Source organism: Enterobacter sp. 50588862, assembly GCF_001462935.1.
GTDB lineage: Bacteria > Pseudomonadota > Gammaproteobacteria > Enterobacterales > Enterobacteriaceae > Enterobacter > Enterobacter bugandensis.
This window is the reverse complement of sequence record NZ_LNHM01000021.1, coordinates 456,421-687,106: the sequence shown is the minus strand read 5'-3', so window position 1 is coordinate 687,106 and position 230,686 is coordinate 456,421. Positions and strand designations below refer to the sequence as shown.

Annotated in this window: 208 protein-coding genes, 8 tRNA genes, 1 other RNA gene, 2 pseudogenes and 1 other annotated feature (2 of these 220 running past the window's edge); of the genes and pseudogenes, 92 read left to right on the top strand and 127 right to left on the bottom strand. The window is 56.7% G+C overall.

Annotated features, from left to right (window positions below):
- From bamD to pheA, 4 genes are all read left to right on the top strand, one after another.
- Positions 1-691 carry the 3' portion of an outer membrane protein assembly factor BamD gene (gene bamD / locus APT89_RS11155; protein ID WP_023308867.1) on the top strand. The gene continues 47 nt to the left of window position 1, outside the view, so the window shows 691 of its 738 coding nt (coding positions 48-738); its start codon lies beyond the left edge, outside the window; it ends in the stop codon at positions 689-691.
- 268 nt (positions 692-959) lie between these two features.
- Entirely contained in the window at positions 960-1,301 is a 342-nt protein-coding gene (raiA, locus tag APT89_RS11150) for a ribosome-associated translation inhibitor RaiA (RefSeq protein WP_003863162.1), read from the top strand.
- A 103-nt stretch (positions 1,302-1,404) separates the two neighbouring features.
- Positions 1,405-1,530: a sequence feature (Phe leader region), on the top strand.
- Positions 1,406-1,453 (top strand): pheA operon leader peptide PheL, encoded by a 48-nt coding sequence (gene pheL / locus APT89_RS24075; RefSeq protein ID WP_100249759.1) that lies wholly within the window; start codon positions 1,406-1,408, stop codon positions 1,451-1,453. Its footprint overlaps the feature before it by 48 nt.
- A gap of 30 nt (positions 1,531-1,560) precedes the next feature.
- Complete coding sequence (pheA, locus tag APT89_RS11145) at positions 1,561-2,721, top strand: bifunctional chorismate mutase/prephenate dehydratase (RefSeq protein ID WP_028014117.1); 1,161 nt, start codon at positions 1,561-1,563, stop codon at positions 2,719-2,721.
- Here pheA and APT89_RS11140 read toward each other — a convergent pair.
- From APT89_RS11140 to aroF, 3 genes are read right to left on the bottom strand one after another with little or no spacing between them, the layout of a single operon-like run.
- A complete protein-coding gene (locus tag APT89_RS11140) occupies positions 2,718-3,590 on the bottom strand; it encodes an SMP-30/gluconolactonase/LRE family protein (RefSeq protein WP_060572352.1) in 873 nt (290 codons plus the stop codon). The two genes, pheA and APT89_RS11140, sit on opposite strands and share 4 nt — an antisense overlap.
- Positions 3,591-3,650: 60 nt before the next feature.
- Positions 3,651-4,772: a bifunctional chorismate mutase/prephenate dehydrogenase gene (tyrA, locus tag APT89_RS11135; RefSeq protein ID WP_028014119.1), complete on the bottom strand. Its 1,122-nt coding sequence runs from the start codon at positions 4,770-4,772 to the stop codon at positions 3,651-3,653.
- Positions 4,773-4,782: 10 nt separating this feature from the next.
- Positions 4,783-5,853, bottom strand: coding sequence for a 3-deoxy-7-phosphoheptulonate synthase AroF (gene aroF, locus APT89_RS11130; RefSeq protein ID WP_060572350.1), 1,071 nt, complete (start codon positions 5,851-5,853; stop codon positions 4,783-4,785).
- Positions 5,854-6,066: 213 nt separating this feature from the next.
- On the opposite strand from aroF, the gene APT89_RS11125 reads away from it, so the two are divergent.
- The 4 genes from APT89_RS11125 to APT89_RS11110 all read left to right on the top strand — a co-directional run bounded on the left by APT89_RS11125 (position 6,067) and on the right by APT89_RS11110 (position 8,842).
- Complete coding sequence (locus APT89_RS11125; protein WP_060572349.1) at positions 6,067-6,441, top strand: DUF2799 domain-containing protein; 375 nt, start codon at positions 6,067-6,069, stop codon at positions 6,439-6,441.
- 228 nt (positions 6,442-6,669) lie between these two features.
- Positions 6,670-7,131, top strand: a complete 462-nt coding sequence (locus APT89_RS11120) for a YfiR family protein (RefSeq protein WP_370529584.1) — start codon at positions 6,670-6,672, stop codon at positions 7,129-7,131.
- Complete coding sequence (gene dgcN / locus APT89_RS11115) at positions 7,124-8,344, top strand: diguanylate cyclase DgcN (RefSeq protein WP_060572347.1); 1,221 nt, start codon at positions 7,124-7,126, stop codon at positions 8,342-8,344. The genes APT89_RS11120 and dgcN overlap by 8 nt, the downstream gene beginning before the upstream one ends.
- Before the next feature lie 12 nt (positions 8,345-8,356).
- Entirely contained in the window at positions 8,357-8,842 is a 486-nt protein-coding gene (locus tag APT89_RS11110; RefSeq protein ID WP_028014123.1) for an OmpA family protein, read from the top strand.
- A gap of 2 nt (positions 8,843-8,844) precedes the next feature.
- Here the strand turns inward: APT89_RS11110 and APT89_RS11105 are convergent, their stop codons facing one another.
- The 7 genes from APT89_RS11105 to ffh form a co-directional block, all read right to left on the bottom strand.
- Positions 8,845-10,215 carry a PepSY-associated TM helix domain-containing protein gene (locus APT89_RS11105; RefSeq protein ID WP_060572345.1) on the bottom strand — a complete coding sequence of 457 codons (1,371 nt, stop codon included), beginning with the start codon at positions 10,213-10,215 and terminating at the stop codon, positions 8,845-8,847.
- Between the two features lie 39 nt (positions 10,216-10,254).
- The gene (locus APT89_RS11100; RefSeq protein ID WP_048957936.1) at positions 10,255-10,659 is read right to left on the bottom strand and encodes a DUF2946 domain-containing protein; all 405 of its coding nucleotides are present in this window, start codon (positions 10,657-10,659) and stop codon (positions 10,255-10,257) included.
- A gap of 132 nt (positions 10,660-10,791) precedes the next feature.
- Positions 10,792-11,139, bottom strand: coding sequence for a 50S ribosomal protein L19 (rplS, locus tag APT89_RS11095; protein ID WP_002914145.1), 348 nt, complete (start codon positions 11,137-11,139; stop codon positions 10,792-10,794).
- Between the two features lie 43 nt (positions 11,140-11,182).
- Positions 11,183-11,950 carry a tRNA (guanosine(37)-N1)-methyltransferase TrmD gene (gene trmD, locus APT89_RS11090; RefSeq protein WP_014832949.1) on the bottom strand — a complete coding sequence of 256 codons (768 nt, stop codon included), beginning with the start codon at positions 11,948-11,950 and terminating at the stop codon, positions 11,183-11,185.
- A 31-nt stretch (positions 11,951-11,981) separates the two neighbouring features.
- On the bottom strand, positions 11,982-12,521 hold the full coding sequence (gene rimM, locus APT89_RS11085; RefSeq protein ID WP_028014127.1) for a ribosome maturation factor RimM: 540 nt from the start codon (positions 12,519-12,521) through the stop codon (positions 11,982-11,984).
- Positions 12,522-12,536: 15 nt separating this feature from the next.
- Positions 12,537-12,785, bottom strand: coding sequence for a 30S ribosomal protein S16 (gene rpsP, locus APT89_RS11080; protein ID WP_022649067.1), 249 nt, complete (start codon positions 12,783-12,785; stop codon positions 12,537-12,539).
- A 116-nt stretch (positions 12,786-12,901) separates the two neighbouring features.
- Positions 12,902-14,263, bottom strand: coding sequence for a signal recognition particle protein (ffh, locus tag APT89_RS11075; protein ID WP_003863132.1), 1,362 nt, complete (start codon positions 14,261-14,263; stop codon positions 12,902-12,904).
- 166 nt (positions 14,264-14,429) lie between these two features.
- On the opposite strand from ffh, the gene APT89_RS11070 reads away from it, so the two are divergent.
- Positions 14,430-15,221, top strand: coding sequence for a cytochrome C assembly family protein (locus APT89_RS11070; protein WP_032645009.1), 792 nt, complete (start codon positions 14,430-14,432; stop codon positions 15,219-15,221).
- A gap of 19 nt (positions 15,222-15,240) precedes the next feature.
- Positions 15,241-16,527 carry an HlyC/CorC family transporter gene (locus APT89_RS11065; protein WP_032644905.1) on the top strand — a complete coding sequence of 429 codons (1,287 nt, stop codon included), beginning with the start codon at positions 15,241-15,243 and terminating at the stop codon, positions 16,525-16,527.
- Positions 16,528-16,578: 51 nt separating this feature from the next.
- On the opposite strand, the gene grpE is transcribed toward APT89_RS11065, so the two are convergent.
- Positions 16,579-17,172 carry a nucleotide exchange factor GrpE gene (gene grpE, locus APT89_RS11060; protein ID WP_032644906.1) on the bottom strand — a complete coding sequence of 198 codons (594 nt, stop codon included), beginning with the start codon at positions 17,170-17,172 and terminating at the stop codon, positions 16,579-16,581.
- A gap of 122 nt (positions 17,173-17,294) precedes the next feature.
- Between grpE and nadK the strand changes: the two genes are divergently transcribed.
- From nadK to bamE, 3 genes are all read left to right on the top strand, one after another.
- Entirely contained in the window at positions 17,295-18,173 is an 879-nt protein-coding gene (gene nadK, locus APT89_RS11050) for an NAD(+) kinase (protein WP_008502500.1), read from the top strand.
- 85 nt (positions 18,174-18,258) lie between these two features.
- Complete coding sequence (gene recN, locus APT89_RS11045) at positions 18,259-19,920, top strand: DNA repair protein RecN (protein WP_060572343.1); 1,662 nt, start codon at positions 18,259-18,261, stop codon at positions 19,918-19,920.
- Between the two features lie 138 nt (positions 19,921-20,058).
- Positions 20,059-20,397, top strand: a complete 339-nt coding sequence (bamE, locus tag APT89_RS11040; protein ID WP_028014132.1) for an outer membrane protein assembly factor BamE — start codon at positions 20,059-20,061, stop codon at positions 20,395-20,397.
- Between the two features lie 102 nt (positions 20,398-20,499).
- Here bamE and APT89_RS11035 read toward each other — a convergent pair whose 3' ends face one another.
- Both APT89_RS11035 and APT89_RS11030 read right to left on the bottom strand, forming a co-directional pair.
- Positions 20,500-20,787: an RnfH family protein gene (locus APT89_RS11035; RefSeq protein ID WP_060572341.1), complete on the bottom strand. Its 288-nt coding sequence runs from the start codon at positions 20,785-20,787 to the stop codon at positions 20,500-20,502.
- A complete protein-coding gene (locus APT89_RS11030) occupies positions 20,777-21,214 on the bottom strand; it encodes a type II toxin-antitoxin system RatA family toxin (protein WP_008502504.1) in 438 nt (145 codons plus the stop codon). Before APT89_RS11030 ends, APT89_RS11035 begins: the two co-directional genes overlap by 11 nt.
- A 156-nt stretch (positions 21,215-21,370) precedes the next feature.
- Between APT89_RS11030 and smpB the strand changes: the two genes are divergently transcribed.
- The 3 genes and pseudogenes from smpB to APT89_RS11015 all read left to right on the top strand — a co-directional run bounded on the left by smpB (position 21,371) and on the right by APT89_RS11015 (position 23,682).
- Positions 21,371-21,853 carry an SsrA-binding protein SmpB gene (gene smpB / locus APT89_RS11025; protein ID WP_008502505.1) on the top strand — a complete coding sequence of 161 codons (483 nt, stop codon included), beginning with the start codon at positions 21,371-21,373 and terminating at the stop codon, positions 21,851-21,853.
- A gap of 89 nt (positions 21,854-21,942) precedes the next feature.
- Positions 21,943-22,306, top strand: a transfer-messenger RNA (tmRNA) gene (gene ssrA / locus APT89_RS11020).
- A 183-nt stretch (positions 22,307-22,489) separates the two neighbouring features.
- Positions 22,490-23,682, top strand: a pseudogene (locus APT89_RS11015) (integrase domain-containing protein).
- Between the two features lie 12 nt (positions 23,683-23,694).
- Here APT89_RS11015 and APT89_RS11010 read toward each other — a convergent pair.
- The 3 genes and pseudogenes from APT89_RS11010 to APT89_RS11000 all read right to left on the bottom strand — a co-directional run bounded on the left by APT89_RS11010 (position 23,695) and on the right by APT89_RS11000 (position 28,196).
- Positions 23,695-26,352: a DEAD/DEAH box helicase gene (locus tag APT89_RS11010; protein ID WP_072201722.1), complete on the bottom strand. Its 2,658-nt coding sequence runs from the start codon at positions 26,350-26,352 to the stop codon at positions 23,695-23,697.
- 22 nt (positions 26,353-26,374) lie between these two features.
- Positions 26,375-27,322, bottom strand: a complete 948-nt coding sequence (locus tag APT89_RS11005; protein ID WP_060572337.1) for a HamA C-terminal domain-containing protein — start codon at positions 27,320-27,322, stop codon at positions 26,375-26,377.
- 312 nt (positions 27,323-27,634) lie between these two features.
- A pseudogene (locus APT89_RS11000) lies at positions 27,635-28,196 on the bottom strand (phage polarity suppression protein).
- Between the two features lie 518 nt (positions 28,197-28,714).
- On the opposite strand from APT89_RS11000, the gene APT89_RS10995 reads away from it, so the two are divergent.
- Entirely contained in the window at positions 28,715-29,437 is a 723-nt protein-coding gene (locus APT89_RS10995; RefSeq protein WP_060572335.1) for a hypothetical protein, read from the top strand.
- Positions 29,438-29,439: 2 nt separating this feature from the next.
- Complete coding sequence (locus APT89_RS10990) at positions 29,440-29,907, top strand: hypothetical protein (RefSeq protein WP_041908572.1); 468 nt, start codon at positions 29,440-29,442, stop codon at positions 29,905-29,907.
- 272 nt (positions 29,908-30,179) lie between these two features.
- Here APT89_RS10990 and APT89_RS10985 read toward each other — a convergent pair whose 3' ends face one another.
- The gene (locus APT89_RS10985; RefSeq protein WP_082632949.1) at positions 30,180-30,596 is read right to left on the bottom strand and encodes a LysR substrate-binding domain-containing protein; all 417 of its coding nucleotides are present in this window, start codon (positions 30,594-30,596) and stop codon (positions 30,180-30,182) included.
- A 125-nt stretch (positions 30,597-30,721) separates the two neighbouring features.
- On the opposite strand from APT89_RS10985, the gene APT89_RS10980 reads away from it, so the two are divergent.
- Together APT89_RS10980 and APT89_RS10975 are read left to right on the top strand one after the other, a co-directional pair.
- Positions 30,722-31,030, top strand: a complete 309-nt coding sequence (locus APT89_RS10980; protein WP_239689085.1) for a helix-turn-helix domain-containing protein — start codon at positions 30,722-30,724, stop codon at positions 31,028-31,030.
- 101 nt (positions 31,031-31,131) lie between these two features.
- Complete coding sequence (locus tag APT89_RS10975; RefSeq protein ID WP_023616219.1) at positions 31,132-31,878, top strand: SDR family oxidoreductase; 747 nt, start codon at positions 31,132-31,134, stop codon at positions 31,876-31,878.
- Positions 31,879-31,930: 52 nt separating this feature from the next.
- Here the strand turns inward: APT89_RS10975 and APT89_RS10970 are convergent, their stop codons facing one another.
- Positions 31,931-32,653 (bottom strand): SDR family oxidoreductase, encoded by a 723-nt coding sequence (locus tag APT89_RS10970; RefSeq protein ID WP_028014143.1) that lies wholly within the window; start codon positions 32,651-32,653, stop codon positions 31,931-31,933.
- 98 nt (positions 32,654-32,751) lie between these two features.
- Here APT89_RS10970 and APT89_RS10965 point away from each other — a divergent pair, with 98 nt between their 5' ends.
- From APT89_RS10965 to APT89_RS10940, 6 genes are all read left to right on the top strand, one after another.
- Positions 32,752-33,669 carry a LysR family transcriptional regulator gene (locus APT89_RS10965; protein WP_060572333.1) on the top strand — a complete coding sequence of 306 codons (918 nt, stop codon included), beginning with the start codon at positions 32,752-32,754 and terminating at the stop codon, positions 33,667-33,669.
- A gap of 401 nt (positions 33,670-34,070) precedes the next feature.
- Positions 34,071-34,427 carry a hypothetical protein gene (locus tag APT89_RS10960; protein WP_014884928.1) on the top strand — a complete coding sequence of 119 codons (357 nt, stop codon included), beginning with the start codon at positions 34,071-34,073 and terminating at the stop codon, positions 34,425-34,427.
- Between the two features lie 766 nt (positions 34,428-35,193).
- Complete coding sequence (locus APT89_RS10955) at positions 35,194-45,306, top strand: BapA/Bap/LapF family large adhesin (RefSeq protein ID WP_060572331.1); 10,113 nt, start codon at positions 35,194-35,196, stop codon at positions 45,304-45,306.
- Positions 45,307-45,386: 80 nt separating this feature from the next.
- Positions 45,387-46,790 (top strand): TolC family outer membrane protein, encoded by a 1,404-nt coding sequence (locus APT89_RS10950; RefSeq protein WP_060572329.1) that lies wholly within the window; start codon positions 45,387-45,389, stop codon positions 46,788-46,790.
- Positions 46,787-48,982 carry a type I secretion system permease/ATPase gene (locus APT89_RS10945; RefSeq protein ID WP_028014148.1) on the top strand — a complete coding sequence of 732 codons (2,196 nt, stop codon included), beginning with the start codon at positions 46,787-46,789 and terminating at the stop codon, positions 48,980-48,982. The genes APT89_RS10950 and APT89_RS10945 overlap by 4 nt, the downstream gene beginning before the upstream one ends.
- 10 nt (positions 48,983-48,992) lie before the next feature.
- Positions 48,993-50,162, top strand: a complete 1,170-nt coding sequence (locus APT89_RS10940) for an HlyD family efflux transporter periplasmic adaptor subunit (protein ID WP_088204896.1) — start codon at positions 48,993-48,995, stop codon at positions 50,160-50,162.
- Between the two features lie 152 nt (positions 50,163-50,314).
- Here the strand turns inward: APT89_RS10940 and APT89_RS10935 are convergent, their stop codons facing one another.
- Positions 50,315-51,034, bottom strand: a complete 720-nt coding sequence (locus APT89_RS10935; RefSeq protein ID WP_239689084.1) for an AraC family transcriptional regulator — start codon at positions 51,032-51,034, stop codon at positions 50,315-50,317.
- Positions 51,035-51,128: 94 nt separating this feature from the next.
- On the opposite strand from APT89_RS10935, the gene APT89_RS10930 reads away from it, so the two are divergent.
- Complete coding sequence (locus APT89_RS10930) at positions 51,129-51,548, top strand: nuclear transport factor 2 family protein (protein ID WP_060572327.1); 420 nt, start codon at positions 51,129-51,131, stop codon at positions 51,546-51,548.
- A gap of 7 nt (positions 51,549-51,555) precedes the next feature.
- On the opposite strand, the gene APT89_RS10925 is transcribed toward APT89_RS10930, so the two are convergent.
- Both APT89_RS10925 and APT89_RS10920 read right to left on the bottom strand, forming a co-directional pair.
- Positions 51,556-52,737 carry an aminotransferase-like domain-containing protein gene (locus tag APT89_RS10925; RefSeq protein ID WP_028014153.1) on the bottom strand — a complete coding sequence of 394 codons (1,182 nt, stop codon included), beginning with the start codon at positions 52,735-52,737 and terminating at the stop codon, positions 51,556-51,558.
- 20 nt (positions 52,738-52,757) lie between these two features.
- The gene (locus APT89_RS10920; RefSeq protein WP_045260881.1) at positions 52,758-53,645 is read right to left on the bottom strand and encodes a LysR family transcriptional regulator; all 888 of its coding nucleotides are present in this window, start codon (positions 53,643-53,645) and stop codon (positions 52,758-52,760) included.
- Between the two features lie 97 nt (positions 53,646-53,742).
- Between APT89_RS10920 and APT89_RS10915 the strand changes: the two genes are divergently transcribed.
- Positions 53,743-54,345 (top strand): short chain dehydrogenase, encoded by a 603-nt coding sequence (locus APT89_RS10915; RefSeq protein ID WP_060572325.1) that lies wholly within the window; start codon positions 53,743-53,745, stop codon positions 54,343-54,345.
- On the opposite strand, the gene APT89_RS10910 is transcribed toward APT89_RS10915, so the two are convergent.
- From APT89_RS10910 to APT89_RS10890, 5 genes are all read right to left on the bottom strand, one after another.
- Entirely contained in the window at positions 54,339-55,073 is a 735-nt protein-coding gene (locus tag APT89_RS10910; protein ID WP_041908558.1) for a class I SAM-dependent methyltransferase, read from the bottom strand. The genes APT89_RS10915 and APT89_RS10910 overlap by 7 nt on opposite strands.
- Before the next feature lie 74 nt (positions 55,074-55,147).
- Positions 55,148-56,146 carry a transketolase family protein gene (locus APT89_RS10905; RefSeq protein WP_060572323.1) on the bottom strand — a complete coding sequence of 333 codons (999 nt, stop codon included), beginning with the start codon at positions 56,144-56,146 and terminating at the stop codon, positions 55,148-55,150.
- On the bottom strand, positions 56,146-56,991 hold the full coding sequence (locus APT89_RS10900; protein ID WP_048957980.1) for a transketolase: 846 nt from the start codon (positions 56,989-56,991) through the stop codon (positions 56,146-56,148). Before APT89_RS10900 ends, APT89_RS10905 begins: the two co-directional genes overlap by 1 nt.
- A 12-nt stretch (positions 56,992-57,003) precedes the next feature.
- Positions 57,004-57,753, bottom strand: coding sequence for an SDR family NAD(P)-dependent oxidoreductase (locus APT89_RS10895; protein WP_003862216.1), 750 nt, complete (start codon positions 57,751-57,753; stop codon positions 57,004-57,006).
- 36 nt (positions 57,754-57,789) lie between these two features.
- A complete protein-coding gene (locus tag APT89_RS10890) occupies positions 57,790-59,121 on the bottom strand; it encodes an MFS transporter (protein WP_060572321.1) in 1,332 nt (443 codons plus the stop codon).
- Between the two features lie 215 nt (positions 59,122-59,336).
- Between APT89_RS10890 and APT89_RS10885 the strand changes: the two genes are divergently transcribed.
- The gene (locus APT89_RS10885; protein WP_028014161.1) at positions 59,337-60,257 is read left to right on the top strand and encodes a LysR substrate-binding domain-containing protein; all 921 of its coding nucleotides are present in this window, start codon (positions 59,337-59,339) and stop codon (positions 60,255-60,257) included.
- An 18-nt stretch (positions 60,258-60,275) separates the two neighbouring features.
- Here APT89_RS10885 and APT89_RS10880 read toward each other — a convergent pair whose 3' ends face one another.
- From APT89_RS10880 to APT89_RS10855, 6 genes are all read right to left on the bottom strand, one after another.
- Positions 60,276-61,655 (bottom strand): amidohydrolase family protein, encoded by a 1,380-nt coding sequence (locus tag APT89_RS10880; protein WP_060572318.1) that lies wholly within the window; start codon positions 61,653-61,655, stop codon positions 60,276-60,278.
- A gap of 1 nt (position 61,656) precedes the next feature.
- Positions 61,657-62,613 carry a carbamate kinase family protein gene (locus APT89_RS10875; RefSeq protein WP_060572316.1) on the bottom strand — a complete coding sequence of 319 codons (957 nt, stop codon included), beginning with the start codon at positions 62,611-62,613 and terminating at the stop codon, positions 61,657-61,659.
- A complete protein-coding gene (locus tag APT89_RS10870) occupies positions 62,610-64,160 on the bottom strand; it encodes a hypothetical protein (RefSeq protein ID WP_060572314.1) in 1,551 nt (516 codons plus the stop codon). Before APT89_RS10870 ends, APT89_RS10875 begins: the two co-directional genes overlap by 4 nt.
- Positions 64,161-64,171: 11 nt before the next feature.
- Positions 64,172-65,587: a DUF1116 domain-containing protein gene (locus tag APT89_RS10865; RefSeq protein WP_060572311.1), complete on the bottom strand. Its 1,416-nt coding sequence runs from the start codon at positions 65,585-65,587 to the stop codon at positions 64,172-64,174.
- A complete protein-coding gene (fdrA, locus tag APT89_RS10860) occupies positions 65,587-67,128 on the bottom strand; it encodes an acyl-CoA synthetase FdrA (protein WP_060572309.1) in 1,542 nt (513 codons plus the stop codon). Before fdrA ends, APT89_RS10865 begins: the two co-directional genes overlap by 1 nt.
- A gap of 107 nt (positions 67,129-67,235) precedes the next feature.
- On the bottom strand, positions 67,236-67,841 hold the full coding sequence (locus APT89_RS10855; protein WP_041908539.1) for an ankyrin repeat domain-containing protein: 606 nt from the start codon (positions 67,839-67,841) through the stop codon (positions 67,236-67,238).
- 319 nt (positions 67,842-68,160) lie between these two features.
- Here APT89_RS10855 and APT89_RS10850 point away from each other — a divergent pair, with 319 nt between their 5' ends.
- Positions 68,161-69,090 (top strand): LysR substrate-binding domain-containing protein, encoded by a 930-nt coding sequence (locus APT89_RS10850; protein ID WP_028014168.1) that lies wholly within the window; start codon positions 68,161-68,163, stop codon positions 69,088-69,090.
- On the opposite strand, the gene APT89_RS10845 is transcribed toward APT89_RS10850, so the two are convergent.
- On the bottom strand, positions 69,087-69,245 hold the full coding sequence (locus APT89_RS10845) for a YqaE/Pmp3 family membrane protein (RefSeq protein ID WP_032644909.1): 159 nt from the start codon (positions 69,243-69,245) through the stop codon (positions 69,087-69,089). The two genes, APT89_RS10850 and APT89_RS10845, sit on opposite strands and share 4 nt — an antisense overlap.
- A gap of 179 nt (positions 69,246-69,424) precedes the next feature.
- Between APT89_RS10845 and APT89_RS10840 the strand changes: the two genes are divergently transcribed.
- Both APT89_RS10840 and APT89_RS10835 read left to right on the top strand, forming a co-directional pair.
- A complete protein-coding gene (locus APT89_RS10840; protein WP_028014169.1) occupies positions 69,425-69,946 on the top strand; it encodes a rhodanese family protein in 522 nt (173 codons plus the stop codon).
- A gap of 79 nt (positions 69,947-70,025) precedes the next feature.
- A complete protein-coding gene (locus tag APT89_RS10835) occupies positions 70,026-70,205 on the top strand; it encodes a hypothetical protein (RefSeq protein ID WP_028014170.1) in 180 nt (59 codons plus the stop codon).
- Between the two features lie 38 nt (positions 70,206-70,243).
- Here the strand turns inward: APT89_RS10835 and stpA are convergent, their stop codons facing one another.
- On the bottom strand, positions 70,244-70,648 hold the full coding sequence (gene stpA / locus APT89_RS10830) for a DNA-binding protein StpA (protein WP_048959573.1): 405 nt from the start codon (positions 70,646-70,648) through the stop codon (positions 70,244-70,246).
- Positions 70,649-71,141: 493 nt separating this feature from the next.
- Here stpA and alaE point away from each other — a divergent pair, with 493 nt between their 5' ends.
- On the top strand, positions 71,142-71,591 hold the full coding sequence (gene alaE / locus APT89_RS10825; RefSeq protein WP_028014172.1) for an L-alanine exporter AlaE: 450 nt from the start codon (positions 71,142-71,144) through the stop codon (positions 71,589-71,591).
- A gap of 32 nt (positions 71,592-71,623) precedes the next feature.
- On the opposite strand, the gene APT89_RS10820 is transcribed toward alaE, so the two are convergent.
- Positions 71,624-71,968, bottom strand: a complete 345-nt coding sequence (locus tag APT89_RS10820) for a DUF2002 family protein (protein WP_023308923.1) — start codon at positions 71,966-71,968, stop codon at positions 71,624-71,626.
- A 160-nt stretch (positions 71,969-72,128) separates the two neighbouring features.
- On the opposite strand from APT89_RS10820, the gene APT89_RS10815 reads away from it, so the two are divergent.
- The 13 genes from APT89_RS10815 to leuA all read left to right on the top strand — a co-directional run bounded on the left by APT89_RS10815 (position 72,129) and on the right by leuA (position 86,848).
- A complete protein-coding gene (locus APT89_RS10815) occupies positions 72,129-72,455 on the top strand; it encodes a DUF883 domain-containing protein (protein ID WP_023308924.1) in 327 nt (108 codons plus the stop codon).
- Between the two features lie 243 nt (positions 72,456-72,698).
- Positions 72,699-72,938 carry a glutaredoxin-like protein NrdH gene (gene nrdH / locus APT89_RS10810; RefSeq protein ID WP_041908533.1) on the top strand — a complete coding sequence of 80 codons (240 nt, stop codon included), beginning with the start codon at positions 72,699-72,701 and terminating at the stop codon, positions 72,936-72,938.
- Positions 72,935-73,345 carry a class Ib ribonucleoside-diphosphate reductase assembly flavoprotein NrdI gene (gene nrdI / locus APT89_RS10805; RefSeq protein ID WP_041908531.1) on the top strand — a complete coding sequence of 137 codons (411 nt, stop codon included), beginning with the start codon at positions 72,935-72,937 and terminating at the stop codon, positions 73,343-73,345. Before nrdH ends, nrdI begins: the two co-directional genes overlap by 4 nt.
- Positions 73,318-75,462, top strand: a complete 2,145-nt coding sequence (gene nrdE / locus APT89_RS10800; RefSeq protein WP_060572308.1) for a class 1b ribonucleoside-diphosphate reductase subunit alpha — start codon at positions 73,318-73,320, stop codon at positions 75,460-75,462. The genes nrdI and nrdE overlap by 28 nt, the downstream gene beginning before the upstream one ends.
- A gap of 9 nt (positions 75,463-75,471) precedes the next feature.
- Positions 75,472-76,431 (top strand): class 1b ribonucleoside-diphosphate reductase subunit beta, encoded by a 960-nt coding sequence (nrdF, locus tag APT89_RS10795; protein ID WP_045260892.1) that lies wholly within the window; start codon positions 75,472-75,474, stop codon positions 76,429-76,431.
- A 332-nt stretch (positions 76,432-76,763) separates the two neighbouring features.
- Positions 76,764-77,966, top strand: coding sequence for a glycine betaine/L-proline ABC transporter ATP-binding protein ProV (proV, locus tag APT89_RS10790; RefSeq protein WP_045260893.1), 1,203 nt, complete (start codon positions 76,764-76,766; stop codon positions 77,964-77,966).
- A complete protein-coding gene (gene proW / locus APT89_RS24070; RefSeq protein ID WP_060572306.1) occupies positions 77,959-79,023 on the top strand; it encodes a glycine betaine/L-proline ABC transporter permease ProW in 1,065 nt (354 codons plus the stop codon). Before proV ends, proW begins: the two co-directional genes overlap by 8 nt.
- A gap of 9 nt (positions 79,024-79,032) precedes the next feature.
- Entirely contained in the window at positions 79,033-80,028 is a 996-nt protein-coding gene (proX, locus tag APT89_RS24065; protein WP_060572304.1) for a glycine betaine/L-proline ABC transporter substrate-binding protein ProX, read from the top strand.
- 172 nt (positions 80,029-80,200) lie between these two features.
- A complete protein-coding gene (locus APT89_RS10775) occupies positions 80,201-81,385 on the top strand; it encodes an MFS transporter (protein ID WP_028014180.1) in 1,185 nt (394 codons plus the stop codon).
- 315 nt (positions 81,386-81,700) lie between these two features.
- Positions 81,701-82,231, top strand: a complete 531-nt coding sequence (mprA, locus tag APT89_RS10770) for a transcriptional repressor MprA (protein ID WP_041911975.1) — start codon at positions 81,701-81,703, stop codon at positions 82,229-82,231.
- Between the two features lie 128 nt (positions 82,232-82,359).
- Positions 82,360-83,532: a multidrug efflux MFS transporter periplasmic adaptor subunit EmrA gene (gene emrA, locus APT89_RS10765; RefSeq protein ID WP_021241959.1), complete on the top strand. Its 1,173-nt coding sequence runs from the start codon at positions 82,360-82,362 to the stop codon at positions 83,530-83,532.
- Positions 83,533-83,548: 16 nt separating this feature from the next.
- Positions 83,549-85,096, top strand: coding sequence for a multidrug efflux MFS transporter permease subunit EmrB (emrB, locus tag APT89_RS10760; protein ID WP_028014182.1), 1,548 nt, complete (start codon positions 83,549-83,551; stop codon positions 85,094-85,096).
- 96 nt (positions 85,097-85,192) lie between these two features.
- Positions 85,193-86,848 carry a 2-isopropylmalate synthase gene (leuA, locus tag APT89_RS10755; RefSeq protein WP_060572303.1) on the top strand — a complete coding sequence of 552 codons (1,656 nt, stop codon included), beginning with the start codon at positions 85,193-85,195 and terminating at the stop codon, positions 86,846-86,848.
- Here leuA and APT89_RS10750 read toward each other — a convergent pair.
- The 19 genes from APT89_RS10750 to mltB form a co-directional block, all read right to left on the bottom strand.
- On the bottom strand, positions 86,835-87,599 hold the full coding sequence (locus tag APT89_RS10750; protein ID WP_060572370.1) for an AraC family transcriptional regulator: 765 nt from the start codon (positions 87,597-87,599) through the stop codon (positions 86,835-86,837). The genes leuA and APT89_RS10750 overlap by 14 nt on opposite strands.
- A 53-nt stretch (positions 87,600-87,652) precedes the next feature.
- Positions 87,653-88,168, bottom strand: a complete 516-nt coding sequence (gene luxS, locus APT89_RS10745; protein ID WP_008499539.1) for an S-ribosylhomocysteine lyase — start codon at positions 88,166-88,168, stop codon at positions 87,653-87,655.
- Positions 88,169-88,321: 153 nt separating this feature from the next.
- Positions 88,322-89,866: a glutamate--cysteine ligase gene (gshA, locus tag APT89_RS10740; RefSeq protein WP_060572301.1), complete on the bottom strand. Its 1,545-nt coding sequence runs from the start codon at positions 89,864-89,866 to the stop codon at positions 88,322-88,324.
- Between the two features lie 83 nt (positions 89,867-89,949).
- Complete coding sequence (locus APT89_RS10735) at positions 89,950-90,378, bottom strand: YqaA family protein (protein WP_047364384.1); 429 nt, start codon at positions 90,376-90,378, stop codon at positions 89,950-89,952.
- The gene (gene yqaB / locus APT89_RS10730) at positions 90,375-90,941 is read right to left on the bottom strand and encodes a fructose-1-phosphate/6-phosphogluconate phosphatase (protein ID WP_047364386.1); all 567 of its coding nucleotides are present in this window, start codon (positions 90,939-90,941) and stop codon (positions 90,375-90,377) included. Before yqaB ends, APT89_RS10735 begins: the two co-directional genes overlap by 4 nt.
- A 126-nt stretch (positions 90,942-91,067) precedes the next feature.
- Positions 91,068-91,144, bottom strand: a tRNA-Arg gene (locus APT89_RS10725).
- A gap of 64 nt (positions 91,145-91,208) precedes the next feature.
- Positions 91,209-91,285 (bottom strand) — tRNA-Arg (locus tag APT89_RS10720).
- A gap of 64 nt (positions 91,286-91,349) precedes the next feature.
- Positions 91,350-91,426: transfer RNA gene (locus APT89_RS10715), tRNA-Arg, on the bottom strand.
- 64 nt (positions 91,427-91,490) lie between these two features.
- Positions 91,491-91,567 (bottom strand) — tRNA-Arg (locus APT89_RS10710).
- A 4-nt stretch (positions 91,568-91,571) separates the two neighbouring features.
- Positions 91,572-91,664 (bottom strand) — tRNA-Ser (locus APT89_RS10705).
- A gap of 342 nt (positions 91,665-92,006) precedes the next feature.
- Entirely contained in the window at positions 92,007-92,192 is a 186-nt protein-coding gene (gene csrA, locus APT89_RS10700; RefSeq protein WP_000906486.1) for a carbon storage regulator CsrA, read from the bottom strand.
- Positions 92,193-92,433: 241 nt separating this feature from the next.
- Complete coding sequence (alaS, locus tag APT89_RS10695; RefSeq protein WP_047364388.1) at positions 92,434-95,061, bottom strand: alanine--tRNA ligase; 2,628 nt, start codon at positions 95,059-95,061, stop codon at positions 92,434-92,436.
- Positions 95,062-95,192: 131 nt separating this feature from the next.
- Positions 95,193-95,693, bottom strand: a complete 501-nt coding sequence (gene recX, locus APT89_RS10690) for a recombination regulator RecX (RefSeq protein ID WP_045629917.1) — start codon at positions 95,691-95,693, stop codon at positions 95,193-95,195.
- Positions 95,694-95,761: 68 nt separating this feature from the next.
- Positions 95,762-96,820 carry a recombinase RecA gene (recA, locus tag APT89_RS10685; RefSeq protein ID WP_028014189.1) on the bottom strand — a complete coding sequence of 353 codons (1,059 nt, stop codon included), beginning with the start codon at positions 96,818-96,820 and terminating at the stop codon, positions 95,762-95,764.
- Between the two features lie 89 nt (positions 96,821-96,909).
- Positions 96,910-97,407: a nicotinamide-nucleotide amidase gene (gene pncC, locus APT89_RS10680; RefSeq protein WP_028014190.1), complete on the bottom strand. Its 498-nt coding sequence runs from the start codon at positions 97,405-97,407 to the stop codon at positions 96,910-96,912.
- A gap of 129 nt (positions 97,408-97,536) precedes the next feature.
- Positions 97,537-98,415, bottom strand: a complete 879-nt coding sequence (locus APT89_RS10675; RefSeq protein ID WP_048960112.1) for a metal ABC transporter substrate-binding protein — start codon at positions 98,413-98,415, stop codon at positions 97,537-97,539.
- Between the two features lie 14 nt (positions 98,416-98,429).
- Positions 98,430-99,290: a metal ABC transporter permease gene (locus APT89_RS10670; RefSeq protein ID WP_041908508.1), complete on the bottom strand. Its 861-nt coding sequence runs from the start codon at positions 99,288-99,290 to the stop codon at positions 98,430-98,432.
- Positions 99,287-99,940: a metal ABC transporter ATP-binding protein gene (locus APT89_RS10665; RefSeq protein WP_041908506.1), complete on the bottom strand. Its 654-nt coding sequence runs from the start codon at positions 99,938-99,940 to the stop codon at positions 99,287-99,289. The genes APT89_RS10670 and APT89_RS10665 overlap by 4 nt, the downstream gene beginning before the upstream one ends.
- A 257-nt stretch (positions 99,941-100,197) precedes the next feature.
- Positions 100,198-101,298, bottom strand: coding sequence for a lytic murein transglycosylase B (gene mltB / locus APT89_RS10660; RefSeq protein WP_192841523.1), 1,101 nt, complete (start codon positions 101,296-101,298; stop codon positions 100,198-100,200).
- A 253-nt stretch (positions 101,299-101,551) separates the two neighbouring features.
- Between mltB and srlA the strand changes: the two genes are divergently transcribed.
- From srlA to gutQ, 7 genes are all read left to right on the top strand, one after another.
- On the top strand, positions 101,552-102,115 hold the full coding sequence (gene srlA / locus APT89_RS10655) for a PTS glucitol/sorbitol transporter subunit IIC (RefSeq protein ID WP_003862164.1): 564 nt from the start codon (positions 101,552-101,554) through the stop codon (positions 102,113-102,115).
- Positions 102,112-103,071, top strand: a complete 960-nt coding sequence (gene srlE / locus APT89_RS10650; RefSeq protein WP_041908504.1) for a PTS glucitol/sorbitol transporter subunit IIB — start codon at positions 102,112-102,114, stop codon at positions 103,069-103,071. The genes srlA and srlE overlap by 4 nt, the downstream gene beginning before the upstream one ends.
- Before the next feature lie 12 nt (positions 103,072-103,083).
- The gene (gene srlB / locus APT89_RS10645; protein WP_041908503.1) at positions 103,084-103,446 is read left to right on the top strand and encodes a PTS glucitol/sorbitol transporter subunit IIA; all 363 of its coding nucleotides are present in this window, start codon (positions 103,084-103,086) and stop codon (positions 103,444-103,446) included.
- Between the two features lie 14 nt (positions 103,447-103,460).
- Positions 103,461-104,240 (top strand): sorbitol-6-phosphate dehydrogenase, encoded by a 780-nt coding sequence (srlD, locus tag APT89_RS10640; RefSeq protein ID WP_023294411.1) that lies wholly within the window; start codon positions 103,461-103,463, stop codon positions 104,238-104,240.
- Positions 104,241-104,307: 67 nt separating this feature from the next.
- Positions 104,308-104,667, top strand: a complete 360-nt coding sequence (gutM, locus tag APT89_RS10635; RefSeq protein WP_041908501.1) for a transcriptional regulator GutM — start codon at positions 104,308-104,310, stop codon at positions 104,665-104,667.
- Between the two features lie 63 nt (positions 104,668-104,730).
- A complete protein-coding gene (gene srlR, locus APT89_RS10630; protein ID WP_010434430.1) occupies positions 104,731-105,504 on the top strand; it encodes a glucitol operon DNA-binding transcriptional repressor SrlR in 774 nt (257 codons plus the stop codon).
- Positions 105,497-106,462 carry an arabinose-5-phosphate isomerase GutQ gene (gene gutQ, locus APT89_RS10625; RefSeq protein WP_041908497.1) on the top strand — a complete coding sequence of 322 codons (966 nt, stop codon included), beginning with the start codon at positions 105,497-105,499 and terminating at the stop codon, positions 106,460-106,462. The genes srlR and gutQ overlap by 8 nt, the downstream gene beginning before the upstream one ends.
- On the opposite strand, the gene norR is transcribed toward gutQ, so the two are convergent.
- Positions 106,459-107,973 carry a nitric oxide reductase transcriptional regulator NorR gene (norR, locus tag APT89_RS10620; RefSeq protein WP_041908496.1) on the bottom strand — a complete coding sequence of 505 codons (1,515 nt, stop codon included), beginning with the start codon at positions 107,971-107,973 and terminating at the stop codon, positions 106,459-106,461. The two genes, gutQ and norR, sit on opposite strands and share 4 nt — an antisense overlap.
- Positions 107,974-108,160: 187 nt before the next feature.
- Between norR and norV the strand changes: the two genes are divergently transcribed.
- Both norV and norW read left to right on the top strand, forming a co-directional pair.
- Entirely contained in the window at positions 108,161-109,603 is a 1,443-nt protein-coding gene (norV, locus tag APT89_RS10615) for an anaerobic nitric oxide reductase flavorubredoxin (protein WP_060572298.1), read from the top strand.
- Positions 109,600-110,733: an NADH:flavorubredoxin reductase NorW gene (gene norW / locus APT89_RS10610; protein ID WP_060572296.1), complete on the top strand. Its 1,134-nt coding sequence runs from the start codon at positions 109,600-109,602 to the stop codon at positions 110,731-110,733. Before norV ends, norW begins: the two co-directional genes overlap by 4 nt.
- 90 nt (positions 110,734-110,823) lie before the next feature.
- On the opposite strand, the gene APT89_RS10605 is transcribed toward norW, so the two are convergent.
- The 4 genes from APT89_RS10605 to APT89_RS10590 form a co-directional block, all read right to left on the bottom strand.
- On the bottom strand, positions 110,824-111,846 hold the full coding sequence (locus APT89_RS10605; RefSeq protein ID WP_047364401.1) for a HoxN/HupN/NixA family nickel/cobalt transporter: 1,023 nt from the start codon (positions 111,844-111,846) through the stop codon (positions 110,824-110,826).
- 1 nt (position 111,847) lies between these two features.
- Positions 111,848-114,064, bottom strand: a complete 2,217-nt coding sequence (gene hypF / locus APT89_RS10600) for a carbamoyltransferase HypF (protein WP_060572294.1) — start codon at positions 114,062-114,064, stop codon at positions 111,848-111,850.
- A gap of 6 nt (positions 114,065-114,070) precedes the next feature.
- Positions 114,071-114,616, bottom strand: a complete 546-nt coding sequence (gene hydN / locus APT89_RS10595; protein ID WP_045261257.1) for an electron transport protein HydN — start codon at positions 114,614-114,616, stop codon at positions 114,071-114,073.
- 133 nt (positions 114,617-114,749) lie between these two features.
- The gene (locus APT89_RS10590; protein ID WP_032644912.1) at positions 114,750-115,763 is read right to left on the bottom strand and encodes a LacI family DNA-binding transcriptional regulator; all 1,014 of its coding nucleotides are present in this window, start codon (positions 115,761-115,763) and stop codon (positions 114,750-114,752) included.
- A 213-nt stretch (positions 115,764-115,976) separates the two neighbouring features.
- Here APT89_RS10590 and ascF point away from each other — a divergent pair, with 213 nt between their 5' ends.
- Positions 115,977-117,428 carry a PTS cellobiose/arbutin/salicin transporter subunit IIBC gene (gene ascF, locus APT89_RS10585; RefSeq protein WP_045261256.1) on the top strand — a complete coding sequence of 484 codons (1,452 nt, stop codon included), beginning with the start codon at positions 115,977-115,979 and terminating at the stop codon, positions 117,426-117,428.
- An 18-nt stretch (positions 117,429-117,446) separates the two neighbouring features.
- Complete coding sequence (locus APT89_RS10580) at positions 117,447-118,871, top strand: 6-phospho-beta-glucosidase (protein WP_060572292.1); 1,425 nt, start codon at positions 117,447-117,449, stop codon at positions 118,869-118,871.
- Between the two features lie 79 nt (positions 118,872-118,950).
- Here the strand turns inward: APT89_RS10580 and hycI are convergent, their stop codons facing one another.
- The 9 genes from hycI to hycA all read right to left on the bottom strand — a co-directional run bounded on the left by hycI (position 118,951) and on the right by hycA (position 126,732).
- Entirely contained in the window at positions 118,951-119,406 is a 456-nt protein-coding gene (gene hycI / locus APT89_RS10575) for a hydrogenase maturation peptidase HycI (protein ID WP_060572290.1), read from the bottom strand.
- Entirely contained in the window at positions 119,399-119,809 is a 411-nt protein-coding gene (locus APT89_RS10570; RefSeq protein WP_028014209.1) for a formate hydrogenlyase maturation HycH family protein, read from the bottom strand. Before APT89_RS10570 ends, hycI begins: the two co-directional genes overlap by 8 nt.
- Positions 119,806-120,573: an NADH-quinone oxidoreductase subunit B family protein gene (locus APT89_RS10565; protein ID WP_028014210.1), complete on the bottom strand. Its 768-nt coding sequence runs from the start codon at positions 120,571-120,573 to the stop codon at positions 119,806-119,808. Before APT89_RS10565 ends, APT89_RS10570 begins: the two co-directional genes overlap by 4 nt.
- Positions 120,573-121,115: a formate hydrogenlyase complex iron-sulfur subunit gene (locus APT89_RS10560; protein ID WP_041908477.1), complete on the bottom strand. Its 543-nt coding sequence runs from the start codon at positions 121,113-121,115 to the stop codon at positions 120,573-120,575. Before APT89_RS10560 ends, APT89_RS10565 begins: the two co-directional genes overlap by 1 nt.
- Before the next feature lie 9 nt (positions 121,116-121,124).
- A complete protein-coding gene (hycE, locus tag APT89_RS10555) occupies positions 121,125-122,834 on the bottom strand; it encodes a formate hydrogenlyase subunit HycE (protein WP_041908476.1) in 1,710 nt (569 codons plus the stop codon).
- Between the two features lie 15 nt (positions 122,835-122,849).
- Entirely contained in the window at positions 122,850-123,773 is a 924-nt protein-coding gene (locus tag APT89_RS10550; RefSeq protein WP_060572288.1) for a respiratory chain complex I subunit 1 family protein, read from the bottom strand.
- A 1-nt stretch (position 123,774) separates the two neighbouring features.
- Entirely contained in the window at positions 123,775-125,589 is a 1,815-nt protein-coding gene (gene hycC, locus APT89_RS10545) for a formate hydrogenlyase subunit 3 (protein ID WP_060572286.1), read from the bottom strand.
- Positions 125,586-126,194: a 4Fe-4S dicluster domain-containing protein gene (locus APT89_RS10540; RefSeq protein ID WP_060572283.1), complete on the bottom strand. Its 609-nt coding sequence runs from the start codon at positions 126,192-126,194 to the stop codon at positions 125,586-125,588. Before APT89_RS10540 ends, hycC begins: the two co-directional genes overlap by 4 nt.
- 70 nt (positions 126,195-126,264) lie before the next feature.
- Positions 126,265-126,732 (bottom strand): formate hydrogenlyase regulator HycA, encoded by a 468-nt coding sequence (gene hycA, locus APT89_RS10535; protein ID WP_048956606.1) that lies wholly within the window; start codon positions 126,730-126,732, stop codon positions 126,265-126,267.
- A 211-nt stretch (positions 126,733-126,943) separates the two neighbouring features.
- On the opposite strand from hycA, the gene hypA reads away from it, so the two are divergent.
- From hypA to APT89_RS10485, 10 genes are all read left to right on the top strand, one after another.
- Complete coding sequence (gene hypA / locus APT89_RS10530) at positions 126,944-127,294, top strand: hydrogenase maturation nickel metallochaperone HypA (RefSeq protein ID WP_060572281.1); 351 nt, start codon at positions 126,944-126,946, stop codon at positions 127,292-127,294.
- Positions 127,295-127,297: 3 nt separating this feature from the next.
- Positions 127,298-128,161: a hydrogenase nickel incorporation protein HypB gene (gene hypB / locus APT89_RS10525; RefSeq protein ID WP_060572279.1), complete on the top strand. Its 864-nt coding sequence runs from the start codon at positions 127,298-127,300 to the stop codon at positions 128,159-128,161.
- Entirely contained in the window at positions 128,152-128,424 is a 273-nt protein-coding gene (locus tag APT89_RS10520) for a HypC/HybG/HupF family hydrogenase formation chaperone (RefSeq protein WP_028014219.1), read from the top strand. Before hypB ends, APT89_RS10520 begins: the two co-directional genes overlap by 10 nt.
- Positions 128,425-128,427: 3 nt before the next feature.
- Entirely contained in the window at positions 128,428-129,549 is a 1,122-nt protein-coding gene (gene hypD, locus APT89_RS10515) for a hydrogenase formation protein HypD (RefSeq protein WP_060572277.1), read from the top strand.
- A complete protein-coding gene (gene hypE, locus APT89_RS10510) occupies positions 129,546-130,556 on the top strand; it encodes a hydrogenase expression/formation protein HypE (protein WP_060572275.1) in 1,011 nt (336 codons plus the stop codon). The genes hypD and hypE overlap by 4 nt, the downstream gene beginning before the upstream one ends.
- Before the next feature lie 63 nt (positions 130,557-130,619).
- Complete coding sequence (flhA, locus tag APT89_RS10505) at positions 130,620-132,692, top strand: formate hydrogenlyase transcriptional activator FlhA (RefSeq protein WP_060572273.1); 2,073 nt, start codon at positions 130,620-130,622, stop codon at positions 132,690-132,692.
- Between the two features lie 151 nt (positions 132,693-132,843).
- Positions 132,844-133,842 carry an ABC transporter substrate-binding protein gene (locus tag APT89_RS10500; RefSeq protein ID WP_028014223.1) on the top strand — a complete coding sequence of 333 codons (999 nt, stop codon included), beginning with the start codon at positions 132,844-132,846 and terminating at the stop codon, positions 133,840-133,842.
- Entirely contained in the window at positions 133,842-134,879 is a 1,038-nt protein-coding gene (locus tag APT89_RS10495) for a FecCD family ABC transporter permease (protein WP_028014224.1), read from the top strand. The genes APT89_RS10500 and APT89_RS10495 overlap by 1 nt, the downstream gene beginning before the upstream one ends.
- Complete coding sequence (locus tag APT89_RS10490) at positions 134,879-135,640, top strand: ABC transporter ATP-binding protein (protein ID WP_060572271.1); 762 nt, start codon at positions 134,879-134,881, stop codon at positions 135,638-135,640. Before APT89_RS10495 ends, APT89_RS10490 begins: the two co-directional genes overlap by 1 nt.
- Positions 135,641-135,656: 16 nt before the next feature.
- Positions 135,657-136,877, top strand: coding sequence for an MDR family MFS transporter (locus APT89_RS10485; protein WP_060572269.1), 1,221 nt, complete (start codon positions 135,657-135,659; stop codon positions 136,875-136,877).
- A 5-nt stretch (positions 136,878-136,882) separates the two neighbouring features.
- On the opposite strand, the gene APT89_RS10480 is transcribed toward APT89_RS10485, so the two are convergent.
- Positions 136,883-137,227, bottom strand: coding sequence for a nitrous oxide-stimulated promoter family protein (locus tag APT89_RS10480; RefSeq protein ID WP_028014227.1), 345 nt, complete (start codon positions 137,225-137,227; stop codon positions 136,883-136,885).
- A 175-nt stretch (positions 137,228-137,402) separates the two neighbouring features.
- Between APT89_RS10480 and APT89_RS10475 the strand changes: the two genes are divergently transcribed.
- Together APT89_RS10475 and mutS are read left to right on the top strand one after the other, a co-directional pair.
- Complete coding sequence (locus APT89_RS10475) at positions 137,403-137,633, top strand: SymE family type I addiction module toxin (RefSeq protein ID WP_041908449.1); 231 nt, start codon at positions 137,403-137,405, stop codon at positions 137,631-137,633.
- A 112-nt stretch (positions 137,634-137,745) separates the two neighbouring features.
- Positions 137,746-140,307, top strand: a complete 2,562-nt coding sequence (gene mutS / locus APT89_RS10470; RefSeq protein WP_060572268.1) for a DNA mismatch repair protein MutS — start codon at positions 137,746-137,748, stop codon at positions 140,305-140,307.
- 93 nt (positions 140,308-140,400) lie between these two features.
- Here mutS and APT89_RS10465 read toward each other — a convergent pair whose 3' ends face one another.
- The 3 genes from APT89_RS10465 to APT89_RS10455 are packed head-to-tail and all read right to left on the bottom strand — an operon-like array spanning position 140,401 to position 142,652.
- Positions 140,401-140,622: a non-oxidative hydroxyarylic acid decarboxylases subunit D gene (locus APT89_RS10465; protein ID WP_003862116.1), complete on the bottom strand. Its 222-nt coding sequence runs from the start codon at positions 140,620-140,622 to the stop codon at positions 140,401-140,403.
- Between the two features lie 10 nt (positions 140,623-140,632).
- Positions 140,633-142,060 carry a non-oxidative hydroxyarylic acid decarboxylases subunit C gene (locus APT89_RS10460; RefSeq protein WP_041908445.1) on the bottom strand — a complete coding sequence of 476 codons (1,428 nt, stop codon included), beginning with the start codon at positions 142,058-142,060 and terminating at the stop codon, positions 140,633-140,635.
- Positions 142,050-142,652, bottom strand: a complete 603-nt coding sequence (locus tag APT89_RS10455; RefSeq protein ID WP_060572266.1) for a non-oxidative hydroxyarylic acid decarboxylases subunit B — start codon at positions 142,650-142,652, stop codon at positions 142,050-142,052. Before APT89_RS10455 ends, APT89_RS10460 begins: the two co-directional genes overlap by 11 nt.
- Positions 142,653-142,825: 173 nt before the next feature.
- Here APT89_RS10455 and APT89_RS10450 point away from each other — a divergent pair, with 173 nt between their 5' ends.
- Complete coding sequence (locus APT89_RS10450; RefSeq protein ID WP_047364431.1) at positions 142,826-143,233, top strand: MarR family winged helix-turn-helix transcriptional regulator; 408 nt, start codon at positions 142,826-142,828, stop codon at positions 143,231-143,233.
- Here the strand turns inward: APT89_RS10450 and APT89_RS10445 are convergent.
- The gene (locus APT89_RS10445) at positions 143,230-144,117 is read right to left on the bottom strand and encodes a LysR family transcriptional regulator (protein WP_060572265.1); all 888 of its coding nucleotides are present in this window, start codon (positions 144,115-144,117) and stop codon (positions 143,230-143,232) included. The genes APT89_RS10450 and APT89_RS10445 overlap by 4 nt on opposite strands.
- 108 nt (positions 144,118-144,225) lie before the next feature.
- On the opposite strand from APT89_RS10445, the gene APT89_RS10440 reads away from it, so the two are divergent.
- Both APT89_RS10440 and APT89_RS10435 read left to right on the top strand, forming a co-directional pair.
- Complete coding sequence (locus APT89_RS10440) at positions 144,226-145,428, top strand: MFS transporter (protein ID WP_047364433.1); 1,203 nt, start codon at positions 144,226-144,228, stop codon at positions 145,426-145,428.
- The gene (locus APT89_RS10435; RefSeq protein ID WP_060572264.1) at positions 145,425-145,802 is read left to right on the top strand and encodes a DUF4440 domain-containing protein; all 378 of its coding nucleotides are present in this window, start codon (positions 145,425-145,427) and stop codon (positions 145,800-145,802) included. The genes APT89_RS10440 and APT89_RS10435 overlap by 4 nt, the downstream gene beginning before the upstream one ends.
- 52 nt (positions 145,803-145,854) lie before the next feature.
- On the opposite strand, the gene rpoS is transcribed toward APT89_RS10435, so the two are convergent.
- From rpoS to cysG, 13 genes are all read right to left on the bottom strand, one after another.
- Positions 145,855-146,847, bottom strand: coding sequence for an RNA polymerase sigma factor RpoS (gene rpoS, locus APT89_RS10430; protein ID WP_013098493.1), 993 nt, complete (start codon positions 146,845-146,847; stop codon positions 145,855-145,857).
- A gap of 59 nt (positions 146,848-146,906) precedes the next feature.
- Entirely contained in the window at positions 146,907-148,031 is a 1,125-nt protein-coding gene (gene nlpD, locus APT89_RS10425) for a murein hydrolase activator NlpD (protein WP_041908436.1), read from the bottom strand.
- A gap of 116 nt (positions 148,032-148,147) precedes the next feature.
- Entirely contained in the window at positions 148,148-148,774 is a 627-nt protein-coding gene (locus tag APT89_RS10420; protein WP_028014237.1) for a protein-L-isoaspartate(D-aspartate) O-methyltransferase, read from the bottom strand.
- Entirely contained in the window at positions 148,768-149,529 is a 762-nt protein-coding gene (surE, locus tag APT89_RS10415; RefSeq protein ID WP_041908434.1) for a 5'/3'-nucleotidase SurE, read from the bottom strand. The genes APT89_RS10420 and surE overlap by 7 nt, the downstream gene beginning before the upstream one ends.
- Positions 149,510-150,559: a tRNA pseudouridine(13) synthase TruD gene (truD, locus tag APT89_RS10410; RefSeq protein WP_047364436.1), complete on the bottom strand. Its 1,050-nt coding sequence runs from the start codon at positions 150,557-150,559 to the stop codon at positions 149,510-149,512. The genes surE and truD overlap by 20 nt, the downstream gene beginning before the upstream one ends.
- A complete protein-coding gene (ispF, locus tag APT89_RS10405) occupies positions 150,556-151,035 on the bottom strand; it encodes a 2-C-methyl-D-erythritol 2,4-cyclodiphosphate synthase (protein ID WP_006811766.1) in 480 nt (159 codons plus the stop codon). Before ispF ends, truD begins: the two co-directional genes overlap by 4 nt.
- Positions 151,035-151,745, bottom strand: a complete 711-nt coding sequence (ispD, locus tag APT89_RS10400) for a 2-C-methyl-D-erythritol 4-phosphate cytidylyltransferase (RefSeq protein ID WP_060572263.1) — start codon at positions 151,743-151,745, stop codon at positions 151,035-151,037. Before ispD ends, ispF begins: the two co-directional genes overlap by 1 nt.
- 19 nt (positions 151,746-151,764) lie before the next feature.
- Complete coding sequence (gene ftsB, locus APT89_RS10395; protein ID WP_003862095.1) at positions 151,765-152,076, bottom strand: cell division protein FtsB; 312 nt, start codon at positions 152,074-152,076, stop codon at positions 151,765-151,767.
- Between the two features lie 79 nt (positions 152,077-152,155).
- Positions 152,156-152,482 (bottom strand): DUF3561 family protein, encoded by a 327-nt coding sequence (locus APT89_RS10390; protein WP_060572262.1) that lies wholly within the window; start codon positions 152,480-152,482, stop codon positions 152,156-152,158.
- Positions 152,483-152,540: 58 nt separating this feature from the next.
- Entirely contained in the window at positions 152,541-153,146 is a 606-nt protein-coding gene (gene cysC, locus APT89_RS10385; RefSeq protein WP_028014242.1) for an adenylyl-sulfate kinase, read from the bottom strand.
- Positions 153,146-154,570: a sulfate adenylyltransferase subunit CysN gene (gene cysN, locus APT89_RS10380; RefSeq protein WP_060572261.1), complete on the bottom strand. Its 1,425-nt coding sequence runs from the start codon at positions 154,568-154,570 to the stop codon at positions 153,146-153,148. The genes cysC and cysN overlap by 1 nt, the downstream gene beginning before the upstream one ends.
- 9 nt (positions 154,571-154,579) lie before the next feature.
- Entirely contained in the window at positions 154,580-155,488 is a 909-nt protein-coding gene (gene cysD, locus APT89_RS10375) for a sulfate adenylyltransferase subunit CysD (RefSeq protein ID WP_008499613.1), read from the bottom strand.
- Positions 155,489-155,497: 9 nt separating this feature from the next.
- A complete protein-coding gene (cysG, locus tag APT89_RS10370; protein ID WP_192841524.1) occupies positions 155,498-156,847 on the bottom strand; it encodes a siroheme synthase CysG in 1,350 nt (449 codons plus the stop codon).
- Between the two features lie 246 nt (positions 156,848-157,093).
- On the opposite strand from cysG, the gene APT89_RS10365 reads away from it, so the two are divergent.
- Positions 157,094-158,137, top strand: coding sequence for an aminopeptidase (locus tag APT89_RS10365; protein ID WP_060572258.1), 1,044 nt, complete (start codon positions 157,094-157,096; stop codon positions 158,135-158,137).
- 71 nt (positions 158,138-158,208) lie between these two features.
- Here the strand turns inward: APT89_RS10365 and cysH are convergent, their stop codons facing one another.
- From cysH to cysJ, 3 genes are read right to left on the bottom strand one after another with little or no spacing between them, the layout of a single operon-like run.
- Positions 158,209-158,943: a phosphoadenosine phosphosulfate reductase gene (gene cysH / locus APT89_RS10360; protein WP_060572256.1), complete on the bottom strand. Its 735-nt coding sequence runs from the start codon at positions 158,941-158,943 to the stop codon at positions 158,209-158,211.
- A gap of 15 nt (positions 158,944-158,958) precedes the next feature.
- A complete protein-coding gene (cysI, locus tag APT89_RS10355) occupies positions 158,959-160,671 on the bottom strand; it encodes an assimilatory sulfite reductase (NADPH) hemoprotein subunit (protein WP_041908423.1) in 1,713 nt (570 codons plus the stop codon).
- Positions 160,671-162,476 (bottom strand): NADPH-dependent assimilatory sulfite reductase flavoprotein subunit, encoded by a 1,806-nt coding sequence (cysJ, locus tag APT89_RS10350; protein ID WP_041908421.1) that lies wholly within the window; start codon positions 162,474-162,476, stop codon positions 160,671-160,673. The genes cysI and cysJ overlap by 1 nt, the downstream gene beginning before the upstream one ends.
- 306 nt (positions 162,477-162,782) lie before the next feature.
- Between cysJ and queD the strand changes: the two genes are divergently transcribed.
- The gene (queD, locus tag APT89_RS10345; RefSeq protein ID WP_003862700.1) at positions 162,783-163,145 is read left to right on the top strand and encodes a 6-carboxytetrahydropterin synthase QueD; all 363 of its coding nucleotides are present in this window, start codon (positions 162,783-162,785) and stop codon (positions 163,143-163,145) included.
- A gap of 28 nt (positions 163,146-163,173) precedes the next feature.
- On the opposite strand, the gene queE is transcribed toward queD, so the two are convergent.
- Genes queE through APT89_RS10330 form a run of 3 tightly spaced genes read right to left on the bottom strand, consistent with a single transcriptional unit; the run spans position 163,174 to position 166,166 of the window.
- Positions 163,174-163,845 carry a 7-carboxy-7-deazaguanine synthase QueE gene (gene queE / locus APT89_RS10340; RefSeq protein WP_028014249.1) on the bottom strand — a complete coding sequence of 224 codons (672 nt, stop codon included), beginning with the start codon at positions 163,843-163,845 and terminating at the stop codon, positions 163,174-163,176.
- A gap of 54 nt (positions 163,846-163,899) precedes the next feature.
- Positions 163,900-164,607, bottom strand: coding sequence for an N-acetylmannosamine-6-phosphate 2-epimerase (locus APT89_RS10335; protein WP_041908420.1), 708 nt, complete (start codon positions 164,605-164,607; stop codon positions 163,900-163,902).
- Positions 164,607-166,166, bottom strand: a complete 1,560-nt coding sequence (locus APT89_RS10330; protein ID WP_041908418.1) for a maltose/glucose-specific PTS transporter subunit IIC — start codon at positions 166,164-166,166, stop codon at positions 164,607-164,609. The genes APT89_RS10335 and APT89_RS10330 overlap by 1 nt, the downstream gene beginning before the upstream one ends.
- 165 nt (positions 166,167-166,331) lie before the next feature.
- On the opposite strand from APT89_RS10330, the gene APT89_RS10325 reads away from it, so the two are divergent.
- Both APT89_RS10325 and APT89_RS10320 read left to right on the top strand, forming a co-directional pair.
- On the top strand, positions 166,332-167,156 hold the full coding sequence (locus tag APT89_RS10325; RefSeq protein ID WP_028014252.1) for a MurR/RpiR family transcriptional regulator: 825 nt from the start codon (positions 166,332-166,334) through the stop codon (positions 167,154-167,156).
- Between the two features lie 357 nt (positions 167,157-167,513).
- Positions 167,514-168,623, top strand: coding sequence for an SDR family oxidoreductase (locus APT89_RS10320; RefSeq protein WP_041908416.1), 1,110 nt, complete (start codon positions 167,514-167,516; stop codon positions 168,621-168,623).
- Positions 168,624-168,676: 53 nt separating this feature from the next.
- Here the strand turns inward: APT89_RS10320 and eno are convergent, their stop codons facing one another.
- The 5 genes from eno to rlmD all read right to left on the bottom strand — a co-directional run bounded on the left by eno (position 168,677) and on the right by rlmD (position 176,357).
- Positions 168,677-169,975 (bottom strand): phosphopyruvate hydratase, encoded by a 1,299-nt coding sequence (gene eno, locus APT89_RS10315; RefSeq protein WP_006811784.1) that lies wholly within the window; start codon positions 169,973-169,975, stop codon positions 168,677-168,679.
- 81 nt (positions 169,976-170,056) lie between these two features.
- The gene (pyrG, locus tag APT89_RS10310; protein ID WP_028014254.1) at positions 170,057-171,694 is read right to left on the bottom strand and encodes a glutamine hydrolyzing CTP synthase; all 1,638 of its coding nucleotides are present in this window, start codon (positions 171,692-171,694) and stop codon (positions 170,057-170,059) included.
- 223 nt (positions 171,695-171,917) lie between these two features.
- Positions 171,918-172,709 carry a nucleoside triphosphate pyrophosphohydrolase gene (mazG, locus tag APT89_RS10305; RefSeq protein WP_045261274.1) on the bottom strand — a complete coding sequence of 264 codons (792 nt, stop codon included), beginning with the start codon at positions 172,707-172,709 and terminating at the stop codon, positions 171,918-171,920.
- Positions 172,710-172,775: 66 nt separating this feature from the next.
- Entirely contained in the window at positions 172,776-175,007 is a 2,232-nt protein-coding gene (gene relA, locus APT89_RS10300) for a GTP diphosphokinase (RefSeq protein WP_028014256.1), read from the bottom strand.
- Between the two features lie 51 nt (positions 175,008-175,058).
- Positions 175,059-176,357, bottom strand: coding sequence for a 23S rRNA (uracil(1939)-C(5))-methyltransferase RlmD (gene rlmD, locus APT89_RS10295; RefSeq protein ID WP_047364448.1), 1,299 nt, complete (start codon positions 176,355-176,357; stop codon positions 175,059-175,061).
- A 57-nt stretch (positions 176,358-176,414) separates the two neighbouring features.
- Between rlmD and barA the strand changes: the two genes are divergently transcribed.
- Positions 176,415-179,174, top strand: coding sequence for a two-component sensor histidine kinase BarA (gene barA / locus APT89_RS10290; protein ID WP_041908411.1), 2,760 nt, complete (start codon positions 176,415-176,417; stop codon positions 179,172-179,174).
- A gap of 97 nt (positions 179,175-179,271) precedes the next feature.
- Here barA and APT89_RS10285 read toward each other — a convergent pair whose 3' ends face one another.
- The 8 genes from APT89_RS10285 to syd form a co-directional block, all read right to left on the bottom strand.
- On the bottom strand, positions 179,272-180,411 hold the full coding sequence (locus tag APT89_RS10285; protein ID WP_045629951.1) for a glycerate kinase: 1,140 nt from the start codon (positions 180,409-180,411) through the stop codon (positions 179,272-179,274).
- Positions 180,412-180,488: 77 nt separating this feature from the next.
- Complete coding sequence (gene gudD / locus APT89_RS10280) at positions 180,489-181,826, bottom strand: glucarate dehydratase (RefSeq protein ID WP_060572254.1); 1,338 nt, start codon at positions 181,824-181,826, stop codon at positions 180,489-180,491.
- A gap of 15 nt (positions 181,827-181,841) precedes the next feature.
- Complete coding sequence (locus APT89_RS10275; protein ID WP_060572368.1) at positions 181,842-183,182, bottom strand: enolase C-terminal domain-like protein; 1,341 nt, start codon at positions 183,180-183,182, stop codon at positions 181,842-181,844.
- Complete coding sequence (gene gudP / locus APT89_RS10270) at positions 183,182-184,537, bottom strand: galactarate/glucarate/glycerate transporter GudP (protein WP_041908405.1); 1,356 nt, start codon at positions 184,535-184,537, stop codon at positions 183,182-183,184. Before gudP ends, APT89_RS10275 begins: the two co-directional genes overlap by 1 nt.
- 292 nt (positions 184,538-184,829) lie before the next feature.
- Positions 184,830-185,279 carry a flavodoxin gene (locus APT89_RS10265; protein WP_028014263.1) on the bottom strand — a complete coding sequence of 150 codons (450 nt, stop codon included), beginning with the start codon at positions 185,277-185,279 and terminating at the stop codon, positions 184,830-184,832.
- Positions 185,280-185,303: 24 nt separating this feature from the next.
- Complete coding sequence (truC, locus tag APT89_RS10260; RefSeq protein ID WP_060572251.1) at positions 185,304-186,080, bottom strand: tRNA pseudouridine(65) synthase TruC; 777 nt, start codon at positions 186,078-186,080, stop codon at positions 185,304-185,306.
- Positions 186,077-186,406: a YqcC family protein gene (locus tag APT89_RS10255; RefSeq protein WP_028014265.1), complete on the bottom strand. Its 330-nt coding sequence runs from the start codon at positions 186,404-186,406 to the stop codon at positions 186,077-186,079. Before APT89_RS10255 ends, truC begins: the two co-directional genes overlap by 4 nt.
- 630 nt (positions 186,407-187,036) lie before the next feature.
- Positions 187,037-187,582, bottom strand: coding sequence for a SecY-interacting protein (syd, locus tag APT89_RS10250; RefSeq protein ID WP_028014266.1), 546 nt, complete (start codon positions 187,580-187,582; stop codon positions 187,037-187,039).
- Positions 187,583-187,651: 69 nt separating this feature from the next.
- Between syd and queF the strand changes: the two genes are divergently transcribed.
- From queF to xni, 5 genes are all read left to right on the top strand, one after another.
- Entirely contained in the window at positions 187,652-188,494 is an 843-nt protein-coding gene (gene queF, locus APT89_RS10245) for an NADPH-dependent 7-cyano-7-deazaguanine reductase QueF (RefSeq protein ID WP_041908401.1), read from the top strand.
- Between the two features lie 114 nt (positions 188,495-188,608).
- Complete coding sequence (gene ppnN / locus APT89_RS10240) at positions 188,609-189,973, top strand: nucleotide 5'-monophosphate nucleosidase PpnN (protein ID WP_060572248.1); 1,365 nt, start codon at positions 188,609-188,611, stop codon at positions 189,971-189,973.
- A gap of 515 nt (positions 189,974-190,488) precedes the next feature.
- On the top strand, positions 190,489-191,784 hold the full coding sequence (locus APT89_RS10235; protein ID WP_028014268.1) for an HAAAP family serine/threonine permease: 1,296 nt from the start codon (positions 190,489-190,491) through the stop codon (positions 191,782-191,784).
- A 65-nt stretch (positions 191,785-191,849) separates the two neighbouring features.
- Positions 191,850-193,217, top strand: a complete 1,368-nt coding sequence (sdaB, locus tag APT89_RS10230; RefSeq protein ID WP_045629955.1) for an L-serine ammonia-lyase II — start codon at positions 191,850-191,852, stop codon at positions 193,215-193,217.
- Between the two features lie 112 nt (positions 193,218-193,329).
- Complete coding sequence (gene xni / locus APT89_RS10225) at positions 193,330-194,085, top strand: flap endonuclease Xni (RefSeq protein ID WP_060572245.1); 756 nt, start codon at positions 193,330-193,332, stop codon at positions 194,083-194,085.
- Between the two features lie 62 nt (positions 194,086-194,147).
- Here xni and rlmM read toward each other — a convergent pair whose 3' ends face one another.
- The 4 genes from rlmM to APT89_RS10205 form a co-directional block, all read right to left on the bottom strand.
- A complete protein-coding gene (rlmM, locus tag APT89_RS10220; RefSeq protein ID WP_028014271.1) occupies positions 194,148-195,248 on the bottom strand; it encodes a 23S rRNA (cytidine(2498)-2'-O)-methyltransferase RlmM in 1,101 nt (366 codons plus the stop codon).
- Entirely contained in the window at positions 195,241-195,636 is a 396-nt protein-coding gene (locus APT89_RS10215; RefSeq protein ID WP_028014272.1) for a DUF423 domain-containing protein, read from the bottom strand. The genes rlmM and APT89_RS10215 overlap by 8 nt, the downstream gene beginning before the upstream one ends.
- A 39-nt stretch (positions 195,637-195,675) precedes the next feature.
- Positions 195,676-196,593, bottom strand: coding sequence for a glycine cleavage system transcriptional regulator GcvA (gene gcvA / locus APT89_RS10210; RefSeq protein ID WP_014885066.1), 918 nt, complete (start codon positions 196,591-196,593; stop codon positions 195,676-195,678).
- 349 nt (positions 196,594-196,942) lie between these two features.
- The gene (locus APT89_RS10205; RefSeq protein WP_008499648.1) at positions 196,943-197,170 is read right to left on the bottom strand and encodes a YgdI/YgdR family lipoprotein; all 228 of its coding nucleotides are present in this window, start codon (positions 197,168-197,170) and stop codon (positions 196,943-196,945) included.
- Between the two features lie 192 nt (positions 197,171-197,362).
- Between APT89_RS10205 and csdA the strand changes: the two genes are divergently transcribed.
- Positions 197,363-198,568, top strand: a complete 1,206-nt coding sequence (gene csdA, locus APT89_RS10200) for a cysteine desulfurase CsdA (RefSeq protein WP_045629957.1) — start codon at positions 197,363-197,365, stop codon at positions 198,566-198,568.
- On the top strand, positions 198,568-199,014 hold the full coding sequence (gene csdE, locus APT89_RS10195; RefSeq protein WP_047364461.1) for a cysteine desulfurase sulfur acceptor subunit CsdE: 447 nt from the start codon (positions 198,568-198,570) through the stop codon (positions 199,012-199,014). Before csdA ends, csdE begins: the two co-directional genes overlap by 1 nt.
- Here the strand turns inward: csdE and tcdA are convergent.
- Both tcdA and mltA read right to left on the bottom strand, forming a co-directional pair.
- Positions 199,005-199,811 (bottom strand): tRNA cyclic N6-threonylcarbamoyladenosine(37) synthase TcdA, encoded by an 807-nt coding sequence (tcdA, locus tag APT89_RS10190; RefSeq protein ID WP_006811804.1) that lies wholly within the window; start codon positions 199,809-199,811, stop codon positions 199,005-199,007. The genes csdE and tcdA overlap by 10 nt on opposite strands.
- 75 nt (positions 199,812-199,886) lie before the next feature.
- The gene (gene mltA, locus APT89_RS10185; protein WP_028014275.1) at positions 199,887-200,984 is read right to left on the bottom strand and encodes a murein transglycosylase A; all 1,098 of its coding nucleotides are present in this window, start codon (positions 200,982-200,984) and stop codon (positions 199,887-199,889) included.
- A gap of 209 nt (positions 200,985-201,193) precedes the next feature.
- Here mltA and APT89_RS10180 point away from each other — a divergent pair.
- The 3 genes from APT89_RS10180 to APT89_RS10170 all read left to right on the top strand — a co-directional run bounded on the left by APT89_RS10180 (position 201,194) and on the right by APT89_RS10170 (position 201,491).
- Positions 201,194-201,270: transfer RNA gene (locus APT89_RS10180), tRNA-Met, on the top strand.
- A 34-nt stretch (positions 201,271-201,304) separates the two neighbouring features.
- Positions 201,305-201,381 (top strand) — tRNA-Met (locus APT89_RS10175).
- Positions 201,382-201,414: 33 nt separating this feature from the next.
- A tRNA-Met gene (locus tag APT89_RS10170) sits at positions 201,415-201,491 on the top strand.
- 88 nt (positions 201,492-201,579) lie between these two features.
- Here APT89_RS10170 and amiC read toward each other — a convergent pair.
- Entirely contained in the window at positions 201,580-202,833 is a 1,254-nt protein-coding gene (amiC, locus tag APT89_RS10165) for an N-acetylmuramoyl-L-alanine amidase AmiC (protein WP_014885071.1), read from the bottom strand.
- Between the two features lie 226 nt (positions 202,834-203,059).
- Here amiC and argA point away from each other — a divergent pair, with 226 nt between their 5' ends.
- Entirely contained in the window at positions 203,060-204,391 is a 1,332-nt protein-coding gene (argA, locus tag APT89_RS10160; RefSeq protein WP_014885072.1) for an amino-acid N-acetyltransferase, read from the top strand.
- A 21-nt stretch (positions 204,392-204,412) separates the two neighbouring features.
- On the opposite strand, the gene recD is transcribed toward argA, so the two are convergent.
- The 12 genes from recD to rppH all read right to left on the bottom strand — a co-directional run bounded on the left by recD (position 204,413) and on the right by rppH (position 222,742).
- Positions 204,413-206,233, bottom strand: coding sequence for an exodeoxyribonuclease V subunit alpha (gene recD / locus APT89_RS10155; protein ID WP_045629959.1), 1,821 nt, complete (start codon positions 206,231-206,233; stop codon positions 204,413-204,415).
- Complete coding sequence (recB, locus tag APT89_RS10150; protein ID WP_060572243.1) at positions 206,230-209,772, bottom strand: exodeoxyribonuclease V subunit beta; 3,543 nt, start codon at positions 209,770-209,772, stop codon at positions 206,230-206,232. Before recB ends, recD begins: the two co-directional genes overlap by 4 nt.
- On the bottom strand, positions 209,769-212,651 hold the full coding sequence (ptrA, locus tag APT89_RS10145; protein ID WP_047364464.1) for a pitrilysin: 2,883 nt from the start codon (positions 212,649-212,651) through the stop codon (positions 209,769-209,771). Before ptrA ends, recB begins: the two co-directional genes overlap by 4 nt.
- Positions 212,652-212,790: 139 nt before the next feature.
- A complete protein-coding gene (gene recC, locus APT89_RS10140) occupies positions 212,791-216,165 on the bottom strand; it encodes an exodeoxyribonuclease V subunit gamma (protein ID WP_047364466.1) in 3,375 nt (1,124 codons plus the stop codon).
- A 12-nt stretch (positions 216,166-216,177) separates the two neighbouring features.
- On the bottom strand, positions 216,178-216,501 hold the full coding sequence (locus APT89_RS10135; RefSeq protein WP_041908385.1) for a prepilin-type N-terminal cleavage/methylation domain-containing protein: 324 nt from the start codon (positions 216,499-216,501) through the stop codon (positions 216,178-216,180).
- Positions 216,486-216,887 carry a DUF2509 family protein gene (locus tag APT89_RS10130; protein ID WP_045629963.1) on the bottom strand — a complete coding sequence of 134 codons (402 nt, stop codon included), beginning with the start codon at positions 216,885-216,887 and terminating at the stop codon, positions 216,486-216,488. The genes APT89_RS10135 and APT89_RS10130 overlap by 16 nt, the downstream gene beginning before the upstream one ends.
- A complete protein-coding gene (locus tag APT89_RS10125; protein WP_047364467.1) occupies positions 216,884-217,444 on the bottom strand; it encodes a prepilin peptidase-dependent protein in 561 nt (186 codons plus the stop codon). Before APT89_RS10125 ends, APT89_RS10130 begins: the two co-directional genes overlap by 4 nt.
- Positions 217,435-217,899, bottom strand: a complete 465-nt coding sequence (locus APT89_RS10120) for a prepilin peptidase-dependent protein (RefSeq protein WP_047364468.1) — start codon at positions 217,897-217,899, stop codon at positions 217,435-217,437. Before APT89_RS10120 ends, APT89_RS10125 begins: the two co-directional genes overlap by 10 nt.
- 184 nt (positions 217,900-218,083) lie before the next feature.
- On the bottom strand, positions 218,084-218,878 hold the full coding sequence (gene thyA / locus APT89_RS10115; RefSeq protein ID WP_013098550.1) for a thymidylate synthase: 795 nt from the start codon (positions 218,876-218,878) through the stop codon (positions 218,084-218,086).
- A 6-nt stretch (positions 218,879-218,884) separates the two neighbouring features.
- On the bottom strand, positions 218,885-219,760 hold the full coding sequence (gene lgt / locus APT89_RS10110) for a prolipoprotein diacylglyceryl transferase (RefSeq protein ID WP_028014284.1): 876 nt from the start codon (positions 219,758-219,760) through the stop codon (positions 218,885-218,887).
- A gap of 192 nt (positions 219,761-219,952) precedes the next feature.
- The gene (gene ptsP, locus APT89_RS10105) at positions 219,953-222,199 is read right to left on the bottom strand and encodes a phosphoenolpyruvate--protein phosphotransferase (protein WP_028014285.1); all 2,247 of its coding nucleotides are present in this window, start codon (positions 222,197-222,199) and stop codon (positions 219,953-219,955) included.
- 12 nt (positions 222,200-222,211) lie between these two features.
- On the bottom strand, positions 222,212-222,742 hold the full coding sequence (rppH, locus tag APT89_RS10100) for an RNA pyrophosphohydrolase (RefSeq protein ID WP_013098553.1): 531 nt from the start codon (positions 222,740-222,742) through the stop codon (positions 222,212-222,214).
- A gap of 683 nt (positions 222,743-223,425) precedes the next feature.
- Between rppH and mutH the strand changes: the two genes are divergently transcribed.
- The 3 genes from mutH to APT89_RS10085 all read left to right on the top strand — a co-directional run bounded on the left by mutH (position 223,426) and on the right by APT89_RS10085 (position 225,637).
- Complete coding sequence (gene mutH / locus APT89_RS10095; RefSeq protein ID WP_028014286.1) at positions 223,426-224,118, top strand: DNA mismatch repair endonuclease MutH; 693 nt, start codon at positions 223,426-223,428, stop codon at positions 224,116-224,118.
- Positions 224,119-224,246: 128 nt separating this feature from the next.
- Entirely contained in the window at positions 224,247-224,465 is a 219-nt protein-coding gene (locus tag APT89_RS10090) for a YgdI/YgdR family lipoprotein (RefSeq protein ID WP_014885085.1), read from the top strand.
- A 131-nt stretch (positions 224,466-224,596) separates the two neighbouring features.
- A complete protein-coding gene (locus tag APT89_RS10085) occupies positions 224,597-225,637 on the top strand; it encodes an NADP(H)-dependent aldo-keto reductase (RefSeq protein ID WP_028014287.1) in 1,041 nt (346 codons plus the stop codon).
- 46 nt (positions 225,638-225,683) lie between these two features.
- On the opposite strand, the gene lplT is transcribed toward APT89_RS10085, so the two are convergent.
- On the bottom strand, positions 225,684-226,877 hold the full coding sequence (lplT, locus tag APT89_RS10080) for a lysophospholipid transporter LplT (protein WP_060572241.1): 1,194 nt from the start codon (positions 226,875-226,877) through the stop codon (positions 225,684-225,686).
- On the bottom strand, positions 226,870-229,029 hold the full coding sequence (gene aas, locus APT89_RS10075) for a bifunctional acyl-ACP--phospholipid O-acyltransferase/long-chain-fatty-acid--ACP ligase (protein WP_060572238.1): 2,160 nt from the start codon (positions 229,027-229,029) through the stop codon (positions 226,870-226,872). The genes lplT and aas overlap by 8 nt, the downstream gene beginning before the upstream one ends.
- A 623-nt stretch (positions 229,030-229,652) precedes the next feature.
- On the opposite strand from aas, the gene galR reads away from it, so the two are divergent.
- On the top strand, positions 229,653-230,669 hold the full coding sequence (gene galR / locus APT89_RS10070) for an HTH-type transcriptional regulator GalR (protein WP_028014290.1): 1,017 nt from the start codon (positions 229,653-229,655) through the stop codon (positions 230,667-230,669).
- Here the strand turns inward: galR and APT89_RS10065 are convergent.
- Positions 230,630-230,686: the end of a GNAT family N-acetyltransferase gene (locus APT89_RS10065; protein WP_041908378.1), read on the bottom strand. 429 nt of this gene lie beyond the right edge of the window; the window shows 57 of its 486 coding nt (coding positions 430-486); the start codon falls outside the window, past its right edge; it ends in the stop codon at positions 230,630-230,632. The two genes, galR and APT89_RS10065, sit on opposite strands and share 40 nt — an antisense overlap.

The following is a 230,686-nucleotide window of genomic DNA, read 5'->3' as shown; positions in this document are numbered from 1 at the left end:
TTTGGTGGGCTGCTCCGGTTCGAATGAACAGGTCCCTGACAATCCGCCGAATGAAATCTATGCGACTGCACAACAAAAGTTGCAGGACGGTAACTGGAAACAGGCGATAACGCAACTGGAAGCGTTGGATAATCGCTATCCATTTGGTCCGTATTCGCAGCAGGTACAGTTAGATCTTATCTACGCCTACTACAAAAATGCCGATCTGCCGCTGGCTCAGGCAACTATCGATCGTTTCATGCGTCTGAACCCGACTCATCCTAACATCGACTACGTCATGTACATGCGCGGCCTGACCAACATGGCGCTGGACGACAGCGCCCTGCAGGGCTTCTTCGGCGTAGATCGCTCCGACCGTGACCCGCAGCATGCGCGCGACGCCTTCAATGACTTCTCTAAACTGGTGCGCGGCTATCCAAACAGTCAGTACGTGACCGACGCGACCAAACGTCTGGTGTTCCTGAAAGATCGTTTGGCGAAATATGAATACTCCGTTGCGGAATACTATACCCGCCGTGGCGCATGGGTTGCTGTGGTTAACCGCGTAGAAGGTATGCTGCGTGATTACCCGGATACTCAGGCAACGCGCGACGGCCTGAAGCTGATGGAAAATGCTTACCGTCAGATGCAGATGACTGCTCAGGCTGAAAAAGTGGCGAAAATCATCGCCGCGAACAGCAGCAACACCTGATATCGCTTCAATGCAAAACGGCAGCCCGAAGGCTGCCGTTTCTTTATTCAATTCAGACATCCGCTGAAGCGCTTTAGCCTCAACACATCCCGTCAACTATGACCGCAATTCGTACCTTCCACAAGGTAAATCTCAACTCTTCCTGCCCTGCCTCACAAAAAAGATTCCCTGACAAAAACCGACAAAATAACGTGATCTAAATCACACATTTTGACATTAGGTCGGGTATGCTGGAATCACCAAGACGGAAAGACAAGAGGTAAAATTTATGACAATGAACATTACCAGTAAACAAATGGAAATTACTCCGGCAATTCGCCAGCACGTCGCAGACCGTCTCGCCAAACTGGATAAATGGCAAACACATTTGATTAATCCACATATCATCCTGTCCAAGGAGCCTCAGGGTTTCATCGCTGACGCAACTATCAATACTCCAAACGGCCATCTGGTCGCCAGCGCAAAACATGAGGATATGTACACCGCAATCAACGATTTGATCAACAAGCTGGAACGGCAGCTCAATAAAGTGCAACACAAAGGTGAAGCCCGTCGCGCCGCAACGTCGGTGAAAGACGCCAGCTTCGCGGAAGAAGTTGAAGAAGAGTAATCCTTTAAATTGAGTGTACCGCCAACGCGCCTTCGGGCGCGTTTTTTATTGACAGGGTGAAAACAGTACGGGTACTTTAACGGTATCAATCACAGGATGACTTTATGAAACTTACGCCGTTCTTCTTCGCATTCTTTTTTACCTTCCCCTGAACGGGAGGCGTTTCGTCGTGTGATAAAGAATGCGAAGACGAACAACAAGGCCTCCCACACCGGGGGGCCTTTTTTATTGATAACGATAAAATGAGACAGGCAACACTATGACACCGGAAAACCCGTTACTGGATCTGCGAGTAAAAATCAGCGCGCTGGATGAAAAATTACTGGCGCTGCTGGCCGAACGTCGCGCCCTCGCCGTTGAAGTGGGCAAAGCCAAGCTGGACTCCCATCGTCCGGTCCGTGACATCGACCGCGAGCGGGATCTGCTGGAACGTCTGATCCAGCTCGGCAAAGCGCATCACCTTGATGCCCACTACATCACCCGGCTGTTCCAGCTCATCATCGAAGATTCCGTTCTGACCCAGCAAGCGCTACTCCAGCAGCATCTCAATAAAACCAACCCGCACTCGGCGCGCATCGCCTTCCTCGGGCCTAAAGGCTCCTACTCTCATCTGGCCGCACGCCAGTATGCCGCACGTCATTTTGAAGAGTTTATTGAGAGCGGCTGCGCAAAATTCGCCGATATTTTTAACCAGGTTGAGACCGGCCAGGCGGATTACGCCGTGGTGCCGATTGAAAACACCAGTTCCGGCGCCATTAACGACGTCTACGATTTACTGCAGCACACCAGCCTGTCGCTGGTCGGCGAGCTGACGATCCCTATCGATCACTGCGTGCTGGTCTCCGGTTCAACGGACCTGAACACGATCGAAACGGTCTACAGCCATCCGCAGCCTTTCCAGCAGTGTAGCCAGTTCCTGAACCGCTATCCGAACTGGAAAATTGAGTACACCGAAAGCACCTCGGCGGCAATGGAAAAAGTAGCGCAAGCCAACTCCCCAACCGTTGCTGCGCTCGGCAGCGAAGCGGGCGGCGCGCTGTATGGCTTACAGGTTCTTGAACGCAATCTTGCTAACCAGACGCAAAACATCACCCGCTTCGTGGTGCTGGCCCGCAAGGCAATCAACGTGTCAGACCAGGTGCCGGCGAAAACCACGCTGCTGATGGCGACCGGCCAGCAGGCGGGCGCGCTGGTAGAAGCCCTGTTGGTGCTGCGCAACCACAATTTGATCATGACCAGGCTGGAATCACGCCCAATCCACGGTAATCCATGGGAAGAGATGTTTTACCTCGATATTCAGGCCAACCTGGAATCTGCATCCATGCAGAAAGCCCTGCGCGAACTGGGTGAAATTACCCGTTCAATGAAAGTGCTGGGCTGCTATCCGAGCGAAAACGTCGTCCCGGTCGATCCAAGCTAACATTCGATAAAACGGCTTTTCTTCATCCCTGCCACATTAACCGGCAGGGTGAAGACGGCTCCGGAAAGCGGATACTTCGCCACCTCCTCCGCATCCATATTTTCCCGCGTGGTGGTAATGAACAGCGTTTTCATATCATCGCCGCCAAAGCAGACCATCGTAGGGCAACGCACCGGCATGCGGTATTCTTCCAGTTGCTCCCCTTGTGGAGAAAAACGCGCGATACGCCAGCCGTCAAACAGCGCGCTCCAGTAGCAGCCTTCCACATCCATCGCCGCACCGTCCGGTATCCCTTCTCCCGCGTTAAACTGACGAAATACCTCACGCCTGCCGGGTTCGCCCTGCTCGTTAAGCGGCGTGCGGTAAATTACGCCGTTTGGCGTGTCTGAGGTAAACATCCACTGCTTATCCGGGGTAAACGCTAAGCCGTTGTGCCCGTGAATATCGCACTGGATCACTTTCGGCGTCAGGTCATTGTCGATGCGCATCAGCAGGGCACCGTTGTAATCTCCCGGCCCCCAGAACGTGCCCGCATAGAACCGGCCCTGATGGTCGGTGCCCCCATCGTTAAAACGTGCGAGCTGCGGGTTAGAGGGGTTATCACACACCTTGCGCTGCAGGAGCCCATGCTTATCGGCAAGCCAGATGCCGTTGCGCATAGCGACGATAAAACCGCCTCGCTCACGCAGGGCAAAGCAGCCCACCTCTTCATGGAAGGAAAGCACGGTATGTTCCGCCGTCGGCAGGTGGTAGCGGTGGATCTCCCCTTCCAGAATATCCGCCCAGTAAAGCGCATTTTCTTCTGCGCTCCACGTCGGGCATTCGGGCAGATGCCCGGTGTAGTTCAACAGCAGCTGCGGTTCAGCCATGACAGTTCCCCAAAATGAAAAAAGCCAGCATTGCTGGCTTTCAGTATATACATCATTGGATTACTGGCGACTGTCATTTGCCTGACGCAACAGCGTGCGGCTTTCGCTCTGGAAACGCGTGGCGTAATCGCCGAACCAGTGCTCCACTTTGCGGAAGCTGTCGATAAACGCCTGCTTGTCTCCGTGCTCCAGCAGCGTAATGGCTTCGCCAAAGCGTTGATAGTAGCGCTTGATCAGCGCCAGGTTATTTTCAGACGACATGATGATGTCGGCGTAAAGCTGGGGATCCTGCGCAAACAGACGCCCGACCATCGCCAGCTCAAGACGATAGATGGGTGAAGAGAGCGCCAGCAACTGTTCAAGCTGCACGTTCTCTTCCGCCAGATGCAGACCGTAGGCAAAGGTCGCAAAGTGGCGCAGCGCCTGAATGAACGCCATGTTCTGATCGTGCTCGACCGCGCTGATGCGGTGCAGCCTCGCGCCCCAGACCTGAATCTGTTCCAGGAACCATTGATAGGCTTCAGGCTGACGGCCGTCGCAGTAAACCACCACCTGCTTTGCCAGGCTGCCGCTGTCCGGGCCAAACATCGGGTGCAGCCCGAGCACCGGGCCCGTATGCGCAGCCAGCATCGCCTGCAGAGGACCGTTTTTAACGGAAGCCAGATCCACCAGAATGCAGTCTTTTGGTAAAGGAGGAAGCTTCCCGATGATCTGCTCCGTCACGTGGATCGGCACGCTGACGATAACCATTCCGGCATCTTTCATCAGTTCTGGTGCTTGTGCCCAGTCCTCTTTTTCCAGAATGCGCACCTGATAGCCAGAAAGCGTCAGCATTTTCTCGAACAGACGCCCCATCTGCCCTGCTCCGCCAACAATCACCACCGGACGCAGGGACGGACAGAGGGTTTTAAAGCCCTTGTCGTTTTCGCTGGAATAGGATTCCCGCATCACGCGACGCAGAACATCTTCAATCAAATCCGGCGAAACGCCCAGCGCCTGCGCCTCTTTACGACGGGAGGCCAGCATTGAGGCTTCGCGCTCCGGGACGTAAATCGGCAGGCCGTATTTGCTTTTCACCTCACCGACTTCGGCAACAAGCGCCATGCGGCGCGCCAGCAGGTCCAGCAGCGCCTTATCCACTTCATCAATTTGATCGCGCAGTGCGGTCAATTCAGCAACCATAACTACCCTCTTAAACCAGACGCGTCGCCAACTGGCCGCTTAAATCTTTATGGATCTCACGCAGCAGCGCATCGGTGGTTTCCCAGCTGATGCAGGCATCCGTCACGGAGACGCCGTGCTTCATCGCGCTGCGCGGCTGTTCTGATGACTGATTACCTTCATGAATGTTGCTCTCAATCATCAGGCCGATAATCGAACGGTTTCCGTCTTTGATCTGTGCGACCACGGATTCCGCAACCGCTGGCTGGCGACGGTAATCTTTATTCGAATTACCATGACTGCAATCTACCATCAGTGCCGGACGCAGTCCCGCCTGTTCCATCTCTTTTTCACACTGTGCCACGTCCGCCGGGCTGTAGTTTGGCGCTTTACCGCCGCGCAGGATCACATGACCATCCGGGTTGCCCTGCGTTTGCAGCAGGCACACCTGGCCCGCCTGGTTGATCCCAACAAAGCGGTGCGGCATGGCGGCGGCGCGCATGGCGTTGATCGCCGTCGCCAGACTGCCATCGGTACCGTTTTTAAAGCCAACCGGCATCGACAGCCCAGACGCCATCTCACGGTGGGTTTGCGATTCAGTCGTACGCGCACCAATTGCAGACCAGCTAAACAGATCGCCCAGGTATTGCGGGCTGTTTGGATCCAGCGCTTCAGTTGCCAGCGGCAACCCCATGCTGACCAGCTCCACCAGCAGGCGACGCGCAATCTTCAGGCCTGCTTCCACATCAAACGAGCCATCCATGTGCGGATCGTTGATCAATCCTTTCCAGCCGACGGTGGTACGTGGCTTCTCAAAATAGACGCGCATCACCAGATAGAGGCTATCGCTGACCTCCTCCGCTAATGCTTTAAATCGACGCGCATACTCAATGGCGGTTTCAGGATCGTGAATAGAGCAAGGACCACACACCACCAGCAGGCGCGGATCGCGGCCGGCGATAATGTCAGAAATGGTCTGGCGAGAGTGCTCGATCTGAGCCACCTGCGCGGCGCTCAGCGGAAACTCCGCTTTCAGTTGATCCGGGGTAATCAAAACCTGTTCGTCAGTGATATGTACGTTGTTCAGCGCGTCTTTTTGCATGATAGCGATCCTGTAAAGCTCGTTTGCGATAGTTGTTTTCCTCAGTGAGGTGAAACCACGATATCATAAAAAGTAAACATTTCAATCCAAAATACGTACACATTAGTTTACATAGACACAATAAAGGCAAAAATCAGCCGCTAAAATCGTAAAGTTTAAATTACACCCTAAATTTCTCCCGCCAGGCTATGCTGAAGAAAAAGGAGAAGGGTTATGCGATCGATTGCTTTCGTCCTGCTGTCGCTGTTTTTATCGGGCTGTCAGATTAATCCTTACACTTTCCAGCCCAACTGGACGAGCCCGGACTGGTTCAGCGCGGGTAAAGAAGACGCCATAAATGGCCTGCCGGTTAAAGATAACCAGACCCTGGCCGATAGTTTTAACGCCCCCCACGTCGATCGTAATGAATATCTTCGCGGCTATGCTGATGGTCAGAAGAAAGTGTGTGAAGAAGGCTTTATTCATGCATGGGGATTAGCGGGCAAATCTTATCCAGCCAGTTGTGATACTGTTGAAAATGCAGCGAAACTGCATGCGTCATGGCAAAAAGGAATGGATGAAAGTATGTGTTCCAGCAGGCTTAATTAAGTCTGCTTTTATTCTTTGGAAAATAAACAACTGTAGGATTTAGCTTAGGTCAGCCATGGGCTATTTCTGACATAATGACGGTTCTGATAAACAATGGTATTCTGCCCGCAACTCTTAAGGACATCTATTTCCGGAGCGGTACGGCGGATTCTGGTGAGAAATTTATACTTGAACTCTTTGTTCCGACTCACTCTGGTGCTAATGCTGTTCCTTATGGTGGGCCCGGCGATGGCAGGCGCGCTCTCGGAGACAGATAAATCGGTACGTTCTATTGTCTCAGGCATAGTGAGCTATACGCGATGGCCGTCGCTTTCCGGTCAGCCTAAACTCTGCATCTATGCCACTTCTCACTATACGCACGCGCTCAGCGAAGACCAGGGGCATAACGAGTTACCTTATACCCCCGTTATTGTACGTAACGATCGGGAAGCCCTGGCCGCGACATGCGATGCTGTTTATTTCGGGACTGAACCACCTGCGAAACAACTTGAATTAATAAGTCAATATCAGGGCAGAGCATTGCTATTAATCTCAGAGCAAAATCCGGAATGTGTTATTGGCAGCGCCTTTTGCCTGATAATCGATCGTGGCCAGGTGCGATTTTCCGTCAATCTGGATGCGTTGACACGCAGTGGCGTCAGGGTTAACCCGGATGTATTGATGCTTGCACGGAATAAGCAGCATGGATAAAGATTTCATCTCGACGCAGCGTCCGACGTTTAAAAGAACGCTGAGGCGAAACAGCATGATAAGCGTCATCATCACCATGACGTTAATATGGCTGTTGCTCTGTTTTGCCTCGGTCGTAACATTAAAACAATACGCGCAAAAAAATCTCGAATTAACCGGCGCCACAATGAGCCACAGCCTTGAAGCCTCTCTGGTTTTCAACGATTCACTGGCGGCCAACGAAACGCTCGCTGCGCTGGGTAAGCAGGGTCAGTTTGCCGTAGCAGAAGTCATAAACGGGCATAAAAAGCGCTTTGCCTACTGGTCCTGGAACCCGAACGATAATAATGACACGCTGGGGGCGCTGGTCAGCCGCTGGCTTTTCCCCGACCCTGTTTCGCAGCCCATCCTGCACAACGGCGCGAAGATAGGTGAAATACGTCTTACCGCGCGCGACAGCCTTATCAGCCATTTCATCTGGATGTCGTTTGCCGTCCTCACCGGCTGTATTCTTTTTGCAACCGTCGTCGCGCTCACCATTACCCAGTCTCTGCACCGCGGCATGGTCACGGCGCTGCAAAATATCACCGACGTTGTGCATGACGTCCGCACCAATCGCAACTTTTCCCGTCGGGTGAAAGATGGGCGCATTGAAGAATTCCATCAGTTTGGAGAAGACTTCAACAGCCTGCTGGACGAGATGGAGGAGTGGCAGCTTAAGCTCCAGGCGAAAAACGCTCAGCTGCTTCGTACCGCCATGCACGACCCGCTCACCGGTCTTGCTAACCGCGCTGCGTTTCGTAACAGTATTGCGGCATTAATGAATGACCCCTCGGCAAAAACAAACTCGGCCCTGCTCTTCCTCGACGGTGATAATTTTAAGTTTATTAACGACACCTGGGGACACGCGGCAGGAGACTGCGTGCTGATTGAAGTCGCCAGCAGGATGGTGGAATTTGGCGATAAACGCCATCAGTCCTACCGCCTTGGCGGTGACGAATTTGCCATGGTGCTGTACGGGGTGCATTCTGAACCAGAGGTTCAACACATTTGTGCTGCGCTAGCGCAGCAGTTTATCCGTCCGTTTGATCTGCATAACGGACAAAAAGCATCGATGTCACTCAGCATTGGCTTTGCTCTGGCGTGGGAAAATGCTTCCGTGGAAGCATTACTGGAGAGGGCTGACCGCAACATGTACCAGGTTAAAAACCAGCGTACGAAAACAATAAGTTAGAAAGGATACACTATGTTAAAACGTTACTTCGCGCCGTTAGTTATGGCCTCACTGGTTCTGGCAGGCTGTCAGTCGCCGCCCCAGGGCAAATTTACTCCTGAGCAAATCGCGGCGATGAAGTCATACGGTTTTAACGAACTGAACGGCGACTGGTCGCTTGGTATGTCGGACACCATCCTCTTTGATAAGAATGACGCCAGACTGCGCCCGGAAAGTGAAACACAGATCCAGTCTATGGCCTCTCGTCTGGCGAAAACTGGCCTGAATCACGCGCGAATGGACGGTCATACGGATAATTACGGTGAAGCAAGCTACAACGAAGCCCTGTCGTTAAAACGCGCCAATGCCGTGGCCGACGCGTGGGCGAAGGGCGCGAATATCCCGCGCAGCAATCTCACCACCCGGGGATTAGGCCAAAAATATCCGATTGCGAGCAACAGCACTGCACAAGGGCGCGCTGAAAACCGCCGGGTGTCAGTGGTTATCAGCGCGCCATAGGATTATTTAGCGGATGATTCGGTGAGCGACACGCCTGTTGCCGCTCGCCAGCGCAGCCAGTCAATCAGAACAAACAGCGCCAGACTCACGCCCATCACCGGCAAAGCCAGCCCCAGCAGTGCGCTGATGACCACGGTAACACCTCTTCCCCACCCTGACAGCGCCAGCCAGCTCTGAGAAAGCGTCTGCACCGGACTCATAGCCGACTGTGCCGGACGACGCATCCACCACATCCGGTATCCCCAGATGATAAGCACACACAGGGCAAGGCCGAAAGCAACGAGCAGCAGCTGATTCACCAGCCCGAATAAGATCCCCATATGGAAATCCACGCCCCAGCGGGTCAGTTTTGCCATGAGCGGGAAGTCCTCGAATCGGGTTCTGTCGAGGATCTGCATCGTACCGGGATCAACCGCAACGGCGTCCACCTGAGTCGGCCAGCTGCGGTCGATTTCCGTCACTGTCCATGCGCGATCCATTGTTTTCGCCGGGCGGATCTCCAGCCTGTTGGCATCAATACCCGCGTTACGCGCCGCGCTTAACACACCGTCAAACCGCGTCAGATCCATCGCCATTTCCGGCATCACCATTCCGCCGTGATGGCCACGGTGTTCGGCGTGCTCATCCACGCTCTCCGGCACGCCGGATAGCGTCGTATTCACCTGCGGGGTTAGCCAGTTCAACTCAGCGCGCAGCTTATCAACATTCCCCCCCGCCCACTGGGACCAGGTCAGGCCGGTTGCAGAGAAGAGCAGCATGCCCCCCAGTAATATCCAGCCGAGCGTCACATGCACCCGACGGCGGTTCTGGAAGCGATTGTTAATCCGGCGTTTTGGTCGGGTATAAAACCACAGGGCAATCCCTCCCAGTGCGGCCACCCACATCCAGGAAGCGGCCAGTTCGCTATAGAGCCGCCCGATATCGCCCAGCATCAAAGAGGTATGCAGATAATCAATGGTCTGACGCAGCGGTAAAATCCCGCTGGTGCCGTACACCGTCATATCCCCCAGCACCGCCAGGCTTACCGGATCGATAAAGATCGCCCGGTTTTCCGAGGGCCCCAGCGTCGGGTCAGCAAACATCACGCGGGTGGTTTCACCTTCAGCCAGCCCCGGGCGAACGGCGTGCAAACGCAAATCTGAGCCAACGGCCTTTTCCGCCGTGGCGATTTGTTCCGCCAGCGGCTTCGGTTCGCCCACGGAATTCGTGTGGAGCGCGTCCCGGTAGAGCGCATTCTCGAGCTGCGGGGTCGCCACGTACAGCGTACCGGTCAGCGCGGCGAAGAAGATAAACGGGCCGACAAATAGCCCGACGTAGAAATGGAGGCGACGCAGCAGGTTTCCCCATGCCGCGCGCGGTGTGCAGGTAGTCATACTTTTCCTTTTTAAGGCAAAAAGTTATCGATTGAGTTTTTAAAGGGAAAAAGCAGACTTCCGCGGCGGCGCGCGGGTATCAGGGTAAAGCCAGGGGAAAAAGTGCCAGTGGCTGACCGCCTGACGTGGCGGCTTAACGCGAAGCCTCTGCAGCACGATACTGAGCAGCACAATCAGCGCGAGCATCACGCCCGGCACGTGGGCTAACAGCACGCAGTAGCCGCACGCTTCCGCATGGTCGACCGGCATCGTGTGCGGCATATCGCCGTGATGCTCGTCCATCGACATCATGCTCATGTCATGATGCATGCCCGGCATGGCGCTCATGGGGTCTTTCTGCAACGAGACGGAGATAAGGGGTGCCACCACGATCAGCAGGATCGCAAACAGCGCGGTCAATGCCGCTGCGCGTTTCCGGTTTTGCTGATGCAGTACGTTATCCACTTCCCCTCCATTCAAGAGGCAAGCATTGTAAATGATTTATGACGAAAGGGTTAATGCGAGAGGTGCGATGGGATAAAAAAAGGGCCAGCCTTTCGGCTAGCCCTTTCTAACAGGATGTCGCTTAAGCGAATCTTAGTTCAGACGCTCTTTAATACGAGCAGACTTACCAGTACGCTCACGCAGGTAGTACAGTTTAGCTTTACGTACAGCACCACGACGTTTAACAGCAATGCTGTCAACTACCGGAGAGTGAGTCTGGAAGACACGCTCAACGCCTTCGCCGTTGGAAATTTTACGAACAGTGAATGCAGAGTGCAGACCGCGGTTACGAATAGCGATAACCACGCCCTCGAATGCCTGCAGACGTTTTTTGGAACCTTCAACAACCCATACTTTCACTTCCACGGTGTCACCTGGACGGAAGGAAGGTACGTCCTGCTTCATCTGCTCTTGTTCAAGTTGCTTAATAATGTTGCTCATAATTTAATCTCTTATCCTGGGTAAACTGATATTCGGGAGCGTATTACGCATTCCCATCATGTTCATGCTGCTGGTGCGCGTGTTCGGTTTTGAACTCGGCCAGCAACTTTGCTTGCTCTTCAGTCAGAGCCAGGTTTTCCAGAAGTTCAGGTCTTCTAAGCCAGGTTCGGCCCAGCGACTGCTTCAAACGCCAGCGACGTATCTCGGCATGGTTTCCAGACAGTAACACTGCCGGTACTTCCATCCCTTCTAACACTTCAGGACGAGTATAGTGTGGACAGTCCAGCAATCCATCGGCAAAGGAATCTTCCGTTGCCGAAGCTTCATGGCCCAGTACCCCCGGAATAAACCGGGCGACGGAGTCAATCAGCGTCATTGCCGGTAACTCACCACCGCTGAGAACGTAATCGCCGATAGACCATTCTTCGTCAATCTCGGTTTGAATTACGCGCTCATCTATCCCTTCGTAGCGCCCACAGACCAGAATCAGCTTTTGATTCGTCGCCAGTTCGCTCACGCCCGCTTGATCAAGCTTGCGTCCCTGAGGTGACAGATAAATCACCTTTGCGCCTTCACCTGCCGCGGCTTTTGCTGTGTGAATGGCGTCCCGTAAGGGTTGCACCATCATTAACATCCCCGGTCCGCCGCCGTAAGGACGATCGTCCACGGTACGGTGCCGGTCATGAGTAAAGTCACGAGGACTCCAGCTCTGGATGCTCAGCAGGCCATTCTTTACTGCCCGGCCAGTTACCCCGTAATCGGTAATCGCGCGGAACATTTCAGGAAACAGGCTAATTATGCCAATCCACATAGCGCCGTCTTTTACCGTTTATCCGGAGAATTTAAAAACCAGGATCCCAATCTACTTCAATGGTTTGAGTAGCGAGATCGACTTTCTTGATAACCTGTCCATCGAGGAACGGGACCAGCCGCTCCTTGATGCCAAATGCATCTTTCAGGTTTGCCTTAATGACGAGAACGTCATTTGACCCGGTTTCCATCATATCGATGACTTTCCCCAGGCTGTAACCTTCAGTGGTGACTACCTGGCAGCCCATAAGGTCTTTCCAGTAGTAGTCGCCCTCTTCCAGCTGTGGCAACTGCGACGAATCCACGACAATTTCACAATTAGTCAGCGCATTCGCGGCATCACGATCGTCAATGCCTTTCAGCTTGATGATGATGTCCTGATTGTGGTGACGCCAGCTTTCCAGCTCGACCTCTTCCCACTTACCGGCTTTCTGGATGAACCAGGGCTGGTAATCAAAAATGCTATCAGCGTCTTCAGTGGAGGAAAACACTCTGAGCCAACCACGGATACCGTAGCAAGAACCCATTTTTCCCAATACGATCGGTTCAACAGGTGCTTTATTGCTCATCATGACCACCGTGACAGATTAAGCTGCTTTGTTTGCTGCTTTGATCAGCGTAGCAACGCGATCGGAAACAGTAGCGCCCTGGCCAACCCAGTGAGCGATACGATCCAGATCCAGACGGGTTTCTTCTTCTGCGCCAGAGGCCAGTGGGTTGAAGAAACCAACGCGCTCGATGAAGCGACCGTTGCGTGCATTACGGCTGTCAGTCACAACAACCTGGTAGAACGGACGCTTTTTAGCGCCGTGACGTGCTAAACGAATAGTTACCATAACATCCTCTTGTGTGAATAAAACAACCGGGCCCCATCGAGGAACGGAGCCCGGGTGTCATATTAAAAGCCCGAAAATTTTACTCATTTTCGGGCAAAAAGCAATCTCAAAAGCGATTAACGCCCTGGAAAACCGGGAGGCATCATGCCTTTCATGCCGCGCATCATCTTCGCCATGCCGCCTTTCTTCATTTTCTTCATCATGCGCTGCATGTCGTCGAACTGTTTCAGAAGGCGGTTAACGTCCTGCACCTGCATGCCGCAACCGGCAGCGATACGGCGCTTACGGGAACCTTTGATGATTTCTGGCTTGGCTCGTTCTTTCAGCGTCATGGAGTTAATGATCGCCTCCATACGCACCAGCACTTTGTCATCCATCTGGGATTTAACGTTGTCAGGGATCTGGCCCATGCCCGGCAGTTTGCCCATCAGGCTTGCCATGCCGCCCATGTTTTTCATCTGACGCAGCTGCTCAAGGAAGTCGGTCAGATCGAAACCGTCACCTTTTTTCAGCTTGCTGGCGAGCTTTTCAGCCTGCGCGCGGTCGACCTTGCTCTCGATATCTTCGATCAGCGACAGCACGTCGCCCATGCCAAGGATACGGGAGGCGATACGGTCCGGGTGGAACGGCTCCAGCGCTTCGGTTTTCTCGCCCACGCCGAGGAACTTGATCGGCTTACCGGTGATATGACGAATAGAAAGCGCCGCACCGCCGCGGGCGTCGCCGTCGACTTTGGTCAGCACCACGCCGGTTAACGGCAGCGCTTCGTTAAACGCTTTCGCGGTATTCGCCGCATCCTGACCGGTCATGGCGTCAACGACAAACAGGGTCTCTACCGGGTTGATAGAAGCGTGCACCTGCTTGATTTCGTCCATCATCGCTTCGTCAACGTGCAGACGACCGGCGGTATCCACCAGCAGCACGTCGTAGAATTTCAACTTCGCTTCTTTCAGCGCGGCGTTAACGATGTCGACAGGCTTCTGGGCAACGTCGGACGGGAAGAAGTCCACGCCGACCTGCTCGGCCAGCGTTTCCAGCTGCTTGATCGCCGCCGGGCGATAGACGTCCGCAGAGACCACCAGCACTTTCTTCTTGTGCTTTTCGCGCAGGAATTTACCCAGCTTACCGACGCTGGTGGTTTTACCCGCACCCTGCAGGCCCGCCATCAGCACCACGGCCGGCGGCTGAGCCGCCAGGTTAAGCACCTGGTTCTCTTCGCCCATCGCCGAAACCAGTTCGTTACGAACGATTTTGACGAACTCCTGACCCGGGGTCAGGCTCTTGTTAACTTCATGACCAACCGCCTTCTCTTTTACGCGGTTGATAAAATCACGAACAACCGGCAACGCCACGTCTGCTTCCAGCAGCGCCATGCGCACTTCGCGCAGCGTTTCCTTGATGTTCTCTTCAGTAAGGCGTCCGCGGCCGCTGATGTTGCGCAGCGTGCGCGACAAACGATCGGTTAAATTATCAAACATTGTCTCTCGCCTGAGTAGAAACGTTGGGCCGCATTGAGCGACACATACACAGAATTTTGCCGGAGTATAACATGAAGGCGCCTTTGTTGTTATGCAACGGTTGGAGCAGGCGTCACGTAACGTTATACTGCTTCTCTTTCTTATTAAGACAACTGTCGATGCCTATATGCCTGTTTTCGCACTGATCGCCCTTGTTGCCTACTCTGTCAGCCTCGCGCTGATTATTCCCGGACTGCTGCAAAAAAACAGCGGCTGGCGGCGCATGGCTATTCTTTCGGCGGTCATCGCACTGATAAGCCACGCGTTTGCGCTGGAATCACGCATCATTCCCGGCGACGGCAGCGTGCAAAACCTGAGCGTCCTCAACGTCGGCTCGCTGGTCAGCCTGATGATCTGTACGGTAATGACCATCGTCGCGTCTAAAAATCGCGGCTGGCTGCTGCTGCCGATTGTCTATACCTTCGCGCTGATCAATCTGGCTTTAGCCACTTTTATGCCTAATGAATTCATTACGCATCTGGAGGCGACGCCGGGGATGCTGGTGCACATCGGCCTGTCACTGTTCGCCTATGCGACGCTGATCATCGCCGCGCTTTACGCCATGCAGCTCGCCTGGATTGATTACCAGTTGAAAAACAAAAAGCTGGCGTTCAACCATGAAATGCCGCCGCTGATGGTCATTGAGCGTAAGATGTTCCACATCACCCAGATAGGCGTGGTGCTGCTGACCCTCACGCTTTGCACCGGCCTGTTTTACATGAAGAACCTGTTCAGCGTGGAGAATATCGATAAAGCAGTGCTCTCCATCATCGCGTGGTTTGTCTATATTGTCCTGTTGTGGGGCCATTATCATGAAGGCTGGCGCGGTCGTCGCGTCGTCTGGTTCAACGTCGCGGGTGCGGGCATTCTCACCCTTGCCTATTTTGGCAGCCGCTTCATACAGCAATTTGCTGGCTAAGTTATAAAAGGAGTTCCCCCTGGAACACATCTCTACCACCACGCTGATCGTTATCCTGATCGTCATGGTGGTCATCTCCGCCTATTTCTCCGGCTCGGAAACCGGCATGATGACCTTAAACCGTTACCGGTTGCGTCATCGTGCTAAACAGGGTAACCGTGCCGCCCGCCGCGTTGAAAAACTGCTCCGCAAGCCGGATCGGCTGATAAGCCTGGTACTTATCGGCAACAACCTTGTCAATATTCTGGCCTCAGCCCTCGGCACCATCGTTGGGATGCGCCTGTACGGCAATGCCGGGGTCGCGATTGCCACCGGCGTGCTGACGTTTGTGGTGCTTGTGTTTGCCGAAGTACTGCCAAAAACCATCGCCGCGCTTTACCCGGAAAAGGTGGCCTACCCGAGCAGCTTCCTGTTGGCGCCGCTGCAGATCCTGATGATGCCGCTGGTCTGGCTGCTGAACATGGTCACGCGCGTTTTAATGCGGATGGTGGGGATCAAAGCCGACGTCACTATCAGCAGCGCGCTCAGCAAAGAAGAGCTGCGCACCATCGTGAACGAATCCCGCTCGCAGATCTCCCGGCGCAATCAGGATATGCTCCTGTCGGTGCTGGATTTGGAAAAAGTGAGTGTGAATGACATCATGGTGCCGCGCAACGAGATCGTCGGTATCGACATCAACGACGACTGGAAAGCCATTGTCCGCCAGCTGACGCACTCTCCGCATGGGCGCATCGTGCTCTATCGCGACTCGCTGGATGACGCCATCAGCATGCTGCGCGTGCGCGAAGCCTACCGTCTGATGACCGAGAAAAAAGAGTTCACCAAAGAGGTGATGCTGCGCGCCGCCGACGAGATTTACTACGTGCCGGAAGGTACGCCGCTCAGCACGCAGCTGGTTAAATTCCAGCGCAACAAGAAAAAAGTCGGCCTGGTGGTCAACGAGTACGGCGATATTCAGGGCCTGGTGACGGTCGAAGATATTCTGGAAGAGATTGTGGGAGACTTTACCACGTCGATGTCCCCTTCCCTCGCGGAGGAAGTGACTCCGCAGAACGACGGTTCGGTGCTGATTGACGGTAGCGCGAACATCCGTGAACTCAACAAAGCCTTTAACTGGCATTTGCCGGAAGATGAAGCTCGTACCATGAACGGGATGATTCTGGAAGCGCTGGAAGAGATCCCAGCGGCGGGCACGCGGGTGCGCATTGAGCAGTACGATATTGATATCCTGGACGTGCAGGACAATATGATTAAGCAGGTGAAGGTGCTGCCCGTCACGCCACTTCGGGAAAGTATTGCCGAATAAAGCGTAGGCCGGGTAAGGCGAATGCCGCCACCCGGCACTACAGGTAGCAAATTAGGCTTTCGCTTTCGCCACGGTCACCATCGCAGCGCGAATGGTACGGCCGTTCAGGGTGTAACCTTTCTGCATCACGCCCAGCACTTTACCGGCTTCAATCTCTTCAGATTCCACCATCGCAATGGCCTGGTGAACGTTTGGATCCAGCGGCACATCGGTATCCGCAATCACTTCCACGCCAAACTTACGCACGACGTCAAGCATGGATTTCAGCGTCAGTTCGATACCTTCGATCATCGCCGCGTTATCCGGATTCGCTTTGTCAGCCACTTCCAGCGCGCGGTCGAGGCTATCGATCACCGGCAGCAGTTCGTTGACGAATTTCTCCAGCGCAAATTTATGCGCCTTCTCAACGTCCTGCTCGGTGCGACGACGCAGGTTTTCCATTTCCGCCTTGATGCGCAGAACGGTGTCGCGTTCGCGATTCTGTGCTTCTACCAGTTGGGCTTCCAGATTCGCAATTTTTTCATCGCGCGGGTCCACCTGCTCAGCAGATGCGTCTGGCTCTACAGCCTCAACTTCATCATGCTGTTCCGTGATAATTTCTTCAGGGGCTTGCCCCTCAGGCGTTTTCTGTTCTTTACTACTCATGAATTTCTCCGCGTTTTTCTGCATTCATCTCGCTAACTTCGCTTATTATGGGGATCAGTTTCCTGGATTCAAGGGAACAAGAGAGATTGTCATCATTCATCAGGCACAAGGACCTCCAGAAAATGAATAATCATTTCAGGTGTATTGGGATCGTCGGGCATCCGCGTCACCCTACCGCATTGACGACACATGAAATGTTGTATCGCTGGTTGTGTAGCAAAGGCTATGAAGTGATGGTCGAGCAGCAAATTGCGCAGGAACTGCAGCTGAAGAGCGTCAAAACCGGCACGCTGGCGGAAATTGGCCAACAGGCCGATCTCGCCGTGGTGGTGGGCGGCGATGGCAACATGCTCGGTGCGGCACGCACGCTGGCGCGTTATGACATCAAGGTCATCGGTATCAACCGCGGCAATCTCGGCTTTTTAACCGACCTCGACCCGGACAACGCGCAGCAACAGCTGGCCGACGTGCTGGAAGGTCATTATATCAGCGAAAAACGCTTTTTACTGGAAGCGCAGGTGTGCCAGCAGGACTGCCAGAAGCGCATCAGCACCGCGATTAACGAGGTGGTGCTTCATCCCGGTAAAGTGGCACACATGATTGAGTTCGAAGTTTATATCGACGAAATCTTTGCCTTCTCCCAGCGTTCTGACGGTTTGATTATCTCCACCCCGACCGGCTCAACCGCCTACTCGCTTTCTGCGGGCGGCCCGATCCTGACGCCCTCTCTGGATGCTATTACGCTAGTGCCGATGTTCCCGCACACGCTCTCCGCGCGCCCGCTGGTGATTAACGGCGACAGTACGATACGTCTGCGCTTCTCGCACCGCCGTAACGACCTGGAGATCAGCTGCGACAGCCAGATCGCGCTGCCAATCCAGGAAGGTGAAGATGTTCTTATTCGCCGGTGTGATTACCACCTGAACTTGATTCACCCGAAAGATTACAGCTATTTCAACACATTAAGCTCGAAGCTTGGCTGGTCAAAAAAATTGTTCTGATTTTGCATCCAGTACTTTACTGTATAAAAAACCAGTTTATACTGTATGAAAACACAGTTATGGTTTTTCATACAGGAAAACAATTATGCTGGCACAACTGACCATCAGCAACTTTGCCATTGTTCGTGAGCTTGAGATCGATTTCCACAGCGGCATGACGGCGATCACCGGCGAAACCGGTGCGGGTAAATCCATTGCCATTGATGCCCTCGGCTTGTGCCTTGGCGGCCGTGCAGAGGGCGACATGGTGCGCATGGGCGCAAACCGTGCCGATCTTTGCGCACGTTTCTCCCTGAAAGATACCCCTGCAGCCCTGCGCTGGCTGGAACAAAATCAGCTCGAAGATGGACGTGAGTGTTTACTTCGCCGCGTGATCAGCAGCGACGGGCGCTCCCGTGGCTTTATCAACGGCACGGCAGTCCCCCTCTCCCAACTCCGCGAACTCGGCCAGCTGCTTATCCAGATCCACGGTCAGCACGCGCATCAGCAACTCGTCAAACCAGAACAGCAGAAAGCCCTGCTTGATGGCTATGCGGGTGAGTACGCGCTTACTCAGCTTATGGCGGAGCACTACCGCCAGTGGCATCAGAGCTGCCGCGAGCTTGCCCAGCACCAGCAGCAAAGCCAGGAGCGCGCCGCGCGTGCGGAGCTGCTGGCGTACCAGCTTAAAGAGCTGAACGAATTCAACCCGCAGGCGGGTGAGTTTGAACAAATTGACGAAGAGTACAAGCGCCTCGCCAACAGCGGCCACCTGCTCTCAACCAGCCAGAATGCCCTCAACATGCTGGCAGATGGCGAAGACGTTAACCTGCAGAGCCAGCTGTACAATGTCCGTCAACTGGTCACCGAACTGGCCGGCATGGACAGTAAACTTTCTGGCGTACTGGATATGCTGGAAGAGGCCGCGATTCAAATCTCAGAAGCCAGTGACGAACTGCGTCATTATTGTGAACGGCTGGACCTCGACCCGAACCGCCTGTTTGAGCTGGAGCAGCGCCTTTCTCGTCAGATTTCACTGGCGCGCAAGCACCATGTTACGCCGGAAGAACTACCAGGCTATTATCAGTCTCTGCTCGAAGAACAGCAGCAGCTTGACGATCAGGTGGATTCGCAGGAAACCCTCTCTCTGGCAGTGAACCTGCATCATCAGCAGGCGCTGACCACGGCGAAAAAACTGCATGAGATCCGTCAACATTACGCTCAGGAGCTAAGCCAGCACATCACCGACAGCATGCACACGCTGGCGATGCCGCACGGTGTATTCACCATTGATGTCCGTTTTGAAGAGAACCACCTGACGGCAGAAGGGGCGGATCGCATCGAGTTCCGCGTCACCACCAACCCGGGGCAGCCGCTGCAGGCAATCTCCAAAGTGGCATCCGGCGGCGAACTGTCGCGTATTGCGCTGGCGATTCAGGTGATTACCGCACGTAAAATGGAAACCCCGGCGCTGATTTTCGATGAAGTGGATGTCGGCATCAGCGGCCCAACGGCGGCAGTGGTGGGTAAACTGCTGCGCCAGCTAGGTGAGTCAACGCAGGTGATGTGTGTCACCCACCTGCCGCAGGTCGCGGGATGTGGTCATCATCACTTTATTGTCAGTAAAGAAACCGACGGCGAAATGACCGAAACGCACATGAAGCCGCTGGATAAACGCGCGCGTCTGCAGGAGCTGGCACGACTGCTCGGAGGCAGTGAAGTCACGCGTAATACGCTCGCGAACGCGAAAGAACTGCTGGCGGCATAAACTTTTTCGGGATCTCAGGGTCATACAGAACAACAAAAACGCCGCCAGACCGGTTTCAAAGTGGGGCAAGGTCTATTATCATCGGCATATTACATATGAGCCGCGTTCTGCTCGGGCCCGAAAAGGAATCAAATCACTATGCGTTGTAAAATGCTGACCGCTGCCGCAGCGGTTCTTCTGATGTTGACCGCAGGCTGTTCCACTCTGGAGAAAGTGGTTTACCGTCCTGACATCAACCAGGGGAACTACCTTACCCCTAACGATGTGTCCAAAATCCGCGTGGGGATGACACAACAGCAGGTCGCTTATGCACTGGGAACCCCGATGATGACCGATCCGTTCGGCACTAACACCTGGTTCTATGTATTCCGTCAGCAGCCTGGCCACGAAAGCGTGACCCAGCAGACCCTGACGCTGACCTTCAGCAGCGCCGGTGTGTTGACCAACATCGACAACAAACCTGCCCTGACAAAATAATCAGAAGCCAGAAATGCAAAAAGGTGCTCAACGAGCACCTTTTTTGTTTTTCTTTATCCCTTCCCCCCTTTGGGAAGAGGGACAGGGTGAGGGGGAAACACGCTACTTAGCCGACTTCTCCGCACGCTGACGACGCAGCTCTTTCGGGTCGGCAATCAGTGGACGATAAATCTCCACCCGATCGCCCTCTTTCAACACGTCGCCCAGCTTCACCGGACGGCTGTAAATCCCGACCTTGTTCTTCTCCAGGTCGATATCTCTGCGAAGCTCAAGGATGCCGGACGCGCGGATAGCCGCCTCAACGGTTGCCCCCTCTTCCAGCATTACACGCTGTAGGTACTGCTTCTCCGGCAGCGCGTAGACCACCTCTACAGCAATCTTATGCGACACTGTAAACCTCTTTGGCGCGGGTGGTAAACGCCTGAACCATATTTGACGCCAGCTCTTTAAAGATGCGGCCAAACGCCAGCTCAATTAGCTTATTGGTGAACTCAAAGTCCAGATGGAACTCAATGCGGCAGGCGTCAGCGCTCAGTGGCGTAAACTTCCAGCCACCCATCAGGGTTTTAAATGGACCATCCACCAGATGCATCAAAATACTCTGATTGTTAGTCAGCGTATTGCGGGTGGTGAACGTCTTGCTGATCCCCGCTTTGGAGACATCCACCGCCGCAGTCATCTGCGTCGGGCCAGACTCCAGAACGCGGCTCCCGGTACATCCCGGGATAAACTCTGGATAAGACTGAACATCGTTCACTAACTGATACATTTGTTCCGCGCTGTAAGGAACGAGCGCAGTACGGCTAATCTGAGGCATAGCATTTTCCATGGTCACACAACGGACAAATAATAACATTTATCACCTGTTAAAAAAACGCTAAGCCTCATCTCGTGCTAAGATAGCGCGTTAGACCTCACAGGACGCAATGAGGTGACTTTTTGAAATCAGATTACCGACGGCTTTACGACACTTATGACGAAGAAAAAAGCACATAAACCAGGCTCGGCGACCATTGCGCTCAACAAGCGTGCTCGCCACGAGTATTTCATTGAAGAAGAATTCGAAGCTGGCCTTGCGTTGCAGGGCTGGGAAGTAAAATCGCTGCGCGCCGGGAAAGCCAACATCGGCGACAGCTACGTGATCCTCAAAGATGGCGAAGCCTTCCTGTTCGGCGCGAACTTTACGCCGCTGACCGTCGCCTCGTCGCACTACGTATGTGACCCAACGCGCACCCGCAAGCTGCTGCTGAACAAGCGTGAGCTGGAATCCCTCTACGGACGCATCAACCGTGAAGGTTTCACTGTGGTCGCCCTGTCACTGTACTGGAAAAATGCCTGGTGCAAAGTGAAAGTTGGTGTCGCGAAAGGTAAAAAACAGCACGACAAACGTACTGACCTGAAAGAACGTGAGTGGCAGTTGGATAAAGCGCGCATTATGAAAAACGCAGGACGTTGATTCTGCACACTTATTGTACTATTCAATAAGTTAGCGTTCCGGGCTGGTATCCAGCAAGTGAAATCTGGTATACTTAGTTCAACACTATTGGGGCTGATTCTGGATTCGACGGGATTTGCGAAACCCAAGGTGCATGCCGAGGGGCGGTTTGCCTCGTTAAAAGCCGCAAAAAAATAGTCGCAAACGACGAAAACTACGCTTTAGCAGCTTAATAACCTGCTCTGAGCCCTCTCTCCCTAGCTTCCGCTCTTAAGACGGGGATCAAAGAGAGGTCAAACCCAAAAGAGATCGCGTGGAAGCCCTGCCTGGGGTTGAAGCGTTAAAACTAATCAGGCTAGTTCGTTAGTGGCGTGTCTGTCCGCAGCTGGCGTGCGAATGTAAAGACAAACTAAGCATGTAGTACCGAGGATGTAGAAATTTCGGACGCGGGTTCAACTCCCGCCAGCTCCACCAAATAATGATCCGGATACGTCCGGTGAAGTACAGAAAGCCCGCATGGTACAAGCCCTGCGGGCTTTTTTGTGTCTGTTGTTGTCCGAGAACATCCGGCTAAATCCCGATAAAATTGGTACACGTTTAGGTACACGCTATACTGTGGTCCATTAAACGTGTACCAATTATGGAAGGGATCCAGGCATGGCGCGCATCACACGCCCTTTCACTAACAACGAAATCCTCAAAGCTAAACCATGAGAAAAAAACTTCACTCTGCATGATGGGGACGGTCTGTTCTTACTCGTCAAAACATCTGGAAAAAAGCTATGGCGCTTCCGATACCAACGTCCGGTAAGTAATAGCCTAACGAATCTGAGTCTCGGCCCATACCCTGCTCTTACTCTCGCTGCTGCTCGCCAGATACGCGACCAACATTTAGCTGTGCTCGCACAAGGGATAGATCCGCAACAGCAACAAGAACAAGCTTCAGAGCAACGTCAGATTGAGCTAGATAGTATTTTCTCTACTGTGGCTGCCAACTGGTTCAAAATGAAAAGCAAAAGCGTCACAGAGGACTACGCGAAAGATATTTGGCGCTCTTTAGATAAGGACGTGTTCCCCGCAATAGGCGCAATACCTGTTCAGGAGATTAAGGCCAGAACAATTGTTTAAGCATTGGAGCCAATCAAAGCGCGTGGTGCATTAGAGACGGTTCGCCGCCTTGTGCAACGTATTAACGAAATCATGATCTACGCAGTTAACACTGGTCTTATCGATGCAAATCCAGCATCGGGTGTTGGGATGGCATGCGAGAAACCGAAAAAGCAGAACATGCCGACGCTTCGACCAGAAGAATTGCCAAAACTCATGCGCTTTTTGGTAATGTGAATCTCTCAGTTTCTACCCGCTGTCTAATTGAATGGCAACTCCTGACGCTGGTGCGCCCATCTGAGGCTTCTGGCGCTCGTTGGGAAGAGATCGACCTCAATGCCAAACTCTGGACGATCCCAGCAGAACGGATGAAGGCGAAACGTGAACACATTGTACCTCTATCTCCTCAGGCATTAGAGATTCTGGAAGTGATGAAGCCAATCAGTGCTCACCGAGAATATGTTTTCCCGAGCAGGAATGATTCAAAGCAAGCTATGAATAGCCAAACAGCCAATGCCGCATTGAAACGTATAGGTTATGGTGGAAAACTTGTTGCTCATGGTCTGCGCTCTATCGCAAGTACGGCTATGAATGAAGCCGGTTTCAATGCGGATGTTATCGAAGCGGCTTTAGCTCATAGCGATAAAGATGAAGTTCGAAGAGCTTATAATCGCTCTATTTATCTCCCACAAAGGCAAGATTTACTTGCCTGGTGGGGAGACCTCATCGATAAAGCAAAGTAAATTACAATATCATTATGCAGGCTTTGAAGACCCAAAGCCCGCTCTTTGCAAATATTTCCTATGCAATGGTGAAAGCTTATCCAAATTATATTGCACTAAATATTGCCAAGTGGTTTGCTCATTGTTTATTTTTTGTTTTTTCAATAATTCAATTGCAGTACTTCTATTTATTCCATAAGCCATCACCTCTAAAACCTGAGGATCATAATTACCCATTTCTAACATAGATGAGAGATTGAGGAAAAATGCATTCAACGTACGTTCTTCCTCAGACATAAATGAGCTTACTACGTCAGCCCAAAGCGAGAGATATTTAACCAAAATGAATGTCAAATTAGTATTGATGTGTGTAGTTACAAAATTGGTAATCCCGTCAACCTTCTTATAATCAACTGGAATGCCTTTATTTATTAATTTCTTAGTAACCATGTCATCTATAAAAAACCTATAATTTCTACCTTGCATCCACTTATGTGAGTCGTTTACTAATTTAAAGATAGAAACGAAATGACTTGATTTTCTTGATACACCATCTTCTTTATAATTAATCTCTTTCTCTATCTCAAAAATATCATTCAGCCGTAAAATTATGCTTTTATATTGGTTATAATAATTCATATGCTGAAATTCAGCATTGGGATCTGCCACTCCAGATTTGACTCTAGGATATTTATCAATCATCCATTTATTGACACCTTCGCTTTCAACCAAAAAATAAAGCTGATCAATCAAGAGGGGATCGATGAAAGGATTTTTATATATTATATCCTTCGGTACATTTAAAATATCTTCCAACGCCTCCAATCTATTCGTCATCACTCTAATTTGATTAAGAGTAAGATTGGAGTTGCTTATTATTTTCTCATAATGCTCTCTATCTACTAAAAACTGGCCTCGCAGATATGAGGCAAGATTGACAGCATGAAGCTCTCCTTGAGTATCAACAATATCTTTAGTGTAGACATCAATGTAACTTACAACTGACTCACCATATTCATTGAGCTTTCTTAAAACTGAAGATTGTATCTCCTTTGTTTCATTCGACTCAATCTTATCTTCAGCCCACTCTTCATCAACAAGCTGAATGCAAAAAATCTCACCATATAAAGAAGTACTAATCCTACCTGCACGGCCAATAAGATTTAAAAAATCAAAATGGGATAACTCATAGTCACCAATCTTTGGGGATATTACAATCATTCTATCAGCAGGAAGATTTACGCCCTGTAGTAAAGTTGAGGTGCACACCAAATTCCTAATCGCACCATCAGCGAAAAGATCCTCTACCTCGAGCCTTGCCACATCCAATAAGCCACCATGATGAAATGCAACCCCTTTCTTAAGGCATCTAACAAGAGAATACAGAGGATGTATCTCATTTTCTAAAAATGAACACAAACTATCTATTCTTGAATCATACACTAAATCAGTATTATCTTCATCTAGCTCCGAATCTTCATTGTTAGTTTGAGCAATTGCCAGCGCCCATCCCTCAGCCAAATTCTTCTTAGGTGCGTATATTATATTTTGTTCATCAGCATCCAGAATAGAAGTGATATGCTTTAATGCTGCCCCCTTTGATGAAGATAATTTACTATATAATGCCTTACCTATATCGTACTCACCTAACACCGCATCCCCAACTGGGCTTATTAATTTATAATTAACGGTTTTCTTATTTTTATGTACTGTAAGTACAACTTTTAACTGCAAAACCGGGGTTGTAGAAGTTGTTTGCTCAACTAGATTAAGGTCAATAATTTTATTGAGTGAATGATGTAAATTGATTATGTATGGGCCAGCCATAATAAATTGAGTTGACTGCCATAAGCTTGTCATTCTATAGATAACATTCTCAAAAACATTACCCCTACTTTTATCCTCTAAATTTTGTATTTCATCAAAAAAAACTATTTTAGGTGCTTTGTTACCATTCTCATTTAACAATCGCATACATCTTTCAGGCGTGAGAACATATACTATTTTTAAATCATCATTTTCTGAATCCTTATAGGTTGTCATCACTGTAGCTATGTCTTTTAACTCTCTAGACATTTCATTGCCGACTTGGTTTATCAGCGCCTTTGAGGGTACAACGTAAACGAAGTAACCATCATTTGCAGATATAACACTATCGTAAATATACCTTTTAATTACAAATGATTTACCGGCCGATGTTGGTGCAGATACTGCAACGTTTTCACCGCGTTCTAGTTTGTCCCACAGACTTCTTTGAAAATGAGTAAAATAAATATAATTATTGTTAGAAACTCTTTTTTCAAGAAGAAACTTTTGACTTGTGAGTTCAAAATCCAATGATGAACTAAAGTGTTTAATAATATTCCCTTGACTAAAAAGACCTTCTAAATGCTTAGCAGAGACTATGTTACCAGCCCTAGATTGCAGAATATAACAAACTTTGAGATACAGATCATTACTTGTGTCGTATAAATAGAGCAATGTACCGAATGCACTTGCAATATTTTTATCGGTTTCATTGCCTGATGATCCAAGTGATGCAAGCCAAGTTGCTCTCCTAATCATTTCATCAGATATTTTATATTTTTCTTCCTTACCTCTATTTTTCAAAAACAAATGCTCAATCAATAAATTAAAAACGCTTGTAAAGTCTTGATGATTTAATGCTGTTGTAGCAGTACTTTTAGCCATAGCAACTCCAAAAGATATTTTATTAATTTTCTTTGTAATCTATTCCGTGGATAGCTCTATACAACGACTTTTTGAACTCACCAACATCTGTCATAGGTATTAGGAAAAAGTCTAAGAAGCAAGGTTTAACGTTAGGGTATTTGATTAACTTTGCATCGATGTCTGACTTTATCGCTTCCTTCTTTTTAGTAAGCCATGCATCAAACAGTCTTTCGGCCTCCGCCTTGTTTATTGCTTTTTCCTCTATGCTCTTAATTTCTGCATCTTCAAATATAAGCAGAACGGGGTGTGTTTTAACACACTCAGAGTAAATATCATCACCAGGAGTAAATGCTTTATAAATTAACTCCATTGTTTCAAAATCAAAATTACTTGATATATTAGTTCTAGCCATGAAAAGTTCATGACCAAGTGCACCACTAGTATAACTTTTTGTAAATCTGTCAAGAGAGTCAAATGCGCTTTCCAGCGCGCCACTAAAACTCTTATATATTTTCGACTCACCAATTAAAATTGAAAGATTTTCTCTATACACACCGAAGAAAACACCGTCACCTCCCTTAACCTGATCGTTTAAGTTAGTTAAATTAGTGATTTTATGTGAGACCATCGGTGTATTAAGTATAGCCTCAGATAGGATATAAAGGAGCAACTCCCCGTACTTACCATCCTTGACTGGATTAGTATCCCCAAAAAACTGTGCAGCTTTTCTAAAAGGGGTAACGCCATCCGCTTTCATTTTAGCAAGAGCTTCTTTATCAAAAACGTAGTGTTCAATAGCATCAGCCATAGACTCAACTAAGTGATGATGCTCTTGTATAACTCCGCTGAATGGGATGGTAAAAATCCTTGAAACTATCTTAGCTTGACTATCACAAGGGTGATTAACCAACCTTGATTCAATCCATTTGTGATTGTTCGTAATCAACTCTTTCCAGTTTATCGATTTGAGCTTTTCTACACTGTCCATGATAAGTCAGTCAATTTTATTCAGAGTAGTCTCATTCTCTATCAAAACACGCTAAGCCCATAGCTGATCATTTAACCAGCTTTGATTAATATTTAATTCAGTATCATTACTTCGCGCGCAATGCTCTCCCCGCCCCGCCTGCCCGCTTAAGGGGTCGCTTTTAGTGCAGGTGCATGACCGACCTCAGGGCGCGCCAGTGCTGGCGCTGGCGGGGAATTCAGTGTCGGTAAAACGCATGCAAAACCATGCACCTTATGAATGCATGGCTTTTATACGTAAAAATGGAGGTATTTTCGTGGATTTTTAAGCGGACTACTGCACGGCCAGTTCTGCACGGCGGCGGGTGTAATTCAGGCTCTGTGCTGACGTGAATTTTTCACGACTATCATCACGCGAGGCCGCGTCAGGCCTGAATCCGATGACCGTTAAAATGTCATTATACTGCACCGAATAATTAATTTTTCACCGGCGGCCAACCAGGCCAGCAGCGCCTCACGCAGACAGTCGAGTGAGTGCTGTATGGCGCAGCGCTAAATGGCGGAATGCTGCACGGAATAATTCATCAGCTCCGGGGCAAGGGCGGCGGCCAGCTCCGCGCCGTGCGCCTGCATAAAATCATTCAGACGGTTACGGATGCTGATTCGCTGCATCTCCTCATGCGAGCGGATATAACGCCCGGCAGCCTGATTTATTTCCCACTTTTTCACATCGATAATTTCGCGCAGAGTTTGCAGGCTCCGACCGCTGTGCAGCTGCCGGCAAGCTGTTAACGGTATACCTGTTCGACTTGCGTCAGTTCTTCCCTGCGTTTCAGCCAAGGCGATTTATTTGCCTGATATGCCTCAAAGGCTTTCTGTAGCGTCAGTATGGTCACGTATGTTTCTCCTGATGACCGCCGGGCTTATGCACCGGCACGGCTAGCGGTGGCTTCGGATACAGGCATTTGGATCACCGGCTCTGTCATAGGCGAACGGATAATCCCATCAACGGAATCAAGTGTGCATAACGTAGCCGAGCTACTCGATGTTCATACACAGGGATAGTGCTGTCGACGTTTTCAGATAGATAAGGCCTGGTGCAGGAATGCGCACTTGTTTTGCAGAACGAGGCCTATGCCTCACCTTAGGAAAGCCATCTTGAATCAGTTTTTTGAGAAGAACATAAAACCTACTGACCAGCAAAGTAATCCCTATTAAGAACAATCTCCATTCTTTTGAAGCTGCAAATCATTCATAGCAAAAAGTCACTAGCCTCACCAATATCACATTGAAATATAATGAAAAAATATAAAATTAAAAGCAAAGTTAATAAATTTTAAAAAGAACTTTTGAAGATAATGTGCTAGAAATTTTTTCAACGCATCTCAGAGCCAATGACAGGAACAATGAGAATATGGATACGACGTTGCTGAGCGCATTAGATACCGATGGACGCGATAAATTCGAAAGCGCGATGAATGCCTTGCAAGGCGATGTTTCCGCTGCGGCCGCGAGGTTGTCAGTTGATCCACGCCTACGCCTTGAGTACTCAAAAAGAATCAAAGAAATGTCCGCAGACTTACACGCAAAGGCCAATGCTGGTGTGATCTCCTGGGACAAAGCGGCAAGAGAGGCTCAGGAAACGAGAAATTTGATCATGGAGATGGTGCGTTCTCGCAGCACTGCACTCGGACGGGCAATGGCCGAACGAATAAAAAGCGAGGGTAAGACGCTTAATGAGTTGGTAGCAAAAAAAGCGAAAGCTTTATTTGGCCCACAGGCAAATTTTAACAGTCTTTCTGAAGTACAAAAAAATCAGATTTATGCAAGTATTGTTGAATCCGCAGGCAAGTCTAACCCACAAGTAAACATGAAAATGATGCAGCTCTCGCGGATTGGAAGGGGGTTAATTGTTCTTTCGATTGCGATTTCTGTTTACGAAATTTATGCCGCTGATGATAAGGTTTCTGAATCAGGCAGACAGATAGCTATTAATGGTGCAGGTATTGCCGGTGCTGCCGCAGGTGGTGCAATGGCGGGATTAATGTGTGGGCCAGGCGCACCTGTTTGCGTGCTTATCGGTGGCTTCGTCGGCGGCGCGCTTGCTGCATGGGAAATGGGACGTTTGTGGAATTGATTATGCAACAGGTTAATTCAATAACATTGGTTAAGGTTAGTGAAGCCACCGATGTATCCCAGGCTCAATCTGACGTTGTGCTCAATGGTAAAAGCACCGGTATTATTGTACCGGGGCAAGTGCTTGAAGCTGCGGTCCAGGTTAATGAGCAGCGTTACATCCTGTTTCTGACGGATGACATTATTTTTGAAGAATCCCTGACAATTGTCCTTATTGACGTTCATGACGGGCTTAAAGAAATTGTTCGTTTGGGCAATGAGTACTCTACAGGAACTTTTGCGGATCTCCAGGTCACTGACGATAGCGTGGACTTCAGGTTTATTGGGGATTATATCTGGACACTGAAAGTATCCGATTCACCTCGCTTGCGGCTTCCTTTTGTTTCCGATCCCAAAGGGGTTAAACGGGAGTCCGGTCTGAAAAAGTACATAACGATATTTGCCGCACCGGCGTCGGAAAACGTAAGCTGAAGCCATTATTTAACAGAATGAAAAGGCTTTCCGCTGAGCTGGATAAATGCTCCTGGGAAGTATGCAGACTTCGCATCCGATGAAGTCCTAAGAGCCCGCATGGCGCAAGCCCTGCGGGCTTTTTGTACCCTCAACTGGTTGTGGAGTTCTGCAAAATTCATATTCATTTCCTCTCAATAGATTGAAAATGAATCTAAGCATTCAGTATGAACGTCACAACCGAAATTCCGACGACCATTTTTTAGCAAGCGTAGTCTGGATTCGCAGACCAGTCAGATCTGTTGTAAACCCGCTGCGCTAACCTGCATTTTGAGCTTATTAATGAACCAGCGGCCAGCCGGGCCCGGAGGATGCTCTTCTAAATGCACGGCCTGCATGGCAAAACCCGGTCCGACGTCAGGCTGCATCTGCAAATTCAACGTGACCAATTTACCCGTCGCAAGATCCTCCTCGACCACTGGCAGCGGCATATAACCCCAACCAAGCCCGGCACGCAGGAAAGCGTGCTTCGCGCCCATATCGGCCAAATGCCAGGTTTTTGACGACATCACGCCAAAGCTCCGGCCCACGGTAAGCGACGAACGATCGGCCAGCACCAGCTGAACGTGTTCCGCTAAAAGCGAACGAAGGATCGGCCCTGCCAGGTTAGCCAGCAGATGTTCAGGAGCTCTATCTGCAAACTCCCCCAAGCGGCCCCTTTATCCAGGGGATTGCCCAAGCGCTGACGGTACACCTGGTTCGCACCTACGGCACGCATACGAAACGACACTGGGGAGGTCTGCAGGCATTTAAACTGCACCGGGTCTTTACGGCAATGCGAGAAGGGTTGGCCCAGCCGTTTGACCTGGCACGGCTGGCTAAGCTGACCGATCTCAGCGAATACCATTTTAGCCGCGCCTTCAAACAGTCGACCGGGCTTTCGCCCTCCCACTATTTTATCCGGCTACGCATGGAGGAAGCGCGCCGCATGCTGTCGGAAACCAGTGATTCCATTATTAATATTGCCCTGAACGTGGGATACACCAGCCCCAGCCATTTTGCTGCCGTCTTCCTCAGGCATAACGGCGTGACGCCCTCGCACTATCGCAGCGATATCGTTCGCAGCAAAAGTCCGACAGTTTGAGCAAAAGCCCGCGCGAAGCCACCGCCTGAAACAGCCATTATTGACCCGTACTTCAGACGTTCTTTCTGAAGCGTTGAAATTAACTCTTACGAGGATCAGTTATGGAACTTAAAGATAAAGTCGCTCTCATCACCGGTGCTTCAAGCGGGATTGGTGCCGTCACGGCAAAAAAATTAGCGAAACAGGGCGTCAGGGTCGGTCTCGCCGCCCGCCGCCTGGATCGCCTGCAGGCGCTGGTCTCTGAAATTGAGGCTGCTGGCGGTGAAGCCATTGCGCTGGTGATGGACGTCACTGACCCGGCCTCGGTTAATGAAGGGGTCGCGACACTGCACAAACGCTATGGCCACATTGATATCGCCTTCAATAACGCCGGGCTGATGCCGATCTCTGATATTGCCAGCCTCAAAGTCGATGAATGGCACCAAATGGTAGACGTGAACGTAAAAGGCCTCTTTAACACCGTAGCGGCCGTACTACCGATTATGCAGTCGCAGCGGTCTGGTCACATCATCAATACTTCGTCGATCGCTGGGCGCAAAACGTTCCCCGGTCTTGGGGTGTACTGTGCAACGAAGCACGCCGTTGCCGCCTTCTCGGATATTTTGCGTATGGAAGTGGCGCCGCAGTTCAACATTCGCGTCACCTCACTCCAGCCGGGTGCCGTAGAAAGTGAATTATTCGAGCATATCAGTGACGAAAATTATCGTGCGCAGATGGAACAGCTGAAGGAGAAGATGACGTTCCTGAAAGCCGATGATATCGCCGACTCGATTGTTTACGTGCTGCAGGCACCGGAACATGTGGACGTGGCAGAGCTGTTTATTATGCCGACCGAGCAGCCGTGGTAAGAAAGTGAAGCGGGTCAGGCAACGGCCTGACCCGCTAATTTTCATCCGCAAGTTAGTTCGCAGATGCCGTCGGTCTGATCGTAATTTCTGTTGTATCGACACTCTCAGGCGCCTCGATGATGTGGCGTACAGCGCGGGCGATATCAGCAGGTTTGAGGGCAATAGCACGGTACGCGTCCATCGCCGCCATGGTTTCCGGGTGCGTAATGGTCGAGGCCAGTTCGCTTTCCACTACCCCAGGGTTAACGCAGGTCACGCGGATGTTCGAACTTTCCTGACGTAAACCATCCGAAATCGCCCGTACGGCGAATTTGGTGGCACAGTAGACGGCAGCCGTGGGCACCACGGACAAGGCACCAATCGAGCCGATATTAATGATTTGTCCCGAGCCCTGGGCTTCCATAATCGGCAGAACGGCGCCTATCCCCCACAGCACGCCCTTGATATTCACGTCAATGGTGCGCTCCCACTCATCCTGCTTGCCTGCCGAAAGCGGAGAAAGAGGCATGATGCCCGCGTTGTTAATCAGCACGTCAATGCGGCCCCACTTTTCACGCGCTGCCTGTACGAAGTCAGCCATCGACTGGCGGCGGGTAACGTCTAAGACTGCGGCCTCTGCTTCCCCCCCTGCACTGCGGATTTCAGCAGCCAGGGCGTTGATGCGATCCAGCCTGCGAGCGCCCAGGAAAACGTTCGCGCCTGCCTTGCCTAACTCTCTGGCAATACCTTCTCCGATACCGCTTGATGCACCGGTAATTAAGATAACTTTGTTCATATTTTGCTCCTTACGTTGAGTTCAACGTGATAATAGATACTCACCATTGTTTCTTGTATCCTGCATTTACTGGACTCACTGGTTAGCAATGTTAAACAATGAAAATCGATCTCAATCTGTTACCTGTTTTTCTGGCGGTCGCAGAGGAGCGCAGCTTTAGCGCTGCCGCCGCGCGGCTGGGCATAACCCGCTCCGCTGTCAGCCAGGGGATTAGGCGTCTTGAAGATGGTTTTCAAACCCTGCTGGTGATGCGCACCACGCGCTCGGTAAGCCTCACTGAAGCAGGGGAACGGCTGCGTAAATCGTTGCAGGCCCCCATCGCCAATATTGAAGCGGCATTTGAAGACGTCGCGTCGGACAGCGCACCGCGCGGCCAGCTCAGAATCGCGGTCACCTCAATCGCGGAAGCCTTTCTCTCTGGCCCGCTGCTCGCTTCATTTGCGGCTGCGCATCCTGCGGTATCGCTTGATATCTTCGTGTCGGACGAGGAGTTCGATATCGTGGCGGCGGGCTATGACGCCGGGGTAAGGCTGGGTGAAGTTATTGAAAAAGACATGATCGCCGTTCCCCTTACGGGTCAGCAGTGTGAGAGGGTGGTGGCTTCACCATCCTATCTGGCGACTCACGGCGTACCTGAGCACCCCCGCGAGCTGGTGGTTCACCGGTGTATCGGCTGGCGCCCAGCCCCGGACGTTGCCCCCTATCGCTGGGAATTTGAGGAGGCGGGAGTTCCTTTCGATGTGGCGATTGAACCGCAGATCACCACAAACGATCTCCGCCTTATGCTCAGCCTGGCACTGGCCGGCGGCGGCATAACCTTAGCCACGGAGGATACATTCACTCCGTATATTGAAACGGGGCAGCTTGTTGCCCTGCTGGATGCGTTTCTTCCGTCTTTTCCAGGCTTTTATCTCTATTTCCCCCAGCGTCACAATATGGCGCCCAAGCTAAGAGCCCTGATCGAGCACGTCCGCCAGTGGCGACAGCCAGCAGCAACGCAAAGCGTTCAACGCTAACAAGGCCAGTAACTTTCATGCAGATTTTCCTTACCCTGCCGCTGCCCTTTGATAAACATCAACGACACCGCTCTCCTCCCATGGAAAAGTAAAAACGGACACAATTCACTCAGGGGATATGTCGTGCCGGGGATGGCTTAACGATGTATCCCGTACGCTGGACAAGACATCACACAAGGATGGAGCCTTAAAATGTACAGACCCATGGTCGTTATTTTCTTTATTCTGCTGACCCTTGCAGCCCTCATAGAAATAGGTTTTTTATCCTTCGGGTGATCCTCAAGCAAGGAGGCGCTTACCTGGGTACTTTGATCTCATTACAGTTTTTTCCTAAAGCCACCCCGCTTCGTCTGTGCCATGCTGAATCACGCTCATAACCGATAACGTTAAATGAGGATATTATGAAAAAAACAATTATCGCATTATCTGCCGTTCTGCTGGCTTCCCCAGTATTTGCTGCGACCACACATGCAACTGACGATACCGTCGCTGCGGCGAACGCAAACGCCAACGAAGCGAAGCAAAAACTGCACGAAGAGCAGAACAAGGGCGAAGAGCTGAAGCTGAAACAGCAGCATGCTGCGGAAGGTAAGAGCGAAAGCCTTGGCAGCAAAGTCAGCGAAGATTCCCAGAAAGCCTGGCATAAAACCAAAGAAGGCACCGAGAAGGGGTGGGATGCCACTAAAGAAGGCGCAGAGAAAGGCTGGAACAAAACCAAAGAAGGTGCCAGCGAGCTGGAAAAGAAAGTCACTGAGTAATCGACACACTCATCTCAGGGCCGCGTTAGCGGCCTTTTTAATGCTTCGAACAGAGGGTATTAATGCAAACGTCCGGCTGCCCATCCCCGTGGTCATATTTTTTCGACCTTAGTATCAGGCTAATAGATGAACCGCATTGAAAATAAAGCAGGTTATTATATTTTCGCTCGCAGTAGCAGAATTCCCACACCATATAAGAATATATTTTAAATTCTAATTAATATAATATATCCTACATCAAAAATGTTACCCTAACTTAAACACAAATTAAGCAGATTTAAATAATAACATTTTTAATTACATTCAAAAACGTCACTACCAATTATTGAATTACACCTAAAGCACAAATAAAACACGCAAACTAAAAATAAAAAAAACCAATAAAAACAATCAGATAAGAAAATAAACACATAATCCATATCAATAAATTAATGCCCTCTTTACGACTTACCCCTTTATTTACGAAAGCTTAATTTGCACATTCACCGTTTTCTGGCTATATCATTTTTATATCCTCAAAACCAAATCCTCTATTAATTACAGGGTTTTATAAGGCACAAAATACGCATAGCAAACATTCTGACTCGTAAGTAATTACATTCGCTCTGATGTTGCCACTCTGAGTCCTGGCGGGCATCGTTCGCTCTAAAAAAGACGGTGAGTGCTGTTTAATAAACAGTAACTCCGCCGGGGGCGCCCTTTACCTTCTCCAGAGATGGCTCGTCTTGCTCGTCGTTCACGATAACTCTGCTGGAGTAATACCTAAATGAGCCAAATCTCTGTTATATCAAAACTCACTGGCGTGGAAACGACTACGGAAGGCACACAGGTTACGCTGAGCCATTCCTCTATCGTTGAGCTTCATGTAGAGCGAGCCGATGTCTCCCACTTCGCGCGAAGTGGTAACGATCTGGTGGTGACACTGCACTCAGGGGAAGTGATCACCCTTAAAAACTTCTATGTCACCGACGCGCAGGGCGTGAGCCAGCTGGTGCTCCAGGAGAGTGACGGTGCGTTATGGTGGATTGAAGATCCCACCGGAGCCGCCACGTACGAATCCATCGCGTCCACGGACGCCTTGCTGGCCGCATCCGGGAGTGATGCAGGTGGTGCCGCCATCTGGCCGTGGGCGCTGGGCGGCATTGTCGCGGCTGGCGCCATCGCGGCGGTGGCAAGCTCCAGTGGCGGCGGCGGCGGCGGGGATGACGATGCTGGGAATAACAACAATCCTAACCCTAACCCCGGTACGCCAGTCGATCCCACCAACCCGGATACAACACCGCCGAATGCACCCTCCAGCCTTCAGTTCTCGTCGGACGGTAAAAGCGTCACCGGTACCGCCGAGCCCGGCAGTACCATCACGCTGAAAGATGCGTACGGCAACGTCCTTGGCACCGGAAAAACCGGCAGTGACGGCAACTTTACCGTGTCTCTCGGCACTCCGCTGACCAACGGCGAACAGGTGACCGCCACCGCGACGGATGCGGCCGGGAATACCAGCCAGGGCACAACGATTACGGCGCCGGATCTCACCGCACCCGATGCCCCAACGATCGGCAGCGTGACGGACGATATTGATCCTCAAACGGGGTCGGTCACAAACGGCGGCAGCACCAACGATCCACGTCCGCAGCTCAGCGGCACTGCGGAGGCGGGCTCCACCGTAACCATCTATGACGGCGGAGTCGCCATTGGCACGGCGCTCGTCGCCAGCAACGGCACCTGGACATTTACCCCGTCAACCGATCTGACTGAAAGCACCCACCAGATTACCGTGCGGGCAACCGACGCCGCCGGCAACCTCGGACCGGCCTCACCGGTATTTACCCTCACCGTGGATCTTACCCCGCCGACCGCGCCGACCGCGATTGTGCTGACCGACGACACGGGTGCGATCAGAGGGACCATAACCGCAGGCACGCCTACCGATGCGTCAAAGCCGATCCTGGCAGGAACGGGCGAGCCCGGTGGCACAATCACTATCTACGATAACGGCATTGCGGTTGGAACCACAACGGTGCTGCCGAACGGCACCTGGAGCGTCACGCCAGACGGCCCGCTCCCGGACGGGACGCACACGATAACCGTCGTTGAAACCGATGCAGCCGGAAACCAGAGCGCGCCATCAGAGCCTATCACTTTCACCGTCGACACCACGCCGCCGCTGGCCCCCGGCGACCTCGTCGTATCGAATGATGGCGGCACCATCACCGGCACCGCGGAGCCTGGCAGCACGGTAACCATCCGTGAAGGCGACGCTATCCTTGGCACCCCGGTGGCCGACAGCGAGGGCAACTTTAGCCTGACGCTGACCCCGCCTAAGCTCAACGGCGAAATCCTGACCGCAGACGCCACCGACGCTGCGGGCAACACGGGGCCAGCAACCTCCGCAGCAGCGCCGGATATCACCCCACCGCAGGCCCCGGTTATCGTGTCGGTGATTGACGACGTGCTGAACACAACCGGTCCCGTGGACCAGAATGGGCTGACCAACGACCGGGCGCCGACCCTGAACGGCACGGGCGAACCCGGTTCGACCATCACGATTTTCAACGGCAGTGATATCATCGGCACGGTGGCCGTCCCCTCATCCGGCCTGTGGAGCTTTACGCCGCCCTCTCCGCTGGCTGATGGTACGTACGTGCTGACGGCAACGGCAACGGATGCCGCCGGTAACCCGAGCGGACAATCGAACGCGTGGACCATTATCGTCGACGGGACAGCACCGGCCGCCCCGGTGATTACGCAGGTCGTTGACGATGTGCCCGGACGAACCGGCTCGCTCGACCTCAATGAGACCACCAATGATTCAACCCCGACGCTCAGCGGTACCGCCGCGGCCAACGCCACGGTCACCATCCGCGTGGATGGGGTTGATATTGGAACCACCGTCGCCGATGGCCTCGGCGCGTGGAGCTTTACTCCGGACACCCCGATCGCTGAGGGTCAACATACCCTGACCGCCGTCGCAACTGACGCGGCGGGCAACATTAGCGACGTTTCCAACAGCTGGGGCATCATCATTGACAGCGTTGCCCCGGATGCGCCGGTCATTACCCAGGTGGTGGATGACGTGCCAGAGCGCCTCGGCGCGCTCAACTCTGGCGACAGCACCAATGACACCACGCCGACCCTGAGCGGCACCGCGGAGCCGGGCTCAACCGTCACCATCCGCCAGGACGGCGTCGATCTCACGACAATTGTGATCGACAGCAGCGGCACGTGGACCTATACCCCAACCACACCGCTTGTTAACGGCACCTATACCTTTACCGCCGTCACCACCGATGGAGCGGGTAATACCAGCCAGCCGTCAGGCGGCTTTACCCTGACCGTCGATACCACGCCGCCAGCGGCGGCCACCATCGCCACCGTAACCGATGACGTGGGCGGCGTTAACGGGCCGCTTACCAGCGGCGACATCACCGACGACACCACGCCGACCCTGAGCGGCACCGCGCCGGCAGATGCGGTGATTACCGTTTATGACGGTACCACCCTGCTCGGCACCGCGACCCTCGACGGCAGCGGCGGCTGGAGCTTTACCCCCGTTATCCCGCTCACCGACGGCCTGCATACGCTGACGGTGCATGCCACAGATGCCGCGGGCAATACCACCATCTCAACGCCGTTTGAACTGACGGTAGATACCGTTCCGCCAGCCACGCCGGAGATCCCGGCAATCACCGTCAATCCTGACGGCACAGAAACGCCGCTGAACCCGGGAGAAACCACCCGCGACACCACACCGACCCTGAGCGGCACCGGCAATCCGGGCGATACCGTGACCATCTACAACGGTGGCGTCAAGCTTGATGATGTTCTCGTGGACGGCACCGGCAACTGGACCTGGACGCCAGCTACCCCGCTGCCTAACGGCACCTATGACATTACCCTGACCGTCACCAATATGGACGGCACGGGCAACGAAAGCGCCCCGTCCCAGCCGGTCACCATCACCATTGATACCGATGCGCCAACAACACCAGCAGCACCGGTGATTACCGACAGCGTCAGCCAGATAACCGGCCCCGTTCCCGATGGCGGAACCACCAACGATCCGCGCCCGGTCCTGAGCGGCACCGGTACGGCGAATGACGTTATCAACATCACTGATACCGTTAACGGCACACCGACCATCGTGGGCACCGTGACGGTAGACAGCAACGGCAACTGGAGCTGGCGTCCTGACAGTAATATTGGGGAAGGCAGCCACGTCTATACCACCACCGCCACCGATGAGGCGGGCAACGTCTCTGACCCGTCGCCAGCGATTACGATTACCGTGGATACCGTAGCACCGGATGTCCCGGTATTTGACGCCGTCGGGGGCCAGCCGAATGGGGGCTTAATCACCGATGCGACGCCAACCGTCGGAGGTACCGGCACGACTGGCGACACGGTCATCGTTTACAACAACGGCGTTGAGGTAGGACGTGTCGATGTCGTTAACGGAGAATGGAGCTTTGTCCTGCCACCACAGCAGGACGGCCTGCTGAACATCACCGTTGCGGGAGTCGATGCCGCGGGTAACGTCAGCGCGCCGAGCCCGGTCGTTTCCGTCACGCTCGATACCCTTGCGCCGGAAATCCCCGTCATTAGCGCCGTTGCTGACAGCCAGCTGTCCAACAACCAGCTGTATACTAAGGACGGCACGCCAACCCTTACCGGGACCGGTGAGCCGGGAACTACCGTGATCGTTTCCGTAGACGGCACGCCATCTGCCGTGACGGTAACAGTGCAGCCGGATGGCACCTGGAGCTGGACTGCCGACGCGACGCTGCCGGATGCTACATATACCTTCACCGTCTCTTCCAGCGATCCGGCGGGTAACCTCTCTGGCAGTTCAGCACCGCTGAGCGTGACGGTCGATACCGTCGCCCCGGCCGATCCGGGCAACATGCTCCTGGCTGATGAAGGGACACCGCTGACCGGTACCGGCGAAGAGGGAAGCACCATTACCGTGAAAGACAGCGGTGGCACGGTCATTGGTACCGGCGTTGTCGGCAGCGACGGCAGCTTCTCCATTGCGCTGAGCCCGGCGCAGCTGGATCCAACCACGCTGACCGTGACCGCCACGGACGCCGCAGGAAATGCCAGCGCTGACGTGCCTTTTATCGTCACCGACTCGCCGCTTGAGCTGCCGCAGGTACCCGTCATTACGGCTATTGTCGATGACGTGGACCCGGTCACCGGCGATGTGAAAGGCAAAACCACCAACGACACCACGCCAACGCTTACCGGTACGGCCGAAGCGGGCAGCGTGATTACTATCTATCAGGACGGTAGCACGACGCCATTAACAACGGTGACCGCCGACGGCAGCGGCAACTGGAGCTATACGCCGGCCGCGCTTGGCGAGGGGCTGCACACCTTTGAGGTGACCGCGACCCTCAACGGTGCCACCAGCGGCCGCTCTCCGGCGGCCAGCGTAACCGTCGATCTGACCGCGCCGGGCACGCCAACCATTGGCTCGGTCATTGATGACGTAGGTCCTGTCACCGGTCCGCTGACCAGCGGCCAGACCACCAACGACAGCCAGCCGACCCTCACCGGCACCGGCGCGGTGGGTGATACCATCTCCATCTACAACAACGGCGTGCTGCTGGACAGCGTGGTGGTTGGTAATACCGGCACCTGGAGCTACACCACGCCCGCCCTGCCAGAAGGCAGTAATGTTCTGACCATCCGCGAAACCGATCCGGCGGGAAATCAGAGCGGTCCTTCGGCGGACTTCACCATCGTGGTGGATTCCATTTCCACCACGCCGGTCATCACCAGCGTAACGGATAATGTGGGCAATACCGCCACCCCGGTAGCGAGCGGCAGCGAAACGAACGACGCCACGCCAACCCTTTCGGGGACAGCGGACGCAAACAGCATCGTGACCATTTTCGATGGCGCTACCCAGATTGCCGTGGTTACGGCTGATGACACCGGCGCGTGGAGCTTTACGCCAGAGACCGCTCTTGTCGAAGGGCCACACGCGTTTACGGTTCAGGCAACCGATCCGCAGGGTAACCTGAGCCTGGTCTCCGCCCCGTGGAGCGTGGTGGTTGACCTCACGGCGCCGACGGTTCCAACGCTGGATACGGTAAGTGATAACGTCCCTGGCGGCGTCACGGGCAACCTCACCAGCGGGCAGGCGACCAACGACAACACCCCAACGATTAGCGGCACCGGACAGGCAGGCAGCACCATCTACATCATGAATAACGGTACGCAGTTGGGTACGACGACCGTCGACGTAAACGGTAACTGGTCCTTCACCCCGACCACGCCGCTGGACGACGGCAGCTACTCCCTGCGCGCGTACGCAACGGATGCCGCGGGCAACGCCTCGGCGAACTCGTCGGTCTTCGCCTTCACCGTCGATACCGCAGGCCCCGGCGTGCCGGTGGTGACCAGCGTGATTGACGATGTCGCACCGATCACGGGGACGCTCACGTCGGGTAACAGCACTAACGACGCGCGTCCGACCTTCAACGGTACGGGCGACGTGGGTTCTACGGTGCACGTGATTGTTGATGGCAACGAAATTGGCACCGCCGTGGTCAATGCCCAGGGCAGCTGGACCTTCACGCCGGGTACCGATCTGATCGACGGACCGCATGCCATTACCTTCAACGCCACCGACGCGGCGGGCAACGTGGGTACTGCAACAGCACCGTTTAACCTGACGGTGGATACGGGCGTGCCGTCTGCGCCGGTCATTTCAGCGGCGGCAGATAACGTGGGCAGTATTCAAACCCCGCTCACTTCCGGGCAAAGCACCGACGACACCACGCCAACGCTGAGCGGCACCGCGACGGCCAACGCCACGGTCACTATCTATGAAAACGGGCAGCCTGTCGGCACCGCGCTGGCTGACGGTACCGGTGCATGGAGCTTTACGCCGTCCACGCCGCTGGCGGCTGGCAGCCACACCTGGACCGCCACGGTCACCGATGCCGCAGGGAACATCAGCCCCGCCTCGCCAGGCTTTACGCTGGTTGTCGATAGCACGGCACCCACCGCGCCGGTTATCAGCCAGGCGATTGACGATGTGGGGAGCATTACCGGGCCAATCACGTCCGGGCAGACGACTGACGACACCGTACCGCGGCTGGTCGGAACCAGCGAACCGTTTGCCACCGTGAATATCTATGAGGGAACCACGCTGGTCGGGACGGGCACCGCAGACGGCAGCGGCAGCTGGAGTATCTTACTCAATACCACGCTGACAGAGGGGGCGCACAGCTTCACCGCGCAGGCTACGGATGCCGCAGGCAACACCAGCGCGTCGTCCGCAAGCTTCAGTCTGACGATTGACACCGCGCCACCAGCGCTGCCGGTGCTCACCAGCATTCTGGATGACGTCGGCAATGCGGCAACGCCAGTCGCGAACGGAGGAATAACCAACGACGCGCAGCCAACCCTCAGCGGTACGGCGGAAGCGGGTTCTACGGTGAAAATCTTCGATAACGGCGTGCAGATCGGCAGCGTGATCGCCACCGGCGGGGCGTGGAGCTATACGCCTTCTCCGGCGCTGGGCAACGGCCCGCACACGTTGACCTTTACCGCCACCGATGCGACGGGCAATGCCAGCGCGCCAACCGCCGGGTACACGATTAACGTCGATACCCTTGCCCCGGCAGCGCCGGTCATCAGCTCGGTAATTGATGATGTCGGCAGCGTCATCGGACCGGTAACCGGCACCAACCCGACCAACGACACGCGTCCGGCGCTGAGCGGGACCGCCGAAGCGAATGCAACGGTACGGATCTACGATGGCATCACGCTGGTGGGCACCGTCACCGCCGACGGCAATGGCAACTGGACGCTGCCGGAAACCACCACGCTGACGCAGGGCACCCACAACTTCACCGCCACGGCCACCGATGCCGCAGGCAACACCAGCCCGGCATCGGCCGTGACGACGATTATCGTCGATCTGACCGCGCCAACGGCCCCAACCGGAACCTTCAACGCCGACGGTAGCGTATTAACCGGCAATGCTGAAGCAGGCAGTACCGTCACCATCCGTCTAACGGACGGCTCGACGGTCACGACCACAGCGGGCAGCAACGGCACGTACAGCTACACCTTCGTTAACAAACAGACTGAAGGCCAGACGCTGCAAATCACCGCCACCGACGCGGCGGGCAATATCTCGCAGCCCGGCTCGGCGCTCGCGCCAGTGGTGCCGCTCTCCGCCAGCAATAATGTCGAAGAGCTGGATCTCAGCACCACGGCCACCGTCACCAACAGCCAGTACAGCGACTACGGCTTCCTGCTGGTCGGTGCCGTGGGCAACGTCCTGACGCTGCTCGGTAATGACACCGCTCAGGTCAACTTCACCGTGGGCAGCGGCGGCAGCGCGGATATCGTCGTGAACGCCAACGCCACGGGGGCCGTACTCTCTCTGCTCAACACCCTTGAGCTGGTGGTACAGCGCTTTGACACCGTTAACAATACCTGGACTACCGTAGTCGATACCGGACAGCCGCAGTTTGCCGACCTGCTGACCCTGGGGGCAACAGGCGTTTCACTAAACCTGACCGGGCTGGCGGACGGCAACTACCGCGTGCTGAGCTATAACACCAACCTGCTGGCAACCGGCTCCTACACCAGCCTCGACGTGGCGGTGAAAGAGACCGGGCCGGGCACCGTTACGGGCGACACCAGCCTCGGCGGTAACGTGATCACCGACGTTGACCCAACCGCAGGCAGCGACAACGCTCCGGCAGGGGCAACGGTCACGGCCGTCACTAACGCCCAGGGTGTCACCACCAGCGTCACTGCCGACGGCACGGTGATCCAGGGTCAGTACGGTACGCTGACCATTAACCGCGACGGCAGTTACACCTACGATCTGACCAACACCAGTGCATCGGTGATTGGCCGGACGGAGAGCTTCAGCTACACCATCACGCATAACGGCGTCAGCGCGTCGGCGAATCTGGTGCTGTCGCTGGGCACCGGTACCGCCACCAGCGGTATTGTCGCGGTTGACGATACGAACTCGCTGACCTTCGATACCACCGTCAACGCGATTAACAACGGTACGTCGTCCCAGGGCGGCTTTACCCTGGTGGGAATCAATCTCGGCAACACGCTGGGGCTGAACCTGCTGGACGATATGACCAATCCCATCATCTATAACGTGGAGGAAGGCACTACCCGCACCATGACCATCCAGGCCTCCGTGGGCGGCGTGGCGCTGGCGTCGGTGTTTGATTTGTACGTTTACAAGTTCAACAACGCGACCCAGACCTTCGAGCAGATGCGCGTTGAACCAGGCTGGCTGCGCGCGCCGCTGCTGGGCGGCACCTCGCCTCAGCTGACGCTGCAGCTGCCGGCCGGTGAGTACCTATTCCTGCTGAATACGGCTGCGGGGATTACCGCCCTGACGGCCTACACGCTGGACGTGCTGCAGGATCATGTCTACAGCGTGGCGAGCGTCAGCGCGAGCACTACCGGGGACGTTCTGTCGGATGATATTGCGCCAGTCGGCACGCTGGTGACGGAAGTTAACGGCGTAGCGGTGAACAGCAGCGGTCTGACGAACATTACCGGCGAGTACGGTACGCTGAGCATCAACGCGGCCGGGGAGTACACCTACACCCTGAATAGCGGCGTCGGCGTTGACCACATCAGCACCCCGGATACCTTCGTCTACACCATTACCGCGCCGGACGGCACGAAAGACACGGCTTCGCTCAACATCACCCCAACCGCGCAGCCGATGAATGCGGTGAATGATGTCAGCACCGCGATGGACGTGACGTCGGTACACCACACCGCCGCATACTCGGATACAACCGTCGGGTCGGCGAGCTGGAACGCCGCGCTGCTCGCTTCAACCCAGGGCTCCGGCTCCGGCACCTTCGTGGTGGATGCCAATACCGCGCTGCACAACGTGGTGCTGTCGTTTAACGTCGCCTCGTTGCTGACGCTTACAGGGTTGACGGTTGACTGGACGCTGACCAACGGCGCCACCACCGTCAGAACCGGCTCGTTCAACGGCGGGCTGCTGCTGGGCGGCACGGCAACGGTCAACCTGACGGGTCTCGACCTGGAGGCGGGGACCTACACCCTGAGCTATACCGGCAGAATGGGGCCGCTGGGAGTAGGAAATATCACCATCACCCCAAGCGTCACCGGCACAAGCTACTCGCTGTCGCAGTTCGACGCCACGGGCACCCACACCGTTGACGGCAACATTTTCGACGGCACTGGTTCCGCAGGGACGATGGACCAGCTGCACTCGGTGGATACCCGCGTGAGCATTACCGGCTACGACGGCATTACCACTACGCTGGATCCCTACACCGGCAGCACGCAGTCGAGCATCACGGGTCACTACGGCACGCTGGCGATTGCCGCAGACGGCAGTTACACCTATACGCTCAACCCGGGGATATCGCTCTCTACCATTACCACGAAGGAGATCTTTAACTACACCCTGACCGATGCCAACGGCACCACGGACACCGCGTCGCTGACCATCAACATGGCGCCGAAATTTATCAGTTCGGAGCATAACGATGTGATTAGCGGTACGGCCTACGGCGACACGCTGATTTATCAGGTGCTGAACAGCACGGCGGGCAACGCGACGGGGGGCAACATCACCAGCGCCGGCGGCGACCACTGGACGAACTTCTCCCTGGCGCAGGGAGACAAGATCGACATTGGCGATCTGCTGGTGGGCTGGGACGGTAATACCGCCTCGCTGGGGAATTATATCCATGTCACACAAAGCGGTAGCAACACTGTGATCTCCATCGACCGTGACGGCGCAGGGAGCACCTACACTAATACTGCACTCGTTACGCTTGATAACGTGCAGACCACGTACGACGAGCTTGTGAACCAGCAACACATCATTACCTGATAGCACCTGCAGGACATGACCCGGGCGCACAGCGCCCGGGCATAAATAATAAAGCTGTACTTATTTATTAGGGACAAGACATGGGAATAAAGATGCCTTACTGGTGGCTCTCGTGCTGCCTGATATCTGTACCCGCCATCGCGGCAAACCCGGCGGCAACCATCAATACCGGACAGCTCCGCGAAACGCAGGAACTCCCCTCACTGAATGGCCGCGTCGCTCCGGTGGCAGGCAAAGCCGCTCCCGGTTCACTACAGCTTGGCGAGGCCGTTAATCGCGCTGTCACCTGGCACCCGGCGATCGCTGAAGCCGTGGGCAAACTCTACGAACAGAACGAAGAGGTCGACGTCGCCAAATCGAAATACTATCCGCAAATCAACGCCGGCATAGACAACGGGTATTCCCACGACGGCGACCAGAACGGCTTTACGCCGTCGCTGGTGCTCTCTCTTTCACAGATGCTCTACGACTTCGGCAAAGTGGCAAGCCAGGTGCGGGCCGAAAACGCCGGGGTCGCCCAGCAGCAGGCCAACGTGCTGGTCAGCATCGACACCATCGCCCACGATACCGCTATCGCCATGGTGCAGGTGCAAACCTGGCAGCAGATGGTCGACACCGCCAAAGAGCAGCTTGACGCCCTCTCATCAATAGGTACCCTGACCCGCCAGCGTAACGACGAAGGGGCCACCTCGCTCTCTGACGTGGTGCAGACCGACGCACGCATTGAAGGGGCGCGCGCCCAGTTGATGCAGTATCAGGCCAGCCTCGACAGCGCCCGCGCCACGCTGATGAGCTTTCTCGGCTGGAACAGCCTGAACGATATCAGCAATGACTTTCCGCAGAAGCTGGCCCGCAGCTGCGATATCGCTGAGCCGGACGATCGTCTGGTGCCTGCGGTCCTCGCCGCCTGGGCACAGGCGAACGTCGCTCAGGCTAACCTTGACTACGCCGACGCGCAGATGACGCCAACCGTCTCGCTGGAGCCGGAAGTCCGTCACTACCTGAACGATCGCTACGCGGGTAACGAAACGCGGGACCGTACCCAATATTCCGCCTGGGTGAAAGTCCAGATGCCGCTCTATCAGGGCGGCGGACTCACCGCCCGACGCAACGCCGCCGGTCACGCGGTGGAAGCGGCGCAGTCGACCATTCAGCGCACGCGCCTCGATGTCCGCCAGAAGCTGCTGGAGGCCCGCAGCCAGGTCATGAGCCTGCAAAGCACGCTGCAAATTCAGGGCCGCCAGGAGGCGCTCAGCGCCCGCACCCGCGAGCTCTACCAGCAGCAGTATCTCGATCTCGGCTCGCGCCCGCTGCTGGACGTGCTCAACGCCGAGCAGGAGGTCTATCAGGCGCGCTTTACCCAGCAGCAGACCCTCGGTCAGCTGCATCAGCTGCAGCTCAACTGCCTCTATAACACAGGGCAATTGCGTCATGCGTTCGATCTTGATAACCGCACCATCCAGACCGTGGAGATCCAGCCATGAAGCAACGCGACATCCCGCAGGGGGAAACGATGACGGATGAGGCGCTGGAGCAGTGGGCTCAGGCGTTTGGCTTTGTCGCCACGCGCTACCGCGTTGCCTGTTCGCCAGGCTCGCTCGTCGCGGGCGCGCCGTGGCTGAAAGGCAAACCGATGGTGCCCGCACTGACTCAGCTTGCCCGTGAAGCCGGGCTGACGTTCCAGCTGCTGACGGCCGATCAGCAGTCGATCAACAGCTGGCGTCTGCCGGTGGTGGTGGCGCTGAACGACGGAAAAATCGGCGTGATCGAGAATTTCGACGGAGAAGATACGCTCGAGGTCAGCTTTTTCGACGACAAGACATACACCAACCGCCTGTCGATGAGCGCAATGCTGCCCGCCATCCGCCACGTTATCGCCCTGCGTCCGCTGGCCGCGCTGAAAGACAGCCGCGTGGACGCCTACATCTCAAAGTACCGTCCGGACTGGCTCTACCGGCTGGTGATGCGCGACCTGCGCCCCTACAGCTGGGTGATGCTGGCGGCGCTGTTTATCAATGTGCTCTCCCTCTCCGGCATTGTCTTTTCCATGCAGGTGTATGACCGGGTGATCCCCGCCCAGTCCTACCCGACGCTCTACGTGCTGACCATCGGGGTGCTGATCGCCACCCTGTTTGGCTTTGTGCTGCGCGTTGCGCGCGGGCACATTATGGATCTGCTGGGCAAACGCTCGGATCTGCGCGTCTCGGATCGCGTGTTCGGCCACGCGTTACGGCTGCGCCACAGCGCCATTCCGCGTTCCACCGGCAGCTTTATCTCCCAGCTGCGCGAGCTGGAGCAGATCCGCGAGATGGTCACCTCTTCCACCATCTCGACGATTGTCGATCTGCCCTTCTTCTTCCTGTTTGTGGTGGTGCTGGCGATCATCGCGCCGCAGCTGGCGTGGATCGCCCCGGTAGCGGCGGTAATCATGGTCCTGCCGGGCCTGCTGCTGCAAAAGAAGCTGGCCGAGCTGGCGAAGCAGTCGGCGCATGAATCCACCCTGCGCAACGCGGTGCTGGTGGAGAGCGTACAGGGGCTGGAGGACATCAAGCTGATGCAGGCGGAGAACCGCTTTTTGCAGCAGTGGAACAGCTATATCCAGATCACCGCGGAATCCGGCCTGCGCACCCGCGAGCTGACGCAGAACCTGATCAGCTGGGGGATGACCGTCCAGAGCCTGGTTTACGCCGCCGTGATCGTGGTTGGCGCGCCGATGGTGATTGACGGCACGCTGACCACCGGCTCGGTGGTGGCCGCTTCGATGCTGGCCTCCCGGATGATCGCCCCGATGGCGACGCTGTGCGGCGTGCTCGCCCGCTGGCAGCAGGTTAAGGCCGCCAAAGAGGGGCTGGACAGTATTATGCAGCTTCCTACTGAAAATCAGCGTGAAGAGACGCCGATCCGCCAGGACGTGCTGCGCGGACACTATCTTTTCGAGCAGGCGCAGTTCCGCTATCAGCCGGAAGATCCGCGCATGGCGCTGCGCATTAACCGTCTTGAGATCAGGCCGGGCGAGAAAGTGGCGATCCTCGGGCGTAACGGCGCGGGCAAATCCACTCTCCTGCAGGCGATGGCGGGCGGCATGGATCTGGCGGCCGGCGAGTTGCGGCTCGACAACCTCAGCCTGCCGCATCTGGACGTGGCCGACGTGCGGCGAAACGTTGGCTTTATGACCCAGAACGCGCGGCTGTTTTACGGCACCCTGCGCGAGAACATCACCCTCGGCATGCCGCGCGCCACCGACGAAGAGATCTTCGAGGTGCTGGAGATGTGCGGCGCGGCCAGCTTTGTGCAGAAGCTGCCAAAGGGGCTGGACTACCCGATTATGGAGAACGGCGTGGGATTGTCCGGCGGGCAGCGGCAGTCGATTCTGCTGGCGCGGATGCTGCTGCGTGATCCGAATATCGTGCTGATGGACGAGCCGACCGCCTCCCTTGACGAACACACCGAGCGGGAATTTATCCAGCGCCTGGGGGCGTGGCTCGGCAACCGGACGCTGGTTGTCGCCACCCACCGCGTGCCGGTGCTGGAGCTGGTGGAGCGCGTGGTCGTGCTGAAAGATGGGATGCTGGTCATGGACGCGCCAAAAGCGCAGGCGCTGAACAACAGCCGCATGCAGCAACAGCAGCAGGCAGCAACCGGACGGGAGTGGAAAAATGAAAATCAGTCAGCGTGACGTAGCGGCGATGGACGATCTGGATAATGCGCTCGACTCCGAAAGCGGCTATACCGGCGCGCGGCGGATTGTGATCTTTTCGCTGCTGATGTTTGTGGCGCTGGGCGTCTGGGCGTGGTTTGGGATGCTGGATGAAGTCTCAACGGGAACCGGAAAAGTGATTCCCAGCTCGCGCGAGCAGGTGCTGCAGTCGCTGGACGGGGGGATCCTCACCGAGCTGAACGTTCACGAGGGCGATCAGGTGCAGGCCGGACAGGTGCTGGCGCGGCTGGATCCAACGCGTTCCGAATCGAACGTCGGCGAAAGCGCGGCGCGCTACCGCGCGTCGCTTGCCTCCAGCGCCCGTCTGTACGCCGAGGTGAACGATCTACCGCTGAAGTTCCCGCCTTCGCTGGAGAAATGGACCGAACTGACCGCCGCCGAAACGCGGCTCTACAATTCGCGCCGCGCGCAGCTGGAGGACACGCAGCGTGAACTGCGTTCAGCGTTAGATCTCGCAAACAAAGAGCTGGCGATCACCCAGCGGCTGGTAAAAACCGGCGCCGCCAGCCACGTGGAAGTGCTCCGCCTGCAGCGGCAGAAAAGCGATCTGGAGCTGAAGCTCACCGACGTGCGTTCCCAGTATTACGTTCAGGCGCGCGAGGCGCTATCCAAGGCCAACGCCGAGGTGGATATGGTCTCGGCGATCCTCAAAGGCCGCGAGGATTCCGTCACCCGCCTGACGGTAAAATCCCCGGTGCGCGGGATCGTGAAAAATATCAAAGTCACCACCATCGGCGGCGTCATACCGCCCAACGGCGAGCTGATGGAGATTGTGCCGGTGGACGATCATCTGCTGATTGAAACCCGCCTCTCGCCGCGCGATATCGCCTTTATCCACCCGAACCAGGAGGCGCTGGTGAAGATCACCGCCTACGATTACGCCATCTACGGCGGGCTGCACGGGGTGGTGGAGACTATATCCCCGGACACTATCCAGGACGAGGCCAAGCCGGAGGTGTTCTACTACCGCGTGTTTATCCGCACCAGCCAGGATTACCTGGTGAATAAGGCGGGCAGGCATTTCTCGATCGTGCCGGGGATGATTGCCACAGTGGACATTAAGACCGGGGAGAAAACGGTACTGGATTATCTGATCAAGCCGTTTAACCGGGCGAAGGAGGCGCTGAGGGAGCGATAGTCTTCGCCGGGCAGCGGCTACGATCTTCTCCCTCTCCCCAAAGGCTGAGGGTTCCCCACACATTAATGCTAGCACTGAACAATCCCCTCGCCCCTTTGGGGAGAGGGTTAGGGTGAGGGGAACATACGGCTGTGGTGGTCATTCCGTTCACTTTAGCCACCTTTAATCCCCCACTGCCCCGGCGTTTTACCGGTCCATGCTCTGAAAACCTCAATAAATGCGCTGACGCTGCTGTAGCCGCAGGACAGCGCAATCCATCCCACCGGCTTCCCCGCCGCCAGCCACTCTATTGCCTGCATGACGCGCGCCAGCTGCCGCCAGTTGACGAAGTTCATTCCCGTCTGGGCGCTAAATCGACGGTTAAACGTACGTACGCTCATCCCGGCATGGCTGGCATGGCTCTTGACCGTTTGATTATCATCGACACACTGCAGCAAGTGGCTGACCACGTTCTTCAGACGCGGATCCGTCGGTACGGGCAGATAAAAGCGCACCTGAGGCGTCAGGGCAAGCTCATCCAGCAGCAGGGTGAGCTTTCGCGGATCGTACTCGTTTTCTGCAACGCTTAAGCGGGAAAACAGTGCATGAGTGAGATCGTCGGGCTCGAACAGCGCGGGGGCATCGGGAAGCATTGCACAGCACGCAGGGTCAAGATAGATAGCGCAGCCTTCTATCGCGCTTTCAGAAAAGGCGGCGTGCTGCTGGCCCGGCGGGATCCAGCCAATATGGTTTGCCGGTACAACCGAACGCCCCTGTTGGGTCTCAATCACCAGCAGCCCCGTTGCAATACGCCAGAGTTGTCCGGTGGGATGGCTGTGCCACGCGGTGCGGTAACCGCCGGGATGGCGGAGCGTCTCTGTACCGATCATCATATCCTGGCCGAAAATCGTTATTCATCGACGTATTACAGAAACTGCGCCGTCGACTGTCAAGGATAATGGTGGCTCAACTACACAAGGAGCCAACATGAGCATCATCACAACCCTGATAGCCCAGCCTGACAATACCCTACAGCGCGAAAAAATGGCGTGCCTGTTAAGCCGCTTGTTCAAAGGCGAATTAGATCCCGCAGAGGTGTTCACGCCCGATTACCAGCAGTACACGGATGGTCACGCGCTTGATTATCGGGGTTTTGTGCAGCACCTGAACCACGTCCGCTCGCAGATCCGCGCGATCGCATTCAGGGTAGAAGAGCTGGCCTGTCACGAGAATCTTTTAGCAGACCGGCACTGGGCTACGGTGACATATCCAGATGGTCGCCAGGCGGAATTAGAGGTGTATATGTTTGCCGCGTTGCGGGAGGGGAAAATTTGTCGGATCCATGAAGTTACGCAGGCGATCGGCGGTCATGCATCTGACCGCGCGCTCGCCCACGCCACACAATAAGCCCCGGTTACAGGGAGATCTTCAGGCGTCGAACCGCTTCTTTAAGCTGCTCATCCGTTGGGGTGACGAATGACATGCGCAGCGTTGTCTGGTCCGGTTCGTTGCAGTAGAAGAACTCGCCCGGTACAAACACCACGCCGTTGCTTAAGGTTTTTTCCAGCCATTTCGTCGTATTCATGCCGTTGTTCATTTTTGCCCACAGGAACATCCCGCCCTTCGGCTTGTGGAACGACATCACATCGCCCAGCTCGGCTTCCAGTTCCGTTGCAAACGTCTGGTATTTCTGGCGATAGGCCTCGCGGATCATTTTAATCTGGTTCGCCAGACGCCCGGTTTTCAGGTACTCGTAGGTCATCAGCTGGGACAGCGTGCTGGTGTGCAGATCGGTGGTTTGCTTGAGGTTCACCACCGCGCGCTTCAGCCATTCCGGCACCAGCACCCAGCCCACGCGGGTGCCCGGCGCGAGGATTTTGGAGAAGGTTGAGGTGTATACCACGTTATCCTCATTGCCGATATCTTTCGCATGGGCAATCAGCGGGCGGAACACGTCGTCGGTGTAGTTAATTTCGCTGTATGGATCGTCTTCGATAATCACGAAATCATAGCGCTTTGATAATTCCACCAGCTGTTTACGGCGCGCTTCGGAAAGCGTTACGCCGCCAGGGTTACCAAAGGTTGGAACGATATAAACCGCCTTGATGGTTTTCTTCGCCACCAACGCTTCAAGTTCATCGACCTTCATGCCGTCGCCGTCGGTGCCGACGGATTCAAAATTCGCCTGTGCCAGGCCAAAGACCTGCAGCGCGGCGAGATAGGTAGGACGTTCAACGACAACCGTATCGCCCGGATTAATTAACGCACGCGCCAGCACGTCCAGAGATTGTTGAGAGCCGGAAGTAATGACCACGTCATCGGCCTTACAGGCGATGCCGCGCCCCTCGCAGATGCGTTTAATTTCTTCGCGCAGCCCCGGTACGCCTTCCGTCAGGCCATACTGGAACGCCTCGCCAAAATTCTGTGACAACACGGCATCGGCGGCAATTTTAAGCCCTTCACGATCGAACAGGTCCGGATTGGGAATACCGCCGCCCAGCGAAATCACGCCCGCCATTTTGCTATGTTTTAATAATTCACGGATGGCAGATGATTGCAGGCCCTGCGCGCTGCTGGCGAGTTTGTTTGCAGACATTCTTTGATTACCTTCTTTTTTTATATTGTGCCCAATCTTAGCAGAATATGAGCAATAAATTCCGTTAGCTTAGGGAGGGGACGCAAATCCTGACGCCACAGTAAATGTACCGGCCTCGGCGCGGGCGTGAACGGCTCCAGCACGCGCACCAGCCTGCCGCTTGCCAGCTCTTCCGCCACCAGCACTTCCGGTTGCAGCAGCAGCCCTGCCCCGGCTCGCGCCGCCATGCGTAAGCCGTAGCCGTCGTTGCATCTTAAGATCGCATCACGCTTCCAGCGCACCTCCCCTTCCGCACCCGGCAGCCGCCACTCGTTGCGCGCGGTCCACACCGTGTGCGACAGGCACAGATGATCCACCAGATCGGCGGGCGTCTGCGGCGTGCCGTGTCGCGCCAGATAATCCGGCGCGGCGCAGATCACCATGTTGTAGGGACACAGATATTTCGCCACCAGATCGTCATTGCGGATATCGCCAATGCGAATGGCCAGATCGACCCCCTCTTCCACCAGATCGACCATCCGGTTGGTGAGATCCAGTTCGATACGCACTTCCGGGTAGCGCTGCAAAAATGTGGCCGTCAGAGGGGCGATCGCGCAGCCGCCAAACGACGTGGGGGCGGTGACGCGCAGGGTGCCGGCGGGCGCCGCGCGCAGCCGTTCAACCGCGCTTTCGGCAATCGAGACCTGCTCCAGCACGCGCCTGGCCTCTTCGAAATAAACGCGTCCGGCGTCGGTCAGGCTCTGGCGACGGGTATTGCGCTCCAGCAGCCGCGTGCCGAGCTGAGATTCGAGCAGCGCAATATATTTCCCGACCATCACCGCCGACATCTCCAGCCGCGCCGCCGCGCCGGTGAAGCTGCCGCTCTCTACCACCGCGATAAACGTCTCCATGCCGCGAAGCTTATCCATATTCCAAACCCCTGGTTAGCAATCATCTAACTTTAGCCCAGTTTATCTGACTTTTTATTTATTAAAGAATGAGGGCTCACAACATGAGGAGTCGGATATGAAAATCGTCATTATTGGTGCCAGCGGTACGGTCGGTCGTGCCGTAACCGAAGAGTTAAGCCGTCGTCACGAGGTCATCCGCGTGGGTCGCACGCGGGGCGACTACCAGGTGGATATCACCTCGCAGGCGAGCGTGCAGGCGCTGTTTGAGAAAATCGGCCCGGTGGATGCGATTGTCTCCGCCAGCGGTGGTCTCTACTTTGGCCCGCTCGCGACCATGAAGGACAGCGACTTCAACCAGGGCCTGCAGGACAAGCTGGTCGGGCAGGTGCGTCTGGCGCTGACCGGCCAGCATTATCTGAACGAAGGCGGCTCGATTACGCTGATAAGCGGGATTGTGGCGCAAGAGCCGATTGCGCAGGGCGTGAACGCCACCACGGTCAATGCGGCGCTGGAAGGGTTTGTCCGCGCCGCAGCCTGCGAACTGCCGCGCGGGATCCGCATTAACCTGATTAGCCCAACGGTATTGACGGAATCCGCCGAAGCGTATGACGGGTTCTTCCCCGGCTTTGAAAGCGTTCCCGCCGCGACCGTGGCCCAGGCCTACCGCCGCAGCGTGGAAGGGGTGCAGAGCGGGCGGGTGTATAAGGTAGGTTACTGAGCCTTACGGGCGGACATCAGCACCAGCATCGGGCGCTCAGCCTCTTCGGACAATGCAGGCCAGGCGTCAATCTGCGCCTGCGTTGGTCCCCACTCATTGACTTCACTTATCGTTAACCCGGCCTTTATCAGCGCGTTAAGCGTGGTGCCCAGCGTGCGGTGGTATTTAATCACTCCATCCGCCAGCCAGTTGCTGACGCGCTGGCTTTCATCCTGATAATGGTTCACGCCCCAGAACCGCTCGCCGCTGTCGTCGGTCAGCCAGCCCTGACGGGTGGCGCAGGTGTAAATCGGGTGCTCCATCGAGAAGACCAGGCTGCCACCCGGTTTTAGCGCGCGCTGAACGTTGGCGAATAGCGTGTCCAGTTCCGGCAGGTAGTGCAGCGCCAGCGAGCTGTAGACCAGATCGAGACTGTTTTCGCGAAGCTGAAGAGATTCCAGATCGCTACGCTGATAGTGAATCTGCGGGTCATTCGTCAGTTCAGCCGCGCGGGCAAGCATTTTTTCTGAGATATCGACGCCCGTAACGTCGCTAGCGCCCAGCGCGCGCGCCGCGCGGCAGAACCAGCCGTAACCGCAGCCGAGATCGATAACCGCTTTGCCGGTTAAATCAGGCAGCATTGCCTTGAGCGCAGGCCACTCAGGCGCACCGTCCAGCCCGTGCACCGAGCGCGGAAGCTGAGCGTAGCCTTCAAAAAACGCCGGGTTGTCGTAGATGTTTTGTGCCATGACGGACTCCTTTATTGCAACAGAGGCGAGGGTAAAGCACCCCTCGCCCGTTGGCAACGTATCCGTCTGATAAATCACAGCCTGCGCCGGATTTTCTCCACCATGGCTGTGGTTGAGATCCCGTAGCGGTCATGGAGGGTTGGCAACGCGCCCGCATCAAGGAACGCGTCCGGCAGCGCGACGGTATCGAAATCCACGTTCACGCGGTTGCGCATCAACAGCGACGCGACGGCTTCGCACAACCCGCCTACGCTGCTGTGGTTTTCCGCCACGATGACCAGCCGTCCCGGCTTCGCGGCCTGCGCCAGGATCGTCTCTTCGTCCAGCGGCTTAATGGTGGGCGAGTGCAGCACCGCCACGCTGACGTTATCCTTACGCAGCTGCTTCGCCGCCTCCAGCGCACGCATGGTCATCAGGCCTGAGGCGACGATCAGGACATCGCTCCCCTCTTCCAGCAGCGCAGCTTTGCCAATCTTAAAATGGTAGTTGTACTGGTCCAGCACCACCGGTACCTTGCCGCGCAGCAGGCGCATATAGACAGGGCCATCGTGCGCTGCCATCGCCGGCACCGCCTGTTCCGTGTCGATTGCGTCACAGGGATCGATAATCGTCATGCCCGGAATACCGCGCATAATCGCAATATCTTCCGTCGCCTGGTGGCTCGGCCCGTAACCGGTGGTTAGCCCCGGCAGCGCCGCGCTGATCTTCACGTTCAGGTGCTCTTCAGCAATCACCTGATGGATAAAGTCGTAGGCGCGGCGGGTAGCGAAGACGGCATAGGTTGTGGCGAAAGGAATAAAGCCCTCTTTCGCCATACCGCCCGCGGCCCCCATTAACAGCTGTTCGGCCATGCCCATCTGGAAGAAGCGTTCCGGGTAGGCCTGGGCAAAAATGTGTAGATCGGTGTACTTCGACAGATCCGCCGTCATGCCGACGATCTCCGGTCGCTGTTCCGCCAGCTTTACCAGCGCGTGGCCGAACGGTGCGGCGCGCGTCTCCTGGCCCTCTTCCGCGATAGAGGCAATCATCGCCGACGTGGTTAAACGCGGTTTTTTCTCCGTGGTCTGGCTCATTACAGCACTCCTTCAGGTTTGTTGGCATCCAGCACGGCGAGTGCCTTTTGCCACTCGTCAGCATCCACGCGAATAAAATGGTTCTTGTCACGCTTTTCGAGGAACGGCACGCCCTTGCCCATCAGCGTGTCGCACAAAATGACGCGCGGCTGGTTTTCCGGGTAGCGTTTGGCGTTATCAAACGCCGTCACCAGCGCAGGAACATCGTTGCCGTTCACGCGCTGCACGTACCAGCCGAAGGAGGTCCATTTATCCTCCAGCGGCTCAAAGCCGAGGATCGCGTGCGAGTTGCCATCCGCCTGCTGGCGGTTAATGTCCACCAGCACGATCAGGTTCGACAGGCCGTGATGTGCCGCCGACATCGCCGCTTCCCAGGTTGACCCTTCGTCCAGCTCGCCGTCCGACATGGAGTTAACGACCCATGCCGCGCTCTGCTTGTGCTTCAGCCCCAGCGCCATGCCAACGCCAATGCTTAAGCCCTGACCCAGCGAACCGCCGGAGATCTCCATACCTGGCGTGTAGGTTGCCATACCGGACATCGGCAGGCGGCTGTCGTCCGCACCGTAGGTCTCCAGCTCCTCTTCAGGAACGATCCCGGCTTCAATCAGGGCCGCATAACAGGCAATGGCGTAATGGCCGTGGGAGAGCAGAAAACGGTCACGCCCTTCCCACTCCGGCTCGCCCGGCTTAAGGTTCATTCCGTGGGTAAACGCGGTGGCCAGCACATCGGCATAGCCCAGCGCCTGCCCGATGTAGCCCTGCCCCTGCACTTCGCCCATGCGCAGCGCGTAGCGGCGAATGCGCCAGGCCGCGGCGGCAACCTGTTGAACTGTGGTATCCGTCATCGTCGTATCTCCTTAATGGATCAGCATCCCGCCGTTCACGTCGAGCGTGATACCGGTGGAGTAAGAAGAGAGGTCGCTGCCGAGGAACAGCGCGGCACGGGCAATATCCTGCGCGTCTCCGAGGCGGTTAAGCGGAATGCCCGCCAGAATGGACGTTTTCATCTCATCGCTCAGCTTGCCTGCGGTGATGTCCGTCTGGATAAGACCCGGCGTGATGCAGTTTACGCGCACATTGTCGGGTCCCAGCTCACGCGCCATGGCTTTTGCCAGTCCCAGCACACCCGCTTTTGCAGCGCTGTAGTGTGGGCCGCCGAAGATGCCGCCGCCGCGCTGGGCCGATACCGATGAAATGCAGACGATGCTGCCCGACTTTTGCGCGCGCATAGTGGGAATAACCGCCTGGGACATTAGCAGCGTACCGCGCAGGCTGACGTCAAGCACCGCATCGTAATTTTCGCGTTTGATATCCATCAGCTTGATCGGCTGAGTAATGCCTGCGTTATTCACCAGAATATCGATGCGCCCGTATTTCCCTAGCACCTGCTCAATGGCGGCATTAACCTGTAATTCATTGCTGACGTTCGCCGCAAGGCCCAGATGTTCGTCGCCCAGACTCGCGGCGGCAGCCCGGCTGGCTTCAGCGTTTAAATCGATAATCACCACTTTCGCACCCTGTTCGGCATATAATTTCGCCGTAGCGAAACCCAAACCGCGTACGGAAGCCGCGCCGGTAATAACGGCGACTTTATTTTTCAGTAGCATATATTTACTCCATTCGGACAAGAGATATTTAATGATTTATTTCGGTTCTTCCAGCAGCATAATCATAATTAAGCCAATGGCTGCGCAAATACCGAAACAAATAAACACGGAATTAAAACTACCTGTTTTATCCAGCAGATAACCTGCCAGCATCGGGGAAACAAATCCGCCGAGATTACCGCCGCTATTGATGATGGATGCGGCAATGGGATAGGTTTTACTGTCCGCAACAGCCATGCCATAAGCTGTAAAAGCGGGCCAGCCAATATTCAGACAGAGACCGACAAAAAATAGTCCGACGCAAACCGCCACGGTGCTTTGCGGAATATTCAGCATAATGACCATCATTAAAACGGTGCTGATGGCGGTAAACATCATGGTCGGTTTACGTCGGCGGCCGAGCAGTTTGTCGGAGACGTAGCCGCCAAAAATCGCACCGATAAATCCACCGATGCACGGCATGCTGGCGACCAGCCCCATGCTCATAAACGTAAAGCCTTTCTCTTTCACCAGATAGAGCGGGATCCACGTCAACAGTCCGTACAGCACGCTGACCATCATAAAATAGGCCAGGCAGTCGCCGAGAATATTCTTCGAGGTAAACAGCCCTTTCACCGTGCTTACCGGGGCTAACTCCCGCACGCGGATCAGCCGATCGAGGCGTGCAAAGCCCGGTGAAATCACGATGTTTTCACGTCTGGCGTCCGGCGTCTCCTGACCGGCGGTAATGGTCTCCAGCTCCGCTTTAGAGACGAATGCGCTCTCGGACGGCTTCGTGCGTACCAGCAGATACCACAGGACGGCAATGACCAATCCTGGGATCGCAAAGGAGAAGAAGACCCAGCGCCAGCCCCAGGTCATGGCGATCCACACGGCCAGCGGCGGCACGAGGATGGGCGCGAACATGGTGGCGGCGATGTAGACGCCCGTGGCCGTGGCCTTCTCCTTTGGCGGAAACCAGTTATTGATGGTGGAGGCCAGCCCGACCGGGCACGGCCCCTCTGTTAACCCCAGCCCCAGGCGGATACACTTCAGGCCCAGAACCGAGGTTGCGGTGCCCATCAGCCAGGTAAAGGCAGAGAAGCCGAATATCGACAGTGCCACCATGCCGCGAATTCCCTTTTTGGCAATAAAAAAGCCCGCAGGAATTTGGCTCAGGGCGTATCCCAAAAAAAACATGCTGGCGATGGCACCGGCTTCGAAATTATTGATATGAAATTCGTCAATGATAAACGGCAGTACCGCACCAATATTTGTTCGGTCAGCATAGTTAATGGCATAAACAATAAAAATTAATGCCAGCACAACGAAACGGTAATTGGTTTTTTTAGTCTTTATGTAGGGGACAGCTTGTTCTATACGAGACATAACTTACCTCATTATTCGAACACCGTGAGTCGTTTTATTATTGCGTTCAACGTCAATATATCGGCTCACCCATGAAACGCCATTCAATAAAGCTCATTTATTGCTGAGATAAATTTGATTCGCGATACAGCTCAAAAAAATAACATCGGGATAAAATTGCCCGCTCGCAGTCTCAATGTTATGTTTTTTATCAATTATCGTGTAAGGAGTAGGCCATGTCCGCGCAGGATCGCCAGACGTTATCGCTGCCCTCGCTCAGAAATTTGCAGGCGTTTATCGCCGTTGCTAACGCCCTGAGCATCCATCAGGCGGCGGAACAGCTCAACGTCACGCCTTCGGCGGTAAGCCACCAGATTGCGTCGCTGGAATCGTGGCTGGGCAAGAAATTATTTATCCGCAGCGGCAAAGGGGTTCAACTCACCCCGACGGGAGAAAAATATCTGCGGGAGGTCTCGGCGGCGATGAGCGCCATTGGGCGCGCCACCGATCAGATCGTGAAAGAAAAAGACAATGCTGTGCTTCGCGTGCACTCTTCCCCCACCTTCGGACTGTCATGGCTGTTGCGCCGTCTGGGCAGATTCCGCGCCGAATATCCTGATATCACCATCAATCTCACCTGCTCCTATGAGAACCTGCAGTTCGCCAGAGATAATATCGACATTGATATCCGTCATGGTATTCCGGACTGGGATGCTTACCGGGTGATGACCATTAAAAACGACACGCTGGTAGTATTGGCCTCGCCGGGCTATGCAGAAGAGCATCCCATCAGCACGCCCGCCGATCTGCTGCAACAGTCGCTTATCTCCTCCACCAGCACTCTGGTGAACTGGGAAAAATGGTTCGCCTGGCACAATATCGACAGGCCCTGGCTCAATTTCAGCCTCAGCTTCGACCGTTCCTACATGAGCTTTGAAGCGGCGCGCATGGGGCTGGGGTTTATTCTGGAGAGCAAAATGATGGCTACCGATCACCTGAAGGATGGCTCGCTAGTACAGGTGCTGCCGGATGAGATGGGAATCGCCATTAACGCGCATCATCTGGTGATGCCGCACATGAACGAACGCGCGTGGAAGATCCAGCAGTTCGTCGAGTGGATTGATCGGGAGTTGCGATTGTCGGGGTATCACCTGTAGCGATACCCCATCGTGGCTTCAGGCGACCGTGCCCCAGACGAGATTCCCCTTGTGGAACGTCGCGGTGCGCGGAGAAATGCGCGCCACCGCCTCGGCGGAACAGGAGGCGTCCACCAGCACAAAGCTGGCGTCGTCCTGCGCTTTCGGCCATACGCGTTCACCTTTATCGTTCAGCGGCAGCACGTCGCCGGTGGCGATGCCGAGCGCGCGGGAGAGCGTCTGCTCGTTCGGGCGAATATAGAGCTGGGCGTACAGATTAGCTTTCTCCAGCATGTCCCCCAGACCGTACGGCGACCAGTGGTCGATCACGCTGTCGGTGCCGGTCATAACAAACACGCCCTTCTCCCGCAGCTGCTTCAGCGGCATGTGCAGGGTGCCAATCGGCACGGTGGAGGCGATGGTCACCTGCTGCGCCGCCATGCGGGTGGCAATCTCATCCACCTGCTGCTCGTTGAGCGTCGCCAGCGCGAAGGCGTGGCTGATGGTCAGCTTCCCCTTCAGCTCCGGCGTTTTCTCCACGGTTTCCACCATGTAGTTCACCGCCGCCACGCCCGCCGGGCTGGTTTCATGGAGGTGAATATCCACCCCTTTGTCGTAATCCAGCGCAATCTGGAACATGGTATCGAGCGATTTCTCCATCGCGCCGTCAACGCTGGTTGGGTCCAGCCCGCCTACGTAGTGCGCCCCCGCCTGCATCGCCTCGCGCATCAGCTTTTCAGCGTTGGAGAGCAGCAGGCCGTGCTGCGGGAAGGCAACGATTTCGCAGTCAAAACCTGCGCTGCGGCGCGCCAGCACCGCCTGCAAATTTTCCAGGTTTTTCAGGCCGGAAACCGGCTCAATATTGCAGTGGCTGCGGGCGATAGTGGACCCTTTAGACTGGATCAGGTCGATCAGCTTTTCGGCGCGTTCTTGCGTGTAGGGCTGTAACTCCGGCAGCAGCTTCTGCTCCAGGCGGATCATGTCCTGAATGGTGGTGCCCGCCGGACGGTTCAGGGAGCGCCACGGGCCGCCGTAGAAGGTTTTATCCAGGTGAATGTGCATGTCGCGCATCGCCGGAAGCATCAGCTTTTTACCCGCGTCGTAGTGCGGCAGGGTCGCGTCGGCGTGGCTGCCGTTGTCGCGCAGGGCGACAATTTTCCCGTCTTTAATCTCCAGCGTTTTCAGCTCGGTGCGGGTGCTCGTCGCCACGCTGCCGTCGACGTTGAACCCGGCCTCCAGCAGCACGTTGTCCAGATAGTAATGTTTTGCAGTGATGTTCATCGGTTTCCCCGTCTCGCAGGTTGCCTTTGCAGTGTCGGCAGCATACGCGACGGAGCCGGTGGCGCCAAACAGCGCGCAGGCGGTGACCATTTTGCCGCTCTGGCTGATAAACTCGCGGCGGCTTTTGTTTTCACTCATCTTATCTTCCTTCATTAACAATGTGGGTACCCGTTTCACCGCGCAGCGCCGCGGGAAGGCGGTCCGGCGAGGTGATGATCACCCGCCTGCCGCCGTGGCGTAAAAATGCCAGCGAGGCGACGATTTTGGGCAGCATGCTGCCCGCCGGGAAGTGGCCTTCGTCCATGTAGCGCGTCATCTGCGCCACGCTGACGGTGTCCAGCGCCTGCTGGTCTGGCTTGCCGAAGTTAACGTAGACTTTCTCCACGCCGGTGGTTATCACCAGCACGTCGGCGCAAATCTCACGGGCCAGCAGCGCGGTGGAGAGATCTTTATCGATAACCGCATCCACGCTCTGATAATCCCCCTGCTCGCTGCGCACCACGGGAATGCCTCCGCCGCCCGCGCCGATGACCACAAAACCTTTCTGCGTTAGCGCCTTAATCGCATCCGCCTCGACGATGCGCAGCGGCTGGGGCGAGGCCACCACGCGGCGATAGCCCCGGCCTGAATCCTCGACAAAATGCCAGTCCGGGTGCGCGAGCTGCAGTTCGTCGCGCTGCGCCTCGCTGAAGAACGCGCCGATCGGTTTTGTCGGGTGCGTAAAGCCGGGATCGTTTTTATCCACCTCCACCTGAGTGACGACCGTGACCGCCTTTTGCTCGCCACGCGCCGCCAGGCGGTTGTTGAGCGCCTGCTGGATCAGGTAGCCGATACCGCCCTGGGTATCCGCCACGCAGTTTGCCAGCGGGGTCAGCGGCAGCCCTTCCCGCTCGTGGGCGATCTCGGCGCGGCGCAGATCCAGCCCCACCTGCGGGCCGTTGCCGTGGGTGAGGACGATGTCATAGTCGGAGGCCAGCATTTCAAGCACCGACTCGGCCACCGCTTTGACCGCCTGCGCCTGATGTTCAACCGACTGGCTGGCGTTGTCTTTGATAATGCTGTTGCCGCCAATGGCGACGACCATGAGCTCTTTCATACGTTTTCCTTCGCAACAGTAACTTCAGCGCTCGCAACTTCGCGGCTGTCGAGGAAATGCTTCACCACAAACATGCCGCCCATCATCAGATACGCGGTGACGAACATCAGCGAACTGCCTTCGGCAAAGCCCACGACCGGAGCGTGGATCACCCCGAACAGCGCCAGCAGCGCCCCGCCCGCCGCAGCCACGGCACCGCGCAGCGGTTTGTTGATGATGGCGAAAATGGCGATACAGCCCCACAGCATGCTGGCGAGCGGCGCACCGTTGCCGAGGTGCATCAGCCCCTCGTAGTAGATCCCTTTGCTGTGCAGCACGTCGGTGCCAATTTTCGCCGCGCTGGTTCCCGCCGCGCTCATCACGCTGTTCATCATGGTCAGCGCCCAGTTAGCGATCCACGGGAACAGGCAGATAAAGATGACGGGCACCTCCACTTTCGGCGTTTCCCGCACCACCTGGTTGGCGGTGACGACGCCGATAAACACCAGAATCGGCACGATAGCGGTCATCGGTATGATGGCGAGCATAAAAGCCCCCAGCCCGAACAGCGGCACGATGAACATGGTCACGCCGGACGCCAGCGTGTAGCCGATGCTCGCCCCCATCGCCTTCCAGCCGGGATGGCCCACGTAGACCGTGACCGGGAACGGGTTGCCCATCAGGCAGCCGAGCATGGAAGCCAGGCCGTTCGCCAGCATCACCCTGCGGGTCGGGTACTCATCCCCCGCCGCGTGGGCGCTTTCGATGTTCTCCAGGTCAAAGATGTAGTTCGCCAGACCCAGCGGTACGGCGGACGCCAGATAAGGCAGCGCGTGCGGCAGGCCCTGCATAAAGCTGTCCACGTGCACTTCCGGCGGGTTAAAGCCGAAGGATGACATGGACGCCTTAATGGCATCCGGGCTTTGCAGTCCGGAAATCCACGCCAGCGCCGTTCCGGCAATCAGCAGCAGCAGGCCGGTCGGGATTTTGGCGAAAATCGGCTTTTTACCGAACCAGTTAATGAAGATCAGCAGCAGAACGATGAACGACACGGTGGGCGCTTCGAACGCCTGCAACATCGGGTTCATCGCCAGCAGCAGCAGGCCAAGACCGGACAGGCACGACAGCAGCACGGTACGCGGGATCATCTTGCGAATGGTCTCACCCAGGAACGAGCCGCCCGCGAGGATCATTGCTTCCACAAAGCACCACACCAGGCCAATCTGAATCGCGAAATCCGCATCGCCGGTTTGCTGGTAGACGGGCATCAGGACCAGGAAGGTCACGGTAAAAATCGAGGGTGCGCTCGGGCCGGACGGCAGCGCGGTGACGTCCGTACGTCCGGTGGCGCGCGCCATTTGCAGACCAAACCATGTGTAGCATAAGCTCGCTACCAGCACCGCCAGCCCGAAGGCCGGCGCGATGCGTCCATAAACAATCTCCTTCGGGATGCCGACGACAAAAATGAGCAGCCCCATCATGGTCAGTAAATTAGTCAGGTTGTTGGTCATCAACCCGAAATAGGCCGCCCAGTCACCTCTTTTCCACTCCAGTTTCATGTTTTTCATGGATGCATACCTTATAGAACGTAGCGATCGCGGAAGGTCAACAGCGCCTTTTCAAAACAGCTAAACGGCGGGTGAACGATGCCCGCTCCAATCATGCCGATGCCCGCGTCTTTGTGGGCAATGGCGGTGTTGATCACCGGCAGAATGCCGCTGCCCGCCACTCTGGTGATGTCGATGGCGGTTGGAATGCCCATAAACGACTGCAGCGGAATGGTGACGTTCGGGTTCTCGCCGAGGGTGATTTCGCGCATCTGGCGCGAGAAGTCGATGGCTTCCTCCACCGTGCCACCCACCAGCGCAACGATGGCCGGTGCCGTCGCCATCGCAAAGCCGCCGATGCCGTAGGTTTCGGTGATGGCGCTGTCGCCAATATCCAGTCCGGAGTCTTCCGGCTTATAGCCTGCGAACATCGGGCCAATCACCTGCTGCGCCGGACCGGTAAACCACTGCCCCGGCAGGCCGGAAACGCGCAGGCCGAACTCGTAGCCGTTGCGCGCCATGGTGGTAACCACGGTGCTATATTCAATGCCGTGAGCGGCATCCAGCGCGGCTTTACACATCGCCATCCACGTCGGGCCGGAGAAGTAGTCGCTGCTGGCGACAAACTCGAACACCTCACGCTGCTGCTCCACCGGATAGCCCGCCTGAATCAGCCCCGGCGTCAGCGCCTGAATAAGAAGCGTGGTGCCGGCGTTGTTGCGGTTGTGGCACTCGTCGCCCATGTGCAGCGCCTGGGCCAGCATCAGGCGCAGGTCGATTTCGCCGATGATATTCATCGCGTCGCGCAGCATCGGGCCGAGCACGTCGCGCATCCAGTTCAGACGGTCGATCACGCTCTGGTCGTTAGCCCCCATGCGCAGGATCTTCGCCATCTGCTCGCTGAGGTTGGTGAAGGCGCGGTTGCCGTAGGTTTTGTTCTCAACAATGTGCATAAACATTGACGCGGAGGTGACGCCCGCCATGGAGCCCACGCAGTCGTGCTCGTGGCACGGCGAGAAGGTGATCTCGCCTGAAGCCGCCAGCCTTGCGGCATCCTCCAGATCCGTCGCCAGCCCTTCAAATACCAGTGCACCGGTAACCGCGCCCTTCATCGCCCCGCACATGTTTTCCCAGGCGACGGGCGGACCGGCGTGCAGAATGGTGGTGCGGGTCATGCCCGGCACTACGTTAATTGCCTGGTCATAGCCCACCAGCACCGGGTGAGACTGGATGATGCGCTCAAGGGCGATTTTGTTCGCGGCGGCGATCTTCTCCGCCAGCGGTTTCTCTGCCAGCTGGTCGAGCGCTTCTACCACCTGCATGTTGCCCTGCCCCGGCGGCGTCCAGTCGAGCTGGGTCACGGGAACGTGCTGCTTTTTGAGGTCGTCGCTGAACATCGCAATGCCGACGTTAATGACGTTAAGCGGCTGGTTGAATAAAGTGGTCATTATGCGTTCTCCCCTTTGCAAACAAATTCGCGTGCCAGTAATCCGGTGTTGGTGCTGCTGCTGGCCCAGATGACGCCTGCGTCGGTCAGCCGCTGGCACTGCTGCGCCAGCGACTGCGGCTCCTGGTCGGTGCCGAGCACGTAGCCGAGGATCTCCAGCGGACGGTTATCGGCCTTCGCGATCGCCTGTGCCTCTTTGATCGCGTCGATCATCACCCCCACCGGATCCTCGTGCGCGCCGAAGCCGAGCACGAAGTCCATCACGATGACGCCCACCTGCGGATCGCGAGCCTCCTGTAGCAGGCGGCTGATGCGGTTGGTCGGGTCGATCATCGGGTGCGGTTTGCCGTTGGTGAAGTCGTCGTCACCGAAGTCCAGGAAGGTGTGGGCCTGGCTGACGCTGATGTCCTTCAGGCGCTTAGCCGGATCCGGCTGGATATTGCTCCAGACATCGTCGAACTTCTCCAGCGCGGCAAACATCGCCTCGTCGCACAGGGTGCCGCCGCAGAACAGGCCGCGAATGTACTTCTGCTGTGGGGTCAGGCGGGCGCGCACCTCTTCAATCAAAGGCCAGTTGAGCGGATGCAGATCCAGGGACTCTTTTTTAATGCCGGTAAGCAGCACCGCCTTCAGCGCCGCTTCTTTGGTGCCACGCGCAAACTGCAGGCCGTCTTCATCGGCGGGCGGTTCGCTGCGGCCAAGGAAGCAAACAACCACCGGCTTGCGGCAGGCTCTGGCGCGGGCCAGCACCTTTTCTGCCACCGCTGGCGCAGGCGGCTTGGAGATGAGCGCAATCACCTGAGTGCCCTCATCCGCCTCAAGCATGTCGATGGCGTCGAGCATCATCAGGCCGCCGATTTTTTCGCTGAGATCGCGCCCGCCGGTGCCGATCAGCTGCGACACGCCGCCGCCGAACTCATGAATGCGCACGCTCAGCTCCTGGCTGCCGGTGCCGGAGGCGCCAACAATCCCAATCGGCCCGCGACGTACCGCGTTGGCGAAGCACAGCCCCGCACCGTTGATGATGGCGGTCCCGCAGTCTGGCCCCATCATCAGCAGCCCTTTCTCATGCGCCAGCTGCTTCAGCGCCAGCTCGTCGTCGAGCGACACGTTATCGGAAAACAGCATCACGTTAAGATCGTTTTCCAGCGCCTGACGCGCTTCGCGGGCGGCAAAGGTGCCGTTGACGGAAATGACCGCCAGGTTGCTGTCCGGGCGATGAGTTTTGGCGCTGGCAATCGTCGCGTAGCGTGCTTCATGGGTGCCGCTGCTCGCTTTATGGGTAAATAAAGCTTCTATTTCCGCCAGCGTTTCATCGTTCGCCGCGTCGCCTTTAATCACGATCATCAGGTCGCCATTTTTGGCTTCCGCTAATTCCGGCGTGAGCAGCCCGAGATTTTTCAGAACGCCTTTATTCATTTCCGTCGCCATTGCCACAAACGCCTGTTCGACGCCCGGCAATTTATTGGCTTTGGTGGAAACCGACATTAAGGAAACCGAATCGAAATACGTGTTCTTTTTTATGACGATTTTGGTTGGCATTGTTTTCTCCTGAATAAGGATAAAAGGGGGCCGCCGTCGCGCAGAATGCACGTCGGTAAAAATACTGTTTGAATTAACGGCCAGCCGGACGTGGCTGGCCAAATGCGTTATGCGCCCGCCGCCAGCAGCAGGTCGGCTATTGCATCGAAGCCTTTTTCCCGCGCCAGTTCGAGCGGGGTTTTACCGTATTTATCGGTCATGTGCGGGTTCGCGCCGTGATCCAACAGCAGCTTCACAATTTCCTGCTGCTTTGCGCCGCCGTCATTCAGCACGATGGCTTCCAGCAGCGGCGTCCAGCCGACAAAGTTAGTGTGGTTGACGTTAATATCGGTTTTTTCCAGCAGCTCGCGCACGATTTCAACGTGGCCTTTTTCACTGGCAGGGGTTATGCCCACGCCGCCGAAGCGCGTCAGACGGTCGAGATCCGGATTCGCCGGAAGAACGATGCGCAGCAGGGTTAAATCATTGGTCAGGCAGCTTATCAGGAAGGGGTTAAAACAGGTCTGGTCCTGTTTATCAATATCCGCGCCGGCGGCAATTAAAAATTCCACGCAGGCATAATGCTTTTTCAGGCTGGCAATAATAATGGCGGTTCTTTTCTGGCGGTTGGTGGCGTTAATATCCACGCCGTTATCCAGGCAGGCTTTTAGCGCGTCGATGTTGCCCTCTTCTGCCGCCAGCAGAAATTCCGTAACGAGTGCGTTTGCAGACATATTCAGTCTCCCAATGTTTCACTTCTGATGACCTGAGAATAGCAACAGCCTGGTCACAAAAGAATCCGCTTAAAAATGATTCATCGACACGCAATTCATTGTTGAGTTAAATTCAACAGTCAGGCTAAAACGTGCGTCTGTGCAACCTTTTTCTTATGGTTTACCGCTTTTTAACGCCTCAGGCAGCATTATCCTTATGGCTGTAAAAGCCTTGCAGGACGTGGCCCCGCGTAAATAGTCAGAACTGTGACACACTTCAAATATGATGTAACGGCGCTGTTAAAATATGTTCAAAACTGATGGCTGAGGATGCTGAGATATGAATTCCATCTTTACCGAAGAGAACCTGCTGGCCTTCACCACCGCGGCACGCTTCGGCAGCTTCAGTAAAGCCGCCGCCGAGTTGGGTGTGACGACCTCCGCCATTAGCTACACCATTAAGCGCATGGAGACCGGGCTGGACGTGGTGCTGTTTGTGCGCAACACGCGCAGCATCGAGCTGACAGAGTCCGGGTTTTATTTTTACCGTAAAGCCACCGACCTGCTGAACGACTTCCACGCCATCAAGCGCGGGATTGATACCATTTCGCAGGGCATCGAGGCGCGAGTGCGCATCTGCATTAATCAGCTCTTGTATACGCCGCGCCATACCGCGCGTTTGCTGCAGGTGCTGAAAAAGCAGTTTCCCACCTGCCAGATCACGGTGACGACCGAGGTGTATAACGGCGTCTGGGATTCGATCATCAACAATCAGGCCAACATCGCGATTGGCGCGCCGGATACGCTGCTGGACGGCGGCGGGATTGATTACACCGAAATTGGCGCCATTCGCTGGGTGTTTGCCATCGCGCCGGAACATCCCCTCGCCTTTGTTCCCGAACCGATAGCGGAGAGCCAGTTGCGCCTGTACCCCAACATCATGGTGGAAGATACAGCGCATACCATCAACAAGAAGGTCGGCTGGCTGCTGCACGGGCAGGAGGCGATTCTGGTGCCGGATTTCAACACCAAGTGCCAGTGCCAGATTCTGGGGGAAGGGATTGGCTTTTTGCCGGAATACATGGCAAGAGAAGCGATGGAAGACGGTCTGCTCATCACGCGGCGTATTAACAATCCGCGTCAGGACTCGCGCATGCTGCTCGCCACGCAGCATGCGGCGACCGGCCAGGTGACGCGCTGGATCAAACAGCAGTTTGGCCCGGAAGGCGTATTAACCGGTATATACAGTGATTTACTGTGGCGTGCTTAGTTTTTCGTCTGCACCCAAAACGCGTGGATAAGGCCCGGGAAGTAACCCAGGATGGTCAGAAGGATGTTCAGAATAAACGCCCAGCCCAGTCCCTTGCCAAGCAGCACGCCCAGCGGCGGGAGAATAATCGTAAAAACAACGCGCCAAAAACCCATAATCACTCCGTGCAAACTAACCAATTGAAAATTAAAAAGAGACATTTCTCTAAGCATAGCCAGTTTACGGGTTACTGCCATTCGTCTCTCGCGCTTTTACCTGCCTTTACCCTCTTTACACTGGCTTAAGCCCTTCCTTAAATGTTCTACTACTCATAAATTGACCGTAAGGAAACACCATGTCTCTTTCTCTTATTTCGCCACAGCAGGCGAACGCGCTTATTAAAGAAGGCGCAAAACTGATTGATATTCGCGATCCCGATGAGTATGCCCGCGAGCATATTCCGGCAGCACGCTCCATACCGCTGGATTCTTTACCCGGCGGGCTCAACGCTGCCCCTGGTGAAACGGTGATTTTCCACTGTCAGTCCGGGACACGGACATCAAACAATGCTGCGCGACTTGCGCAGGCAGCGTTGCCGGCTCAGGCCTTCGTGGTTGAGGGGGGCATTCAGGGCTGGAAGCAGGCCGGGCTGCTGACCGTTGAAGATAAATCCCAGCCGCTCCCGCTGATGCGGCAGGTACAAATTGCCGCCGGGCTGCTGATCCTCTGCGGCGTGGTGCTGGGTTATAGCGTCTCCAGCGGCTTTTTCCTGCTAAGCGGTTTCGTCGGTGCCGGGCTGCTGTTCGCCGGTGTGACAGGTTTTTGCGGTATGGCACGGTTGCTGAAAGTGATGCCGTGGAACCGTCATACCTCATAAGCAGTAATCAATGAATTACGCTGTACCCGGCATCAGACGTCGGCTAAGGTGAAGATCGCTAAAACGATGAGGAGGTTATATGTTTTCTGTCGGTGATTATGTGCAACCGCTTAAAGGCGGCCCAAAGCTGAAAGTGCTCGAAGTGAACGGTGAAAACGTGGTGGCGGTACAGGCCAGCAATGAACAAGGCGAGAAATATACGCTGAAAGCGGCCGATTTGGCGCCGTATACCGAAGAAGGTGATTTCGGCGTCTGCTGAACAGACAACCGGGCGGCTTGTTCCGCCCGGTCCACGTATTAGATCAGAAAATCATCCAGTGATTTACCCTCTGCCAGCGCGCTGGCAATAGGCTTCGGCGTGCGGCCCTGGCCGGTCCACGTTTTTTCTTCTCCGTTCTGGTCAATAAAGCGATATTTCGCTTCACGCGGTTTACGCTTTTTAGTCGGTTTACCCGCCTGCGCCAGTTCTGAACCCAGCAGGTCAGTCGGAGAAATACCATCGGCTTTCATCAGTTCCAGCAGGTTATTAATTTTTTCCTGCTGTTCAGCGCGCTGCTGCTCTAATTCCGCCAGCTCATTGCGTTTTTCTTCAGTAACGACCCTGACCTTTTCCAGCATTTCCTCAAGAACGTCCAGGGTTAATTCTCGCGCCATCGCGCGCAGGGTTCGGATATTATTAAGATTCTGTAACGTCAAAGACATATTATTGAAAACCTTTTCTTTGGGGTAAATAGATAAATCGCCCCAAGAATAATTCATTTCAGTTGAAATATCTACCCAAGGATCCAAACGGGCATAAATGTAAATATATTTAAATATCGCCGTTAATAATAGCGCATAGCATTGGCGGGAAACACGTAGATCTAATCACTGAATCAATATAAATGGTCAACTTTAATCCAAATCACAGCATACTGCGCTCTCATCAGGGGAGTGGATTTCTGCGTCAAAAGCAAAACACATAAGACATTGATTTATATAAGCAAAACATTTGATGAGACAGATTATAACGAACCGGATAAAAAACAACCAATTTTAGAGAATTTTGTGGACAAAAGGCGAGTAAATAAAAATTAATCACTAGTTGTTAGTTCAAACATAGAGATATACGCTATACACCTCAAACAAACCAACCTAAAGCACTAGCCGCTGAAGGAAAACCGATTCCACTGCGTTCTTCTCAAGGAGTTCAGACATGTTCTCGCCGCAATCTCGCCTGCGCCACGCGGTGGCGGATACTTTCGCGATGGTTGTCTACTGTTCCGTTGTGAACATGCTGATTGAAATATTCCTCTCCGGAATGACCTTCGAGCAGTCACTTTCTTCTCGTCTGGTGGCCATCCCGGTCAATATTATTATCGCATGGCCTTACGGGCTATACCGCGATGCCGTTATGCGTTTCGCGCGCCGCATCAGCCCGGCGGGCTGGATGAAAAATCTTGCCGACGTGCTGGCGTACGTCACGTTCCAGTCGCCGGTCTACGTGGCTATTCTCCTGACAGTGGGCGCGGACTGGCACCAGATCGCCGCAGCGGTCAGTTCGAATATCGTGGTATCAATGCTGATGGGTGCGGTATACGGCTATTTCCTCGACTACTGCCGCCGCCTGTTTAAGGTCAGCCAGTACGGCCAGGTAAAAGCGTAATGTGAAGCGACTGGCGAAAGCCAGTCGCAGATTTACTGTACGTCGCCAAACAGTCCCTTCAGAAACCGCTCCAGCGCCATACGCGAACTGAAACCGTGCGGAATACCATAATGCTCATGCCGTTCACCGCCTAAATAGAGCGGAAATTGCTGATAGTGATCGCAGGTTTTAATATCCGAGGCAGGCTCAGCAAATGACAGACTTCTGTCTTTCAGCGTCGGGTGAATAATGAGAGCGGTACGTCCCATCCTGGCTTCACGATTAACATAAACATAATTCTCGCCGCGGCGATATCCATACGCTTTTGGCGTCACCTCATCCATGGTGAATCCCTCTTTTTCAAGAACGCGTGCCACCTCGTCAGGTCGTAAATACATATCTTTTCCTCGTTATCTTTTCCTGCCCGGCAACCTTACAGTAATCAGCATTAGCAGGGCTTTCAGAATAGTCCATAAACTGGCGGATAACGCGTGACGCGCTTCAGATATTAAATTTCTGAACTAAACTAAACGGGAACACAAAATTACGGAGGATCGTATGTTTAACAGACCGAACCGAAACGATATTAACGACGACGCGCAGGATATTCGTAATGATGTCAGCCAATTAGCGGACACGCTTGAGGAAGTGCTGAAATCCTGGGGATCGGATGCGAAGGATGAAGCAGATGCTGCGAAACGTAAGGCTCAGTCTCTGCTCCGTGAAACCCGCGCCCGTATGAACGGACGTTCACGCGCTACGCAGGCGGCCTGCGACATGGCAAGCTGTGCTACGACCTTCGTACGTGAAAAACCACTGTGTACGCTGGGAACCGTCGCGGCGGTCGGCATTTTTGTCGGAGCCCTGCTCAGCCTGCGTAAGTAAGCCCGCATTCTCAACCCCGGTAGCCTCAGGCGCCGGGGCTTTTTTATGCCTGTAAGCCTGAAAAACCCGTACAGCCCGCCCTGCCCCGCTGTGCTCATCATCAGGGCAACATTAATCTAAATTTCCCATATCTTGTATGGTTGAATCTTTTATCAACTACATCTAGTATTCTCTTTAGAAAGACACACACTCTATGACGCGTTAACTCGCGCCGTTTTCTCATTCTAAATGGAAATACGAATCATGAGCATTATTATTTACACTCGTAACGATTGTGTTCAGTGCCACGCCACCAAACGGGCGATGGAGAGCCGCGGCGTGGCGTTTGAGATGGTAAATATCGACCTGGTGCCCGATGCCGCGGATACCCTGCGCGAACAGGGATTTCGTCAGCTTCCGGTGGTGGTTGCCGGTGATACCAGCTGGTCTGGCTTTCGCCCGGACATGATTAACCGCCTGAGCGCTCAGGCCACGCGTGCATGAGTGGGCTGGTCTTCTTCTCCAGCAGCTCAGAAAACACGCTGCGCTTTATTGAGCGCCTCGGGCTGCCAGCGGTGCGTATTCCGCTCAATGAGCGGGAGCGCATTCAGGTAGACGAACCTTACATACTGGTGGTGCCCAGCTATGGCGGCGGCGGTACGGCAGGAGCAGTACCTCGCCAGGTGATCCGCTTTCTGAACGATCCTCATAACCGGGTACTGATTCGGGGCGTGATCGCGGCGGGCAATCGTAATTTTGGCGATGCCTTTGGCCGCGCCGGGGATGTCATCTCTCAAAAATGCGGCGTGCCGTATCTCTATCGTTTTGAACTGATGGGGACACAGCAGGACGTAGAAAACGTGCGTAAAGGAGTGAACGAATTTTGGCAACGACAACCGCAGAACGGGTAATTCAGGCGACGCCGGACTACCACGCATTAAACGCGATGCTTAACCTCTATGACCGGGAGGGGCGCATTCAATTTGGCAAAGATCGCGAGGCGGTAGAGGCTTTTTTCGCCGCCCACGTGCGGCCCAACAGCGTGACGTTTGCAAGCCAGAATGAACGTCTCGACTATCTGGTTAACGAGGGCTACTACGAGGAGCGCGTCCTGGCCCGCTACGATCGTCCCTTCGTGGTAAGACTGTTTGAACGTGCGCACGCCAGCGGTTTTCGCTTCCAGACGTTTCTTGGCGCATGGAAGTATTACACCAGCTACACCCTGAAAACCTTCGACGGCAAACGCTATTTAGAAAGCTTTGAAGATCGCACCGTGATGGTGGCCCTGACGCTGGCCCAGGGCGATGAAGCGCTGGCTGAACGGCTGACGGAGGAGATCCTCTCCGGCCGCTTCCAGCCCGCTACGCCCACCTTCCTCAACTGCGGCAAGGCCCAGCGTGGCGAGCTGGTCTCCTGCTTCCTGCTGCGCATCGAAGACAATATGGAGTCGATTGGCCGTGCGGTGAACTCGGCGCTGCAGCTTTCCAAACGCGGCGGCGGCGTGGCGTTTCTGCTCTCGAACCTGCGGGAAGCGGGCGCGCCGATCAAACGCATCGAAAACCAGTCTTCCGGCGTCATCCCGGTGATGAAGATGCTGGAAGATGCCTTCTCCTACGCCAACCAGCTTGGCGCGCGCCAGGGGGCGGGGGCGGTTTACCTGCACGCGCACCACCCGGATATTCTGCGGTTTCTGGATACCAAACGCGAAAATGCCGACGAAAAAATCCGTATCAAAACCCTGTCGCTGGGGGTGGTGATCCCGGATATCACCTTTAAGCTTGCCAAAGAGAATGCCGAGATGGCGCTCTTCTCGCCGTATGACATCGAGCGAATTTACGGCAAAGCCTTTGGCGACGTAGCCATCAGCGAGCTCTACGACGAACTGGTGGCCGACGATCGCATTCGCAAAAAGACCATCAACGCCCGCGATTTCTTCCAGACGCTTGCGGAAATTCAGTTTGAATCCGGCTATCCGTACATCATGTACGAGGATACGGTAAACCGCGCCAATCCGATTGCCGGGCGCATCAACATGAGCAACCTGTGCTCGGAAATTTTGCAGGTCAACAGCGCCTCCGCTTACGACGAAAACCTGGACTACGCGGAGATCGGCAAAGATATCTCCTGCAACCTCGGGTCGCTCAATATTGCCCACACCATGGATTCGCCAGATTTTGGCCGCACGGTGGAGACTGCCGTTCGCGGGCTGACGGCGGTATCGGACATGAGCCACATCCGCAGCGTACCGTCCATCGAGGCGGGCAACGCCGCATCGCACGCCATCGGCCTGGGGCAGATGAACCTGCACGGCTATCTGGCACGGGAAGGCATCGCCTACGGCAGCCCGGAAGGGCTGGATTTCACGAATCTCTATTTCTACACCGTCACCTGGCATGCGCTGCATACCTCAATGATGCTGGCGCGCGAGCGCAACCAGCGGTTCGCAGGCTTTGAGCAGTCGCGCTACGCCAGCGGGGCGTATTTCAGCCAGTATCTGGAAGGCGACTGGCAGCCGAAAACCGAAAAAGTGCGCGCGCTGTTTGACCGCGCCGGCATTACCCTGCCGACGCGCGAGATGTGGCAGCAGTTGCGCGACGACGTGATGCGCTACGGCATTTATAACCAGAACCTGCAGGCGGTGCCGCCAACCGGTTCGATTTCCTACATCAACCACGCCACGTCGAGCATTCACCCGATCGTGTCGAAGATTGAAATTCGTAAGGAAGGCAAAACCGGACGCGTCTACTACCCTGCCCCGTTTATGACCAATGAAAACCTGGCGCTGTACCAGGACGCGTACGAGATCGGCCCGGAAAAAATCATTGATACCTACGCCGAGGCCACGAAGCACGTGGACCAGGGGTTGTCGCTGACGCTCTTCTTCCCGGACACCGCTACCACGCGGGATATCAACAAAGCGCAGATTTACGCCTGGAAGAAAGGCATCAAAACGCTGTACTACATTCGCCTGCGCCAGCTTGCGCTGGAAGGCACCGAAATCGAAGGCTGCGTGTCCTGCGCGCTGTAAGGAGAAAGGATGAAACTGTCACGCGTGAGTGCCGTTAACTGGAACAAGATTCAGGACGATAAAGACCTGGAGGTGTGGAACCGCCTGACCAGCAACTTCTGGCTGCCGGAAAAGGTGCCGCTCTCCAATGATATTCCAGCCTGGCAGACGCTGAGCCACGCCGAACAGCAGCTGACGATCCGCGTCTTTACCGGCCTGACGCTGCTGGACACCATTCAGAATACCGTCGGTGCGCCCGCTCTGATGAGCGACGCGCTGACGCCGCACGAAGAGGCGGTGATGTCGAACATCAGCTTTATGGAGGCGGTGCACGCCCGCTCCTACAGCTCGATTTTCTCCACGCTGTGCCAGACCAAAGACGTGGACGCGGCCTACGCCTGGAGCGAAGAGAGCGCGTCATTGCAGCGCAAGGCGGAGCTGGTGCTGGAGTATTACCGCGCCGACGAGCCGCTGAAGAAGAAGATCGCCAGCGTGTTCCTGGAATCCTTCCTCTTCTATTCCGGCTTCTGGCTGCCCATGTACTGGTCGAGCCGGGGCAAGCTCACTAACACCGCCGATTTGATTCGCCTCATTATCCGTGACGAGGCGGTGCACGGGTATTACATCGGCTATAAGTATCAGAAAGGGCTGGAGAAAGTCAGCCCGGAAAAACGCGAGGAACTCAAGGGTTTCGCCCTCGATTTGCTGATGGATCTGTATGACAACGAGTTGAGCTATACCGAAGAGCTGTACGCCGGAACGGGCTGGGAAGAGGACGTGAAGGCGTTTCTCTGCTACAACGCGAACAAAGCGCTGATGAACCTGGGCTACGACGCGCTTTTCCCGCCGGAGATGGCGGAGGTAAACCCGGCGATCCTCGCGGCGCTGTCGCCCAATGCGGACGAAAACCACGATTTCTTCTCCGGGTCCGGATCGTCGTACGTGATGGGTAAAGCGGTGGAGACAGAAGATGAGGATTGGGATTTTTAATGTATGAATTAACGTTCATTAATTAAATATAAATCTCATTATTTCCACACCACTATTTCACCAGGCACTACACTGTAATTTCCCCGTCATATTCGCCTGAATCACTCCGATTCAGGCGAATTTCCCGACGCAGCAGCAAAAAATTGAGAAAAATTCAAACCGTCCTCAGCCCTTTATTCATGGGAAATTCAGCCGTTTCGCTTGCAGCAAAATTCCGGCGTCAGGCCAACTCAGGGTTGTCTCAGATTCTCAGTATGTTAGGGTTATGCCCGTTAACAATTTACCATGGTAATCATATCGACATAAACAAATAACAGGACACTCTCTATTGCATGGCAATTAAATTAGAAGTGAAAAATCTTTATAAAATATTTGGCGAGCACCCGCAGCGCGCATTCAAATATATTGAGAAAGGCCTTTCGAAAGAGCAAATTCTGGAAAAAACCGGGCTGTCGCTTGGCGTTAAAGACGCCAGTCTGGCCATTGAAGAAGGCGAGATTTTTGTCATCATGGGGTTATCCGGTTCGGGTAAATCCACTATGGTTCGCCTTCTCAATCGCCTGATTGAACCCACCCGCGGACAGGTGCTGATTGACGGCGTGGATATCGCCAGAATCTCAGACGCAGAACTCCGCGAGGTGCGCAGAAAGAAGATCGCAATGGTGTTTCAGTCATTCGCGCTGATGCCGCATATGACGGTGCTCGATAATACCGCCTTCGGTATGGAATTAGCCGGCACGCCCGCTCAGGAACGTCAGGAAAAAGCCCTGGATGCTTTGCGTCAGGTTGGGCTGGAAAATTACGCTCATGCCTACCCGGACGAGCTTTCGGGCGGGATGCGTCAGCGCGTCGGATTAGCCCGCGCGTTAGCCATTAATCCAGACATATTATTAATGGATGAAGCCTTCTCCGCCCTCGATCCTTTAATTCGCACCGAGATGCAGGATGAGCTGGTAAAATTACAGGCCAAACACCAGCGCACCATTGTCTTTATTTCTCACGATCTCGATGAAGCCATGCGTATTGGCGATCGCATTGCCATTATGCAAAATGGCGAAGTGGTGCAGGTCGGCACGCCGGATGAAATTCTCAATAATCCGGCAAATGATTACGTGCGCACCTTCTTCCGCGGCGTGGATATTAGCCAGGTATTTAGCGCGAAAGATATTGCCCGAAGAACGCCAAACGGCATTATTCGAAAAACGCCAGGCTTCGGCCCGCGCTCCGCGCTGAAGCTGTTGCAGGATGAAGACCGTGAATACGGTTATCTGGTTGAACGCGGCAATAAATTTGTCGGCGTTGTCTCCATCGACTCTCTGAAAACCGCCCTGAGCGAAAACCAGGGAATCGATGCGGCGTTGATTGACGCTCCGCTTGCCGTGGATGCCGAAACGCCGCTCAGCGAGTTGCTCTCTCACGTGGGTCAGGCGCCTTGCGCCGTGCCGGTTGTCGGTGAAGAACAACAGTACGTTGGCATCATCTCAAAACGGATGTTGCTACAGGCTTTAGATCGCGAGGGGGCAAACAATGGCTGATCAATCAAACCCATGGGGTACCACTGAAGCGGCGGATAACGCTGCACAATCCGCCGACGCGTGGGGTTCCACGTCCGCACCTGCCGACGGCGGCGGCGCGGCAGACTGGCTGAACAGCGCACCCGCGCCTGCGCCAGAGCACTTCAATATTATGGATCCGTTCCACAAGACGCTGATCCCGCTGGACAGCTGGGTGACGGAGGGGATCGACTGGGTGGTCACGCACTTCCGCCCGGTTTTCCAGGGGATCCGCATCCCGGTGGATTACATCCTGAACGGCTTCCAGCAGCTGATGCTGGGCATGCCGGCGCCCGTGGCGATTATCCTGTTCTCCCTGATCGCCTGGCAGTTTGGCAGCGCCGGGATGGGTGTCGCCACGCTGATTTCGCTGATTGCCATCGGCGCGATTGGGGCCTGGTCGCAGGCGATGATCACCCTGGCGCTGGTGCTGACCGCCCTCCTCTTCTGCATTGTCATCGGCCTGCCGATGGGGATCTGGCTGGCGCGCAGCCCGCGGGCGGCGAAGATTATTCGTCCCCTGCTGGATGCGATGCAGACCACCCCGGCGTTCGTCTATCTGGTGCCTATCGTGATGCTGTTCGGCATCGGTAACGTGCCGGGCGTGGTGGTGACCATTATCTTCGCCCTGCCGCCAATTATTCGCCTGACTATCCTGGGCATTAACCAGGTGCCTGCGGATCTGATTGAGGCCTCGCGCTCGTTCGGCGCCAGCCCGCGTCAGATGCTGTTTAAGGTTCAGCTTCCGCTGGCGATGCCGACCATTATGGCGGGCGTTAACCAGACGCTGATGCTGGCGCTGTCCATGGTGGTGATCGCCTCGATGATCGCCGTTGGCGGTCTCGGCCAGATGGTGCTGCGCGGTATTGGCCGTCTCGACATGGGGCTGGCGACCGTCGGCGGCGTCGGGATTGTGATCCTCGCCATTATCCTTGACCGCCTGACCCAGGCTGTCGGTCGTGATTCACGCAGTCGCGGCAACCGTCGCTGGTACACCACCGGCCCTGTCGGGTTACTGACCCGCCCATTTACAAAATAAGGAACAACGATGCGACATAACGTACTTTTTGCCACAGCGTTTGCCACCCTTGTCTCCACCAGCGCGTTTGCCGCTGACCTGCCGGGCAAAGGCATTACCGTGCAGCCGGTGCAGAGCACCATTTCGGAAGAGAGCTTCCAGACCCTGATCGTCAGCCGCGCGCTGGAGAAGCTCGGCTACACGGTTAACACGCCGAGCGAAGTGGATTACAACGTGGGCTACACCTCGATTGCCTCCGGTGACGCCACCTTTACCGCAGTGAACTGGCAGCCGCTGCACGACGACATGTATGCCGCCGCCGGTGGTGACAAGAAATTCTACCGCGAAGGCACCTTCGTGACGGGCGCAGCGCAGGGGTATCTGATCGACAAGAAAACCGCTGATAAGTACCACATCACCAATATTGAGCAGCTGAAAGATCCGAAGATCGCCAGACTGTTAGACACCAACGGTGACGGCAAGGCCGACATGATGGGCTGCTCGCCGGGCTGGGGCTGCGAAGCGGTGATTAACCACCAGAACAAAGCGTTTGATCTGGCGAAAACCGTCGACGTGAGCCACGGCAACTACTCCGCGATGATGGCCGACACCATTGCCCGCTTTAAGGAAGGCAAGCCGGTGATCTACTACACCTGGACGCCGTACTGGGTGAGCGACGTGCTGAAGCCGGGCAAAGACGTGGTGTGGTTACAGGTGCCCTTCTCCTCCCTGCCCGGCGAGCAGAAAGATATCGACACCAAACTGCCGAACGGCATGAACTATGGCTTCCCGGTGAACACCATGCACATCGTGGCGAACAAAGCCTGGGCGGAGAAAAACCCGGCTGCGGCGAAGCTGTTCTCGGTGATGAAGCTGCCGCTGGCGGACATCAACGCCCAGAATGCGATGATGCACGCGGGCAAATCCTCTGAGGCGGATGTTAAAGGCCACGTGGATGGCTGGATCAAAGCCCACCAGCAGCAGTTTGATGGCTGGGTGAAAGAGGCGCTTGCGGCGCAGAAGTAAAAACACAGCACAACCTTACCCCTCACCCCGGACCGTACACCCCTCTGGGGAGAGGGTTAAGGTGAGGGGATTAACCGCACAAACACACACATAACAATCCCCCAACATTCTCAATCATTAGCTATTATGGTTTCCGGAAAAATAATCACTTAACTCACGATTCCTGAAACTAATGACAAAAACATCTCAGGGGCTTAGCCCCGCACTCATCCTTTTAATGTCCGTGGCAACGGGTCTGGCAGTCGCCAGCAACTATTACGCACAACCTCTGCTTGATACTATCGCGCGCGCCTTCGATCTTTCAGCCAGCTCCGCCGGCTTTATCGTCACCGCTGCGCAGCTCGGCTATGCGGCAGGGCTGCTGTTCCTGGTGCCATTGGGCGATATGTTTGAGCGCCGGATGCTTATCGTCTCTATGACGCTTCTGGCGGCAGGCGGCATGCTGATCACCGCCAGCAGCCAGTCGCTGACGATGATGATCGTCGGTACCGCGCTAACGGGGCTTTTCTCCGTCGTCGCGCAAATCCTGGTGCCTCTCGCCGCAACGCTCGCCTCGCCGGAAAAACGCGGCAAAGTGGTCGGCACTATCATGAGCGGCCTGCTGCTGGGCATTCTGCTGGCGCGAACCGTTGCCGGGCTGCTGGCAAGCCTCGGCGGCTGGCGCACCGTCTACTGGGTGGCGAGCGTATTGATGGTGGTGATGGCGCTGGCGCTGTGGCGCGGGCTGCCGAAGGTGAAGCAGGAGAACCACCTGAATTACCCGCAGCTTCTGGCCTCCGTGTTTAGCCTGTTCACGCAGGATAAACTGCTGCGCACCCGCGCTCTGCTGGGGTGTTTAACCTTCGCCAACTTCAGCATTCTCTGGACGTCGATGGCGTTTCTGCTGGCAGCACCGCCGTTCAATTATTCCGAAGGGGTGATTGGTCTGTTCGGTCTGGCCGGTGCAGCAGGTGCACTGGGCGCTCGCCCGGCAGGCGGGCTGGCTGATAAAGGCAAATCGCACATGACCACGACAGCCGGACTGATTTTGCTCCTGCTCTCCTGGGCGGCCATCTGGTATGGGCACGTCTCGGTGCTGGCGCTGATCGTCGGTATTCTGGTGCTCGATCTCACCGTACAGGGTGTTCACATCACCAACCAGACCGTGATTTACCGCGTGAAGCCCGAGGCGCGTAACCGCCTCACGGCCGGATACATGACCAGCTACTTCATTGGTGGTGCGGCGGGTTCGTTAATATCAGCGTCGGCGTGGCAGCATGCCGGCTGGTCAGGTGTGTGCGGGATAGGGGCACTCGTCGCCGCGCTTAACCTGGTTGTATGGTGGCGCGGCTATCATCGTCAGGAAGCAATTCATTAAGTTTTACATTGCTTTGGGCCTCTTAGGGTGTAAAGGGGCCCGGCAGTCTGTTAATGTAAACGTAATCATTTATCCCAGAAATTTTAATGTGGGTGACATATCTACAATTGGCATGAATAGTTCAGACCCCCGTCCCCACATCCTCTCTTCAGCGGGTTTATACCCTACGCTTTCTGTGCTCACCGGGTCACGGACTTACCCGGCGCTCTTTGATGGTGGCATTCGTTTGGCGGATATAACCGCACAAATAATTCATTTACATTATTTGTCACCATCGTTACTATATCGGCTGTAATTAATGAGGTTATGCCCAAAATGGATAGTTCGTTTACGCCCATTGAACAAATGCTTAAATTCCGCGCCAGTCGTCATGAGGACTTCCCGTATCAGGAAATCCTGTTGACCCGCCTGTGCATGCACATGCAGGGTAAGCTGCTGGAAAATCGTAATAAAATGCTGAAAGCTCAAGGGATTAACGAGACGTTGTTTATGGCGTTGATTACGCTGGAGTCTCAGGAAAACCATAGCATTCAGCCTTCTGAGCTGAGCTGCGCGCTGGGATCGTCCCGTACCAATGCGACCCGTATTGCCGATGAGCTGGAAAAGCGCGGCTGGATTGAGCGCCGTGAAAGCGATAACGATCGCCGCTGCCTGCATCTGCAATTGACCGATAAAGGTCACCAGTTCCTGCGTGAGGTGCTGCCACCTCAGCACAATTGCCTGCACAAACTCTGGTCTGCCCTCAGTACTTCCGAGCGCGACCAGCTTGAGCACATCACTCGCAAGCTGCTCACCCGTCTGGACCAGATGGATGAAGAAGGCGCTGTTCTTGAGGCGCTGCGCTAACGCGACGACACGCTCAACAATCCAGATTTATATAAGAAAACCGACAGGCCAGCACGTCACACTGCTGGCCTTTCTGACAACAGGTCGGCTCAGCCGATGTGAAAATAAGAAGATCGTGGAGAACAACAATGAGCGCAAATGCGGAGAGCACTACCCCGCAGCAACCGGCCAATAAGAAAGGCAAACGTAAAAGTGCCCTTCTTCTGTTGACCTTGCTCTTTATTATTATTGCCGTGGCATATGGGATCTATTGGTTTTTAGTATTGCGTCATGCAGAAGAGACTGACGACGCATACGTGGCAGGGAACCAGGTACAGATTATGGCGCAGGTGTCGGGCAGCGTGACGAAAGTCTGGGCTGACAATACCGACTTTGTGCAAAAAGGCGATGTGTTGGTGACCCTCGATCCAACCGACGCCCAGCAGGCATTTGAGAAAGCCCAGACCGCGCTGGCCTCCAGCGTCCGTCAGACCCGCCAGCTGATGATCAACAGTAAACAGCTGCAGGCCAACATCGACGTGCAGAAAACCGCACTCGCGCAGGCGCAGAGCGACCTGAACCGCCGTGTACCGCTCGGCACGGCCAACCTGATTGGCCGTGAAGAGCTGCAGCACGCCCGCGACGCCGTCGCCAGCGCTCAGGCACAGCTGGATGTGGCCATTCAACAGTACAACGCCAACCAGGCGATGGTGCTCGGCACCAGCCTCGAAAACCAGCCCGCCGTACAACAGGCGGCGACTGAAGTACGCAACGCATGGCTTGCCCTGCAGCGTACCAAAATCGTCAGCCCGATGACCGGCTACGTCTCCCGCCGTTCCGTCCAGCCAGGGGCGCAGATTAGCCCGACCACGCCGCTGATGGCGGTCGTGCCGGCAGACAACCTGTGGGTAGACGCCAACTTTAAAGAGACGCAGCTCGCCCATATGCGTATCGGCCAGACCGCGACGGTCGTCAGCGACATCTATGGCGATGACGTGAAGTACACCGGGAAAGTGGTGGGTCTGGATATGGGGACCGGCAGCGCCTTCTCCCTGCTGCCTGCGCAAAACGCCACCGGTAACTGGATTAAAGTGGTTCAGCGTCTGCCCGTGCGTATCGAGCTGGATGCCAAACAGCTGGCGGATCACCCGCTGCGTATCGGCCTCTCCACGCTTGTGACGGTCGATACCGCCAACCGCGACGGTCAGATCCTGGCAAGCCAGGTGCGTAGCAGCCCGGTTTATGAAAGTAACGCCCGTGAAATTAGCCTCGATCCGGTCAACAAACTGATCGATGACATCGTGAAGGCAAACGCCGGTTAATCCGAAGGTGAGCGTTATGCAACAGCAAAAGCCGCAAAAACCGCTGGAAGGCGCGCAGCTGGTCATTATGACCATTGCGCTGTCGCTGGCGACATTCATGCAGGTGCTGGACTCCACCATCGCAAACGTGGCGATCCCAACCATCGCCGGTAACCTTGGCTCGTCGCTGAGCCAGGGGACCTGGGTCATTACTTCGTTTGGGGTGGCAAACGCCATCTCCATCCCTATCACCGGCTGGCTGGCGAAGCGCGTCGGTGAGGTGAAGCTGTTCCTCTGGTCCACGGTAGCGTTTGTTCTTGCCTCCTGGGCGTGCGGCATGTCCAGCAGCCTGACGATGCTGATTTTCTTCCGCGTCATTCAGGGGATTGTCGCCGGGCCGCTGATCCCGCTGTCGCAGAGTTTGCTGCTGAGCAACTACCCCCCAGCAAAACGTTCGGTCGCGCTGGCGCTATGGTCAATGACCGTTATCGTCGCGCCTATCTGCGGACCGATTCTGGGCGGGTACATCAGCGATAACTACCACTGGGGCTGGATCTTCTTTATCAACGTACCGATTGGCGCCGTCGTGGTATTGATGACGCTGCAGTCGCTGCGGGGACGAGAGACGCGCACCGAACAGCGCCGTATCGACAGCATCGGGCTGGCGCTGCTGATCCTGGGTATCGGCAGTCTGCAGATCATGCTCGACCGCGGTAAAGAGCTCGACTGGTTCAACTCGCAGGAGATCATCATCCTGACCATTGTCGCGGTGGTATCGATAAGCTTCCTGATTGTCTGGGAGCTGACGGACGACAACCCGATTGTCGATCTCTCGCTCTTCAAATCGCGAAACTTCACCATCGGCTGCCTGTGTATCAGCCTCGCCTATATGCTCTACTTCGGCGCGATTGTTCTGCTGCCGCAGCTGTTGCAGGAGGTGTATGGCTATACCGCGACCTGGGCGGGTCTGGCCTCAGCGCCCGTTGGGGTGATCCCGGTTCTGCTGTCGCCGATTATTGGCCGCTTCGCCCACAAGCTCGACATGCGTCGGCTGGTGACGTTCAGCTTCATTATGTACGCCGTGTGCTTCTACTGGCGCGCGTATACCTTTGAGCCGGGAATGGACTTTGGCGCCTCGGCGTGGCCGCAGTTCATTCAGGGCTTTGCGGTGGCGTGCTTCTTTATGCCGCTGACCACCATTACGCTCTCTGGCCTGCCGCCTGAGCGTCTGGCGGCGGCATCAAGTCTGTCGAACTTCACCCGTACGCTAGCGGGTTCCATCGGGACGTCGATCACCACCACCCTGTGGACCAACCGTGAATCGATGCACCATGCCCAGCTGACCGAAGCGGTGAACCCGTACAATCCGAATGCCCAGCAGATGTACAGTCAGCTTCAGGGCATGGGGATGACGGAGCAGCAGGCATCCGGCTGGATTGCCCAGCAGATCACCAACCAGGGGCTGATTATCTCGGCAAACGAGATTTTCTGGATATCAGCGGGGATCTTCATCGTCCTGCTGGGGCTGGTGTGGTTTGCCAGACCGCCGTTTGGCGCCGGTGGCGGCGGCGGAGGGGCGCACTAATTCGCGTTGTCCAGAACGCGACAGCGATTGTCAGTTTCGATAAAGCAGCGCTCCTGAAATCAATTCACGATAGTGAAAAGACAACAGGAGCGCATCATGCTGAACACACCCGCCGACAAATACCAGCCATATCCCACCGTTTCATTGCACGACCGCCGCTGGCCGGAGCAGACCATCACCCGCGCGCCGCGCTGGCTTTCGACAGACTTACGCGACGGCAACCAGGCGCTTGCCGAGCCGATGGACAGCGCGCGCAAGCTTCAGTTCTGGGATTTGCTGCTGGGCTGCGGATTTAAAGAGATTGAGGTCGCCTTCCCGTCCGCCTCGCAGACCGACTTCAACTTTGTCCGCCAGCTCATCGAAGAGAACCGCATTCCGGATGACGTTACGATTCAGGTGTTAACACAGGCGCGGGAAGATCTTATCCATCGTACTTTTGAATCCCTGCGCGGCGCGAAGCAGGCCACCGTCCACCTGTATAACTCCACCGCCCCGCTGTTCCGCCGCCTGGTGTTCGGCATGGAGAAAGCGCAGATCGTCGAGCTGGCCACCCGCGCCACGCGGCTTATCCGCCAGCTTTGTGAAGAGAACCCTGAAACCCGCTGGCAGTACGAGTACTCCCCGGAAACCTTCTGCTTTACCGAGCCGGAGTTTGCGCTGGAGATTTGTGAAGCCGTGGCGGAGATCTGGCAGCCGTGCGATGAACGGCCAATGGTGATCAACTTACCCGCTACCGTCGAGGTCAGTACGCCGAACGTCTATGCCGATCAGATAGAGTATTTCTGCCGCCACTTCAGCCGCCGCCGCGACGTGTGCATCAGCGTGCATCCGCATAACGACCGCGGAACGGGCGTCGCCAGCGCGGAGCTGGCGGTGATGGCCGGGGCCGACCGCGTGGAGGGCTGCCTTTTTGGCAACGGCGAACGCACGGGCAACGTTTGCCTGGTAACGCTGGCGATGAACCTCTACAGCCAGGGCATTAGTCCCAATCTGGACTTTAGCGATATGAATCGGGTGGTCGAAACGGTAGAGGCCTGCAACCAGTTGCCTGTCCATCCGCGCCATCCGTGGGCAGGACGGCTGGCCTATACCGCCTTCTCCGGCTCGCACCAGGACGCCATCAAGAAAGGCTTTGATGCCCGCAGGCCTGGCGATCGCTGGGAGATGCCCTATCTGCCCGTCGATCCGCAGGACATCGGCTGCACCTACGAAGCGGTGATCCGTGTGAACAGCCAGTCAGGAAAAAGCGGCAGCGCCTGGCTTATTGAGCAAAACCACGGCCTGAAGCTGCCCCGCGCCCTGCAGCAGGATTTTAGCCAGCACGTGCAGCAGGAAACGGATCGCCACGGGAAAGAAATGACGCAGAACGCACTGTGGCAGCTATTCCGCACGCGCTACGGGCTGGTAACGACGCCGCAGCTGGCGCTGCAATCCTACCGCAGCGACGGCCAGCAGGACGGCCAGCTGCGGCTGACGGCAAGCGTCGTCACGCAGGGGGGAACGCGCCAGCTGGAGGGTCAGGGCAACGGTCTGCTCTCCGCTGCCGCGCAGGGCCTGAGCCGCTGGGTCAACGCGCCGTTTGTGATTAAGGATTATCACGAACATACGCTGGGCGAACGCAGCGACAGCCGCTCGGTGGCCTATATCCGCTGCCTGTTCCAGGACGGCACGAGCAGCTGGGGCGTGGGCATTGACAGCGACGTGGCGCGCGCGTCGCTTCAGGCGCTGTTTAACGCGGTTAGTCGTTCTTAAAGTAATCGCTGGGTGAGATACCCATCGCCCGGCGGAACATCGCCGTAAAGGCGCTGTGGCTGCCGTATCCCAGATCCAGCGCCACGCGCAGCACCGGCTGGCCCTGCGCCAGCCGCACTAAGGCTTCCAGCAGGCGCGCCCTTCTCACCCACTCGCCGTAGCTTAACCCGGTCTGCTGCTGAAAATGGCGGTTCAGCGTACGCTCGCTCATGCCGAGCAAGCTCGCGCTCTGTTGACCGCTCCAGCTTTCACCTGGTAACTGACGGATCTGCCGACACAGCTGGCGTAACGCTTCACTTTCCGGTTCCGGCAGGTGAAACGGCAGCACCGGCATGATGCGAATTTCATCCAGAATGAGCTCATACACGCGCTCGTCACGGCTTCCCGGCGAGTACGATTCCGGTAGCGTCAGGGAGGTGAGGATCAGCTCGCGCAGCAGCGGGGAGATCTGCACGATCTGACAGGTCGCCGGGAGATCGGCTCGCGCCAGCGGATCGATAAACAGCGTGCGGGCTGCAACGTTGCCGGTGATGCGAAGCGAGTGCTGTGTTCCCGCCGGTAGCCAGACGCCGCGCCCGGGCGGCACTACCCAGCAGCCGGATGCGGTATCGACCCGCACGACGCCCGTCAGGCTGTGCAGCAGCTGCGCGCAGTCGTGCTCATGCCACGGCTCGCTATCGCCATGAGCATAATCATGCGAAAACGGCACAAGCGGGCGATGGGTAAAGGAGAAGGTGGTGGTTGTCGTCATGAGGATTGTAGGCCCGGCCAGCGAAGCGCCACCGGGCATCCACAGGCACAATACTAGATGTGCAGTTCCTGCAGTTTTTCTTTTGGCAGGGCCAGCTCTTCATTGCTGTTCACGCGAACGTCACGCTCGATGATGTGACGGGCAATTTCCTGGGCTTCTTCCAGAGAGTGCATCTGGTAAGTGCCGCACTGGTAAACGTTCAGCTCAGGGATCTGGTTCTGCTCTTTCACTTTCAGCACGTCTTCCATCGCCGCTTTCCACGCATCGGCGACGCGTTTCTCTTCAGGCTGACCAATCAGGCTCATGTAGAAGCCGGTACGGCAGCCCATCGGAGAGATGTCGATGATCTCAACGCCGTTGCCGTTCAGGTGGTCACGCATGAAACCGGCGAACAGGTGTTCCAGGGTGTGAATGCCTTTCTCCGGCATCACTTCTTTATTCGGCACGCAGAAGCGCAGATCGAAGACGGTGATCGTGTCGCCGTGCGGGGTGTGCATGGTCTTCGCCACGCGGACTGCAGGTGCTTCCATACGGGTATGGTCGACAGTAAAGCTATCTAATAACGGCATACGTCACCTCCGATAGTGATTTTTTTTTAAATAAACTGAACTCTTCTACAGAATGCACGTCTGAGTATATGAAAGACGCGCATTTGTTATCATCATCCCTGAATTCAGAGATGTATATTTTGGCCACAGCGATGTGGCCTTTTTCTTTTCTGCTTAAGCCTGCTTCGCCAGAAACGCCTCAAACGACTCCGTATCCGCCGCTTCAACCTCTTTCTGACGCACCAGGGACGCGTCGCGCTCCGCGACAAAATCCGCTTCGCCCAGGATCTCTAACGGCTCCTGTATCAGCATCTCACGGTACTCCGCTGAGAGTGAACGCCCCGTGCCGCCAATCCCCTGCTCGATCATGGTGCGCAAAATGCGCGCAGAGAACGTCAGTTCCGGGTTATCAAAGCATTCCACCAGCTGGTCGCAAATCTGTTGATACGCGTCGCCGCCGTCGATGCTGTCCAGGGTGCGGGCAACACGCTTCAGGTCACGGAACAGATCCTTACCAACCTTAGCCAGCGGGAACTGCGCCGTTTCGCAGCCAATACCCAGCGTCAGACCCGGTTTACGGCCTTCCAGAATCACGCGGTTCCAGTTCGTGCGCGTACAAAGCAGTTCGTCTGAACTCATTTCCGGCGCATCCGCCAGCGCGCACCAGACCATAAACAGATCCAGGAAGCGAACCTGCTGCTCGTCAACGCCAATCGGTGAGAACGGGTTGATGTCCAGCGAGCGCACTTCAATGTATTCAATGCCGCCGCGCTGCAGCGCATCCGACGGCGTTTCACCGCTGCGCGTCACGCGCTTCGGACGAATTGGCGCATACAGTTCGTTTTCAATCTGCAATACGTTGCTGTTGATTTGCAGGCGCTTTCCGTCTTTTTCGAGGCCGATTTTCGCGTACTCTTCCGACGGAGTTTTAATCGCCCGCTTCAATCCTGCCACATATTCGTGCAATTCGTTAAACGTAATACCGAGATTGCTTTGCGATTTATTGGTATAGCCCAGATCGCTCATGCGCAGAGAAGTCGCGTACGGGAGATAGTACATGCCACACTCGGTTTTTTCGAACGGCAGCGTGGTCGGTTTCCCCTGCAGGAACGATGAACAAATGGCAGGCGACGCGCCAAACAGATACGGAATCACCCAGCCAAAACGGTAATAGTTGCGGATCAGACGGAAATAACCGGCGGAGATCGCTTCTTTATCCGTTTCTCCCCCCTTCGCCTGCCAGAACGCCATCGGCAAAGAGAAATTGTAGTGCACGCCAGAGATCGTCTGCATCAGCGCGCCGTAGCGATTTTTAAGACCTTCGCGATAGAGCGTTTTCAGCCGACCAATGTTTGACGTGCCGTACTGCGCCAGCTCAATCTCCTGGCCCTGCTCGATATAGCACGGCATGCTGAGCGGCCACATACGTTCATCGCCGAGATTGCGCGCGGTGTAGCGATGGATGTCGCGCAGGATCGTCAGCATATGATCAATATCGCCGTCCACCGGCGTAATGAACTCCAGCAGCGCTTCAGCGAAATCGGTTGTGATCCATTTATGTGTCAGCGCCGAGCCTAACGCCTTCGGGTGACCCGTCGTCGCTAAGCTACCGTCCGCGTTAACGCGCAGCGTTTCACGCTCAAGACCACGCTGAATACCCTTCAGAGCCTGAGGGTGGTTTTCCAGCCAGGCCAGCGCCTGAGATACGTCCGGGATCAAATTGACCTCCCGCCTGTCAAAGTAATGTTACTCAGCATAATTGTAATGGTTGACGATTGAAGGTCGCGTATTCATTCCACCAATTAGTGCCACCACGTCATACCCTGTAGTGTTGCCCACGCCACGAGAACATAGCGCAACGCCTTGCCAAGGCACAAAAAAAAGAGCACCGGTCCCCAGGAGATCCGCATCCATCCCGCCAGCAGACACAGTAAATCGCCTATTACAGGCATCCAGCTTAATAACAGCGTGGCAGCGCCATAGCGTTTTAGCCAGCCGACTGCCTTTTCCTGCCAGCGCGATTTTTCGCGCAGCGGAAAGAAACGCCCAAGAATAACGTTAGTCAGCCCTCCAAGGCTATTACCCATTGTTGCTATTAATACAAGCAGCCAGGGCTGACTCACGCCGGACAACAGCATCGCCACCAGCACCACTTCCGAATTGCCCGGTAACAGCGTGGAGCTTAAAAAACTGCTGGCGAATAATGAGGCAAGTGACAGCGCGTCACTCACAGTAAGCGAACGTCCACCGCCGCCATTCCGGCATCACGCGCGGCCTGAATGCCAAAATCAGCATCTTCAAACACCACGCATTTTGCGGGTGGAACACCCATTAATTCTGCGCAGAGCAGGAAGGTATCCGGTGCGGGTTTGTGATGCTTAACATGATCGGCAGCAACGACGGCAGAAAAATAGTGGCGCAGGCCAAGGTGGTTGAGTAGCGCTTCAGCAATCGCGCTCTCGCTGCCCGTGCCGACAGACATAGGACGACGCCCGTGCCACTCCTTGACGACGTCAATGAGTGGTAGAGGCTGCACGGTGTCTAACAGTATGGCTTTTACCGCATCGGTTTTTTCACGCGCGAGCTGATGCGGGTCGAGATCGGCCTGATTCAGCTCAATCACGGCCTGTGCGATACGCCAGGTGGGCGATCCGTTGAGGGCAATCATCGCCTGTAAATCGAAACGCATACCGTAACGGCCCAGGACGTCGGTCCAGGCCTGACGATGCGTGGGTTCGGTATCCAGGAGGGTGCCGTCCATGTCGAAGATCAAACCGTCATACTGTGCGTACATCGTGCTCTCGCTAAACGATTAACAAAGCATTACTTTATCGTAAAAGGGGATTTTTGTCGCTGATTGCGAAGTGATAACAATGAGAGTGATTAAGAACTAAACATCGAAGGGGATCACTAGAAGAGATGGTGCATCCGGGAGGATTCGAACCTCCGACCGCTCGGTTCGTAGCCGAGTACTCTATCCAGCTGAGCTACGGATGCATCAGGATTTACTACTGTACTGCTCGATATTCACATCACTTCGAAAGCAATATGAAGTAATAGATGGTGCATCCGGGAGGATTCGAACCTCCGACCGCTCGGTTCGTAGCCGAGTACTCTATCCAGCTGAGCTACGGATGCATCGGGATTTACTACTGTACTGCTCGATATTCATATCACTTCGAAAGCAATATGAAGTAATAGATGGTGCATCCGGGAGGATTCGAACCTCCGACCGCTCGGTTCGTAGCCGAGTACTCTATCCAGCTGAGCTACGGATGCATCGGGATTTACTACTGTACTGCTCGATATTCATATCACTTCGAAAGCAATATGAAGTAATAGATGGTGCATCCGGGAGGATTCGAACCTCCGACCGCTCGGTTCGTAGCCGAGTACTCTATCCAGCTGAGCTACGGATGCAAAATGGCGGTGAGGCGGGGATTCGAACCCCGGATGCAGCTTTTGACCGCATACTCCCTTAGCAGGGGAGCGCCTTCAGCCTCTCGGCCACCTCACCACACAACGCCTCTTTCGAGTGCTTCGAGTGACTCGTTAAGAGCTTCTCGTCGCTGCGTGGCGCATATATTACTTTCTGGGACTTATAAGTCAAACAATTTTCCAAAAGCTTTTATCGTTTGCACAAATCACACGCAATTCGCATGTAAAAGCCGCAAAGAGGGTGTTTTATAAGCGGATTTTGCAGGCAATGCCACAGAAAACATCTGCCGAAATGGCGGTATTGAGACGAGTTAAGGGTAACGGAGTGGTTAAAAAGAGAGCGATTGAAATTAAACGGTAACTTTGAGCAGGAAAAATAGCGGGAGGGTTGCGTCTCGCCCGACAGCGAGACGCGACAATATCAGTAACTGGACTGCTGGGATTTTTCAGCCTGGATACGCTGGTAGATCTCTTCACGGTGGACAGATACTTCTTTAGGAGCGTTAACACCAATACGTACCTGGTTACCCTTTACCCCTAAAACTGTCACGGTGACCTCATCCCCAATCATGAGGGTCTCACCAACTCGACGAGTCAGAATCAGCATTCTTTGCTCCTTGAAAGATTAAAAGAGTCGGGTCTCTTGTATCCCGGCATTATCCATCATATAACGCCAAAAAGTAAGCGATGACAAACACGTAAAGTGTAAGCAGTCACGGCATCACATTCTGTTAAACGTAAGTTTAGCCGATATACACAAACTCAACCTGACTTTATCGTTATCGATAGCACAGTGAACAAGACGCCATAACGTTGCCGCTATGGCGTCTGCTTGTGCTTTGTAGTTATTACAGTTTCGCGCTTACCCAGCTTTCAACGCTGGCTAATGCCGCAGGAAGTGCCGCCGCATCCGTACCACCGGCTTGCGCCATGTCCGGACGACCGCCACCCTTGCCGCCCACCTGCTGAGCGACCATACCAATCAGTTCCCCTGCTTTAACGCGGTCGGTCACATCCTTAGAGACGCCCGCAATCAGAGAAACCTTACCTTCTGCCACCGTCGCCAGCACGATAACGGTAGAACCAAGCTGGTTCTTGAGATCGTCGACCATAGTACGCAGCATCTTAGGCTCAACGCCCGCCAGATCGCTGACCAGCAGTTTGACGCCCTTAATGTCTACCGCTTTACTGGAGAGGTTTGCACTCTCCTGCGCCGCAGCCTGTTCTTTCAGCTGCTGGAGTTCTTTTTCCAGCTGACGCGAGCGATCCAGCGCAACGCGCACTTTCTCGCCCAGATTCTGGCTATCGCCTTTCAGCAGCTGCGCGATGTCGTGCAGCTGATCGCTCTGCGCATGCAGACTGGCGATTGCGCCTTCACCGGTCACCGCTTCAATACGACGCACACCTGCAGCCGTACCGGATTCGGAAACAATGCGGAACAGGCCGATGTCACCGGTGCGCGAGGCGTGAGTACCGCCGCACAGTTCGGTAGAGAAGTCGCCCATGCTCAGCACGCGAACGCGCTCGTCATATTTCTCGCCAAACAGCGCCATCGCACCTTTTTTCTTCGCGTCCTCAAGATCCATGATGTGGGTCTCAATTGGCAGGTTACGACGGATCTGCGCGTTCACCAGGTCTTCCACCGCGCGAATTTCAGACGGCTTCATCGCTTCAAAATGCGAGAAGTCGAAGCGCAGCACTTTATCGTTTACCAGAGAACCTTTCTGTGCAACGTGGGTACCCAGCACGTCGCGCAGGGCTGCGTGCATCAGGTGGGTTGCAGAGTGGTTCAGACGAATGCGCGCACGGCGTGCTTCATCAACGTTAGCCTGTACGCCCTCGCCCACTTTCAGAGAACCGGATACCAGTTTGCCCTGGTGACCGATCGCCTGACCGTATTTCTGGGTGTCGCTGACGCTGAAGCTAAAACCGTTGCCTTTCAGTTCGCCTTTATCGCCAACCTGACCGCCAGATTCCGCATAGAACGGCGTTTTGTCCAGAATGACGACGGCTTCCTGACCCGCGCTGATGCTGTCTACGGCTTTACCGTCAACAAACAGGGCGGTCACTTTGCCGGTCAGTTCCAGCGCTTCATAACCTTTGAATTCAGACGCGCTATCAACGCGGATCATCGCGTTGTAGTCTGCACCGAAACCGCTGGACTCACGCGCTCGACGACGCTGCTCTTCCATCGCAGCTTCAAATCCTGCTTCATCAACTTTGATGTTGCGCTCGCGGCAAACGTCCGCCGTCAGGTCAACCGGGAAGCCGTAGGTGTCGTACAGGCGGAAAGCGGTTTCGCCATCAAGCGTGTCACCCTTAAGCTTCGCCAGTTCTTCGTCCAGCAGCGCCAGACCGCGCTCCAGCGTACGAGCGAACTGCTCTTCTTCGGTTTTCAGAACCTGCTCAACCTGCGCCTGCTGGCGTTTCAGCTCGTCGCCGGCTGACCCCATCACGCCAATCAGTGGCCCAACGAGTTTATAAAAGAAGGTGTCCTTCGCGCCCAGCATGTTGCCGTGACGGATCGCACGGCGAATGATGCGACGCAGCACGTAGCCACGGTTTTCATTCGACGGAATAACGCCGTCGGCAATCAGGAACGCACAGGAACGAATATGGTCTGCGATAACGCGCAGCGATTTGTTGTTCAGATCGGTCGCGCCGGTAACGTTCGCAACGGCTTTGATCAGAGTGCTGAACAGGTCAATCTCGTAGTTGGAGTTAACGTGCTGCAGAACCGCGGCGATACGCTCCAGGCCCATACCGGTATCAACGGATGGCTTCGGCAGCGGCTCCATAGTGCCGTCAGCCTGGCGGTTGAACTGCATGAAGACGATGTTCCAGATCTCAATATAGCGATCGCCGTCTTCTTCCGGGCTGCCTGGAGGGCCGCCCCAGATATGGTCGCCGTGATCGTAGAAGATCTCGGTGCACGGACCGCAAGGACCGGTGTCGCCCATCTGCCAGAAGTTATCAGACGCATATGGCGCGCCTTTGTTATCACCGATGCGAATAATACGCTCGCGCGGGATACCCACTTCTTTTTCCCAGATTTCGAACGCTTCGTCATCGGTTTCGTAGACGGTCACCCACAGACGCTCTTTCGGCAGGTTGAACCAGTTTTCACCGGTCAGCAGCTCCCATGCGTATTGAATGGCATCATGTTTGAAGTAGTCGCCGAAGCTGAAGTTACCCAGCATTTCGAAGAAGGTGTGATGGCGCGCGGTGTAACCGACGTTTTCCAGGTCGTTGTGTTTACCGCCCGCACGCACGCAACGCTGTGAGGTTGTGGCGCGGGAATAATTACGTTTGTCGAGACCAAGGAACACATCCTTGAACTGGTTCATCCCGGCGTTGGTAAACAGCAGAGTCGGATCGTTGTTCGGTACCAGGGAGCTGCTGGCAACAACCTGGTGTCCCTTACTATGGAAAAAATCGAGAAACGCCTGACGGATCTCAGCGGTGCTCTTGCTCATAATTATCCTGAAATCAAGCTAACGAAATGTCGTAGCCAGCCTGTATCGGTAAACCGTTGGACGGACCAGCTACTGGAAAAAGTGGGAATAAGATAAGTTTTCTTTAGTGGGAAGTAAAATCCCGCATGCGTTCAATCGGCAAAATTACGCCAGATATCCTGAATATCTTCCATCAGAAAGCCGCGGTAGAGCAAAAAGCGCTGGATTTTGACTTTTTCTGAAAATTCACGCGGCAGCGGTTCGCCGTACTTACGAATCGCCTGCTCTTTTGCCAGTTCGCACCAGTCCGTGTCGCTTTCGCGCATCGCTTTTTCGATGGACTCCCTGGCCACCCCTTTCTGGCTTAGCTCCTGGCGGATGCGCGCGGGCCCATACCCTTTGCGACCACGGCTGGCGAGAAAACGCGAGGCAAACCGGTCATCGTCCAGGTAATGATGCTCATAGCACCAGGCCACCACGCGGTCGTAGTCTTCCGCAGTGGCATCAATCTCCTCCGGCCCGTTTTTGCTCATGACGGGCGCTGACAGCTTCCGCCGCAGCTCCTGTTCACTGTGGTCGCGCACGGCGAGAATGCGTACCGCACGATCCAGCAAGCGCGCGTAGGCGGGTCGGCGTGATGTCGGTTCACTCATAAAAAACCTGCAGAATCAGAAATGCAAAAAGGGCCGCGTCAGCAGCCCTTCATCTTTACACGAGAGACTTAAAAGTCTTCGTTGGTTTCTTCAGCATCCGCAGCATCCACCACGAAATCAGGTTTGGAGTCCTGGTTGTTCAGCAGAAGCTCACGCACCTTCTTCTCAATCTCTTTCGCCGCAGCCGGGTTCTCTTTCAGCCAGGAGATAGCATTCGCTTTACCCTGACCAATCTTGTCACCGTTGTAGCTGTACCAGGCGCCCGCTTTTTCAATCAGCTTCTCTTTCACGCCCAGGTCAACCAGCTCGCCGAGGAAGTTGATACCTTCGCCGTAGAGGATCTGGAATTCGGCCTGTTTGAACGGTGCTGCGATTTTGTTCTTCACAACCTTCACGCGGGTTTCGCTACCCACCACGTTCTCGCCCTCTTTCACCGCGCCGATACGGCGGATATCCAGACGGACAGAGGCGTAGAATTTCAGGGCGTTACCACCGGTGGTGGTTTCCGGATTACCGAACATCACACCAATTTTCATACGGATCTGGTTGATGAAGATCAGCAGCGTATTGGACTGCTTCAGGTTACCGGCCAGCTTACGCATCGCCTGGCTCATCATACGTGCCGCGAGGCCCATGTGAGAGTCACCGATCTCACCTTCGATTTCCGCTTTTGGCGTCAGCGCCGCAACGGAGTCGACGATGATCACGTCAACCGCACCGGAGCGTGCCAGCGCGTCACAAATTTCCAGCGCCTGCTCGCCGGTGTCCGGCTGGGAACACAGCAGGTTGTCGATATCAACGCCCAGCTTACGGGCATAGACCGGGTCCAGCGCGTGCTCGGCATCGATAAACGCACAGGTTTTACCTTCGCGCTGCGCCGCTGCAACAACCTGCAGGGTCAGCGTCGTTTTACCTGAGGATTCCGGACCGTAGATTTCTACGATACGCCCCATCGGCAAACCGCCCGCGCCCAGTGCGATATCCAGAGAAAGCGAACCGGTGGAGATAGTTTCCACATCCATGGAACGGTCTTCACCCAGGCGCATGATGGAGCCTTTACCGAATTGCTTTTCGATCTGGCCCAGTGCTGCCGCCAACGCTTTCTGTTTGTTTTCGTCGATAGCCATTATTACTCCTGTCATGCCGGGAGAAGCAACTGCGCTTCACCATGGACTTCTGTTCTGTTGGTGCAATTATACTGTATAGTCATACAGTATCAAGTATTTTGTAGAAATTGTTGCCAGAGCGTTTTTAACGCATAAACGGTAGCCTGACGACGCACGCTTTCGCGATCGCCGCTGAAGCACTCCCGGCGGGTGATCCCTTCCCCTTTGGACGTGGCAAACCCGAACCAGACGGTGCCGACAGGCTTCACGTCGCTGCCGCCGTCCGGCCCCGCGATGCCGCTGATGGAAATGGCGTAATCTGCCCGCGCCTCTTTCAGCGCGCCAATGGCCATTTCAATGACAACCGGTTCGCTGACCGCGCCATGCTGTTCCAGCGTGGCTTCGCGTACGCCAATCATCTGCGCCTTAGCTTCGTTACTGTAGGTCACAAAGCCACGTTCAAACCAGGCGGAACTGCCGGCGATATCGGTAATCGCTTTCGCCACCCAGCCGCCGGTGCAGGATTCCGCGGTGGTAATAGTCGCGCCACGCTGCTTCAGGGCAAGGCCAACGATCTCGCTTAGCTGCATCAATTCATGGTCAGTCATTCTAGCTCCAGGCTTGAGAAAAACGTGCAGCACAAGATAGCACTTTCTCGTCAGATATGGGGATGCGCTTCAGGTTTTACGAGGGGGCTTCAGAAAAAAGCCGGTGCGGGCGCACCGGCTGTAGAAATATTATTTCATGCTGTTCGCAAGCGTATCGACATTATGGCGAAACGCCTTAACGTAGGTGTCTGCTGCCCCACCTTTTGCCGACAGGGCTTCCGGGTAAAGTTCGCCGCCCGGCTGTGCGCCCGTCGCCGACGCAATCTGCTTCACCAGACGCGGATCGAGCTGGTTTTCCATAAACCACGTTTTCACGCCGTCGGCTTTAATCTGCTTGATAATCTCCGCCACCTGCGACGCGCTGGCCTCGCTCTCTGAAGAGAGTCCTTGAGGTGCCAGGAAGGTTACGCCGTAAGCGCGGCCAAAATAACCAAACGCGTCATGGCTGGTCAGCACTTTGCGCTTTTCCTGCGGGATCTGGCTAAAGCGCGTTTTGGCCCAGCTGTCCAGTTGGGTCAGTTGCGCAATGTAAGGTTTTCCTGAAGCCTCCAGCGCCGCTTTGTCTTCCGGATCGGCTTTCACCAGCCCGTTCAGAATATTTTGCGCATACAGCGCACCGTTCGCCGCGCTGTTCCAGGCGTGCGGATCGGTCACGGTCTTTCCATCTTCCTCAAGCGTGTGGGTTTTCACCCCATTTGAGGCAACGACCAGCTGGCCTTTGAACCCGGAGGCTTTCACCAGGCGGTCGAGCCAGCCTTCCAGCCCCAAACCGTTGACCACGACCACGTCAGCCTTGCTCAGCGCCGCGCTGTCCTTAGGCGACGGTTCGAAGGTATGGGGATCGCCGTCCGGCCCCACCAGCGTCGTCACGTTTACACGATCGCCCCCCACCTCCTGCGCGATATCCCCCAGTATCGAAAAGCTGGTGACCACATTCAGCGTTTTCGCCATCACGCTATGCGACATCATCCCCAGCGCTAGCGCCATGATTAATCCTGTACTTTTCATCGTTTCCCCTTGCGTTAATAAAGCGCCCGCAGGCTGCCAGCCAGCCTGCTGCGCGTGCCAAATAAAACGGAAATAAAGAACAGCGCGCTGGCGGTCAGCACAATAGATGGCCCCGCGGGTAAACTTGCCGCCCAGGAGAGGCTTAGCCCCAGCCACGCGCAGAAAATACCGCTGATACCAGCCATCAGGAGTAATCCGGGTAAGGTGCGGACCCAACAGCGCGCCGCCACCGCCGGGAGCATCATCAGCCCGACGGCCATCAGCGTGCCGAGCACCTGAAAACCGGCCACCAGGTTCAGGACCAGCAGCGCCAGAAACAGACCGTGCAATAAGCCTGGTAGCCAGCGGGCATTCACCTGCAGCCAGGCGGTGTCAAACGCCTCCGTCACCAGCCCGCGGTAAAAAAGGGCCAGCATGATAAGGGTGAAGATGCACACGCCGGTCACAAACAGCGCGGCGTCGTTGTCCACCGCGAGGATTGAGCCAAACAGCAGATGCAGCAGATCGACATTCGAGCCGCGCAGAGATACCAGCGTGACGCCCAGCGCCAGTGACCCCAGGTAAAAACCGGCAAAGCTGGCATCCTCTTTCAGCGGCGTGCGGCGGCTGACCAGCCCGGCCACCAGCGCAACGGCAATCCCGGCGATAAACCCGCCGACGGTCATAGCCAACAGCGACATCCCGCTGAGCAAATACCCCACGGCGACGCCGGGCAAAATGGCGTGAGAAAGCGCATCGCCCATCAGGCTCATCCGGCGCAGCTGAAGAAACACGCCGAGCGCGGTGGTGCTGACGGAGAGCGCCAGGCAAACCACCAGCGCGCGGCGCATAAAACCGAATTCGATAAACGGCTGGAAGAATGTGTGCCAGATCATGCCACCCTCACCCGTTCGGTTTTCCACTGGGGGGCGTCAGTATCCAGCCGCAGCGTCTGCGGGAAGTGGCGCGCCACGCGCTCGCTGTCGTGCAGTACCGCGAGCAGCGTTTGCCCCTGCATATACATCTCCAGCATCAGGTCCATCAGCACGTTGCAGGTCGCTTCATCAACGCCGGAGAAGGGCTCGTCGAGCATCACCAGCGGCGCCTGCTGTACTAACACGCGGGCAAAAAGCATGCGCTGAAACTGGCCGCCGGAGAGTTCATCAATGGTGGAGAGCGCCATCGACTCCAGCCCCACGCGCTCAAGTGCACCACTAATGCGCAGACGCGCTTCGCGACGAAAACCGGCGAAAAGCGAAATTCCGGGCCAGCAGCCCATGCTCACCACGTCCTGGACGGTCAGCGGAAATTGCGCTTCCAGCGCGTGACGCTGCGCCAGCCAGCCGATTACCGGTCGTCTACCCTGCCAGTGAAATCTGCCGCTGACGGGCGGAATAAATCCGGCGAGGGTTTTCAGCAGCGTGGATTTGCCGCAGCCGTTGGCGCCGATAATCGCGGTCATGCTGCCGCGTTCAATCACGCCCGAAAGCGGACGCGTGACGGGCTGGCGGTCGTAGCCCGCAACCAGTGCGTTCATCACGATCATGGCAGCGCCACCGCCCAGCGCACGGCCAGCCCGAGAAACAGAATGAGCACCATCGCCAGCAGCAGCCGAACCGGGGATGAGAGAGAAAACAGGGACATGGATATTTCAACTCAAAAATAATGTTATAACATAACAATAATGAAAGGCGATGAAGATGTAAACGGCGGGAATGAAATGGGAGTGTGGCGAAATGTTTCTGCGGGAAAGAGGTGCGCGCGGGTGCCCTCTCCCACAGGGAGAGGGCGGAATAAGGCGAGTTACTGACTAAACGGCGACGCCGCCGGGACGCGAGCCTGCGATACCGCCAGCCCCAGTTGCCACACCGCCATCGCATAGTGGGTGCTATGGTTGTAGCGGGTGATGGTGTAGAAGTTCGGCATGCCGTACCAGTACTGGTAGCCGGTTCCCACGTCCAGACGCAGCAGGCTCACCTGGTCAACATTGCCCAGCGGCTGGGTTGGCGTTAAGCCTGCCGCCGTCAGCTGCGCAACGCTGTATTTGGTTTTAAAGCCGTTTTCCAGACCAAACGCTTCGCCGTTCGCCTGCACGGCAACCTGGCCGCCCGGCGTCCAGCCGTGCGCTTTAAAGTAGTTCGCCACGCTGCCGATGGCATCCACCGGATCCCACAGGTTAATGTGACCATCCCCGTTAAAGTCGACGGCATACTGTTTATAGGACGACGGCATAAACTGGCCGTAACCCATCGCGCCGGCAAATGACCCTTTCAGATCAAGCGGATTGTCCTGCTCGTTGCGCGCCATCAGCAGGAAGGTTTCCAGCTCGGAAGAGAAATACTCCGCGCGGCGCGGGTAGTTAAAGGAGAGTGTCGCCAGTGCGTCGAGGATGCGGGTTTTGCCCATCACGCGCCCCCAGCGGGTCTCTACGCCGATAATCCCGACGATGATTTCCGGCGGCACGCCGTAAACCTGCCACGCGCGGTTGAGCGCATCTTCATACTGGTTCCAGAACGCCACGCCGTTTTGCACGTTGTCCGGGGTAATAAACTGTTTGCGGTAGCGCAGCCATGCGCCGTTCGGCCCGCTCGGCACCTGGGCGGATGGTGCCTGCCTGTCCATCAGGCGCAGAACGTAGTCCAGACGCTTCGCCTGAGACAAAATTTCATGCAGCTGCTGGCGGTCGAAACCGTGTTTGCTCACCATTTTATCGATGAACTGCTCGGCCGCCGGGTTATTCGCGAAGTCGCCTCCCATCTGCATCATATTGTGCTGCGGCTCCAGCAGGAATCCCCCGGAAGGCGCGCCCGCCGTTTGCTGAACGGCTTCGGTCTTAGGTTTGCTGCTACAGGCAGACAGCAGGATAAGCGCAGGCAACAGCGCTGCATAACGACGCTTGAACATGAGACATCCATTTAACGGGTTCGATAAGAACCCAGTATGGTAAAGCATCCGCAACACCTCAAGGAAGCGGTACGCGCCTCCACAACGCAAATCCGCGCTTTTTTCCACCGAAAATCATTCACCCCACCAATTAACTTTCAAAATAATACATTTTTCTTTCATTGTGAGATCTAACTAACACTTTAAAACCTTTCAAAGTGATTATTATTAGCCGCAGTTATACAAAAACAAAAAAGCCCCACAGGAGAGAAGAATGATAGAGACCATTACCCACGGCGCCGAGTGGTTCATCGGGCTGTTTCAGAAAGGCGGAGAAGTGTTCACCGGCATGGTGACCGGGATCCTGCCCCTGCTGATCAGCCTGCTGGTGATCATGAACGCGCTGATCAACTTTATCGGCCAGCAGCGCATCGAACGCTTTGCCCAGCGCTGCGCCGGTAACCCGCTGTCCCGCTACCTGATATTGCCATTCATCGGCACCTTTGTTTTCTGTAACCCGATGACCTTAAGCCTCGGCCGCTTTATGCCGGAAAAGTACAAGCCGAGCTACTACGCCGCCGCCTCCTACAGCTGCCACTCGATGAACGGCCTGTTCCCGCACATCAACCCCGGAGAGCTGTTTGTCTACCTCGGGATCGCCAGCGGCCTTACCACGCTTGGCCTGCCGCTCGGCCCGCTGGCGGTGAGCTACCTGCTGGTTGGCCTGGTGACCAACTTCTTCCGCGGCTGGGTGACTGACCTCACCACCGCTATTTTCGAGAAAAAAATGGGCATCCAGCTTGAACAGAAGGTCCATCTTTCAGGAGCGACAGCATGAACCGGATCCGCATTGAGAAAGGCACGGGCGGCTGGGGCGGCCCGCTGGAGTTCGACGCCACCGAAGGCAAAAAGATCGTCTACATCACCGCGGGCACGCGCCCGGCGATTGTCGACAAGCTGCGCGAGCTGACCGGCTGGGAAGCGGTTGACGGCTTTAAAGAGGGCGAGCCGCCGGAAGCGGACATCGGCGTGGCGGTGATTGACTGCGGCGGCACGCTGCGCTGCGGCATCTATCCGAAGCGCCGCATTCCGACGGTGAATATTCACTCCACCGGGAAATCCGGCCCGCTGGCGCAGTACATCCTTGAGGACATTTATGTCTCGGGCGTGAAGGAGGACAACATCACTCTGGTGAATGGCACTGCCGTGCCGCAAAAAGCAGCCCCGCGCGAGTACGACACCAGCAAGAAAATCACCGAGCAGAGCGACGGCCTACTGGCGAAGGTCGGGATGGGGATGGGCTCCGCCGTGGCGGTGCTGTTCCAGTCCGGGCGCGACACTATCGACACGGTGCTGAAAACGATTCTGCCGTTTATGGCGTTCGTCTCGGCGCTGATCGGCATCATCATGGCGTCCGGCCTGGGCGACTGGATTGCCCACGGCCTCGCCCCGCTCGCCAGCCACCCGCTCGGGCTGGTGACGCTGGCGCTGATCTGCTCCTTCCCGCTGCTGTCGCCATTCCTCGGCCCGGGCGCGGTGATTGCCCAGGTCATCGGCGTGCTGATTGGCGTGCAGATTGGACTGGGGAACATTCCTCCGCACCTCGCCCTGCCCGCCCTGTTTGCCATTAACGCCCAGGCGGCGTGCGACTTCATCCCCGTGGGGCTGTCGCTGGCCGAAGCGCGCCAGGACACCGTGCGCGTGGGCGTGCCGTCCGTGCTGGTGAGCCGCTTCCTGACGGGCGCGCCGACGGTGCTGATTGCCTGGTTTGTCTCCGGCTTTATCTATCAATAAGAGGTTCCTGCAATGAACGTCATTTACCAGACCACCATTACCCGCATCGGCCAGAGCGCAGCGGACGCGCTGAGCGACCAGATGCTGATCACCTTCCGCGAAGGCGCTCCGGCGGATATCGAAGAGTTTTGCTTTATCCACTGCCACGGCGAACTGAACGGCGAGCTGAAGGCCGGAAGCCAACTGGAGCTGGGCGAGGCGCGCTATGCCGTCACCGCCGTCGGCGACGTGGCCGAACAAAACCTGCGCGAGCTCGGCCACATCACCCTGCGCTTCGACGGCCAGCCGCAGGCGGAATACCCCGGCACGGTTCACGTGGATGGCCCGGTTCCGCAGTCTGTCACCCCAGGCTGCACGTTAAAATTTGTTGCGTAATTAAGGAGAATCACATGAGTCAGGTTGCCGTTGTCATTGGTGGAGGACAAACCTTAGGCGAGTTCCTCTGCCGTGGGCTTGCCGCAGAAGGTTACCGCGTGGCGGTAGTGGACATTCAGAGTGAAAAAGCCGCCCGCGTGGCGGACACCATTAACACCGAGTTTGGCGAAGGGATGGCGTACGGGTTTGGTGCGGACGCCACCAGCGAGCAGAGCGTGATGGCGCTGGCCCGCGGCGTGGACGAGATTTTTGGGCGCACCGATCTGCTGGTCTACAGCGCGGGGATTGCGAAAGCGGCGTTTATCAGCGATTTCGAGCTGGGGGATTTTGACCGTTCGCTGCAGGTGAATCTGGTGGGCTATTTCCTTTGCGCCCGCGAGTTTTCCCGCCTGATGATCCGCGACGGGATTCAGGGGCGCATCATTCAGATCAACTCAAAATCCGGGAAAGTGGGCAGCAAGCACAACTCCGGGTACAGCGCGGCGAAGTTTGGCGGCGTGGGGCTGACGCAGTCCCTGGCGTTGGATCTGGCCGAATACGGGATTACCGTGCACTCGCTGATGCTGGGCAACCTGCTGAAATCGCCGATGTTCCAGTCCCTGCTGCCGCAGTACGCCACCAAGCTCGGCATCAAGGCTGAGGAAGTGGAGCAGTACTACATCGATAAAGTGCCGCTGAAGCGCGGGTGTGACTATCAGGACGTGCTGAACATGCTGCTGTTTTACGCCAGTCCGAAAGCGTCGTACTGCACCGGGCAGTCGATTAACGTGACCGGTGGGCAGGTGATGTTCTGATCGAGCGGCCTGATGCCCTCACCCTAACCCTCTCCCACCGGGAGAGGGAACAAAACAAGGAGTCGATATGGTAACCGCACTCATCACCGTCGCCGCCCTCGCCTGGCTGTGCCAGATGGCGTTTGGCGGCTGGCAGATCCACCAGTTTAACCGCGCGTTTGATGCGCTGTGTCAGAAGGGCCGCGTCGGCGTCGGGCGTTCCGGCGGACGCTTTAAACCGCGCGTGGTCGTCGCTGTAGCGCTGGACGAGCACGACCGGGTGTGCGATTCCCTCCTGATGCGTGGCATGACGGTATTTGCCCGTCCGGCCAAAATCCAGGCAATCAACGGCCTCTTGTTACAGGAATTGCAGCCTGATGTGATCTTTCCCCATGATTCACTCTGTCAGAATGCACTATCATTAGCGCTCAATCTGAAACATGGATAATTTCGTTGTGAAAGTTATAGACTTGCGAAATTATCATTTCGCAACCTAAGGAACGAAGCGCCTATGAAACCACGTCAGCGGCAGGCGGCCATTCTCGAGCATCTGCAAAAGCAGGGAAAATGCTCGGTAGAGGATCTGGCCCACTACTTTGACACCACCGGCACGACAATACGCAAGGACCTGGTATTGCTCGAAAACTCTGGCGCCGTTATTCGCACCTACGGCGGCGTGGTGCTCAACAAGGACGAAGCGGACCCGCCAATCGATCACAAAACGCTGATCAATACCCACCAGAAAGCGCTGATTGCCGAAGCCGCCGTGAAATTTATCCAGGACGGCGATTCCATCATCCTCGACGCAGGCAGTACCGTCCTGCAGATGATCCCCCTGCTCAGCCGCTTTAACAACATCACGGTGATGACCAACAGCCTGCACATCGTCAACGCGCTGTCGGAGTTCGACAGCGAGCAGACCATCCTGATGCCCGGCGGCACCTTCCGCAAAAAATCGGCGTCCTTTCACGGCCAGCTGGCGGAGAACGCTTTCGACCACTTCAGCTTCGATAAACTGTTTATGGGCACCGACGGCATCGACCTGAACGCAGGCGTCACGACGTTTAACGAGGTGTTCAGCGTCAGCAAAGCCATGTGTAACGCCGCGCGGGAAGTGATTTTAATGGCCGACTCGTCGAAGTTTGGCCGCAAAAGCCCCAATATTGTCTGTAGCCTCGAAAGCGTTGATAAGCTGATTACCGACGCGGGTATCGATCCGGCGTTCAAAAAAGCGCTGGAAGAGAAAGGGATCGACGTGATCGTAACCGGAGAAAGAGATGAGTGATTTTCTGTTAGAAACGGGCCGCCAGACGCTGATGCTGGAGCTGCAGGAAGCCAGCCGCCTGCCGGAACGTCTGGGCGAGGATTTTGTCCGCGCCGCCAACACCATTATCCACTGCGAAGGCAAAGTGATTGTGGCGGGCATCGGTAAATCTGGCCATATCGGCAAGAAGATTGCCGCGACGCTCGCCAGCACCGGTACCCCGGCGTTCTTCGTGCATCCGGCAGAGGCGCTGCATGGCGATCTCGGGATGATCGAAAGCCGCGACGTGATGCTGTTTATCTCCTACTCCGGTTCGGCCAAAGAGCTGGATCTGATTATTCCGCGCCTGCAGGAAAAATCTGTCGCCCTGCTGGCGATGACCGGGAAACCCCGCTCGCCGCTGGCGCTGGCCGCCAAAGCGACGCTGGATATTTCCGTTGAGCGTGAAGCCTGCCCGATGCACCTCGCCCCGACCTCCAGCACCGTTAACACCCTGATGATGGGCGACGCGCTGGCGATGGCGGTAATGCAGGCGCGCGGATTCAATGAGGAAGATTTTGCCCGTTCGCATCCGGCAGGTGCGCTCGGCGCGCGACTGCTCAACAAGGTTCACCATCTGATGCGCACCGACGATGCCATTCCGCAGGTCAAACTCGATACCAGCGTGATGGACGCGATGCTGGAGCTGAGCCGCACCGGTCTGGGGCTGGTGGCGGTATGCGATGACGGCGGAAACGTGAAGGGCGTCTTCACCGACGGCGACCTGCGCCGCTGGCTGGTGGGCGGCGGCAGGCTGGAAACAAACGTGTCTGACGCCATGACCAAAGGCGGGCTGACGCTCAACGCCGACAGCCGCGCCATTGAAGCCAAAGAGGTGCTGATGAAGCGCAAAATCACCGCCGCACCGGTGGTGGACGAGCACGGCAGGCTGTGCGGCGCTATCAACCTGCAGGACTTCTACCAGGCCGGGATTATTTAACCCTTCAGCCCAAGACGCTTCGCCAGCCGGTGCAGGTTGGCGACGTCCATCTCCAGCGCCCGCGCGCACGCCGCCCAGCTGCGGTTATTCTGCTCCAGCGCGCGGGTAATCATCTGACGCTGAAACTCTTCCGTCGCTTCGCGCAGGTTTTCGATTGCGCTCTCAGGCACAGCAGGCTTCACGGTCGGGGCATTTTCCTCATGCAGCGCAAAATGGCGCGCATGAATCACCACTTCATCCCCCGAGCGCGTCGCCCTCGCCAGCACCACCGCGCGGTGAATCGCATGCTCCAGCTCGCGCACGTTGCCCGGCCAGCCGTAGCTGAGCAGATGCGCTCTCGCCCCCGGGCTAAGCACCACGCGGGACAGCCCCATTTTGAGACGGCACTGTTCGCAGAAATAACCCGCCAGCAGCACCGCGTCGTCTCCGCGCTCGCGCAGCGGCGGCACGGACAGCGGGAACACGCTCAGGCGATGGAACAGGTCGGCGCGGAACTGCCCGGCCAGCACCGCTTCGCGCAGATCCCGGTTGGTCGCAGCAAGGACCCGCACGTCCACCCGCAGGCTGCGGTCATCCCCCACGCGCTGGATGTCGCCGTACTGCAATACGCGCAGCAGCTTGGCCTGAAGTGAAAGGGAAAGCTCGCCAATCTCATCAAGAAACAGCGTGCCGTTATCGGCCATTTCAAACTTGCCGCTGCGGTTGCTGATGGCCCCGGTAAACGCCCCTTTGACGTGACCGAACAGCTCGCTCTCCGCCACGCTTTCCGGCAGCGCGGCGCAGTTGAGGTACACCAGCGGGTTGACCGCGCGCGGCGAAGCTTCATGGATGGACTTCGCCACCAGCTCCTTACCGGTACCAGTCTCTCCGAAGATCAGCACGTTCAGATCGGACGCGGCGACAATCTCAATCTCTTTTTTGAGCTGCTCCATGCCCGGTGAAAGGCCGATCATCTCGGTGTGCGCCACCGGCTCAAACGCCATCGGGCTACCGGGAAGAATATTCTGGCTCTCCAGCTGCTCTATCAGCAGCGCATTATTCAGCGCCCCGGCGGCCAGCGCGGCAATCAGCCGTAGCTCTTCGTCGCTGAAGGTGTCGAACTGATCCGGCGACATGCCGTCGAGGGTTAATGCGCCAATCAGATTCTGCCCGGCGAACAGCGGCAGGCCAATACAGGCGTGCACCTTCAGGCTCTCCTGCCCCGGAATCAGGCCGTCGTACGGATCGGGCAGATCGCTGTCTGCCGGGAAACGCACCACGTCGCCCGCGCGGGCAATGGTTTCCAGACGCGGGTGGCCCTCCAGCGTAAAGCGCCGCCCGAGTACGTCCTTCGCCAGGCCGTCGATAGCCAGCGGAATAAACTGCCGCCCTTCGTAACGCAGCAGCGCCGATGCATCGCAATCCAGCACGTGGCGCAGCGTGGAGATCAGGCGCTGAAAGCGGTCCTGATGGCCGATACCGGTTTGCAGCTCAATGGCGATCTTCGCCAGCACGTCTACGGAAAAGCTCATGTCTGCCTCACTGTCATTTTGACAATGCATAATGTCATATTGACTCTTTTTAGGATAGTCATAATGACTACTCATCATGGGGCATTAAATCACAACTTATTGAATATTAATAATTTAAAAAGTTGGCACGCAACTTGATATAAGCAAACCATCTTATTTAAAAACGCTGTATTAAGTTGAGGTTGCTATGTCTATTCTGGTTAAAAATAACATTCATTGGGTGGGTCAACGTGACTGGGAAGTGCGCGATTTCCACGGGACGGAATACAAAACGCTGCGCGGCAGCAGCTACAACAGCTATCTCATCCGCGAAGGTAAAAACATCCTGATCGATACCGTCGATCACAAATTCAGCCGTGAGTTCGTGCAGAACCTGCGCGGTGAAATCGACCTGAATGACATCGACTACATCATCATCAACCATGCGGAAGAGGACCACGCCGGGGCGCTGACCGAACTGATGTCCCACATTCCGGATACCCCAATCTACTGCACCACCAACGCCATTGATTCAATTAACGGCCACCACCATCATCCGGAGTGGGACTTCCACACCGTAAAAACTGGCGACACGCTGGATATCGGCAACGGCAAGCAGCTGATCTTCGTCGAAACCCCGATGCTGCACTGGCCGGACAGCATGATGACCTACATGACCGGCGACGCGGTGCTGTTCAGCAACGACGCCTTCGGCCAGCACTACTGCGACGAGCGCCTGTTTAATGATGAAGTGGATCAGACCGAGCTGTTCGAACAGTGCCAGCGCTACTACGCCAATATCCTGACCCCGTTCAGCCGTCTGGTGACGCCTAAAATTACCGAAATCCTCGGCTTCAACCTGCCGGTGGATATGATTGCCACCTCCCACGGCGTGGTGTGGCGTGAAAACCCCACCCAGATCGTCGAGCTGTACCTGAAATGGGCCGCGGATTACCAGGAAGACCGCATCACTATCTTCTACGACACCATGTCCAACAACACCCGCATGATGGCGGACGCGATTGCCCAGGACATCAACGAAGTGGATCCGAACGTGGCGGTGAAAATCTTCAACGTGGCGCGCAGCGATAAGAATGAGGTATTGACCAACGTGTTCCGCTCTAAGGGCGTGCTGGTGGGCACCTCCACCATGAATAACGTGATGATGCCGAAGATTGCCGGCCTGGTGGAAGAGATGACCGGCCTGCGCTTTCGTAACAAACGCGCCAGCGCCTTTGGTTCACACGGCTGGAGCGGCGGCGCGGTAGACCGTCTTTCCACCCGTTTACAGGATGCGGGTTTTGAGATGTCCATGAGCCTGAAGGCGAAATGGCGTCCGGATATCGACGCGCTGGAAATCTGCCGCCAGCATGGCCGCGACATCGCCCGTCAGTGGGCGCTCGCCCCGCTTCCTGAAGTCACCGCAAAACCTGCGGAACAGCCACAAACCTGTTCTACGGCAGCCAGCGCCGATCTCGGTCCGCGCATGCAGTGCAGCGTCTGCCAGTGGATCTACGATCCTGAGCTGGGCGAACCGCTGCAGGATGTTGCCCCGGGCACGCCGTGGAGCGAGGTGCCGGACAACTTCCTCTGCCCGGAATGCTCCCTCGGCAAAGACGTCTTTGATGAACTGGCAACGGAGGCAAAATGAGCAACGGCATCGTTATCATCGGCTCGGGCTTTGCTGCCCGCCAGCTGGTGAAAAATATCCGCAAACAGGATGCAAACGTGCCGTTGACGCTGATCGCCGCCGACAGCATGGACGAGTACAACAAGCCTGATTTAAGCCACGTCATTAGCCAGAATCAGCGCGCCGATGACCTCACCCGCCAGACGGCGGGGGAGTTCGCGGAGCAGTTCAACCTGCGTCTGTTTCCGTACACCTGGGTCACCGATATCGATGCCGACGCCCACGTGGTAAAAGCGAAAGCGAAAACCTGGCAGTACGACAGGCTGGTGCTGGCGACCGGGGCATCTGCGTTTGTGCCGCCGGTTGAAGGCCGCGAGCTGATGATTACCCTCAACAGCCAGCAGGAGTATCAGGCCAGCGAAACCCGGCTACGCGATGCCGCCAGAGTGATGATTGTCGGCGGCGGGCTGATCGGCACCGAGCTGGCGATGGACTTCTGTCGGGCGGGAAAATCCGTGACCCTGGTTGACCACGCGGCCAGCATTCTGTCGGCGCTGATGCCCGCAGAAGTAAGCAGTCGCTTACAGCATCGTCTGACCGATATGGGCGTGCATCTGATGTTGAAATCGCAGCTACAAAGCCTGAGCAAAACCGAAGGCGGTATCCGTGCCACGCTCGACCGAAGCCGCAGCGTAGAAGTGGATGCGGTGGTTGCCGCGACGGGCCTGCGCCCGGAAACCGCGCTGGCGCATCGCGCAGGGGCTGAAATAAACCGCGGCGTGAAGGTAAATAGCTACCTGCAAACCACGCGGCCGGATATTTATGCCCTGGGCGACTGCGCGGAAATTAACGGCCAGGTGCTGCCCTTCCTGCAGCCGATACAATTAAGCGCCATGTATCTGGCAAAAAACCTGCTCGGCGGCAGCGCGCCGCTGAAATTACCCGCCATGCTGGTAAAGGTCAAAACGCCGGAATTGCCGCTGCATCTTGCAGGTGAAACGCAGCGTCAGGATCTGGACTGGCAGATTGCCCTTTCGCCGCAGGGCATGGTGGCGCGCGGCACCGATGCAGACGGTCAGATGCGCGCCTTTGTCGTCAGCGAAGACCGGATGAAGGAGGCCTTCGCCCTGCTGAAATCGCTGCCTGCTTAACCCTCGTATTGCCGGGTAGCGCTCCGCTTACCCGGCCTACATGCAGACCCGCGCAAGCGTAGCGCCGCCGGGTAAAACAGGGTGGGGAGTTCAGGAACGCACCACCAGCGCGTCGTAGCCGCGCCAGCGGTAGTTGACCATGGAGATCAGCCAGCAGGCGACAAACAACCCGACCACCACAAACCCGGCGTTGCCCAGGTTGTCGTTCACCGCGCCAATCAGATCCCAGACGCCGCCGCTGAGGGCGAATTTGTCCATCAGCAGACCCAGCGCTTCCAGCCCGCCGATAAACAGCGCCACCACCACGGAGGTGCCAGTGATGGTCATGTTGTAGTAGAGCTTGCGCTGCGGTTTATCAAACGCCCAGCCGTAGGCACCGACCATCAGCAGGTTATCGAGCGTATCCACCAGCGCCATGCCGCTGGCGAAGAGCGCCGGGAAGATCATGATTGACCACACCGACATCCCGCTGGAGGCGCTGGCGGCGGAGATCCCGAGCACGCCGATTTCCGTGGCAGTGTCAAACCCGAGGCCAAACAGAAAGCCCACCAGATACATCTGCCAGCTTTTATTGACGAGGCGGAAGGTTTTACCGAACAGCCAGTTCATAACGCCCCCCTGGGCAGGCAGCGTGACGTCACCCTGCACCGTCTGGCCCTTTTTCAGCGCCTGGAAACTGCGCCAGACGCCGCGCAGGATCACCATATTCACCAGCGCCATCGCCAGCAGGAAGGTGGCGGATACCGCAGTGCCAATCAGGCTGCCGGTTTCGTGGAACCATTCCATGTTTTTTTGAAACGCGGTTGCGGTGGCGGCGATGGCAATGGAGGCCAGCACCACGATGGTGGAGTGCCCCAGCGAGAACCAGGCCCCCACGCCGGACGGGCGTTTGCCCTGCTGCATCATCTTACGCGTCACGGTATCAATGGCCGCGATGTGATCGGCGTCCACCGCGTGACGCAGCCCGTAGCACCACGCCAGCAGGCTCGCGGCCATCAGCGCCGTGCTGCCGCTAAAGGTGTGCCATGCCCATCCCCAGGCCAGCAGGTTTGCCATTACCAGAGCCAGCAGCAGAAGCGCGGCGCGAGGTTCATTGCGTAAAAGTCGTAACATTTTAAGTCCTTTGTGAACATGACCGGGCAGCGGCGACCACCGCCTGCCCGAAGGAGATCGCTCCGTCACCTGCAGGCAGGCGCGAAGGAAAAAGAAGCGTAAAGTCAGAAAGATAATGACGCAGGCGCGCGCGCAGCAGGCGGTTGTGCAACACGCCGCCGCTGAGACAGATTGTCGACAGCGATAAGCGTCGGGCATGGAGCGCGGCGAGTTCTGCCAGCCCTTTTGCCAGCGCGTCGTGAAACGCCCACGCGCGCTCGCACGGCTCAGCCTGCCAGGCCAGCCACTGCTGCCAGAAAAGCGCGAGGTTACCCGCATCCAGCGTCACCGGATGGTCGACGCCCGCGCACTGCGATGCCAGCGCTTCCAGCCTGCACGCTGCCTCGCCTTCATAGTGCTGCGCGTCAATGCCCAGCGCGCAGGCGACCGCGTCAAACAAACGACCGCAGGACGACGCCTGCGGCGCGTTGATGCCACGCTGGATCGCCGTTGCCAGCAGCGGCCAGCTGTGGCGCTGAACCGCTCGCGTTTCCGGGTAGCGTTGCCAGTCCGGGACAAACGCCAGGCAGTGGGCGAGCAGATTACGCCACGGCTGCTTTGCCGCCAGATCGCCGCCCGGCAGCGCAACGGCAGGCAGCCCGCCCAGACGCTCGCATGCGAGATAGTTGACCCGCAGGCACTCCCCGCCCCACAGCGCGCTGTTTTCACCCATGCCGATCCCGTCCAGCGTCAGGGCAATAACGTCTCCGCCCTTACGCGGCCAGCCGTTTTCGGCCAGGCACGCCGCCGCGTGGGCGTGATGGTGGAGCACGGTTTCGACGGGCAGCGCCTGTTCCTGCGCCCACCGGCGGGCGCGATACCCCGGATGGGCATCGCACACCATGTGCTCCGGCCGGAAGGCGTAAACGTCCTGCATCACCGACAGTGCGGAACGCCACTGCGCTTCGACACCCTCGTCGCTGAGATCGCCAAAATGCTGGCTCAGCACCGCCTGGTTCCCACGCACCAGGCAGAAGGTGTTTTTCATCTCCGCCCCGGCGCATAACATGGCGGGGATATTCTCGAAACCCGCAGGCAACGTGATGGCATCCGGTACAAAACCGCGTGCGCGGCGCAGCATCGCACCGTCCCGATCCATCACCGAATCGTCCATCCGCTGAAGAATATCACGATTGTGCAGCAGGAAGCCGTCCGCGATGTTGCCCAGTTCATCCAGCGCCTGTTGATTACTGATGGCAGGCGGTCTGCCGCTGAGGTTGCCGGAGGTCATCACCAGCGGGCGCTGGCAGTCCATCATCAGAAGGTGCTGCAGCGGGTTCGCAGGAAGCATGATGCCTACGGTGTCCAGACCGGGCGCGATACCTTCCGGCAACGCGGGCAGCCAGGCTTTTGGCGTGAGCACAATGGGTGCTGCAGGTGAGCGTAGCAGCGCCTGAACCGTCTCCGGCAGGTCATCCGCATGTGGGATCATCACCGCCAGCGGCTTCGACGGGCGCTGCTTGCGTGACCGAAGCGTCTCGACCGCCTGCAGATTACGCGCATCGCAGACGAGGTGAAAGCCGCCCAGCCCTTTAACCGCGACAATACCGCCGTTTTTCAGCATCGCTACCGCCGCGCGCAGCGCAGCCTCGCGGTCAGCGGTCATGTCACCTGCACGCCACTCAAGCGCGGGCCCGCAGTCCGGGCAGGCTACCGGCTGGGCGTGAAAACGACGGTCGGCAGGATTGCGGTACTCTGCTTCACACGGTCCACAGAGCGGGAATGGCGCCATCGACGTGGCCGGACGGTCGTACGGCATGGCGCGTATAATGGTAAACCGCGGCCCGCAGTGGGTGCAGTTGATAAACGGGTAACGATAGCGGCGCTCGCGGGGATCGCGCATTTCAGCCAGACACGCCGGGCAGGTGGCGGCATCCGGCACGATTTGCGTATCCATCGCCCCGCGATCGCTGTGGCGGATGGTAAAGTCCTCAGGCATGTCCGCCCAGGTGAACGGCTGCGTTTCAACGCGATCGATGCGTGCCAGCGGTGGGCAGTCCTGATGCAGCCTCGCGGTAAAGTCCCCCCCATTACCCGCGAGACGCACCAGGACACCCTCTCCGTCGTTGCAGACATCGCCCACAAGCTTCAGCCGGTGCGCCAGCTGCCAGACGAAGGGCCGAAACCCTACGCCCTGCACTTTGCCGCGCACCCGAAGCAGTACGCCGTTAACGCTCATCGCAGCTTAAAACAGCAGCGATGACGAGGTGTCGAACGCCGCGCGACGGCGTTTTTCTGCGCTCATCTGCTCAAGCTTGTCACGATCCACGCAGACCAGCGCGTGCGTCGGGCAGGCCTCCATACAGGCCGGGCCGGCTTCGCGGTGATAGCAAAGATCGCATTTATTGGCTTCGGCTTTCTCTGCCCGCACGCTCAGCCCCATGCCGCTGTTGCGCACCACCGGGCGGACAACCACCTCCATCGCGCCATACGGACAGGCCACCACGCAGGTTTTGCAGCCGATGCAGCGCTCTTGCATCACGTGCACAAAGCCCTTCTCGCGCTTAATCGCCCCGTTCGGGCAGACGTTCGCGCACGGCGCATCTTCGCACTGGCGACAGATGGCGGCGGTGGAAATATTCACACCTTTAATGACGTGAATGCGCGGCAGGAAGGTATCGGGAGTGAGAGAGGCGCAATCCTGCTCCACCTGGTGGGAAACCACGCACGCCACTTCACAGGTACGGCAACCAATGCACTTGCTGGCATCGGCCATAATAAAACGGTTCATCTGCTTCTCCGGCATAACTGTTATGCGCGAAGCTATTCATAAACCGTGCCAACATTTAACACACTGATTTTTAAGAATAATAAAAACGCAGCGTTTCTGTCATCGTCATTAGTGACGATGACAGATGTCGACGTCAGCGGTGCGGGCCATCGGTAACGGAGTCGCGCAGGACAAGCTCGCCAGAAAAGGTTTGCTGATATTTGAACTCTCCGCCGTCGAGCATGAAAATCAGGCGACTGACGATCTCCTGGATCATCGCCGTCACCGGAATACGCACGCTGGAGAGCGACGGCACGATGTAGGGCGCAATCGCCACGTCGTCAAAGCCGATGACGGACACCGCGTCCGGCGTGGCGACGCCGCTGTCGTGCAGCTGCTTGATGGCGCCGATCGCCATATCGTCGTTGCTCGCCACCAGCGCGGTAAACGGTTCGCCGCGGGAGAGGAGTTGAGTGACCGCCGCCGCGCCGCTGGCCGGGTTCCACTTCCCTTCGGCGATAAGCGCGTCACGCGCTGCAATACCGTGCTGCGCCAGCGCATCCCTGTAACCGGAAAGACGCTCAACCCCGGTGGGGGAATCCAGCGAACCGGTGATAAAGGCAATCTCCCGGTGCCCTTTCGCAATCAGCTGCGACACCGCGTCCTGACACGAGGCTTTATGATCGGACCAGACGCTGTGGCTGCTGTTTTTCCGCAGGCGGCGGTTAAGCACCATAATCGGTTGCTCGCATTTCTCGACGAGCTCGTCCAGCTCTTCCACGCTCAGAAAACGCGGGTAGATAATTACCGCATCGCAGCGCATATCCAGCAGATACTGGATCGCCTCGCGCTCTTCTTCGGCGCTGTGCTTGCCGTCGGCGAGGATCAGCTGCCGCCCTTTTTCTTCCGTCATCCGCGCGGCGTTAAACAGCAGCTCGCTAAAGTAGACGCCGTGATACAGGGTGTTGGTCACTACCAGCCCAAGCGTCTGGGTGCGTTTGGTCGCCAGGTTTCGCGCCAGCAAGTTCGGGCGATAGCCGCTCTCTTCAATGGCCTGAAAAACCCGGTCTTTGGTCTCCTGGCTAACGTAGCCGTTGCCCGACAACACCCGGGAGACAGTCGCTTTCGATACGCCTGCCCGCTTCGCCACTTCCAGCATCGTGGTCATATTGTTCTTCCATCCGAAACTCATGCGGGCAGTGTACTGCACCGCGAAAAAATTGTCGCAGCGACGACGTCACGCTTTCTACACCCCACTGCGATCTTCATCACGAAAAGAAAAAATGTCCAAAAAGCGGTCTTGTTTCAACAAAAGAAACTCATGATGATTATGTGGAACCGGTTTCCTACATTTCACACAACGATAACAGGAACAGATCCGATGGCCAAAAACTACGCTGCGCTGGCAAACGACGTTATCAGCGCGCTGGGCGGCAAAGAGAACATCGTCGCCGTCACCCACTGCATGACGCGCCTGCGTTTCGTTCTGAAAGACGAAAATCTTACCGACGTTGCGCGCCTGAAAAGCATCAGCGGCGTGCTTGGCGTGGTGCGTAACGACAACCAGTGCCAGGTGATTATTGGCAACACGGTTTCACAGGCGTACCGCGAAGTAGTGAGCCTGCTGCCCGTTGACCTGCAGCCCGTGGTACCGGAAGGCCCGCAGAAGCTGACGTTACGCCGCATTGGTGCCGGGATCCTCGACGCGCTGATCGGCACCATGTCGCCGCTGATCCCGGCAATCATCGGCGGTTCGATGGTCAAGCTGCTGGCGATGATCCTCGAAATGACTGGCGTGCTGGAAAAAGGCGCGCCGACGCTCACCATTTTGACCGTCATAGGCGACGGGGCGTTCTTCTTCCTGCCGCTGATGGTGGCGGCCTCGGCGGCGGTGAAGTTTAAAACCAACATGTCGCTGGCGATTGCCATCGCGGGCGTGCTGGTGCACCCGAGCTTTATCGAGCTGATGGCGAAAGCCGCGCAGGGGGAGCACGTTGAGTTCGCCTTTATTCCGGTGACGGCGGTGAAATACACCTATACCGTTATCCCGGCGCTGGTCATGACCTGGTGCCTGTCGTATATCGAACGCTGGGTGGATCGCATCACCCCGGCGGTGACCAAAAACTTCCTCAAGCCGATGCTGATCGTGCTGATTGCCGCCCCGCTCGCCATCGTGCTGATTGGCCCGCTGGGGATCTGGATCGGTAGCGCCATCTCCGCGCTGGTTTACACCATTCACGGCTACCTGGGCTGGCTCTCCGTCGCCATCATGGGCGCGCTGTGGCCGCTGCTGGTGATGACCGGGATGCACCGCGTGTTTACGCCGACCATCATTCAGACCATTGCCGAAACGGGCAAAGAAGGAATGGTGATGCCGTCAGAAATCGGCGCCAACCTGTCGCTCGGCGGCTCGTCGCTGGCGGTGGCATGGAAAACGAAAAACCCGGAACTGCGCCAGACGGCGCTGGCCGCGGCGGCCTCCGCCATCATGGCGGGGATCTCTGAACCGGCCCTGTACGGCGTAGCGGTACGCCTGAAGCGTCCGCTGATTGCGAGCCTGATCAGCGGCTTTATCTGCGGCGCGGTGGCGGGTATGGCAGGCCTTGCCAGCCACTCAATGGCGGCGCCGGGGCTGTTTACCAGCGTGCAGTTCTTCGACCCGGCCAACCCGATGACCATCGTCTGGGTGTTTGGCGTAATGGGGCTGGCCGTGGTGCTGTCATTTGTTCTGACCCTGCTGTTAGGGTTTGAGGATATCCCGGTCGAAGACGAGGCTGAAAAAGCGCGCGCCCTGCAGACCGCACCGGTACAGAACAACGCAGCAAAAGCATAAATTGAAAGCGAGGTAAGAATGTCTGTTTTTCCACAAGGATTTTTATGGGGCGGCGCGCTTGCCGCCAACCAGAGTGAAGGTGCTTACCGTGAAGGCGGCAAAGGGCTGACGACGGTCGATATGATCCCCCACGGCGCAAACCGCCTGACGGTGAAGCTCGGTAAGGAAAAGCGTTTTTCGCTGCGTGACGATGAGTTTTACCCGAGCCATGAAGCGATTGATTTTTACCATCGCTATAAAGAAGACATCGCCCTGATGGCGGAGATGGGCTTTACGGTGTTCCGCACCTCGATTGCCTGGAGTCGCCTCTACCCGAACGGCGACGAGCCGCTGCCGAATAAAGAGGGCATCGCCTTCTACCGGGCGGTGTTTGAAGAGTGTAAAAAGTACAACATTGAGCCGCTGGTAACGCTTTGCCACTTCGACGTGCCGATGCACCTGGTGACGGAGTACGGCTCCTGGCGCAACCGTAAGATGGTCGATTTCTTCGCCCGCTACGCCCGCACCTGCTTCGAGGAATTTAACGGGCTGGTGAAATACTGGCTGACCTTCAACGAAATCAACATCATGCTGCACAGCCCGTTTTCCGGCGCGGGGCTGGTGTTTGAGGAAGGTGAAAACGAGGATCAGGTGAAATACCAGGCCGCGCACCACGAGCTGGTGGCGAGCGCGCTGGCGACAAAAATCGCTCACGAGGTGAACCCGGAAAACCAGGTCGGCTGCATGCTGGCGGGCGGAAATTTCTACCCGTACTCCTGCAAACCGGAAGACGTGTGGATGGCGCTGGAGAAAGACCGCGAGAACCTGTTCTTTATCGACGTGCAGGCGCGCGGCAGCTATCCGGCCTACTCCGCCCGCGTGTTCCGCGAGAAAGGCGTCGTGATTGTGAAAGACCCAGGCGATGACGAACTGCTGAAAAATACCGTCGACTTTGTCTCGTTCAGCTATTACGCCTCGCGCTGCGCGTCGGCGGACATGAACGCGGGCAACACCAGCGCGGCAAACATCGTGAAGTCCCTGCGTAACCCGCATATTCAGGTAAGCGAGTGGGGCTGGGGCATCGATCCGCTCGGCCTGCGTATCACCATGAACATGATGTACGACCGCTACCAGAAGCCGCTGTTCCTGGTGGAAAACGGCCTGGGAGCGAAGGACGTCATTGATGAAAACGGCGAGATCAACGACGACTACCGCATCAGCTACCTGCGCGAGCATATCCGCGCGATGGGCGATGCGATTGAGGACGGCGTGCCGCTGATGGGCTACACCACCTGGGGCTGCATCGACCTGGTGTCGGCCTCAACGGGCGAGATGAGCAAGCGCTACGGGTTTGTGTACGTTGACCGCGACGATGCCGGCAACGGGACGCTGGACCGCAAGCGCAAGAAATCGTTCTGGTGGTATAAAAAGGTGATTGCGAGTAACGGGGCGGATCTGGCGTAGCCAGTTGCCCGGTGGCGCTGCGCTTACCGGGCCTACGGTTTTGTAGGCCCGGTAAGGCGTAGCCGCCACCCGGCACTGCTCAGAGCGGAGAAAACCCTCCATCCCCAACCCACTCCGCCAGCCGCGAATACACCTCTTCCACCGCTTCTTTCACCGCCGGTGTCATCGGGTAATAAAACCCGACAATGTCCGGCTGGATACCCAAAAACAGCACCTCGCCCACGTCGTCCCTGATCTGATCGACAAGGTAGTTCAGCGGCATATTGTGGGTGGTCATCATAAACATCTCGGCGATGTCGTCCGGATCAATCAGGCGGATTTCGCCCGGGTTCAGCCCCATATCGGTGGCATCGACAATCAACAGCCTTTCCGGACGCAGCTCGCGAATGGCGACCACATCGTTTTCCGGCGCGCTGCCGCCGTCAATCACCACCCAGTCGCCCTGCGGTTTTGCGGCGCACATCTCCGCCAGCAGCGGGCCCGCGCCGTCGTCGCCCATCATGCTGTTGCCGACACACAGTAAAACGTCAGTCACGTAATCTCCTCACCATCAGGTAGATGGCGCTCTCCTGATGAATATCGTGCAGCATGCCGAGCAGCGTTTTGCTCCACGCCTGCTGCGCCGGGGTTTGCCTGCCGAGCGCCGCGTCAAAGGCGTTGGCGAGCATTGTGATATGGTTGGCGTCGATGACGATCTCGCCATACTTCGGCACGCCCTCCATCTTGCGCCGCGCGGTGCTGCCCTCCTCCAGCGTGGCGATCCACGCCAGGTATTCCGTCCACGGGCAGGTTAGCGCCGCCTCCAGACAGTCGATCACCCCGAGGTGGTGCCCAATCGCCAGGCTGTAATAGACCACCTGCTGCGCCGCATCCGGCGTGGCATCGTTCTCATCAATAAACTTACGGCTCAGCTGGCTGAACACCACCGTTTCACTCATCGGATACGCGCCTCATCCACAATGCTGTTCAGGTTTGCCACGATCTCATTGAGACGCGGATCGTTTTCCGCTTCCAGCCAGCGCGCCACCTGATGGTCGCCCTGGCTCAGCAGGCGCAGGTAATCGTCGGCAATCTGACGCCCGTAGCGATAGCCCGCCAGCCTGCGCGCCGTGCGGTCCACCTTCACGCGCAGCGGCTGGACCATGTCCGGATGCAGAATGGCCGCGGGCTGGTTGTCGATCTCGCCAGGTGCGCGGGCATGGATCTTCTGCTCCAGCAGGCCGAGCGCCATCGCAAAGCCGTACAGCGTGGCGGCAGGCGTCGGCGGGCAGCCCGGAATATAGACATCCACCGGCACGATTTTGTCGGTGCCGCCCCAGACGCAATAAAGATCGTGGAAGATGCCGCCGCTGTTGCCGCAGGCGCCGTAGGAGATGCAGATTTTCGGATCCGGGGCGGACTGCCAGGCGCGCAGCGCGGGCGATCGCATAGCGCGGGTCACCGCCCCGGTAAACAGCAGAATGTCCGCATGACGCGGGGACGGTACCACTTTGATGCCGAAGCGCTCGGCGTCAAATAGCGGCGACAGGGTGGCGAAGATCTCGATCTCACAGCCGTTGCAGCCGCCGCAGTCCACGCGGTAGACGTAGGCTGAGCGTTTGATTTTTTTCAGTAGCGACGCCTTCATGCTGGCGATGGACTCCTCCACCGTCAGCGGCACCGGAATGCCGTTATCGTCGCGCGGGCCGAGTAAGTTTTCCATCAGCTGGCCTCTCTCATATGGCGGGTAATATCAATGCGGTCGGACGGCAGCAGGCACTTCTGACGTTTGCACTCCGGGCAGGTTTCGAAGCTTTCGCGGTGATGCTCCGCGCGGGCGTCGCCGTTGTGCTGCAGCAGCGCGATGGCGTAGTCGATCTCTTTTTGCACGGCGAACGGACGCTTGCAGACGCGACAATTGCACAGCGCGAAGCGCGACTGCTGGAGAAAATCCTCTTTTTTCCACACCGCCAGCTCGTACTCCTGAGAAAGTCGAATGGCGACCGTCGGGCAGACCTCCTCGCAGCGGCCGCAGAAGATGCAGCGCCCGAGGTTAAACTGCCAGGCCAGCTCGCCGGTTTTAAGATCCGTTTCCACCGTTAAGGCGTTCGACGGGCAGGCGTTGACGCAGGCCGCACAGCCGATGCACTGCTGCGGGTTGTGCTCCGGCTTGCCGCGAAAGTTTTTATCCACCGGGATCGGCTCCAGCGGATAGCTGCTGGTCTGCGCGCCGGTTTTGATCACTTTTTTGATAAAGGTAAACATGGCGTGTCCTTATTTCAGCGGCGAGTTCTTGCGCTCGATGCTGTAGCGCTCAAGCTCTTTGTACGGCACTACCTGGCTTTTCTTCTTGCGCACGTCCACCACCGTCATGCGGTCGGTGCAGGAGTAGCATGGATCGAGGCTGCCGATGATCAGCGGCGCGTCAGAGACCGTGTTACCGCGCAGCATATAGCGCAGGGTAGGCCAGTTGGCGTAGGTCGCCGCGCGACAGCGCCAGCGGTAGAGCTTCTGATTGTCGCCGGTCATGCTCCAGTGGATATCATCCCCTCGCGGCGCTTCGGCAAAGCCGAGGGCAAAGCGGTTTGGAATGTAGGTGAAGCCCTCCACCATCAGCGGACCGCCCGGCAGGTTGTCCAGGCCGAAGTCGATCATGTTCAGGGCGGTGTAGACCTCGTTGATACGCACCTTGAGGCGAGAAATAACGTCGCAGCCCTGTTCGCTGTGCACGGTCATCGGCAGCAGGCCGTAGCCGACGAACGGGTGATCGGCGCGGGTGTCGCGGGCGTGGCCGCTGGCGCGCACCATCGGGCCGACATTGCTGAAGTCGCGGGCAATTTCCGGATCGAGGCGACCAATCCCGACGGTGCGCTGCTCGATGTTTGGCGTGCTGAGCAGCATGTCCACCAGCTCCTGCACGTCCCGGCGCATCTGCTGCGCCAGCTGGCGGGTCTTGATCATGTCGTCTTTCAGCAGGTCGCGGCGGATCCCGCCGATCAGGTTCAGGCCGTAAGTTTTACGCGCCCCGGTGAGGATCTCCGCCATCTTCATCGACGCTTCGCGCACGCGGAAGAACTGCATAAACCCGGAGTCAAAGCCGACGAAGTGGCAGGCAAGGCCGAGATTCAGCAGGTGCGAGTGCAGGCGCTCCACCTCCAGCAGAATGGCGCGGATCATCTGCGCGCGCTCCGGCACCACGATCCCCATGCCGTTCTCCACCGAGGTGGTGTAGGCGGTGCTGTGGGCGAAGCCGCAGATGCCGCACACGCGGTCAGAGAGGAACGTGACCTCGTTGTAGCCCATGCGGGTTTCCGCCAGCTTCTCCATGCCGCGGTGGACGTAGAACAGGCGGTAGTCGGCGTCGATGATATTCTCGCCGTCGACGAACAGGCGGAAGTGGCCCGGTTCGTCGGAGGTGACGTGCAGCGGGCCGATCGGCACCACGTTGTTCTTCTTGCTGCCCAGCTCGTTGATGAACTCGTAGGTTTCGCTGTCGGTGGTCGGGGCCGGACGCTGGCGGTAATCCATGCTGTCCTTACGCAGCGGATAGAGTTCATCCGGCCAGTCATCCGGCAGCACCAGACGACGCTCGTCCGGCAGGCCGACCGGCACCAGGCCGTACATGTCGCGCACCTCGCGCTCACCCCAGACGGCGGCAGGAACGCGCGGCGTCACGGACGGGTATTCCGGCTTATTCGGGTCGACTTCGACGCGCACGGTGAGCCAGCACTTCTCGCCCTGCTCCATCGACATCACGTAGTACACCGCGTAGTTACCGCACAGCTGACGCTCGTCGTTACCGAACAGCACCGACAGCCAGCCGCCCTGCTGGTAATAGAGAAACTCCACCACTTCCGGCAGGTAGTTCACCTTCACGGTAATGGTGATCTGATCTTTGGTTTGCCAGGACTCCTCCAGCACCACGCCGGGGAAAGCCTGATGCAACGCGGCGAGATACTGCTGACCTTTCTTTTCTTCAGACATAAACACTCTCTTTAATCACGCCACCAGCAAGGAGACGAACGCTAAAAATGCAAAACCAAAACCGGCCCAGGTGATGCGCGAGGTTGCCGCAAAACGCAGGCGCGCCATGCTGTTTTCAAACAGGGCGATGACCAGCACGCCGACCAGCAGCTTGAGGGCGGCAACCACCACGGCCAGCAGCAGGCCGCCTGCAGAGAAGTGCGTCATCTGCCCCCACGGGAAGAAAACGCCAACAAACATCTGCAACACCACCAATTGCTTAAGGATGATGCCCCACTTCAGCACCGCGAAGCCGTAGCCGCTGTACTCGGTGAGCGGCCCTTCCTGTAGCTCCTGCTCCGCTTCCGCGAGATCGAACGGCAGCTTGCCCATCTCAATAAACGTGGCGAACGCGCAGGCGCAGAGTGCCAGCACGAGCGGGATGGAGCGGGCCACCGGCCAGTGGTAAACGGTGTCGGTGATAAAACTGATGTGGGTCGAACCTGCAACCTGCGCGGCCACCCACAGCCCCAGCAGCAGGATCGGCTCAACCAGCACGCCGAGCATCGCCTCGCGGCTGGCGCCGATGCCGGTAAACGGGCTGCCGGTGTCCAGGCCCGCAATCGCAAAGAAGAAGCGCGCGATGGCGAAGAGGTAGATGAGCGTAATCAGATCGCCGAGCACCGGCAGCGGCGAGCCTACCGTGACCACTGGCAGCGCGGTGGCGATGGTGAGCATCACGCCGACCATCACGAACGGCGTCAGGCGGAACACCCAGCCCGCGGCATCCGGCGCGACGCTCTGGCGAGAGAGCAGTTTGAAGAGATCGCGGTACTCCTGGAGCACGCCAGGCCCGCGACGGTTGTGCATTCGGGCGCGCGCCACGCGCGTGATGCCCGACAGCAGCGGCGCGGCGGCGAACAGCACCAGCGCCTGAAGAATTGCCAGTAAAAGACTCATGTCAGGCTCCTCGTGAAATCACAATCACTACCAGCACCGCCAGCTCGATCAGCGCCAGTCGGCGGAACAGCACGGGCACGGCAGCACTCTGCCAGCCCGGCACCCAGCCCTGCGGGTTAAGCCACTGGCGCAGCTTCAGCACGGCGGCGAAGTTCTCCTTCACCGGCATGGCAAAACCGTGGGCGGTAATGACCATCGACGGCTCGTGTTGGTAGCCGCAGGCCCACGCCGCGCCGCGCGAACGGGAGGCGAGACGGTCACGTCTGAAGAACAGCATCAGCACGAACGGCAGGAGCGGCCCGGCGATCAGCAGCAGCGCCATCATCGGCTGGGAGACAACGGTATGCGCCGTCGCCAGCGGCAGCGGAACGGCGTGGCCCAGCAGCGGCAGCAGCCACGGCGCGGCAACCCCGCCCGCAATGCAGCACAGCGCCAGCGCGACCACGCTGGTGGCCATCAGTACCGGGGCGCAGCAGGCGTTCTCCGCTTCACGGGTGCGCGGCGCGCCGAGGAAGGTGACGCCGTAGACTTTCGCCATGCACATCACCGCCAGCGCCCCGGTAATCGCCAGGCCCACCGCCAGCAGCGGGCCGAGCAGCCGCGCGATAAACGCGTCGCTCTGGCCGAGCGCGAAGAAGGACTGATAGATCACCCACTCCCCGGCAAAGCCGTTCAGCGGCGGCAGCGCGGCCATCGCCATCAGCCCCACCAGCATGGCGAGTGAAATCATCGGCATCTTTTTGCCAATCCCACCGAGCTTTTCAATATCGCGATGGCCGGTGCGGAACCAGACGCTGCCCGCGCCGAGGAACAGGGTGCTCTTGAACAGGCTATGGTTGACGAGGTGATACAGACCGCCGATAAACCCGGCGGCAATCAGCGCCGGTTGGTTGAGCGCCAGCCCGGTGACGCCCGCGCCCATGCCGAGCAGGATAATCCCGATGTTTTCCAGGGTGTGGTACGCCAGCAGACGCTGGATGTTGTGCTCCATCAGGGCGTACAGGCCGCCGACAAATGCGGTGATCATCCCCGCAATCAGCAGCGCTACCCCCCACCACAGCGGCGGCTGACCGCCCGTCAGGGTAATCGTCAGGATACCGAACAAACCGACCTTCATTACCACCGTCGAAAACAGCGCGGCGGCGGGCGCAGAGGCATTCGCGTGCGCCTGCGGGACCCAACCGTGCAACGGGATAATCCCGGCCAGCAGGCCAAAACCGACTGCGCCCAGCAGCCAGACGTCGTTCCCCAGCGGCTGGCCGTTAAACGCGGCAAAATCCAGGGTGCCGAAACGCTGCCACACCAGCCAGCAGGCCAGCGCCAGCAGCAGCGTGCCGAGGCGTCCGAGCGCAAACCATAGCTTGCCGGAGGCGCTGCAGCCGGTCAGGAACACGCCACACAGCGCCATGATTTCGGCCATCACCACCAGCGCGCCGAGGTTGCTGGCGATAACCGTGCAGACCGCGGCGGCCATCAGCAGATTGACCAGCAGGCCGTTGGCTTTGGTCTGCTGATGGCGGTGCCAGTCAATATTGAACAGGCTGATAAACAGCCCGCACAGGCCAAAGGTCACCAGCCAGATGGCGTTCAGCGGCGTAATCGCCACGGTGTGGCGAATCAGCGGCATGAGTGTTTCCACGGATTGTCCGCCGAGCAGGACGACACCGCCCGCCGCCAGCGTCATCAGGCTGCCGACCGCCCCGCCGATACCGGCTATCCAGCCGCTCAGGGTTTTATGGAAAGAGAACACCAGCGCCAGCGCGGCGGCAGCGGCAAAGTACGCCACGGCGCTGTTAATCATAAATATCGCGTTCATTTCGCCCCCTCGTTAAGCGCCTGCAGAAGCGAAAGATCGCCGACGTCGGTATTAATGGTCAGCTCGCGCTTGCGCCTGCTGGTGCGGGCGATATCGCGGATGTTAACCAGGATCAGCGCTTTGGTCGGGCAGGTCCGCACGCAGGCCGGGCCCTGTTCGTCAAAGCTGCACAGGTCGCACTTCACCGCGATAGCGCGGATGCCGGGCACCCAGTCCAGCAGCGTGCTCACGCATGCCGGAGCCGGTGGCGCAGGCGGCGCTTTCGGGGTATTGGCGTTCGCCGGGATATGCAGCGGGCGGCTGCCGGAGAATTCAATGGCACCGAACGGGCAGGCGATGCCGCACAGCTTGCAGCTCACGCACAGGCTTTCGTTCAGCTGGACCGCGCCATCGACGCGGGTGATGGCATTGACGGGACACACGCCCGCGCAAGGGGCATCTTCACAGTGGTGGCAGAGCTGCGGCGCAGACTCTTTCTCATTACGCATGACGCGCAGGCGCGACATGGACTGCAGCCCGTGCAGGCGGTGCGTTTCCGAACACGCCGCCTCACAGGTCCGACAGCCAATACAGACCGTCGAGTCAGCAATTACAAAACGGTTCACCGGGCAATCCTCTGGTGATGGTCATTTTTGACGACGAAAAACTGTCTCATCGACACTTTTCGACATTCGGTTATCTGGCAAGATTTGCGGGGGCCTTTCCCGCGACGAGCTGTTTGAGGTCGACCGGCAAGTCGTGCTCAACCGCGGCGTAGAGACCGTTGTAAACCGGCGCGATTTTCTCCAGATAGTGCTCAAGTACCTGCTGGCGATCGCGGTTGCTGACGTAGCCGTCGACCATGCCGTCGGCCATCAGCTGCGCCTGCGCAATACGTTGTTTTTCACCCTCTTTATTCTCAACGTAGTACTCGATGGTGTGGCTGTTAAAGCTGTCTGCCAGGGTCACAAAGACCGTGAAATGACCGAACAGGACAAAGCGCATATCCCCCTGCGCCGCACAGCTCATTGCATGATGCAGTCGGGCTTTTGACAGGGTGATCCCCTGAACCAGAGAGTTACAGTAGAGGTGCCACTGATCCTGAAGCTGCTGGTGGCGCTGCGCGATGTAATCCGCTTTTTCGCTAATTTCCCAAATAGTCATAGAAGGTATCCGGTTAATGGAGATAGCGGCTGTTAAGCAGATTCCGTGCCAGTTTTTAATGTGTTGATTTGAATGATTTTTATTAAAAAAGACACTGTCAACGCCGCCGTGTCGACGTGTCATTTCGACAGCGCTGACATCGTCACGCCGTAACGCAAATCAAGCTGGCACCGTTATTGCATTTACTGGCGCAAATCATTGAGGAGGCGTCATGCACGAAATCACCCTCTGCCAGCGGGCTCTGGAACTTATCGAACAGCAGGCTGTGCAGAACCACGCGAAGCGCGTCACTGGCGTCTGGCTGAAGGTCGGGGCGTTTTCCTGCGTCGAGACCAGCGCCCTGAACTTTTGTTTTGAGCTGGTGTGCCGCGGCACGCTGGCGGAAGGCTGCGCGCTGCATATCGACGAGCAGCAGGCGGAGTGCTGGTGCAAGCAGTGCCAGCAGTACGTCACCCTGCTCTCATCAAAGGTTCAGCGCTGCCCGCAGTGTCAGAGCACGGGTCTTCGCATCGTGGCGGATGACGGTATGCAGATCCAACGCCTCGAAATTGAGAAGGAGTAATGTATGTGTAGCACCTGCGGTTGCGCCGAAGGCAACCTGTATATAGAAGGGGATGAACACCGTCCCCACTCCGCGTTTCGCTCCGCGCCTTTTTCCCCTGCCCCGCGTCCTGCGGCGGCCCTGACCGGCATCACCTTTGCGCCGCAGCGTTCCGACGCGGGCGACCTGCATTACGGCCACGGCGAAGCGGGCACCCACGCGCCGGGCATGAGCCAGCGCCAGATGCTGGAGGTGGAGATCGACGTGCTGGACAAAAATAACCAGCTTGCCGCCCGCAACCGCGCCCGCTTTGCCGCGCGTCAACAGCTGGTGCTCAACCTGGTCTCTAGCCCCGGCTCCGGTAAAACCACCCTGCTGACCGAAACCCTCAAACGGCTGAACCAACGCATCTCCTGCGCGGTGATCGAAGGCGATCAGCAAACCGTTAACGACGCAGCGCGCATCCGCGAAACCGGGACGCCCGCCATTCAGGTTAACACCGGCAAGGGCTGCCACCTGGATGCGCAGATGATTGCCGACGCCGCCCCTCGCCTGCCGCTGGCGGATAACGGCATCCTGTTTATCGAAAACGTCGGTAACCTGGTCTGCCCGGCAAGCTTCGACCTCGGCGAACGGCATAAAGTGGCGGTGCTCTCCGTGACCGAAGGGGAGGACAAGCCGCTGAAGTACCCGCACATGTTCGCCGCCGCCTCCCTCATGCTGCTGAACAAAGTCGATCTGCTGCCGTACCTGAACTTCGACGTGGATAAGTGCCTGGCCTATGCCCGCGAGGTGAACCCGGACATTCACATCCTGCTGGTTTCCGCCACGCGCGGCGACGGCATGGACGCCTGGCTGGATTGGCTGGAGAGCGAACGATGTGCATAGGCGTACCGGGACAAATCCATTCCCTCGACGGCAATCAGGCCAAAGTGGAGGTTTGCGGGATCCTGCGCGACGTCGACCTGACGCTGGTGGGCAGCACCGATGAGACGGGCGCGTCGCGCCTCGGCCAGTGGGTGCTGGTCCACGTGGGGTTTGCGATGAGCGTGATTAACGAAGCGGAAGCCCGCGACACGCTGGACGCGCTGCAAAACATGTTTGACGTGGAGCCGGACGTGGGCGCGCTCCTGTACGGCGAGGAGCGCTAGCCTATGCGTTACGTTGATGAATACCGCGCGCCAGAACAGGTGATGCAGCTTATCGGACATCTGAAAACGCGCGCGGCGCTGCTGGACTACACGAACGAAAGGCCGCTGCGGATCATGGAGGTGTGCGGCGGGCACACGCACGCCATCTTCAAGTTTGGCCTCGACCAGCTGCTGCCGGAGAACATCGAGTTTATTCACGGCCCCGGCTGCCCGGTGTGCGTTTTGCCGATGGGGCGTATCGACAGCTGCATCGAAATTGCCGGCCAGCCCGATGTCATTTTCTGCACCTTTGGCGACGCGATGCGCGTGCCGGGGAAAAACGGCTCGCTGTTGCAGGCGAAGGCGCGCGGCGCGGACGTGCGGATCGTTTACTCGCCGATGGATGCCCTGACGCTGGCACAGGCTAACCCTGAGCGCAAGGTCGTCTTTTTCGGGCTGGGTTTTGAAACCACCATGCCCGCTACGGCCATCACGCTGCAGCAGGCGAAAGCGCGCAACGTCACTAACTTTTTCTTTTTCTGCCAGCATATTACGCTCATTCCCACGCTGCGCAGCCTGCTCGAAGAGCCAGACAACGGCATCGATGCGTTTCTGGCGCCGGGCCACGTCAGCATGGTGATTGGCACAGACGCCTACGGTTTTATCGCTGATCAGTACAATCGTCCGTTAGTGGTGGCTGGTTTCGAACCGCTTGATCTACTGCAAGGCGTAGCCATGCTGGTTGAGCAGAAAATAGCGTCCCTGAGCGCGGTCGAAAACCAGTACCGCCGCGTGGTGCCCGATGCGGGAAATGAACGGGCGCAGCAGGCGATTGCCGACGTGTTTAGCGTTGAGGGCGACAGCGAGTGGCGCGGGCTGGGGCTGATTGCGGAATCCGGCGTGCGCCTGACGCCTGCCTATCGCGAATTTGATGCCGAAGCGCACTTCCGCCCGCAGCCGCAGCAGGTATGCGACGATCCCCGGTCCCGCTGCGGCGAGGTGCTTACCGGCAAATGCAAACCTCATCACTGCCCGCTATTTGGCAACACCTGTAACCCGCAAACCGCGTTTGGCGCGCTGATGGTCTCCTCTGAAGGGGCATGCGCCGCGTGGTATCAGTATCGCAACCAGGAGTGTGAAGCATGAACACGGTGGAAATGGCGCACGGAAGCGGTGGACAGGCGATGCAGCAGCTGATTAACCGGCTGTTCATGGAGGCCTTTAATAACCCCTGGCTCGCCGAGCAGGAGGATCAGGCGCGCATCGCGTTCTCAACCCTCACCGCACACGGCGACCGGCTGGCGTTCTCCACCGACAGCTACGTGATTGACCCGCTGTTCTTCCCGGGCGGCGATATTGGCAAGCTCGCCGTCTGCGGTACGGCCAACGACGTGGCCGTCAGCGGCGCCATTCCGCGCTACCTCTCGTGCGGATTTATCCTCGAAGAAGGATTACCGATGGAGACGCTTGCGGCAGTGGTCAACAGCATGGCGCATACCGCCCGTGAGGCGGGAATCGCCATCGTCACCGGCGATACCAAAGTGGTCCAGCGCGGCGCGGCGGATAAACTCTTCATCAACACCGCCGGAATGGGGGCGATCCCCGCCGACGTTCACTGGGGCGCGCAACGCCTTAGCGCGGGCGACGTGCTGCTGGTAACCGGAACGCTGGGCTGCCACGGGGCAACCATCCTGAACCTGCGCGAAGGCTTAGGGCTGGACGGCGAGCTTCGCAGCGACTGCGCGGTGCTCACCCCGCTTATCCAGACGCTGCGCGACATCCCGGGCGTCAAAGCCCTGCGCGACGCTACCCGGGGCGGGGTGAATGCCGTTGTCCACGAGTTCGCCGCAAGCAGCGGGTGCGGGATTGAACTGAGCGAGCGCGACCTGCCCGTTAAGCCTGCCGTGCGGGGGCTGTGTGAGCTTTTAGGGCTTGACCCGCTAAACTTTGCCAACGAGGGCAAGCTGGCGATCGGCGTGGAACGTTCGGCGGCGGAAGCCGTACTTGAACAGCTGAGAGCGCATCCCTTAGGGAAAGATGCGGCCATCATTGGCGACGTGGTTGAGCGCAAAGGGGTGCGCCTGACCGGACTTTATGGCGTGAAGCGCACGCTGGATCTGCCGCACGCTGAGCCGTTACCCCGAATTTGCTAGAACCGCGCCATAAGCGGTCAGCAGTGAAGTCTCTTTTTTGCCAGTTTCTATTGGAAAGCAATAATGCCGTATACACCGATGAGCGATCTTGGACAGCAGGGCCTGTTTGACATCACGCGCACACTTTTACAACAGCCCGATCTCGGCGCGCTGAGCGATGCCCTGACGCGGCTGGTCAGGCAATCAGCGCTGGCGGACAGCGCGGCGATTGTGCTCTGGCATAGTGGAACGCACCGCGCGAGCTACTATTCCACGCGTGAGAATGGCAAAACATTTGAATACGAAGACGAAACGTACCTCGCGCACGGCCCGGTGCGCCGCATTCTCTCCCGGCCTGAAGTGCTGCACTGCAATTTTGAAGAGTTTCGGATGGCATGGCCGCGGCTGGCAGAGAGCAATCTCTATCAGCCTTTCGGTCATTACGGCATGCTGCCGCTGGCGGCGGAGGGCCATATTTTTGGCGGCTGCGAGTTTATCCGCAATACCGACCAGCCCTGGAGCGAGGCGGAGTACGAGCGGTTGCATACCTTCACGCAGATTGTGGCCGTCGTCGCGGAGCAGATCCAAAGCCGCGTCACCAATAACGTGGATTACGACCTGCTGAGCCGCGAGCGCGATAACTTCCGCATTCTGGTCGCCATCACAAACGCCGTACTCTCAAGGCTCGACATGGACGAGCTGGTCAGCGAAGTCGCCAAGGAGATCCACCACTATTTCAGGATCGACGCCATCAGCATCGCGCTACGCGGGAACCGCAAAGGCAAGCTGAACATCTACTCCACCCACTATCTTGATGAGGCCAACCCGGCGCATGAGCAGAGTGAAGTGGATGAAGCGGGCACCCTTTCTGAGCGGGTATTCAAAAGCAAAGAGATCCTCCTGCTTAACCTGAGCGAGCAGGATCCGGTGGCGCCGTACGAGCGAATGCTGTTTAACACCTGGGGCAATAAGATCCAGACCCTGTGCCTGCTGCCGCTGATGTCCGGCAACACCATGCTTGGCGTGCTTAAACTGGCGCAGTGTGATGAAGCCGTGTTTACCACCGCCAACCTGAAGCTGCTGCGCCAGATCGCCGAGCGTATTTCCATCGCGCTGGATAACGCCCTCGCCTATCAGGAGATCCACCGCCTGAAAGAGCGGCTGGTGGACGAAAACCTGGCCCTGACCGAACAGCTCAACAACGTGGACAGCGAGTTTGGCGAAATCATTGGGCGCAGCGATGCCATGTACAGCGTCCTCAAGCAGGTGGAAATGGTGGCCCAGAGCGACAGCACGGTGCTGATCCTCGGTGAAACCGGCACCGGTAAAGAGCTGATAGCCCGCGCCATTCATAACCTGAGCAACCGCAACAGCCGGCGGATGGTGAAGATGAACTGCGCGGCGATGCCCGCGGGTCTGCTGGAAAGTGACCTCTTCGGCCACGAGCGCGGCGCGTTTACCGGGGCCAGCAGCCAGCGGCTGGGCCGTTTCGAACTGGCGGACAAGAGCTCGCTGTTCCTCGACGAAGTGGGCGATATGCCGCTGGAGCTGCAGCCCAAGCTGCTGCGCGTTTTGCAGGAGCAGGAGTTTGAGCGCCTCGGCAGCAACAAGCTGATCCAGACCGACGTGCGGCTGATTGCCGCCACCAACCGCGACCTGAAAAAGATGGTCGCCGACCGCGAGTTTCGCAGCGATCTCTACTATCGCCTGAACGTCTTTCCGATCTGCCTGCCGCCGCTGCGCGAGCGCCCGGAAGATATTCCGCTGCTGGTGAAGGCCTTTACCGCGAAGATTGCCCGACGGATGGGAAGGAATATCGACAGTATTCCTGCCGAAACGCTACGTACCCTCTCGTCGATGGAGTGGCCGGGGAACGTGCGCGAGCTGGAAAACGTCATTGAGCGCGCGGTGCTGCTGACGCGTGGGAACGTTCTTCAGCTCTCTTTGCCTGAAGTCTCCCTTCAGGAAGCCCCCACGCTGTCGGCAGAGGTCGCGCAGGAAGGCGAAGATGAATATCAGCTCATTATGCGCGTACTGAAAGAGACCAACGGCGTGGTAGCCGGACCGAAGGGCGCAGCTCAGCGGCTGGGGCTGAAACGCACTACCCTGCTCTCTCGCATGAAGCGTCTGGGAATCGATAAAGAGAGCCTGCTTTAACCCGACATTCCGGCGCCGCTTATGGCGCCGCTTTTCGTCACCCTGCGCAATTGTCCCTCATTGACACAATATATTTTCCTCTGTATAAAATTCCGCCTTAATAATGCGTTTCATTTGCATCAAAAATAATATTAATGAAGGGTAGCGTTTCATGAAGAAGGTCATCTGCGCGTTAGGCCTGGCGATTGCGTCGGTCAGTTCTGCTCTGGCAACCACATATCCTCTGACGATTGAAAACTGTGGCTATAAAGAGACATTCACTAAAGCGCCTGAACGCGTCGTGGCCCTCGGTCAGAACACCGTGGAAATTTTGCTCCTGCTGGGGCTGGAAGATAAGGTCAAAGCCAGCGCCTTCTGGCCGACCAAGGTGCTGCCGCAGCTGGCTGAGCAGAATGCAAAAATCAAAACCCTGACCGTCGAAATTCCGACTCTTGAATCCATCCTTGCGCAAAACCCCGATTTTGTTCCTGCACAGCTGCCGCTGCTGCTTGGGCCGGAAAGTAAGGTCGCAAAACGTGAAGATCTGGCTACCGTCGGCGTGAACAGCTATTTATCTCCAGGCATGTGCGCCACCAAAAAAGCGGCAGGCGATATGTACGGCAGCCGCCAGACGCTGTGGGATATGACGTACCTTTATAAAGAGATTGAAGATTTCGCGAAGATTTTCAACGTTGAAGCGCGCGGCCAGGCCGTTATCGCTGATTTCAAAAAACGTGAGGCCGACCTGCGTCAGGAATTTGGTAAAAACAAAAAAGATCTCTCGTTTGTTTTCTGGTTCTCAAGCGCCTCGCCTTCGGCAGATGCCTATGTCGGCGGGAAAAATAGCGCCTCCGGTTTTATTGCTAACGTGCTGGGTGGCCATAACGCCATTACCGCTGAGACCGAATGGCCGACCGTCGGCTGGGAAAGTATTATTGCCGCGAACCCTGATGTGATTGTCGTCTCCAGTCTGGACCGCAACCGCTGGGCGCTGGATAACGCGGATGAGAAAATCAAATTCCTGAAAAGCGATCCTGCCGTGAGCCAGCTTGATGCCGTCAAAAAAGGCCATATCGTGGTGATGGACGGTCAGGCGATGAACCCGACGATTCGTACGATTTACGGTGCTGAACAGGTGGGTGAACAGCTCAGAAAACTGGGGCTGAACTGATGACGGCAGCCGTACTTCAGGCCCGCCAGGGCCTGATCCTGACCACTTCCGCTCTGCTTGCCGTTGTCCTGCTGTTTTTAGTGATTGCTCTTGGCGTCAGCGTCGGCGAGCTGTCGATTCCGCTCTCCAACGTCTTTTACGCTATTGGTAATAAGCTGGGGCTGACCGACGTTCCGCTCAACCGCATCTATGAGAGCGTAATCTGGGACTTTCGCCTGAGCCGCGCGCTGGTGGCGGCCTGCTGCGGGGCCGGTTTAGCCATCTGCGGTGCCGTGCTGCAAAGCCTGCTGAAGAACGCGCTGGCGGAACCTTACGTGCTCGGCGTGTCGGCGGGTGCCTCAACCGGGGCGGTGTCGGTCGTCGTCCTGGGCATCGGCACCGGCGCGGTATCGCTCTCTGCGGGGGCGTTTGCCGGGGCGTTCGCCGCCTTTGCGTTTGTCGCCTTTCTGACGAACGGCGCGCGCGGCGGCAATGAACGCACCATTCTGGCAGGCGTTGCTGCATCTCAGCTTTTCAACGCCATTACCGCCTACACCATCAGCACCTCCGCCAGCGCGCAGCAGGCGCGCGACGTGATGTTCTGGCTGCTGGGCAGCTTTAGCGGCGTGCGTTGGCCGGAATTCCAGCTGGCGCTGGTTGTCGTGCTGGCGGGCCTTGCCGTCTGCCTCTACTATTCCCGGGCGCTGGACGCCTTTACCTTTGGTGATGACGCGGCAGCCTCCTTAGGCATTGCCGTGCCCTGGGTGCGTCTTGCCCTGTTTACCACCACGGCACTGATCACCGCGACCATCGTCAGCATGGCGGGCTCAATCGGCTTTGTAGGGCTGGTGGTACCGCACGTCATGCGCTTCCTGTTCGGGCCGCTGCACCGCACGCTGCTGATTGCCAGCGCGCTGGCGGGGGCGATCCTGATGGTGCTGGCCGATATCGCCTCGCGGATGCTGATTGCCCCGCAGAGCCTGCCCGTCGGCGTGGTCACCGCGCTGGTGGGCGTACCTTTCTTTGCCGTGATTATCTACCGCTCAAGGAATAAGTGATGAGTATCTGCGCTGAAAATATTACCTGGAAGGTAGGCAAAAAAGTTATCGTCAATGGTGTCTCGCTGAAGGTTTCACGCGGCGAAACGGTGGGTTTGCTTGGTCCTAACGGCTGCGGCAAATCGTCCCTTTTGCGTATCCTGGCAGGCCTGCGTCGCCCGGATGCGGGCAGCGTGACCCTGGACGGGCAGGACATTTCCCGCATCGACAAAAAGCAGCTTGCCCGCCGGGTGGCGTTCGTTGAGCAGCACGGGATGACCGACGCCAACATGCGCGTGCGCGACGTGGTCAAACTTGGACGTATTCCGCACCACTCCCCTTTTTCTAACTGGAGCGCGCAGGATGACGACACCGTCACCGCAGCTCTGCAGCGTGTCGATATGCTGGACCGCAGCGAGCAGGGCTGGCTGAGCCTGTCCGGCGGCGAGCGTCAGCGGGTGCATATTGCCCGCGCGCTGGCGCAAACGCCAACCGAAATCCTGCTGGATGAACCGACCAACCACCTGGATATCCATCATCAGATGCAGCTGATGCAGTTGATCAGCCAATTACCCGTTACCAGTATCGTCGCCATCCACGATCTCAACCACGCTTCAATGTTCTGCGACTCGCTGATTGTGATGCAGAAAGGGCAAATTGTGGCGACCGGAACGCCGCAGGACATCTTATCCGAGTCGTTGCTCTGGGATGTGTTCCGGGTCAAAACCAAAATTGAGATCTCGCCGTTTCATGGCAAAAAGCACATTCACTTTATCGTTTAGGGACGAGTGATCGACAATGTCCCTTCGCCCCGCCACCACGCTCTGGCCGCCCGTTTTACTGGGTAGCCAGTTTGTTTTTAACATTGGTTTTTACGCCGTCGTTCCCTTCCTGGCGATATTTCTGCGTGACGACATGCTGCTCTCCGGCGGGCTTATCGGGCTGATCCTGGGTCTGCGCACGTTCTCGCAGCAGGGGATGTTTATCGTTGGCGGTGCGCTCTCGGACCGGTTTGGCGCGAAGGTCATCATCCTCAGCGGCTGTATAGTTCGTGTTTCAGGCTATCTGCTGCTGGCCTTCGGGGGATCGCTGTGGCCGATTATTCTGGGCGCGTGTCTGACGGGCGTCGGCGGCGCGTTATTTTCTCCCTCAATTGAGGCTCTGCTGGCGAAAGCGGGTACCCACAGCGAGGCGAAAGGGAAACGAAGCCGGGCGGAGTGGTTCGCGCTCTTTGCCGTCTGCGGGGAGCTCGGCGCGGTACTGGGCCCGGTTGCTGGCGCTCTGCTAACGGGGCTTGGCTTCCGCCAGGTAGCGCTGGCGGGGGCAGGCGTCTTTATCATTGCGCTAGTGGTGCTTTACTTCTGTCTGCCTGCTGCCGGGCAACGTTCACAGAAGATAAAAATAGAGCCCTGGTGGACGACGTTCCGCCAGCCGCGCTTTGTCGCCTTTATCATTGCCTACAGCTCCTGGCTGTTAAGCTATAACCAGCTCTATCTGGCGCTGCCGGTGGAGATCCAGCGCTCCGGCGGTAACGAGAAAGATCTCGGCCCGCTTTTTATGCTGGCCTCCGTTCTGATCATTACCTTACAGCTGCCGCTGGCGCGTTTCGCCCGACGCGTGGGCGCGGTGAACATTCTTCCGGTGGGCTTTTTGCTGCTTTCCGCCGCCTTTGCGAGCGTGGCTATGTTTGCGGCAACAGAACCGCCTGAAGGCTGGCTGCGGCTTCTGCCCTCGGTCTCGTTTGTCACGCTGCTGACGCTGGGGCAGATGCTGCTGGTGCCGTCGGCAAAAGATCTCATTCCGCGGTTCGCCGATGAATCCACGCTGGGCGCGCACTATGGCGCACTCTCCACCGCCGGAGGTATTGCGGTACTGGCTGGAAATTTGTTATTTGGCAGCCTGCTGGATCGCGCGCTGATGCCTTCAACGCAGGCGATTTATCCGTGGCTGCTGCTGGCGCTCTTTCCACTCTGCAGCGCGCTGGCCCTGAACATGATTTGCCGTCCGCTACGAAGCTGATCGGTTCACTTTTTCGGTCGATACTTCTCCGGCAGTTCCGGCACCGGACGACGGTCATCCATCAGATGGAGGACGGTCAGAATGGGGTGACGCCATAACATACGCGGGCCTGCCCAGCGCATAATCTGCTTCATCTCTTCACGTCTGGCAGGCTGGTAGCAGTGCACCGGGCATTGTTTACAGGCGGGCTTTTCTTCACCAAAAACGCACTTATCCAGGCGCTTATCAGCATACGCGTTGAGCGCCTGATAATGCCCCGCTTCCTGAGAAGCCTGTGGACACTGCTTTGCGTACAACGCGATCATTTTCGCGATGGTCTCTTTTTCACGTGATATGCGTTTACCGGTCATAGCGACTTACCAAATAATAAGATGCATCAATAATACACTTTAAAACTGTGGATTTCAGGTGTTGCATTCCGTTTTCTGAAGCCTGATTCCACTATTAACCCTGCACCTCCTGGAAATCACTGGTATTTTATACAGGCATCAGGAATGACCGTTGTCCGTATAGTCTGGAGACCCTATGAAAGAGATCGCGATCGGCAAACCCTACCGCCATTTAAAAGTGGGATATTTCAGAAAACGTCACGAGGATCGAAAAACGAAGATACCAAAGCGATACAGCGTGCATGCGGCGCTGAGCTTAAAAGGAGACTGGCTTGAAAAGGCGGGCTTTACCACCAACTCCCAGGTCAGGGTGGGCGTTGAGCATGGAAAAATCGTCATAGAGTTAATGTCTGAAGGCGCCTCGTAAAGCCGCCACATTTTTCTGCGCCGTACCTTTTTTTCATGCGACAATAGAACGAACAAACGGCACTGAGCCGCTCAAAACGGTTTATTTTCAAAGAAATGGACATCATAACTCCATGAGCACAATCGACAATTTCGACGCACATACGCCGATGATGCAGCAGTACCTGAAGCTGAAGGCACAGCATCCGGAAATCCTGCTGTTTTACCGCATGGGCGATTTTTACGAGCTGTTTTATGACGATGCTAAACGTGCGTCGCAGTTGCTCGACATCTCGCTAACCAAACGTGGCGCATCCGCAGGCGAGCCCATCCCGATGGCCGGTATCCCGCACCACGCGGTTGAAAACTATTTGGCCAAGCTGGTGAATCAGGGTGAGTCCGTTGCCATCTGCGAACAAATCGGCGATCCGGCAACCTCGAAAGGCCCGGTTGAGCGCAAAGTCGTACGCATCGTCACGCCAGGCACCATCAGTGATGAAGCCCTGCTTCAGGAGCGCCAGGATAACCTGCTGGCGGCGCTGTGGCAGGACGGCAAAGGGTTTGGCTACGCCACGCTGGACATCAGCTCCGGGCGTTTTCGCCTGAGTGAGCCGGCTGACCGCGAAACGATGGCTGCCGAACTGCAGCGCACCAACCCGGCAGAATTGCTCTACGCCGAAGACTTCGCCGAAATGGCGCTGATTGAAGGCCGTCGCGGATTGCGCCGTCGCCCGCTGTGGGAATTTGAAATTGATACCGCGCGCCAGCAGCTGAACCTGCAGTTCGGTACCCGCGATCTGATTGGCTTTGGCGTGGAAAATGCTCCACGCGGGCTGTGTGCCGCAGGTTGCCTGCTGCAGTACGTGAAAGATACCCAGCGCACCGCCCTGCCGCATATCCGCTCTATCACCATGGAGCGCCAGCAGGACAGCATCATCATGGATGCCGCCACGCGCCGTAACCTGGAGATCACCCAGAACCTGGCAGGTGGCGTTGAAAACACGCTCGCGTCGGTGCTCGACAGCACGGTGACGCCGATGGGCAGTCGCATGCTGAAACGCTGGCTGCATATGCCGATTCGCGATACCGATACGCTGGTTTGCCGCCAGCAGACGATTGCTGCGTTGCAGGATCGCTATACCGAGCTGCAGCCGGTCCTGCGCCAGGTGGGCGATCTGGAGCGTATCCTGGCCCGTCTGGCTCTGCGCACCGCGCGCCCGCGCGACCTTGCGCGTATGCGTCATGCTTTCCAGCAGCTGCCGGAACTGCGTGCGCAGCTGAGTGACGTTGACAGCGCGCCGGTACAGAAACTCCGCGAAACGATGGGCGAATTCACTGAACTTCGCGAACTGCTGGAGCGCGCCATTATCGATGCGCCTCCGGTTCTGGTGCGCGATGGCGGCGTGATTGCTCCAGGCTACAACGAAGAGCTGGACGAATGGCGCGCGCTGGCCGACGGCGCGACGGACTATCTCGATAAGCTGGAAATTCGCGAACGCGAGCGTCTTGGGCTCGACACGCTGAAAGTGGGATATAACGCGGTACACGGTTACTACATTCAGATCAGCCGCGGGCAGAGCCATCTGGCGCCGATTCACTACGTACGTCGTCAGACCTTGAAAAACGCCGAGCGTTACATCATTCCCGAGCTGAAAGAGTACGAGGACAAAGTACTCACCTCGAAAGGTAAAGCCCTGGCGCTGGAAAAACAGCTGTATGACGAGCTGTTCGACATGCTGATGCCGCACCTTGCTGACCTGCAGCTCAGCGCCAGCGCGCTGGCGGAGCTGGACGTGCTGGTGAACCTGGCAGAACGGGCTGAAACGCTAAACTATACCTGCCCGACCTTTACCGACAAGCCCGGCATTCGCATTACGGAAGGCCGTCACCCGGTCGTTGAGCAGGTGCTGAACGAACCGTTCATCGCCAACCCGCTGAACCTGTCGCCGCAGAGAAGAATGCTGATCATTACCGGCCCGAACATGGGCGGTAAGAGTACCTATATGCGCCAGACGGCGTTGATTGCTTTGCTCGCCTATATCGGCAGCTACGTCCCGGCGCAAAAAGTGGAGATTGGCCCCATCGATCGTATCTTCACCCGCGTTGGGGCAGCGGACGATCTGGCGAGCGGTCGCTCAACCTTCATGGTCGAGATGACCGAAACGGCTAATATTCTGCATAACGCGACGGAGCACAGCCTGGTGCTGATGGACGAAGTGGGACGCGGAACCTCAACCTATGACGGCCTGTCTCTGGCCTGGGCCTGTGCTGAAAGCCTCGCGAATAAAATCAAGGCCATGACGCTGTTCGCCACCCACTACTTCGAGCTGACGCAGCTGCCGGAGAAAATGGAAGGCGTGGCTAACGTTCATCTTGATGCGCTGGAGCACGGCGATACCATTGCCTTTATGCACACGGTGCAGGATGGCGCGGCGAGCAAGAGCTATGGCCTGGCCGTTGCGGCGCTGGCAGGTGTACCAAAAGAGGTGATCAAGCGCGCTCGCCAGAAGCTGCGTGAGCTGGAAAGCCTCTCGCCGAATGCGGCGGCGACGCAGATCGATGGCACCCAGATGTCGCTGTTGGCGCCACCGGAAGAAACGTCGCCTGCGGTGGAAGCGCTGGAGAACCTCGACCCGGATTCACTGACGCCGCGTCAGGCGCTGGAGTGGATTTATCGGTTGAAGAGTCTGGTTTAGTTTTCTGCGGTCTGTTTTGTCGGGTGGCGGCTTCGCCTTACCCGACCTACAAAACCTTTAGGCCCGGTAAGCGCAGCGCCACCGGGCTTATTTTTACAACAGCGGCGGGATCGTCGGCACCTGCGGTGCTTCATCAATATCCTTCTGCGTCATGCGGAACGCTTCCGGGTAATGCTCGCGGCTGGTACGACGCAGCGGTTCGGTATCGCGCCAGGTATAAAGACAATGCTGGCACTGATAAACGGTCCAGACCCCTTTCACCGGTGACGTCGCCATCACTTCAATATGCTCATCGGCACAACGTGGACAAATCATCTTTTCCTCCTTATTGGCGTGCTGCCAGCATCGCGGTCAGTTTTTCAGCCCAGGCTTTAGTTTCAGGCAGATCCTGTACCGGCTGGCTGTAGTGGCCACGGGTGTCCGGTGCAACAGGCGTGGTGGCATCAATAATCAGTTTGTCGGTAATGCCCGCCGGGCTGGAGCCAGGGTCAAGTTCAAGCACTGACATGTTCGGCAGCTGCACCAGATCCCCTGCCGGATTGACCTTCGATGAGAGCGCCCACATCACCTGCGGGAGGTTGAACGGATCGACATCCTCATCCACCATAATCACCATCTTCACGTAGCCCAGACCGTGCGGCGTGGTCATGGCGCGTAAACCGACCGCGCGGGCAAAACCACCGTAGCGTTTTTTGGTGGAGATAATTGCCAGCAGACCGTGGGTGTACATCGCGTTCACCGCCTGCACTTCCGGGAATTCTGCCTTCAGCTGCTGGTAAAGCGGCACGCAGGTGGCTGGTCCCATCAGATAGTCAATCTCGGTCCACGGCATGCCGAGGTAAAGGGATTCGAAGATCGGTTTGGTGCGGTAAGAAACTTTGTCGATACGGACCACCGTCATATTACGGCCACCGGAATAGTGTCCGGTAAACTCGCCGAACGGCCCTTCGATTTCACGTTTGCGGCCTTCAATCACCCCTTCCAGGATCACTTCAGACCCCCACGGCACGTCGAAGCCGGTCAGCGGCGCGGTGGCAATCGGGTACGGGCTTTCGCGCAGCGCGCCGGCCATTTCATACTCAGACTGATCGTATTTCAGCGGCGTGGCGCCCATCAGGGTGATGATCGGGTCGTTGCCGAGAGTAATCGCGATCGGCAGATCTTGTCCGCGCTCTTCCGCTTTGTGCAGATGGAGGGCGATATCGTGCATCGGTACCGGCTGCAGGCCGAGCTTGCGCTTGCCCTTGACCTCCATGCGGTAGATCCCGACGTTCTGCTTGCCGAAATGGTCCGGGTCGAGCGGATCGCGCGAGACAACGCACGCTTTATCGAGATAAAAACCGCCGTCACCGTCGTTCAGGCGAAACAGCGGCAGGATATCGAACAGGTTAATGTCTTCACCGTCGACCGTATTTTGCGCCCAGGCCGGGTTAGCGCGGCGCTCCGGCGTAACGGGGAATTTATCCCAGCGGCGAATAAACTCGTCGATCTGTTTTTTTACCGGGGTGTTCGCTGGCAGCCCCATCGATATGGCGTGGTTTTGCCACGAGCCGATGGTGTTCATCACCACGCGGGCGTCGGTAAAGCCACGAATATTGTCGAACCACAGCGCGGGCGCGCCGTCGCCAATACGGCCTGTGGCGTTGGCTGCCGCCGCCAGATCCGGCTCCGCATTCACCTCTTCCTCAATTTTCAGCAGTTGCCCTTGCTCATCGAGCGCCTGCAGGAAGCTTCTCAAATCATCAAATGCCATCTTTGTTCTCCTGTGAAAAATGTTTCGCCTCCCGCAACCCGTTCCATCGGCGCGCCTTTTTGTGCTCCAGACCAAACTGGTCGAGCACACGAGTGACGATATGCTGGGTGATGTCATCGGCGGTTTGCGGGTGGTTGTAATACGCAGGCATGGGCGGCACCATCGCCACGCCCATGCGGGAAAGCGCCAGCATGTTCTCCAGATGAATGGTGCTGAGCGGCGTTTCGCGGGGAACGAGCACCAGCTTGCGCCCCTCTTTCAGCACCACATCTGCCGCACGGCCCACCAGCCCTTCGGCGTAGCCCGCGCGGATCCCCGCCAGCGTTTTCATGCTGCAGGGAATGACTATCATGCCGTCGGTGCGAAACGAGCCGGAGGAGATGGTGGTGGCCTGGTCAGCCGGGCTGTGAACAACGTCAGCCAGCGCAGCAACGTCCTGCACGCTGTAAGGCGTTTCCAGCTCAATGGTTGTTTTTGCCCACTTCGACATGACCAGATGGGTCTCTACCTCCGGCATTTCCTTCAGCGCCAGCAGCAGCGCCACGCCGAGCGGAGCCCCCGTTGCTCCTGTCATTCCCACGATCAATCTCATTCATCACCTCAATCAATTTGTTCGTGTACGAACATTTATAAATAAACTACTCCCGGATCGCTCTACTGACAAGATCGTTCGCACACGATCACATTAATTGCTAAAAAATCCCGCGTTATCATCCCGGGCTTTAGCGGCTATCATAGGGGGTGATTTTTTCTGTCGGAGTGTTCATGGAACTAAGACAAGAGGCGTTCCACCTGTTACGTCAGCTTTTTCAACAGCATACCGCTAAGTGGCAACATTCCCTGCCGGAACTGACCAAGCCGCAGTATGCGGTTATGCGCTCCATTGCCGAGCACCCGGGCATTGAGCAGGTGTCATTGACCGAAGTGGCGGTCAGCACGAAGGCGACTCTGGCGGAGATGCTCAGCCGAATGGAGGCGCGCGGGCTGGTCAAACGCGAGCACGATCCCGCAGATAAGCGCCGCCGGTTTGTCTTCCTGACGCCGGAAGGCGAAGCCCTGCTTGCAGACTGCCAGCCGGTCAGCAACGAGGTGGATGAGGCGTTTTTAGGGCGTCTTAATAAGGCCGAACGGGAGCAGTTCTCTGCGCTCATCAAAAAGATGATGCACGATTAATTCACGCAGGCGCGCATAAAATCAATAAAGGTGCGCACTTTCGCAGGCACGTGCCGGGCATCCGGATAAACCGCGTGGATGCCCTGCCGCGCGAAGGTATATTCCGGTAAAACCGGGACCAGTTTTCCCGCATCAAGCGCATCGCGCACCAGCCATTCCGGCAGTAACGCCACGCCACTTCCCGCAAGCGCAAAGGCCATAAGCGCCTGCGCGCTGTCGGCAAACAGGCGCGGCGCTTTTTTTATCTCAAGCATTTCAGGCGCACCGCTGGCATCTTTCACCTGCCAGCTCAGCGGCGACGCTAAGCGCTCGTGAATAATCCAGTCGGCTTGCGCCAGCTGCGCAAGCGATTCAACCGGATGATTCATCCGCCATTCCGGCGTCGCGACGGGCAGGATGGAAAAATGTGAAATCAATGCGGCGTGGTAGCGCGAGTCGGTAAGCGTTCCCAACCGAATAGCCACGTCAAAGCGCTCTGAGATCAGGTCGGCATGGAGTGAAGACGAAACATGACGCACGCGAAGCTCCGGGTGCAGCTGGCTAAACCTTGCCAGCAACGGTACCACGACCCGCGAACCATACTCAGGGGTGGTGGTGATCCGCAATTCCCCCGTGAGTCCTGCATGATTCGCGCGAACATCATCCTGCAGCCGTTCTGCGTCCTTCAGAAGCGCCACGCTGCGCTGATGAAAAAGCGCTCCCGCCTCGGTTAACGTCAGGCGGCGGGTGGAGCGCAGCAGCAGCGTCACCCCCAGCTCGGCTTCGAGCTGGCGAATATTGAAGCTGACCACGGCTTTTGTCAGACCCAGCGCATCGGCTTCGGCAGTAAAGCTGCCGGTATCGGCCACCGCAACAAACATCTGCGTCCGCTGTAGGTTAATCATCATTACGCCTTTTACCGTCAAAATTTTTTTGACAGTATATCGCGCTTTGTCAGGTTTATCCCTGCTTCCGGGGTCGATACGATACGCCTCCTCACGGGAGGATCCACCATGACGTATCGCAGCAAAGTCGCCGCTGTCTATCTGCTGGGCTTTTTTCTTGATTTGATCAACATGTTTATTGCCAGCGTCGCTTTTCCGGCGATGGCGCAAGCCCTTAACGCCACGCCTTCAGCGCTTGCCTGGGTCAGTAACGGGTACATTGCCGGCCTGACGCTGGCGATCCCGTTTAGCAGCATGCTCACGCGCCGCTTCGGACCAAAGCGGGTCATCCTGATCTCGCTTTTTCTGTTCAGCGCGGCTTCTGCTGCGGCAGGCTTGTCTGCAACGCTGGAAAGTCTGATCGCCTGGCGCGTGCTGCAGGGCGTGGGCGGTGGCTTACTGATCCCCGTCGGACAGGCGCTGACCTGGCAACTGTTTCAGCCTCACGAGCGAGCCAGACTCTCCTCGGCGGTCATGCTGGTCGCGCTGCTTGCTCCTGCCTGCTCCCCCGCTATCGGGGGCCTGCTGGTGCAGATGCTAAGCTGGCGGTGGATATTTTTCGCGACGCTTCCGGTGGCCATCGTGACCTTTGTGTTGGCCTGCCTGTGGCTTAAACATGAAATACCCGCGATGAAAGCGGCCAGGCTGCTCAACCTGCGGTTGCTCGCGGACCCGCTTTTGCGTTTTGCCATGCTTGTCTATGTATGCGTTCCTGGCGTATTTATCGGGGTGAACGTTACGGGCATGTTTTATCTTCAGCACGAGGCGAACATGAGTCCAGCCGCAACGGGTATGCTCATGCTGCCGTGGTCCGTGGCATCGTTTATCGCCATCACGGCGACGGGACGCTATTTTAACCGTATCGGCCCACAGCCGCTGATTGTTATCGGCTGCCTGCTGCAGGCGACGGGCATTCTGCTTTTGCTTAACGTCAGTTCGGCTACGCTGCTTCCTGTCGTTGCGTTTGCCCTGATGGGCGCGGGGGGAAGCCTGTGCAGCAGTACCGCTCAGAGCAGCGCTTTTCTGACAACGCGCCGGGAAGAGATGCCGGATGCCAGCGCGCTGTGGAATCTCAATCGTCAGTTGAGCTTTTTTGCCGGTGCCCTGCTGCTGGCAGAGGTGCTGAGTCTGGCGCAGAGTTATCTGGCGCCGCTCGCCGCCTGGCACGGAATGTTTCTTTTTGCCGCAGGCATGACCCTATTGCCTGTACTGTACGTTTTCCGACTTAACAATACGCAGGTGCTCGACCAGCTGCGACAGGAGAATTCATGACGCCTTTTGAACACGACATTATCGACCTCCACATTGCGCTTGAAAACTGGTTAGGCAAAGGCGAAGGCGACTCTGACGCCCTGCTCGCCCGTTTCCGGCCAGATTTTCTGATGATCCCACCGGGTGGCGTTCATATCGACTATCACGGCCTTGTGGGCTTTCTGCACAGTCAGCGAGGAAGCCGCCCCGGACTGAAGATCGTCATTGACGAATTATCCACGATCGAGCGCTGGGATCGTGGCGCGGTACTGCACTACCGGGAGACGCAAACCCGGCCGGACCTGCCCGTCAACGTGCGCTGGTCAACCGCGGTGCTTAATCAGGAAGGCGACGGGATTACATGGCGTCTGCTGCACGAAACGGCCCAGCCGTAGCAAAAAAGAAAAAGGCCCGTCTCACGACGGGCCTTTTTTGACGAAAGGATGCTTATTCGCGGAACAGCGCTTCGATATTCAGACCTTGCCCCTGCAGGATTTCACGCAGGCGGCGCAGACCTTCTACCTGAATCTGACGAACACGTTCACGGGTCAGGCCAATTTCGCGGCCGACGTCTTCCAGTGTCGCAGCTTCATACCCCAGTAAACCGAAACGACGTGCCAGCACTTCACGCTGTTTGGCGTTCAGTTCGAACAGCCATTTGACGATGCTCTGCTTCATGTCATCATCCTGCGTGGTGTCTTCCGGGCCGTTGTCTTTTTCATCGGCCAGGATGTCCAGCAGCGCTTTTTCGGAGTCGCCACCCAGCGGGGTGTCAACCGAGGTAATGCGCTCGTTGAGACGCAGCATACGGCTTACGTCATCAACCGGTTTGTCGAGTTGTTCGGCAATTTCTTCTGCGCTTGGCTCATGGTCCAGTTTATGGGACAACTCGCGCGCGGTACGCAGATAGACGTTCAACTCTTTGACGATGTGGATCGGCAGTCGGATCGTACGGGTCTGGTTCATAATAGCCCGTTCGATGGTCTGACGAATCCACCAGGTCGCGTAGGTTGAGAAACGGAACCCGCGTTCCGGGTCAAACTTCTCAACTGCGCGGATGAGACCTAAGTTGCCCTCTTCAATCAGATCCAGCAGAGCCAGACCACGATTGCCGTAACGGCGGGCAATTTTCACGACCAGTCGCAGGTTACTTTCGATCATGCGACGACGCGAGGCAACATCACCACGCAAAGCACGACGTGCGAAATAGACTTCTTCTTCGGCCGTTAGCAGTGGGGAGTAACCAATCTCCCCAAGGTAAAGCTGAGTCGCGTCCAGTACACGCTGTGTGGCGCCCTGCGATAACAGCTCTTCTTCAGCCAAATCGTTATCACTGGGTTCCTCTTCTACTAAGGCTTTTTCGTCAAAAGCCTCTGCTCCGTTCTCATCAAATTCCGCGTCTTCATTTAAATCATGAACTTTCAGCGTATTCTGACTCATAAGGTGGCTCCTACCCGTGATCCCTGAACGAGACACCCTGGCTGGCATGCCCCGTCAATTTATCGCTGCGGCAAGTACTGCAGCGGGTTTACGGATTTCCCCTTGTAACGAATTTCAAAATGCAAGCGTGTAGAACTGGTTCCGGTGCTACCCATGGTAGCGATTTTTTGCCCCGCCTTAACTTCTTGTTGTTCCCGGACCAGCATTGTGTCGTTATGGGCGTAGGCACTCAGGTAATCATCGTTATGTTTGATGATAATCAGATTACCGTAACCGCGCAGCGCGTTACCGGCATACACAACGCGTCCGTCTGCGGTCGCGATGATAGCCTGTCCTTTACTGCCTGCGATATCGATCCCTTTGTTCCCACCCTCAGAGGTTGCGAAGTTCTCGATAATCTTGCCGTCGGTTGGCCAGCGCCATGCGGTGATGGACGAACTGGCATTCTGACTGCTTGCAGTCGGTTCAGTAGAGCTAACCACAGGTGCCGTGGTCGGTGCTGTGACAACAGTCGCAGTCCCTTTATTATTCGGCAACATTTTGTTAGCAGTCTGATCACCTGAATCCTCAGAATACGTAATTACAGGTTGTGAAGCAACCACCGTGGTGGATTTTTGTGCAGGCTTAACGCTGTTATTTTGAGCCGTCACATCGGCCGCTGAAACCGTATTGCCAGGCGTCAGTGGCGTACCCGTTGCGTTGCCCACCTGGAGCGTTTGGCCAACTTCCAGAGCATACGGGGCCTGGACGTTATTGCGCTGCGCGAGGTCACGGAAATCGTTCCCGGTGATCCAGGCAATGTAGAACAGCGTATCGCCGCGCTTCACGGTATAGGTGCTGCCGCCGGTATAGCTGCCTTTCGGAATGTTCCCATACTGGCGGTTATAGACTATGCGGCCATTTTGGGTCTGAACAGGCTGTTCAACTGGCTGAATCTGCGTTGGCTGTGTAACAGGATGTTGCACAGGCTGAATTTGTGGTGTTTGCTGCGGCGCAGCAGTACCCATTTTAGGCGGAGGCGTGATCAACATTCCGCTGGACGTGTTACCGGAGCCGCTGTTTCCCCCGACGGAACTGACGGGCGCAGGCGCGTTGTTGGAACTTGTACAGCCTGCCAGCCAGAGCGAAACCAGTGATAATGCCGCAACACGGCTGATGGTGAATTTAGGGCTTCCCGCGCTCATTTATCCCCCAGGAATGTGTTAACTACCAGTGACTTAAAATTTACCGTGATGACACGAATCTTTCGCGCCACACCATACGCTGAATTTGCCTTAATAACCCTGGATAAATCCGAGTCTCAGGCCAACTCCCCCTTTACCAGAGGCACAAAGCGCACGGCTTCCACGGTGTCGATAATATACTCGCCGCCGCGCCGTCGAACGCGCTTTAATAGCTGCTGCTCGTCCCCGACGGGCAGAACAAGAATGCCCCCCTCATCCAGCTGCGACAAGAGCGCAGCGGGAATTTCAGGCGGAGCCGCCGTCACGATGATAGCGTCAAACGGGGCGCGAGCCTGCCAACCCTGCCATCCATCACCGTGTCGTGTCGAAACATTATGTAAATCAAGTTGTTTCAGGCGACGACGCGCCTGCCATTGCAAACCTTTGATCCGCTCTACGGAACAGACATGGTGTACCAGATGCGCCAGGATGGCGGTCTGATACCCCGACCCGGTGCCAATCTCCAGCACGCGTGAGTCGGGCGTGAGCTCCAGCAGCTCCGTCATCCGCGCCACCATATAAGGCTGCGAAATCGTCTGGCCTTGCCCGATGGGCAGCGCTACGTTTTCCCACGCTTTGTGTTCAAACGCCTCGTCTACAAATTTCTCACGCGGGACCTGAGCGAGCGCTTCAAGCACGTGCTCGTCGCGGATCCCCTGTGCGCGAAGTTGTTCCAGAAGAGTTTGTACACGTTTGCTTACCATTGCGCGTTCACTCCTGCGCGATCCAGCCAGCCCGACACCACATCATGCGCGCTATACGCGGTTAAATCTACGTGCAGCGGAGTGACCGAGACATAGCCATCATCCACGGCGGCAAAGTCGGTGTCCGGACCCGCATCGCACTTATCGCCAGGAGGCCCGATCCAGTAAAGCGTGTTGCCGCGAGGATCCTGCTGCGGGATCACCTGATCGGCCGGATGCCGGCTTCCGCAGCGCGTAACGCGAATGCCCTTAATTTCATTGAGAGGAAGATCCGGCACGTTGATGTTGAGAATGCGCCCGGTACGCAGCGGCTCGCGGCCTAGCGCCCGCAGGATCGAGCAGGTCACCGCGGCGGCGGTATCGTAGTGCGTGTGGCCGTTTAACGAGACCGCCAGCGCCGGGAACCCCAGATGGCGCCCTTCCATTGCCGCCGCTACCGTTCCGGAGTAAATCACGTCATCGCCGAGGTTCGGCCCGGCGTTAATGCCGGAGACGACGATATCCGGACGCGGGCGCATCAGCGCGTTCACGCCCAGAAACACGCAGTCCGTCGGCGTGCCCATCTGCACGGCAATATCGCCATTTTCAAAGGTAAAGGTGCGAAGCGACGACTCCAGCGTCAGTGAGTTAGACGCTCCACTGCGGTTACGATCGGGGGCCACGACCTGCACATCCGCAAATTCACGGAGGTGCTTCGCCAGGGTCTGAATGCCCGGCGCGTGGATCCCGTCATCGTTACTCAGCAATATTCGCATAATCACCCGAGGTGTTGATTAGTTCCCTGACAACACTGGTGGCAAAGCTACCTGCCGGCAGCCAGAAGCGTAACTCGACGGTCACGTCATCCCACCAGTTCCAGCTTAACTGCTGCGGATAGAGCAGCATCGCGCGGCGCGCTGCTTCGACTTTTTCCCGCACCAGCAAGGATTGTAATTCCGGCGCATCCGCCACGGCGGACTGCTCAGCGCTCAACGCGTCGCCCTGGGTGCCCCAGTCGCCTGAGCCCGGCAAAGCTGCGGTAATCATCAGCGCTTTGGCATCCACGCGCGACTGCACATCGGCCATTTCTTCGGCCGTTGCCACAAACCAGCTTCCGCGTCCCGCTAATTGTAGCGCATCGCCAACAACAACTTGATTCGCGTCCGGTTTTTTCAGCCTTTCGCTCACAATCTGATTAAACAACGCGCTGCGGGCCGCCGACAACCAAAAACTGCGTTTATTCCTGTCGCGCACCGGCGCATCGCTTTGCGCCCAGCGCAGAGCGCCCTGCAGGTTGCTGCCGCCAATGCCAAAGCGCTGCGCGCCAAAGTAGTTCGGAACGCCGCGTTCATTAATGGCGTTGAGACGTTTTTCAACGTCTTCTCGATCGGTCACTTCGCGCAGCACCAGCGTAAACGCGTTGCCTTTCAACGCCCCCAGGCGCAGCTTGCGCTTGTGGCGGGCGTACTCCAGCACCTTACAGCCTTCAAGCTCAAATTTGCTTAAATCAGGCATCGCATTGCCGGGCACGCGGGCGCAGAGCCACTGCTCGGTGACAGCGTGTTTATCTTTCTGCCCGGCAAAGCTCACTTCCCGGGCGTGAATTTTGAGGAATTTTGCCAGCGCGTCGGCCACAAAGCGGGTGTTGCAGCCGTTTTTCAGAATACGCACCAGGATATGTTCGCCTTCGCCATCGGGTTCAAAGCCCAGATCCTCAACCACGAGGAAATCTTCCGGGCTGGCTTTCAGCACCCCGTTCCCCTGCGGCTTACCGTGCAGGTATGTCAGGTTATTGAAGTCCGTCATTTTGCCGCCTTCACCAGCAGCGCCACGGCTTCACAGGCAATCCCTTCGCCACGACCGGTAAAGCCCAGCTTCTCCGTGGTGGTGGCTTTGACGTTGACGTCGTCCATATGGCAGCCCAGATCTTCAGCGATAAATACGCGCATCTGCGGAATGTGCGGCAGCATTTTCGGGGCCTGGGCAATAATCGTCACGTCGACGTTGCCGAGGGTGTAACCTTTCGCCTGAATACGGCGCCACGCTTCGCGCAGCAATTCGCGGCTGTCCGCCCCTTTAAAGGCCGGGTCGGTGTCCGGGAACAGCTTGCCGATATCACCCAGCGCGGCAGCGCCGAGTAGCGCGTCGGTCAGCGCATGCAGCGCCACGTCGCCATCAGAATGCGCCAGCAGCCCTTTTTCGTAAGGAATACGTACGCCGCCAATGATAATTGGGCCTTCTCCGCCAAAGGCGTGTACATCAAAACCGTGTCCAATTCGCATTATGCCTTCTCCTGATGGGTCGAACGGGTAAGATAAAATTCCGCGAGCTGTAAATCTTCCGGGCGCGTCACTTTTATATTATCAGCGCGCCCTTCAACAAGCGTGGGGTGAAAACCGCAATACTCCAGCGCGGAGGCTTCGTCCGTGATGGTCGCGCCTTCATTAAGGGCACGCGTTAAGCAGCCGTGGAGCAGTTCGCGGGGGAAAAATTGCGGCGTCAGCGCGTGCCATAAGTCGACGCGCTCAACGGTGTGGGCGATGGCACGCTTGCCCGGCTCGGCACGCTTCATGGTGTCGCGCACCGGCGCGGCCAGAATGCCGCCCACTTTACTGGTTTCGCTCAGCGCCAGCAGGCGTGCCAGGTCGTCCTGATGCAGGCACGGACGTGCCGCGTCATGGACCAGCACCCACTGGGCGCTTCCGGCAGCCTGAATGCCCGCCAGCACGGAATCGGCGCGCTCGGCGCCGCCATCAACTACGGTAATCTGTGGGTGGTTTGCCAGCGGCAGCTGCGCAAAGCGGGCATCGCCGGGACTGATGGCGATGACCACGTGCGTCACCCGCGGGTGCGCCAGCAGCGCCGCCACGGCGTGCTCAAGGATCGTTTTATCGCCAATTGAGAGGTACTGCTTGGGACATTCTGTCTGCATGCGCCGGCCAAAACCTGCGGCCGGCACCACGGCACATACGTCCGAAAAAGTTGCTGCCATGTCGTAATCCTGGGCCTGATTATCGATTGTTTTGTGCTGAGCCCTGATTGCGTTTAGACGCATCCGGAACCAGACGATAAAAGGTTTCGCCCGGCTTAGTCATACTGAGTTCATTGCGTGCGCGCTCCTCAATCGCCTCCTGGCCGCCATTGAGGTCATCAATTTCAGCAAAGAGTTGATCGTTACGCGCCTTAAGTTTGGCATTTGTTGCCTGCTGAGCCGCGACGTCATCGCTCACCCGGCTGTAGTCGTGCAGCCCGTTCTTACCGAACCACAACGAATATTGCAGCCAGACCAGCAAAGCCAGCAACAGCAGCGTTAGTTTACCCATCCTGCCCCCTGAAAAAACGGCATCATCATCCCATAACTTTCCGTTCGACTCTACTGCGGGGTTTTAATTATGTCGCAAGTTAGCCCATCAGCCATAAAAACAGCAGGCCAAAGATGACGACAACGGCGGCAATCGTGATAACCGTACTGTACAGGAGCTTGCCGTTGAAAAGGGAGTGCAGCGCAACCCCGACAACGACCGCAACGGGCATCAGCGCCAGGAAGAAGGGCCAGGTGTAGAGAAAGAAGAAAAGGGTGTTACCACCGTAGATCAAAAACGGGATACCCAGCGCCAGTAACCACGACGCAAAGCCGACTATCGCCCCAGGGAAGGACCAGGTCGTCTCATTGTCGGTGGTTAACGGTTCCGACCCGGTGGTGATAATGTAGTTTTCACTGTTGCGCATAGCTAATCCTGTGACCGTGACTCATCGTTCGGGAAGACAGCTCCCGAACGATACCGCCTCAGGATCTGATAATATCGTCCCGTCTGAGCAGGTCTAATAATTGGCTTACTAAATTTGTTACCAATTGTTGACCTTCAAGGTGAATCTCAGGCGATTCAGGCGCTTCGTAAACCGAGTCAATTCCGGTGAAGTTTCGCAGCTCGCCGGCACGCGCTTTTTTGTACAGCCCTTTCGGATCGCGCGCTTCGCAGATCTCCAGCGGCGTATCGACAAACACTTCGATAAAGCGATCCTGACCCACGCGCTCGCGCACCATCTGGCGCTCGGCGCGGTGCGGCGAGATAAACGCCGTCAGCACCACCAGCCCGGCGTCAGCCATCAGGCTGGCGACTTCACCTACCCGGCGAATGTTCTCTTTGCGGTCGTCGTCGCTGAACCCCAAATCGCTGCACAGGCCGTGACGCACGTTGTCGCCATCCAGCAGGTAGGTACTTACTCCCTGCTGATGCAGCGCCTCTTCCAGCGCGCCCGCCACCGTGGATTTACCGGAGCCAGACAGCCCGGTAAACCACAGCACCACCCCACGGTGGCCGTGAAGCTGTTCGCGCTGGGCGACGGTGACCGGATGAGGGTGCCAGACGACGTTCTCATCATGGGCGGCCATTACTTGCCTCCCAGCAGATCGCGGGCGCCCCAGTGCGGGAAGTGCTTACGCACCAGCGCGTTCAGCTCCAGCTCGAAGGCGCTGAACTCAGAGGTCACGCTCGCCTGCGCGTTAGGCTCGCGCACCATGCCAGCACCGACGGTAACGTTGGTCAGGCGGTCAATAAAGATCAGCCCGCCCGTCACCGGGTTCTGCTGATACGGATCCAGCACCAGCGGCTCGTCGAAGGTCAGATCGACCAGACCGATGCCGTTCAGCGGCAGTTCGCTCACATCACGGTGGGTCAGGTTGTTGATGTCCACCTGGAACTGAATGCCGTCCACGCGGGCACGGGTTTTCTTGCCGGCAATTTTGATGTCGTAGCTCTGGCCTGCGGTCAGCGGCTGTTCGGCCATCCACACTACGTCTACGGACGCGCCCTGCACCGCCGCCAGCGTCTCCTGCGCGTCGACCAGCAGGTCACCGCGGCTGATATCAATTTCGTCTTTCAGCACCAGCGTGACCGCTTCACCCGCTCCGGCCTCAGGCAGATCGCCGTCGAAGGTCACGATACGTGCAATTGCTGACTCCACGCCGGATGGCAGCACCTTCACGCGCTGCCCCACCTTCACGGAACCGGAAGCAATAGTGCCGGAGAAGCCGCGGAAATCGAGGTTTGGACGGTTCACGTACTGCACCGGGAAGCGCATTGGCTGAGTGTCGACAACGCGCTGAATTTCAACGGTTTCGAGCACTTCCAGCAGCGTCGAGCCGCTGTACCACGGCATGTTCGCGCTCTGGGAGGCGACGTTATCCCCTTCCAGCGCCGAGAGCGGCACAAAGCGAATATCCAGGTTGCCCGGCAGCTGTTCGGCAAAGGTCAGGTAGCTCTGGCGGATCTCCTCGAATTTTTCTTCGCTGAAGTTCACCAGATCCATCTTGTTGACCGCCACCACCAGGTGCTTGATCCCCAGCAAAGTGGAGATAAAGCTGTGGCGACGGGTTTGATCCAGCACGCCTTTACGGGCGTCCATCAGCAGGATCGCCAGATCGCAGGTGGATGCGCCGGTCGCCATATTGCGGGTGTACTGCTCGTGCCCCGGGGTGTCGGCAATAATAAATTTGCGCTTCTCGGTAGAGAAGTAACGGTAGGCCACATCGATGGTAATGCCCTGCTCGCGCTCCGCCTGCAGGCCGTCCACCAGCAGGGCCAGGTCGAGTTTTTCGCCCTGGGTGCCGTGACGCTTGCTGTCGTTATGCAGGGAAGATAGCTGATCTTCGTAGATCTGGCGCGTATCGTGCAGCAGGCGGCCAATCAGGGTACTTTTCCCGTCATCCACGCTGCCGCAGGTCAGAAAGCGCAGCAGGCTTTTATGTTGTTGGGCGTGCAGATACGCTTCCACGCCGCCTTCGTTGGCAATTTGTTGAGCAATAGTGGTGTTCATGGCGGCTCCTTAGAAATAACCCTGACGTTTCTTCAGCTCCATGGAGCCTGCCTGGTCGCGGTCAATCACGCGCCCCTGTCGCTCGCTGGTGGTGGACACCAGCATCTCTTCGATGATCTCCGGCAGCGTCTGCGCGTTCGATTCCACCGCGCCGGTCAGCGGCCAGCAGCCGAGGGTACGGAAACGGACCATCTGTTTTTTGATCACTTCACCCGGCTGCAGGTCGATACGATCGTCGTCAATCATCATCAGCATGCCGTCGCGCTCCAGCACCGGGCGCTCGGCGGCCAGGTACAGCGGAACAATCTCGATGTTTTCCAGATAGATGTACTGCCAGATATCCAGCTCGGTCCAGTTGGAGAGCGGGAAAACGCGAATGCTTTCGCCCTTGTTGATCTGGCCGTTGTAGTTGTGCCACAGCTCAGGGCGCTGGTTTTTTGGGTCCCAGCGGTGGAAGCGGTCGCGGAAGGAGTAGATACGCTCTTTGGCGCGGGATTTCTCCTCGTCACGCCGCGCGCCGCCGAAGGCCGCGTCAAAACCGTATTTATTCAGCGCCTGCTTCAGCCCTTCGGTTTTCATGATGTCGGTATGTTTGGCGCTACCGTGCACGAACGGGTTAATGCCCATCGCCACCCCTTCCGGATTTTTGTGCACCAGCAGCTCGCAGCCGTAGGCTTTGGCGGTACGGTCGCGGAATTCGTACATTTCGCGGAATTTCCAGCCGGTATCCACGTGCAGCAGCGGGAACGGCAGCGTGCCCGGATAAAACGCTTTACGCGCCAGGTGCAGCATGACGCTGGAATCTTTACCGATGGAGTACATCATCACCGGGTTAGAGAACTCGGCGGCCACTTCGCGGATAATATGGATACTTTCCGCTTCGAGCTGCCGCAGGTGAGTAAGTCGTTTTTGGTCCATAACCGTTCCTTAAGCCAAATTTACAACAGAAGAACCAAAGCCTTCTGTATCGGTTGTGTGTTGGAACCAGGCGAGGGTGCTGTGCAGCTGCACCACCTCTCCCACCACGATCAGGGCAGGCATCGGGGCGTCTTTCGCCAGGGTTGCAAGGTCTTGTAATGTGCCGATAGCGACATGCTGATCGACGCGCGTACCGCGAGAAATGACGGCAACGGGCGTCGTCGCCTCGCGACCGTGCTGAATAAGCTGTTCGCTGATGTCCGCCGCCTTCATGGTGCCCATGTAGATCGCCAGCGTCTGGCGGCTCTGGGCGAGATGCGACCAGTCAAACGGCGTGCTGTCGGCCTTGTAGTGTCCGGTCACAAAGGTGACGCTCTGGGCATAATCGCGATGGGTGAGCGGGATCCCGGCGTAGGCCGTCACGGCTGACGCCGATGTGATGCCGGGCACCATCTGGAACGGTACGCCCGCCTCGGCTGCCGCCTGCAGTTCTTCACCGCCGCGACCGAAAATGAACGGGTCGCCCCCTTTCAGGCGCACCACGGTTTTGCCCGCTTTCGCGGCGGCAATCAGCATCTGGTTGGTATCGTGCTGCGGCACGGAGTGTTCCCCCGCCCGTTTGCCGACGCAGATTTGCTCCGCATCGCGACGGATCAGCTCGCGCACGCCATCGGTGACCAGGTGGTCGTAGAACACCACGTCCGCATCCTGCAAAACCTGCAGGCCGCGCAGCGTCAGCAAACCGGCATCCCCCGGCCCGGCTCCCACCAGAATAATTTCCCCGCCCGTACTGCCGGGGTTATCCAGTTCGTCTTCGAGAATTTTCTGCGCCGCCGTCTCATTGCCCGCCTGCATCAGGCTGGCAAAGCGGCCGCGAAATACGCGCTCCCAGAAGCGACGGCGTTCCGTCACGCTGGTCAGGCGGTTTTTTAAATGGTTGCGCCAGTAGCTGGCTTTCTCCGCCATGCGCCCGAGGCTGGTCGGCAGCAGCGCTTCGATCTTTTCCCGCAGCACGCGCGCCAGCACCGGCGCGGTGCCGCCGGAGGAGATCGCCACCAGCAGCGGCGAGCGGTCAACGATCGACGGGAAGATAAACGAGCATAAAGGCTGGTCGTCCACCACGTTCACCAGACGGTAACGGGCCTGGGCCGCGTCGGAGACCCGCCGGTTAAGTTCCCGATTTTCAGTCGCCGCAATCACCAGCACCACGCTGTCGATCTGTGACTCGTCGAAATCCGCCTCTTCAACAACCCGCACCTGTGCCCCTGCGCGCTGCAAAAACGCGATTTTGCGATCGGCAATTTCTCCCGTGCCGACAACCAGTACCGGTCGGTCTTTTAAGGCGGCAAAAAGGGGCAGATAGTCCACAGGCAACAACTCACTAACAACGAGGAATAGAGGGACTATAGGGGGCGGCTTAGATCGAATGAAATTACGAATTGGAATGAGTAGTTACTCAATGGAATAACGCAGTAAAAAAGCAAATACCAAAAAATGCTTAACACGCGAAATTTCGGGCATTTAAGAGCAATTCAAATTGTGTATGGACGATCACAGTTTCATACTATGCACGTTATTATTTTGCTCTGTTTTTAAGGACTCACTATGTTTTCCGCAACGCGCCACCGTATTGCTGCCCTGGCGCTCGGCGTTTGCTTTATCCTTCCGGCTCAGGCAAAAAATCAACCTTATGGTGAAATCGCGACTCAGCAGGCGCGACATATTGCGACGGTTTTCCCTGGCCGCATGACCGGTTCACCCGCGGAGATGCTCTCCGCCGACTATATTCGCCAGCAGTTTGCACAGATGGGCTACCAGAGTGACATACGCTCGTTTCACAGCCGCTACATCTATACCTCACGCAATAAAACGCAAAACTGGCATAACGTGACCGGCAGCACGGTAATTGCGGCGCATGAGGGGAAAGCGGCTGAGCAGATTATTATCATGGCGCACCTGGATACCTATGCGCCAATGAGCGACGCCGATATTGATAATAACCTCGGGGGACTGACGCTGCAGGGCATGGACGATAACGCAGCGGGTCTCGGCGTGATGCTTGAACTGGCTGAACGCCTTAAAAATATTCCGACGAAATACGGTATTCGCTTTGTGGCGACCAGCGGCGAAGAAGAAGGAAAACTCGGCGCTGAGAATCTCCTTAAACGGATGAGCGCTGAGGAGAAGAAAAATACGCTGCTGGTGATTAACCTCGATAACCTGATCGTTGGCGATAAGCTCTATTTTAATAGTGGACAGAGCACGCCGAGCAGCGTGCGTAAACTCACCCGCGACCGTGCGCTGGCGCTTGCCCGTACGCATGGCGTCTATGCCGCAACAAACCCAGGCGGTAACCCGGATTATCCAAAAGGCACTGGCTGTTGTAACGACGGGGAAGTGTTTGATAAAGCAGGCATTCCGGTGCTGTACGTCGAGGCGACGAACTGGGCGCTGGGCAAAAAGGATGGCTATCAGCAGCGCGCTAAATCGAAAGCGTTCCCGGACGGAACCAGCTGGCATGACGTGCGGCTGGATAATCAGCAGCACATAGACAGCGCCCTGCCGCAGCGGATTGAGCACCGCAGCCGGGACGTGGTGAAAGTGATGCTGCCGCTGGTGAAGGAGCTGGCGAAAGCGGGCAAAGCCTGATGTTTTTAAGTATAGCGGGGCCTGATGCCCTCACCCCAACCCTCTCCCACAGGGAGAGGGAGGATAAAGGATCACCCTTCGTGCAGCCCGCACTCGCGCTTCAGCCCGAAGAATCGCGTCTCTTCTTCCGCCATTCCCGGCTCCCATTTGCGCGTGGTGTGGGTGTCGCCCACGGACAGGTAGCCCTGGTCCCATAGCGGATGGTACTTGAGCCCGTGTTTTTGCAGATACTGATACACCGTGCGGTTATCCCAGTCGATAATCGGTAGCACTTTGAATACGCCGCGCTGTACCGCCAGTACCGGTAAGGTTGCGCGGCTCCCGGACTGCTCGCGGCGCAGGCCGGCAAACCACGTTTGGGCGTTCAGCTCTTTCAGCGCCCGGTTCATCGGCTCAACTTTGTTGATCTCATTGTATTTTTCAATGCCCTCAACGCCCTGCTCCCACAGCTTGCCGTAGCGCGCCTCCTGCCAGGCCGCGCTTTCCGTTGCGCGGTAGACTTTGAGGTTCAGCCTGAGCTTGTCCGTCAGCTCGTCGATAAACTGGTAGGTTTCCGGGAACAGGTAGCCGGTATCGGTGAGGATCACCGGTAAGTCCGGACGGATCTGATTCACCAGATGCAGGCTGACCGCCGCCTGAATACCAAAGCTTGATGAGAGCACATACTCTCCCGGCAGGTTTTCCAGCGCCCACGCTACGCGCCCTTCGGCGTCCAGCTTTTCAAGGTGAGCGTTAGTTTCTGCCAGCGCCAGAATGCGTTCGACTTTTGGCAGGTCATTAAGGGCGTTTAGATCGAGTACGGACATAATTACCTCTCGTGGTTACTCCCAGAAATCCCTTGCGGGATCGAGCACCGGGCGAATGATGCCCGCACGCACCGTAAAGTCGCCAAAGCCTTCACCCGCTTCGCGCTCTTTCGCCCAGCGCCCGACAAGCTCGTCGATAGAATCAAGAATTTCCGGCTCGGTGATGTTCTCGCGGAACATGCGTGGAATACGCGTGCCGATACGGTTACCGCCCAGGTGCAGGTTGTAGCGACCCGGCGCTTTCCCCACCAGCCCCAGCTCGGCCAGCATCGCGCGACCGCAGCCGTTCGGGCAGCCCGTCACGCGCATAACAATATGCTCGTCCGGAATACCGTGTTTTTCCAGAATCGCTTCCACTTTGTCAGTGAATGATGGCAGGAAACGCTCGGCTTCGGCCATCGCCAGCGGACAGGTCGGGAACGACACGCAGGCCATCGAGTTTTCACGCTGTGGCTTCACCGCATTCATCAACCCGTGCTCGCGCGCCAGCTCCTCAATTTTCGCCTTTTCGCTTTCCGGCACGCTGGCGACGATCAGGTTCTGGTTAGCGGTGATACGGAACTCGCCTTTGTGGATCTTCGCGATTTCCAGCAGACCGGTTTTCAGCGGGCGGCCCGGATAATCCAGAATACGGCCATTTTCAATGAACAGCGTCAGGTGCCAGTTATTGTCGATACCTTTCACCCAGCCGATGCGATCGCCGCGACCGGTGAATTCGTAAGGGCGGATCGGCTCAAATTTGATCCCCGCACGACGCTCCACTTCCTCTTTGAACGTTTCAACGCCCACGCGCTCCAGAGTGTACTTGGTTTTCGCGTTTTTACGGTCGGTACGGTTGCCCCAGTCGCGCTGGGTGGTCACTACCGCTTCCGCCACGGCCAGCGTGTGCTCCAGCGGCAGGAAGCCGAACTCGCTCGCGGTGCGGGCGTAGGTTTTCTTGTTACCGTGCTCAATAGACAGGCCGCCGCCCACCAGCAGGTTAAAGCCCACCAGCTTGCCGTTTTCGGCAATCGCCACGAAGTTCATGTCGTTGGCGTGCAGATCGATGTCGTTCTGCGGCGGGATCACCACCGTGGTTTTGAACTTACGCGGCAGGTAGGTCTGACCGAGGATCGGTTCTTCGTCGGTGGTCGCGACTTTTTCCTGATCGAGCCAGATCTCCGCATAGGCGCGGGTACGCGGCAGCAGGTGCTCGGAAATTTTCTTCGCCCACTCATACGCTTCGGCGTGCAGCTCGGACTCGTACGGGTTCGAGGTGCAGAGCACGTTACGGTTCATGTCGTTGGCGGTCGCCAGCGCGTCCAGACCCACGGAGTGGAGCATCTGGTGCACCGGCTTCACGTTCTTCTTCAGAATCCCGTGGAACTGGAAGGTCTGACGGTTGGTCAGGCGGATGCTGCCATAAATCGTGTTTTCACCTGCAAACTTGTCGATCGCCTGCCACTGTTTGGTGGTGATCACCCCGCCCGGCAGACGGCAGCGCAGCAGCATCGCGTGGCGCGGCTCCAGTTTCTGTTCTGCGCGCTCGGCGCGGATATCGCGGTCGTCCTGCTGATACATACCGTGGAAACGGATCAGCAGGAAGTTGTCGCCTTTGAAACCGCCGGTCAGGCCGTCATTCAGATCTTCAGCAATGGTGCCGCGCAGATAGTTGCTTTCCAGCTTCATGCGCTCGGCGTCTGTCAGTTTACCTTCGACCACCAGTGGCCCTGGATGTTTTTCGCTCATTAGTAGACATCTCGCTGATAACGGCGCTCAACGCGCAGCTCACTTAAAAATTCATCCGCCGCTTCGGCATCCATACCGCCGAATTCGGCAATCACTTCCAGCAGTGCCTGCTCAACGTCTTTCGCCATGCGATTGGCGTCGCCGCAGACATAAATGTGGGCACCGTCATTGATCCAGCGCCACAGCTCTGCGCCCTGTTCGCGCAGTTTGTCTTGTACGTATACTTTTTCTTTCTGATCGCGGGACCAGGCCAGATCGATGCGGGTCAGTACGCCCTCTTTGACGTAGCGCTGCCACTCAACCTGGTAGAGGAAATCTTCGGTAAAGTGCGGGTTGCCGAAGAACAGCCAGTTTTTACCCGGCGCGTCGTCCGCGGCACGCTGCTGCATAAAGGCGCGGAACGGCGCGATGCCGGTGCCCGGGCCAATCATGATCACCGGAGTTTCCGGGTTCGCCGGCAGGCGGAAGTTGTCGTTGTGCTCGATAAAGACGCGCACCTCGCCCTCTTCTTCCACGCGGTCCGCCAGGAAGCTTGATGCCCCACCCGCGCGGGCGCGGCCTTCGATGTCGTAGCGCACCACGCCGACGGTAACGTGAACTTCGCTTTCCACTTCCGCCTGGGAAGAGGCGATAGAGTACAGGCGTGGGGTCAGCGGACGCAGCAGACCGATCAGCGCATCGGCATCCAGCTGTGCCGGAGAGAAACGCACCATATCGACAATCGGCGTCGTCGCGGCGTAATGCTGCAGCTTCGCTTTGTCGCCCACCAGCGGCAGCAGGGATTCGCTGCGCGTTAGGGTGGCATAATTCTCGACGATATTCGGGGTGTTCACCGTCAGCTCGAAATGCCACTGCAGCGCCTCTGAAAGTGGCTGGGTTTTGCCGTCAACGGTGACGGGCTCGTCACCCTTCAGCCACAGCAGTTCCACCAGCTCTTTCACCAGCGCCGGATCGTTCTGATACCAGACGCCCAGCGCATCGCCAGGCTGATAGCGCAGGCCGGAGTCGCCAAGATCGATTTCAATATGGCGCACGTCTTTTTCCGAGTCGCGGCCCGTAATTTTCTGGTTCACCGACAGGCTCGCCGTCAGCGGCGACTCTTTGGTGTACGGGCTGGTGTGGATCTCATTGACGGTGCCCGCAGCGGTCACCGCGGCCTGTGCTGGCGTCTCTTTCGGGACGCGGGCTTTCAACACCTCAACGATGCGCGCACGCCATTCAGCGGCGGCAGTCTGGTATTCCACATCCGCGTCCACGCGGTCCAGCAGGCGCTCCGCGCCCAGCTCCGCCAGCTTGCTGTCGAAATCTTTACCGGACTGGCAGAAGAATTCATAGGAGGTATCGCCCAGGCCAAATACGGCAAACGCCGTGCCATTCAGCTTAGGGGCTTTTTTTGAGAACAGGAACTTGTGCAGCGCCACCGCTTCTTCAGCGGGTTCACCTTCCCCCTGGGTCGAGGCGACCATCACCAGCAGTTTTTCTGACGCGATTTGTTTGAATTTATAATCCCCGGCGTTGACCAGGTTCACGTTCAGTTTGGCGGCCAGCAGATCATCACGCAGCGCTTCGGCCACGCGGCGGGCGTTGCCCGTCTGCGAGGCGCTAATCAGCGTAATAGCAGGAATTTCCACGGCCGTTGCCGGTGCGCCAGCCACCGCGCCAGGCTGCTGGTTGAGCATTCCCCAGAAATAACCGGAGACCCAGGCAAGCTGAGTGGGAGAAAAATCAGAGGTGGCAGCCTGAAGGCGCGCCAGTTGCTCCGGGTTAAGGGGAAGCAAATTTGAAGGTGGGGCCTGTGTTGTCATGCGTCGTTATGTTCCAGTAGCCAAGCGGACTTTAAGCGAATAAATCCAAACTGAAGATAAGGTTAACGGCGTGGATAATAACAATTAAAGAAGGGATGGAAATAATAAATAACCAAATGGACTAACCTGTTTTAGTTATCGTTCTTAGCGGTAAAAACGATTGAATAACCATTTGAAATAAAACAATAAAAACCAACAATCACCCTGAATACCCGGCGTTCAACGTTCAGAGCCGTTTTAGTTAATGCTAAAAATTGTGCTTTCCGGTACTATGCGGCGGTTTTTTCCGCATTACTGAGAGCGATCATGTCCACCACACTGTTTAAAGATTTCACCTTCGAAGCCGCCCACCACCTTCCGCACGTTCCTGCAGGACATAAATGCGGCCGCCTGCACGGGCATTCGTTTATGGTGCGTCTTGAGATCACCGGTGAAGTTGATCCGCATACCGGTTGGATCATGGACTTTGCCGAGCTGAAGGCCGCGTTTAAGCCGACCTACGATCGTCTGGATCACTACTATCTCAACGATATTCCGGGTCTGGAAAACCCGACCAGCGAAGTGCTGGCAAAATGGATCTGGGATCAGATGAAGCCGCTGGTACCGCTGCTGAGCGCGGTGATGATCAAAGAAACCTGCACGGCAGGCTGCGTGTATCGCGGAGAGTAAAAAAAGCCCGGCAAAACCGGGCTTTTTTCTAGGCAATATTCAGATACTTATGCGTCTGCATCGACAGGCGCCAGTTGCGCGCAATGCAGGTTTCAATGCACAGTCGCGTCGCATCCTCTTTCTGGCTGATCGGCTGCAGGGCGATTACCCGCTGCTTCTCATCCGTCAGCGTCGCCAGCAGTTCATCCAGCGCTTCGATATCACGCACGCGTCCTACCGGATGCTTAATTTCATCCGCGCGCTCCAGCGCCTGAGACAGCACGTCATACCCGCCACGCATATTCACTTTTGGCGATACCGTCACCCAGGTGGTGTGTGAACAGCGCACTTCATGGGTGCCGCTGGTCTCAATCTGGCAGCTGTAGCCGTTCTTTTCGAGCAGCTCGGTCAGCGGCGTCAGATCGTGAATGCAGGGTTCGCCGCCGGTGATGACGACGTGGCGAGCCGTCCAGCCCTGGCGACCAATAATGGCCAGCAGGTCTTCTGCACTGCCAGCGCCCCACTTATCGCTCTCTTTGGTTTTCGCCAGAATGCTAAACAGCGACACTTCCCGATCTGCGAGCTTATCCCACGTATGTTTGGTATCACACCAGGCACAGCCAACCGGGCATCCCTGTAAACGAATAAAGATAGCGGGAACGCCGGTAAAGTAACCCTCGCCTTGCAGGGTCTGGAACATCTCGTTAATCGGGTACTGCATAGTCATCTCAGTAAAGGGGATAAACGATAAGTATCGCAGATCCCCGTCGGATGGTCATGCTCCATCGGTGCTTTGCGCGCTAATCGCCGCCATAAAGCGCGCGGTAATTTGCTGTGGGCGGGTGATCGCCCCGCCGACAACGACCGTATGCGCGCCCAGAGCCAGACACCGGGCCGCGCGCTCGGGCGTATCCACGTTGCCTTCGGCAACCACGGGGACCGTCACGGCCGCCAGAACCGCTTTCAGGAACGCACAGTCATTCTCCGGAAGCGTATGGCCTATCGTTTCCGCCGTATAGCCGTACAGCGTGGTACCGACGCAGTCAAAGCCAAGCGTCTGCGCCGTCACGGCTTCGTCTACGGTGGAAATATCTGCCATCAGCAGTACCGAGGGGTAACGTGAGCGGATGGCCGTGACCAGTGTTTCCAGGGATTCACCGCCAGGACGTTCCCGCGCCGTCGCATCAAGGGCAATGATTTCCGGAGAGACGGCCATGAGCTCATCCACCTCTTTCATCGTAGCGGTGATAAATACTTCGCTCCCTGGATAGTCCCGTTTGATGATGCCGATAACCGGTAAAGACACCTGCTGTTTAATGGCCTCGATATCCACCACGCTGTTGGCGCGAATGGCGAAGGCTCCGCCCTGTGCCGCCGCCAGCGCCATTCGCGACATGATAAACGGGCTGTGCAGCGGTTCGTTTTCCAGCGCCTGACAGGAGACGACCAGTTTTCCCTTCAGGTTATCCAGTACATTTTTCATTACGATAAGATCTCTTCCACTTCGTTTTTGATAATCGTGACGTGCGGGCCATAAATGACCTGTACACCGTTACCGCGCACGATAACGCCGCGCGCGCCGGTGGCTTTCAGCGCCGCGTCATTCACTTTGCTGCCGTCTTTGACCGTCACGCGAAGCCGCGTGGCGCAGCAGTCCACCTCTTCCAGATTGTCTTTTCCGCCCAACCCGGCGATCACCGCCGCAGCGCGCTCGCTTTGCGGCAGGCTGACGTCATCAACCATCGCCTCCTTTTCACGGCCCGGCGTGGCGAAATCAAAGCGGTTAATCAGGTAGCGGAAAGTGAAGTAGTAGAGGAAGAACCACGGCACGCCGACCAGCGGAACGAACATCCAGTTGGTTTTGGCCTCCCCCTGCAAAATGCCGAACAGCACGAAGTCAATAAAACCGCCGGAGAAGGTCTGCCCGATGGTGATGTGCAGCATGTGCGCGAGCATAAACGCCAGCCCGTCAAACAGCGCGTGAATGACGTAGAGCACCGGGGCAATGAACAGGAAGGAGAACTCGATGGGCTCGGTAATTCCCGTCAGGAATGAAGTTAACGCCGCGGAGAGCAGCAGCCCGGCAACGCGCTTTTTGTTCTCCGGTTTCGCCGTGTGGTACATCGCCAGACACGCGCCGAGCAGGCCAAACATCATCGTGATAAAGCGCCCGGACATGAAGCGTGACGTGCCTTCATAGAAATGCTGCGTGTTCGGGTCGGCGAGCTGAGCGAAGAAGATCCGCTGCGTGCCCTCAACCAGGTGGCCGTTGACGATCTCGCTGCCGCCGAGCGCGGTGGTCCAGAACGGCAGATAGAAGATATGGTGCAGACCAAACGGGCCAAGCATGCGCAAAATAAAGCCGTACAGCAGCGTGCCAAGATAACCGGTGGCATCCACCAGCCCGCCCAGACCAAAAATAAGCTTCTGGAAATGCGGCCAGACCACGGTCATGATCGCGCCAACGAGTATTGCCGCCAGCGAGCTGATAATCGGGACAAAGCGCGAGCCGCCAAAAAAGCCCAGGAACTGCGGAAGCGCTATCTTATTAAACCGATGATGCAGCGCGCAGGTCACGAGACCAATCACCACGCCGCCAAACACCCCGGTTTCCAGCGTCTGAATACCCAGCGTCATGCCCTGCCCTACAGCGCCCGGGTTCTCGTGCGCCAGTTTGCCGGTGAGGATCAGCAGCGCGTTGATGGTGGCGTTCATCACCAGAAACGCGAGTAGCGCTGCCAGCCCCGCCGTGCCCTTATCGTTTTTTGCCAGCCCGACAGCCACCCCAACCGCAAACAGCACCGAGAGGTTCGCAAACACAATCGAACCCGCACTGCTCATGATGGTGAAAATGGCCTGCAGCCAGCTCACATCTAAAAACGGATAGGCCGCCAGCGTATTGGGGTTCGATAACGCCCCGCCGATACCGAGCAGCAGACCCGCCGCGGGCAATACGGCGATAGGCAACATAAAGGATTTGCCAAAGCGCTGCGCTTTTTCAAACCATCCACCCGACGAAGCGCCACTGAATATTTGCATCATTTTTTCATCCCCCCATTAAAAGATGAAAATTTTTACCATATAAATATTTTATAGTGAAAATTATCATCACAAACCAGGAGGCCGATCATACTTTTTTAAAATGACTGGCATCTTTCCCCCGCTTTCCGCCACACTAGTCGCAGTGAAACACATTAAGGACGTGGCATGTCGGACCATGAAAACCTGCTGCTGAAGCTCCGCCAGGAGGCTTCCGGGTACAGCCCAACGCAACAAAAACTCGGTGAGTTTGTCCTCAGCGACCCTGCCCGGGTGCTCTACCTGACCATCACCGAACTGGCGCGAGAGAGCCACACCAGCGAGGCCAGCGTGACGCGTCTTTGCCGGACGCTGGGGTGCAAGGGGTATAACGAATTCAAAATGGCGCTGGCGCTGGATATTCAGCAGGGTCAGCCCGCGCGTCAGGCGGGGGATGAGATTGACAGCGTGGTGGATGAATCGGTGCAGGCTCTGCAGGATACCGCGAGACTCCTCGACCGCGCGCTGCTTGAAAAAGCCGCACTGGCGCTGCATCAGGCGCAGTCCGTGCAGATTTATGGCGTCGCGGCCAGCGCAATCCTCGGGGAGTATCTGCATTACAAGTTATTAAGGCTGGGTAAATCCGCACAGCTGTTTAGCGATATGCACCGCGCAGCCATGAATGCGACCACGCTTTCGGCAGAGACGCTGGTGGTGGCGATCTCCAGCTCCGGTTCAACGCGAGATTTACTTCACGTAGTGAAACTTGCCCGCAAGCGCGGGGTGAAGGTTCTGGCGCTCAGCAACACGCCCCGCAGCCCGCTGGCGTCTCTTAGCGATATGCTGCTGGTGGCCGCCAAGCCAGAAGGCCCTCTTAGCGCGGGCGCGCTCAATGCCAAAGTTGGGGTGATGCTGCTGGTCGAATTACTTACGACATCCATGATTGCGCTGGATGGTCATTACGCTGACGTCAGCCAGCAAACGGCCAGCGCCACGCTTCCTCTTCTGCTCTGAAAACCCTTCGCAGGCTAAATAAAATAGCCTGCGTTTTATTTTGCTCAATTTAACTTAAGCAGAGTTCAATTCATTTATATGATAAATGTTTGGTGTAACAAATTATTTTGTTTATTACAGTTTGAATTATTTCCCTCGCGCCACCCCAGAGACAAAAACAGATTAAAATCATTAAGTTAAAATAAAAACATGAATAAATTGAATTTTTCCGCTTTCTGCAATGTCCAATATTTTCACCTGATTTCCTTTCCTTAAAATAAGCTTAAGACGCTGTCGGTCCCGACGTTTTATTATTTAAACGCCGTTTACTTTTGCGCGCCTACAATCCGCCTCATCAATCATAATGAGACGGTAATAATGAAGATGTTATTAATTACAGGCGTGACCGGGTTTCTGGGCGGTGCAGTACTTGAAAAAATCCTGACCAGCGATCAATCCGTAAAACTCCTTTTGCTTGCCCGTGCCGGCGATCCGCAAAGCGGGCTGGCGCGCGTGCAGGAGAACATGCGTAAGTTCAACATTTCTGAGGAGAAACTGGCCTCCCTGAGCGTGGATAATATCCTCATCGGCGACCTCAGCCAGCCGGAAGCCTTTCTGAACGATCCCCGTCTGGACCAGGTTACGCATGTCGTTAACTGCGCGGCAGTTGCGTCATTTGGCAATAACCCGCTGATCTGGAAGGTGAACGTAGAGGGTACGCTAGCGCTGGCGCGCCGCATGGAGCAGGTCGCAGGGCTGCAGCGTTTCCTGCATGTAGGCACCGCAATGTCATGCACGCCGGAGCAGGATTCGCTGGTCGCCGAAAGTGCGGAATTCAGAGAAAACGCTGAGCACCTGGTGGAATATACGTATTCGAAGTCAACCATCGAACAGCTGATGCGCCAGGAATGTCCTAACCTGCCGCTGCTCATCGCCCGTCCGTCCATCGTCGTCGGCCATACCCGCCACGGCTGCACGCCGTCGAGCAGTATCTTTTGGGTCTTCAGCATGGGCCTGATGCTGCAGAAGTTTATGTGCTCGATGGAAGACCGGATCGACGTTGTCCCGGTAGATTATTGCGCCGACGCAATGTTAATGCTGCTGAGCAGCAACGCGCGTCCGGGGGAAGTGGTACACATTTCAGCCGGGGAAGAGAACAGCGTTCGCTTTGCGGATATCGATCGGGCAATGGCGCAGGCGCTGGAGAAAGCGCCCGTTGGCGATAAGTACGCGCAGGTCAGCTACGAAACGCTGGTCAAAATGCGCCGTGAACTGAAAACCATTTTTGGTCCGTGCAACGAACGTCTGATGCTGAGAGCGATGCGCTTATACGGTGCCTTTGCCACGCTGAACGTGCGCTTCAGCAACGATAAGCTGCTCAGCATGGGGATGCCGAAGCCACCTCGTTTTACGGATTATATCGCCCGCTGCGTGCAAACCACCCGGGGACTGACCATTCCCGAGCAGATGGCGGTCGATTTTAAATAACCAAAAAAAATGCCAGTCATTCGACTGGCATTTTCATGTTAAGGCTTAAGCAATTATGCCTGGCCTTTGATCTCTTTACGACCGTTGTAAGGTGCTTTTTCACCCAGCGCTTCTTCGATACGAATCAGCTGGTTGTATTTAGCAACACGGTCAGAACGGCTCATAGAACCGGTTTTGATCTGGCCAGCAGCGGTACCAACAGCCAGGTCAGCAATGGTCGCGTCTTCAGTTTCGCCAGAACGGTGAGAGATAACAGCGGTGTAGCCAGCGTCTTTCGCCATTTTGATCGCAGCCAGCGTTTCGGTCAGAGAACCGATCTGGTTGAATTTGATCAGGATGGAGTTAACGATGCCTTTCTCGATGCCTTCTTTCAGGATCTTAGTGTTGGTTACGAACAGATCGTCACCAACCAGCTGGATTTTGTCGCCCAGTACTTTGGTCTGGTATGCGAAACCATCCCAGTCAGACTCGTCCAGACCGTCTTCGATAGAAACGATTGGGTACTGTTTAGTCAGGTCTTCCAGGAAGTGAGTGAACTCTTCGGAGGTGAACGCTTTGTTGCCTTCGCCAGCCAGAACGTATTTACCGTCTTTGTAGAATTCAGATGCTGCACAGTCCATCGCCAGGGTGATGTCTTTGCCCAGCTCGTAGCCTGCTGCTTTAACCGCTTCAGCGATAACAGCCAGTGCTTCTGCGTTAGAACCCAGGTTTGGCGCGTAGCCACCTTCGTCACCAACAGCAGTGTTCATACCTTTAGCTTTCAGAACTTTAGCCAGGTTGTGGAACACTTCAGAACCCATACGAACCGCTTCTTTCAGGGTTTTCGCGCCAACTGGCTGAATCATGAATTCCTGAATATCAACGTTGTTGTCTGCGTGCTCACCACCGTTGATGATGTTCATCATTGGTACAGGCATAGAGTATTTGCCTGGGGTGCCGTTCAGTTCAGCGATGTGCTCGAACAGTGGCATACCTTTAGCAGCGGCTGCTGCTTTGGCGTTCGCCAGGGAAACGGCCAGGATTGCGTTCGCACCGAAGTTAGATTTGTTTTCAGTACCGTCCAGATCGATCATGATCTTGTCGATGCCAGCCTGATCTTTGGCATCTTTGCCAACGATAGCCTGAGCAATAGGACCGTTAACAGCGCCAACCGCTTTCAGTACGCCTTTGCCCATGAAACGGGATTTGTCGCCATCACGCAGTTCCAGCGCTTCACGGGAACCCGTAGAAGCACCTGATGGAGCAGCTGCCATACCGACGAAACCACCTTCCAGATGAACTTCGGCTTCAACGGTCGGGTTACCACGGGAGTCGATGATTTCACGACCGATGACTTTAACGATTTTGGACATTAGATTTTCCTCAGTACAAGTTAAACTAAAACTCCAGACAAACAACGCGTACCGTTGGTACGCGTTGCCGTTCTAACTTTTTTACTTCGCCTGACGCTTCTGGTACTCGCTGGCGGCTTTCACGAAGCCTGCAAACAGCGGATGTCCATCACGCGGCGTTGAAGTAAATTCCGGGTGGAACTGGCAGGCAACAAACCACGGATGGTTTGGCACCTCGATGATCTCGACTAACTGATCGTCCCCGGAGCGACCCGCAACACGCAGGCCCGCGGCTTCAATTTGTTTCAACAACATATTGTTGACTTCATAGCGGTGACGATGGCGCTCGGTGATGACCGGCTCGCCGTACAGCTTGCGAACCACGCTATCGTCGGACAGCTGGCAGGCCTGCGCGCCAAGACGCATAGTGCCACCCAGATCGCTCTTCTCGGTACGGACTTCGACGTTACCGTCTTCGTCGCGCCATTCCGTAATCAGCGCCACGACAGGGTACTTACAGTCTGGCACAAATTCCGTAGAGTTCGCGTTTTCCATTCCCGCTACGTTGCGCGCAAATTCGATCAGCGCAACCTGCATACCCAGGCAGATGCCGAGGTATGGAATATTGTTTTCACGCGCATAGCGTGCAGTGGCGATCTTGCCTTCAACACCACGGTAGCCGAAGCCGCCAGGGATGAGGATAGCATCCAGATCTTTCAGAATTTCAACGCCACGTGTTTCAACATCCTGCGAATCAATCAGCTTGATGTTCACGGAGACGCGGTTCTTCAGACCACCGTGCTTCAGCGCTTCGATAACTGACTTATAGGCGTCCGGCAGTTCGATGTACTTGCCGACCATACCGATAGTCACTTCGCCTGCCGGGTTCGCTTCTTCATAAATAACCTGTTCCCATTCAGACAGGTTAGCTTCCGGACAGTTCAAGCTGAATCGTTTACAAATATAATCGTCCAGACCCTGTGATTTCAACAGGCCCGGGATTTTATAAATGGAATCGACATCTTTCATTGAAATAACGGCTTTTTCAGGCACGTTACAGAACAATGCAATTTTCGCACGTTCGTTCGCTGGAATGGCACGATCGGAACGGCAAACCAGGATGTCAGGCTGAATACCGATAGAGAGCAGTTCTTTAACGGAGTGCTGAGTCGGTTTGGTTTTCACTTCACCTGCCGCCGCCATGTAAGGCACCAGCGTCAGGTGCATGAACAGCGCGTGTTCACGACCAATGTCTACCGCCAGCTGACGAATCGCTTCGAGGAACGGCAGGGATTCGATATCACCCACGGTACCGCCGATTTCAACCAGCACAACGTCATGCCCTTCGCCACCGGCAAGGACACGCTCTTTGATGGCGTTAGTGATGTGTGGGATAACCTGCACGGTCGCGCCCAGGTAGTCACCGCGGCGCTCTTTACGCAGAACGTCAGAGTAGATGCGGCCAGTCGTAAAGTTGTTACGACGGGTCATTTTGGTACGAATGAAACGCTCGTAGTGGCCAAGATCCAGATCGGTTTCAGCGCCGTCTTCAGTAACGAACACTTCCCCGTGTTGGGTTGGGCTCATGGTGCCAGGATCGACGTTGATATACGGATCCAGTTTCATCATGGTCACATTGAGGCCACGGGCTTCAAGAATGGCTGCGAGGGAGGCTGCGGCAATGCCTTTACCCAGAGAGGATACGACCCCGCCGGTCACAAAAATATAGTTCGTTGTCATGCTGAACCTGAGAAGTTAGGGTGAAACGATGGAATAACCAGGACGGGAAAGTAGTATACCCGAACACGGCGAGCGCCACAAACTTTCATTCTCCGTCTCCATTCCAGGCCATGACAAACATAAGGAGTGAGAAAATAGCCCCTTTTGGATAAATGTTTTTGACGCAAATCAAGCGCTTGTCATTTAAAAAATCACACAAATTGCGCTTGATCGCAAAATTCCGTTAGAGATCAGATTCCTGGCGTTTTACTTCCTGCCAGACTTCTTCCATCGCGTCGAGGTCAATTCCGGTCATTTCCAGGCCCCGCGAGGCCACAATCCGCTCGACTTCACGAAAGCGTCGTTCGAATTTCAGGTTGGCTTTTTGCAGCGCGGTTTCCGCTTTTACCCCTAAATGGCGAGAAAGGTTGACGGTGGCGAACAGCAGGTCGCCCATCTCTTCCTCCAGCTTTGCTTCATCGACCACCGCCTGCTGCGCTTCGTGCATCACTTCGTCGATCTCTTCATGCACTTTATCCAGCACGGGTCCCAGGGAATCCCAGTCAAATCCTACCGCCGAGCAGCGCTTTTGAATTTTGTGGGCGCGCATCAGCGCGGGCAGGCTCAGCGGGATGTCGTCCAGCGCAGAGTGTTGGGACTTTTCAGCGCGCTCGGCGCTTTTAATCTGCTCCCAGCGGGCCAGCACCTCTGCGCTGTTTCCTGCGGTGGCATCGCCAAAGATATGCGGATGGCGGCGCTCCAGCTTGTCGCTGATAGCGGCACAGATATCGTCAAAGTTAAAGCGCCCTTCCTCCTGCGCCATCTGGGCGTAGAACACTACCTGGAACAGCAGGTCGCCGAGTTCACCGCGCAGGTCATCGAAATCCTCGCGTGAAATGGCGTCCAGCACCTCATAGGTCTCTTCGAGGGTATAAGGTGCGATGGTCGCGAAAGTCTGCTCCTTGTCCCACGGGCAGCCGTTTTCCGGGTCGCGCAGGCGTTTCATGATGCCGAGCAGGCGGTCGATTTGAGTCATAGTTCTGTCCTGATGAAAAAATGCCGGGTGGCGGCGTTGCCTTACCCGGCCTACGGAAGAGGATGTTTAGCCGCCGTGCAGACGACGCGCGTCAATCACATCCGGCACCTGGTTCAGTTTGCCCAGCACGCGGCCGAGCACCTGCAGGTTGTAGATTTCGATGGTCATATCGATGGTGGCAAGCTGCTCGCGGGTATCGCTGCGGCTGGCGACGCCCAGCACGTTGACCTTCTCGTTGGCGAGAATGGTGGTGATGTCGCGCAGCAGCCCGCTGCGATCGTTGGCAGTGACGCGCACCACCAGCGAGTAACCGGCGGAATAGCTCTCACCCCAGACCGCTTCCACGATACGCTCCGGCGCGTGGGACTGCAGTTCGGCAAGCTGGTCGCAGTCGGAGCGGTGGATCGAGATCCCGCGCCCCTGGGTGATAAAGCCGACGATATCGTCCCCCGGAATCGGCTGGCAGCAGCGGGCAATGTGGTGCATCAGGTTGCCCACGCCCTCGACCACCACGCGGCCGTTGTCTTTGCTGCGCTGCTGCGGGGCATAGGTTTTCTGCTGCAGCTGCTTCAGCGCCGCCGCGTCCTGCTCTTCCGCGCTAGGCTTGTTGAACTGCGCCTGCAGGAAGTTGACCATCTGATTCAGACGGATATCACCGCCGCCAATCGCCGCCAGCAGCTCGTCCAGCTCGTTGAAGTTGTAGCGCGGCAGCAGGAATTTCTCTGCTTCTTTCAGGCTGATCCCGATATGCTCCAGCTCGTCGTCAAGGATCTGGCGACCGGCAAGAATGTTTTTGTCACGATCCTGCTTGCGGAACCAGGCGTGAATTTTGGAGCGCCCGCGGCTGGTGGTGACGTAACCGAGGTTCGGGTTAAGCCAGTCGCGGCTCGGGTTTGGCTGCTTCTGGGTAATGATTTCAATCTGGTCGCCCATCTGCAGCTGATAGGTAAACGGCACGATACGTCCGCCGATCTTCGCCCCGATGCAGCGGTGCCCCACGTCGCTGTGAATGTGGTAGGCAAAATCGAGCGGCGTGGAGCCAGCCGGCAGGTCGACAACGTCCCCTTTCGGGGTAAAGACGTAGACACGGTCATCAAAGACCTGGCTGCGCACCTCGTCGAGCATTTCGCCGGAGTCGGCCATCTCTTCCTGCCACGCAATCAGCTTGCGCAGCCAGGCGATGCGGTCTTCGTGGCCGGAGCGTGCCCCGCCAGAAGTGCCCTCTTTGTACTTCCAGTGCGCGGCTACGCCCAGCTCGGCGTCTTCGTGCATCTGTTTGGTGCGGATTTGAATCTCGACCGTTTTGCCGCCGGGGCCAAGCACCACGGTATGAATGGACTGGTAGCCGTTCGGTTTTGGGTTCGCGACATAGTCGTCAAATTCATCCGGCAGGTGGCGGAAGTGAGTATGTACTATCCCCAGCGCGGCGTAGCAGTCCTGCAGACGCTCCGCCACGATACGCACGGCGCGCACGTCAAACAGCTCGTCAAAGGCGAGGTGTTTCTTCTGCATTTTGCGCCAGATGCTGTAGATGTGCTTAGGCCGACCGTAAACTTCGGCACGCACATTCTCTTCTTTCATGGCCTGGCGCAGCCCGCTGACAAACTCGTCGATGTAGTGCTCACGATCGATACGGCGCTCATGCAGGAGTTTGGCAATGCGCTTGTATTCTGCCGGATGCAGATAGCGGAAGCAGTAATCTTCCAGCTCCCATTTCAGCTGACCAATCCCTAAGCGGTTCGCCAGCGGCGCATAGATGTTCGTACACTCTTTGGCGGCCAGCACGCGCTCGTCTTCCGGCGCATCCTTCACCTCCCGCAGGTGGGCAATACGCTCGGCCAGCTTGATGACCACGCAGCGAAAATCATCCACCATGGCCAGCAGCATCCGGCGGACGTTATCAACCTGCTCTGAGGAGACGGAATCGGTATGCGCGGCTTTTAGCTGGCGAATGGCCGCCATATCGCGCACGCCGTGGATCAGCGCAACGACGGATTTGCCGACGCTGTCGCGCAGCACATCCTCGCTGACCACATCCGCATCCGCGAGGGGGAAGAGCAGCGCGGCCTGCAGCGTTTCGATGTCCATGTTCAGCATGGACAAGATTTCAACCATCTCCACGCCGCGCCACAGGAGAAGATCGGCATCCGGGTGTCCCTGCGTGGTGCGCAGACAGTAGGCCCAGGTTTCGGTTAAGCGTTCACACGACTGCTGGCTGGAAATTCCCAGACTTGCGATCCATTTTTGTGGGTCAAACTCCCCAGCTTTATTGAGATGTGCACTTCTTACCGCAACCATTGTCCTCTCCTTTAGGGACCAGGGCCTGTCGAAGTCGACAAGCCAAACAAATTAGATGTGCTCGAACAACGCCATCGATTCCAGATGTCCAGTGTGCGGGAACATATCCAGCATTGCCAGACGCCGAATCTGGTAACCCGCGCTGATTAACGCCTCACTGTCACGGGCAAGCGTTGCCGGGTTACAGGAAACATAGACCACGCGCCTGGGCGCGAGTTTAATAATATGCGCCATGACGCCTGGGGCACCTGCACGCGCCGGGTCGAGCAGGATTTTGTCGAAACCCTGCTTTGCCCACGGCTGTTGAGTGACATCTTCCTCGAGATTTTGATGAAAGAATGTCACATTTTGCAAGCTGTTCTGCTCTGCGTTTTCCTGGCCTTTGACCACCAGCGCCTCAACGCCTTCCACCCCGACCACGCTTGCCGCTCTGCGCGCCAGCGGCAGGGTAAAGTTACCCATGCCGCAGAACAGATCGAGCACACGGTCAGTGGGCTGTACGTCAAGCCATTCCAGGGTCTTCGCCACCATATGCTGGTTTATGCCGTCGTTGACCTGGATAAAATCACGCGGACTGAACGTTAAGCGTAGCCCGTCTGACGCATACCAGGGAGCTTCGCCCGATACCTGTTCAAGTATCTCGCTTTGCGGCGCGAGGAAAAGCGCAAGCTCATGAGAATGCGAAAAGCGTTCCAGTTTTTCGCGATCTTTTTTCGACAGCGGCACGGTGTGGCGCAGCACCATCAGCGGGCCGTTGTTCGCCAGCACCAGTTCAACGTGGCCCAATGAACGCACCCCGTCGAGCGATGCAAGACAGCGGTGCACGTCCGGAAGTAACGCCTCAAGATGGGGCACCAAAATGGGGCACCGCTTCACGTCAACAATATCGCTGGAGGCTGCTTTGCGAAAACCCATCTCCAGCCGCTCCGTTTTGGGCTGATAGCTCAGGCTCAGGCGCGCGCGGCGGCGATAGCCCCAGGGCTCATCGGCGATAATCTCGTCAACTTCGTGTTTAAGGAGGCGCGCCAGCGCGCGGCTTTTACTTTTTTGCTGTAATTCTGTGCTCGCATGCTGTTGCTGGCAGCCTCCGCACACGCCAAAATGGGGACAGCGGGGCTCCACGCGCTCAGGGCTCGCGTTGAGGCGACGCTTCACCTCTCCGCGCGCGTACTGACGCTTGTCTTCCGTCAGCGTAATTTCTGCTCGTTCTCCTGGCAGCAAACCTGTTATAAACAGAGTCTTACCGTTGTGACGAGCCACTCCCTGACCAAACGGATCAAGGTCCGTGGCTTCAACAGTAATGATTTGACGCGTCGTCACGCGTCGCTTTGCAGAGTAGAATTGCGCCATCGCCGAGATTTTTCTCACATAAACATAATTATCTTAATTGTCCCATAACGGAACGCCATGACCAACTACAGCCTGCGCGCGCGCATGATGATTTTGATCCTCGCCCCCACCGTTCTCATCGGTTTGCTGCTGAGTATCTTCTTTGTGGTGCACCGCTATAACGATTTGCAGCGACAGCTGGAGGACGCGGGCGCCAGCATTATCGAACCGCTCGCCGTCTCAAGCGAGTATGGGATGAACCTGCAAAACCGTGAATCCATTGGGCAGTTAATCAGCGTGCTCCACCGCCGCCACTCGGATATCGTCCGCGCCATTTCCGTCTACGACGAACATAACCGCCTGTTTGTCACCTCAAACTTTCATCTCGATCCGACCACGCTGAAGATCCCTGACGGTACGCCCTTCCCGCGCCATCTCACCGTGTTGCGGCGCGGCGACATCATGATCCTGCGAACGCCGATCGTGTCGGAAAGCTATTCACCCGATGAGTCTGCGCAATCCGATGCCAAATCCAGCAATAACATGCTGGGATATGTAGCGCTTGAGCTGGATCTCAAGTCGGTACGGCTGCAGCAGTACAAAGAAATTTTTATCTCCGGCGTGATGATGCTGTTCTGCATTGGTATTGCGCTGATCTTCGGCTGGCGTCTGATGCGTGACGTCACGGGTCCCATCCGCAACATGGTTAATACCGTTGACCGCATCCGCCGGGGACAGCTCGACAGCCGCGTGGAAGGGTTTATGTTGGGCGAGCTGGATATGCTGAAAAACGGCATTAACTCGATGGCGATGTCGCTGGCGGCCTATCACGAAGAGATGCAGCATAACGTTGACCAGGCCACCTCTGACCTGCGCGAAACGCTGGAGCAGATGGAGATCCAGAACGTTGAGCTGGATCTGGCGAAAAAGCGCGCTCAGGAAGCGGCGCGTATCAAGTCTGAGTTTCTGGCCAATATGTCGCACGAGCTGCGTACGCCGCTCAATGGCGTGATCGGCTTTACCCGCCTGACCCTGAAAAGCGAGCTCAACCCAACTCAGCGCGATCACCTGCACACCATTGAACGTTCGGCCAATAACCTGCTGGCGATCATTAACGACGTGCTGGACTTCTCCAAGCTGGAGGCGGGCAAACTGATTCTGGAAAGTATTCCCTTCCCGCTGCGCAGTACGCTCGATGAAGTGGTGACGCTGCTCGCGCACTCGTCGCACGACAAGGGCCTTGAGCTAACGCTCAATATTAAAAACGACGTGCCGGACAACGTTATTGGCGATCCGCTGCGCCTGCAGCAGGTCATTACCAATCTTGTCGGGAATGCGATTAAATTCACCGAAAGCGGCAACATCGACATCCTGGTAGAAAAACGCGCCATCAGTAATAACAAGGTGCAGATTGAGGTTCAAATCCGCGATACCGGTATCGGCATTCCGGAGCGGGATCAGTCGCGTCTGTTCCAGGCGTTCCGTCAGGCGGACGCCAGCATCTCCCGCCGCCATGGCGGTACCGGACTGGGACTGGTGATCACGCAGAGGCTGGTAAACGAGATGGGCGGCGATATCTCTTTCCACAGCCAGCCAAACCGCGGCTCAACCTTCTGGTTCCATATTAACCTCGACCTCAATCCGAACGTGCTGACCGACGGCCCGGTGACGGACTGTCTGAAAGGTAAGCGCCTGGCCTACGTCGAGCCTAATGCGGCAGCGGCGCAGTGCGCGCTGGATATTTTAAGCACCACGCCGCTGGAGGTGGTTTACAGTCCAACCTTCTCAGCCCTGGCCGTTGATCATTACGACATTTTGCTGATGGGGATCCCGGTGACCTTCACCGGCGAGCTGACCATGCAGCAGGAGCGGCTGGCGAAAGCCGCGTCGATGACCGACTATCTGCTGCTGGCGCTGCCCTGCCACGCCCAGCTTAATGCGGAAGAGTTGAAAAACGACGGTGCGGCCGCGTGCCTGCTTAAACCACTCACCGCGACCCGCCTGCTGCCCGCCCTCACGGAGTATTGCCGTCTTAGCCAGCACGCACTGCCGTTGATTAACGACGAGCAAAAACTGCCCATGAGCGTGATGGCGGTGGATGATAATCCGGCAAACCTGAAGCTAATCGGCGTATTGCTGGAAGACCAGGTTCAGCATGTTGAGCTGTGTACCAGCGGCGCCCAGGCGGTTGAACTGGCTAAACAGATGCAGTTCGACTTAATTCTGATGGATATTCAGATGCCGGGCATGGATGGCATTCGTGCCTGCGAGCTGATCCACCAGCTCCCGCATCAGCAGCAAACCCCGGTGATTGCGGTCACCGCGCATGCGATGGCCGGTCAGAAAGAGAAGCTGCTGAGCGCCGGGATGAATGATTACCTGGCGAAACCTATCGACGAAGAGAAGCTTCATAACCTGCTGTTACGCTATAAGCCGGGGCACATTGGCGGAACATATACGGTTTTCAGCGAGCCGGTTGAGGTAAGCGTTAATCAAAATGCGACCTTTGACTGGCAGCTGGCGCTGCGCCAGGCGGCAGGGAAACCCGATTTAGCACGAGAGATGCTGCAAATGCTGGTCGCGTTTCTGCCGGAGATCCGTAATAAGGTTGAAGAACAGCTGGTGGGCGAGAACCCGGAAGAGCTGCTGGAAGCGATCCACAAGCTGCACGGCAGCTGCGGCTACAGCGGCGTACCGCGGCTGAAAAACCTCTGCCAGCTGCTGGAGCAGCAGCTGCGCGCGGGTACGCCGGAATCGGAGCTTGAACCGGAGTTCCTGGAACTGCTGGATGAGATGGATAACGTGACGCGGGAAGCGATGAAGGTGTTGGGGAGCTGAGGTAAAAGCCCGGTGGCGGCTTCGCCTTACCGGGCCTACGATTGCGGGTGCGGCCTGATGCCCTCACCCCGCCCCTCTCCCACGGGGAGAGGGAGAACTACATCCCCTGCCCCACTTTCAGCACCGCCGCGATATTCCTTGCGGCCATCTGTACATTCTCGCTGGCATTTTCCAGCGCGTCCTCCAGCGAGCAGATGGTGTAGATCACGCTAAACACCGCGTCTAAGCCGTGATCGTGTACAACGCCAACATCCGCCGTCAGGCTACCTGCAATACCGATAACGGGCTTATTAAAGCGTTTCGCCACTTTCGCCACTCCTACCGGCACTTTGCCATGGATCGTCTGGCTGTCGATGCGGCCTTCCCCGGTGATCACCAGATCCGCATCGGCCACCTGGTCGGCCAGGTGTAGCGCATCGGTCACAATCTCAATGCCCTGGCGCAACTCCGCGCCACAAAAAGCGTACAGCGCCGCGCCCATGCCACCCGCCGCACCGCCGCCAGCAAGGTTGAGCACATCAATGTCCAGATCCCGGGCAATGACTCTTGCATAGTGCGCAAGCGCGTTGTCCAGAGTGACGATCATCTCGGGTGTAGCGCCCTTTTGCGGGCCAAATACCGCTGACGCGCCATCCTTACCGGTGAGCGGATTCGTCACATCGCAGGCGACTTCTATCCGGCACTCCGCCAGACGCTGGTCGAGGCCGCTCAGGTCGATCCGCGCAAGATTATCCAGCTCGCCCCCGCCCTGCCCCAGCGGCTGTTCATTGTCGTCCAGCAGCTTAGCCCCCAGCGCCTGCACCATCCCGGCGCCGCCGTCATTGGTGGCGCTGCCACCGATACCGATGATGATATGCTTAACGCCCGCATCCAGCGCGTGGCGGATAAGTTCCCCCGTGCCCCAGGAGGTCGTTTTCAGAGGGTCACGCAGTGAAGGGGCTACCAGTTCCAGACCGCTTGCCGCCGCCATTTCAATAAAGGCGCTCTGCTCGTCACCGGATATTCCATAAAATCCGTCCACGCGCTCGCCCAGCGGACCGGTCACCGGAACGTGCACAATGCGTCCCCGGGTTGCCGCGATCATCGCCTCAACCGTGCCTTCACCGCCATCAGCGACCGGCAGTTTGACGTACTCCGCCTCAGGGAAAATCTCGCGAAAACCGCGCTCGATCGCTGTCGCAACCTCAAGCGCACTCAAACTTTCCTTATACGAGTCCGGTGCGATAACAATTTTCATAAGCCATCCTTACGCATAGTCGTTACGTTAAGCATACACCACGTAGGAAACCGCTCATGGGAGCGGTCCCAATGCGTTTATCGTACCATGCACGGACGTTTATTGTCGAATGTCCAGTCAGGGATCAGGTACTGCATCGCCATCGCGTCGTCGCGCGCGCCCAGACCGTGTTTTTGATACAGCTCGTGTGCTTTCATTACCTGATCCATATCCAGCTCAACGCCCAACCCCGGCGTGGACGGCACCTGCACCATTCCACCTTTGATCTCAAACGGCTCTTTGGTGAGGCGCTGGTTACCCTCCTGCCAGATCCAGTGCGTGTCGATAGCGGTAATGGTGCCCGGCGCGGCGGCGGCAACGTGGGTAAACATCGCCAGCGACACGTCAAAATGGTTGTTGGAGTGCGAGCCCCAGGTCAGGCCAAACTCGTGGCACATCTGCGCCACGCGCACCGAGCCCTGCATTGTCCAGAAGTGCGGGTCCGCCAGCGGGATATCCACCGATTGCAGAGAGAGCGTGTGCCCCATCTGACGCCAGTCGGTGGCGATCATATTGGTCGCGGTCGGTAGCCCCGTAGCGCGACGGAATTCCGCCATGACTTCGCGGCCCGAGAAGCCTTGCTCAGCCCCGCATGGATCTTCGGCGTAGGCCAGTACGCCCTTGAGCTGCTTGCCAATATCGATCGCTTCATCAAGCGACCACGCGCCGTTCGGATCCAGCGTCACGCGCGCCTGCGGGAAACGTTTTGCCAGCGCGGTAATGGCTTCCGCCTCCTCTTCCCCCGCCAGCACGCCGCCTTTCAGTTTGAAATCATTGAAGCCATATTTTTCATACGCGGCTTCTGCCAGCCGCACCACCGCATCCGGGGTCATCGCTTCTTCGTGACGTACGCGGTACCAGTCGCATTGGTCATCCGGCTGGCTCTGATACGGCAGCGGCGTCAGCTTGCGGTCGCCGACAAAGAACAGATAGCCGAGCATCTCCACTTCACTGCGCTGCTGGCCCTCGCCCAGCAGCGACGCGACGTTAACGCTCAGGTGCTGGCCCAGCAGATCAAGCATCGCGGCTTCAATGCCGGTCACCACGTGGATAGTGGTGCGCAAATCGAAGGTTTGCAGACCGCGGCCGCTGGCATCGCGATCGGCAAAGGTATTGCGCACGGTGTTGAGGACATTTTTGTACTCACCCAGCGTTTTGCCCACCACCAGCGGAATGGCATCCTCCAGCGTTTTGCGGATCTTCTCCCCGCCTGGAATTTCACCCACGCCGGTATGGCCGGCATTGTCTTTGATAATGACAATATTGCGCGTGAAGAACGGCGCATGCGCCCCGCTCAGGTTCATCAGCATGCTGTCATGACCTGCGACCGGAATGATTTGCATGGAGGTGACGACAGGGGTCGTAAAAGTACTCATCGTGTAATCCTTTTATCAGTGACGTCCAAAAACAGGGAGCTTACGGTCAAATGTCCAGCCGGGGATAAGGTACTGCATCGGACCCGCGTCGTTACGTGCGCCGCCCGGTAGCTTTTTATACGCCTCATGGGCTTGATGAACCTGATCCCAGTCAAGCTCCACGCCCAGCCCCGGCGCATCGGGTACGGCAATTTTACCGTTTTTGATCTCCAGCGGATTTTTCGTCAGACGAGCTTCGCCTTCCTGCCAAATCCAGTGGGTGTCGATGGCGGTCGGGTTACCCGGCGCCGCCGCGCCAACGTGGGTAAACATTGCCAGCGAGATATCGAAATGGTTATTGGAGTGGCAGCCCCAGGTCAGGCCCCAGTCATCGCACAGCTGCGCCACGCGCACCGCGCCGGAGAGCGTCCAGAAGTGCGGGTCTGCCAGCGGAATGTCGACGGCGTTTAGCATCACCGCGTGGCCCATTTCGCGCCAGTTGGTGGCGATCATATTGGTCGCAACCGGCAGCCCAGTTGCGCGGCGGAATTCGGCCATCACCTCGCGGCCTGAGAAGCCCTGCTCGGCGCCGCACGGGTCTTCCGCGTAGGTCAGCACGTCCCCGAGACCTTTACACAGCCTAATCGCCTCATCCAGCAGCCAGGCGCCGTTCGGGTCAACGGTGATGCGCGCCTCCGGGAAGCGTTTTTTCAGCGCCCGGGCTGTTTCAATTTCCTGCTCGCCGGGCAACACGCCGCCTTTCAGCTTGAAATCCTTAAAGCCGTAGCGATCCTGAGCAGCTTCAGCCAGCCGGACCACCGCCTCGCCGGAGAGCGCTTCCTGATGGCGCAGCTGATACCAGTCGTGGTCACCCGGTGAACGAGCCAGATAGGGGAGATCGGTTTTATTGCGATCGCCAACGTAGAACAGATAGCCCAGCACGGTGACCGCATTGCGCTGTTTGCCTGGCCCCAGCAGTTCACAGACCGGAACGTTAAGGGCTTTACCGAGTAAATCCAGCAGCGCCGCTTCCAGGGCGGCGACCGCATTGACGCGCAGTTCAAACGTCCACGCGCCCTTGCCGAAGGTATCAAAGTCCGCCGACTGATTGCCCTTATGCACCCGCTGAACCACCTTATTCAGACGAGCCACTTCCTGGCCTACGACCTGTGGAATAGCCTCTACCAGGGTCTGGTAGATCACTTCCCCGCCGGGGGCTTCACCTACCCCGGTGTTGCCTGCGCTATCGGTCAGCACCACGATATTGCGGGTAAACCATGCGTTATGCGCGCCGCCAATATTGAGCAGCATGCTGTCCTGACCGGCCACCGGGATAACTTTCATTTCCGTGACGACAGGGCTTGATTGTGTTGTCATCATCCGCGCTCCACAACAGGTTTAAGTTCGACGCGTTTAATATCACCCACCAGCACCAGATAACTCAGCACCGCCACCAGGGCATGCACACCAACGTAGATTAGCGCGCCGTTGAAAGACCCCGTGGTGCCGACGATGTAGCCGATAGCGATAGGTGTAACAATCCCGGAAACGTTGCCGAACATATTGAACAGACCGCCGCTCAGGCCGCTGATCTCTTTCGGTGCCGTATCCGCCATCACCGCCCAGCCCAGCGCGCCAATCCCTTTGCCGAAGAAGGCCATCGCCATAAAGCCGATAATCATCCACTCGGCACTGACGTAGTTACAGAACACCATGGTCATGGAGAGCAGCATGCCGAGCACAATCGGCGTTTTACGCGCGATGTTCAGCGAACCCGTGCGGCGCATCAGCCAGTCGGAAATGACCCCGCCAAGCACGCCGCCGATGAAGCCGCAGATTGCCGGGACCGAGGCAACAAACCCCGCTTTGAGGATCGACATGCCGCGCGCCTGCACCAGATAAACCGGGAACCAGGTGATAAAGAAGTAAGTTAAGGCGTTGATACAGTACTGACCGAGATAGATACCGATCATCATGCGCGAGCCGACGAGCTGCTTGATCTGCGCCCATTTCTGGCTGAAGGGGACTTTTGCTTTGTCAGATTTCTGATCCATATTGATCAGCGCCCCGCCCTCAGCAATGTATTCCAGCTCCTTCTTGTTCACGCCAGGGTGCTGATTCGGTTCGTGGATCACTTTCAGCCAGATAAAGCTGATGACGATCCCAAGCCCGCCCATAAAGAAGAAGACGTGCGACCAGCCCACCTCATGCGTCAGCCAGCCCATAATGGGCGCAAAGATCACCGTCGCGAAATACTGGGCAGAGTTAAAAATTGCCACCGCTGTTCCCCTCTCCTGCGCAGGAAACCAGGCCGCGACAATGCGGCTGTTGCCCGGGAAGGAAGGGGCTTCCGCCAGGCCTACCAGAAAGCGCAGCGTAAAGAGCGCCACGATAATGCCAAAGCCGCTGAAGATATCGACGAAACCCTGCAAAAGGGTAAAAGCAGACCAGATAAAGATGGACCAGAAATAGACGCGTTTAGAGCCAAAACGGTCCAGCAGCCAGCCGCCAGGAATTTGGCCGATGACGTAGGCCCACGAGAATGCAGAAAAAACGTAACCCATGCCCACCGGATCAAGGCCGATGTCTTTTGCCATCTCCGAGCCGGCAATCGACAGCGTGGCGCGGTCACCATAGTTAAAGGACGTGACGATAAACAGCATCACCACTATCCAGTAGCGGGCATTAGTGCGCTTTTCAGCGCTGCTCGCTGCGTGGCTTAATGTACTCATTGTTGCACTCCTGAAACATAGCTTTCGCCTGTTCATTCTGTACAGCACCGGTAGGGTAATCAGAATGAGATAAGTTTTGTCGTTTTAGTACGGCCTGAAGCCGTTTTATTGTGACCGGAAAAGTATATGAAGGAGTGACAGGTTCGCTCACCGTGCAGAAACACAACATTGAGGAGTGTGGGGAACGTGGTTTGAGGCATAAGCCCAAAGCAGTGGAAGATACTTCACGGAATTGAGGATTTGATGCGGCTTTGTTGCCGGGTGGCGGCTACGCCTTACCCGGCCTACGAAACTATTTAAGAAGCGTTGCCCAGTGTTCAACCCACGGGTTCGACTCGCTTTCGGGTTCAGGATGCTCACCGGCATCAATCAGCAGCATCTCGCCGACGCGCTGGGCGCTCTGTTCCTGAAGAAGCGCATCGAACTGCTTGCCGCCGCCGCAGAAGTTGGCGTAAGAGCTATCGCCAAGGGCAATAATGCCGTAGTGAACGTCCGGCTGGTAGCCAAGCCGATCTTTAATGCCCTGGAAAAGCGGCACGATACTGTCCGGGAGATCGCCCTGACCGGTGGTGGAGGTCACTACCAGAATGTATTTATCTTTATACTTTTCCCAGTCCGCCAGCTCCGGGTCTTCATAGACCGTGGCTTTATGGCCCTGGCTTGTCAAAATCGCCTCAGCCTCTTCCGCTACCAGCAGCGAGTTGCCGTACATTGTGCCGACAAAAATGCCTACTTCAGCCATGCTTTGCTCCCGTAATTATTGCGCTTACCGTTCATCCTGAACGTTGCCTGATACAAACTCAACCCTTTCATTTTCGGGGAGTTGTCCCCGCCAGCCAAACTGTGACAGCGCCTGCGTCCAGACGTCGTCCAGCCCGGCACGAATAATCAGTGGTTCACCGGTAAACGGGTGAGTCAGGCTAAGCTCGCTGGCGTGCAGCATCAGTCTGTTACAGCCAAAATGCTCTGCCGCGCTGCGGTTCTGGCGCAGATCGCCGTGCTTGCTGTCGCCAATAATCGGGTGGCGCAGGTGCGCAAGATGGCGGCGAAGCTGGTGCTTGCGTCCGGTTTTGGGCAAAAGCTCAACCAGGCTGTAGCGTGTGGTGGGGAATTTGCTGGTTGCTACCGGCATTTCCGTTGTCGCCATGCCGCGATAATCCGTCACCGCGGGCTGCGGGCCTTTGTCATCGCGGGCAAATTTATCGGCGATTTTGTCCAGCTCCTCCACCAGCGGATAGTCCAGCGTGGCGGATTCGGTCAGCCAGCCACGAACGATCGCGTGGTAGCGCTTCTGGATCTGGTGCTGTTCGAACTGCTGCGCCAGCAGGCGGCCCGCCTCGCTGGAAAGCCCCATCAGCAGCACGCCGGAAGTCGGTCTGTCGAGGCGGTGCGCGGTAAACACATGCTGACCAATCTGGTCGCGCACGGTTTGCATCACCACCACTTTCTCATCGCGATCCAGCCAGCTGCGGTGCACCAGCCAGCCAGACGGTTTATTCACCGCCACCAGCCACTCGTCCTGATAGAGGATTTCCAGCGTCATGCCTCTTCACCGGCAAACAGGGCGTCCAGTTTTTCCAGCTCAACCAGCATCACATCGCGCGCAGGGTGCGTCGCCTCAAGCGCCATTTCATAGTAGGGAGAAACGGCGAACGCCTGCGGCAAAGGATGACCGCCTTCCAGCAGCGCGTGCATGCGCGGAATTAATACCCACTGGAGCCACTCGAACGGTGCCAGCGTATCCAGGCAGAATGGCTGGGTACTGGCAAACGCTTCCGGATTCGGCGCGGTCTCCTGCCACAGCTGATGCTGGCGCAAAAGGGCTTCGATGGCGTGCAACTGAGCACGAACGCTATCGTGTTGCGTCATAGTAACCTCAACTGAAAAAGTGAACGGCGCGCAGCATAGCATTGCGGAAGACAGAAATAAAAAAGGGAGCACTGTAAAAACAGTGCTCCCGGTTCGTTTCGCAGCATTCCAGCTACAATTCGTGCTCCCTGCTCTTCCGTGACAACTTTTCCTGATGCCCGAAGGCCTGGTCATCCTTATACCTTTTGCATCCTGCACACATCTTCCTGACGTGTTTGTTTCATCCTGAAACGTCCTGGCCTTCCTGACCCACCGACCATCCTGTTCGGTTCTCGTTCTCCTTCCTGGAGGTGTCCCTTACGCGTCCTGCGTTATCCTTTTGCTTCATCCTGAAGCCTTCCTGCAGCGCCATCCTGACGTGTCCTGAGTAAGAAACGCCATCATCCTGATGTTCGTTTCTCGTGTCGGCGTCCTGCCGACGGAGATAGAATCCGCTATTCCGCTTCGTCTTACAACCCACCCTTGCAGCACTGTAAGCCGTAAGAAATCCCTAAAAAAGATGCGATGAACAACTAATTCTTTGAAAAACAGAGTGATATTAATCTGAATTAAATAAGGCAATACTGAATGATCCAGCGATCTCTCACAAACCTTGTAAGAGATCTCTCACACGCGTCGTAGCATCATGGATTACAGAAGCGGCTCAAGCCGGGTAAGGAAATCCGCAAGAGAGGGGGCGAGCGTTTCGCGATTGCGGGTACCGATGGTCTCTTTAATCACTTCCCCGGACAGGTTGCAGACGGATATCACATCCAGTTCGCTGTCCAGCGTGGCAATAAAGAGCGTCGGAGAAAGCTTAAGGCGTTTTTGCGTGACCAGATGACCAATCAGGTTTTCCTGAACACGCTGCAGATCGTCTTCGCTCCAGGTCTGCAACAGCGTCAGCGTCAAATCACCCAAGCGCGCGGGCATATCCCCTGCGAACTGCGTGGCATAAAACGCGTGAACCGCTGGTTGTACCACAAGGTCCATAGCCCGTTCAACCGCATTTACATTTTGCTCAGCGGTATTGGGCTTCGGCTGCCAGATAACATAGTCATCCTGCGAAGAGATAATGCACGGCGACGGCACGCCATATAAATCAGCGCTTTGTGGCCATGTTCCGTGCTTTTCATGCCACGCGTCGCAATAGCGGGTTGTGAAGGTAGTAAGGGCATTTGCAGTTTCGATGTCCACCGATTTCTCTCTTCTTGTAAGACAGGATAAACTCTGCCCATAAGTGTACCTGTAAAGTGGCTATGAAACATGTCTTACGAAAATCATCAGGCGTTAACCGGCCTAACGCTGGGTAAATCGACCGATTACCGCGATACCTACGATGCAAGCCTGCTGCAGGGCGTGCCGCGCAGCCTGAACCGCGATCCTCTTGGACTGCATGCGGACGCGTTGCCGTTTGTCGGCGGCGATATCTGGACGCTGTACGAACTCTCCTGGCTTAACGAGCGCGGTCTGCCGCAGGTGGCCGTGGGCCACGTTGAGCTGGACTATGCCAGCGTGAACCTGGTCGAGTCCAAAAGCTTTAAGCTCTATCTCAACAGCTTCAACCAGACCCGATTCAACAGCTGGGACGAGGTTCAGCAAACGCTGGAGCGGGATTTAGCCGCCTGCGCGCAGGGGAACGTGTCCGTCTCGTTATACCGCCTGCACGAGCTGGAAGGACAGCCCATTGCCCACTTCCACGGGACCTGCATCGACGAGCAGGACATCGAGGTGGAGAATTATGAATTCAGCGCCGATTACCTCGAAAACGCGGCGGGCGGAAAAGTGGTTGAAGAGACGCTCGTCAGCCATTTGCTGAAGTCCAACTGCCTGATTACCCACCAGCCGGACTGGGGTTCGGTGCAGATCCAGTACCGCGGCCCGAAAATTGACCGGGAAAAACTGCTGCGCTATCTGGTGTCGTTCCGCCATCACAACGAATTTCACGAGCAGTGCGTGGAGCGTATTTTTAACGATATTCAGCGTTTCTGCCAGCCGGAGAAACTGAGCGTTTACGCGCGCTATACCCGCCGTGGCGGGCTGGACATTAACCCGTGGCGCACCAACACCGATTTTGTGCCAGCAACGGGCCGGCTGGTGCGTCAATAATATAAATATTTTCACAATATGCGTGCGGTATTCCGCCGAAGTGTTGTGAAACGTCACGTGCCAGGGCTATTGTAATCAAAGGGAATGACGATAATCGTCCCATAAGGAGCTCACTTGATTACACATATTAGCCCGCTTGGCTCAATGGATATGTTGTCGCAGCTGGAAGTGGACATGCTTAAACGCACGGTCAGCAGCGATCTTTATCAACTGTTTCGTAACTGTTCACTTGCCGTACTGAACTCCGGAAGCCTGACAGATAACAGTAAAGAACTGCTGTCCCGCTTCGAAAGCTTTGATATTAACGTGCTGCGCCGCGAGCGTGGCGTGAAACTGGAAGTGATCAACCCGCCGGAAGAGGCCTTTGTCGACGGACGTATCATTCGTTCCCTTCAGGCCAACCTGTTTGCCGTCCTGCGCGACATCCTGTTTGTTAACGGGCAGATTCACAACGCGGGCCGCTTCCAGCATCTCGACCTGGAAAGCTCCGTTCATATCACCAACCTGGTGTTCTCTATTCTGCGCAACGCCCGCGCCCTGCACGTTGGCGAAGCACCAAACATGGTCGTCTGCTGGGGCGGCCACTCGATTAACGAAACCGAATATCTCTATGCCCGTCGGGTCGGAACGCAGCTTGGCCTGCGCGAGCTGAATATCTGTACCGGCTGTGGTCCGGGTGCAATGGAAGCACCAATGAAAGGTGCAGCCGTGGGTCATGCGCAGCAGCGTTACAAAGAAGGGCGGTTTATCGGCATGACCGAGCCGTCAATCATCGCCGCTGAGCCGCCTAACCCGCTGGTCAATGAGCTGATTATCATGCCGGATATCGAGAAGCGTCTTGAGGCGTTTGTTCGTATCGCTCACGGGATTATCATCTTCCCGGGCGGCGTGGGAACGGCGGAAGAGTTGCTCTATCTGCTGGGGATTCTGATGAACCCGGCCAACAAAGATCAGGTTCTGCCACTGATCCTGACCGGCCCGAAAGAGAGCGCCGACTACTTCCGCGTGCTGGACGAGTTTATCGTGCATACGCTGGGAGAAACCGCGCGTCGTCACTATCGCATCATCATTGATGATGCGGCGGAAGTGGCGCGCCAGATGAAAAAAGCGATGCCGCTGGTGAAAGAGAATCGTCGTGATACCGGTGATGCGTACAGCTTTAACTGGTCAATCCGTATTGCGCCTGACCTGCAGATCCCGTTCGAGCCGACCCATGAAAATATGGCGAACCTGAAACTCTACCCGGACCAGCCGGTGGAAGTGCTGGCCGCCGACCTGCGTCGCGCCTTCTCCGGGATTGTGGCGGGCAACGTGAAGGAGATGGGCATCCGCGCGATTGAGCAGTATGGTCCGTACAAGATCCACGGCGACCCGGAGATGATGCGCCGTATGGACGACATGCTTCAGGGCTTTGTGGCTCAACACCGCATGAAGTTGCCGGGTTCAGCCTACATTCCGTGCTACGAAATCTGCACGTAACGCTCAGTTTCTTCTCCTCAAAGCCGGGGCACCCTGTAGCGGATCCCGGCTTTTTTTATTACCGAATCAATTCATAGGCTTCACTTATAAATTTAACAAACTTACGGCGAACGCAATCGATTACCTCCATTTAACAACCGTAATTTATCAGCCTTAAACTAAATTACCCGCAAGAAAATCCTAAAAACCCATATCTTTACAGCGGAAGACACCTATATTGCGGGCCGCTCTTTTAGCCCACATGTCGTTGGTGGTAGCCTTCGCGCCCGTAAATTCTATTTGATGTTTTTTTAACAGATAAATGGTCTAAAGATGCCCACATCATAAGTGGATTATTGCATTTGGGATCGCGATCACTGATAGATTCATAACGAGAATGTATCTTTCCGCCCGCCAATAGTTACGGGCGAAAATTATTAAAAAACCGTCACTGAACGAATTTCATATTACCGTCAGGCACTTTTTCATCGGATTTGACTAAAAACCTGACAATTTGCTTCCTCCAGGAGATACAGATGGAAACCACTCAAACCAGCACCGTTGCTTCGATTGAATCCCGAAGTGGTTGGCGCAAAACGGATACCATGTGGATGCTGGGCCTTTACGGCACGGCAATCGGCGCTGGTGTACTGTTCCTTCCTATCAACGCAGGCGTCGGCGGTCTGATTCCGCTGATCATCATGGCCATCATCGCCTTCCCTATGACCTACTTCGCTCACCGCGGTCTGACCCGCTTCGTGCTGTCCGGTAAAAACCCGGGCGAAGACATCACCGAAGTGGTTGAAGAACATTTCGGCGTTGGCGCAGGTAAACTGATTACCCTGCTCTACTTCTTCGCGATTTACCCAATCCTGCTCGTCTACAGCGTGGCGATCACCAACACCGTTGAAAGCTTCATGACGCACCAGCTGCACATGACGCCGCCACCGCGTGCCATTCTGTCTCTGATACTGATCGTCGGCATGATGACCATCGTGCGCTTCGGCGAGCAGATGATTGTTAAGGCCATGAGCGTGCTGGTCTTCCCGTTTGTGGCTGCGCTGATGCTGCTGGCCTGCTACCTGATCCCACAGTGGAACGGTGCAGCGCTGGAAACCCTGTCCCTGAGCAGCGCGTCTGCGACCGGTAACGGCCTGCTGATGACCCTGTGGCTGGCGATCCCGGTAATGGTCTTCTCCTTCAACCACTCTCCAATCATCTCCTCTTTCGCCGTGGCGAAACGCGAAGAGTACGGTAATGGTGCAGAGAAGAAGTGCTCCAGCATCCTGGCCCGCGCTCACGTGATGATGGTGCTGACCGTGATGTTCTTCGTCTTCAGCTGCGTACTGAGCCTCTCCCCGGCGGACCTGGCGGCAGCGAAAGAACAGAACATCTCTATTCTGTCTTACCTGGCGAACCACTTTAACGCACCGCTGATTGCGTGGATGGCACCGATCATCGCGATGATCGCCATCACCAAATCCTTCCTGGGCCACTACCTGGGCGCGCGTGAAGGCTTCAACGGTATGGTGATTAAATCTCTGCGCGGTAAAGGCAAGAGCATTGAAATCAACAAGCTGAACAAAATCACTGCACTGTTCATGCTGCTCACCACCTGGGCGGTAGCGACCCTGAACCCAAGCATCCTGGGCATGATTGAAACCCTGGGTGGCCCGGTTATCGCGATGATTCTGTTCCTGATGCCGATGTACGCGATTCAGAAAGTGCCTGCCATGCGCAAGTACAGCGGCCAGGTCAGCAACGTGTTTGTGGTTATCATGGGCCTTATCGCTATCTCTGCGATCTTCTACTCCCTGTACACCATGTTCTGATGAACGCCCGCGCCGCCTTCGGGCGGCGCACTCCTCCCCCTCTGACTGAAAGCAATGGACGCATCATGATTAGCGTATTCGATATTTTCAAAATCGGTATTGGTCCTTCCAGCTCTCACACCGTCGGACCAATGAAAGCCGGTAAGCAGTTCACGGATGACTTGATTGCACGCGGCATTCTGCACGACATCACCCGCGTGGTTGTCGATGTGTACGGCTCGCTTTCCCTGACCGGGAAAGGCCACCATACCGATATCGCCATTATCATGGGCCTGGCGGGAAATCTGCCGGATACCGTTGATATTGACGCGATCCCTGGCTTCATCCAGGACGTGAACACCCACGGTCGTTTGCTGCTGGCAAACGGTGAGCATGAGGTTGAATTCCCGGTTGACCACTGCATGAATTTCCATGCGGACAACCTGTCGCTGCACGAAAACGGCATGCGCATTACCGCGCTGGCCGGCGACAAAGCGGTTTACAGCCAGACGTATTACTCCATCGGCGGCGGCTTTATCGTCGACGAAGACCACTTTGGTCAAACCACCACCTCTCCTGTTGAGGTGCCGTATCCGTACAAAACCGCGGCAGATCTCCAGCGCCACTGCCAGGAGACGGGGCTTTCCCTCTCTGGCCTGATGATGAAAAACGAGCTGGCCCTTCACAGCAAAGAGGAGCTGGAACAGCACTTCGCTAGCGTCTGGGAAGTGATGCGCGGCGGCATTGAGCGCGGGATCACCACCGAAGGCGTTCTGCCGGGCAAGCTTCGCGTACCGCGTCGTGCGGCGGCGCTGCGTCGTATGCTTGTGAGCACCGACAAAACGACAACGGACCCGATGGCCGTCGTCGACTGGATCAACATGTTCGCCCTGGCGGTGAACGAAGAGAACGCCGCAGGGGGCCGCGTCGTCACGGCACCAACCAACGGTGCCTGCGGTATCGTTCCGGCCGTGCTGGCGTACTACGACAAGTTTATCCGTGAAGTGAACGCTAACTCCCTGGCGCGCTACCTGCTGGTCGCCAGCGCGATTGGTTCTCTGTATAAAATGAACGCCTCCATTTCCGGTGCGGAAGTAGGCTGTCAGGGCGAAGTCGGCGTGGCATGCTCCATGGCGGCGGCGGGCCTGGCGGAGCTGTTGGGCGCAAGCCCGGCGCAGGTCTGCATCGCTGCGGAAATCGGCATGGAACATAACCTGGGGCTCACCTGCGATCCGGTTGCCGGACAGGTACAGGTGCCGTGCATCGAGCGTAACGCCATCGCCTCCGTCAAAGCGGTGAACGCGGCGCGTATGGCGCTGCGCCGCACCAGTGAGCCGCGCGTCTGTCTCGATAAAGTTATCGAAACCATGTACGAAACCGGTAAAGATATGAACGCCAAATACCGCGAAACCTCTCGCGGCGGCCTGGCGATGAAGATCGTAACCTGCGATTAAGCCTCTCAGGAAGCCTCGTTTTGCGAGGCTTCTTCCTGTTTTCCCTCACGCTATTCGTTTCATCCTGCCGACAGTGATACCCTTTACCCATTAGATTTAAGGGAGAATATCTGTGGCTGTTCATTTGCTTATCGTCGACGCGCTCAATCTGATTCGCCGAATCCATGCGGTACAAGGCACGCCCTGCAAGGACACCTGCCTGCACGCGCTGGAGCAGCTTATTCGCCACAGCGAGCCGACGCACGTCGTGGCCGTGTTTGATGACGAAGCGCGCAACAGCGGCTGGCGACATCAGCGCCTGCCCGACTACAAAGCCGGACGCGCGCCGATGCCGGACGACCTGCATGCCGAAATGCCCGCCCTGCGTGCCGCCTTTGTGCAGCGTGGCGTCCCCTGCTGGGGTGCACAGGGCAATGAAGCCGACGATCTCGCGGCCACCCTGGCCGTAAAAGTGGCAAGTGCCGGGCATCAGGCCACTATCGTTTCAACTGACAAAGGCTACTGCCAGCTGCTCTCCCCAACTATCCGCATTCGCGACTATTTTCAAAAACGCTGGCTGGACGCGCCGTTTATTGCCAGCGAGTTCGGCGTCTTGCCTGAGCAACTGCCGGATTATTGGGGTCTGGCAGGCATCAGCAGCTCTAAGGTTCCGGGTGTCGCCGGTATTGGACCAAAGAGCGCCGCCCAGTTGCTGACCGATTTTCAGAGTCTGGAAGGGATTTACGCCCGTCTGGATGAGGTGCCAGAAAAGTGGCGCAAGAAGCTGGAGGCGCATAAAGAGATGGCGTTTATCTGCCGCGAGGTGGCGACGCTACAGACAGATTTACAGCTGGACGGGAATTTACAGCAGTTGCGGTTAGAACGTTAAAACGTCAACACCGTTTTGTAGGCCCGGTAAGCGCAGCGCCACCGGGCAAAACAAAGCACGCACTATCGCTCGTCGCGACGTCCGCCTACAGCCGCCCACCAGCGACGAATGTGTACCGTCACCTCTTCGCGGTCGTGGTACAACTGACGCGCCTGGATCTCCACGTTAATACCGTGCTCATCCAGCTGTGCCTGAATATAGGCCAGGTTCTGGGATACCTCCTCGTAGCGCTTTTTCATCGGCAGCTTGAGGTTGAAAATGGTCTCACGGCACCAGCCGTTCACCAGCCAGGAGGCCATCAGCGCGGCCACTTTCGCCGGCTTCTCCACCATGTCGCACACCATCCACGAGATGTTGTTGCGGGTTGGGCGATAGCGGAAACCGTCTTCTCGCAGCCAGGTGACCTGTCCGGTGTCCATCAGGCTTTGCGCCATTGGACCGTTATCCACAGACGACACCCACATGTTGCGTTTCACCAGCTGATAGGTCCAGCCGCCCGGGCACGCGCCAAGGTCGACGGCATACATGCCGTTAGCCAGACGCTCGTCCCACTCATCTGCCGGGATAAAGACGTGAAACGCCTCTTCCAGCTTCAGGGTTGAACGGCTCGGCGCATCTGCCGGGAACTTCAGGCGCGGGATGCCCATAAAGAATGGCGAATTGTTATTGGTGTACGAATAGCCCGCATAGCAGCAGCCCGGTGCGATAAAGAAGATATGCACCACCGGACGCTTCGGCGTTTCGTAGTTTGTCAGTATGCCCGCGTCACGCAGCGCTGCGCGCAGCGGCACGGTGAACTTACGGCAAAACTTCATCAGCTCTTTGCTTTCGTTGGTATCGGCAACCTCAACGCGCAGGTCGCCGCCCTTCTCCACCACGCCCTGCAGCATGCCCACAATCGGCGTGATGCGATCTTCCGGCGGAAGATCTTTCAGCAACTCACCCGCGACGAACATCTGGCGGGCGAAAATCAGCGAGCTGAACGGCAGCTCGCGCGCCAGCTTGTCGGCGTCTTCAGGCTGATAACATTCGAATACCACATAGCCCGCATTTTCTTTTACGCGAGCAAAGCCGAAGACTTCGCGCTTCGCCGCTTTATCGGTAATTTCCGCGGCGCACTCTTTCTCAAACCCCGGGCGACAATATAAAACAACCTTATTCATGAACAACGCCCTTGCGTTTCAGACGGATAGCTCCGATAAACATTAATACCCAACCCGCCAGGAAGCTCACGCCGCCGACAGGTGTAACAAACGCCCACAGGCGCAAATGCGAGAGGGCCAGACAGTAAAGGCTGCCGCTAAACAGCACGGTACCCAGCGCCATAAATACGCTACTCCAGTAAAACCAGATGCTTATCCGGCGCTGCATCGCCACCGCCAGCCCAAAAATAGCCAGCGTATGAAACGCCTGGTATTCAAGGCCGGTCTGGATCCAGCCCATCTCGACGGCGCCCAAAGACTTGCTCAATACGTGCGCGCCAAAGGCGCCCAGTGCAACAAAAATAAAGCCACTCACCGCGGCAAAAATCAGCATGAATCGGCTGGTCATGTTTAAGTCCTGAATTAATGCGTGCCCGGCACACAAACATTATTGTTCATACCTGAAGCGGAATTTTTCTTGCTCGCTTGCCGCTTTCGCCAGTATCCACTGCCGGAAGGCGGCTATTTTACCCAGTTCTGCCTGACTGTCATGACAAACCAGATAAAATGCATTCTTGCTGACCAGTACATCATTAAAAGGGCAAACCAGACGGCCTGCCTCAATTTCGGACTGCGCCATCACGTTGTTCGCCAACGCCACGCCCTGTCCGTGAATGGCAGCCTGTAGCACCATCGCACTATGGCTAAAAATGGGGCCCTGCTGCACGTTTATATGACTAAGACCTAATTGACGGGTATAAGTTTGCCAGTCGCGGCGAGAGGCATCATGTAAAAGCGTATGCTGCGCCAGGTCAGCGGGTGTTTTCAGCGCCTTGTCACCTGTTAAAAGCAGAGGCGAACAGACCGGCAGCAGATATTCTGCGTATAATTTCTCGACACGCAAGCCCGGCCAGTTGCCGCGACCATAAAAAATGGCGACATCCACATCATCGGCCAGCTTGTCTTCCTGACGATCCACCGCCTGGATTCGAACGTCGATCCCCGGATAAGCTGAGTTAAAGCTTGAGAGTCTAGGCACCAGCCACTGAATGGCAAAACTGGGTAATAAACTAACAGTCAGGGCACCTTTTGCACTGCGGGCCTGCAGCTTACGCGTGGCTTCCGTGAGCTGGGAAAAAATCTCTTTAATATCCTGAAAATAGCTCTGCCCCTCTTCGGTCAACAGCAAGGAACGATTGCGTCGGCGGAACAGCTTAAGGCCCAGGAAATCCTCCAGGGACTTGATTTGGTGACTTACTGCGGCCTGTGTCACAAAAAGCTCATCTGCCGCACGGGTGAAGCTCAGGTGACGTGCTGCTGCATCAAAAACGCGTAATGCATTAAGGGGTGGCAATCGCTTGGACATGGTTATCTGGCTTAGATGTTAACGGAATTTAACAAACAGGAAACAACGTTTAACCTATTAGTTTTTTTTATCTGAGCCATTATAATTTGTCCGTTGAGGAACTACCAGCAAATACCTATAGTGGCGGCACTTCCTGAGCCGGAACGAAGAGCTTTTTTCGGAATGCGTGTTCTGAAGGGCTTTTGGCTTACGGTTGTGATGTTGTGTTGTTGTGTTTGCAATTGGTCTGCGATTCAGACCACGGTAGCAACGCTACCAATTTTTCACTTCCTGTACATTTACCCTGTCTGTCCATAGTGATTAATGTAGCACCGCCAATTTGCGGTGCTTTTTTTTCGCCTGCGATCGGTTAATGCTCGATCTCTTTCATCTCTTTCACGTCCGTGCGGTTGATCTGCTGCTTGTTCCCGTTAGCATCTTTGTACGAAATCATCCCGGTATCGTTATCGGTAGTCGGTTTCCCTTCCGAAACGATAGAACGACCATCGTTTGTGTGCATCACGTAGTTGTTACCAGAACAGGCGCTCAGGGCAAAAGTAAACGCACAGGCAGAAATGATTGCAGCTGTCTTATTCATGATTATTCTCCTTTAGCAATTAATGCTATTCAAACCTCGATTTATAACAGGCTAAAACATCCGCCTAACACTATTTAGCATAACCTGCTTTTTCGAGGTCGCCAGGATAAGCAGACAAATCTGATAGATATCAACCTCCTTGCCCTGCCGCAGAAATTGCGCGACGATCTCTCTATCGACACGAGGAATTCCATGAACGCTTTCAGTCCTGCGCAGTTTCGCGCACAGTTTCCGGCGCTGGCCGATGCCGGTATTTATCTTGATAGCGCCGCCACGGCCCTGAAGCCCCAGGCGGTGATCGAGGCCACGCAGCAGTTCTACAGCCTGAGCGCCGGCAACGTACATCGCAGCCAGTTTGCCGAAGCGCAGCGCCTGACCGCGCGCTATGAAGCCGCACGCGATCAGGTTGCACGCTTGATCAATGCCGAAAGCGGGAAAAATATCGTCTGGACGCGCGGCACGACCGAAGCCATCAATATGGTGGCCCAGAGTTATGCCCGCCCGCTGCTGCAGCCAGGGGACGAGATCATTGTCAGCGAAGCAGAGCACCACGCTAACCTGGTGCCGTGGCTGATGGTGGCTGAGCAAACGGGCGCGCGCGTTATTAAGCTCCCGTTGAGTGCAGACTTTCTGCCTGACGTGGCCCGTCTCCCTGAGCTGATTACCCCCCGCAGCCGTATTCTGGCGCTGGGGCAGATGTCCAACGTCACCGGCGGCTGTCCGGATCTGGCTCGCGCCATTGAGATTGCCCATGCCAGCGGCGTGGTGGTGATGGTCGACGGTGCTCAGGGCGTGGTTCATTTCCCCGCTGATGTGCAGGCGCTGGATATCGACTTCTACGCCTTCTCCGGACACAAACTCTACGGGCCAACCGGGATTGGCGCGCTGTACGGTAAGCCAGAACTGCTGGCAAAAATGACGCCGTGGCTCGGCGGCGGCAAAATGATTACCGAAGTGACCTTCGACGGTTTTAAAACGCAGGAGGTGCCTTACCGTCTGGAAGCGGGCACGCCGAACGTGGCCGGGGTCATCGGCCTCAGCGCCGCACTTGAATGGCTGGCGGAAACGGACGCGGTTCAGGCGGAAAGCTGGAGCCGAGGACTGGCGACGCTGGCAGAGGAAGAACTGAAAAAACGCCCGGGTTTCCGCTCGTTCCGCGTTCAGGATTCCAGCCTGCTCGCCTTTGATTTTGCTGGCGTGCATCATAGCGATATGGTGACGCTGCTGGCAGGATACGGCATTGCCCTGCGCGCAGGACAGCACTGCGCCCAGCCGCTGCTGGCGGCGCTCGGCGTCAGCGGTACGCTGCGCGCCTCGTTTGCGCCGTATAATACCCAAAGCGATGTCGACGCGCTGGTTAGCGCCGTTGACCGCGCCCTTGAAATACTGGTGGATTAATGACTAGCGCTGCTTTAGCCGGACATCCGTTTGGCACGGTCATCACTGAAGAGACCTTAAAACAGACCTTCGCCCCGCTCCAGCAGTGGGAAGATAAATATCGTCAGCTGATCCTGCTGGGTAAACAGCTCCCAGCTCTTTCCGACGATCTTAAAGCGCAGGCGAAAGAAATTGCGGGCTGTGAAAACCGCGTCTGGCTGGGCGTGAGCGTCTCCGGCGAGAAGCTGCATTTCTTCGGCGACAGCGAAGGGCGCATCGTCCGGGGCCTGCTGGCGGTCCTGTTAACCGCCATTGAGGGGAAAAGCGCGGCGGAATTGTTAACGCACTCGCCGCTGGCGCTGTTCGACGAGCTGGGGCTGCGCGCACAGCTTAGCGCCTCGCGCGGTCAGGGCCTGATCGCGCTCAGCGACGCGGTGCTGGACGCCGCACGTCAGGCTCAGGCCTGACGTTCCGCCTTCGCCATCATTTTCTTCAGGGCGTGAGAGACCGCCACAAAGCCAAAAGAGGCGGTTACCATGGTGGCCGCCCCAAAGCCTGACGCGCAGTCCATGCGTTTTGGCCCTTCCGCCGTGCTTTTCATCGCACAAACTGAACCATCCGCCTGCGGGTAGACCAGCGCTTCGGTGGAGAACACGCAGTCGACGCCCAGCTTGCCCTTGCTGTTCTTCACCACATTGAAGTCGCTCTTCAGGCGTTCACGCAGCTTGGCAGCCAGCGGATCCTGAATGGTTTTCGCCAGATCGGCAACCTGGATCTGCGTGGGATCGATTTGCCCGCCCGCGCCACCAGTCGTGACCAGCGGCACCTTGTAACGACGGCAGTATGCGATCAGCGCCGCTTTAGGCCGCACGCTGTCGATGGCGTCAATCACATAGCTGTAGCCTTTGCTCATGTACTCCGCGACGTTATCTGCCGTCACAAAGTCGTCGATCACCGTCACCCGACACTCCGGATTAATGAGGCGAATGCGCTCCGCCATCACCTCGGACTTCGCCAGGCCGACGTTATCACGCAGGGCGTGGATCTGACGGTTAGTGTTGGTCACACAAACGTCATCCATATCAATCAGCGTGATTGCGCCAATCCCGGTTCTCGCCAGCGCTTCCGCCGCCCAGGAGCCGACACCGCCAATGCCCACGACGCAGACGTGCGCATCCGCAAACAGCTGCAGGGCTTTTTCACCATAGAGACGTGCCGTGCCGCCAAAACGCTGGCGCCAGGCATCACTGATTACCACAGACATAAAACCTCAGATGTAAAAAGGGTGAGGTTTTCCTCACCCTGAACAGTAATCCGTATTGCGCTCAGAATACCACAATCAGCCGCTGAATACGTTTCCGGTGCCCGGCGCGGCCTTCAGCACCCATACGCGTCCGTAGTGGTTATACCAGCCTGCACGGTGACCGGCATCCGGGCCAATGCCCTGATAGATATCAAAGTGCTGTCCCTTAATCGCTCCGCCCACATCCAGGGCTACCATCAGACGCAGCTCATATTTGCCGTTGAACTTGCCGTTGTTGTCGAGCAGAGGGACTTCCGCCAGCAGCGTGGTACCCGCAGGAATGATAGAACGATCCGATGCCACCGACGCACGGCCAATCAGCGGCACAGCGCTGGCCCCTTTCACCGGGGCGAAGTTTTGCGGCTTGAAGAAGACGAACGATGGGTTCTGCTCCAGCAGTTCGCGCACCTCTGCTTCACTGTGCTTTTCGCCCCACTCGCGGATCGCCTGCATCGACATATCTTCTTTTTTCACTTCGCCGCGGTCAATCAGCACCTTACCGATGCTGCGGTAGGCATGGCCGTTTTTCCCGGCATAGCTGAAGAAGTTAAGCGGTGAACCGTCGCCAAAATCAATGTAGCCGCTGCCCTGCACGTCCATGATGAAATTATCCATCAGGGAGTTGCTGTAGGCCAGGACGTAGTTTTCGCTCAGCGCACCGGCGTAGATTTCGGCGCGGGACGGCAGACGGCCGCGTTTTGGCGGCATACGGTAGATAGGGTACTGGAACTCGCCCTGGCGCGTGTGTCGCGCCTGAACCACGGGCGTGTAATAGCCGGTGAACTGGACGTTGCCGTAGTTATCCGCCCCTTCCATTTGCCAGGCATCAATACCAAACTGGCGCATGTTGCGCGTATCGCCGCCCGCCTTCAGCCAGTCCTGTACCGCGCTATAAACATTGTTCTGTGAGCTATACAGACGCGGCGACGCATTGCGGATCTGGTAGACCTGCTCGGAGAAATCACCGGCGTTGATCGGCGCGCCAACGGCGTCAGGCTGATTAACTAAAGAGAAAGGCTGGGATAACTTCCCGTCTTTATACTGCTGACCGCGATCGGTCGGTTTGGAAGAACAGGCCGCAAGAATCGCTACCATTGCGCCCGCCATCAGATACTTCGCCCAACGTCCTTTCATTATATCTCGTCTTTAAGTTGCCCATTTCCGCGTGATGAAGATAACAAACCGACAAAGCGAATGAAATGCGATCGCATGCCCTTTGGCAAATTCAGAGCAAAAAATAGTCTAAATGTCGCAATGCCGTTCACTTTACATACAAAGTTAATGATTTATGTGAAAAAGGGGTTGCATCACAAACCTATCCGAGTATAGTGCGCTTCCACGGACGCGGGGTGGAGCAGCCTGGTAGCTCGTCGGGCTCATAACCCGAAGGTCGTCGGTTCAAATCCGGCCCCCGCAACCAATTAAAATTTGATGAAGTATAAGCAGTACGGTGACGCGGGGTGGAGCAGCCTGGTAGCTCGTCGGGCTCATAACCCGAAGGTCGTCGGTTCAAATCCGGCCCCCGCAACCAATCAAATTTTAGAAAAGATAAGAAGTACGGTGCCGCGGGGTGGAGCAGCCTGGTAGCTCGTCGGGCTCATAACCCGAAGGTCGTCGGTTCAAATCCGGCCCCCGCAACCAACACTTCTGAAAAAAATAAACACCCTTAAGGGTGTTTTTTTGTATCTGCCGTTTGTGAATTTGCCGGGCATTTCACCCGGCTAAAAACCTACCCGCGCCGCGCCAGCGTCGCCCCGTCTGAGAAATAGGCCCGTATCCCCGCCAGAATCGACTCCGCCACCTCCTGCTGGAACTTTGCCGTCTTGAGCTTACGCTCTTCTTCAACGTTACTGATAAACGCGGTTTCTACCAGAATGGACGGGATATCCGGTGCCTTCAGCACCGCAAACCCGGCCTGCTCAACGCTGTTTTTGTGCAGCTTATTGATATTCCCCAGCTTGCCCAGCACCGCTTTACCAAACTTCAGGCTGTCGTTAATGGTCAGGGACTGCACCATGTCGAACATGGTGTGGTCGACGTAGCGGTCGCCGCTTTTGCTCACGCCACCGATCAGGTCCGAGGCGTTCTGAGTGTCCGCAAGGTATCGCGCCGCGGTACTGGTCGCGCCCTTGGTTGAGAGCGCAAACACCGACGAGCCGCTCGGCTGGCGGCTGGTAAAGGCATCCGCATGGATCGAGACGAACAGATCGGCACGCTGCTTCTGCGCTTTCGCCACCCTCACCTTCAGCGGGATAAAGACATCCTCATTGCGCGTCATGTAGGCGCGCATATTGCCCTCTTTATCAATTAACGCCTTCAGACGACGGGCAATTTGCAGCACCACGTCTTTTTCACGCGTATGATATTTCCCCACCGCACCGGAGTCTTCGCCGCCGTGGCCGGGATCGAGCATGATCACAATCGGACGATCGCGCCCTGCTTTCCCCGGCTGCGGGCCGCTTTGCGCAGGCGGCACCTGACGCTGAAGATCGCCTTTGTTGTAATCCTCCAGCAGGGCGAGAAGCGGATCCTGAATATCCGTCGCATTCGCCGGGTAAAGATCCATCACCAGACGCTCTTTAAACGTCGCGACGGGCGCCAGGGCGAACAGCTGCGGCTTAACGTTCTGCTTAAGCTCAAACACCATGCGCACGGTTTGCGGATCAAACTGACCGACGCGCGCCGATTTAATAAACGGATCGTCACCGCGGATCTGCGCCGCCATGCCTTTCAGCACGGAGTTGAGGTTCACCCCTTCGAGATCCACCACCACGCGTTCAGGGTTGCTGAGGGCAAATTGCTTATATTTCAGCACGCGATTGGATTCAACCGTCACGCGCGTATAGGTCGACGACGGCCAGACGCGCACCGCCACCACCTGACTCGTGGCGGCAAGACCGACCTGGCTGACGCTAAGCAACCACATTGCCCCGGCCCCTTTTAACAAACGGCGGCGGCTTATTGCTGAATTGGATCCCGACATGCTTCTCCCGAGCAAGAAAACAAACTGATATACAAAAGTGCAGATTGAACGAAAACTTTAACGAATGACGCATAAACTGTCATCTATAAAAGGGTAAACAATCATACGTTAACGCACGGATTACTTATTAATTTCTGTAGGTCGCAGAAAATTTGCACTTGCACACGCGCCCACAATCGAATAAAAATACATAAATTACGAATAAACATTCATTAAGGGTTGTGCCATGGTGAAGGAACGTAGAACCGAACTGGTCCAGGGATTCCGCCATTCTGTTCCCTATATCAACGCCCACCGGGGAAAAACGTTTGTCATCATGCTGGGCGGCGAAGCCATTGAGCATGAAAATTTTTCCAGCATCGTCAATGACATTGGCCTGCTGCACAGCCTCGGGATCCGCCTGGTGGTGGTCTATGGCGCGCGCCCGCAGATCGACGCCAACCTGGCCGCTCACCACCACGAGCCGATTTACCACAAACATACCCGCGTCACGGATGCCAAAACCCTGGAGCTGGTGAAGCAGGCGGCGGGTCTGCTGCAGCTGGATATCACCGCTCGCCTGTCGATGAGCCTGAACAACACGCCGCTACAGGGCGCGCATATCAACGTCGTGAGCGGCAACTTTATCATTGCCCAGCCGCTCGGCGTGGACGATGGCGTGGATTACTGCCACAGCGGCCGCATTCGTCGTATTGATGAAGAGGCCATTCACCGTCAGCTCGACAGCGGTGCCATTGTGCTGATGGGGCCGGTGGCGGTTTCCGTAACCGGTGAAAGCTTTAACCTGACGTCCGAAGAGATTGCCACCCAGCTGGCGATCAAGCTGAAGGCGGAAAAAATGATTGGGTTTTGCTCCTCCCAGGGCGTCGTAAACGATGAAGGGGTGATTGTGCCGGAACTCTTCCCGAATGAAGCGCAGGCCCGCGTTGAAGCGCTGGAAGCCGAAGGGGATTACCACTCCGGCACCGTCCGCTTCCTGCGTGGCGCCGTGAAGGCCTGCCGCAGCGGCGTGCGCCGTAGTCACCTGATCAGCTATCAGGAAGACGGAGCTCTGCTGCAGGAGCTGTTCTCCCGCGACGGTATTGGCACCCAGATTGTGATGGAAAGTGCAGAGCAGATTCGCCGCGCGACCATCAACGATATCGGCGGCATTCTGGAGCTGATCCGTCCGCTGGAACAGCAGGGTATTCTGGTTCGTCGCTCCCGCGAGCAGCTGGAGATGGAGATCGACAAATTCACCATTATCCAGCGCGATAACCTGACCATTGCCTGCGCCGCCCTCTATCCGTTCCCGGAAGAGAAAATCGGAGAAATGGCCTGCGTGGCGGTGCACCCGGATTACCGCAGCTCTTCACGCGGCGAAATGCTGCTTGAGCGCGTGGCGGCACAGGCGCGTCAGATGGGGCTGAGCAAGCTGTTCGTCCTGACGACGCGCAGCATTCACTGGTTCCAGGAACGCGGGTTCACGCCGGTGGATATTGATTCTTTGCCGGAAACGAAGAAAGAGATGTACAACTATCAGCGCCGTTCGAAAGTGCTGATGGCCGACCTGGGGTAATCCTTTCTTTGCCGGCGTCGTTCAGAGGGAGTCAAATATCGCGCTCAGCCCGCTTCGGCGCTCCGTGCGGGTGGCAATCGCCTGTACCAGCACCCGTTCATCGGTATACAGCGACAGGCGCTGACGCGCGCGCGTAATGGCGGTATAGATCAGCTCGCGGGTAACGACGGGGGAAAGCTGTGTGGGCAGGATAAGTGCCGCATGGTTAAACTCAGAACCCTGGGATTTATGCACCGTCATCGCCCAGGCAGTTTCATGCTCGGGCAAACGGCTCGGCTGGAAGGACTTCACGCTACCGTCCGGCATCTGGAACCAGACGCGGAGCCCCTGCCCGCGATCGAGCGCAATCCCGATATCCCCGTTAAACAACCCCAGCGCGCTGTCGTTGCGGGAGATCATCACCGGCCGGCCTTCATACCAGCGCGAGTGCGGAGTACGGTTGATTTTACGCTTTTGCGCCAGCAGCTGTTCCAGCCTGTCATTCAGGCCGCTGACGCCAAAGGGCCCTTCCCTCAACGCGCAGAGCAGCTGGTATTCGCCAAACGCGGCAATGACCTGCTCCGGCGTGCTTTGCTGCTGTACGCCCGTCAGAAAATGTTGATACCCCAGCAGGGCGTCATCCAGCATCGCCTGATACTCTTCCCCGGTTTGCAGCGATTTTTTCTCAATATCGGTAAAGGTTCCGTCAAATACCGCACAGGTAGCGTGCCGGTCGCCCCGGTTCACCGCCGCCGCAAGCTGACCAATGCCGGAGTCGCTGCCAAAACGGTAGCTTTTTTGCAGCAGACACAGGCTGTCGCGCAGCGCCCCCGCAAGTAAATGGTTTTCAGCCGCGAGCGAACATCCGGTCAGGCGCGCCAGCTCCTCAGCGCGTTCAGCGGTATACCCCAGGCTGGCATAGGTGCAGATATCGCCCAGCACGGCCCCGGCCTCAACGGAGGCAAGCTGATCGCGGTCGCCGAGGAAAATGACGCGCGCGTGCGGCGGCAACGCATCAATCAAACGCGACATCATCGTCAGGTCAATCATCGATGCTTCATCCACCACCAGCACGTCCAGATGCAGCGGGTTACCGGCATGGTAGCGCAGACGCTGGCTACCCGGCTGCGCGCCGAGCAAGCGGTGCAGCGTGCTGGCTTCATTAGGGAAAAGCGCAAGCCGCTCCCCGGTGAGCGGCAGTTTTTGCAGCGCGCCGCCTAACGACTCCGTCAGACGTGCAGCCGCTTTACCGGTGGGTGCCGCCAGGCGGATACGACACTTTTGCTCACCCGATAACTGAATCAGCGCGGCAAGCAGCTTAGCTACGGTGGTCGTTTTACCGGTGCCCGGCCCGCCCGAAATCACCGATATCCGCCGCGTTAACGCCACTGCTGCCGCCACTTTCTGCCAGTCTGTCTCGTCGTCAGAGGTAAACAGCGTATCCAGCGTTTGCCGGAGCAGTGCTTCATCGCACGGAAGCGGAGTATTGGTCTCGCTGAAGAAGCGCGCCACCGTCAGTTCGTTACGCCACAGCCGGTTCAGATACAAACGTTCACCCGTCAAAATCATTGGCGTACCGGTATCGGCGCTGCTGACGGCGGGCGAGCGGAGTAATATTTCTTGCCAGTCCACTGCCTCACCCAGAAGCGCGAAACACGCCTGTAAAGCCGGCGGCATTTTCTCATCCACCACCAGACGTGAAAGCGGCAGACAGACATGCCCTTCTCCCGCATCTTTACTCAGGATCGCCGCGGCAAGCATGACGGCAGGCTCTTCGCTCGCCACCATCATGGCAAATTGTACGTCCAGGTGGCGAAGTGCACGTTGTTCAATTGCGTCCAGCAGTAGCGCCTGCATCGTCATGCTACTTCCTCCGTGCTTGCAGCAAACAGGTTATCCATCTTTTCAATCAACTCCGCAGCCGGGCGGGTGCTGAAGATACCCGAACGCGGGTCGTTAGCATCCACGCCGCGCAGAAACAGGTAAATGACGCCGCCAAAATGATCTTCATAGCGATAATCGGCCATGCGATGGCGCAGGTAACGGTGCAGCGCCAGGGTGTAAAGCTGATACTGCAGATCGTAGCGATGCATTTGCATCGCTGAGGCCATCGCCTGCTGGGTATAAGCTTCGCTGTTTGCCCCCAGCCAGTTCGATTTGTAATCCAACAGGTAGTAGCGCCCTTCATGGCGGAAAACCAGGTCGATAAAGCCTTTCAGCATCCCCTGCACCTGGCGAAAATTCAGCGGCGGACACCCGGCGGATAACGGATCGTACTCGCGGATCAGCGCATCAAGCGCCTCGGCCCTGAGCGGGCTGGCGATGGGGAGGTAAAACTCCATCTCCACCTGCTTATCTTTGGCGGTCAGCTGGCTCAGCGAGATCCCCTGCGCCGTGAGCGGCGCGTGCAGAACAGCGCGGATCCATTCAGTGAGAACAGGCTGCCACTGTGCGTCGTAGCCTCCGCTCTGTAACATCTTCAGCACCCACTCTTCTGATACCGGTTGGGTAAAATCCAGCTCTTCAAACAGGCTGTGCAAAAACGTGCCCGGCGAGGCGCCGCGCGGAAACTGATGCGGCGTGAGCGCCGGCTCGACGGGCACGCTCCCGGCCCCAGCGGCATCCACGTCCAGTTTTGGCATCAGATCCTGCGCAATACTCTGTCCGTGCTGCTGTAAACCGGAGTAACTGGTGACGCGCCAGTCGTCAGCGATTGTGCGAGCCACCTCGCGGGCATGCAGCGCTGACTCTCCCTGCTCCGGCGTCTGCCAGCGGCTGCTGTCGGGCTGGGAGGGAATATGCAGGGCAACATGCTCTGAGCAAAGTGATTCGATGCACTGGCGCAGCCCTGCGGCATCTTTAGGCTCGCCGCGCTGAATAAGCCGCCCCAGCGCGCTCAGATGAAAATCACTCTCGCCGCTCTTTTCGCCACGGTGACGGAACAGCGGCGCGACGCCCAGGGAACAGTGCCAGACCGAACGGGTCAGCGCCACGTATAGCAGGCGCAGGTCTTCCGCGAGACGCTCCGCTTCGGCCAGCTCGACGCTGGACTCCGCGTTGCTGAGGTCGAGTACCGCTTCGAACGACTCGCGATCGTGGTAAAAAGCCTGGTCCTGCACGCGATAATTGGCGATAAACGGCAGCCAGACCAGCGGATACTCCAGGCCTTTCGACTTGTGAATGGTGACGATCTGCACCAGATGTTTATCGCTCTCGAGGCGCATCTGCTGGCTGGAAGAATTGCTGTTAGGGTCGGCAATCTGCTGGGCCAGCCAGCGCACCAGAGCATGCTCGCTCTCCAGTTGCGTACCCGCTTCCTGGAGCAGCTCGCTGATGTGCAAAATATCGGTCAGACGGCGTTCGCCGCCCGCTGTCGCCAGCATGTTTTCCGCAATGTGACGATGTGCCATGAGCTCGCGCACCATCGCCATCACGCCGCGCTTCTGCCATTTTTCACGGTAGCGCACAAACTCTTCTACCACAGCATCCCACGCGGATTCGTCAGTATTAAGCGCATCAATGTCACGCGCGTTCAGCCCGAGCATCGCGCTCGCTAAGGCGCTGCGGAGCGTGCTTTCACGCTCCGGGGCCAGCACAGCCTGCAGCAGCCATAGCATCTCGAGGGCTTCCAGCGTTTCAAAAACGCTGTCGCGGTTGGAGAGGTAGACGGACGGTATATTCAGTAGCGTCAGGGCGTCGCGGATAAGCGCGGCCTCCTGACGGCTGCGCACCAGCACCGTGATATCAGATGCCTTTACCGGGGCTGGTTTATCCTCCTTCCACAGCAGCGCATCGCCGCGCGCGCCTGCGCTGAGCCAGTCCCTAATTTGCGCCGCACAGTGCTGGGCCATAGCATTTTGATAGTCCGCGACGCCCCAGCCTTCCCCGTCAAGTAGCCAGAAGTTCATGGCTGGCTGAGTTTCGCCATTAACCTCGAAGCGCAACGCGGTATTTTTAGGGGCGAACTTGACCGGCTGGAAAGGGATGTCCCGGAACATAAACGCCGTATCCATGCGGCTGAAGAGCGCATTGACGCTTTCTACCATGCCGGGAGAAGAGCGCCAGTTGGTGTCGAGCGTGTAGTGCGCGTCAACCTCGCTGCGGGCTTTCATGTAGGTGAAAATATCCGCACCGCGGAAGGCGTAAATGGCCTGCTTAGGATCGCCGATTAACAACAGCGCGGTGCCGGGCTGCTGGCGCCAGATACGGCGGAAAATGCGGTACTGCTGAGGGTCGGTATCCTGAAATTCGTCAATCATTGCCACCGGGAAGCGGGTGCGAATCGCGGCGGCAAGCGCTTCGCCATTTTCACTGCACAGCGCCGCATCAAGTCGGCTCAGCATATCGTCGAACCCCAGTTCGCCCCGGCGACGCTTTTCACGCGCGACGGCGTCGCGGATCTCCGTCATGGCGCGAGTGATCATCAGATCGTTGAGCGTCAGGGGCTCCGCCAGCAGGGTTTCAATCGCCAGAAACAGGGGATGTTCAGGAACGATACCGTCGGCTTTGGTCCGCTCAACCAGGAAACGCCGGGAGAATTTCTCCAGCGCATCCGGGAGCTGGTAACCGCGCGTCTCTTCCTGCGCCCACGCGCTGATCTTCTCGATCCATTTGCCCTGGTTGCCGCGATTGAACTTACGTCGATCGATCCCGGAATTCTCGATGACCGCGTCAATCTCACCGACTGACTCAATCCATTTTTGTTTGATGTCGGTAATTTTAGCGATGATTTTTTCATGGCGTGAGGCCAGGGTTTCATCCGCCGGGGGCGGAGATTTGATGACCGGCGCTTCCCCCTGAAGATAACGATCGATGGCGCGCAGCAGCGCTTCGGGCCCCTTCCACAACGCATGTACCGCTTCCGCAATATCCCGCTGTAACGGATAACAGTGGCGACGCCAGAAATCCGCGCAGGCCTGATAGCGAAGCACGGATTCATCTTCAATAAGCTGTTGCTCAAACAGCATGCCGGATTCAAACGCATTCAGGCTCAGCATGCGCTGGCAAAAACCGTGAATGGTGAAGACGGACGCTTCGTCCATCTGCCTTTCTGCGAGGAGCAGCCACTGGGCTGCCTGTTGCTTATCGGCGATCTCTTCCAGAAGGCTCGCGTAAAGAGGGTTATCCGTGCTCTGGCGCAGACAGGCGATACGCAGTTCGTGGATATTGCTCCGAATACGGCCGCGCAGCTCAGCGGTGGCGGCCTCGGTAAAGGTAACAACTAGTAGCTCTTCAACGCTCAAAGGACGAGGAAAAGCGGCGTTACCGCCAAGCCCTAACAGCAGGCGCAGATAGAGCGCGGCGATGGTGAAGGTTTTTCCCGTTCCCGCTGAGGCTTCAATCAATCGTTCACCCTGCAGAGGTAAACGTAAGGGATCAAGGGACTCAGCGGTATCGGTCATTCTTTCTTACTCCAGGGCATAGATTGCTGCAACGCGCTGACGCTCTTCCAGACTTTCCAGCCTTTCGGGTTCACGTAGTCCGTTTTCCCGTTCTGGCTACCGGAAACCTGAGACAGGATAGTGATGCCCTGCGGCTTAATCACGGCCTGATGGAAGAAATCGGCAGCCTTCTGCGGCGTCAGCTGTTTTATCTCGGCCACTACTTTATCACGCGAATCAAATTTCAGATTACCGCGATCGAAATCTTTGCTCAGCTGTGACGCCTCTTCGCCCAGCGTCTGCGGCGGCTGCATCACCTGCGCGATGACGGCCTGCTGGATCTGAGCAAACTCTTCCGGCTTCATGGCCCGCAGTTTTGCTTCCACCTGCGGGAAGAACGCCTGATAGCGGTGCCAGAGATAGGCTGGCTGTTTGTCGCTGCTTTGCAGCAGGAAGCCCAGCCCCCATTGACGCCCCACGTTCATTGAGAAAGCAAATACCGCATAGCCAAGCTGCTCTTCTGTGCGCAGCTGGTTATAGAACCACGGCTGAATAATCTGACCCAGAACGGCGCTCTGCGCAGAGCTTGCGAATTCATCATAGCCCGTTGGCACAAACACCGCGGCCAGCGCGGAATCGGTGCTGCTCCCCGCTTTTTCAAAGATCACATTCTGTTTTTTCTCAACCAGCACGTCCTGGTTACGGCACCACTCGTCCCCTTTCGAACCGAGCTGCGTGCGAACATTTTCTGCCAGCGTTTTGGCCTGATCTTCGCTCATGTTGCCGACGATAAGAAACTCCGGGCGCGTGTTGGTTTTTAGCGAGTCACGGTAAGCCAGCACCTCTTTTAATGAGATTGATGGCAGCAAGGCACGGCGTTCTTCACGCTGGAAATAAGGTATTTGCGACAGCATTTGCGCCGGCATAAGCGCCTGATCGTAAGCTTTGCCCTTTTCTGCAGAATCCATCATCTGCGCATACCAGGATTTAGCCTGCTCAAGCTGCTCTTCCGTTGGCGTGTAGCTGAAGTAACCCTCGAGCAGTGCCTTGAAAAGCTGAGGCAGACGCTGAGTATAGCCATTTGCATTAAGCATCAAACCGTTGTTGGCATTGGTGGAGAAGCTGATCCCGCCCACGGCCGCCTGGTTGCTGAGCTGATCGAGCGCGATACCGGCCAGATAGTCATTGAGCGCGAACATCACCTGATTTTTGGCGCTGTTCATCGCTTTCGGGTTACGCAGGACCACGCTGACATCGGCCTTTGGCTCGCTCGCAAAATAACGGCTTGGGGTATACACCACGCGCAGCGTCGGTTCATCAATAATGAGCTCCGGGTGCGGATAATCCTTAGTCGTTTTGATCAGCGAGAAATCATCCGGGATATAGGGGTTCAGCTCCGGCAGCTTCAACGCAATCTCACCGGCCTTCTTCTGCCAGTCGGCGAAGGTCTGGTCGCTGATTTTGTCTACCTGATAAGGGGCATCAACAAAGTATGCCGTCTTGTTATGCGGTTCGTTCGGGCTGATGTACCAGATGCGGGCATTTTGCGGCGTCATCATCGCCAGGCGCGCTTTTACCGCCTCGGCATCATAACGATCGGCAATATTGACCGCGTCGAGCGTGTGCGCCACCGGCACGCGGATCATGGTATCCGCCAGCCACTCCACGTAATCCATATCGCGGGTAATGGAAGGGTAACGGAAATCGAGATCCAGCACGTGCGCGAGTTCATCAAAATAGCGCTTATCGACGCCTTTCTCGCGCAGTAAAGAGAGGTAGCTAAAGATAGCCGCCACCACTTCATCACGGTTGGCCTGACCTTTGTCGGTCAGGGTGGCGGAGATCGCCAGCACGCCGCTGTTGCCGTTTACCACGGGATCGGAATCGGCGCGGATCCCTTCCACCAGCCCCTGTTTTTGCAGCCAGTCAGATAAGGTTCCCGGGCTGCGGTTACCAATCAGGTAGGTCACCAGCTCGTCGGTTTTACTGCGAAACTGGGCTGTGTTGTTATCAATGCGGAACTCAACGCGCAGCACTTTGCGGGGCATGGCAGGGACATAGTGGATGACGATCCCTTTTTGCGCGTCCGTGACAACCGGTACGTCTATCTTCGGCAGGTCAATATTTTTATTCGGCACCCGGCCAAACGTTTGTGCCGCCAGTCCGGCAAGCTCCGGCAACGATTTGTTGCTGTAAATAACCGCCTTCATCAGGTTGGCGGAGTAGTATTTGTCACGAAACGCATGCAGGGCGTCAATGACCGGGCTTCCCGGTTTATCGCTCAGCGTCTCCAGGTTACCGCCCGAGAAACGTGAGCCCGGATGCGCCGGGTTGATGGTCTCGGCGCTGACCTGCGCCATACGCATACCGTCCCGGGTACGGGCCATAGTCAGCTCCGCATTGACGGCATTGCGCTCGCGGTCGGCGTATTTTTTATCCAGCAGCGGCGCGGCGATAGCATCGGCAAGACGATCAACCGCCCCTGCCAGCGCGTCATTTTCGACTTCGAGATAAAAGGCCGTGCGGTACGGTGCCGTGCTGGCGTTGTGGCTGCCGCCGTGCATTTTCAGGAATTCAGAAAGGCTATCCGGCTGCGGATATTTTTTAGAGCCCATCAGCGTCATGTGTTCGAGATAATGCGCCAGCCCCGGATGCGCCTCAGGATCTTCCAGCGATCCAACCGGCACCACTAACGCCGAGAGGGATTTCACCGCCTGCGGATCGGAAACCAGCAGCACGGTCATACCGTTATCGAGGCGGATAGCCTGATACTGACGGGTATCTTTTTCGCTCTTACGGATAGTTTCCTGAACGGGTTGCCAACCGGAGTCTGCCTGAGTGACGGGAGCCCAAAGGGCGACAAACAAAACAAACGCTTTGAACAAGGTGCTGCCTGGCATTACGACCTCTTTATCACGGCTACATCATTAACAAACTGCGTGCTGGACACGCCAACATCTCTTTATTTAGGTACATCAATCCGTGATAAGAAGTGCATCATAAATGAACACCCCATACTGCGCAATTTTTATACAGCGCTCAGGACTGATTAAACTTAAACAACGGTAACAGGTAGCGCTGTGCCTCTTCCGTAATAGCCTCGAAGTATTCTGGCTCAAGCGTTCGCCATAGACGTTGATACCAGACATCCTCACCTTCACCGCGTACCATCATGTTTCCTTCATAGGCCTGCATAAATTTACTGCGCGCTTTCTGCAGCGAAGCCTCATCCGTTAACATCGCATCATTCTGCGCGTCATAACAGGCTTTTATCCACGCACCGCCACTTTCGGGCAGTAACAGGAGGGGTTTGTTCATTCCCTGAAGATAGCCCTCAATATACAAGGACAGATAGCGTAACGCCTGTTCTGCCTCCATAGGTGGGAAGCGCCATTCGCCCTCTTTGCGCACGAAGATCCGGCTTTCACCTTTATTCCCACCCGCACTGTAGACAAGATGTTCCAGCCAGAGTTGCAATCCTTGTGAAACGCTGAGCAGAGAAGGCCGCCAGCGCAGTAGCCCATCCGGTTGAACCTGGGTTAGCCAGCCCGTGAGCTGTATGCCCTTGCAACTGAGATCGATTTCGATGCTTTGTCCGGGCTGGCGGTGCTCCCTGACGCGCTCCGCCAGAGCGGTCATCTCCTGGCACTGCGCCTCCCAGACGATTTCCCCAAACGCACCGTAAGGTAGTTGCCCTGCGGCACGGTAGCGCCGGTAAAGTTTGTCTGCATCTTCCTCTTCAACCAGCGCATTAAGCAGCTGGAGGTTTAGCTGATAGCGCTCCAGCCCTTCCAGAGTAAAGGGTTCTGCATCAGGAATTTCGCTCTCTTCAGAGCGGAAGTTGACCCGTAATCGCTGCTGGAAGAAGGCGCGCACCGGATGCGCCCAAAACCGCTGAAGCTGTTCGAAAGTCAGAGTGTTAATGGGCAGCGGATCAAGCGGCTGAATAAAATCCGTATGGGCTCTCCCCTCTTTTTTCGCTGCTGGCAGCCATTCGCGGGCATAGCTCTGCTGTTCGCTGACAATATAGTTTACCGGGTCAAACGGCATGCGGCTGTGGATACAGGTAATGTGCGCCTTCACCCGCTGCTCGCTTTCATCGCAGTTAAGCGCCTCATCCCCAGCCAGATAGTGGCTCTGGCCGATATAGTCCACCAGTTCCTGCACCAGAACGGAGGGGAAGCGCTCGCTGTTGTCCTGAATGGAACGACCGATATAGCTGATATAGAGCTTACTTTGAGCGGAGATAAGCGCTTCAAGGAAGAGATAGCGGTCATCATCACGACGGCTACGGTCACCCCGCTTTGGATCTGCGTTCATCAAATCGAACCCCAGCGGTGCCAGGGCCCGAGGATAAATACCGTCGTTCATGCCGAGCAGGCAGACCACCTTAAAGGGAATTGAGCGCATTGGCATCAGGGTACAGATATTGATGGGGCCTGCCAGGAAACGCTGGCTGATTCGCTCCTGGTCAAGGCGCTGCGTCAACTCATCTCTCAGCAGCGACAAAGGAATCGCTTCGCGATAGTGGGAATTCACGCCCTCGTCAACGATAGCCTGCCACTGCGTTTCAATGAGCGCCATCGCCGCTTCGGTGTCGTTGTCTGGCAGGAAGAAATCATTAAGTAACGCCCTGCACACCGGGAGCCACTCTTCAAGAGGACGCGGCTGCATTAGCTCACGGCGCCAGCGGTTAAGCTGCATCAGCAGAGAAGCTAAATGCCCTACCAGGTCAGCAATCAAACCACTGGACTCATCGTAAGGCAGCACTTCGTTCCACTCGCCCTGGCTGCTCTCCATGGCGTAGCCCAGCAGCATACGCGTCAGGCCAAACCGCCAGGTATGCTGGCCGGTTGGGGGAAGCTCGAACTCCTGAACGTTATCGTCATCGATGCCCCAGCGAACGCCTGATTCGTTTACCCACTGGCGAAGGTAGCGCAGCCCTTCTTCATTGATGTTGAAGCGGGCTGCCAGCACGGGAACATCCAGTAACGCCAGAACATCTTCGGAGATAAACCGGCTATCCGGCAGTGAAAGCAGGGTGATAAATGCCTGCAATGCCGGGTGCGACTGACGGGCACGACGGTCAGAGATGGCGTAAGGCAGATATCGCTCACCCGTCGCACTGCCGAAGACGGCCTGAATAAAGGGACTGTAGCTGTCGATGTCCGCCACCATCACCACGATATCGCGCGGCGTCAGTTCAGGGTCGTCCTGCAGCATCGCCAGCAGTCGATCGTGAAGCACTTCGACCTCACGCTGCGGGCTATGACAAACATGGATCGTGATACTGCGATCCTCAGCGTCCAGCTTCCGCTTGCTGTCGCTGCGCTCAAACTCTTTCGCCGTCACGCCCATGACGGCGCGGTTCTCCAGATCCAGAATATCTAACTGAATATTATGCAGCAGACTATCCGGGGCGATCTCGACAAAGGCGTCAACGTCACCTTCGCCTGATGACGTAATATCGGAGAGCATGTGAATGTAATCACGCCCCAGCTTCCCCCATGAGGCAAGCAGTGGATTGGGCAGGTTCTGGATGCCGTCTTCATCAAAAAGCTGCCCGGCAGTCGAGCCGTCTTTAAACAGCGGGACGGATCGTTCTTCAAAAAGGCGCTTTCGCTGGCGAGTCACCAGCCGCGCAAGCCAACGTTCGTCGAGGATATCCCCCCAATACTGTCGGCAAGGGTTGGTGAACAAAATATGAATATCGATATGTTTACCCAGCGCATTCAACGCTTTCAGATAAACAGGCGGTAATGCGGATATCCCACAGATAAAAACGCGTGACGGCAGTCGGGCTGGACGCGCCGACGCATTCTCGAGTATTGAGATAAACCGATCGTAGAGGTTGGCACGGTGCCACTTAGGCTGCCCAAGTTTCTCCGTATGCTCGACCAGCGCTTTCCAAAGCGGTGCCTGCCATATTTGCGCCTCCGGTAACCCTTCAACCAGTTCGCCCGCTTCCCAGCGAATTAACCAGTCAGAACGGTAAACAAGGTATTGGTCGTAGAGATCGGCGGTGCGCGACGCCAGCTGGAACAGCTTGCGCTTATCGGTATCGTCATTGAGGTAGTGGCGCAGCATGGCGAATTCATCGTGCTGGAGCATTTCCGGCAGCAGCGCCATCAGCTTCCAGCTCATGCCCTGCTTGTTGAAGGCGCTCTGCTCGGGGATGTCCGGTAACACGCGAACAAACATCTCCCAGATAAAGCTCGCGGGCAGCGGGAAATCAATATTCGCGGCAATGCCAAACTTACGGGAAAGCGACATTTGCAGCCACTGTGCCATACCGGTGCTCTGCACCAGCACCATTTCAGGCTCAAAAGGATCGTCGAGCCGCTCGCGCTCAACAATAAATTCCATCAGTGCTTCCAGCACATCCAGACGATTTGAGTGGTAGACCCTTAACATAGACGCTCCCGACTACTGGCTAACCGGGCAATGCAGACGCGTTATTTCACCGCGTCGCCCCAGAGGAGAAATAAGTGTAACCGTGATGCTGACACATCCTGCGTGCGTTGTCTGCACCCGACTGGCCTGCCAGCCTGCGGGCAGAACATTTGTTGAGAGCTGAGCCTGATTCCAGGCGTGGTGCCAGAGCTGACGATACTGGTTAAACTGCGTAAACCGCGCCGCCAGCGCCCGATGATAACCGGCCAGTGCCGTGACGATGATGACCAGCAGCATCATCGCCAGCAGAACCTCAACCATGCTAAATCCTTTTTCTTTGCTTACGGCAGCTGGCATAGCGAACGCTCCTTTAGCGGGCAAAAATCACTCCAGCCGTGAGGCGAAAAGCGAATATTACCGTCAATAATCTCTCCTGAACGCCAGAGCAGCAGGTCGTTGACTCCGGCAATCAGTAAAACAGTGGTCTCACTCAGCCGCCGCAAACACACTTGCCACGCGGATGCCTTTTTGCACTGGACTTCAGGATCGGGTGACCAGCTCTGAACGCGTCCCCACTCAAGCGCTGACTGTACAGAAGCCTGCTGCTGCAGCGAACGGCTCTCACCGCCAACGAGCGCGCTGAACGTTGTCAGCTGCTGGTTAAGGCCGGTGAGGATCAGCGTACCAAGCACCAGTAAAAGTAGAACCAGCGCCAGCGAAGACATACCGCGTTGACGGTTCACAGGTTGTACCCCGTGACCGTATACAAAGCCTGATAAGGCTCTCCATGATCGCCGTTGCGCAGGGCGGACAGTTCGATATTCAGCTCCGGCGCAAACCCGGTGTGTGTTACTTTCCTCACCACAAAATGCGCGATGGCGAGCCTGTCCGGGTCCGTGAGCTTTTCCCATCCCTGACCTTCACACGAGGTTGCCCCACGAAGCGTTTCCAGCGCGCCCGATTCCAGACGAAAACCGGTGCTGTCGTTTTCTGATGCACTGCGATCCCAGCGACCGTTACTGTTGGCATCCCACCGAACAATGACGCAGCTGCCCTGCCTTGCGATCGCCAGCCCTTGCCCCTGGCAGTTCCCCGCACAGTAACCCGCACGCTGAAGCTGTTTGCCGAGAGCAAACAGGCGCTGCCAGACCTCTTCTTCCAGCTCTCTCTGGCCGGATTGCAGTAATACCGCCTGCTGCAATCCGGGTAGAAAGCGCGATGCGCCAATCAACAACAGGCTACTGATGGCCGTGGCAATCAGAACTTCTGTCAGCGAGAAACCGCGTTGTCTCATCGACATGAACCTCCTTGTGAGACCTTACACATTCTGATGCGCCCTCCGTCTGAGACCAGGATAAGCCATTCTCCGGCACGGCTTTGCAGGCGTATCCGCCCTGCCCATGCCGTATCCCTTAACCCATAGAACCCTAATGAAGGTGTGACCTCGCTCACCGCGACCTCTGGCCAGATTGGAATCAGAACAAAGGGGCTGCCCTTCTCACAGCCTTGTACGGCAGCGCTCACCAGACACTCTGTCTCCCCCAACCGCTGAAGGCTAATTTGATGGTCACGGTTGTAGCGGTTGGCATGGTTGCGCAGAAACACCAGATAGTCGCGCACCTGGCCAGCGGTTTGCCACAGCCGCTGCTGCCGCTGCCAGCTGTCCCAGCCGTACAGACCTGAGGCGCTGAGTATGACAACCAGCGAGACTGCCACCAGCGTTTCGATAAGCGTAAAGCCGTTCTCTTTTTTCATGCGGGAAGTGTGGCGATTCGCCGTGGGCGTGGCGAGCGGTGAATAATGGTTTTACGAGGCGTTATCCGAAGTATCAGGAGAGTTGCAGCGCGTTGCACGTTTTCTGGATAACGCCTCGGAAAACGAAATAAAGACGAAAAAAAACCGGCGCTAAACAGCACCGGTTATGTCACGCTTTACCGCATCAGATAGCGACAGGCGCTTTGATGCCAGGGTGCGGGTCGTAGCCCTCAATCTCAAAATCATCAAAGCGGTAATCGAAGATCGATTCCGGTTTGCGTTTGATAATCAGCTTCGGCAACGCGCGCGGTTCACGAGTGAGCTGAAGATGCGTCTGTTCCATATGATTGCTGTAAAGATGGGTGTCCCCACCTGTCCAGACGAAATCACCCACTTCCAGGTCGCACTGCTGCGCCATCATGTGGACTAACAGCGCATAGCTGGCAATGTTAAACGGCAGGCCGAGGAACACGTCACAGGAGCGCTGGTAGAGCTGGCAGGAGAGCTTGCCGTCTGCGACATAGAACTGGAAGAACGCGTGGCACGGAGCCAGCGCCATTTTATCCAGCTCGCCCACGTTCCAGGCGGAAACGATGATTCGGCGCGAGTCCGGATCGTTTTTCAGCTGGTTCATCACGGTGGTGATCTGGTCAATATGGCGGCCATCAGGCGTTGGCCATGCGCGCCACTGCTTGCCGTAAACCGGGCCCAGGTTGCCGTTTTCATCTGCCCATTCGTCCCAGATGGAGACGTTATTTTCGTGCAGATACGCAACGTTGGTGTCGCCTTGCAGGAACCAGAGCAGTTCATGAATGATCGAGCGCAGGTGGCAGCGCTTCGTCGTCACCAGAGGGAAGCCTTCTTGCAGATTGAAGCGCATCTGGTGGCCAAAAATGGAGAGCGTACCGGTACCGGTACGGTCGTTTTTCGGCGTGCCCTCATCGAGCACTTTTTTCATCAATTCAAGATACTGTTTCATGGTTCCTCAGGAAAGTTGTTGCTGTGGACGACGACGATACGCCCAAATCATCATAATGGCACCCGCGACAATCATCGGAATGGAGAGGATCTGCCCCATGCTGATGTACTGTACCCATTCGCCGGTAAACTGCGCATCCGGCTGGCGGAAGAATTCAACGATGATGCGGAACGCGCCATAGCCAATCAGGAACAGTCCGGAAACAGCTCCCATCGGGCGCGGCTTGCGAATAAACAGGTTGAGGATGATAAACAGCACCACGCCTTCCAGCGCCAGTTCATACAACTGGGACATATGACGCGGCAGCACGCCGTAGGTATCGAAAATGGACTGCCACTCCGGGTGCGACGGCAGCAGCGCGATATCCTCCGCGCGGGAGCCCGGGAAGAGCATCGTGTACGGTACGCTTGGGTCAACGCGGCCCCATAGCTCACCGTTAATAAAGTTGCCCAGACGACCCGCCCCCAGACCAAACGGGATCAGCGGTGCGATAAAATCTGACACCTGGAAGAAGTTGCGTTTGGTGCGTTTGGCAAAAATCACCATCACCAGGATCACCCCAATCAGGCCGCCGTGGAAGGACATGCCGCCGTCCCAGACGCGGAACAGGTAGAGGGGATCGTTCAGGAACACCGGGAAGTTATAGAACAGTACATACCCAATACGGCCACCGAGGAACACGCCGAGGAAGCCCGCGTACAGCAGGTTTTCAACTTCGTTTTTGGTCCAGCCGCTGCCAGGACGGCTGGCGCGACGGCCCGCGAGCCACATGGCAAAAATAAAGCCCACCAGGTACATCAGACCGTACCAGTGAAGCGAAACAGGTCCTACTGAGAAAATGACCGGATCAAACTCCGGAAAATGCAGATAACCACTGTTCATCTGTCACCACAAGATGTTGTTATTCCGCTGAAAGTGGACAGCGGTAGACATGCGATTCTGCCTTAAGCAGAGGCTCCAAAGTTGCGAATCATAGCATAAGGCGGGCGCGGAGGATGCGCCAGAGATGTAAAAGATGTGTATAGGATTTTGTGCGCACTGGCGCCCTCTCCACAAGGAGAGGACGAAAGACGATTAGCGACCACCGCGGATCAGGCCGCCCATACCGCGCCGTTCCATAAATGCCGCCACCTGGTGACGAACCTCTGCGGCCAGCTGCGCCTCAAGGCTGCGCTCAGCCAGCTCGCGGGCATCATTGATGTCGATATGCCGCAACAAATACTTCACGCGCGCTACTGCGCGGCCGTTCATTGACAGATGACGATACCCCAGACCAATCAGGATCGCGACACACATCGAGTCTCCGGCCATTTCACCGCACAGGCGGAGATCAATACCGTACTGTTCAGCCTCACGGGCAATCATCGCCAGCGCGCGAATGATCGCCGGGTGCAGGCTATCGTAGATACTGGCGACGCGGGTGTTGTTCCGGTCGACGGCCAGAATATATTGCGTCAGGTCGTTGGTACCGACAGAGATAAAATCAACGCGATTTGCCAGCTGCGGCAGCATAAAGACCATAGATGGCACTTCGAGCATGACGCCGATCCGTGGTTTCGGGATCGCATAGCCAATCATCTCTTCCACTTCACGACCAGCACGTTCGATCAGGCGCCGCGCTTCGTCGATTTCATCTATGCTGGTGACCATCGGCAGCAGGATACTGAGATTGCCCGTCGCGGCGTTGGCGCGCAGCATCGCGCGCACCTGGATCAGGAAAATCTCCGGCTGATCGAGCGTAATGCGGATCCCGCGCCAGCCCAGACACGGGTTCTCTTCGCTGATGGGCATATACGGCAGCTGTTTATCCGCCCCGACATCCAGGGTTCGCAGGGTGACAGGCTTGTCGTTGAACATCTGCAACATCCCCTGATACTGCGCCACCTGCTCCTCTTCGGAGGGGAAACCGCTCTGCAGCATGAAGGGGATTTCAGTGCGGTATAAACCGATCCCGTCAATTCGGCTGCCAAGCTTCTCTTCATGCTCGGGGCTTAAGCCGGCGTTGAGCATGACTTTGATCCGCTCTCCGCTTTTCAGCTGCGCGGGCAGGTTAACGTCATCTTCCGCCAGCTTGCTTAATTCATTCTCTTCGCTGATGAGACGCTGATATTCCTGGAGCAGAACCGGCTCAGGATCGACCAGCAGTTCACCGCGGTAACCATCAACCACCAGCGTGCGGCGGTGCAGCACCGAGGGCTGAATATCCGCCCCCATAACGGTAGGGATACCGAGCGCGCGCACCATAATGGCGGCATGGGAGTTCGCTGCACCATCACGTACGACAACCCCGGCGAGTCTGTCCTGCGGCAGCTCGGCCAGTGTTGTTGCCGAAAGTTCATCGGCCACCAGCACAAACCGTTTTGGCCAGGCATTCGGCCCCTGAATGGTATCATCGAGGTGGAACAACAGGCGCTGTCCCAGCGCGCGGAGATCTCCCGCCCGCTCTTTCAGATAACCGTCGGTCAGAGCAGCGAACTGCTCGGCAAATTTTTCGATGACCTTTTTAACCGCCCACTCCGCGACTGCGCCTTTATCAACCTCAGCAAAAAGCTCACGGCGCAGACGCGCGTCGGAAAGCAGGTGCGAGTAGAGGTCGAAGATGGCCGCCGTCTCTTTTTGCGCACCAGCGGCAAAGCGCTTGCTGTAGCGACGAAACTCATTGGCCGCCTCTTCCAGCGCGGCGGTAAGACGCTCGCGCTCCAGCGCTTCATCAAGCGTAGAGGCTTCGTAGACCTGCTCCATCAACGGCAGCGTGGCGTCCATCCAGCCTTCCGCAATCGCCACCCCTGGCGATGCCGGAAGGGCGCGAATGCGCGTATGGCGGTACTGACCAAAGAGCGCAGCAAGCTGAGACTGAGAGAGGATCGCCGCCATCTGTGTCGCCAGCGTGACGAGGAAGGACTCTTCGCTTTCATCATACTGACGCAGCTCGCGCTGCTGGACCACCAGCACACCGAGTAGCTGACGACGCTGAATAATCGGCACACCCAGAAACGCGCGGAAGCGTTCTTCTTTTACGGAAGGGATGTATTTAAAGCTGGGGTGTTTTTGCGCGTCGGCAAGGTTGATAGGTTCAGCCAGCCGCCCAACCAGCCCGACGATACCTTCATCAAATGCGAGCGTTACGGTGCGCCCCCGCGGCTTTTTCAAACCGCGGGTCGCCATCAGGTAATAGCAGCGCCGATCGTGGTCGGCCAGATACACCGAACAGACCTCGGTCTCCATCGCAAGACAGATGTCAGTGACCAAAATATTCAGCGCCTCGTTGAGGCGCGGAGCGCTGGCCACCTTCTCGACTATTTCTCGCAAGCGGGTGAGCATGATTTGCGTAGCTTAACCTCTTTTACGTCGCCAGGCAGGTGCGCTCTGCGGCTTAGGCGGGATCTCCTGAAGCTGCATCACCACACTTGCAAACTCTTTCATCACCCTACGGTAAACATCGCGCTTAAATGACACGACCTGACGAACAGGATACCAATAGCTCACCCAGCGCCAGCCATCGAACTCCGGCGTACTGCTGGTTTGCATATTGATGTCCGAATCGTTGCCCACCAACTGCAGAAGAAACCACTTCTGTTTCTGGCCGATACAAACCGGCTTTGTGTCCCAACGCACCAAACGTTTCGGTAACTTGTAACGCAACCAGTTGCGGGTCGAGGCAAGGATGCGAACATCTTTTCGGCTTAAACCGACCTCTTCAAAAAGCTCCCGGTACATCGCTTGTTCTGGGGACTCTCCCGGATTGATCCCGCCTTGCGGGAACTGCCAGGAGTGCTGACCATATCGACGGGCCCACATGACCTGGCCCTGACGATTACAAATTACTATTCCTACGTTCGGGCGGTAGCCATCGTCATCAATCACCGGACTACCCCAAACTAAACCTTATATATGAATGATTGTTTCACACTACAGTGAGGCGGTAAACCACTCTCTTACAGGCCTGCAACCTAATAACATTTGAATAACTCACAAATAAGCGCAGAGTTATAAACAGATGTGCGGTCTCAAGGGCAATTTTATTCACCTTTTCTGTGGATATAGTTGTGAAGAAGTGTCTGATTACCGATGAACAACCTGAAATGACCTCTGCCCTCCCATTTCTCGCCTTCAACATAAAGTCATATTTTTCATTATTTTATATTCATATCGACAAACAAAATGCAGAATAGCGTGACGATCGTCACAGCAGGGATCGTCGTGCTGATGAAAGATCGAACAGCGTCGGTTTTATCCACAGATTGTGCCAATAAGTTAGGCACAATTTGTCTGAAATTTGGATTTTCGTCGCACGTCAAGGCTGTAAATTGAAACAGTAGTCAGGGTTATGCCCAGTTATCCCATTTTTCTGTGGATAACATGGTGTAAGATCCTGTTTATTGTCAGTGACCAGATTTGAACAACCCGTTTTGCGTCCCTGATGAAACCGTGAAAAAATTCATAAAAAACCTATAAATCATGCACATGGAATATTGGTACAGAAAAAGTTAAACTCTATCCACAGGGGACTGTTTCTTCGTTTATTTTTTAATCAAAAGGTTATCGTCATGCATCCGCTTTCACCCTTGCTCTCACCGCCTTCGAGCGAAAGCCAGTTGCTACAGCAGGCTCAGCGCCTTGCAGGCTTCTCGCTGGGCGAACTGGCGGCGATGGCAGGGCTACAGATCCCGAAGGATCTGAAACGAGATAAGGGATGGATCGGCATGCTTCTGGAGCTGTGGCTGGGGGCAAGCGCCGGGAGCAAGCCAGAGCAAGATTTCGCGGCCCTTGGCGTAGAGTTAAAAACCATTCCTATCGACCGCCAGGGTCGGCCCCTGGAGACTACCTTTGTCTGCGTTGCACCCTTAACCGGCAATACCGGCGTAACGTGGGAAACCAGCCACGTGCGCCATAAGCTGAATCGCGTGCTTTGGGTTCCGGTTGAAGGTGAACGGCAGATCCCGTTAGCTGAACGCCGAGTTGGCGCGCCGCTGCTCTGGAGCCCGGATGAAGAAGAGGAGCATCAGCTTCGCCTGGACTGGGAAGAACTGATGGACATGATTGTGCTCGGTCAGGTCGAGCGAATTACCGCCCGGCACGGAGAAGTGTTACAGCTGCGCCCGAAAGCGGCAAACAGCAAAGCGCTTACCGAGGCGATCGGCGCGATGGGCGAACCCATATTGACGCTGCCGCGCGGTTTTTATCTTAAAAAAAATTTCACCGGCGCGCTGCTTGCTCGTCATTTCTTACTTAAAACATAGTTTTTTACTTATTTTGCGAGCTCATAAACATAATCGCCTGGTTTTTAAGATTTTACCGCTTCACCCTGTTGCTATAACGGGTTAATACTACACTATGATTTGATACGAGCCAGATGAGGACGATAACGATGAAAAAATGGGCGGTGTTAATTTCAGCAGTCGGGTTGGCGTTTGCCGTTTCGGGCTGCAGCAGCGATTACGTCATGGCGACGAAAGACGGCCGGATGATCCTGACTGACGGTAAACCTGAAGTCGACGATGATACCGGTCTGGTCAGCTACCACGACCAGGCAGGCAATAAAATGCAGATCAATCGCGACGAAGTCTCGCAAATTATTGAGCGATAACAGTCGGAGGTCAGTAGCCTACTGGCCTTTTTGATTTTTTTCTTCCCCTTTTGCTTCCCCTCTGCCATGTTTATATTCCTTTGTCGGGAGGTTCCTGACGCGGTCTACATGTCTATTGAAGGAAGCCGGCTATGCATTATCACCGTATCCCCCACAGCGCTCTGGAGATAAGTCAACTGGGGTTGGGCACGATGACATTTGGTGAACAAAACAGCGAAGCCGATGCCCATGCACAACTCGATTATGCCGTCAGCCAGGGGATTAACCTGATTGATGTCGCAGAGATGTACCCTGTGCCTCCACGCCCTGAAACGCAGGGACTTACCGAAACCTACGTCGGTAACTGGCTGGCAAAACGCGGTAACCGTGAAAAGCTGGTTATCGCCTCGAAAGTGAGTGGCCCCGCGCGAAACAACGATGCCGGGATCCGCCCAAACCAAATCCTCGATCGCAAAAATATCCGCGCCGCGCTGGACGCGAGCCTGAAGCGCCTGCAAACCGACTATCTCGACCTTTACCAGGTCCACTGGCCGCAGCGTCCAACCAACTGTTTTGGCAAGCTCGGCTACAGCTGGAATGAGAGCGCCCCCGCCGTTACGCTGCTGGAAACGCTGGAGGCGCTGACCGAATGCCAGCGAGCGGGAAAAATCCGCTACATTGGCGTGTCCAACGAAACGGCCTTTGGCGTAATGCGCTATCTGCACCTGGCGGATAAACACGATCTGCCGCGCATCGTCACCATCCAGAACCCGTACAGCCTGCTTAACCGCAGCTACGAGGTGGGGCTGGCCGAAGTGACGCAATATGAGGAAGTGGAACTGCTCGCCTATTCATGCCTCGGTTTCGGCACCCTGACGGGGAAATACCTGAACGGTGCGAAACCGGCCGGGGCGCGTAATACCCTCTTTAGCCGCTTTACCCGCTACAGCGGCGAGCAGACGCAAAAAGCCGTTGCTGCCTATGTGGATATCGCGAAGCGCCACGGCCTGGATCCGGCGCAGATGGCGCTGGCCTTCGTGCGCCGTCAGCCGTTTGTTGCCAGTACCCTGCTTGGCGCGACGACCATGGAACAGCTGAAAACTAACATTGAGAGTTTCCATCTGAACCTGAGTGAAGAGGTATTAGCGGAGATTGAAGCGGTGCATCAGGTTTATACCTATCCTGCGCCGTAGCCTGATGCTTTTGCCGGGTAAGGCGAAGCCGCCACCCGGCTACTTATTAACGGCGACGCTGCCAGATCCACAATCCCGCAATCGCCGCCGCGAACAGCCCACCAAATCCAACGCCAATCGCCACCACCGGGACACCCACTTTTACCGCCAGCGAGTAGAGCCCCAGCATTAACAGCATGGCCAGGTTTTCACCGAGATTTTGAACCGCAATGGCATTCCCCGCCCCGACGGTCTGCTTGCCACGCTCCTGGAGTAACGCATTCAGCGGTACCACAAAGAAGCCCCCCAGAATACCAATCAGGATCAACAGAGCATAAGCGGGCAATAACGCATGTTGTAGCGAGAAGATAAGCACCACGAGGCCAATCAGGATCCCCGCTGGCATGCAGCGTGCAACCGTTTCAAGCGTCACCAGCTTCGCCGCCGCGCCCGCCCCAGCCACAATCCCGATCGCCACCATCGCATTAAGATAGGTCGACGTCGCATTGTCCGTAATCCCCAGCGCCACCGGTACCCACAGAACCAGCAGGAAGCGCAGCGTGACGCCCGCCCCCCAGAACATACTGGTTCCCATCAGGGAGAAACGCGTTTCCCCGTTACGCCAGAGCACGCGGCACGCGTTAAAGAAACTGCCGGTCATTGGTTTAAAGCGCCAGGACTGGCCCGGGCGAGCCACCGGCAGCTTCGGAATAAACAGGTTAGCCACGACCGCCCCACCATACACCACTGCACACACGCCCAGGGCCGCCAGAACATGCCAGTCGGCCAGCACGCCACCCGCGACGGAGCCGAGGAGGATAGCGGCAATCGTTGACGACTCCATCAGGCCGTTGGCTTTCACCAGCTTATCGCCCGTAGTCAGTTCTCCGAGAATGCCATACTTCGCCGGGGAGTAGGCGGCAGCACCGATGCCCACCAGCGTATAGCCAACAAACGGATTAAAACCAAAACATATACTGGCAGCGCCCAGCAGCTTGAGACCGTTGGCAAACATCATCACCCGGCCTTTCGGGAAGCTGTCCGCCACCTGCCCCACAAACGGGGCAAAGATAATGTAAGCGCCCACAAACACCATCTGCAGGATCGGCTGACTCCAGTCAGGGTAAAACTCGGCTTTCAGCAGCGCCAGCGTGGCAAACAGCAGCGCGTTATCACCGAATGCAGAGAGAAACTGCGCGGCGATGACGGCCATCATGCCTTTCGACCTGAGGGAGGTGTTAGTGTGTACTGACTCACGCATTTTGCTGTTCCGCCTCTTCAACCATACCTTTCAGGGTCACGAAATCGGGCTTGCCGCTACCCAGCACCGGAAGCTGCTTCAGGTAGCGAATATCGCGCGGCACCGCCAGCTCTGGAATGCCATGCTCACGCGCATAGCTCAGTAACCTGTCGCGCTTAAGCTCAGCATCAGTGGTAAACAGCACCAGCGCCTCGCCTTTGCTGGCATCGCTCTTCACGACCGTGGCGTGCATCTTCTCGGCGGACACGGCCGTCGCCAGTTGTTCAACCATTTCCAGAGAGACCATCTCACCGGCGATTTTGGCGAAGCGTTTTGCGCGCCCCTGAATCTGTACAAAGCCTTGCTCATCGAAACGAACGATGTCACCGGTGTCGTACCAGCCGGTTTCAATCTCGCCGTTGACGTTTTCCGCCGTTGGCGCTTCCAGCACGCCTGGGTTTTCCACGCGCAGGTAACCGTTCATCACGTTCGGCCCTTTCAGCTGCAGGCGGCCACCGTCCTCAATGCCCGGCACCGCCAGCAAGCGCGCATCCATCCCCGGCAGAATTCGGCCCACCGTTCCCGGTTTCGCCGCCATCGGTACGTTGATCGAGACAACGGGCGCGCACTCGGTAACGCCATAACCTTCAAGAATGCGCAGGCCAAACTTGTCCTGCCAGATCTGACGCGTGCTCTCCTGCAGCTTTTCCGCACCGGCCACCACGTACCGCACGCGATAGAAATCATACGGATTGGCGAAACGGGCATAGTTACCCAGGAAGGTTGAGGTCCCGAACAGGACGGTGCAGTTACGGTCATACACCAGCTCCGGCACAATGCGGTAGTGCAGCGGGCTAGGATAGAGGAACACCTCGGCACCGGTCAGCAGCGGCGTGAACAGCCCCACCGTCAGGCCAAAGGAGTGGAACAGCGGCAGCGCCGACATAAAACGGTCATTCGCGGTAAAGTCGGCAATGCTTTTGATCTGCTCAACATTCGCCAGAATACTCTTGTGGCTGTGGACGACGCCTTTCGGGTTACCCTCCGAACCCGACGTGAAAAGGATAATCGCGTCATCTTCCGGCTGCTGTTTGACCTGAGCCAGATGCGGCACCAGCAGATGCGCAAAAATCCACAGCTTGTCGCCGGTGGTCACGTCCGCTTTTAGATCTTCCAGGAAGACCCAGCGTACCTGGGTCAGCTGTTCCGGCAGATGCCACAGCTTGCCTTTGTCCAGGAACTGTCGGGAGGTAAAGATGGTATTGATTTGGGCGGCGGTAATGGCGCTGGTCAGCCCTTTCACGCCCGCCGTGTAGTTCATCATCGCCGGTATACGGCCACGGGAAACCGCACCAAAAATCACCGCCGCGCTGATGCCCGCGTTTGGCAGCATCAGGCCGATCTTTTCGCCCTTTTTGCTGTACTTCTCAAGAATGCGGCCCACGAACAGCGTCTTGGTCAGCAGTTTACGATAGGTATCCGGGGTAAAGTTGATGTCTTCAATGCAGTTTTTCTTCGCGCCGTAGCGGTACTGCGCCGAAAGCAGGGATTCATACAGCGTTTCGCGCGGACGAACGGCCATGCGCGCTTCCATCATAATCTGGTGCAGCATTTCCCCGGCGATTTTACGGCGATCGCGGGCACGCGGCGCTTCCGGCATCGGTAACGACGTTGGCGGCAGGATATGCAGGGTGATTTTGGGGAACAGACGCTGCTTCACCAGCCCCTTAAGGCGGCTGAAATGGGTCAACTCTGCGCCTTCAATGCGCAGCGGCACCACGGTCGCGTTTGATTTCGCCGCGACAAACCCCGCGCCGTCGTAGATTTTCATCAGCGAACCGGTCACTGAAATGCGCCCTTCCGGGAAAATGACCACCGGACGCCCCTGCTCTACCAGACGTACCAGGTGTTTAATCATCATCGGCTTTGTCGGGTCAAGCGGTACGAAATCGATCAGTGGGGTGAGCCAGCGCATATACCACTGCTGGCTGATGGAGGTATAGACCGCAAACACCGGACGCACGGGCAGAAACAGCGCAAGCAGGATGCCGTCTATAAAGGAAACATGATTGGGTGTGATAAGAACGCGCTCGCCACGAAGCGCCTGGGCATCGCCAGTGACGCGGATGCGAAAAAGAATACGGAACAGTGTACGGAAAAACCCAAATAGCATCTCAACTCCCTTTGCCAGACAGTGTGGTGGGTTGACAGTAAATGGTGGCAGATTACACGAGAAGTGATACGGGAGCGACAGCAAAAATGGAGGCGAAAAAAAACCTGCGCATCCGCGCAGGTTGGTGCAAGAGATGAGTACGAAACCGTACTAAGAATTCTCACCAATCAATACCTCTGGGATCTTGATTGTGGCTGTTGACCCTGCACTTCGCCAGCAGGAAAACGCAAGGGAATGAGCCGAAATGCAACCAGGTGTGAATATTCTCTTTTGCTGTTACAGGTTGAACTATCAGGCAAAAAAAACCTGCGTAAGAACGCAGGCTGGTGTAAGTCGTGTTAATCAACCGGAGTTGATTCCACCTATCAATACCTCTGGGATCTCGACTCTACCAACCTCTTTAACGTCATCGCCACCGGACAATCGCAACAGCCTGAGGCAAAGTGTAACTAAAGGTTCAGAATGACATTCTTCTGACATGACCAGGCGTGTAACGATTACACTACCAGGGTTGGTCTGCGTCACGTTTGTGGCTCCCGGAAACCGGCTTCCCTTGAATGGACGTCACTTTTCCGCAACACTATTCAGTGTGTAAACGCTTACCCCAAATAAGAAGGTTATAAATGGCGACAATAAAGGATGTGGCTCGTCTGGCAGGTGTGTCGGTAGCCACCGTCTCCCGCGTGATTAATGATTCACCCAAAGCCAGTGACGCATCACGCCAGGCGGTACAAAGCGCCATGGAAACCCTGAACTACCATCCGAATGCCAACGCCCGCGCGCTCGCCCAGCAGTCAACAGAGACTATTGGGCTGGTGGTGGGAGACGTTTCCGATCCCTTTTTCGGTGCCATGGTAAAAGCGGTTGAACAGGTCTCTTATCAGACGGGTAATTTTTTGCTGATCGGCAATGGCTATCATAATGAACAAAAAGAACGCCAGGCCATCGAGCAGCTGATCCGCCACCGCTGCGCTGCACTGGTGGTACACGCCAAAATGATCCCGGATGCCGAGCTAATTCACCTGATGAAGCAGATGCCCGGCATGGTGATTATCAACCGTATTATCCCCGGCTTTGAAAAACGCTGTGTAGCCCTCGACGACCGCTACGGCGCCTGGCTTGCGACCCGTCATCTGATTCAACAGGGTCATACCCGGATTGGCTATCTCTGCTCCAATCACCCCATTTCTGATGCGGAAGACCGCCTGCAGGGCTACTACGACGCCCTGCGCGAAAACGGTCTGCCGTGCAATGACCGTCTGGTGGCCTACGGTGAACCGGATGAGAGCGGCGGCGAACAGGCCATGACGGAGCTGCTGGGTCGCGGACGGAATTTCACCGCGGTCGCCAGCTATAACGATTCGATGGCTGCCGGGGCAATGGGCGTCATGAATGACAACGGGATCGAGGTGCCGGCTGAAATCTCGCTGATTGGCTTCGACGATGTTTTGGTCTCCCGGTACGTGCGCCCGCGCCTGACCACCGTACGCTACCCCATCATCACGATGGCCACCCAGGCCGCAGAGCTGGCGCTGGCGCTGGCCGAACAACGCCAGCCGCCGGAGATTACCCATCTCTTCAGTCCAACGTTAGTGCGCCGTCACTCCGTTGCTGCCCCCGCTGACGCACAGAGCGAATAGCGATACAGGTGTACCGT

Bases quoted from the DNA above. Each gene is read 5' to 3' on its own strand.
- APT89_RS10900 (WP_048957980.1), bottom strand. From the start codon at position 56,991: ATGACGGATACCACAGTTCAACAGGTTGCCGCCGCGGCCTGGCGCATT.
- recA (WP_028014189.1), bottom strand. From the start codon at position 96,820: ATGGCTATCGACGAAAACAAACAGAAAGCGTTGGCGGCAGCACTGGGC.
- APT89_RS10255 (WP_028014265.1), bottom strand. From the start codon at position 186,406: ATGACGCAACACGATAGCGTTCGTGCTCAGTTGCACGCCATCGAAGCC.
- APT89_RS10205 (WP_008499648.1), bottom strand. From the start codon at position 197,170: ATGAATAAGACAGCTGCAATCATTTCTGCCTGTGCGTTTACTTTTGCC.
- APT89_RS10835 (WP_028014170.1), top strand. From the start codon at position 70,026: ATGTTTTCTGTCGGTGATTATGTGCAACCGCTTAAAGGCGGCCCAAAG.
- proV (WP_045260893.1), top strand. From the start codon at position 76,764: ATGGCAATTAAATTAGAAGTGAAAAATCTTTATAAAATATTTGGCGAG.
- recB (WP_060572243.1), bottom strand. From the start codon at position 209,772: ATGACCGATACCGCTGAGTCCCTTGATCCCTTACGTTTACCTCTGCAG.
- APT89_RS10085 (WP_028014287.1), top strand. From the start codon at position 224,597: ATGCATTATCACCGTATCCCCCACAGCGCTCTGGAGATAAGTCAACTG.
- proW (WP_060572306.1), top strand. From the start codon at position 77,959: ATGGCTGATCAATCAAACCCATGGGGTACCACTGAAGCGGCGGATAAC.
- APT89_RS11120 (WP_370529584.1), top strand. From the start codon at position 6,670: ATGGCAGGCGCGCTCTCGGAGACAGATAAATCGGTACGTTCTATTGTC.
- APT89_RS10450 (WP_047364431.1), top strand. From the start codon at position 142,826: ATGGAACTAAGACAAGAGGCGTTCCACCTGTTACGTCAGCTTTTTCAA.
- ptsP (WP_028014285.1), bottom strand. From the start codon at position 222,199: ATGCTCACCCGCTTGCGAGAAATAGTCGAGAAGGTGGCCAGCGCTCCG.
- APT89_RS10390 (WP_060572262.1), bottom strand. From the start codon at position 152,482: ATGCGCAACAGTGAAAACTACATTATCACCACCGGGTCGGAACCGTTA.
- hydN (WP_045261257.1), bottom strand. From the start codon at position 114,616: ATGAACCGTTTTATTATGGCCGATGCCAGCAAGTGCATTGGTTGCCGT.
- smpB (WP_008502505.1), top strand. From the start codon at position 21,371: ATGACGAAGAAAAAAGCACATAAACCAGGCTCGGCGACCATTGCGCTC.
- tcdA (WP_006811804.1), bottom strand. From the start codon at position 199,811: ATGTCTGTGGTAATCAGTGATGCCTGGCGCCAGCGTTTTGGCGGCACG.
- gutM (WP_041908501.1), top strand. From the start codon at position 104,308: ATGGTAACCGCACTCATCACCGTCGCCGCCCTCGCCTGGCTGTGCCAG.
- APT89_RS10490 (WP_060572271.1), top strand. From the start codon at position 134,879: ATGAGTATCTGCGCTGAAAATATTACCTGGAAGGTAGGCAAAAAAGTT.
- ascF (WP_045261256.1), top strand. From the start codon at position 115,977: ATGGCCAAAAACTACGCTGCGCTGGCAAACGACGTTATCAGCGCGCTG.
- APT89_RS10135 (WP_041908385.1), bottom strand. From the start codon at position 216,501: ATGCCAGCTGCCGTAAGCAAAGAAAAAGGATTTAGCATGGTTGAGGTT.
- APT89_RS10960 (WP_014884928.1), top strand. From the start codon at position 34,071: ATGAAAAAAACAATTATCGCATTATCTGCCGTTCTGCTGGCTTCCCCA.
- yqaB (WP_047364386.1), bottom strand. From the start codon at position 90,941: ATGTACGCACAGTATGACGGTTTGATCTTCGACATGGACGGCACCCTC.
- APT89_RS11030 (WP_008502504.1), bottom strand. From the start codon at position 21,214: ATGCCTCAGATTAGCCGTACTGCGCTCGTTCCTTACAGCGCGGAACAA.
- queF (WP_041908401.1), top strand. From the start codon at position 187,652: ATGTCTTACGAAAATCATCAGGCGTTAACCGGCCTAACGCTGGGTAAA.
- APT89_RS10885 (WP_028014161.1), top strand. From the start codon at position 59,337: ATGTCCGCGCAGGATCGCCAGACGTTATCGCTGCCCTCGCTCAGAAAT.
- APT89_RS10910 (WP_041908558.1), bottom strand. From the start codon at position 55,073: ATGGCACAAAACATCTACGACAACCCGGCGTTTTTTGAAGGCTACGCT.
- surE (WP_041908434.1), bottom strand. From the start codon at position 149,529: ATGCGAATATTGCTGAGTAACGATGACGGGATCCACGCGCCGGGCATT.
- hypF (WP_060572294.1), bottom strand. From the start codon at position 114,064: ATGAGCGTTAACGGCGTACTGCTTCGGGTGCGCGGCAAAGTGCAGGGC.
- APT89_RS10750 (WP_060572370.1), bottom strand. From the start codon at position 87,599: ATGACGACAACCACCACCTTCTCCTTTACCCATCGCCCGCTTGTGCCG.
- mprA (WP_041911975.1), top strand. From the start codon at position 81,701: ATGGATAGTTCGTTTACGCCCATTGAACAAATGCTTAAATTCCGCGCC.
- emrB (WP_028014182.1), top strand. From the start codon at position 83,549: ATGCAACAGCAAAAGCCGCAAAAACCGCTGGAAGGCGCGCAGCTGGTC.
- APT89_RS10420 (WP_028014237.1), bottom strand. From the start codon at position 148,774: ATGGTAAGCAAACGTGTACAAACTCTTCTGGAACAACTTCGCGCACAG.
- nrdI (WP_041908531.1), top strand. From the start codon at position 72,935: ATGAGTGGGCTGGTCTTCTTCTCCAGCAGCTCAGAAAACACGCTGCGC.
- queD (WP_003862700.1), top strand. From the start codon at position 162,783: ATGTCCACCACACTGTTTAAAGATTTCACCTTCGAAGCCGCCCACCAC.
- cysI (WP_041908423.1), bottom strand. From the start codon at position 160,671: ATGAGCGAAAAACATCCAGGGCCACTGGTGGTCGAAGGTAAACTGACA.
- APT89_RS10445 (WP_060572265.1), bottom strand. From the start codon at position 144,117: ATGATTAACCTACAGCGGACGCAGATGTTTGTTGCGGTGGCCGATACC.
- luxS (WP_008499539.1), bottom strand. From the start codon at position 88,168: ATGCCGTTATTAGATAGCTTTACTGTCGACCATACCCGTATGGAAGCA.
- APT89_RS10265 (WP_028014263.1), bottom strand. From the start codon at position 185,279: ATGGCTGAAGTAGGCATTTTTGTCGGCACAATGTACGGCAACTCGCTG.
- trmD (WP_014832949.1), bottom strand. From the start codon at position 11,950: ATGTGGATTGGCATAATTAGCCTGTTTCCTGAAATGTTCCGCGCGATT.
- APT89_RS10775 (WP_028014180.1), top strand. From the start codon at position 80,201: ATGACAAAAACATCTCAGGGGCTTAGCCCCGCACTCATCCTTTTAATG.
- mutS (WP_060572268.1), top strand. From the start codon at position 137,746: ATGAGCACAATCGACAATTTCGACGCACATACGCCGATGATGCAGCAG.
- cysC (WP_028014242.1), bottom strand. From the start codon at position 153,146: ATGGCCGCCCATGATGAGAACGTCGTCTGGCACCCTCATCCGGTCACC.
- APT89_RS10865 (WP_060572311.1), bottom strand. From the start codon at position 65,587: ATGACCACTTTATTCAACCAGCCGCTTAACGTCATTAACGTCGGCATT.
- APT89_RS10995 (WP_060572335.1), top strand. From the start codon at position 28,715: ATGGATACGACGTTGCTGAGCGCATTAGATACCGATGGACGCGATAAA.
- raiA (WP_003863162.1), top strand. From the start codon at position 960: ATGACAATGAACATTACCAGTAAACAAATGGAAATTACTCCGGCAATT.
- APT89_RS10875 (WP_060572316.1), bottom strand. From the start codon at position 62,613: ATGAAAGAGCTCATGGTCGTCGCCATTGGCGGCAACAGCATTATCAAA.
- recN (WP_060572343.1), top strand. From the start codon at position 18,259: ATGCTGGCACAACTGACCATCAGCAACTTTGCCATTGTTCGTGAGCTT.
- APT89_RS10435 (WP_060572264.1), top strand. From the start codon at position 145,425: ATGACGCCTTTTGAACACGACATTATCGACCTCCACATTGCGCTTGAA.
- grpE (WP_032644906.1), bottom strand. From the start codon at position 17,172: ATGAGTAGTAAAGAACAGAAAACGCCTGAGGGGCAAGCCCCTGAAGAA.
- APT89_RS10980 (WP_239689085.1), top strand. From the start codon at position 30,722: ATGCGAGAAGGGTTGGCCCAGCCGTTTGACCTGGCACGGCTGGCTAAG.
- APT89_RS10670 (WP_041908508.1), bottom strand. From the start codon at position 99,290: ATGATCTGGCACACATTCTTCCAGCCGTTTATCGAATTCGGTTTTATG.
- APT89_RS10820 (WP_023308923.1), bottom strand. From the start codon at position 71,968: ATGTATTTACGACCTGACGAGGTGGCACGCGTTCTTGAAAAAGAGGGA.
- APT89_RS10275 (WP_060572368.1), bottom strand. From the start codon at position 183,182: ATGACAACACAATCAAGCCCTGTCGTCACGGAAATGAAAGTTATCCCG.
- truC (WP_060572251.1), bottom strand. From the start codon at position 186,080: ATGACGCTGGAAATCCTCTATCAGGACGAGTGGCTGGTGGCGGTGAAT.
- APT89_RS10935 (WP_239689084.1), bottom strand. From the start codon at position 51,034: ATGATGATCGGTACAGAGACGCTCCGCCATCCCGGCGGTTACCGCACC.
- norV (WP_060572298.1), top strand. From the start codon at position 108,161: ATGTCTATTCTGGTTAAAAATAACATTCATTGGGTGGGTCAACGTGAC.
- stpA (WP_048959573.1), bottom strand. From the start codon at position 70,648: ATGTCTTTGACGTTACAGAATCTTAATAATATCCGAACCCTGCGCGCG.
- dgcN (WP_060572347.1), top strand. From the start codon at position 7,124: ATGGATAAAGATTTCATCTCGACGCAGCGTCCGACGTTTAAAAGAACG.
- tyrA (WP_028014119.1), bottom strand. From the start codon at position 4,772: ATGGTTGCTGAATTGACCGCACTGCGCGATCAAATTGATGAAGTGGAT.
- rlmM (WP_028014271.1), bottom strand. From the start codon at position 195,248: ATGAATAAGGTTGTTTTATATTGTCGCCCGGGGTTTGAGAAAGAGTGC.
- APT89_RS11125 (WP_060572349.1), top strand. From the start codon at position 6,067: ATGCGATCGATTGCTTTCGTCCTGCTGTCGCTGTTTTTATCGGGCTGT.
- APT89_RS10335 (WP_041908420.1), bottom strand. From the start codon at position 164,607: ATGAAAAATGTACTGGATAACCTGAAGGGAAAACTGGTCGTCTCCTGT.
- truD (WP_047364436.1), bottom strand. From the start codon at position 150,559: ATGACGGACTTCAATAACCTGACATACCTGCACGGTAAGCCGCAGGGG.
- APT89_RS10970 (WP_028014143.1), bottom strand. From the start codon at position 32,653: ATGAACAAAGTTATCTTAATTACCGGTGCATCAAGCGGTATCGGAGAA.
- ispF (WP_006811766.1), bottom strand. From the start codon at position 151,035: ATGCGAATTGGACACGGTTTTGATGTACACGCCTTTGGCGGAGAAGGC.
- APT89_RS10215 (WP_028014272.1), bottom strand. From the start codon at position 195,636: ATGACCAGCCGATTCATGCTGATTTTTGCCGCGGTGAGTGGCTTTATT.
- leuA (WP_060572303.1), top strand. From the start codon at position 85,193: ATGCTGAACACACCCGCCGACAAATACCAGCCATATCCCACCGTTTCA.
- gutQ (WP_041908497.1), top strand. From the start codon at position 105,497: ATGAGTGATTTTCTGTTAGAAACGGGCCGCCAGACGCTGATGCTGGAG.
- APT89_RS10475 (WP_041908449.1), top strand. From the start codon at position 137,403: ATGAAAGAGATCGCGATCGGCAAACCCTACCGCCATTTAAAAGTGGGA.
- APT89_RS10550 (WP_060572288.1), bottom strand. From the start codon at position 123,773: ATGAGTCTTTTACTGGCAATTCTTCAGGCGCTGGTGCTGTTCGCCGCC.
- APT89_RS10330 (WP_041908418.1), bottom strand. From the start codon at position 166,166: ATGATGCAAATATTCAGTGGCGCTTCGTCGGGTGGATGGTTTGAAAAA.
- nadK (WP_008502500.1), top strand. From the start codon at position 17,295: ATGAATAATCATTTCAGGTGTATTGGGATCGTCGGGCATCCGCGTCAC.
- APT89_RS10945 (WP_028014148.1), top strand. From the start codon at position 46,787: ATGAAGCAACGCGACATCCCGCAGGGGGAAACGATGACGGATGAGGCG.
- srlB (WP_041908503.1), top strand. From the start codon at position 103,084: ATGAACGTCATTTACCAGACCACCATTACCCGCATCGGCCAGAGCGCA.
- ispD (WP_060572263.1), bottom strand. From the start codon at position 151,745: ATGGCAGCAACTTTTTCGGACGTATGTGCCGTGGTGCCGGCCGCAGGT.
- galR (WP_028014290.1), top strand. From the start codon at position 229,653: ATGGCGACAATAAAGGATGTGGCTCGTCTGGCAGGTGTGTCGGTAGCC.
- csdE (WP_047364461.1), top strand. From the start codon at position 198,568: ATGACTAGCGCTGCTTTAGCCGGACATCCGTTTGGCACGGTCATCACT.
- lplT (WP_060572241.1), bottom strand. From the start codon at position 226,877: ATGCGTGAGTCAGTACACACTAACACCTCCCTCAGGTCGAAAGGCATG.
- APT89_RS10905 (WP_060572323.1), bottom strand. From the start codon at position 56,146: ATGAGCCAGACCACGGAGAAAAAACCGCGTTTAACCACGTCGGCGATG.
- nrdH (WP_041908533.1), top strand. From the start codon at position 72,699: ATGAGCATTATTATTTACACTCGTAACGATTGTGTTCAGTGCCACGCC.
- pncC (WP_028014190.1), bottom strand. From the start codon at position 97,407: ATGACTGACCATGAATTGATGCAGCTAAGCGAGATCGTTGGCCTTGCC.
- recX (WP_045629917.1), bottom strand. From the start codon at position 95,693: ATGAGTGAACCGACATCACGCCGACCCGCCTACGCGCGCTTGCTGGAT.
- cysH (WP_060572256.1), bottom strand. From the start codon at position 158,943: ATGTCCGTACTCGATCTAAACGCCCTTAATGACCTGCCAAAAGTCGAA.
- APT89_RS11070 (WP_032645009.1), top strand. From the start codon at position 14,430: ATGCCTGTTTTCGCACTGATCGCCCTTGTTGCCTACTCTGTCAGCCTC.
- APT89_RS10815 (WP_023308924.1), top strand. From the start codon at position 72,129: ATGTTTAACAGACCGAACCGAAACGATATTAACGACGACGCGCAGGAT.
- rimM (WP_028014127.1), bottom strand. From the start codon at position 12,521: ATGATGAGCAATAAAGCACCTGTTGAACCGATCGTATTGGGAAAAATG.
- rplS (WP_002914145.1), bottom strand. From the start codon at position 11,139: ATGAGCAACATTATTAAGCAACTTGAACAAGAGCAGATGAAGCAGGAC.
- APT89_RS10500 (WP_028014223.1), top strand. From the start codon at position 132,844: ATGAAGAAGGTCATCTGCGCGTTAGGCCTGGCGATTGCGTCGGTCAGT.
- lgt (WP_028014284.1), bottom strand. From the start codon at position 219,760: ATGAACAGTGGTTATCTGCATTTTCCGGAGTTTGATCCGGTCATTTTC.
- APT89_RS10440 (WP_047364433.1), top strand. From the start codon at position 144,226: ATGACGTATCGCAGCAAAGTCGCCGCTGTCTATCTGCTGGGCTTTTTT.
- argA (WP_014885072.1), top strand. From the start codon at position 203,060: ATGGTGAAGGAACGTAGAACCGAACTGGTCCAGGGATTCCGCCATTCT.
- eno (WP_006811784.1), bottom strand. From the start codon at position 169,975: ATGTCCAAAATCGTTAAAGTCATCGGTCGTGAAATCATCGACTCCCGT.
- mltA (WP_028014275.1), bottom strand. From the start codon at position 200,984: ATGAAAGGACGTTGGGCGAAGTATCTGATGGCGGGCGCAATGGTAGCG.
- APT89_RS11105 (WP_060572345.1), bottom strand. From the start codon at position 10,215: ATGACTACCTGCACACCGCGCGCGGCATGGGGAAACCTGCTGCGTCGC.
- APT89_RS10675 (WP_048960112.1), bottom strand. From the start codon at position 98,415: ATGAAAAGTACAGGATTAATCATGGCGCTAGCGCTGGGGATGATGTCG.
- cysN (WP_060572261.1), bottom strand. From the start codon at position 154,570: ATGAACACCACTATTGCTCAACAAATTGCCAACGAAGGCGGCGTGGAA.
- srlR (WP_010434430.1), top strand. From the start codon at position 104,731: ATGAAACCACGTCAGCGGCAGGCGGCCATTCTCGAGCATCTGCAAAAG.
- APT89_RS10560 (WP_041908477.1), bottom strand. From the start codon at position 121,115: ATGTTTACCTTTATCAAAAAAGTGATCAAAACCGGCGCGCAGACCAGC.
- APT89_RS10890 (WP_060572321.1), bottom strand. From the start codon at position 59,121: ATGTCTCGTATAGAACAAGCTGTCCCCTACATAAAGACTAAAAAAACC.
- flhA (WP_060572273.1), top strand. From the start codon at position 130,620: ATGCCGTATACACCGATGAGCGATCTTGGACAGCAGGGCCTGTTTGAC.
- APT89_RS10460 (WP_041908445.1), bottom strand. From the start codon at position 142,060: ATGGCATTTGATGATTTGAGAAGCTTCCTGCAGGCGCTCGATGAGCAA.
- bamE (WP_028014132.1), top strand. From the start codon at position 20,059: ATGCGTTGTAAAATGCTGACCGCTGCCGCAGCGGTTCTTCTGATGTTG.
- sdaB (WP_045629955.1), top strand. From the start codon at position 191,850: ATGATTAGCGTATTCGATATTTTCAAAATCGGTATTGGTCCTTCCAGC.
- pyrG (WP_028014254.1), bottom strand. From the start codon at position 171,694: ATGACAACGAACTATATTTTTGTGACCGGCGGGGTCGTATCCTCTCTG.
- APT89_RS10580 (WP_060572292.1), top strand. From the start codon at position 117,447: ATGTCTGTTTTTCCACAAGGATTTTTATGGGGCGGCGCGCTTGCCGCC.
- APT89_RS10850 (WP_028014168.1), top strand. From the start codon at position 68,161: ATGAATTCCATCTTTACCGAAGAGAACCTGCTGGCCTTCACCACCGCG.
- aroF (WP_060572350.1), bottom strand. From the start codon at position 5,853: ATGCAAAAAGACGCGCTGAACAACGTACATATCACTGACGAACAGGTT.
- norW (WP_060572296.1), top strand. From the start codon at position 109,600: ATGAGCAACGGCATCGTTATCATCGGCTCGGGCTTTGCTGCCCGCCAG.
- APT89_RS10565 (WP_028014210.1), bottom strand. From the start codon at position 120,573: ATGGAAAACTTACTCGGCCCGCGCGACGATAACGGCATTCCGGTGCCG.
- srlE (WP_041908504.1), top strand. From the start codon at position 102,112: ATGAACCGGATCCGCATTGAGAAAGGCACGGGCGGCTGGGGCGGCCCG.
- ftsB (WP_003862095.1), bottom strand. From the start codon at position 152,076: ATGGGTAAACTAACGCTGCTGTTGCTGGCTTTGCTGGTCTGGCTGCAA.
- fdrA (WP_060572309.1), bottom strand. From the start codon at position 67,128: ATGCCAACCAAAATCGTCATAAAAAAGAACACGTATTTCGATTCGGTT.
- mazG (WP_045261274.1), bottom strand. From the start codon at position 172,709: ATGACTCAAATCGACCGCCTGCTCGGCATCATGAAACGCCTGCGCGAC.
- APT89_RS10975 (WP_023616219.1), top strand. From the start codon at position 31,132: ATGGAACTTAAAGATAAAGTCGCTCTCATCACCGGTGCTTCAAGCGGG.
- alaS (WP_047364388.1), bottom strand. From the start codon at position 95,061: ATGAGCAAGAGCACCGCTGAGATCCGTCAGGCGTTTCTCGATTTTTTC.
- APT89_RS11010 (WP_072201722.1), bottom strand. From the start codon at position 26,352: ATGGCTAAAAGTACTGCTACAACAGCATTAAATCATCAAGACTTTACA.
- hycE (WP_041908476.1), bottom strand. From the start codon at position 122,834: ATGTCTGAAGAAAAGAAAGGTCAGCAGTATCTCGCCGCGTTGCATCAG.
- APT89_RS10915 (WP_060572325.1), top strand. From the start codon at position 53,743: ATGAAAATCGTCATTATTGGTGCCAGCGGTACGGTCGGTCGTGCCGTA.
- APT89_RS10485 (WP_060572269.1), top strand. From the start codon at position 135,657: ATGTCCCTTCGCCCCGCCACCACGCTCTGGCCGCCCGTTTTACTGGGT.
- APT89_RS10570 (WP_028014209.1), bottom strand. From the start codon at position 119,809: ATGAGTGAAACGGTGGTGTTCAGCCAGCTGAGCCGTAAGTTTATTGAT.
- APT89_RS10880 (WP_060572318.1), bottom strand. From the start codon at position 61,655: ATGAGTGAAAACAAAAGCCGCCGCGAGTTTATCAGCCAGAGCGGCAAA.
- APT89_RS10480 (WP_028014227.1), bottom strand. From the start codon at position 137,227: ATGACCGGTAAACGCATATCACGTGAAAAAGAGACCATCGCGAAAATG.
- APT89_RS11005 (WP_060572337.1), bottom strand. From the start codon at position 27,322: ATGGACAGTGTAGAAAAGCTCAAATCGATAAACTGGAAAGAGTTGATT.
- ptrA (WP_047364464.1), bottom strand. From the start codon at position 212,651: ATGCCAGGCAGCACCTTGTTCAAAGCGTTTGTTTTGTTTGTCGCCCTT.
- APT89_RS10965 (WP_060572333.1), top strand. From the start codon at position 32,752: ATGAAAATCGATCTCAATCTGTTACCTGTTTTTCTGGCGGTCGCAGAG.
- APT89_RS10930 (WP_060572327.1), top strand. From the start codon at position 51,129: ATGAGCATCATCACAACCCTGATAGCCCAGCCTGACAATACCCTACAG.
- gudD (WP_060572254.1), bottom strand. From the start codon at position 181,826: ATGAGTACTTTTACGACCCCTGTCGTCACCTCCATGCAAATCATTCCG.
- APT89_RS10455 (WP_060572266.1), bottom strand. From the start codon at position 142,652: ATGAGATTGATCGTGGGAATGACAGGAGCAACGGGGGCTCCGCTCGGC.
- APT89_RS10895 (WP_003862216.1), bottom strand. From the start codon at position 57,753: ATGCTACTGAAAAATAAAGTCGCCGTTATTACCGGCGCGGCTTCCGTA.
- recC (WP_047364466.1), bottom strand. From the start codon at position 216,165: ATGTTAAGGGTCTACCACTCAAATCGTCTGGATGTGCTGGAAGCACTG.
- queE (WP_028014249.1), bottom strand. From the start codon at position 163,845: ATGCAGTACCCGATTAACGAGATGTTCCAGACCCTGCAAGGCGAGGGT.
- recD (WP_045629959.1), bottom strand. From the start codon at position 206,233: ATGACGATGCAGGCGCTACTGCTGGACGCAATTGAACAACGTGCACTT.
- APT89_RS10520 (WP_028014219.1), top strand. From the start codon at position 128,152: ATGTGCATAGGCGTACCGGGACAAATCCATTCCCTCGACGGCAATCAG.
- hypA (WP_060572281.1), top strand. From the start codon at position 126,944: ATGCACGAAATCACCCTCTGCCAGCGGGCTCTGGAACTTATCGAACAG.
- APT89_RS10285 (WP_045629951.1), bottom strand. From the start codon at position 180,411: ATGAAAATTGTTATCGCACCGGACTCGTATAAGGAAAGTTTGAGTGCG.
- rpoS (WP_013098493.1), bottom strand. From the start codon at position 146,847: ATGAGTCAGAATACGCTGAAAGTTCATGATTTAAATGAAGACGCGGAA.
- nrdF (WP_045260892.1), top strand. From the start codon at position 75,472: ATGAAACTGTCACGCGTGAGTGCCGTTAACTGGAACAAGATTCAGGAC.
- APT89_RS10590 (WP_032644912.1), bottom strand. From the start codon at position 115,763: ATGACCACGATGCTGGAAGTGGCGAAGCGGGCAGGCGTATCGAAAGCG.
- APT89_RS10320 (WP_041908416.1), top strand. From the start codon at position 167,514: ATGAAGATGTTATTAATTACAGGCGTGACCGGGTTTCTGGGCGGTGCA.
- hypD (WP_060572277.1), top strand. From the start codon at position 128,428: ATGCGTTACGTTGATGAATACCGCGCGCCAGAACAGGTGATGCAGCTT.
- hypB (WP_060572279.1), top strand. From the start codon at position 127,298: ATGTGTAGCACCTGCGGTTGCGCCGAAGGCAACCTGTATATAGAAGGG.
- APT89_RS10235 (WP_028014268.1), top strand. From the start codon at position 190,489: ATGGAAACCACTCAAACCAGCACCGTTGCTTCGATTGAATCCCGAAGT.
- APT89_RS10925 (WP_028014153.1), bottom strand. From the start codon at position 52,737: ATGTCTGCAAACAAACTCGCCAGCAGCGCGCAGGGCCTGCAATCATCT.
- norR (WP_041908496.1), bottom strand. From the start codon at position 107,973: ATGAGCTTTTCCGTAGACGTGCTGGCGAAGATCGCCATTGAGCTGCAA.
- hycC (WP_060572286.1), bottom strand. From the start codon at position 125,589: ATGAACGCGATATTTATGATTAACAGCGCCGTGGCGTACTTTGCCGCT.
- hycA (WP_048956606.1), bottom strand. From the start codon at position 126,732: ATGACTATTTGGGAAATTAGCGAAAAAGCGGATTACATCGCGCAGCGC.
- ffh (WP_003863132.1), bottom strand. From the start codon at position 14,263: ATGTTTGATAATTTAACCGATCGTTTGTCGCGCACGCTGCGCAACATC.
- emrA (WP_021241959.1), top strand. From the start codon at position 82,360: ATGAGCGCAAATGCGGAGAGCACTACCCCGCAGCAACCGGCCAATAAG.
- APT89_RS10845 (WP_032644909.1), bottom strand. From the start codon at position 69,245: ATGGGTTTTTGGCGCGTTGTTTTTACGATTATTCTCCCGCCGCTGGGC.
- srlA (WP_003862164.1), top strand. From the start codon at position 101,552: ATGATAGAGACCATTACCCACGGCGCCGAGTGGTTCATCGGGCTGTTT.
- gudP (WP_041908405.1), bottom strand. From the start codon at position 184,537: ATGAGTACATTAAGCCACGCAGCGAGCAGCGCTGAAAAGCGCACTAAT.
- aas (WP_060572238.1), bottom strand. From the start codon at position 229,029: ATGCTATTTGGGTTTTTCCGTACACTGTTCCGTATTCTTTTTCGCATC.
- hypE (WP_060572275.1), top strand. From the start codon at position 129,546: ATGAACACGGTGGAAATGGCGCACGGAAGCGGTGGACAGGCGATGCAG.
- rpsP (WP_022649067.1), bottom strand. From the start codon at position 12,785: ATGGTAACTATTCGTTTAGCACGTCACGGCGCTAAAAAGCGTCCGTTC.
- APT89_RS10125 (WP_047364467.1), bottom strand. From the start codon at position 217,444: ATGTCGATGAGACAACGCGGTTTCTCGCTGACAGAAGTTCTGATTGCC.
- APT89_RS10365 (WP_060572258.1), top strand. From the start codon at position 157,094: ATGTTTTCCGCAACGCGCCACCGTATTGCTGCCCTGGCGCTCGGCGTT.
- APT89_RS10840 (WP_028014169.1), top strand. From the start codon at position 69,425: ATGTCTCTTTCTCTTATTTCGCCACAGCAGGCGAACGCGCTTATTAAA.
- mutH (WP_028014286.1), top strand. From the start codon at position 223,426: ATGCATCCGCTTTCACCCTTGCTCTCACCGCCTTCGAGCGAAAGCCAG.
- APT89_RS11110 (WP_028014123.1), top strand. From the start codon at position 8,357: ATGTTAAAACGTTACTTCGCGCCGTTAGTTATGGCCTCACTGGTTCTG.
- APT89_RS10495 (WP_028014224.1), top strand. From the start codon at position 133,842: ATGACGGCAGCCGTACTTCAGGCCCGCCAGGGCCTGATCCTGACCACT.
- APT89_RS10950 (WP_060572329.1), top strand. From the start codon at position 45,387: ATGGGAATAAAGATGCCTTACTGGTGGCTCTCGTGCTGCCTGATATCT.
- relA (WP_028014256.1), bottom strand. From the start codon at position 175,007: ATGGTTGCGGTAAGAAGTGCACATCTCAATAAAGCTGGGGAGTTTGAC.
- APT89_RS10955 (WP_060572331.1), top strand. From the start codon at position 35,194: ATGAGCCAAATCTCTGTTATATCAAAACTCACTGGCGTGGAAACGACT.
- APT89_RS10090 (WP_014885085.1), top strand. From the start codon at position 224,247: ATGAAAAAATGGGCGGTGTTAATTTCAGCAGTCGGGTTGGCGTTTGCC.
- thyA (WP_013098550.1), bottom strand. From the start codon at position 218,878: ATGAAACAGTATCTTGAATTGATGAAAAAAGTGCTCGATGAGGGCACG.
- APT89_RS10870 (WP_060572314.1), bottom strand. From the start codon at position 64,160: ATGAAAAACATGAAACTGGAGTGGAAAAGAGGTGACTGGGCGGCCTAT.
- alaE (WP_028014172.1), top strand. From the start codon at position 71,142: ATGTTCTCGCCGCAATCTCGCCTGCGCCACGCGGTGGCGGATACTTTC.
- srlD (WP_023294411.1), top strand. From the start codon at position 103,461: ATGAGTCAGGTTGCCGTTGTCATTGGTGGAGGACAAACCTTAGGCGAG.
- APT89_RS10920 (WP_045260881.1), bottom strand. From the start codon at position 53,645: ATGGATAAGCTTCGCGGCATGGAGACGTTTATCGCGGTGGTAGAGAGC.
- cysJ (WP_041908421.1), bottom strand. From the start codon at position 162,476: ATGACAACACAGGCCCCACCTTCAAATTTGCTTCCCCTTAACCCGGAG.
- APT89_RS10325 (WP_028014252.1), top strand. From the start codon at position 166,332: ATGTCGGACCATGAAAACCTGCTGCTGAAGCTCCGCCAGGAGGCTTCC.
- APT89_RS11140 (WP_060572352.1), bottom strand. From the start codon at position 3,590: ATGGCTGAACCGCAGCTGCTGTTGAACTACACCGGGCATCTGCCCGAA.
- proX (WP_060572304.1), top strand. From the start codon at position 79,033: ATGCGACATAACGTACTTTTTGCCACAGCGTTTGCCACCCTTGTCTCC.
- pheA (WP_028014117.1), top strand. From the start codon at position 1,561: ATGACACCGGAAAACCCGTTACTGGATCTGCGAGTAAAAATCAGCGCG.
- csdA (WP_045629957.1), top strand. From the start codon at position 197,363: ATGAACGCTTTCAGTCCTGCGCAGTTTCGCGCACAGTTTCCGGCGCTG.
- APT89_RS10940 (WP_088204896.1), top strand. From the start codon at position 48,993: ATGGACGATCTGGATAATGCGCTCGACTCCGAAAGCGGCTATACCGGC.
- amiC (WP_014885071.1), bottom strand. From the start codon at position 202,833: ATGTCGGGATCCAATTCAGCAATAAGCCGCCGCCGTTTGTTAAAAGGG.
- gcvA (WP_014885066.1), bottom strand. From the start codon at position 196,593: ATGTCCAAGCGATTGCCACCCCTTAATGCATTACGCGTTTTTGATGCA.
- cysD (WP_008499613.1), bottom strand. From the start codon at position 155,488: ATGGACCAAAAACGACTTACTCACCTGCGGCAGCTCGAAGCGGAAAGT.
- APT89_RS10855 (WP_041908539.1), bottom strand. From the start codon at position 67,841: ATGTCTGCAAACGCACTCGTTACGGAATTTCTGCTGGCGGCAGAAGAG.
- rlmD (WP_047364448.1), bottom strand. From the start codon at position 176,357: ATGGCGCAATTCTACTCTGCAAAGCGACGCGTGACGACGCGTCAAATC.
- mltB (WP_192841523.1), bottom strand. From the start codon at position 101,298: ATGTTCAAGCGTCGTTATGCAGCGCTGTTGCCTGCGCTTATCCTGCTG.
- APT89_RS10605 (WP_047364401.1), bottom strand. From the start codon at position 111,846: ATGTTACGACTTTTACGCAATGAACCTCGCGCCGCGCTTCTGCTGCTG.
- csrA (WP_000906486.1), bottom strand. From the start codon at position 92,192: ATGCTGATTCTGACTCGTCGAGTTGGTGAGACCCTCATGATTGGGGAT.
- APT89_RS10665 (WP_041908506.1), bottom strand. From the start codon at position 99,940: ATGATCGTGATGAACGCACTGGTTGCGGGCTACGACCGCCAGCCCGTC.
- APT89_RS10120 (WP_047364468.1), bottom strand. From the start codon at position 217,899: ATGAAAAAAGAGAACGGCTTTACGCTTATCGAAACGCTGGTGGCAGTC.
- barA (WP_041908411.1), top strand. From the start codon at position 176,415: ATGACCAACTACAGCCTGCGCGCGCGCATGATGATTTTGATCCTCGCC.
- APT89_RS10990 (WP_041908572.1), top strand. From the start codon at position 29,440: ATGCAACAGGTTAATTCAATAACATTGGTTAAGGTTAGTGAAGCCACC.
- APT89_RS10465 (WP_003862116.1), bottom strand. From the start codon at position 140,622: ATGATTTGTCCACGTTGTGCCGATGAGCATATTGAAGTGATGGCGACG.
- nlpD (WP_041908436.1), bottom strand. From the start codon at position 148,031: ATGAGCGCGGGAAGCCCTAAATTCACCATCAGCCGTGTTGCGGCATTA.